Source organism: Streptomyces albiflavescens (assembly GCF_014645835.1).
Classification (GTDB): domain Bacteria; phylum Actinomycetota; class Actinomycetes; order Streptomycetales; family Streptomycetaceae; genus Streptomyces; species Streptomyces albiflavescens.
This window is the reverse complement of record NZ_BMMM01000005.1, coordinates 1-221,472: the sequence shown is the minus strand read 5'-3', so window position 1 is coordinate 221,472 and position 221,472 is coordinate 1. Positions and strand designations below refer to the sequence as shown.

Annotated in this window: 208 protein-coding genes, 8 pseudogenes and 1 riboswitch; of the genes and pseudogenes, 106 read left to right on the top strand and 110 right to left on the bottom strand. The window is 70.3% G+C overall.

What is annotated here, in order from left to right; translation table 11 throughout:
* From IEY95_RS16055 to IEY95_RS16040, 4 genes and pseudogenes are all read left to right on the top strand, one after another.
* A partial coding sequence (locus IEY95_RS16055) for a hypothetical protein (protein WP_189186708.1) occupies positions 1-198 on the top strand: 198 nt, incomplete at its 5' end.
* A 616-nt stretch (positions 199-814) separates the two neighbouring features.
* Positions 815-1,111, top strand: coding sequence for a hypothetical protein (locus IEY95_RS16050; RefSeq protein WP_189186707.1), 297 nt, complete (start codon positions 815-817; stop codon positions 1,109-1,111).
* A gap of 85 nt (positions 1,112-1,196) precedes the next feature.
* Positions 1,197-1,489 (top strand): annotated as a pseudogene (locus IEY95_RS51055) (helix-turn-helix domain-containing protein); the annotation flags it as partial.
* A gap of 341 nt (positions 1,490-1,830) precedes the next feature.
* On the top strand, positions 1,831-2,370 hold the full coding sequence (locus tag IEY95_RS16040; protein WP_189186706.1) for a manganese efflux pump MntP: 540 nt from the start codon (positions 1,831-1,833) through the stop codon (positions 2,368-2,370).
* On the opposite strand, the gene pqqE is transcribed toward IEY95_RS16040, so the two are convergent.
* The 8 genes from pqqE to IEY95_RS16000 all read right to left on the bottom strand — a co-directional run bounded on the left by pqqE (position 2,367) and on the right by IEY95_RS16000 (position 8,517).
* Entirely contained in the window at positions 2,367-3,482 is a 1,116-nt protein-coding gene (gene pqqE / locus IEY95_RS16035; protein ID WP_189186705.1) for a pyrroloquinoline quinone biosynthesis protein PqqE, read from the bottom strand. The genes IEY95_RS16040 and pqqE overlap by 4 nt on opposite strands.
* On the bottom strand, positions 3,475-3,804 hold the full coding sequence (gene pqqD, locus IEY95_RS16030) for a pyrroloquinoline quinone biosynthesis peptide chaperone PqqD (protein ID WP_189186704.1): 330 nt from the start codon (positions 3,802-3,804) through the stop codon (positions 3,475-3,477). The genes pqqE and pqqD overlap by 8 nt, the downstream gene beginning before the upstream one ends.
* A 5-nt stretch (positions 3,805-3,809) precedes the next feature.
* Complete coding sequence (pqqC, locus tag IEY95_RS16025) at positions 3,810-4,508, bottom strand: pyrroloquinoline-quinone synthase PqqC (protein WP_189186703.1); 699 nt, start codon at positions 4,506-4,508, stop codon at positions 3,810-3,812.
* 4 nt (positions 4,509-4,512) lie between these two features.
* A complete protein-coding gene (pqqB, locus tag IEY95_RS16020; protein WP_189186702.1) occupies positions 4,513-5,403 on the bottom strand; it encodes a pyrroloquinoline quinone biosynthesis protein PqqB in 891 nt (296 codons plus the stop codon).
* A gap of 108 nt (positions 5,404-5,511) precedes the next feature.
* Positions 5,512-5,607: a pyrroloquinoline quinone precursor peptide PqqA gene (pqqA, locus tag IEY95_RS16015; protein ID WP_189186701.1), complete on the bottom strand. Its 96-nt coding sequence runs from the start codon at positions 5,605-5,607 to the stop codon at positions 5,512-5,514.
* A 47-nt stretch (positions 5,608-5,654) separates the two neighbouring features.
* Positions 5,655-7,355 (bottom strand): PQQ-dependent dehydrogenase, methanol/ethanol family, encoded by a 1,701-nt coding sequence (locus IEY95_RS16010; protein ID WP_189186700.1) that lies wholly within the window; start codon positions 7,353-7,355, stop codon positions 5,655-5,657.
* 22 nt (positions 7,356-7,377) lie between these two features.
* A complete protein-coding gene (locus IEY95_RS16005; protein ID WP_189186699.1) occupies positions 7,378-7,839 on the bottom strand; it encodes an MSMEG_3727 family PQQ-associated protein in 462 nt (153 codons plus the stop codon).
* A 435-nt stretch (positions 7,840-8,274) separates the two neighbouring features.
* The gene (locus IEY95_RS16000) at positions 8,275-8,517 is read right to left on the bottom strand and encodes a hypothetical protein (RefSeq protein WP_229702998.1); all 243 of its coding nucleotides are present in this window, start codon (positions 8,515-8,517) and stop codon (positions 8,275-8,277) included.
* Positions 8,518-8,663: 146 nt separating this feature from the next.
* On the opposite strand from IEY95_RS16000, the gene IEY95_RS15995 reads away from it, so the two are divergent.
* The 4 genes and pseudogenes from IEY95_RS15995 to IEY95_RS15980 form a co-directional block, all read left to right on the top strand.
* Entirely contained in the window at positions 8,664-9,005 is a 342-nt protein-coding gene (locus IEY95_RS15995; protein WP_189186698.1) for an ArsR/SmtB family transcription factor, read from the top strand.
* A 3-nt stretch (positions 9,006-9,008) separates the two neighbouring features.
* On the top strand, positions 9,009-9,515 hold the full coding sequence (locus tag IEY95_RS15990; RefSeq protein WP_189186697.1) for an SRPBCC family protein: 507 nt from the start codon (positions 9,009-9,011) through the stop codon (positions 9,513-9,515).
* Complete coding sequence (locus IEY95_RS15985) at positions 9,515-10,180, top strand: dihydrofolate reductase family protein (protein WP_189186696.1); 666 nt, start codon at positions 9,515-9,517, stop codon at positions 10,178-10,180. The genes IEY95_RS15990 and IEY95_RS15985 overlap by 1 nt, the downstream gene beginning before the upstream one ends.
* Before the next feature lie 152 nt (positions 10,181-10,332).
* Positions 10,333-10,967 (top strand): annotated as a pseudogene (locus IEY95_RS15980) (transposase); the annotation flags it as partial.
* Between the two features lie 248 nt (positions 10,968-11,215).
* Here IEY95_RS15980 and katG read toward each other — a convergent pair.
* A complete protein-coding gene (gene katG / locus IEY95_RS15975; RefSeq protein ID WP_189186939.1) occupies positions 11,216-13,360 on the bottom strand; it encodes a catalase/peroxidase HPI in 2,145 nt (714 codons plus the stop codon).
* 138 nt (positions 13,361-13,498) lie between these two features.
* Positions 13,499-14,893: a DNA-binding protein gene (locus IEY95_RS15970; RefSeq protein ID WP_189186695.1), complete on the bottom strand. Its 1,395-nt coding sequence runs from the start codon at positions 14,891-14,893 to the stop codon at positions 13,499-13,501.
* A 562-nt stretch (positions 14,894-15,455) separates the two neighbouring features.
* Between IEY95_RS15970 and IEY95_RS50640 the strand changes: the two genes are divergently transcribed.
* Positions 15,456-15,863, top strand: a complete 408-nt coding sequence (locus IEY95_RS50640) for a transposase (RefSeq protein WP_373294474.1) — start codon at positions 15,456-15,458, stop codon at positions 15,861-15,863.
* Between the two features lie 271 nt (positions 15,864-16,134).
* On the opposite strand, the gene IEY95_RS15965 is transcribed toward IEY95_RS50640, so the two are convergent.
* Positions 16,135-18,567: a SpoIIE family protein phosphatase gene (locus IEY95_RS15965; protein ID WP_189186694.1), complete on the bottom strand. Its 2,433-nt coding sequence runs from the start codon at positions 18,565-18,567 to the stop codon at positions 16,135-16,137.
* A gap of 690 nt (positions 18,568-19,257) precedes the next feature.
* Between IEY95_RS15965 and IEY95_RS15960 the strand changes: the two genes are divergently transcribed.
* Positions 19,258-19,512, top strand: coding sequence for a response regulator transcription factor (locus IEY95_RS15960; RefSeq protein WP_229702996.1), 255 nt, complete (start codon positions 19,258-19,260; stop codon positions 19,510-19,512).
* A gap of 1,111 nt (positions 19,513-20,623) precedes the next feature.
* Here the strand turns inward: IEY95_RS15960 and IEY95_RS15955 are convergent.
* Positions 20,624-21,037 (bottom strand): cytidine deaminase family protein, encoded by a 414-nt coding sequence (locus IEY95_RS15955; RefSeq protein WP_189186693.1) that lies wholly within the window; start codon positions 21,035-21,037, stop codon positions 20,624-20,626.
* Between the two features lie 555 nt (positions 21,038-21,592).
* Positions 21,593-22,072 (bottom strand): hypothetical protein, encoded by a 480-nt coding sequence (locus IEY95_RS15950; protein ID WP_189186692.1) that lies wholly within the window; start codon positions 22,070-22,072, stop codon positions 21,593-21,595.
* A 583-nt stretch (positions 22,073-22,655) separates the two neighbouring features.
* On the opposite strand from IEY95_RS15950, the gene IEY95_RS15945 reads away from it, so the two are divergent.
* Positions 22,656-24,533: a glycoside hydrolase family 15 protein gene (locus tag IEY95_RS15945; RefSeq protein WP_229703068.1), complete on the top strand. Its 1,878-nt coding sequence runs from the start codon at positions 22,656-22,658 to the stop codon at positions 24,531-24,533.
* 485 nt (positions 24,534-25,018) lie between these two features.
* Here IEY95_RS15945 and sigJ (IEY95_RS15940) read toward each other — a convergent pair whose 3' ends face one another.
* Positions 25,019-25,948, bottom strand: a complete 930-nt coding sequence (gene sigJ, locus IEY95_RS15940) for an RNA polymerase sigma factor SigJ (protein WP_189186691.1) — start codon at positions 25,946-25,948, stop codon at positions 25,019-25,021.
* Between the two features lie 101 nt (positions 25,949-26,049).
* On the opposite strand from sigJ (IEY95_RS15940), the gene IEY95_RS15935 reads away from it, so the two are divergent.
* On the top strand, positions 26,050-26,430 hold the full coding sequence (locus IEY95_RS15935; RefSeq protein ID WP_189186690.1) for a hypothetical protein: 381 nt from the start codon (positions 26,050-26,052) through the stop codon (positions 26,428-26,430).
* 96 nt (positions 26,431-26,526) lie between these two features.
* Here IEY95_RS15935 and IEY95_RS15930 read toward each other — a convergent pair whose 3' ends face one another.
* Complete coding sequence (locus tag IEY95_RS15930; protein WP_189186689.1) at positions 26,527-27,135, bottom strand: hypothetical protein; 609 nt, start codon at positions 27,133-27,135, stop codon at positions 26,527-26,529.
* Positions 27,136-27,200: 65 nt separating this feature from the next.
* A complete protein-coding gene (locus IEY95_RS15925) occupies positions 27,201-28,013 on the bottom strand; it encodes a class I SAM-dependent methyltransferase (protein WP_189186688.1) in 813 nt (270 codons plus the stop codon).
* A 437-nt stretch (positions 28,014-28,450) separates the two neighbouring features.
* On the opposite strand from IEY95_RS15925, the gene IEY95_RS15920 reads away from it, so the two are divergent.
* Positions 28,451-29,092 carry a hypothetical protein gene (locus IEY95_RS15920; RefSeq protein ID WP_229702994.1) on the top strand — a complete coding sequence of 214 codons (642 nt, stop codon included), beginning with the start codon at positions 28,451-28,453 and terminating at the stop codon, positions 29,090-29,092.
* A 468-nt stretch (positions 29,093-29,560) separates the two neighbouring features.
* Here IEY95_RS15920 and IEY95_RS15915 read toward each other — a convergent pair whose 3' ends face one another.
* On the bottom strand, positions 29,561-30,118 hold the full coding sequence (locus tag IEY95_RS15915) for a dihydrofolate reductase family protein (protein ID WP_189186687.1): 558 nt from the start codon (positions 30,116-30,118) through the stop codon (positions 29,561-29,563).
* Between the two features lie 84 nt (positions 30,119-30,202).
* The gene (locus IEY95_RS15910) at positions 30,203-31,141 is read right to left on the bottom strand and encodes a sigma-70 family RNA polymerase sigma factor (RefSeq protein WP_189186686.1); all 939 of its coding nucleotides are present in this window, start codon (positions 31,139-31,141) and stop codon (positions 30,203-30,205) included.
* 359 nt (positions 31,142-31,500) lie between these two features.
* Between IEY95_RS15910 and IEY95_RS15905 the strand changes: the two genes are divergently transcribed.
* Positions 31,501-32,034 (top strand): hypothetical protein, encoded by a 534-nt coding sequence (locus tag IEY95_RS15905; RefSeq protein ID WP_189186685.1) that lies wholly within the window; start codon positions 31,501-31,503, stop codon positions 32,032-32,034.
* A gap of 196 nt (positions 32,035-32,230) precedes the next feature.
* Here IEY95_RS15905 and IEY95_RS15900 read toward each other — a convergent pair.
* Both IEY95_RS15900 and IEY95_RS15895 read right to left on the bottom strand, forming a co-directional pair.
* Positions 32,231-32,749 (bottom strand): annotated as a pseudogene (locus tag IEY95_RS15900) (DUF899 family protein); the annotation flags it as partial.
* Between the two features lie 81 nt (positions 32,750-32,830).
* Positions 32,831-32,983 (bottom strand): YlcI/YnfO family protein, encoded by a 153-nt coding sequence (locus IEY95_RS15895; protein ID WP_189186684.1) that lies wholly within the window; start codon positions 32,981-32,983, stop codon positions 32,831-32,833.
* A 43-nt stretch (positions 32,984-33,026) separates the two neighbouring features.
* On the opposite strand from IEY95_RS15895, the gene IEY95_RS15890 reads away from it, so the two are divergent.
* A complete protein-coding gene (locus IEY95_RS15890; protein WP_229702992.1) occupies positions 33,027-33,713 on the top strand; it encodes a helix-turn-helix domain-containing protein in 687 nt (228 codons plus the stop codon).
* A 244-nt stretch (positions 33,714-33,957) separates the two neighbouring features.
* On the opposite strand, the pseudogene IEY95_RS15885 reads toward IEY95_RS15890, so the two are convergent.
* From IEY95_RS15885 to IEY95_RS15870, 4 genes and pseudogenes are all read right to left on the bottom strand, one after another.
* Positions 33,958-34,221: pseudogene (locus IEY95_RS15885) on the bottom strand (DUF899 family protein); the annotation flags it as partial.
* 293 nt (positions 34,222-34,514) lie between these two features.
* Positions 34,515-34,925, bottom strand: coding sequence for a VOC family protein (locus IEY95_RS15880; RefSeq protein WP_189186683.1), 411 nt, complete (start codon positions 34,923-34,925; stop codon positions 34,515-34,517).
* A gap of 92 nt (positions 34,926-35,017) precedes the next feature.
* Entirely contained in the window at positions 35,018-35,419 is a 402-nt protein-coding gene (locus IEY95_RS15875; RefSeq protein WP_229702990.1) for a helix-turn-helix domain-containing protein, read from the bottom strand.
* A 155-nt stretch (positions 35,420-35,574) separates the two neighbouring features.
* Positions 35,575-36,408: a maleylpyruvate isomerase family mycothiol-dependent enzyme gene (locus IEY95_RS15870; RefSeq protein WP_189186682.1), complete on the bottom strand. Its 834-nt coding sequence runs from the start codon at positions 36,406-36,408 to the stop codon at positions 35,575-35,577.
* 319 nt (positions 36,409-36,727) lie between these two features.
* On the opposite strand from IEY95_RS15870, the gene phoU reads away from it, so the two are divergent.
* Entirely contained in the window at positions 36,728-37,396 is a 669-nt protein-coding gene (gene phoU, locus IEY95_RS15865; protein ID WP_189186681.1) for a phosphate signaling complex protein PhoU, read from the top strand.
* Between the two features lie 622 nt (positions 37,397-38,018).
* On the opposite strand, the gene IEY95_RS15860 is transcribed toward phoU, so the two are convergent.
* Positions 38,019-38,648 (bottom strand): hypothetical protein, encoded by a 630-nt coding sequence (locus tag IEY95_RS15860; protein ID WP_189186680.1) that lies wholly within the window; start codon positions 38,646-38,648, stop codon positions 38,019-38,021.
* A gap of 355 nt (positions 38,649-39,003) precedes the next feature.
* On the opposite strand from IEY95_RS15860, the pseudogene IEY95_RS15855 reads away from it, so the two are divergent.
* Positions 39,004-39,381: pseudogene (locus IEY95_RS15855) on the top strand (barstar family protein); the annotation flags it as partial.
* A gap of 268 nt (positions 39,382-39,649) precedes the next feature.
* Here the strand turns inward: IEY95_RS15855 and IEY95_RS48990 are convergent.
* Positions 39,650-39,820 (bottom strand): hypothetical protein, encoded by a 171-nt coding sequence (locus tag IEY95_RS48990; RefSeq protein ID WP_229702988.1) that lies wholly within the window; start codon positions 39,818-39,820, stop codon positions 39,650-39,652.
* Between the two features lie 435 nt (positions 39,821-40,255).
* Here IEY95_RS48990 and IEY95_RS15845 point away from each other — a divergent pair, with 435 nt between their 5' ends.
* The 4 genes and pseudogenes from IEY95_RS15845 to IEY95_RS15830 all read left to right on the top strand — a co-directional run.
* Entirely contained in the window at positions 40,256-40,699 is a 444-nt protein-coding gene (locus tag IEY95_RS15845) for a hypothetical protein (protein ID WP_189186679.1), read from the top strand.
* Between the two features lie 390 nt (positions 40,700-41,089).
* Entirely contained in the window at positions 41,090-42,088 is a 999-nt protein-coding gene (locus tag IEY95_RS15840; RefSeq protein WP_189186678.1) for a DUF1259 domain-containing protein, read from the top strand.
* Positions 42,085-43,314 (top strand): cytochrome P450, encoded by a 1,230-nt coding sequence (locus IEY95_RS15835; RefSeq protein ID WP_229702986.1) that lies wholly within the window; start codon positions 42,085-42,087, stop codon positions 43,312-43,314. Before IEY95_RS15840 ends, IEY95_RS15835 begins: the two co-directional genes overlap by 4 nt.
* Before the next feature lie 164 nt (positions 43,315-43,478).
* Positions 43,479-43,671: pseudogene (locus IEY95_RS15830) on the top strand (zinc ribbon domain-containing protein); the annotation flags it as partial.
* 181 nt (positions 43,672-43,852) lie between these two features.
* On the opposite strand, the gene IEY95_RS15825 reads toward IEY95_RS15830, so the two are convergent.
* Positions 43,853-44,518 (bottom strand): DUF4097 family beta strand repeat-containing protein, encoded by a 666-nt coding sequence (locus tag IEY95_RS15825; protein ID WP_189186677.1) that lies wholly within the window; start codon positions 44,516-44,518, stop codon positions 43,853-43,855.
* A gap of 235 nt (positions 44,519-44,753) precedes the next feature.
* On the opposite strand from IEY95_RS15825, the gene IEY95_RS50635 reads away from it, so the two are divergent.
* Positions 44,754-45,488, top strand: coding sequence for a GbsR/MarR family transcriptional regulator (locus IEY95_RS50635; protein WP_189186676.1), 735 nt, complete (start codon positions 44,754-44,756; stop codon positions 45,486-45,488).
* 151 nt (positions 45,489-45,639) lie between these two features.
* Here IEY95_RS50635 and IEY95_RS15815 read toward each other — a convergent pair whose 3' ends face one another.
* From IEY95_RS15815 to IEY95_RS15765, 11 genes are all read right to left on the bottom strand, one after another.
* The gene (locus IEY95_RS15815; protein ID WP_189186675.1) at positions 45,640-46,356 is read right to left on the bottom strand and encodes a LacI family DNA-binding transcriptional regulator; all 717 of its coding nucleotides are present in this window, start codon (positions 46,354-46,356) and stop codon (positions 45,640-45,642) included.
* Positions 46,357-46,547: 191 nt separating this feature from the next.
* On the bottom strand, positions 46,548-46,877 hold the full coding sequence (locus IEY95_RS15810; RefSeq protein WP_189186674.1) for an antibiotic biosynthesis monooxygenase family protein: 330 nt from the start codon (positions 46,875-46,877) through the stop codon (positions 46,548-46,550).
* 293 nt (positions 46,878-47,170) lie between these two features.
* A complete protein-coding gene (locus IEY95_RS15805; RefSeq protein ID WP_229702983.1) occupies positions 47,171-47,752 on the bottom strand; it encodes a lamin tail domain-containing protein in 582 nt (193 codons plus the stop codon).
* A gap of 434 nt (positions 47,753-48,186) precedes the next feature.
* Positions 48,187-48,762 carry a saccharopine dehydrogenase family protein gene (locus IEY95_RS15800; protein ID WP_189186672.1) on the bottom strand — a complete coding sequence of 192 codons (576 nt, stop codon included), beginning with the start codon at positions 48,760-48,762 and terminating at the stop codon, positions 48,187-48,189.
* A gap of 111 nt (positions 48,763-48,873) precedes the next feature.
* On the bottom strand, positions 48,874-50,097 hold the full coding sequence (locus IEY95_RS15795; RefSeq protein WP_189186933.1) for an RNA-guided endonuclease InsQ/TnpB family protein: 1,224 nt from the start codon (positions 50,095-50,097) through the stop codon (positions 48,874-48,876).
* Positions 50,098-50,427: 330 nt separating this feature from the next.
* Positions 50,428-51,234, bottom strand: a complete 807-nt coding sequence (locus IEY95_RS15790; RefSeq protein WP_189186671.1) for a pectate lyase — start codon at positions 51,232-51,234, stop codon at positions 50,428-50,430.
* 31 nt (positions 51,235-51,265) lie between these two features.
* Complete coding sequence (locus IEY95_RS15785) at positions 51,266-52,246, bottom strand: pectate lyase family protein (protein WP_189186670.1); 981 nt, start codon at positions 52,244-52,246, stop codon at positions 51,266-51,268.
* Positions 52,247-52,614: 368 nt separating this feature from the next.
* Positions 52,615-53,139 (bottom strand): hypothetical protein, encoded by a 525-nt coding sequence (locus IEY95_RS15780; protein WP_189186669.1) that lies wholly within the window; start codon positions 53,137-53,139, stop codon positions 52,615-52,617.
* Between the two features lie 247 nt (positions 53,140-53,386).
* Complete coding sequence (locus tag IEY95_RS15775) at positions 53,387-53,635, bottom strand: hypothetical protein (RefSeq protein ID WP_189186966.1); 249 nt, start codon at positions 53,633-53,635, stop codon at positions 53,387-53,389.
* A 329-nt stretch (positions 53,636-53,964) separates the two neighbouring features.
* Complete coding sequence (locus tag IEY95_RS15770) at positions 53,965-54,354, bottom strand: PPOX class F420-dependent oxidoreductase (protein WP_189186668.1); 390 nt, start codon at positions 54,352-54,354, stop codon at positions 53,965-53,967.
* Between the two features lie 53 nt (positions 54,355-54,407).
* Positions 54,408-55,043 (bottom strand): HAD family acid phosphatase, encoded by a 636-nt coding sequence (locus tag IEY95_RS15765; RefSeq protein ID WP_189186667.1) that lies wholly within the window; start codon positions 55,041-55,043, stop codon positions 54,408-54,410.
* Positions 55,044-55,275: 232 nt separating this feature from the next.
* Here IEY95_RS15765 and IEY95_RS15760 point away from each other — a divergent pair, with 232 nt between their 5' ends.
* On the top strand, positions 55,276-56,622 hold the full coding sequence (locus IEY95_RS15760) for an NAD(P)/FAD-dependent oxidoreductase (RefSeq protein WP_189186666.1): 1,347 nt from the start codon (positions 55,276-55,278) through the stop codon (positions 56,620-56,622).
* 29 nt (positions 56,623-56,651) lie between these two features.
* Here the strand turns inward: IEY95_RS15760 and IEY95_RS15755 are convergent, their stop codons facing one another.
* Positions 56,652-57,410: a type 1 glutamine amidotransferase domain-containing protein gene (locus IEY95_RS15755; protein WP_189186665.1), complete on the bottom strand. Its 759-nt coding sequence runs from the start codon at positions 57,408-57,410 to the stop codon at positions 56,652-56,654.
* 139 nt (positions 57,411-57,549) lie between these two features.
* Between IEY95_RS15755 and IEY95_RS15750 the strand changes: the two genes are divergently transcribed.
* On the top strand, positions 57,550-58,935 hold the full coding sequence (locus IEY95_RS15750) for a S1 family peptidase (RefSeq protein ID WP_189186664.1): 1,386 nt from the start codon (positions 57,550-57,552) through the stop codon (positions 58,933-58,935).
* Positions 58,936-58,978: 43 nt separating this feature from the next.
* Here IEY95_RS15750 and IEY95_RS15745 read toward each other — a convergent pair whose 3' ends face one another.
* Both IEY95_RS15745 and IEY95_RS15740 read right to left on the bottom strand, forming a co-directional pair.
* The gene (locus IEY95_RS15745; protein WP_189186663.1) at positions 58,979-59,167 is read right to left on the bottom strand and encodes a hypothetical protein; all 189 of its coding nucleotides are present in this window, start codon (positions 59,165-59,167) and stop codon (positions 58,979-58,981) included.
* Between the two features lie 71 nt (positions 59,168-59,238).
* The gene (locus IEY95_RS15740) at positions 59,239-60,399 is read right to left on the bottom strand and encodes an ROK family transcriptional regulator (protein ID WP_189186662.1); all 1,161 of its coding nucleotides are present in this window, start codon (positions 60,397-60,399) and stop codon (positions 59,239-59,241) included.
* A 165-nt stretch (positions 60,400-60,564) separates the two neighbouring features.
* Between IEY95_RS15740 and IEY95_RS15735 the strand changes: the two genes are divergently transcribed.
* From IEY95_RS15735 to IEY95_RS15720, 4 genes are read left to right on the top strand one after another with little or no spacing between them, the layout of a single operon-like run.
* Positions 60,565-61,527, top strand: a complete 963-nt coding sequence (locus tag IEY95_RS15735; protein ID WP_189186661.1) for a carbohydrate ABC transporter permease — start codon at positions 60,565-60,567, stop codon at positions 61,525-61,527.
* 14 nt (positions 61,528-61,541) lie between these two features.
* The gene (locus tag IEY95_RS15730; protein WP_189186660.1) at positions 61,542-62,459 is read left to right on the top strand and encodes a carbohydrate ABC transporter permease; all 918 of its coding nucleotides are present in this window, start codon (positions 61,542-61,544) and stop codon (positions 62,457-62,459) included.
* 10 nt (positions 62,460-62,469) lie between these two features.
* Positions 62,470-63,813, top strand: a complete 1,344-nt coding sequence (locus IEY95_RS15725; RefSeq protein WP_189186659.1) for an ABC transporter substrate-binding protein — start codon at positions 62,470-62,472, stop codon at positions 63,811-63,813.
* Positions 63,814-63,827: 14 nt separating this feature from the next.
* On the top strand, positions 63,828-65,030 hold the full coding sequence (locus tag IEY95_RS15720; RefSeq protein WP_189186658.1) for a Gfo/Idh/MocA family protein: 1,203 nt from the start codon (positions 63,828-63,830) through the stop codon (positions 65,028-65,030).
* 30 nt (positions 65,031-65,060) lie between these two features.
* On the opposite strand, the gene IEY95_RS15715 is transcribed toward IEY95_RS15720, so the two are convergent.
* The gene (locus tag IEY95_RS15715) at positions 65,061-65,756 is read right to left on the bottom strand and encodes a L,D-transpeptidase family protein (protein WP_189186657.1); all 696 of its coding nucleotides are present in this window, start codon (positions 65,754-65,756) and stop codon (positions 65,061-65,063) included.
* A gap of 391 nt (positions 65,757-66,147) precedes the next feature.
* Here IEY95_RS15715 and IEY95_RS15710 point away from each other — a divergent pair, with 391 nt between their 5' ends.
* Positions 66,148-67,341 carry a TIGR03118 family protein gene (locus IEY95_RS15710; protein WP_189186656.1) on the top strand — a complete coding sequence of 398 codons (1,194 nt, stop codon included), beginning with the start codon at positions 66,148-66,150 and terminating at the stop codon, positions 67,339-67,341.
* Between the two features lie 376 nt (positions 67,342-67,717).
* Here the strand turns inward: IEY95_RS15710 and IEY95_RS15705 are convergent, their stop codons facing one another.
* On the bottom strand, positions 67,718-69,094 hold the full coding sequence (locus IEY95_RS15705) for an aminotransferase-like domain-containing protein (RefSeq protein ID WP_189186655.1): 1,377 nt from the start codon (positions 69,092-69,094) through the stop codon (positions 67,718-67,720).
* 60 nt (positions 69,095-69,154) lie between these two features.
* Between IEY95_RS15705 and IEY95_RS15700 the strand changes: the two genes are divergently transcribed.
* Entirely contained in the window at positions 69,155-70,558 is a 1,404-nt protein-coding gene (locus IEY95_RS15700) for a pyridoxal phosphate-dependent decarboxylase family protein (protein WP_189186654.1), read from the top strand.
* A gap of 197 nt (positions 70,559-70,755) precedes the next feature.
* Here the strand turns inward: IEY95_RS15700 and IEY95_RS15695 are convergent, their stop codons facing one another.
* Positions 70,756-71,553: an SDR family NAD(P)-dependent oxidoreductase gene (locus IEY95_RS15695; protein WP_189186653.1), complete on the bottom strand. Its 798-nt coding sequence runs from the start codon at positions 71,551-71,553 to the stop codon at positions 70,756-70,758.
* Between the two features lie 50 nt (positions 71,554-71,603).
* On the opposite strand from IEY95_RS15695, the gene IEY95_RS15690 reads away from it, so the two are divergent.
* Positions 71,604-72,143, top strand: a complete 540-nt coding sequence (locus IEY95_RS15690) for a hypothetical protein (RefSeq protein ID WP_189186652.1) — start codon at positions 71,604-71,606, stop codon at positions 72,141-72,143.
* 16 nt (positions 72,144-72,159) lie between these two features.
* Here IEY95_RS15690 and IEY95_RS15685 read toward each other — a convergent pair whose 3' ends face one another.
* The 4 genes from IEY95_RS15685 to IEY95_RS48970 all read right to left on the bottom strand — a co-directional run bounded on the left by IEY95_RS15685 (position 72,160) and on the right by IEY95_RS48970 (position 75,291).
* Complete coding sequence (locus IEY95_RS15685; RefSeq protein ID WP_189186651.1) at positions 72,160-73,086, bottom strand: SDR family oxidoreductase; 927 nt, start codon at positions 73,084-73,086, stop codon at positions 72,160-72,162.
* A 128-nt stretch (positions 73,087-73,214) separates the two neighbouring features.
* Positions 73,215-73,844 (bottom strand): MBL fold metallo-hydrolase, encoded by a 630-nt coding sequence (locus IEY95_RS15680; protein ID WP_189186650.1) that lies wholly within the window; start codon positions 73,842-73,844, stop codon positions 73,215-73,217.
* Positions 73,844-74,929 carry an S-(hydroxymethyl)mycothiol dehydrogenase gene (locus IEY95_RS15675; RefSeq protein WP_189186649.1) on the bottom strand — a complete coding sequence of 362 codons (1,086 nt, stop codon included), beginning with the start codon at positions 74,927-74,929 and terminating at the stop codon, positions 73,844-73,846. Before IEY95_RS15675 ends, IEY95_RS15680 begins: the two co-directional genes overlap by 1 nt.
* 143 nt (positions 74,930-75,072) lie before the next feature.
* Complete coding sequence (locus tag IEY95_RS48970; RefSeq protein ID WP_229702981.1) at positions 75,073-75,291, bottom strand: glycosyltransferase; 219 nt, start codon at positions 75,289-75,291, stop codon at positions 75,073-75,075.
* 108 nt (positions 75,292-75,399) lie between these two features.
* Here IEY95_RS48970 and IEY95_RS15665 point away from each other — a divergent pair, with 108 nt between their 5' ends.
* Positions 75,400-77,154: an ABC transporter ATP-binding protein gene (locus IEY95_RS15665; RefSeq protein WP_189186648.1), complete on the top strand. Its 1,755-nt coding sequence runs from the start codon at positions 75,400-75,402 to the stop codon at positions 77,152-77,154.
* A 4-nt stretch (positions 77,155-77,158) separates the two neighbouring features.
* Here the strand turns inward: IEY95_RS15665 and IEY95_RS15660 are convergent, their stop codons facing one another.
* Complete coding sequence (locus IEY95_RS15660; RefSeq protein ID WP_189186647.1) at positions 77,159-78,028, bottom strand: prolyl oligopeptidase family serine peptidase; 870 nt, start codon at positions 78,026-78,028, stop codon at positions 77,159-77,161.
* Between the two features lie 117 nt (positions 78,029-78,145).
* Here IEY95_RS15660 and IEY95_RS15655 point away from each other — a divergent pair, with 117 nt between their 5' ends.
* The gene (locus IEY95_RS15655) at positions 78,146-79,060 is read left to right on the top strand and encodes a helix-turn-helix transcriptional regulator (protein ID WP_229702980.1); all 915 of its coding nucleotides are present in this window, start codon (positions 78,146-78,148) and stop codon (positions 79,058-79,060) included.
* Between the two features lie 244 nt (positions 79,061-79,304).
* Here the strand turns inward: IEY95_RS15655 and IEY95_RS15650 are convergent, their stop codons facing one another.
* Positions 79,305-79,598 carry a hypothetical protein gene (locus IEY95_RS15650; protein WP_189186646.1) on the bottom strand — a complete coding sequence of 98 codons (294 nt, stop codon included), beginning with the start codon at positions 79,596-79,598 and terminating at the stop codon, positions 79,305-79,307.
* A 171-nt stretch (positions 79,599-79,769) separates the two neighbouring features.
* On the opposite strand from IEY95_RS15650, the gene IEY95_RS15645 reads away from it, so the two are divergent.
* Positions 79,770-80,135, top strand: coding sequence for a nuclear transport factor 2 family protein (locus IEY95_RS15645; protein WP_189186645.1), 366 nt, complete (start codon positions 79,770-79,772; stop codon positions 80,133-80,135).
* Positions 80,136-80,159: 24 nt separating this feature from the next.
* On the opposite strand, the gene IEY95_RS15640 is transcribed toward IEY95_RS15645, so the two are convergent.
* The gene (locus IEY95_RS15640) at positions 80,160-80,780 is read right to left on the bottom strand and encodes a MarR family winged helix-turn-helix transcriptional regulator (RefSeq protein WP_189186644.1); all 621 of its coding nucleotides are present in this window, start codon (positions 80,778-80,780) and stop codon (positions 80,160-80,162) included.
* A 58-nt stretch (positions 80,781-80,838) separates the two neighbouring features.
* On the opposite strand from IEY95_RS15640, the gene IEY95_RS15635 reads away from it, so the two are divergent.
* Both IEY95_RS15635 and IEY95_RS15630 read left to right on the top strand, forming a co-directional pair.
* Positions 80,839-81,717: a hypothetical protein gene (locus IEY95_RS15635; RefSeq protein ID WP_189186643.1), complete on the top strand. Its 879-nt coding sequence runs from the start codon at positions 80,839-80,841 to the stop codon at positions 81,715-81,717.
* A gap of 18 nt (positions 81,718-81,735) precedes the next feature.
* Positions 81,736-81,822, top strand: a riboswitch (ZMP/ZTP riboswitch).
* 23 nt (positions 81,823-81,845) lie between these two features.
* Positions 81,846-82,694 carry a bifunctional 5,10-methylenetetrahydrofolate dehydrogenase/5,10-methenyltetrahydrofolate cyclohydrolase gene (locus IEY95_RS15630; RefSeq protein ID WP_189186642.1) on the top strand — a complete coding sequence of 283 codons (849 nt, stop codon included), beginning with the start codon at positions 81,846-81,848 and terminating at the stop codon, positions 82,692-82,694.
* A 28-nt stretch (positions 82,695-82,722) separates the two neighbouring features.
* On the opposite strand, the gene IEY95_RS15625 is transcribed toward IEY95_RS15630, so the two are convergent.
* Complete coding sequence (locus tag IEY95_RS15625) at positions 82,723-83,697, bottom strand: CU044_5270 family protein (protein WP_189186641.1); 975 nt, start codon at positions 83,695-83,697, stop codon at positions 82,723-82,725.
* On the bottom strand, positions 83,690-84,253 hold the full coding sequence (locus IEY95_RS15620) for an RNA polymerase sigma factor (protein WP_189186640.1): 564 nt from the start codon (positions 84,251-84,253) through the stop codon (positions 83,690-83,692). Before IEY95_RS15620 ends, IEY95_RS15625 begins: the two co-directional genes overlap by 8 nt.
* A gap of 105 nt (positions 84,254-84,358) precedes the next feature.
* Here IEY95_RS15620 and ctaD point away from each other — a divergent pair, with 105 nt between their 5' ends.
* From ctaD to IEY95_RS15600, 4 genes and pseudogenes are all read left to right on the top strand, one after another.
* The gene (ctaD, locus tag IEY95_RS15615) at positions 84,359-86,044 is read left to right on the top strand and encodes an aa3-type cytochrome oxidase subunit I (RefSeq protein WP_189186639.1); all 1,686 of its coding nucleotides are present in this window, start codon (positions 84,359-84,361) and stop codon (positions 86,042-86,044) included.
* On the top strand, positions 86,041-86,391 hold the full coding sequence (locus tag IEY95_RS15610) for a hypothetical protein (protein WP_189186638.1): 351 nt from the start codon (positions 86,041-86,043) through the stop codon (positions 86,389-86,391). Before ctaD ends, IEY95_RS15610 begins: the two co-directional genes overlap by 4 nt.
* Positions 86,331-86,798: pseudogene (locus IEY95_RS15605) on the top strand (IS701 family transposase); the annotation flags it as partial. The gene IEY95_RS15610 and the pseudogene IEY95_RS15605, both read left to right, overlap by 61 nt.
* A gap of 167 nt (positions 86,799-86,965) precedes the next feature.
* Positions 86,966-87,421 carry a nuclear transport factor 2 family protein gene (locus IEY95_RS15600; protein WP_373294473.1) on the top strand — a complete coding sequence of 152 codons (456 nt, stop codon included), beginning with the start codon at positions 86,966-86,968 and terminating at the stop codon, positions 87,419-87,421.
* Positions 87,422-87,586: 165 nt separating this feature from the next.
* Here the strand turns inward: IEY95_RS15600 and IEY95_RS15595 are convergent, their stop codons facing one another.
* Positions 87,587-88,612 (bottom strand): polyprenyl synthetase family protein, encoded by a 1,026-nt coding sequence (locus tag IEY95_RS15595; RefSeq protein ID WP_229703062.1) that lies wholly within the window; start codon positions 88,610-88,612, stop codon positions 87,587-87,589.
* Positions 88,613-89,008: 396 nt separating this feature from the next.
* On the opposite strand from IEY95_RS15595, the gene IEY95_RS15590 reads away from it, so the two are divergent.
* Complete coding sequence (locus tag IEY95_RS15590) at positions 89,009-90,241, top strand: glycosyltransferase (RefSeq protein WP_189186930.1); 1,233 nt, start codon at positions 89,009-89,011, stop codon at positions 90,239-90,241.
* A gap of 161 nt (positions 90,242-90,402) precedes the next feature.
* On the opposite strand, the gene IEY95_RS15585 is transcribed toward IEY95_RS15590, so the two are convergent.
* Positions 90,403-91,083: a TetR/AcrR family transcriptional regulator gene (locus tag IEY95_RS15585; RefSeq protein ID WP_189186636.1), complete on the bottom strand. Its 681-nt coding sequence runs from the start codon at positions 91,081-91,083 to the stop codon at positions 90,403-90,405.
* Positions 91,084-91,275: 192 nt separating this feature from the next.
* On the opposite strand from IEY95_RS15585, the gene IEY95_RS15580 reads away from it, so the two are divergent.
* A complete protein-coding gene (locus tag IEY95_RS15580) occupies positions 91,276-92,544 on the top strand; it encodes a YncE family protein (protein WP_189186635.1) in 1,269 nt (422 codons plus the stop codon).
* Here IEY95_RS15580 and IEY95_RS15575 read toward each other — a convergent pair.
* Together IEY95_RS15575 and IEY95_RS15570 are read right to left on the bottom strand one after the other, a co-directional pair.
* Entirely contained in the window at positions 92,537-94,405 is a 1,869-nt protein-coding gene (locus IEY95_RS15575; RefSeq protein WP_189186634.1) for a cellulase family glycosylhydrolase, read from the bottom strand. The genes IEY95_RS15580 and IEY95_RS15575 overlap by 8 nt on opposite strands.
* Before the next feature lie 105 nt (positions 94,406-94,510).
* Entirely contained in the window at positions 94,511-96,496 is a 1,986-nt protein-coding gene (locus IEY95_RS15570; RefSeq protein ID WP_189186633.1) for an elongation factor G, read from the bottom strand.
* A gap of 247 nt (positions 96,497-96,743) precedes the next feature.
* On the opposite strand from IEY95_RS15570, the gene IEY95_RS15565 reads away from it, so the two are divergent.
* The 7 genes from IEY95_RS15565 to IEY95_RS15535 all read left to right on the top strand — a co-directional run bounded on the left by IEY95_RS15565 (position 96,744) and on the right by IEY95_RS15535 (position 104,507).
* Positions 96,744-97,214 carry a (2Fe-2S)-binding protein gene (locus IEY95_RS15565; protein WP_189186632.1) on the top strand — a complete coding sequence of 157 codons (471 nt, stop codon included), beginning with the start codon at positions 96,744-96,746 and terminating at the stop codon, positions 97,212-97,214.
* Positions 97,211-99,592, top strand: a complete 2,382-nt coding sequence (locus IEY95_RS15560; RefSeq protein WP_189186631.1) for a xanthine dehydrogenase family protein molybdopterin-binding subunit — start codon at positions 97,211-97,213, stop codon at positions 99,590-99,592. Before IEY95_RS15565 ends, IEY95_RS15560 begins: the two co-directional genes overlap by 4 nt.
* On the top strand, positions 99,589-100,443 hold the full coding sequence (locus IEY95_RS15555) for an FAD binding domain-containing protein (RefSeq protein WP_189186630.1): 855 nt from the start codon (positions 99,589-99,591) through the stop codon (positions 100,441-100,443). The genes IEY95_RS15560 and IEY95_RS15555 overlap by 4 nt, the downstream gene beginning before the upstream one ends.
* 16 nt (positions 100,444-100,459) lie before the next feature.
* The gene (locus tag IEY95_RS15550; protein WP_189186629.1) at positions 100,460-101,350 is read left to right on the top strand and encodes an AAA family ATPase; all 891 of its coding nucleotides are present in this window, start codon (positions 100,460-100,462) and stop codon (positions 101,348-101,350) included.
* Between the two features lie 4 nt (positions 101,351-101,354).
* Positions 101,355-102,479 carry a vWA domain-containing protein gene (locus tag IEY95_RS15545; protein ID WP_189186628.1) on the top strand — a complete coding sequence of 375 codons (1,125 nt, stop codon included), beginning with the start codon at positions 101,355-101,357 and terminating at the stop codon, positions 102,477-102,479.
* A 141-nt stretch (positions 102,480-102,620) separates the two neighbouring features.
* Positions 102,621-103,742, top strand: a complete 1,122-nt coding sequence (locus tag IEY95_RS15540; RefSeq protein ID WP_189186627.1) for an XdhC family protein — start codon at positions 102,621-102,623, stop codon at positions 103,740-103,742.
* A gap of 78 nt (positions 103,743-103,820) precedes the next feature.
* A complete protein-coding gene (locus IEY95_RS15535) occupies positions 103,821-104,507 on the top strand; it encodes an SRPBCC family protein (RefSeq protein ID WP_189186929.1) in 687 nt (228 codons plus the stop codon).
* A gap of 5 nt (positions 104,508-104,512) precedes the next feature.
* Here the strand turns inward: IEY95_RS15535 and IEY95_RS15530 are convergent, their stop codons facing one another.
* The 3 genes from IEY95_RS15530 to IEY95_RS15520 form a co-directional block, all read right to left on the bottom strand.
* Positions 104,513-105,427: an aminoglycoside phosphotransferase family protein gene (locus tag IEY95_RS15530; protein ID WP_189186626.1), complete on the bottom strand. Its 915-nt coding sequence runs from the start codon at positions 105,425-105,427 to the stop codon at positions 104,513-104,515.
* A gap of 42 nt (positions 105,428-105,469) precedes the next feature.
* Positions 105,470-105,976: a metallophosphoesterase family protein gene (locus IEY95_RS15525; RefSeq protein WP_189186625.1), complete on the bottom strand. Its 507-nt coding sequence runs from the start codon at positions 105,974-105,976 to the stop codon at positions 105,470-105,472.
* A 64-nt stretch (positions 105,977-106,040) separates the two neighbouring features.
* Positions 106,041-108,473 carry a SpoIIE family protein phosphatase gene (locus IEY95_RS15520; protein WP_189186624.1) on the bottom strand — a complete coding sequence of 811 codons (2,433 nt, stop codon included), beginning with the start codon at positions 108,471-108,473 and terminating at the stop codon, positions 106,041-106,043.
* 218 nt (positions 108,474-108,691) lie between these two features.
* Between IEY95_RS15520 and IEY95_RS15515 the strand changes: the two genes are divergently transcribed.
* Positions 108,692-110,851 carry a SpoIIE family protein phosphatase gene (locus IEY95_RS15515; protein WP_189186928.1) on the top strand — a complete coding sequence of 720 codons (2,160 nt, stop codon included), beginning with the start codon at positions 108,692-108,694 and terminating at the stop codon, positions 110,849-110,851.
* A 187-nt stretch (positions 110,852-111,038) separates the two neighbouring features.
* On the opposite strand, the gene IEY95_RS15510 is transcribed toward IEY95_RS15515, so the two are convergent.
* Positions 111,039-112,400: a S1 family peptidase gene (locus IEY95_RS15510; protein WP_189186623.1), complete on the bottom strand. Its 1,362-nt coding sequence runs from the start codon at positions 112,398-112,400 to the stop codon at positions 111,039-111,041.
* A gap of 195 nt (positions 112,401-112,595) precedes the next feature.
* On the opposite strand from IEY95_RS15510, the gene IEY95_RS15505 reads away from it, so the two are divergent.
* The 5 genes from IEY95_RS15505 (at position 112,596) to IEY95_RS15485 (ending at position 119,655) form a co-directional block, all read left to right on the top strand.
* Complete coding sequence (locus IEY95_RS15505) at positions 112,596-113,009, top strand: PaaI family thioesterase (protein ID WP_189186622.1); 414 nt, start codon at positions 112,596-112,598, stop codon at positions 113,007-113,009.
* A 481-nt stretch (positions 113,010-113,490) separates the two neighbouring features.
* Positions 113,491-113,706 carry a type A2 lantipeptide gene (locus IEY95_RS15500; protein ID WP_189186621.1) on the top strand — a complete coding sequence of 72 codons (216 nt, stop codon included), beginning with the start codon at positions 113,491-113,493 and terminating at the stop codon, positions 113,704-113,706.
* 90 nt (positions 113,707-113,796) lie between these two features.
* Positions 113,797-114,606 carry an HlyD family efflux transporter periplasmic adaptor subunit gene (locus IEY95_RS15495; RefSeq protein ID WP_189186620.1) on the top strand — a complete coding sequence of 270 codons (810 nt, stop codon included), beginning with the start codon at positions 113,797-113,799 and terminating at the stop codon, positions 114,604-114,606.
* Positions 114,603-116,825 carry an NHLP family bacteriocin export ABC transporter peptidase/permease/ATPase subunit gene (locus tag IEY95_RS15490; RefSeq protein WP_189186619.1) on the top strand — a complete coding sequence of 741 codons (2,223 nt, stop codon included), beginning with the start codon at positions 114,603-114,605 and terminating at the stop codon, positions 116,823-116,825. Before IEY95_RS15495 ends, IEY95_RS15490 begins: the two co-directional genes overlap by 4 nt.
* Before the next feature lies 1 nt (position 116,826).
* A complete protein-coding gene (locus IEY95_RS15485; RefSeq protein WP_189186618.1) occupies positions 116,827-119,655 on the top strand; it encodes an NHLP bacteriocin export ABC transporter permease/ATPase subunit in 2,829 nt (942 codons plus the stop codon).
* A gap of 4 nt (positions 119,656-119,659) precedes the next feature.
* On the opposite strand, the gene IEY95_RS15480 is transcribed toward IEY95_RS15485, so the two are convergent.
* Together IEY95_RS15480 and IEY95_RS15475 are read right to left on the bottom strand one after the other, a co-directional pair.
* Entirely contained in the window at positions 119,660-120,196 is a 537-nt protein-coding gene (locus IEY95_RS15480) for an SRPBCC family protein (RefSeq protein WP_189186617.1), read from the bottom strand.
* A gap of 150 nt (positions 120,197-120,346) precedes the next feature.
* Positions 120,347-120,649: pseudogene (locus IEY95_RS15475) on the bottom strand (ArsR/SmtB family transcription factor); the annotation flags it as partial.
* A 171-nt stretch (positions 120,650-120,820) separates the two neighbouring features.
* On the opposite strand from IEY95_RS15475, the gene IEY95_RS15470 reads away from it, so the two are divergent.
* Positions 120,821-122,332: an MFS transporter gene (locus IEY95_RS15470; RefSeq protein WP_189186615.1), complete on the top strand. Its 1,512-nt coding sequence runs from the start codon at positions 120,821-120,823 to the stop codon at positions 122,330-122,332.
* Positions 122,333-122,396: 64 nt separating this feature from the next.
* On the opposite strand, the gene IEY95_RS15465 is transcribed toward IEY95_RS15470, so the two are convergent.
* The gene (locus tag IEY95_RS15465) at positions 122,397-124,085 is read right to left on the bottom strand and encodes a bifunctional phosphatase PAP2/diacylglycerol kinase family protein (RefSeq protein WP_189186614.1); all 1,689 of its coding nucleotides are present in this window, start codon (positions 124,083-124,085) and stop codon (positions 122,397-122,399) included.
* A 311-nt stretch (positions 124,086-124,396) separates the two neighbouring features.
* Here IEY95_RS15465 and IEY95_RS15460 point away from each other — a divergent pair, with 311 nt between their 5' ends.
* Both IEY95_RS15460 and IEY95_RS15455 read left to right on the top strand, forming a co-directional pair.
* Entirely contained in the window at positions 124,397-124,894 is a 498-nt protein-coding gene (locus IEY95_RS15460) for a methyltransferase family protein (protein ID WP_189186613.1), read from the top strand.
* 256 nt (positions 124,895-125,150) lie between these two features.
* A complete protein-coding gene (locus IEY95_RS15455) occupies positions 125,151-126,161 on the top strand; it encodes a Ppx/GppA family phosphatase (protein ID WP_189186612.1) in 1,011 nt (336 codons plus the stop codon).
* 259 nt (positions 126,162-126,420) lie between these two features.
* Here IEY95_RS15455 and IEY95_RS15450 read toward each other — a convergent pair whose 3' ends face one another.
* Positions 126,421-126,855 (bottom strand): protease inhibitor, encoded by a 435-nt coding sequence (locus tag IEY95_RS15450; RefSeq protein WP_189186611.1) that lies wholly within the window; start codon positions 126,853-126,855, stop codon positions 126,421-126,423.
* 308 nt (positions 126,856-127,163) lie between these two features.
* Here IEY95_RS15450 and abmR point away from each other — a divergent pair, with 308 nt between their 5' ends.
* The 6 genes from abmR (at position 127,164) to IEY95_RS15420 (ending at position 131,802) form a co-directional block, all read left to right on the top strand.
* Positions 127,164-127,715 (top strand): ATP-binding transcription factor AbmR, encoded by a 552-nt coding sequence (abmR, locus tag IEY95_RS15445; RefSeq protein ID WP_189186610.1) that lies wholly within the window; start codon positions 127,164-127,166, stop codon positions 127,713-127,715.
* Positions 127,716-127,766: 51 nt separating this feature from the next.
* Entirely contained in the window at positions 127,767-128,594 is an 828-nt protein-coding gene (locus IEY95_RS15440) for an LLM class F420-dependent oxidoreductase (protein ID WP_189186609.1), read from the top strand.
* A 34-nt stretch (positions 128,595-128,628) separates the two neighbouring features.
* On the top strand, positions 128,629-129,102 hold the full coding sequence (locus tag IEY95_RS15435; protein ID WP_229702979.1) for a TIGR03668 family PPOX class F420-dependent oxidoreductase: 474 nt from the start codon (positions 128,629-128,631) through the stop codon (positions 129,100-129,102).
* 224 nt (positions 129,103-129,326) lie between these two features.
* On the top strand, positions 129,327-130,910 hold the full coding sequence (locus IEY95_RS15430; protein WP_189186608.1) for a purine-cytosine permease family protein: 1,584 nt from the start codon (positions 129,327-129,329) through the stop codon (positions 130,908-130,910).
* Positions 130,911-130,927: 17 nt separating this feature from the next.
* Complete coding sequence (locus IEY95_RS15425; protein WP_189186607.1) at positions 130,928-131,617, top strand: cyclase family protein; 690 nt, start codon at positions 130,928-130,930, stop codon at positions 131,615-131,617.
* A gap of 17 nt (positions 131,618-131,634) precedes the next feature.
* A complete protein-coding gene (locus IEY95_RS15420) occupies positions 131,635-131,802 on the top strand; it encodes a hypothetical protein (RefSeq protein ID WP_189186606.1) in 168 nt (55 codons plus the stop codon).
* Positions 131,803-131,833: 31 nt separating this feature from the next.
* On the opposite strand, the gene IEY95_RS15415 is transcribed toward IEY95_RS15420, so the two are convergent.
* On the bottom strand, positions 131,834-133,015 hold the full coding sequence (locus IEY95_RS15415) for an aminotransferase class V-fold PLP-dependent enzyme (RefSeq protein WP_189186605.1): 1,182 nt from the start codon (positions 133,013-133,015) through the stop codon (positions 131,834-131,836).
* A gap of 206 nt (positions 133,016-133,221) precedes the next feature.
* On the opposite strand from IEY95_RS15415, the gene IEY95_RS15410 reads away from it, so the two are divergent.
* The 3 genes from IEY95_RS15410 to IEY95_RS15400 all read left to right on the top strand — a co-directional run bounded on the left by IEY95_RS15410 (position 133,222) and on the right by IEY95_RS15400 (position 134,865).
* A complete protein-coding gene (locus IEY95_RS15410; protein WP_189186604.1) occupies positions 133,222-133,728 on the top strand; it encodes a methylated-DNA--[protein]-cysteine S-methyltransferase in 507 nt (168 codons plus the stop codon).
* 73 nt (positions 133,729-133,801) lie between these two features.
* Entirely contained in the window at positions 133,802-134,533 is a 732-nt protein-coding gene (locus IEY95_RS15405) for a 2OG-Fe(II) oxygenase (protein WP_189186603.1), read from the top strand.
* Positions 134,530-134,865, top strand: coding sequence for an Ada metal-binding domain-containing protein (locus IEY95_RS15400; RefSeq protein ID WP_189186602.1), 336 nt, complete (start codon positions 134,530-134,532; stop codon positions 134,863-134,865). The genes IEY95_RS15405 and IEY95_RS15400 overlap by 4 nt, the downstream gene beginning before the upstream one ends.
* Positions 134,866-135,004: 139 nt before the next feature.
* Here IEY95_RS15400 and IEY95_RS15395 read toward each other — a convergent pair whose 3' ends face one another.
* Positions 135,005-136,195, bottom strand: coding sequence for a PucR family transcriptional regulator (locus IEY95_RS15395; RefSeq protein WP_189186601.1), 1,191 nt, complete (start codon positions 136,193-136,195; stop codon positions 135,005-135,007).
* Between the two features lie 113 nt (positions 136,196-136,308).
* Between IEY95_RS15395 and IEY95_RS15390 the strand changes: the two genes are divergently transcribed.
* Entirely contained in the window at positions 136,309-137,478 is a 1,170-nt protein-coding gene (locus IEY95_RS15390) for a lactate 2-monooxygenase (RefSeq protein WP_189186600.1), read from the top strand.
* Positions 137,475-138,452, top strand: a complete 978-nt coding sequence (locus IEY95_RS15385; protein WP_189186599.1) for a 2-hydroxyacid dehydrogenase — start codon at positions 137,475-137,477, stop codon at positions 138,450-138,452. The genes IEY95_RS15390 and IEY95_RS15385 overlap by 4 nt, the downstream gene beginning before the upstream one ends.
* 2 nt (positions 138,453-138,454) lie before the next feature.
* Here the strand turns inward: IEY95_RS15385 and IEY95_RS15380 are convergent, their stop codons facing one another.
* The 4 genes from IEY95_RS15380 to IEY95_RS15365 all read right to left on the bottom strand — a co-directional run bounded on the left by IEY95_RS15380 (position 138,455) and on the right by IEY95_RS15365 (position 142,930).
* Complete coding sequence (locus tag IEY95_RS15380) at positions 138,455-140,332, bottom strand: RICIN domain-containing protein (RefSeq protein WP_189186598.1); 1,878 nt, start codon at positions 140,330-140,332, stop codon at positions 138,455-138,457.
* 849 nt (positions 140,333-141,181) lie between these two features.
* Positions 141,182-141,559: a toxin Doc gene (locus IEY95_RS15375; protein WP_189186597.1), complete on the bottom strand. Its 378-nt coding sequence runs from the start codon at positions 141,557-141,559 to the stop codon at positions 141,182-141,184.
* Positions 141,560-141,562: 3 nt separating this feature from the next.
* Entirely contained in the window at positions 141,563-141,808 is a 246-nt protein-coding gene (locus IEY95_RS15370) for a hypothetical protein (protein ID WP_099501331.1), read from the bottom strand.
* A gap of 90 nt (positions 141,809-141,898) precedes the next feature.
* Complete coding sequence (locus tag IEY95_RS15365; RefSeq protein ID WP_189186596.1) at positions 141,899-142,930, bottom strand: zinc-binding dehydrogenase; 1,032 nt, start codon at positions 142,928-142,930, stop codon at positions 141,899-141,901.
* 137 nt (positions 142,931-143,067) lie between these two features.
* On the opposite strand from IEY95_RS15365, the gene IEY95_RS15360 reads away from it, so the two are divergent.
* Positions 143,068-143,547, top strand: coding sequence for a MarR family winged helix-turn-helix transcriptional regulator (locus IEY95_RS15360; RefSeq protein ID WP_189186595.1), 480 nt, complete (start codon positions 143,068-143,070; stop codon positions 143,545-143,547).
* Between the two features lie 210 nt (positions 143,548-143,757).
* On the opposite strand, the gene IEY95_RS15355 is transcribed toward IEY95_RS15360, so the two are convergent.
* The 3 genes from IEY95_RS15355 to IEY95_RS15345 all read right to left on the bottom strand — a co-directional run bounded on the left by IEY95_RS15355 (position 143,758) and on the right by IEY95_RS15345 (position 145,139).
* Positions 143,758-144,072, bottom strand: a complete 315-nt coding sequence (locus IEY95_RS15355; RefSeq protein ID WP_189186594.1) for a hypothetical protein — start codon at positions 144,070-144,072, stop codon at positions 143,758-143,760.
* Positions 144,072-144,644 carry a TIGR03086 family metal-binding protein gene (locus tag IEY95_RS15350; RefSeq protein ID WP_189186593.1) on the bottom strand — a complete coding sequence of 191 codons (573 nt, stop codon included), beginning with the start codon at positions 144,642-144,644 and terminating at the stop codon, positions 144,072-144,074. The genes IEY95_RS15355 and IEY95_RS15350 overlap by 1 nt, the downstream gene beginning before the upstream one ends.
* A gap of 78 nt (positions 144,645-144,722) precedes the next feature.
* Entirely contained in the window at positions 144,723-145,139 is a 417-nt protein-coding gene (locus tag IEY95_RS15345) for an SRPBCC family protein (protein WP_189186592.1), read from the bottom strand.
* Positions 145,140-145,266: 127 nt separating this feature from the next.
* Between IEY95_RS15345 and IEY95_RS15340 the strand changes: the two genes are divergently transcribed.
* Positions 145,267-145,578 carry an ArsR/SmtB family transcription factor gene (locus IEY95_RS15340; protein WP_229702978.1) on the top strand — a complete coding sequence of 104 codons (312 nt, stop codon included), beginning with the start codon at positions 145,267-145,269 and terminating at the stop codon, positions 145,576-145,578.
* Positions 145,575-146,033, top strand: a complete 459-nt coding sequence (locus tag IEY95_RS15335; protein ID WP_189186590.1) for an SRPBCC family protein — start codon at positions 145,575-145,577, stop codon at positions 146,031-146,033. The genes IEY95_RS15340 and IEY95_RS15335 overlap by 4 nt, the downstream gene beginning before the upstream one ends.
* 31 nt (positions 146,034-146,064) lie before the next feature.
* Here IEY95_RS15335 and IEY95_RS15330 read toward each other — a convergent pair whose 3' ends face one another.
* Positions 146,065-146,673 carry a hemerythrin domain-containing protein gene (locus IEY95_RS15330; RefSeq protein ID WP_189186589.1) on the bottom strand — a complete coding sequence of 203 codons (609 nt, stop codon included), beginning with the start codon at positions 146,671-146,673 and terminating at the stop codon, positions 146,065-146,067.
* A gap of 268 nt (positions 146,674-146,941) precedes the next feature.
* Here IEY95_RS15330 and sigJ (IEY95_RS15325) point away from each other — a divergent pair, with 268 nt between their 5' ends.
* Together sigJ (IEY95_RS15325) and qcrB are read left to right on the top strand one after the other, a co-directional pair.
* Positions 146,942-147,889 (top strand): RNA polymerase sigma factor SigJ, encoded by a 948-nt coding sequence (gene sigJ / locus IEY95_RS15325; protein ID WP_189186588.1) that lies wholly within the window; start codon positions 146,942-146,944, stop codon positions 147,887-147,889.
* Complete coding sequence (gene qcrB / locus IEY95_RS15320) at positions 147,886-149,436, top strand: cytochrome bc1 complex cytochrome b subunit (protein WP_189186587.1); 1,551 nt, start codon at positions 147,886-147,888, stop codon at positions 149,434-149,436. Before sigJ (IEY95_RS15325) ends, qcrB begins: the two co-directional genes overlap by 4 nt.
* Here qcrB and IEY95_RS15315 read toward each other — a convergent pair.
* Positions 149,347-152,442 carry a glycoside hydrolase family 2 TIM barrel-domain containing protein gene (locus tag IEY95_RS15315; protein ID WP_189186586.1) on the bottom strand — a complete coding sequence of 1,032 codons (3,096 nt, stop codon included), beginning with the start codon at positions 152,440-152,442 and terminating at the stop codon, positions 149,347-149,349. The genes qcrB and IEY95_RS15315 overlap by 90 nt on opposite strands.
* 255 nt (positions 152,443-152,697) lie before the next feature.
* Between IEY95_RS15315 and IEY95_RS15310 the strand changes: the two genes are divergently transcribed.
* The 3 genes from IEY95_RS15310 to IEY95_RS15300 are packed head-to-tail and all read left to right on the top strand — an operon-like array spanning position 152,698 to position 157,011.
* The gene (locus tag IEY95_RS15310) at positions 152,698-155,076 is read left to right on the top strand and encodes a SpoIIE family protein phosphatase (protein ID WP_189186585.1); all 2,379 of its coding nucleotides are present in this window, start codon (positions 152,698-152,700) and stop codon (positions 155,074-155,076) included.
* A 37-nt stretch (positions 155,077-155,113) separates the two neighbouring features.
* Complete coding sequence (locus IEY95_RS15305; protein WP_189186584.1) at positions 155,114-156,517, top strand: arsenic transporter; 1,404 nt, start codon at positions 155,114-155,116, stop codon at positions 156,515-156,517.
* Positions 156,518-156,522: 5 nt separating this feature from the next.
* Positions 156,523-157,011 carry a universal stress protein gene (locus tag IEY95_RS15300; protein WP_189186583.1) on the top strand — a complete coding sequence of 163 codons (489 nt, stop codon included), beginning with the start codon at positions 156,523-156,525 and terminating at the stop codon, positions 157,009-157,011.
* On the opposite strand, the gene IEY95_RS15295 is transcribed toward IEY95_RS15300, so the two are convergent.
* The gene (locus IEY95_RS15295; protein ID WP_189186582.1) at positions 156,977-157,918 is read right to left on the bottom strand and encodes a helix-turn-helix domain-containing protein; all 942 of its coding nucleotides are present in this window, start codon (positions 157,916-157,918) and stop codon (positions 156,977-156,979) included. The genes IEY95_RS15300 and IEY95_RS15295 overlap by 35 nt on opposite strands.
* A 58-nt stretch (positions 157,919-157,976) precedes the next feature.
* Here IEY95_RS15295 and IEY95_RS15290 point away from each other — a divergent pair, with 58 nt between their 5' ends.
* Positions 157,977-158,780 carry a phytanoyl-CoA dioxygenase family protein gene (locus IEY95_RS15290; RefSeq protein WP_189186581.1) on the top strand — a complete coding sequence of 268 codons (804 nt, stop codon included), beginning with the start codon at positions 157,977-157,979 and terminating at the stop codon, positions 158,778-158,780.
* Between the two features lie 322 nt (positions 158,781-159,102).
* On the opposite strand, the gene IEY95_RS15285 is transcribed toward IEY95_RS15290, so the two are convergent.
* Positions 159,103-160,011 carry an alpha/beta fold hydrolase gene (locus IEY95_RS15285; protein WP_189186580.1) on the bottom strand — a complete coding sequence of 303 codons (909 nt, stop codon included), beginning with the start codon at positions 160,009-160,011 and terminating at the stop codon, positions 159,103-159,105.
* A 594-nt stretch (positions 160,012-160,605) separates the two neighbouring features.
* Between IEY95_RS15285 and IEY95_RS15280 the strand changes: the two genes are divergently transcribed.
* The 6 genes from IEY95_RS15280 to IEY95_RS15255 are packed head-to-tail and all read left to right on the top strand — an operon-like array spanning position 160,606 to position 167,116.
* Complete coding sequence (locus tag IEY95_RS15280; RefSeq protein WP_229702976.1) at positions 160,606-161,556, top strand: endo alpha-1,4 polygalactosaminidase; 951 nt, start codon at positions 160,606-160,608, stop codon at positions 161,554-161,556.
* Between the two features lie 11 nt (positions 161,557-161,567).
* Positions 161,568-162,860: an ABC transporter substrate-binding protein gene (locus IEY95_RS15275; protein WP_189186579.1), complete on the top strand. Its 1,293-nt coding sequence runs from the start codon at positions 161,568-161,570 to the stop codon at positions 162,858-162,860.
* Between the two features lie 40 nt (positions 162,861-162,900).
* Positions 162,901-163,863 carry a carbohydrate ABC transporter permease gene (locus IEY95_RS15270; RefSeq protein ID WP_189186578.1) on the top strand — a complete coding sequence of 321 codons (963 nt, stop codon included), beginning with the start codon at positions 162,901-162,903 and terminating at the stop codon, positions 163,861-163,863.
* Entirely contained in the window at positions 163,860-164,708 is an 849-nt protein-coding gene (locus IEY95_RS15265; RefSeq protein ID WP_229702974.1) for a carbohydrate ABC transporter permease, read from the top strand. The genes IEY95_RS15270 and IEY95_RS15265 overlap by 4 nt, the downstream gene beginning before the upstream one ends.
* 6 nt (positions 164,709-164,714) lie before the next feature.
* The gene (locus tag IEY95_RS15260; protein WP_229702972.1) at positions 164,715-165,800 is read left to right on the top strand and encodes a carbohydrate kinase family protein; all 1,086 of its coding nucleotides are present in this window, start codon (positions 164,715-164,717) and stop codon (positions 165,798-165,800) included.
* The gene (locus tag IEY95_RS15255; RefSeq protein WP_189186577.1) at positions 165,797-167,116 is read left to right on the top strand and encodes an alpha-glucosidase/alpha-galactosidase; all 1,320 of its coding nucleotides are present in this window, start codon (positions 165,797-165,799) and stop codon (positions 167,114-167,116) included. Before IEY95_RS15260 ends, IEY95_RS15255 begins: the two co-directional genes overlap by 4 nt.
* A gap of 202 nt (positions 167,117-167,318) precedes the next feature.
* Here the strand turns inward: IEY95_RS15255 and IEY95_RS48960 are convergent, their stop codons facing one another.
* Positions 167,319-167,492: a hypothetical protein gene (locus tag IEY95_RS48960; RefSeq protein WP_229702970.1), complete on the bottom strand. Its 174-nt coding sequence runs from the start codon at positions 167,490-167,492 to the stop codon at positions 167,319-167,321.
* Between the two features lie 635 nt (positions 167,493-168,127).
* Here IEY95_RS48960 and IEY95_RS15245 point away from each other — a divergent pair.
* Together IEY95_RS15245 and IEY95_RS15240 are read left to right on the top strand one after the other, a co-directional pair.
* Positions 168,128-168,349: an 8-oxoguanine DNA glycosylase OGG fold protein gene (locus IEY95_RS15245; RefSeq protein WP_189186575.1), complete on the top strand. Its 222-nt coding sequence runs from the start codon at positions 168,128-168,130 to the stop codon at positions 168,347-168,349.
* Positions 168,350-168,442: 93 nt separating this feature from the next.
* Positions 168,443-168,763 (top strand): GYD domain-containing protein, encoded by a 321-nt coding sequence (locus IEY95_RS15240; RefSeq protein ID WP_189186574.1) that lies wholly within the window; start codon positions 168,443-168,445, stop codon positions 168,761-168,763.
* A 340-nt stretch (positions 168,764-169,103) separates the two neighbouring features.
* On the opposite strand, the gene IEY95_RS15235 is transcribed toward IEY95_RS15240, so the two are convergent.
* The 3 genes from IEY95_RS15235 to IEY95_RS15225 all read right to left on the bottom strand — a co-directional run bounded on the left by IEY95_RS15235 (position 169,104) and on the right by IEY95_RS15225 (position 171,097).
* Positions 169,104-169,541 (bottom strand): hypothetical protein, encoded by a 438-nt coding sequence (locus tag IEY95_RS15235; protein WP_189186573.1) that lies wholly within the window; start codon positions 169,539-169,541, stop codon positions 169,104-169,106.
* Between the two features lie 72 nt (positions 169,542-169,613).
* Positions 169,614-169,829 carry a hypothetical protein gene (locus IEY95_RS15230; protein WP_229702968.1) on the bottom strand — a complete coding sequence of 72 codons (216 nt, stop codon included), beginning with the start codon at positions 169,827-169,829 and terminating at the stop codon, positions 169,614-169,616.
* A 527-nt stretch (positions 169,830-170,356) separates the two neighbouring features.
* Positions 170,357-171,097 carry a hypothetical protein gene (locus tag IEY95_RS15225; protein ID WP_189186572.1) on the bottom strand — a complete coding sequence of 247 codons (741 nt, stop codon included), beginning with the start codon at positions 171,095-171,097 and terminating at the stop codon, positions 170,357-170,359.
* Positions 171,098-171,651: 554 nt separating this feature from the next.
* Between IEY95_RS15225 and IEY95_RS15220 the strand changes: the two genes are divergently transcribed.
* Positions 171,652-172,314: a hypothetical protein gene (locus tag IEY95_RS15220; RefSeq protein ID WP_189186571.1), complete on the top strand. Its 663-nt coding sequence runs from the start codon at positions 171,652-171,654 to the stop codon at positions 172,312-172,314.
* Here IEY95_RS15220 and IEY95_RS15215 read toward each other — a convergent pair.
* Complete coding sequence (locus IEY95_RS15215) at positions 172,311-173,513, bottom strand: erythromycin esterase family protein (protein WP_189186570.1); 1,203 nt, start codon at positions 173,511-173,513, stop codon at positions 172,311-172,313. The genes IEY95_RS15220 and IEY95_RS15215 overlap by 4 nt on opposite strands.
* Before the next feature lie 69 nt (positions 173,514-173,582).
* Here IEY95_RS15215 and IEY95_RS15210 point away from each other — a divergent pair, with 69 nt between their 5' ends.
* Positions 173,583-174,314 (top strand): TioE family transcriptional regulator, encoded by a 732-nt coding sequence (locus IEY95_RS15210; protein WP_189186569.1) that lies wholly within the window; start codon positions 173,583-173,585, stop codon positions 174,312-174,314.
* A 113-nt stretch (positions 174,315-174,427) separates the two neighbouring features.
* Here the strand turns inward: IEY95_RS15210 and IEY95_RS15205 are convergent, their stop codons facing one another.
* From IEY95_RS15205 to IEY95_RS15190, 4 genes are all read right to left on the bottom strand, one after another.
* Positions 174,428-175,144 (bottom strand): SecDF P1 head subdomain-containing protein, encoded by a 717-nt coding sequence (locus tag IEY95_RS15205; RefSeq protein WP_189186568.1) that lies wholly within the window; start codon positions 175,142-175,144, stop codon positions 174,428-174,430.
* Entirely contained in the window at positions 175,141-175,692 is a 552-nt protein-coding gene (locus tag IEY95_RS15200; protein ID WP_189186567.1) for a SigE family RNA polymerase sigma factor, read from the bottom strand. Before IEY95_RS15200 ends, IEY95_RS15205 begins: the two co-directional genes overlap by 4 nt.
* Before the next feature lie 221 nt (positions 175,693-175,913).
* On the bottom strand, positions 175,914-176,234 hold the full coding sequence (locus IEY95_RS15195) for a hypothetical protein (RefSeq protein WP_189186566.1): 321 nt from the start codon (positions 176,232-176,234) through the stop codon (positions 175,914-175,916).
* Positions 176,235-176,285: 51 nt separating this feature from the next.
* On the bottom strand, positions 176,286-176,669 hold the full coding sequence (locus IEY95_RS15190) for a hypothetical protein (RefSeq protein WP_189186565.1): 384 nt from the start codon (positions 176,667-176,669) through the stop codon (positions 176,286-176,288).
* 83 nt (positions 176,670-176,752) lie between these two features.
* On the opposite strand from IEY95_RS15190, the gene IEY95_RS15185 reads away from it, so the two are divergent.
* Positions 176,753-179,710, top strand: coding sequence for an AfsR/SARP family transcriptional regulator (locus IEY95_RS15185; RefSeq protein ID WP_229702967.1), 2,958 nt, complete (start codon positions 176,753-176,755; stop codon positions 179,708-179,710).
* Between the two features lie 245 nt (positions 179,711-179,955).
* The gene (locus IEY95_RS15180; protein WP_189186564.1) at positions 179,956-181,626 is read left to right on the top strand and encodes a phospholipid carrier-dependent glycosyltransferase; all 1,671 of its coding nucleotides are present in this window, start codon (positions 179,956-179,958) and stop codon (positions 181,624-181,626) included.
* Here IEY95_RS15180 and IEY95_RS15175 read toward each other — a convergent pair.
* Positions 181,604-182,143: a flavoprotein gene (locus tag IEY95_RS15175; protein ID WP_189186563.1), complete on the bottom strand. Its 540-nt coding sequence runs from the start codon at positions 182,141-182,143 to the stop codon at positions 181,604-181,606. The two genes, IEY95_RS15180 and IEY95_RS15175, sit on opposite strands and share 23 nt — an antisense overlap.
* A gap of 63 nt (positions 182,144-182,206) precedes the next feature.
* On the opposite strand from IEY95_RS15175, the gene IEY95_RS15170 reads away from it, so the two are divergent.
* Positions 182,207-182,344: a hypothetical protein gene (locus IEY95_RS15170; RefSeq protein WP_189186965.1), complete on the top strand. Its 138-nt coding sequence runs from the start codon at positions 182,207-182,209 to the stop codon at positions 182,342-182,344.
* Positions 182,345-182,463: 119 nt separating this feature from the next.
* On the opposite strand, the gene IEY95_RS15165 is transcribed toward IEY95_RS15170, so the two are convergent.
* A complete protein-coding gene (locus IEY95_RS15165; protein ID WP_189186921.1) occupies positions 182,464-182,658 on the bottom strand; it encodes a ferredoxin in 195 nt (64 codons plus the stop codon).
* A gap of 18 nt (positions 182,659-182,676) precedes the next feature.
* The gene (locus IEY95_RS15160; RefSeq protein WP_189186562.1) at positions 182,677-183,894 is read right to left on the bottom strand and encodes a cytochrome P450; all 1,218 of its coding nucleotides are present in this window, start codon (positions 183,892-183,894) and stop codon (positions 182,677-182,679) included.
* Between the two features lie 357 nt (positions 183,895-184,251).
* Here IEY95_RS15160 and IEY95_RS15155 point away from each other — a divergent pair, with 357 nt between their 5' ends.
* Both IEY95_RS15155 and IEY95_RS15150 read left to right on the top strand, forming a co-directional pair.
* Positions 184,252-184,884: a LysE family transporter gene (locus tag IEY95_RS15155; protein WP_189186561.1), complete on the top strand. Its 633-nt coding sequence runs from the start codon at positions 184,252-184,254 to the stop codon at positions 184,882-184,884.
* A gap of 163 nt (positions 184,885-185,047) precedes the next feature.
* On the top strand, positions 185,048-185,491 hold the full coding sequence (locus IEY95_RS15150; RefSeq protein WP_189186560.1) for a nitroreductase family deazaflavin-dependent oxidoreductase: 444 nt from the start codon (positions 185,048-185,050) through the stop codon (positions 185,489-185,491).
* 79 nt (positions 185,492-185,570) lie between these two features.
* Here IEY95_RS15150 and IEY95_RS15145 read toward each other — a convergent pair whose 3' ends face one another.
* Positions 185,571-186,260, bottom strand: a complete 690-nt coding sequence (locus IEY95_RS15145) for a DUF4386 family protein (RefSeq protein ID WP_189186559.1) — start codon at positions 186,258-186,260, stop codon at positions 185,571-185,573.
* Between the two features lie 142 nt (positions 186,261-186,402).
* Here IEY95_RS15145 and IEY95_RS15140 point away from each other — a divergent pair, with 142 nt between their 5' ends.
* Together IEY95_RS15140 and IEY95_RS15135 are read left to right on the top strand one after the other, a co-directional pair.
* Positions 186,403-188,400 carry a sensor histidine kinase gene (locus IEY95_RS15140; RefSeq protein ID WP_189186558.1) on the top strand — a complete coding sequence of 666 codons (1,998 nt, stop codon included), beginning with the start codon at positions 186,403-186,405 and terminating at the stop codon, positions 188,398-188,400.
* On the top strand, positions 188,388-189,020 hold the full coding sequence (locus IEY95_RS15135; protein WP_189186557.1) for a LuxR C-terminal-related transcriptional regulator: 633 nt from the start codon (positions 188,388-188,390) through the stop codon (positions 189,018-189,020). The genes IEY95_RS15140 and IEY95_RS15135 overlap by 13 nt, the downstream gene beginning before the upstream one ends.
* A 160-nt stretch (positions 189,021-189,180) precedes the next feature.
* On the opposite strand, the gene IEY95_RS15130 is transcribed toward IEY95_RS15135, so the two are convergent.
* Positions 189,181-190,176 (bottom strand): cation diffusion facilitator family transporter, encoded by a 996-nt coding sequence (locus IEY95_RS15130; RefSeq protein ID WP_229702965.1) that lies wholly within the window; start codon positions 190,174-190,176, stop codon positions 189,181-189,183.
* Between the two features lie 217 nt (positions 190,177-190,393).
* Between IEY95_RS15130 and IEY95_RS15125 the strand changes: the two genes are divergently transcribed.
* Complete coding sequence (locus tag IEY95_RS15125; RefSeq protein ID WP_189186555.1) at positions 190,394-190,699, top strand: DUF4235 domain-containing protein; 306 nt, start codon at positions 190,394-190,396, stop codon at positions 190,697-190,699.
* 64 nt (positions 190,700-190,763) lie between these two features.
* Here IEY95_RS15125 and IEY95_RS15120 read toward each other — a convergent pair whose 3' ends face one another.
* The 3 genes from IEY95_RS15120 to IEY95_RS15110 all read right to left on the bottom strand — a co-directional run bounded on the left by IEY95_RS15120 (position 190,764) and on the right by IEY95_RS15110 (position 192,638).
* Positions 190,764-191,159: a VOC family protein gene (locus IEY95_RS15120; protein ID WP_189186554.1), complete on the bottom strand. Its 396-nt coding sequence runs from the start codon at positions 191,157-191,159 to the stop codon at positions 190,764-190,766.
* Between the two features lie 83 nt (positions 191,160-191,242).
* A complete protein-coding gene (locus IEY95_RS15115; RefSeq protein WP_189186553.1) occupies positions 191,243-191,704 on the bottom strand; it encodes a pyridoxamine 5'-phosphate oxidase family protein in 462 nt (153 codons plus the stop codon).
* A gap of 169 nt (positions 191,705-191,873) precedes the next feature.
* Positions 191,874-192,638 carry a TetR/AcrR family transcriptional regulator gene (locus IEY95_RS15110; protein WP_189186552.1) on the bottom strand — a complete coding sequence of 255 codons (765 nt, stop codon included), beginning with the start codon at positions 192,636-192,638 and terminating at the stop codon, positions 191,874-191,876.
* A gap of 118 nt (positions 192,639-192,756) precedes the next feature.
* Between IEY95_RS15110 and IEY95_RS15105 the strand changes: the two genes are divergently transcribed.
* The 3 genes from IEY95_RS15105 (at position 192,757) to IEY95_RS15095 (ending at position 197,146) form a co-directional block, all read left to right on the top strand.
* Positions 192,757-194,250, top strand: a complete 1,494-nt coding sequence (locus IEY95_RS15105) for an APC family permease (protein WP_189186551.1) — start codon at positions 192,757-192,759, stop codon at positions 194,248-194,250.
* A 12-nt stretch (positions 194,251-194,262) separates the two neighbouring features.
* A complete protein-coding gene (locus tag IEY95_RS15100) occupies positions 194,263-195,894 on the top strand; it encodes an amidohydrolase (RefSeq protein WP_189186550.1) in 1,632 nt (543 codons plus the stop codon).
* 220 nt (positions 195,895-196,114) lie between these two features.
* Entirely contained in the window at positions 196,115-197,146 is a 1,032-nt protein-coding gene (locus tag IEY95_RS15095; RefSeq protein WP_189186549.1) for a 7-epi-alpha-eudesmol synthase, read from the top strand.
* 219 nt (positions 197,147-197,365) lie between these two features.
* Here IEY95_RS15095 and ykgO read toward each other — a convergent pair whose 3' ends face one another.
* Genes ykgO through rpmG form a run of 3 tightly spaced genes read right to left on the bottom strand, consistent with a single transcriptional unit; the run spans position 197,366 to position 197,896 of the window.
* Complete coding sequence (ykgO, locus tag IEY95_RS15090; protein WP_189186548.1) at positions 197,366-197,488, bottom strand: type B 50S ribosomal protein L36; 123 nt, start codon at positions 197,486-197,488, stop codon at positions 197,366-197,368.
* Positions 197,485-197,697: a 50S ribosomal protein L31 gene (locus IEY95_RS15085; protein WP_189186547.1), complete on the bottom strand. Its 213-nt coding sequence runs from the start codon at positions 197,695-197,697 to the stop codon at positions 197,485-197,487. The genes ykgO and IEY95_RS15085 overlap by 4 nt, the downstream gene beginning before the upstream one ends.
* A gap of 34 nt (positions 197,698-197,731) precedes the next feature.
* On the bottom strand, positions 197,732-197,896 hold the full coding sequence (gene rpmG, locus IEY95_RS15080; RefSeq protein ID WP_189186546.1) for a 50S ribosomal protein L33: 165 nt from the start codon (positions 197,894-197,896) through the stop codon (positions 197,732-197,734).
* A gap of 153 nt (positions 197,897-198,049) precedes the next feature.
* Between rpmG and IEY95_RS15075 the strand changes: the two genes are divergently transcribed.
* A complete protein-coding gene (locus IEY95_RS15075) occupies positions 198,050-198,409 on the top strand; it encodes a DUF6204 family protein (RefSeq protein ID WP_189186545.1) in 360 nt (119 codons plus the stop codon).
* A 220-nt stretch (positions 198,410-198,629) separates the two neighbouring features.
* On the opposite strand, the gene IEY95_RS15070 is transcribed toward IEY95_RS15075, so the two are convergent.
* Positions 198,630-199,523 (bottom strand): NAD(+)/NADH kinase, encoded by an 894-nt coding sequence (locus tag IEY95_RS15070; protein WP_189186544.1) that lies wholly within the window; start codon positions 199,521-199,523, stop codon positions 198,630-198,632.
* A gap of 289 nt (positions 199,524-199,812) precedes the next feature.
* Here IEY95_RS15070 and IEY95_RS15065 point away from each other — a divergent pair, with 289 nt between their 5' ends.
* Together IEY95_RS15065 and IEY95_RS15060 are read left to right on the top strand one after the other, a co-directional pair.
* Entirely contained in the window at positions 199,813-200,751 is a 939-nt protein-coding gene (locus IEY95_RS15065) for an NAD-dependent epimerase/dehydratase family protein (RefSeq protein WP_229703058.1), read from the top strand.
* Complete coding sequence (locus IEY95_RS15060; protein WP_189186542.1) at positions 200,748-201,683, top strand: RNA polymerase sigma-70 factor; 936 nt, start codon at positions 200,748-200,750, stop codon at positions 201,681-201,683. The genes IEY95_RS15065 and IEY95_RS15060 overlap by 4 nt, the downstream gene beginning before the upstream one ends.
* A gap of 270 nt (positions 201,684-201,953) precedes the next feature.
* Here the strand turns inward: IEY95_RS15060 and IEY95_RS15055 are convergent, their stop codons facing one another.
* From IEY95_RS15055 to IEY95_RS15015, 9 genes are all read right to left on the bottom strand, one after another.
* Positions 201,954-203,222: a cytochrome P450 gene (locus tag IEY95_RS15055; protein WP_189186541.1), complete on the bottom strand. Its 1,269-nt coding sequence runs from the start codon at positions 203,220-203,222 to the stop codon at positions 201,954-201,956.
* A complete protein-coding gene (locus IEY95_RS15050) occupies positions 203,219-203,824 on the bottom strand; it encodes a GTP-binding protein (protein ID WP_189186540.1) in 606 nt (201 codons plus the stop codon). Before IEY95_RS15050 ends, IEY95_RS15055 begins: the two co-directional genes overlap by 4 nt.
* Complete coding sequence (locus IEY95_RS15045; protein WP_189186539.1) at positions 203,805-204,176, bottom strand: DUF742 domain-containing protein; 372 nt, start codon at positions 204,174-204,176, stop codon at positions 203,805-203,807. The genes IEY95_RS15050 and IEY95_RS15045 overlap by 20 nt, the downstream gene beginning before the upstream one ends.
* Positions 204,173-204,583: a roadblock/LC7 domain-containing protein gene (locus tag IEY95_RS15040; protein WP_028798637.1), complete on the bottom strand. Its 411-nt coding sequence runs from the start codon at positions 204,581-204,583 to the stop codon at positions 204,173-204,175. The genes IEY95_RS15045 and IEY95_RS15040 overlap by 4 nt, the downstream gene beginning before the upstream one ends.
* Positions 204,580-206,304, bottom strand: coding sequence for a sensor histidine kinase (locus tag IEY95_RS15035; RefSeq protein WP_189186538.1), 1,725 nt, complete (start codon positions 206,302-206,304; stop codon positions 204,580-204,582). The genes IEY95_RS15040 and IEY95_RS15035 overlap by 4 nt, the downstream gene beginning before the upstream one ends.
* A gap of 371 nt (positions 206,305-206,675) precedes the next feature.
* Entirely contained in the window at positions 206,676-208,016 is a 1,341-nt protein-coding gene (gene ccrA / locus IEY95_RS15030; protein WP_189186537.1) for a crotonyl-CoA carboxylase/reductase, read from the bottom strand.
* A gap of 24 nt (positions 208,017-208,040) precedes the next feature.
* Positions 208,041-209,003, bottom strand: coding sequence for an alpha/beta hydrolase (locus tag IEY95_RS15025; RefSeq protein ID WP_189186536.1), 963 nt, complete (start codon positions 209,001-209,003; stop codon positions 208,041-208,043).
* A 29-nt stretch (positions 209,004-209,032) separates the two neighbouring features.
* Positions 209,033-213,031, bottom strand: coding sequence for a type I polyketide synthase (locus IEY95_RS15020; protein ID WP_189186535.1), 3,999 nt, complete (start codon positions 213,029-213,031; stop codon positions 209,033-209,035).
* Entirely contained in the window at positions 213,028-214,737 is a 1,710-nt protein-coding gene (locus tag IEY95_RS15015; RefSeq protein ID WP_189186534.1) for a fatty acyl-AMP ligase, read from the bottom strand. Before IEY95_RS15015 ends, IEY95_RS15020 begins: the two co-directional genes overlap by 4 nt.
* A gap of 258 nt (positions 214,738-214,995) precedes the next feature.
* Here IEY95_RS15015 and IEY95_RS15010 point away from each other — a divergent pair, with 258 nt between their 5' ends.
* Positions 214,996-216,468 carry an MFS transporter gene (locus IEY95_RS15010; RefSeq protein WP_229702963.1) on the top strand — a complete coding sequence of 491 codons (1,473 nt, stop codon included), beginning with the start codon at positions 214,996-214,998 and terminating at the stop codon, positions 216,466-216,468.
* Between the two features lie 104 nt (positions 216,469-216,572).
* Positions 216,573-217,784 (top strand): PucR family transcriptional regulator, encoded by a 1,212-nt coding sequence (locus tag IEY95_RS15005; protein ID WP_189186532.1) that lies wholly within the window; start codon positions 216,573-216,575, stop codon positions 217,782-217,784.
* A gap of 2 nt (positions 217,785-217,786) precedes the next feature.
* Here IEY95_RS15005 and IEY95_RS15000 read toward each other — a convergent pair whose 3' ends face one another.
* Entirely contained in the window at positions 217,787-219,379 is a 1,593-nt protein-coding gene (locus IEY95_RS15000) for a bactofilin family protein (RefSeq protein ID WP_189186531.1), read from the bottom strand.
* 164 nt (positions 219,380-219,543) lie between these two features.
* Between IEY95_RS15000 and IEY95_RS14995 the strand changes: the two genes are divergently transcribed.
* Together IEY95_RS14995 and IEY95_RS14990 are read left to right on the top strand one after the other, a co-directional pair.
* A complete protein-coding gene (locus IEY95_RS14995; RefSeq protein WP_189186530.1) occupies positions 219,544-219,906 on the top strand; it encodes a DUF1304 domain-containing protein in 363 nt (120 codons plus the stop codon).
* Complete coding sequence (locus tag IEY95_RS14990; protein ID WP_189186529.1) at positions 219,903-220,457, top strand: TetR/AcrR family transcriptional regulator; 555 nt, start codon at positions 219,903-219,905, stop codon at positions 220,455-220,457. Before IEY95_RS14995 ends, IEY95_RS14990 begins: the two co-directional genes overlap by 4 nt.
* A 4-nt stretch (positions 220,458-220,461) precedes the next feature.
* On the opposite strand, the gene IEY95_RS14985 is transcribed toward IEY95_RS14990, so the two are convergent.
* The gene (locus IEY95_RS14985) at positions 220,462-221,310 is read right to left on the bottom strand and encodes a hypothetical protein (protein WP_189186528.1); all 849 of its coding nucleotides are present in this window, start codon (positions 221,308-221,310) and stop codon (positions 220,462-220,464) included.
* Positions 221,311-221,472: the final 162 nt, after the last annotated feature.

Below are 221,472 nucleotides of genomic sequence, written 5' to 3'. Positions count from 1 at the left end.
AACGGGAACGGGAACGGCAACGGCAACGGGAACGGCAACGGGAACGGGAACGGGAACGGCAACGGCAACGGGAACGGCAACGGCAACGGGAACGGCAACGGGAACGGGAACGGCAACGGCAACGGGAACGGGAACGGCAACGGGAACGGGAACGGCAACGGGAACGGGAACGGCAACGGGAACGGCAACGGAAACTAAGGTCTGACAGGGAAAGAATGTTGCGGACCGCGTCTTTGGCCGGGTGGCATGTTCGTGCCGCCCGGCCATGGGCGCGTGTCTGCGGGCGGGTGGTACGGGCTGTTGTGCGCGGCCCGGCACGGTGAAGCGGTGTGTGGTGTGAGCCTTCGGTGCGGTGTTGCGTGCGCCGAATGGGGGCAGGGGTGGTGGGCCTGGGCGCTTCTCGTTGAGACTGGCAAGAGATGGTCATATGTGAAGCACCCCGAAGGGGTTGAGGCGGGGAGGTTCCGCGTCATCCTGGCTTGTGGCGAAGCACATTTCGAAGGTCTGAGGTTGACCTTCCGTCAACCCCTAGGCCCTTGAGGTGGGCGGATTGATTAGGGAGTGATGTGGACTGTCGAAGAGCGGTTCCGCTGGGTCTGACTGATCAAGTCGCCACAGGAAAGTTGAAGCCCAGCCAGCCGCTGGCGGGGTTTCAGCGTGGGGTGACGGCAATAGGTGACGGCAACGTCAGCGGACAGAGGTGTCCGAGGCGACGACTCGTCGCCGTCGGCCGCTACCGCTGGGCGTGCCCTCGGCTGTCTGTGAGTGCGGTGCCGAGGGTGTTGATGGCGTCTTGCTGGAGGTGGAGCCTCACATGCGCGTAGATGGTGGCGGTGACGCCGCGCCCCGTGCGGCTGCCGCCGAGTTCGCCGACCTCAGCGATAACGAGCTGCTGACACGGGAAGCCGAGCTGGAGCAGCGGCGGGTCACGGTCCGCGACGAGCGTCAGCGGCTCTTCAGCGAGCGCCGGAATTCAAAACGAGAGAAAAGCCGACGCGGCCTGTTCCTGCCGCCTCTCCATGACGACGACGCCGACTCGGACGCGTTGCCGCGCGAGAGGCCGGATGCCGCACTTGCCAAGTCGAAGAAGCGACGGCAGCAGCGCCCCTGACCGTGAGTCAGGCAGCTCGGTCAGCGGATTCCAAAACTGACGATCATCGTTGACACCTGGGTCTCTGATCACTACGGAGATCCTCATGTCGAAGTCCACTCCCACCACCCCGCCGCTTGACCGTGAGGCCAAGCGGCGCCTGGCGGTGATACGCCACGTCGAAGAGGACACGGAAACGTCGCCATGTCTTGCCGCTACTTCGGGATCAGCCGGCAGGCGTACTACAGCTGGTACTGCCGCTACCAGGCCGAGGGCGTCGAGGGCGTGCGCACCCGTTCCAAGGCGCCGAAGACGTCCCCGAACGCGACTCATGTCGAGGTGGTCGGGAAGACCATCTATCTCCGGCAGAACTACCACTTCGGCCCGGAGGAGATCGCGGCGGGCGGTCAGCGTGCTGGATCCAGGCAACTGGTATGGGGCCGCAGGAAGACGCGGCTCGTTCCTACTTGTCGTGCAGACGGTACTCCGAGGCCTCCTCACGGACACGTCCGGCCTCCAGCGTACGGTGTCCGGATGACGTCAGGCGAACCTCCCTGACCACAGGGAAGGTTGGAAAAGGCTCAGCGTCGAGAATTTTCCAGAAATCAGTTTACCGGGTCTATTTCGTGGACCATCTGCGATATAGCGACCTCTGAGATATAATGTTTGATTATGGCGAATGCTAGCCGATATGGAGTCGTTCCTGCCGACGTCGGTCCTCATCGGGCAGCGACGTCGTCATGATCTGGGAAATACTGGTCCTGGGCTTCGTACTCAGTCTCGACAATTTCCGGGTATCGATCGCGCTCGGCACCGTCCCATTTGGTCTGAAGCGTGCGGTGCAGGTCGCGCTGACGTTTGGGCTGTGGGACGCGATTATGCCCCTGGTCGGGCTGTTGATCGGTCGCCAGATCGGTGAGTCCGTCGGGGACGTCGCCGATTTGGTGGGCGCGGCCGCGCTCGGCGGGTACGGTCTTTACCTCGTCTTCTCGGCCCTGGGGAACCCCGAGCCGGACGAGTTGGACCACCCGTGGGCGCTGTTCGGCATCCCGTTGACGCTGAGCCTGGACAACCTGTTCGCTGGGGCGAGCCTGGGGATCGTTGGCCTCTCGCCGTGGTTCTCTGCCGCCGTCTTCGGCCTCATGACGGCGGCGTTGTCGCTGGTCGGGCTGCGGCTCGGGCGGGCTGCAGCGCGCCTCGTCCGGATCCGCTCGGACCTGCTGAGCGGGGTCACGTTGATCATCGCCGCTGCGGTGCTGCCGTTGTGGTCTGGCGGTTAGTCCGCTCCACCCGGGAGGTGGGTCGGCCGGCGAGCCCGGTGCGGGCGCGGTATCAGCGGAAGATCGTCGGGTCGCGAGTCGGCGTTGGCGGCCTCGACCGCCCGGGCGACCAGGTCGTGGTCGGGCGACAGGTGGCAGACCGGGTCGGTGCGGGCGGCGTCACCGGTGAGCAGGAACGCCTGGCAGCGGCACCCGCCGTAGTCCAACTCCCGCCGGGGGCAGCTCCGGCAGGGCTCCGGCATCCAGTCCGTCCCCCGGAACGCGGTCATCACCGGCGACTCCGCCCAGATCCGCTCTAGCGGGTCTTCCCGCACGCTGGCCCGCGGCAACGGCAGGGACTGGGCGGCCGGGCAGGGCAGGACGTCGCCGTTCGGCGTCACGGTCAGCTGCCGGGAGGCCCAGCCGCCCATGCAGGGCTTCGGGTAGCGGCTGTAGTAGTCGGGGATGACGTAGACGACGTCCATGCGTTCGCGCAACCGCTCGCGGGTGGCCCGCACGACGACCTCGGCCGCCTTGAGCTGGGCCCGGGTCGGCAGCAGCGCGTCACGGTTTCGCCAGGCCCAGCCGTAGTACTGGGTGTTGGCCAGCTCCACCCGGTCGGCGCCCACCTTTTCAGCCAGCTCGAGCACGTCGGCGACGCGGTCGATGTTGTGCCGGTGCAGCACCACGTTCATGGTGAGTGGCCAGCCCAGCTCCTTGACCAGGCCCATCGCCTCGATCTTGCGCTGGAAGGACGGGATCCCAGCGATCCGGTCGGACAGGGCCGCCTCGTGGGCCTGGATGCTGATCTGCACGTGGTCCAGGCCTGCTGCCCGCAGCCGCTCGGCCCTCGGACGCGAGAGCCCGAGGGCGCTGGTCACGAGGTTGGTGTAGAGGCCCAGGCCGTGGGCGCCAGCCACGATCTCCACCAGGTCGCGCCGCAGCAGCGGTTCCCCGCCCGACAGGTGGCACTGCAGAACCCCCAGGTCGCTTGCCTCGGCCAGCACCCGCAGCCACTCGTCGGTGGCCAACTCGTCCTGGTAGTCGCCCATGTTCAGCGGGTTGGAGCAGTATGAGCAGGCCAGCGGGCAGCGGTAGGTGAGCTCGGCGAGCAGCCCGAACGGGCTATCCATCGGTGAGCTCCACCCAGCGCCGGGCGACGAGCTGGGTGAGGAACTGCCGCACCTCGTCGTCGGGGACGGTCTGGTAGCGGCTGCCCAGCTCGGTCACGATCTCGGCCACGGTGCGCCGCCCGTCGCACAGTTCGAGGATGGCCGCGCTGCTGTCGTTCAGAACCACCACCGTCTCGGGGTGCAGCAGGATCGGACGCTGCCTGGTCCGGCAGAAGTCCAACCGGACATGGCGCGCCAACCGGGGCCGGTCCGAGCCGGACACCTCGACGCCGTGCCGGGTCCTAGTGCTGGTCTGGGTCGTTCCAGTACGGGTCGGGTCCATGATGGTCACTCCGGGTAGGCCTGGTCGATGGCGTCCAGCAGGCTCCACAGGACGTCGCACTTGAACGACAGCGCGTCGACGGCGCGCGCCTGGGACTCGGCGGAGCGGCAGTACGCGGTGACCACCTCGAGTGCGTGCTCGCAGTCGCGGGGAGCCTGCTCAAGGCGGGCGCGGAAGTAAGCGAGGCCCTCGGGGTCGATCCACGGGTACCACCGCTCGAACCCGGCCAGCCGCGCCGCCATCAGGTCGGGGGCGAACAGCTCGGTGAGCGAGGACGCGACCGCTTCCACCCACGGGCGGTTCCGGGCGAAGTTCACGTAGGCATCGACGGCGAACCGCACGCCGGGTACCAGGTGCCGGTGGTCCCGGACCTCCTCGCGGGTCAGCCCGACGGCCTCGCCGAGGCGCAGCCACGCCTCGATGCCGCCCTCGCCGGCGGCGGTGCCGTCATGGTCGACGATCCGTCGGATCCAACGGCGGCGGACCTCAAGGTCGGGGCAGTTGGCGAGGATCGCGGCGTCCTTGCGGGGGATGTTCTCCTGGTAGTAGAAGCGGTTGGCCACCCAGCCCCGTATCTGCTCGCGGCTCAGCTGGCCGGCGTTCATCCGGACGTGGAACGGGTGCTGGTCGTGGTACCGCCGCGAGTGGGCCCGCAACGCCTCGACGAAGCCGTCGGTGCCGGTTCTCGTGATGGTTGTCGTCATGGCCCTACACCTGGACCTCGAGGCCGTCCATGGCCACCTCCATGCCCTTCTCGTCCAAGATGCGCCGCTCAGGCGCGTCCTCCAGGAGGATGGGGTTGGTGTTGTTCATGTGCACGAAGATCGTCCGTCCCACGCGCAGCGACGGGAGCTGCGCCAGGCTGCCGTCCTGGCCCTCGATGGGCAGGTGGCCCATCTCCCGGGACGTTCTGCCGGCCAGGCCCAGCCGTACGAGTTCGTCGTCGCGCCAGCAGGTCCCGTCGATCAGCAGGCATTCGCTGTCCTCGATCTCCACGCGCAGCGCCGGCGTCAGCGATTGCACCCCTGGCAGGTACACCAGCGTGCCCCCGCTGCGCTCGTCGGTCAGCCGGTAGCCCACGACGCGGCCGTGTTCCAGCCCGGCTTCGAAGCGAGCGCGCTTGCTGCTGGGAACGTCGAACGCCCGGCAGGACAGCCCGTCGGCCAAGGCGAGTTCGTCGCCCGGGATCACTGCTCGCCACTCGACCGGACAGTAGCGCTCGAGCGTGCTCAGAATCCCCGAGCCGTCGGCACTCAGGGTCTTGCGCACCGCCGGCGTGGCGTACAGCCGCAGGGCGCGGGCCTCCCGCAACAGAAGCAGGCCCAGCGTGTGGTCCAGCTCGGCGTCGGTGAGCAGCACCGCCTCCAGCGGCGTCGTCCGGTCGTCGTGCGGGTGCAGGCCGGGGAAGGCCTCGATCTGTGTGCGGACGTCGGGCGAGGCGTTGATGAGGAACCACCGGCGGCGGTCAGCGCTGACCGCGACCGACGACTGGGTGCGCGCGAGGCCGGCCCGGGAGCGAACCGCGGCACACACCGGGCAGGTGCAGTTCCACTGCGGGGACCCGCCCCCCGCCGCCGAGCCCAGGACTCGCAGCAACACGTCGGCACTCCGTTCATCGACGATCCGGGCCGTCGCCAACCCGGCGGTCCGTGGCCGTCCCCAGGCGTCGGAGGGCGCCGGACCAGGTCCGGCGCCGCCCCACGTCCGCTAGTCCTCCCACCGACCGAGGTACATGGTCACCTCGGCCGCGACTGCGATCTCGACAAACTCGGGCGTCTCCCACACAGCCAGCTGATACTCCATGGGTTCACCTCCTCTCTGCCCGGGTCACGGCAGGCTCCGGTCACGCGCTACGACGATTCCGGGAGGGCGAAGACGATCAGAGCGCTACCGTGCCCCGCGCCGAGCATGCCGGGGAGGAATCCCTCAGCCCACGCGCCCCAACCGACCGGCACTGCGATGTACTGCCTGCCGTCGACCATGTAGGTCGTCGGGCTGCTGTGGTGGCCGCTTCCGCACTGGAACTGCCACAGCAGTTCCCCAGTGCGGGCGTCGAGCGCGTTGAACTCCCCAGAGGGTTCACCGGCGAACACCAGGTCACCGCCGGTGGCCAGCGTCGAGGCGCACATCGGGAGTTCGTTGCGCCAGCGCCACTTCTCCTCGCCGTTCGCGTCGAAGGCGCTGATGGACCCCGCCATGTCCTCGATGTCCACCTGAACGCCCGCGCCCCAGTACGGAATGCTCTCCTTGAACTCCCGGCGCCGCCGGGTGGCCGTCGCGCCGGTGTCCTGGACCGGGACGTAGAAGAGCCCGGTCTTCGGGCTGTAGGCCGCATGGGTCCATTCCTTGGCGCCGGCCGGACCCGGGTAGAAGTGGACCGGTTCTCCCTCCTTGTCCGGGTACACCTTGGCCGTCACCTGGCCGTCCCTCGTGATCGCCCCCCACGAGATGCGGTCCACGAAGGGGGTGATCCCGACCCTCGCGCCGTTCGTGCGGTCAAGGACGAAGAAGTAGCCGTTCTTGTCGAAGTGCCCGAGCAGTTTGCGCCCGTCCTGCTCGAACAGGATGCACTCGGCGATGCTGTCGTAGTCCCAAACGTCGTGCGGAGTGCACTGGTAGTGCCAGCGGATCTGACCGCTGTCCACGTCGACGGCGATGATGCTGTCGGTGAAGAGGTTGTCGCCCTCGCGGACGCCGCCGTCGAAGTCGGGTGCCGGGTTACCGGTCCCGACGTACAGCAGGTTCGTCTCCGGGTCAAAGGTGCCGGTGACCCAGCAGTTCGCCCCACCCCGTGCCCAGGCCTCGCTGTCGGCTGGCCAGGTCTCCGAGCCGGGCTCCCCGGGCTTTGGCACCGTGTAGCACCGCCACTGGTGCTCGCCGGTCTCGAGGTCGAATGCGTCGAGGTGACCGCGTACGCCGAACTCGCCGCCGGAGCTCCCGACGATGAGCTTGTTCTTCACGACCAGCGGTGCGAGCGTGGCGCTCTCCCCGGCCCGGACGTCTCCGTAGGTCTGGTCCCAGACCCGCTTGCCGGTGGTGGCGTCGAGCGCGAGCACACGAGCATTCGCCGTGACGAAGAAGACCTTCCCCTGAGCCACGGCGACCCCACGGTTCACGTTTCCGCAGCACAAGGACACGTCGAAGGGGACCGCATGCTTGTACCGCCAGATCTCCACGCCCGTCTTCGCGTCCAGGGCCCAGACCCAGCCGTCCCAGCCGGAGAGGAACATGACCCCGTCGACGACGATCGGGGCGGCCTCGAACGAGTAGGTCGACGCCCCCGCGATCAGGCCGGTCGTGCCGGCCTGGAAGACCCATGCGGGGCCGATGCGCTTGACGTTCTCCGTGTTGACCTGATCCAGCGGGCTGTACCGCTGCCCGTTGTAGGCGCCGTAGTAGGTGAGCCAGTTCTGGGGTTCCTCACGGGCATTGAGTATGCGCTCGTAGTCGACGCCGGCCACTACAGGCGGCGCGACGTCCCCGCCCGCTACCTTGCCGCTCAGGCGGCCCTGATCGACAGCCTCACCCGCGTCCACGTAGGCGACGGTCATTTTCTTTACCTCCTGCTTCTTCTTACGGCCGCGGCTGTTCGGGACGGTCGAGGCGAGCCTCCGGCGGAGCATCCCCCAGGACAACGATGGCCCCGGTCAGCCCCCGGCCCTCGTCATTGCCCGTAGGCGAGCCGAACCAGTAGTAGCCCGGACCGTCGAGGTTGAGGGTCGCCCGACCTCGCGAATGGTTTACCAACCAGATGAACTTGCGGTCGCCATTGCTCGGCAGGAGCGCGCAGTGCGTGTTCAGGTCGTCATTGACGAGCTCGAGGTCGATATCGCCTCCATGGGGCATGACCAGAATGTCGGGATCCCAGGTCAGCTCATCCGGGTGGATGCGAATGGTGGCCTGCATGCGGCCATCCGATTTCTCGGTGGCCTGCCCAATGCGTCCGGTGCCCAGCACTTGACCCAGCGTTGCCTTGTTCTGTGCGGCCAACCCGATCTGGTCCAGCAGGTCGGATCGCTCCTGAGCGGTCGTCATCGGGCTTCACTCTCCTCATCCCGAATTGCTGTCCACCTCGCATCGGCTGCGTTGACGGCGGCGCATAGCGGTCGCTTGCGCACCTCTGCTCGGCGAAAATGTTCTCCGAATTGACCTCGAAATTCTTTTGCGTTGCCCGCTGCCCCCTGCAACCGGTGGCCAAAGAGTGGCGACACGCCGGAATGAATCACACCGAAAAGGGGGGAAATTGGTGGTCAAAAAACACGCTACGCCCGACAAGGCTGAGCGCCACTTCGGGCCAGCTCATGCCGTTCGTCCGCGATCAGCCGCCGTTCGCACCCGATGTGCCACCGTTAGCCCGGGTCGTTCACGTCAGTCTGGGCTGATCGGCCTGTAGAAGCACGGAAGTGCCTGTCCTGCTTGGGATTCTTGGGCTGTTCGAACTTTGATCGGCACCTACAAGGGTGTGCCGACTCATGCGCCGGGGCGGGTGTTCACCGATCTCGCGGTGGCAGTAGAGCCCACCCCGAGTGCCCCCGCGGCGGCCGTCAGCCGGACCACCATGCTGGCCTTCTCGGCGTTGGGGAACACGGACGTGCTCGCGACGAGCCGCCGGATGTCACGGCCCGACATCGGGTTGGCGATGACGCCGACCGTGGCGTCGGCCACCAGCCGGTGGCGGCTCACCCGCCAGCCGTGGGCGTGCTGCTCACCCATCGCCCTCCCTGCCCGCCGCCGTCGCGCGTGCCGTCTCCGGGATACGCGTTTCCGCAGCCGCTGACAAGGGTCACCATCGTCATCTGACAAGACCCGCCTGATTCCTCCCGGCTTGACGTATGCCGATATAGGAATATGATCGCGCCATGGCACGAGCAGCGACGACGTCGGACGTCTTCAACGCGATCGCCGAGCCGCAGCGCCGGGAGCTCCTGGTGCTGCTGCGGGCGGGAGAGCGGCCGGTGACCGAGTTGGCCCAGGAGCTGGGGATGACCCAGCCGGGGGCGTCCAAACACCTGCGGGTGCTCCGGGAGGTCGGACTGGTGCGGGACCGCAAGGCAGGCAAGCAACGCCTGTACGGCCTTGACGCCCGCGGGCTGCGACCGGTTCACGAGTGGACCGGCGGGTTCGAGCGGTTCTGGAACGAGAGCTTCGACCGGCTGGACGCGTACGTGCAGGACCTCAAGCAGGCAAGGCAGGAGGAGTAGCTAATGAGCGCGACGGGACGAGGAGCGCCGGCGCAGTCCGGGACGGCCGACCGCGAGATCGTGATCTCCCGGGTCATCGACGCCCCACGGGAGCTGGTGTTCGAGGCGTTCACCGAGGTGCGGCACCTGTCGCGGTGGTGGGGACCGGAGGGGTTCACCACCACCACGCGGGCGTTCGAGTTCCGCGTCGGCGGGGAGTGGGACTTCGTGATGCACGGACCGGACGGGACGGACTACCAGGAGTGGATCTCCTGGACCGAGATCGCCCCGCCGGAGCGGATCGCGCTGCTCCACGGTGAGTCCCGCGGCGACCCGAACACCTTCGAGTCGGTCCTCACGTTCGCGCCCGACGGCGCGGAGACCCGGATCGAGATGCGCACGGTGTTCCCCACCAAGGAGCTGCGCGACGAGGCGGTCGAGAAGTACCACGCGATCGAGGGCGGCCAGCAGACCCTGAGCAACCTGGCTGCCTACGTCACCGAGATCGTTCGAAAGGGAGCGGAGGGCTGATGGCCGGGAAGGTGTTCTTCAGCGTGTCGATGTCGCTGGACGGGTTCATCGCGCCCGAGTCCGTGCCCGTTGAGGGCTTCTTCGCGCCCGAGAAGCAGGACGACCCGCAGGTCCAGCGCTGGATGGCGCAGTGGATGGAACTGCAGCAGTGGATCTTCCCGCAGCGGTTCTTCCGGGAGAACCTGAAGCTCGGCGAGGGCGGCGAGGAAGGGCGCGACAACGACATCGTGCGGGAGACGTTCGAGCGCACCGGCGCGAGCGTGATGGGCAAGCGCATGTTCGACCTCGGCCAGCAGGCGTGGCCGGAGGAGGCGCCGTTCCACACGCCGGTGTTCGTCGTGACGCACGAGAAGCGTGACCCCTGGGAGCGGCCGGGCGGGACCACCTTCCACTTCGTCAACGACGGCATCGAGCCCGCGCTCGACCAGGCCCGCGAGGCCGCCGGCGACCGGGACGTCCGCATCGCGGGCGGCGGCGCAACGATCCTGGAGTACGTGAACGCCGGCCTGATCGACGAGTTCTCGATCGCGCTCTCACCCGTGCTGTTCGGCTCCGGAATCCGCCTGTTCGAGGGCGTGGACGCGGGCCGCGTGGCCCTGGAGCAGGTCCGCGCGGAGCCGACGCAGCGGGTGACCCACCTGACCTACACCGTCCACGAGCGGTAGCCGCACGGCGTACACGAAGGAGCACCCACGCGGTTGGTGACGCGGATAGTTCCTGCTGGGATGGGGAGTCCGCCTGCTGGAATCGCCAGGAAGGGGCCGGGAGGATCCCGGGGCACCGGCCATTCGACACCCATGTGTGGTCGTTGCCCATGCTGGCGGCGTTGCCCGAACAGGCCCGGCCTCAGCCCGGAGACCCGGCGGGTCCGCGGCTGCTGGCCCGGTCGGACTCGACCGGCGCCACCCACGCGTTCGCTGTCGCGTGCGTGGAGCGTGGCGTGGAGTTTTCCTTCGGGTTCTCCGTGGACGCCCGGATCCAGGGCATCGTCGACGCCATCCCCGAGGACTGCTGGCACCCCGAACTGATGGCGAGTTCCGTGACGGGGCGTGGGTGGCCGAGGCCACCGGCATGATCGACCTCTCCTCGTGGCCGGACGGGTCGCGGCTGATCCTGTGCAAGGAACGCCCCCATCCCGGCGCGCAGCTCACCTTCACCGACATCGACGGCAAGAGGGTCACCGCCCTGCTCACCAACACCCCCGCCGGTGTCGTGCCGTTCCAAGCTGCCGGGCTGGAGTTGCGGCACCGCCAACACGCCCGGGTCGAGGACCGGATCCGCGAAGCCAAGGCCACCGGCCTGCGGAACCTGCCCTGCCGGGAGCTCAACGAGAACCAAGCCTGGCTCGAGTCCGTACTCACCGCGGTCGACCTGATCTGCTGGACCAAACAGATCTGCTTCGCCGACGTGGTCGAGCTCGCCCGCTGCGAAATCGCAGCGTTCCGGTACCGGGACCCGAGGAACCGGGAGACCCGCAGCCCGGCAGCGCCAGTCGGCCAGGCCGCCATGCCCACAACCGGTAACCCACTCTCCGCGGCACTCGACCCCCAGACCGCCGCCATCAGGCACTCACGTGAAAGCAGCGGGTTAGGAGGATCCGGGTTGCACCGCACCACGTCATGCTGGGGCCGGCAGCGGACCCGATCAATACGGCCTGGCCGTCAGGACGCCTCTCCCGGCATCCGGGCCCCGATGGGGGCTCAAGCGAGGTCGTACCGATCGAGGTTCATGACCTTGTCCCACGCGGCGACAAAGTCCTGCACGAACTTCTCCTCCGCGTCGTCGCTCGCGTACACCTCGGCGATGGCACGCAGCTCGGAGTTCGAGCCGAAGACGAGGTCGACGCGGCTGCCGGTCCATTTGACCTCGCCGGTGACGCGGTCGCGGCCCTCGAAGGTTTCCGCGGTCGCGGATGTCGACTTCCATACCGTGCCCGTGTCGAGCAGATTCACGAAGAAGTCGTTGGACAGCGACCCGGGCAACGAGGTGAAGACGCCCAGCGGTGACTGCCGGTAGTTGGCGCCCAGCACCCGCAGCCCACCCACGAGGACGGTCATCTCGGGCGCGCTGAGGTCCAGCAGGTTCGCGCGGTCGACCAGCAGGTGCTCCGACGGCAGCCGGTTGCCCTTGCCGCGGTAGTTGCGGAACCCGTCAGCGGTCGGCTCGAGCGGGGCGAAGGACTCCGCATCGGTCCACTCCTGCGTGGCGTCCGTGCGTCCCGGAATGAAGGGGACCTCGACATCGTGGCCGGCGGTCTTGGCGGCCTGCTCGACGGCGGCGGCTCCGCCGAGCACGATGAGGTCGGCCAGCGAGATCTTCTTGTCACCGGTCTGGGAGCTGTTGAAGGACTCCTGGATCCCCTCCAGGGTGCGCAGCACCTGGGCCAGCGTGTCGGGCTGGTTGACCTCCCATCCCTGCTGCGGCTCGAGGCGGATGCGCGCGCCGTTTGCCCCGCCACGCTTGTCACTGACGCGGAACGTCGAGGCCGACGCCCACGCAGTCGAGACGAGCTGGGAGACCGATAGCCCGGAGGCTAGGATCCGGTTCTTGAGTGCGGCGATGTCCGCCGCCCCGACGAGCGGGTGGTCCACAGCGGGGATCGGGTCCTGCCAGATCAGCTTCTCCCGAGGGACCAGCGGGCCGAGGTAGCGCTGGATCGGGCCCATGTCGAGGTGCGTCAGCTTGAACCACGCCCGGGCGAACGCGTCCGCGAACTGGTCCGGGTTCTCCAGGAAGCGCCGCGAGATCGGCTCGTAGACCGGGTCCAACCGCAGCGCGAGGTCCGTCGTCAGAATCGTCGGGGCGTGTGTCGTCGATGGGTCGTGGGCGTCCGGAACCGTGCCCGCTCCGCGGCCGTCTCTCGGGATCCACTGCCATAGACCGCCGGGGCTCAGCTCCAGGTCCCACTCGTAGCCGAACAGGGTCTCGAAGAAGCTGTTGTCCCATCGCGTCGGGGTGGGTGTCCACGTGCCCTCGAGCCCGCTGGAGATGGTGTCCCCGCCCTTTCCGGTGCCGTAGCTGCTCTTCCAGCCCAGGCCCTGCTCCTCGAGGGGAGCGCCCTCGGGTTCGGGGCCGAGGTGGGCGTCCGGGTCGGCCGCGCCGTGGGTCTTGCCGAACGAGTGGCCGCCCGCGATCAGAGCGACGGTTTCCTCATCGTTCATCCCCATGCGCCGGGACGTCTCGCGGATGTCCCGGGCCGCCGTGAGCGGGTCCGGGACGGTGTGCGGTCCCTCCGGGTTGACGTAGATGAGGCCCATCTGGACGGCGGCCAAAGGGTTCTCCAGTTCCCGGACGCCGCCGTGGCGTTCGTCGCCGAGCCAGGCCCGCTCGGGACCCCAGTAGACGTCCTCGTCGGGCTCCCAGCCGTCCGCCCGGCCGCCGGCGAAGCCGAAGGTCTTGAAGCCCATCGTCTCCAGGGCGCGGTTGCCGGCGAAGATCATCAGGTCGGCCCAGGAGACCTTGCGGCCGTACTTCTTCTTCACCGGCCACAGCAGCCGGCGCGCCTTGTCGAGGTTGCGATTGTCCGGCCAGCTGTTCAGCGGCGCGAACCGCTGCATGCCGGCGCCCGCGCCACCCCGGCCGTCGTCGATGCGGTACGTCCCGGCGCCATGCCACACCATCCGGATCACCAGCGGCCCGTAGTGGCCGAAGTCGGCCGGCCACCACTCCTGCGACGTCGTCAGCACCCCGTCGACGTCCCGCGCCAGGGCGTCGAGGTCGAGCGTCCGGAACTCCGCGGCATAGTCGAAGTCCTCGCCCATGGGGTCGGCCATGGAGGGGTGTTTCCGGAGGATCGTCAGGTTGAGCCGGTTCGGCCACCAGTCGCGATTGCTCGCGCCCCCCATCGGGTGACTGCGGTACCCGGCCGATACAGAGAGGCCGAGGCCGCCCGCGCTCCCGACGTTCGTCTCGCCGACAACGGCGTCCGGAATGTCAGACACGGGAATTGTTCCTTCCGAGAAACGGATGTTGTGCAAGGGAACTCAGATGTCCAGCGCGCGACGCACGGCTGGCGCGTTCCGCCGGGAAACCGGCACCATCTCCTTCGTCCGATCATCCATGACCAGAGACAGCTCGCCCCTGAGCCCGCGCTCGATCTCCCGGATGCGGCTGAGATTGACCACATACCTGCGGTGCACCCGCAGGAAGCCGGCATCCGCCAACTCACTGTCGAGCTTGTCCAGGCTCGGGGAGGCGGCTCGCAATCGCCCCTGATCGGTGGATAGCCACACGTCGTTTCCCTGCGATTCGGCGAAGGAGACTTCCGGCAGACGCAGCAGCACCATCCGGTTGCCGCGCGTCGCGACCAGGCGGCGCGGCGGAACCTGAGGGTGCGTGGAGCCTTCCGGCTCGGGCAACTGTGCCCCGTCCGAGGCACCGAACGAGATCAGGTTCCCGATCAGACGCCCGGACGAGAAGACGGGTCGGATGCTGATCGATGTCGGCTCGTCGGCGAGGTGGGCGAAGATCTGCGTCGAGCCGACCCATTCAGGGTTGTGGGCCGCCTGCCCCGTGGCATACCGGGCGGCTGTAATCAATTCCGGCAGCCCGGGGTTCCATCGCAGCGTGGGGTGGACCGCCGGGGTGTTTGCCGGGACGCCCAGGAGCACGCTTGCCATGTCGTCGGCGATCACCACCTTGCCTGCGGTGTCCACCGCCGCGAGCGCCGTACTGGAATGTGCTCTGGCCTGGGTGTAGGCCGCGACCAACTCGGCGCCGCAATCCCGGGCGCGCCTCTTCAGCGGGTACTGGGTCATGGTGGCCGTGTTCGCCAGCCAGCTTTCCGCGGACGCGGGGAGTTGGCTGCGCCAGCAGCCGATGTTCAGGACCGCGATCGGTTCCCTGGTCACCACGTCACGCACCGCGATGCCCGCGCAGACCCAGTCGTGAAACGCCTGGCACCAGTGCTCCGCGCCACTGATCGGTACCGGGCCGTGCGCCTCGAGCGCCGTCCCAATGCCGTTTGTGCCGGCCGCGCACTCGGACCAGCAGAACCAGGGCGCCAGATTGGAATCACTGGCTCTGGCGAGCGTAGCTTGATCACCCCACTCGGCCAGGACCCGGCCCGTGGCATCGGTGATGGTGACGACGCCACCAATGCTGCCGACTTCATGTGCCACGGAGGCCGCACGAAAACCCAGCTCGGCGAATACGGCATCCTGCTCGGGCGTATGGTTGAGCTCCGCGGCAGCTACCGGAGCCCTTGCAAGGTGGGGATCGACCCGGTATTGCTCTCGGCAGCGATGCCAGGAGATCGCCACCAGAGGCCGGATGCCCGGGACATGATCCTCGCCCTGCACGAACCGTTCCCACGCCGCGAGCACGGTGCCGCTGCCCAGGTTCGATGAGATGGGCTCGAGCCGATGTACATCTCTCATGGTTCAGAACCGCCCTTGGCCCATCCCCAACGCCCGACGGCGTGCGCGCGGTCCGCGCCGGTCGCCGCTCGTCGCGGCCTGGTCTACAGCGCACTGGGCACTGTCTCGCGCCTTCGTGCTGGGGCACTCGTCCCTGGCTGTGTCACTGACCTTCACTCCCCACCCTAAGTTGCGGGTGCCGATAATTCATCCGCCCAGGTGGAGCGTTTGATCCCCAGTCTCAAATACCCCGGTTCTGACCGTGGTCAGCGTGGAGGAGCTGGCCGAGCGACGACACCGACGGGTTACCCAGCCATGATGACTACCGGTATTCCGGATCTCTCGTTCCATCCTGGCCGAGCAGCGGCGGGTCGCCGCCAGGGAGGCTGGTACTCCAGCAGCGTTTCGCTGTCTGGCTTGGTCAGAGGCGTCGTCCGGAGTGTAGTTGGCTGATGGTGCGTCAGGGGCGGTCTTGCAGGACCGCCCCTCCAACGAGCGAGCTCGGCGGGGCCGCATCGCAGCGGTGCCAGGACGTCCTGGCGGGTGTGGTGGCGGAGCCGCCGTTCTGCACACCCCATATGTGATGGCACGGGAGAACGCGAGGCCATGCGCGTGCTACTGGCCATCCGCCAGGCAGCCAGCACGGCTGGTCGCGTGCTGTGGCAGTCTTTGTGGCTGCCCTGCACTGTCCGCCGAGCACTGCTTGGCCGTTCGTGCCGTGTGGTTCACGGCTCAGTGTGTCCGGCTCCTGTGGGTCGAGGCTTGCGAGCTGGAGGGCGGGCCCTTCCGGTTCGTGTGTGAACAGGTGCCAGAGCTGCTGCAGTTGTTCGGGGTCGGTCCGGTCACCGCGGTTCAGGTTCTGGTCGGCTGGTGGTATCGGGGTTGGTTGCGCTCCGGGGCTGCCTTCGCGTCGTTTGCTGGTGTCGTCCCGATCCGAGCCTCCTGCGGGCTGGCCGACATGCGCGGGCTCGGCCGGGGGGGCGTTGACTGAGCCGGGTGATGCGCATGATGGCCCTGTTCGGGATGCGGTGGGACGCCGTCACGAAGGCGTAAGTCTGGACGCGGTCACGTAGGCGTAGGTTGCCCGCGGTGTCGGTGAGGCATGTGTCCCTGCGGCGGGCGGTGGTGTTTCAGGCGCAGTTTCTGTCGTGGGTTTTTCGAGTTGCTCGGGCGGCGGAAAAGGGCGTGTTGGGTGTGGGGGGTCTTGTTTGGGGGGTTTGGTGGGTTGTGGTGGTTTTGGTGGGTGTTGTGTGGGGGTGTTTTTAGTGTGGGGTGAGGGTTTGTTCGGTCCAGACGGTTTTGCCGGTGGGGGAGGGGCGGGTGCCCCAGCGTTGGGTGAGTTGGCCGATGAGGAGGAGGCCGCGTCCTCCTTCGTCGTAGGTGCGGGCGCGGCGCATGTGGGGGGTGGTGTTGCTGGAGTCGTAGACCTCGGTGGTGAGGGTGTTGTTGTGGTGGATGAGGCGGAGTCGGATGGGGGGTCGGCCGTAGCGGATGGCGTTGGTGACGAGTTCGCTGACGACGAGTTCGGTGGTGAAGGTGGTGTCGGTGAGTCCCCAGGTGGTGAGTTGGGTGGTGGTGTGTTGGCGTGCTTGGGCGACGATGGCGGGGTCGGAGGGGAGGTCCCAGGCGGCGACGCGGTTGGTGTCGAGGGCGCGGGTGCGGGCGATGAGGAGGGCGATGTCGTCGTCGGGGCGGTGGGTGAGCATGGTGGTGAGGATGCGGTCGCAGATGGTGTCGAGGGTGTGGGCGGGGCGGGCGAGGGCGGCGAACATTTTGTCGAGGGCTTCGTCGATGTCGTGGTCGCGGGCTTCGAGGAGGCCGTCGGTGTAGAGGGCGAGGAGGCTGCCTTCGGGGAGCTGGGTTTCGGTTGTTTCGAAGGGGAGGCCGCCCAGGCCGAGTGGGGGGCCGGGGGGGACGTCGAGGAAGGTGACGGTGCCGTCGGGTGTCACGAGGGCGGGCGGGGGGTGGCCGGCTCTGGCGAGGGTGCAGTGGCGGTTGATGGGGTCGTAGACGGCGTAGAGGCAGGTGGTGCCGATGCCGCCGGCGGTTTCGGTGGCTTCGGTGGTGCCGGCTTCTTCGGCGGACAGGTGCAGGACGAGGTCGTCGAGGTGGGTGAGGAGTTCGTCGGGGGGCAGGTCGACGTCGGCCAGGGTGCGTACGGCGGTGCGTACGCGGCCCATGGTGGCGGAGGCGCGGATGCCGTGGCCGACGACGTCGCCCACGACCAGGGCGACGCGTGCGCCGGACAGGGGGATCACGTCGAACCAGTCGCCGCCGACGCCGGCTTGGGTGCTGGCGGGCAGGTAGCGGGTGGCGATGTCCAGGGCCTGCTGGTCGGGCAGCGTCTGGGGGAGCAGGCTGCGTTGCAGGGCCATGGTGGTGGTGTGCTGGCGGGGGGTGTGGCGGGTGTGGTGGATGCTGACGGCTGCTCGGGCGGTGAGTTCTTCGGCCAGCCACAGGTCGTCGGCTTCGAAGGGGTCGGGGCGTTGGTGGCGGGCGAACAGGGCGATGCCGAGGGTGGTGCCGGCGGCGCGCAGGGGTACCACCAGCAGGGAGTGGATGCCCATGTCGTGGATCCAGGCGGCTTGTGGGTCGGTGTGGGTCCACTGGGTCAGGGCGGGGTGGTGTGCCTCGTACAGGGCGCCGTGGCCCTGGGCCAGGCACTGGGCCACCGGTGATTGTTCCGGGTAGCGGGCGGGTTTTCCTGCGGGTGCGGAGGGCGGGTGGCCGGGGAGGGAGGCTGTGGCGGTGCGGCTGAGGGTGAGGGGGCCCGGTGTGGTGGGGGGCGGTGGGGTGGTGCGGGGGGTGTCCAGCAGGTCGACGGCGGCGAAGTCGGCGAGCTGGGGGACGGCGACGTCGGTCAGTTCCTGCGCGGTGCGGTGGATGTCGGGGGTGGTGCCGATGCGGGTCGAGGCGTCGTTCAGCAGGAGCATCCGCTGCCGGGCGAGCTGTTCGTGCAGTGTGTGGTGGGCTGCCAGGCACACCGTGCGGATGTGGCCGTCGGGGTCTTTGAGCGGGGCCAGTGAGGTCGACCAGCCGTGCTCGGCGCTGATGCCGGTGGGGCGGATGTAGGCCTCCATGTACTGCGCCTCGCCGCCCTGGAGCGCCCGGCGCATCTTCGCCTCGGCTTCCTGGCTGACCGCGTGCGGTGCGATGTCCGTCAGGCGCAGCCCGCGCATCTGCTCCTCGGTCAGCGACAGCGCGTGCTCCATGCCGGCATTGGCGCGCACCAGCCGCAGGTCCGCATCGAAGACCGCCAGGATGCAGGGGGACTGCCGAAACACCCGCTCGCTCAGCGCCTGGGCCGCGGTGGCGGGCGGGTGCGGTGTGCCCGCCACCGCGGACACCACCAGCCATTGGGTGACCGCACCGCCGGGGCCGCCGGCGCTTTGGCGGTGCGCGAGCACGCTCTGCCGCAGCAGGCGGCCGTCTTGGTGGCGCAGTGCCACGGTGCCGCTCCACCGCCGGCGTTCGGCCGCATCGCGCCACACCGCATCGCCTGTGTCACCGGCGAGCAGACGCTCGGCCGGCTGCCCCACGATCTGCGAGGACGTATAGCCCAGCAGCCGCCGCGCCCCCTCGCTCCACCCCGTCACGATGCCCTGCTCGTTGACGGTGGCACTGGCCGTCACGGCCGGCCCGGGCGCGGGGTCTGCCTGCGCCTGCTCACCAAAAGGGGTGGGAAGTCGCTCCATCGCCGCTCATCTCGCCCTTCGGGGTACCTGCACGGCCGGGGCCCTCCTGACAAGCATGATCCCGCCCGGCACCGAGCACCAACCCGGCGCCGTCACACCGGGTCCCCGCGCGGGGCTTTGGTGCAGGACGTCGGCCCCACCGAGCACCAACCCGGCGCTCCCGCGCCGGCCCCCGCGCCCGGGTCCCCGCGCCCGGGTCCCCGCGCCCGGGTCCCGGTGCAGGACATGCCCCAGGACGCGGCCCCGCCCCCCGGTCTCCCGGCCGGCGGGGGCGGGGGCAAACGGGCGGTCCGAACGCCCGCCGGCACTCCGCCGGCACTCCGCCGGCGGGCGTTCGGGCCGGTGGCAGCCCGCCCGGGCCGCGCGCCCGGCAGGGGAGGCGGTGCTGCCGCTCCTGTCAACTCTGCAGGCCGGTACGCCTGTTGCGGGGCTGCGGACAGGGCCGCGGGGGAGGGGGAGACCGTCTCGGTGGCCGGGCGGTGTCTGCCGGTGAGTGCATGCCCACCCGCGCCCGGCGCGGGCGCGGGTGTGGCCTGTGACACGTCTGTGACAGTCGGCGGACACCGTCATGACGTCGCCGGGCCAGGCTTTTCGTAAAGCGGACAAAAGCCTCTATTCACGGCATTTGTTCTTCTGCTTACGAGGGTGTGAGCAGTGACGACCGGGCCGACCTGCCGGAGGAAACCCCCCATGAGCCTCACCCTCACCCTCGCCGCGCCGCAGACCCCCGCCGCGCCGCAGACCGGGGTCCCCGAGCCTGCGCTGGCCCCGCGTGAGCGGGAGACCCTGCGTCATATCGCCGCCGGGCGCACGTACCTGCAGACGGCCCGCCAGATGGGGCTGTCCAAGCACACCGTCGACGCCTACCTGCGCCGTATCCGGGCCAAGCTCAACATCAACAGCACCGCCGAGCTCACCCGGCTGGCCATCTCCCTGGGCCTGTGACGACGGCATCCCCCCTCTTTCTGGGCCGGAGGAACCGGTTTTCTGGGCCGGAGGAGCTGGGCCGGAGGAGCTGGGCCGGAGGAACGGGGCCGGAGAACTGGGCCGGAGGGCGGTCCTGCGCCCGTGCACCTGCCCGCCCCGCCCCGCCCCGCGCGGCGCCGCCGCTGCTGACCGGACCGGGCCGAGTCCCCCTTCCTCGGCCCGGCCCGGCTGGCAGCGGCACGCTGTCACCGGTGGGGCCCGGACATGGCGGTCCTGCCGTCTGTGCAGGGCCGGGCGGCTGGCGGGGTCGGGCGGGCGGCTGGTGGTCAGGTGGTGGTGGTTGGGTCCTTGGCGGAGGTGATGACGGCTGCCAGGTCTGTGCCCGCTCGCAGGAGTGCCACGGTCCGTGCGGCGATCCGGTCAAGACGCTGTTGCAGGATGCCGGGCCGGTGTCCGTCCTTCGGGCACCCCTGCGCACGGTGTTCGTCCGCCTGCGACCGGCAGGCCGCGCAGAGCGGACAGCCCGGCCCGACGTGCCCGCTCTGCGGCCCGGCCGCCCTTCAGCACCACCGTTCCTGGGCAGTGAGCGGGGCGTGCCCGTGCACGGGTACGCCCCGAACGGTCTTGGGCGTGCTGGTCGTCCGCTTTCGCTTCCGGTGGGCGGCACGGATCCCCTCGCCCCTCCGGTCCCGCAAGGGGCAGAGTCCCTCACGACCTGGCCATAGGGATGCGGCCGGAGGCGACGGGGAGGCCTTGAACCGTCTTTGTGGTGGAGCAGGGGCCGGCCACGCCGGCACCGCGCCGGGCGTCCCCGATCGTTTGAGCGGCCCTGGCCCGGCCTGCCCAGGGCACCGCAAGTCCTGCGAGCCGGCCCTCGCACGATCGGGCTGAATCACCCTCATGCACACTCCACGGCGAGCAGTCGCCAACCCCGGGCTCCCGTTGCTGCGGTGCTCCCACGGCAAAGAGCACCGGGCGCGGCACCCGTCGTCCTGGCCCGCCGCAGCCCCCGCACAAGGGGATGCGGGGGCTGCGGCGGGCCCGAGAGCTTCTCGGCAGCCTTTGCCGCATCGGAGAGTGTTCGTCCTGTTGCCGGCCGGCGGTGGCAGCTCGTGCTGAGGGACGCGGTCTACTCGGCGTCGAGCTGGTGGTCGGCCCAGACGTAGCTGTCGGGCAGCAAGTCGGTGATGGGGACGGTCCGGACGCGGTCGTCCACGGCGACGATGACCTTGAGGGCGGGGAAGTAGTCGAGGAGGACCTGGCGGCACCGGCCGCATGGGGGAACAACTCCGCGGTCGCGGTCGCCCACGGCGACGATCGTGTCCAGCTCGTAGGCGCCCTGGGCGGCTGCCGCGCCGATGAGGACCAGCTCGGCGCAGGGGCCTCCGGTGAAGTGGGAGGCGTTCACCGCGGTGATGATCCGGCCGTCCTGGGCGCGGGCTGCGGCTGCCATGGTGTGGTTGTCGCCCCGGCAGCGAGTGCGGGCGATGTGGGATGCGGCCTGGATGAGTTCGTGGTCGACGGGGTGGGGCTGCACGGTCATCTTCTCTGCCTTCCTCAGGTGTCAGGCGACGTTGACCCGGGTGACGAGGGTGCGCAAGCCAGCGGTGTGCTTGTCCCGCCAGATGTGCAGCGGCCGATCGTGCCGCCCGGTTCCTTGTGGCCGGCGTGGCCGGTGCCGTCGAGGGCGAAGTGGCGCGGGGCGGTGAACTGGGCCCCGATGCGGTTCAGCCAGGAACTGCCGGCCGCGATGCAGGGCGAGTTCCCCATTGGCTCGCGGCGGCCCGCTCGCCGGCCTTGTCCGCGGCGGCCGGGCGCGGGTGTCCTTCTTCGTGGCCGGGTGCGGGGAGAAGCTGTCGGGCACGGTCGCGATGCGGGTCTTTGGCGGGTGGAGGCTGCGCAGGCAACGGCAGCACTCCGGGAACAGCGGCGGCACTCCGGGAACAGCGGCGGCACTCCGGGAACAGCGGCGGCACTCCGGGAACAGCGGCGGCACTCCGGGAACATCGTGCGGTTCTTCCTCGGCGTTGATGCGGCCGTAGAGCCAGTCCTTGGCCTTTCAGCCTTTCGGGCCGGTTTGGCTGCGTGCGGGCGGGGCTCATTCCAGGCCGGCCGGAGCGTGGTGGGCCCGGGCGTACCGCTGAGCCCTGCGGACTCGATACGGGCGGATGAGCGGGCGGATGAGCGGGGTGATGAGCGGGTGGATGAGGGGGCGGATGAGCGGGGTGATGAGGAAGGACGTCATCAGCGCCCCCGCGAAGGAGACGAGAGCCCAGCCCCATCGCCCGTCGTCCAGCAGCGTGAGCCCGGCCCATGCCACGGCGGCGCCCACGCTGAACGGATGCCGGCTCACCTCACCTTGGGGCCACGCGTAGTGCCGGCTCGCCGTCCAGGACCGTGCCAGGGTCCGTCGCTGGAGGCAGAACACGGCGAGTTCACAGCCCGCGGGGAGCGCCAGCGCGCGTGCCGATGGCGGCAGCGAGCCCTTGGAGACCGTCACGATCACCGTGAAGACCAGGACGAACAGGGCGAGGCGCAGCAGGGCTGCCCGGTAGAACGCGGACACTGATGCAGACATGGGATTTCCACTGATGTCGGGGGCCGGCGACGCACTGGAGAGGGCCGCCACAGAGTTGTTCGCACCGCGGGCCGGGTCACCGGCGCGGTGACCACCAGGGTGTCCGGCCCCGGCACGGGCGGGGGAGTCCCGGGCTTTCGGGGCTTGACGAAGCACCGCACGGCCGGCCGGCCGCTGCCGCGGGGCGGACACCCTGGTGGTCACCGCGCCGCCCCGGGCAGGTGCGGGCGGGCTCGCCGGCACCGCACATCCGCACGGCACCGGCCAGCCCCCCGGGGGATCGCCGGCCACAGCCCCGGCGGCCGCGGTGGCGTACCCGCGCACGGGCCCCGGCGGCCGCGGTGGCGCAACCCGCGCACGGGCCCCGGCGGCCGCGGTGGCGCACCCGCGCACGGGTCCGGGCCCGGGCCGGGTGCCGGGCCCGGCATACCCGCCCGGCCCAGCCGTTGCGCCCCGCACCGCCTCGTGGGGGCTCGTTCCCGCACGCCCCGCAACCCGTTGACTCGTTAGCCTTGAAAGAACCCCGCACAACTCGGGGCGGCTCGGGCACCAGCCCAGGGAGGCCGGCATGGCTGAAGCACCCATGGAGGCAGTCAGGGCGCAGGCGCAGGAAGCCGGCCGCGGCCATCTGGCGGGTCCGTGGGGCGCCGGCAGCCCCCGCTACCTGCCCATCTCCGAGCACGGCCTGATCGGTGATCTGCGCAGCGCGGCCCTGGTCGCCACCAACGGCACCATCGACTGGTACTGCTGCCCGCGTTTCGACGCCCCCAGCGTGTTCGCCTCGATCCTGGACGCGGACCGCGGCGGGTCCTTCGAGCTGGCCGCGGATGTCGCGGCGCGCACGAAGCAGTTCTACTTCCCCGACACCAATGTGCTCATCACCCGCTTCTTCGCGGACGACGGGGTCGGGGAGATCCAGGACTTCATGCCGGTCGTCGACGACTCACGCGAGGCCGACCGGCACCGCCTGATCCGCCGGGTGGTGTGTGTCCGCGGCACGCTGCCCTTCCGGGCCCGCATCGCCCCCCGCTTCGAATACGGCACCGTGCCGCACACCGTGCACACCCAGCCCGGCCAGGCGGTGTTCGCCACGCCCCGGCTCAAACTCGCGCTCACCTCCACGGTGCCCTTCGAGGTCACCGCAGGGGACGTGTGGTCGCTGTTCAAGCTGCACGAGGGCGAGTCCGCGGTGTTCACCATCGACCGGGTCGGCGGGGACGTGGCACCCCGCTTCTGCGCGGTGGCCGAGGCGGAAAGGGAATTCAACGCCACCGTGCGCTACTGGCGGCGCTGGCTGTCCCAGTCGCGCTACCGCGGCCGCTGGCGGGAGATGGTGCACCGCTCCGCGCTCACCCTCAAACTGCTCACCTACGCCCCGACCGGCGCGATCATCGCCGCGCCGACCACCAGCCTGCCCGAGCAGATCGGCGGCGAACGCAACTGGGACTACCGCTATGTGTGGATCCGCGACGCCGCGTTTTGCGTGTATGCGCTGCTCCGCCTCGGCTTCACCGACGAGGCCGAGGCCTTCATGGGCTTTCTGAGCGAGTACGTCCGCCTGGACGCGCCCCGGGCGCCCGGCACGATGGGCCCGCTGCAGATCATGTACGGCATCGACGGGCGCCGCGAGCTGCCCGAACACGAACTGGGCCACCTCGAGGGCTACCGGGGCTCGGCACCCGTCAGGGTCGGCAACGACGCCGTGGGCCAGCTCCAGCTGGACATCTACGGCGCGCTCGTCGACTCCCTCTACCTGTACGACAAGTGGGGCAAGCCGCTGTCCAGCGCGCACTGGGACTCCATCAGCGCACTCGTCGACTGGGTGTGCGAAAACTGGGACCAGCCCGACGAGGGCGTGTGGGAGACCCGCGGGGGACGCAAGTCCTTCCTGTACTCGCGGCTGATGTGCTGGGTGGCGATCGAACGCGCGATGCGGCTGGCCCGGCACCGCGGCCTGCCCGCCGACATGGTCCGCTGGGGCCGTGCCCGCGATGCCATCTACCGCCGCATCATGGCGCGCGGCTGGTCGGCCGAGCGCCGCGCGTTCGTGCAGTACGAGGACAGCGACATCCTGGATGCCTCGCTGCTGATGATGCCGCTGGCGAAGTTCATCTCCCCGACCGACCCGAAATGGCTGGCCACCCTGGACGCGCTGGGCCAGGACCTGGTGTCCGACTCGCTGGTCTACCGCTACGACCCGCAGGCCAGCCCCGACGGCCTGCAGGGCGAGGAAGGCACCTTCTCCATCTGCTCGTTCTGGTACGTCGAGGCCCTCACCCGCGCGGGCCGCCTGGACGAGGCCCGCCTGGCGTTCGAGAAAATGCTCACCTACGCCAACCATCTGGGCCTGTACGCGGAGGAGATCGGCCACACCGGCGAACAGCACGGCAACTTCCCCCAGGCCTTCACCCACCTCGCCCTGATCAGCGCGGCCTTCAACCTCGACCGCATGCTCGGCTAGTGCTGTGACCGCAGGGGTTCGCCATGTTCGTGGGCGACGTGACGGTGGGCCGCCTGGTACCACCCGCATGGCGCCCCGTCTCGCCGTCGGCTGAGCCTGCTGCCGGCGACGCCGTACCTGTTCTTCGTCCTGCGGCCGCAAGCGGCGCTGTCGGCCGTGGCCGCCTTCGTCGCCTCCGTCGGCTTCGGCGCGAGCCTGGTTCTGCAGGAGCTCATCTGCCGGCGGCGACTGCACGCTCTGCCGAGCGAGGGCCAGGGGGCTTCTGATGGATCTCCGCGGCGTCGCGACGCCCGGCACGCTCCCCCACTGCCTTAAGGGCGTGGGAGGTGCCCCCACTCGCCGCACCGGACAAAAGCCCTAGTAGCTCCTCCCCCACGCTCGGCTTCGCTCGCGCGGGGGGACCCCCAACGAGGACTTCCGCCCGGCACGCCGAGAGCACGCACCGAACGCCGCTCCTTCTTCCACGGAGATCCATCAGAAACCCCCTAGCCGGCCTCCCGCGCCCACGGCCGCAGCTTCTGCGGGTTGCGGACCGCCCAGATCCGGGTGACACGCCCGTCGCAGACGTCGAACGACGCTACGGTCATGACGACACCGGCACGCTGGGCCACCAGGCCCGGCACACCGTTGACCGACCGCTCCAGGAGTTCGAGCCCCGGAGCCTTGTCGGCAATGGCGACCATGTACTGGGCGATGCGCGCGCCGCCCTCGACCGGGCGCAGGACGGTGCCGACCATGCCGCCGCCGTCGGCGGTCATCACCGCGGCCGGGTTGAGGACAGCGACGAGGGCTGCGATGTCCTTGGTCTCCCACGCCTCTTTGACGTGCCTGACCACGTCGGCCTGGCCGGTCGCCGTCACCGCAGTGCGCGCGAGGCCCACCCGCCGCCGGGCGGAGGCCGCCAGCTGCTTGCAGGCCGCGGGGGTCCGGCCGAGAACGTCGGCGATCTCGGCGAACGGGTACCGGAAGACGTCGTGCAGGACGAACGCCACCCGCTCGGCGGGCGTCATCGACTCCAGGACGATGAGGAAGGCCATGGCCACCGACTCGTCCAGGACGATCTGGTCTGCGGGATCTGCAGGGTCTGCGGGGCCGGTGGGGCCGGCGCCGCCCGCGTGGTCCCACTCGGTGCGGTCGGGCAGCGGCTCGGGCAGCCACGCGCCGACATAGCGTTCACGGCGGGCCCGCGCCGAGCCGAGCAGATCCAGGCAGATGCGGCCGGTCACCGTCGTCAGCCAGGCGCCGGGGGACAGGATCTCCTCCCGCCGGCTTCGTGGCAGCGCGTACCAGCGTGCGTAGGCATCCTGTACGGCGTCCTCGGCCTCGGTCACCGAACCGAGCAACCGGTAGGCGACATTGATCAGTTGGCGTCGCTCGCCGGCTATCTCATCTGTGCCGGTCTTGGCAGTCCCCATGCCCCGGCCGCCCCCTCGCCTTACCTTTCGCAGGCCCGCGTCGTCGGGCTGGTGAGACCTTATCGATCTACTGCCCGAGGGCGGAAAAAGGGGACCGTGACATGGCCACTCAGACGACGGCGACGGCGACGGCGAACGCACAGCGCAGCTCCTCGTTCCTGCGGATCGCGATCGCCCTGCAGACGCTGACCATCTTCCTTCAGGCGGTTTCCGCCGGACTGCTGCTGACCTCGTCCTACGGTCAGACGCTGCACAGTGCAGGAGCCCGTGTGATGTACGGGGCGTCGATGCTGTACGTGCTCGCGGCGGTGCTGGCGTGGAAGCCGGGCGGCGGCTCGCCCCGGCCCCTGTGGCACGCGTCCGGTTTCCTCGTCCTCGCCTCGGTCCAGGTCGTGCTCGGCATTGCGCACGTCCCGTCGGTCCATCTCCCCCTGGGTGTCTTGATGTTCGGTCTGAGTGTGCTGGCGCTGGCCCGGCGCTGAGGTCCGATACCTGCCATGCGATACCCGTCAACTGCCTCGGGCTGAAGCCCGAGGCCTGCACATGATCCGCTGGCCGCAGCATGCACTGCGCAGTACTCACGGCTGCGGCTTCTTCCACTGCCCGACCCAGGTCTCAAAGCGTGCGGGATCGCGGATGCCGTCGTCGAGGACCGCGCGGTAGACGTCGAAGCTCCTGACGCTCGTGCCGTACTCGGGACGGTCGGCCCAGGCCCGCTTGATCTCGATGATGGCCGCGCGGCTCTCGTCCGTCAGACGCGGGCGCAGGGTGGTCAGGTGGGCGGTCGAGGGCCGGCGATCGGGCTTGTCGAGGAACCAGACGTCGAGGTTCCAGATGGCCCCGGACGAGGCGCGGCATTCCACGCCGAGGTACAGGCCGTCGGGGTAGGCGTCCGGCTCCCGGTTCCACGCTCCGCAGTCATTGCGGAAGGTCACGAGGCGGACACGTGGGTGGGTCGCGAGCCGGGCGCCGACCGCGGCGACGGCCGCCACAACAGCATCGTCCAGGCGCTCGCACGCCACGTCGATATCCAGGTCCCGACGGACCATCAGGCCCAGCGCCGCGCTCCCGACGATGGTCGGCGTGCCGACGTCGGCCAGCACCTCGTCCAGCTGGAGGTCCCGGTAGACGCCCTCCGCTTCGGCGCGCAACGCGTCCTGCTCCCCCAGCACCCTGGATACGTTCATACGATCACCCTGGGGTCCGGCGATGTCTGGCTGAGGCCCGGATGAGGGGGCGTCGCCCTTGGGGCTCAGGTCTTCGCGGCGCGGATCGAGTAGGTGAGGGGAATGCGCGGGGCGCCCTCGGGCTGCCGGTAGATGTCGCCCTCGTGGCGCACCAGCGACTGGCGCTGGCGGTAGAAGGTGTGGTCGTGCTCGTGGAGGAACTCGATCCGCAGTCCCGCCCGGGCGATCGCCGAGACGATCGTCGACAGCCGGTGATCCCATTCAACGGTCGCGTTGTGCTCGGTCGTTGCCGCTTCGTCGGCGTAGGTGCCGGGACCGCCCGAGGCGTGCGGTCCTTCGTCGAAGTAGTCGTGCGTGAGCGTCCGCCCGGTCTCGTCGTCGAGGACGAAGCAGAACGGATGGAACTCCGCGAGGTACAGGATCCCGCCGGGAGCGAGCAGTTCAGCCACCACCAACGCCCAGCGGCTGATGTCGGGAAGCCAGTTCAGTGCGCCGAAGCTGGTGTAGACGATGTCGAAGGTCTCCCTGGCGACCGCCGGCACCGCCTCGTAGACGTCCGCGACCAAAAACCGTGCATCGATGCCGAGTTCGGCCGCCAGCTGTGCAGCCGCTGCGATTGCGGGCGCAGAGAAGTCCAGCCCGGTGACCTGTGCTCCTCGCGCCGCCCACGACAGCGTGTCACGGCCGAAGTGGCACTGCAGATGGATCAGCCGCTTGCCCCGGACATCGCCCACTTCGGCCGTCTCGAAGTCCTTCAGCGAGTTGGGCCGGGCGCGGAAACCGGTCATGTCGTAGAAGGCGGCGTCCAGATGAAGGGGCACCCGCTCATCCCAGTACGCCTTGTTCAGTGCCTGCCAGCCCTGTGCCAGGTCATCCATGAATCCGGACGATACCGGGAGGATTGCCCGATGCACTACGCGGCGGGTGCACCGGGCCAGGGGCAGTGGTGCAGCGGGCCATGGCGGTGGTGCAGCCGCATGTCCGAATACCACCACACCGCGCCGTCCAGCCGCCCCGGGAGCCGTGCGAAGTCCGCACCGCCCGCGGTCCCAACCGGCATCCGCACCGGCCGGGCCACGGCGTCTGGACCAGGCGGCCGCTGGCGAGCGTCCGCCGTCCCCTGGCCCTTTCCGGCGAGGGGAGGCCGGCGGAGCCGGGCGCGGGACGCTCCGGAGCCGCGCGGCGCGGGTCCTTTGCGGCGGCGGCGGGCGGTTCCCCCATCCGGGCGCCAGGTTGCACCCGTCCGGCATGGCGCCGGGGCCCGCGGCGCCCGCGCGGCGGATGCTGATGCCTCTGTCCCTGAGGAGAGGCCCCCGTGAACGACCCCAGCCCTCACGGAATTCCAAGGCCGCCCTCCGCCGGCGCAGGCTCGGACACGGCCGGTCAGGCCGGGGTCATCGGCATCGGACTCGCCGCCGTGCTGACGTTCGCCCTCGCGCAGGGTTCCTGGCAGTGGTTCGCCACCTACATCGGCGCCACGCTCCTTGCGGTGATCTTCGCCTTTCAGCGGCAGCCGGCCTGGACACCCGGCGTCCGCTCCGCCTACCTGCGCGGCCTGGTCGCGTTCTCGATGGTCGTCGGCCTGTGCGTGGCGATCGCCCTGGCCCCCATGCTGCAACGCTGGCCCTGGCTGCTGCCGATGTCCGGCACGCGCAGCGGCTGCCGGGTGCTGGGCCGCTACGAGGCCATCCGGTCGACGGCCGCGCTGGCGGACCTGGCCGGCCGCGACAGCGCCGCTGTGGCGTACGCGCAACAGACGCAGAGCGGCAAGGCCGTTGCCGACTGCCTGGCCACCACGACGACCCTGTGGCTGCCCCTGTACGGAGCCGGCGCAGCCCTGCTGGTGGGTGCCATCGTGTGGTCCCGCGACCGGGCCCGGGCGGCGAAGGGGCCGTGGCCGCAGTCCACCGCGCCAGCACCGGCCGGCGCCACAACGCGCCCGGACGGCATGAAGTAGCCGCCGCTGCCCCGCCCTTGCCGGCCTTCCACGCCGCCGGCACGCGATGCCCGCCGGCCGGGGACCGGCCCGCCCCCTCGCCCGGCCGGCCCCGCCGGGCGGGGCCGCGCCCGGTTTGCCCCGCCGCCCGCACGCCGGGCGGACCGGGCGCCGCGCAGCATCCGGGCCGCCTAAAGCGCCACCGCCGCGCGCCGCGTCAACGGCGGTTTGTCCAGCGGCACTGCCCGAACCGGGTTCCCCACCTACGTACCGGCCCGGCCGCCTGTCCTTCCTCGTGCACGCCACCGCGAACAGCCAGGGCGTTCCACGTCGTCCAGACGGAGGCCGGCTCGGCCGGCTGCTGCTGATCTCGCATGTCCGGGCCGGGGCGCGCAGGCGCGGGCCGGGTCCCGTCACCGGGCCGGGGAGTTTGTGCACGATGTCGGCCGGTGCCCGGGCGGCATGCGGACCTCGCGGCGGTGTGAACCGTCATCGTGCGGTCCTCTCGTACCGTGCGAGGACGGCGGCGCCGGCCTGCTCGGCGGCAAGGCACCGCAGGTGGGCGGGCGGGGCGCCGGCGGGGAAGAGCCGCTCGCCGGTGCCAAGGACGGTGGGGAAGGTCAGCAGCCGGTACTCGTCGATCAGGTCCTTCGCCATCAGCGTGTGCACCACGCTCAGGCTGCCCGTGATGATCACATCGCGGTGCTCACTTTTGACCGCGTCGACGAGATCGCCGTCGATGACTCGCGAGTTCGCCCATGCCGAGGTGTCGGCCAGGGTGCGTGAGGCGACCAGTTTCGCTGCGGCGTTCATCCGCACAGAAAACGGGTCGTCACGCCCCGGCCACAGCCCGGAGAAGAGCTGCCAGGTCCTGCGCCCCAGCAGCAGGACCCCGGCGTCCAGCGCGCCGCCGAGCCGGAACTTGTCCCCGGCGACGGTCCCGGGGCCGTGCCGAAACGCCCAGCCGCCGGCCGGGGTGGCATCCGATCCGTCCGGATCGGACACGATGCCGTCCAGGGTGATGAACTCGATGACGATGACGCTCACGACGGGGATCCCTTCAGCCGATGCTCACCGGTACATACCGGCCCCGCCGGCCGGACTCATCGCACCGGACTCATCGCGCCGGATTCATCGCGGCGGATTCATCGCGCCGGCAGGGAACTGCTGGGGCAGGCCGAATGCCTCGAACACGCGGGGATCGGCGAACACGACGTTGTGCGCGATGCGGCCGCCGGTGACGGTGAGGACCTGCAGGGTGTGCAGCCGGTGCCCGCCGCCGGGCCGCGGCGCGTACGCGGCGAGCGCGCTCTGCCCGTTGGCGGTGAGGTGGCTGACCCGCCAGTTCGTCCCGCGCATGGCGAACACCCGGTCCATGAAGCGGCCGTAGGCGCGGCTGCCTTGGTACCAGAGCGGCACCGGCGGCATCTCCAGGACCGCGTCGTCGGTGAGCAGGCGCACCAGCGCGGGGACGTCGGCCGCCTCGAACGCCTGCGCGTAGCGGTGGACCGCCGCGCGGGTGCGGGGATCGTCCGGCTCGGTGACCTCGCACGCCGCCCCCACGTCGGTGAGGGCGGCGCGGGCCCGCTGCAGCGCGCTGTTGACGGCCGCCACCGTGGTGCCCAGCTGCGCGGCGACCTCGGCGGCACTGAACTCCAGCACCTCGCGGAGCACGAGCACCGCCCGCTGCCGCGCCGGCAGCACCTGCAGGGCCGCCACCAGCGCGAGCCGCACGTCCGCCCGCACCCCGGTATCCCAGCGCGCGTCGGGAAACGGCTGGAGCCAGGGGATGTCGGATGCGGGGGTGAGCGGCGCCGCCGGATCCTCGCTCGGCGCGCCCAGCCCGGACGGCAGCGGCCGCCGGGCGCGCCCCTCCAGGGCGGTCAGGCATACGTTGGTCGCGATCCGGTACAGCCAGGTCCGCAGCGACGCGCGGGTGCGGTCGTAGCGGTCGCGGGCCTTCCACGCCCGCAGCATCGTCTCCTGCACCAGATCCTCGGCCTCGTGGAAGGAGCCGAGCATCCGGTAGCAGTACGCCACCAGTTCGCCCCGGTACGGTTCGAAGTCCACCGGCCCATCATGACGGGCGCGGCACCTGCCACGGCCCGCGACGAGACGTTCCGGGCGGCCCCGCAACGCCCACCGGCACCTGGACTTACGGCACTTGGGCCCACGGGCGCCCGCCTTCGCGGCGCTCGGGCTCACGGCTGCGGGTGCACCCCCCCGGGGGTGCCCGGCCGCCTGCTTCAGCCTGGCGGCCCGGGGGAGTCCACCGTCGCGCGGCGGCGCGGGCCGGCTGTGACGTGGGTCCTGTCGCCGCGCGGGCGCCCACCCGTACCGTTGCCTGCCACACACGCCCGCCGGGGGTGTGAGTGCCCGCGGCCCGCTCACGCACCGGCCGGGCGGGCACCTGCACAGGACGGCCCGCCATGCCCAGTGAACTCTCGCCCGTCATCGCCGCGTCCACACGCTGGCTGCTGGCGGCCTTCCCGCCCGCCGCGGGCCCGCTCGACGATGCGCTGGCCGAGGCCCAGGCCCGGCACGCGGCCACCATCGCCGCCGCTTTGTGCTACCCGACCGCGCTGGACGCCGGGCTGCTCGTCCTGCTGGGCCCCGGCGGCTGCACCGGGCTGGATGCGGTCACCGGCGCCGGTACCCCGCTGCGGACGGGCCCGGCGCCCGCCTGGCACGCCCAGGTCGACGAAACCGTCGTCAGCTGGGCGGCCTGCCTGCTGGCCGATCCCGATCTCGCCGCCCTGGCGGCGGCCTGCCTGGGCGCGACCCATCACGGCAGCGACGGCGTGGGCGATGCGCGCCGGCTGACCGTTCCCAGCCCCCGCGACCACCGTGCGGCGCCGCTGCTGCGCCACCCGGACCTGCTGGGCCCGGTCGCGGACCTGCACCGCGAGACCCTGCTGGGCCTCCTGCACGCCGGCCGGGCCGGCTCGCCCGGCCGGACCTGACCCCTCAGTACCCCCGAACGTCCCTCCTGCCAGGGCCAGTTGGAGTCGCCTTGGTGGAGCCGATGCCGGACGCCCTGGCCAGTCCCGGCCCGATCGGCGGGTGTCGTGCCGGCACCGGACTCACGCTCACCCCTCGGCCGGCACCCATCCGAAGAGCTCAGCAACACCGTGTGCCGGCGCCGTCGGCGAAGGGGTGTCAGTGGTGGTGGCCGTGCCGGCCGAGGGTCGTAACGGGACTCGCGCCGGGGCGGGTCCACTGCGGCACGGGGCGGCTGGTCGGACCCCAGGTGGCGTTCCCGTCCGCGTCCGAGCGCCAGGACCAGCACGGGCTGCGCCCCTCGGGCCGGTTCTCGGGGTTGTCCTCCCACGCCTCGCCGCGGCCGTAGGGCGTCATGTCGAGCAGGCCGGGGGAGGCGTTGACCCGTTCGTTGCCACGGCCCGTCGTGGAGTAGGTGAGGAACACGCGGTCGCCGTCGCGCAGGAAGCAGGTGAGGTAGCCCATGTCGCCGCCGACCGGCGCGTCCACGCCGCGCACCGAGTACCAGGGCTGGGTGTAGCCCATGAACGCGACGTAGGAGGCCACCTCGTCCCAGCGGCCCGTGGTCACGATGGCGAACGAGACGCCGCGGGCGCTCAGGTAGACGGCGTCCTTCAGGTGCCAGGCCGTGGTGGTGCAGCCCTCGCACTGCCCCTGGTGCGGCGCGCCGTCGTACCACCGGGGTTCCGGGCAGGGCACCCCGGTCCTTCAGGGCCGGGGTGCCCTGCCCGCTCCCGCGTAGCGGGGCAGAGATAGCCGTTACGCCCCCTGGGCGGAGCGGCGTTCACCATCCGCGACAGCGCGGCGTACGAGCGATACAAGCCATGAGTTCAGGGAGCGGTCGTCAGCCTCGGCGGCAGCCTTGGCCTGCTCGTGCAGATCGTCGGGGAGTCTCAGGTTCACATGCTTCATGGGACCATTATCGAGCTAGAATGGTCCCACCTCCCGTTTCCGTATGTACCCGACGCCACAGCAGGAGCAGCAGATGCTCCTGCACTGCGCGCACGCCCGGTACGTGTGGAACCTCGCCGTCGAGCAGCACTCGCACTGGTACCAGGGACGCAAGGCCGCGCCGGGCTTCGCCGGGCAGTGCAGGCAACTCACCGAAGCCCGGCGCGACAACGAGTGGCTCGGCAGCGGGAACGCGGACGTTCAGCAGCAAGCGCTGAAGGACTTCGCCAAGGCCAAGAACGCCCGCTTCACCTCCGGATTCGGTGAACCGAGCTGGCGTAAGAAGTACCGGCACGAGGGATTCCGCGTCATCGGCACCGACCGGGTGCCGGAGTTGACCGATGACGGCAGCGCCAAGCTCAACGCGAAGACCGGCAAGCAGGTCATGGGCCGGTCCGTGGTGGTGCACAAGCTCAACCGACGGTGGGCTCAGGTCAAGGTGCCTGGCTGCGGCTGGGTCCGCTTCCGGCTCACCCGGCCCGAACTGCCCAAGGCGAAGACTTTCCGTGTCACCTTGCGAGGCGGCCAGTGGCACGTGGCGTTCGCGGTCATCCCCGTACCCCTCGAGGCGCCCGATACGGGCGAGGTCATCGGTATCGACCGGGGGCGTGAACATCACGGCCGCCCTGTCGGACGGGCGGAAGCTGAACTGCCCGCAGCTCACCGTGAAGGAACGCGCGCAGGTCCGTAAACCGGATGGATCGACAAGAACTCGCGCAAGAGCCAAGCCGAGTTCGTCTGCTCCTTCTGCGGCTTCACCTGCAACGCAGACACCAACGCAGCAACCAACGTCGCGGCAGGACAGGGCGGGATTCCCCGCCCCCGGCGATCAGCCGGTGCCGGAGGGATGACAGCGACCACCAGGCGTTCGAGTATCCGTGAACCTCAACCCACCTGGGTTGGAATCCCCCTCTTTTAAGAGGGCGAGGATGTCAAATGTGCTTGTAGACCACGAGCTCGTCGCGGCCCTGGAACAGGTCCAGGAACGGGAGGGGGCCGTCGGGTCCGACGACCTCGAGCGTCCCGTCGAACTCCACCATCGGCAGCCGGCGGCGGGCCGCGGCGAGGGCGTCGCCCTCGCGGGTGTGGGCCTTCTCGCGGACCAGCAGCTCCTCGCGGGCCTTCTGCCAGGTGGCCAGGTCGACCACGGCCGGCCGGCCGGGCAGCGCGGTGGTCGGGTCCTCCGGCGTGGTCGTCATGGTGTCCTCCGCGGTGTCTCGTGCCGGGCAGCGCCGTACGACGTTCTACGGCGCTCGCCAGAACAGACTCGCGACCCGGCCGGAACTCATCGCAGGGGCGCCCTCGGCCGAGCCTGCACGGACCACGCCGGGCACCGGCATCTGTACCCGCCCGAGCCCGGGCCCCGGGGCCGTGAGGCCCGGTTTCCAGCCTCACGGCCCCGGCCGTGAGGCTGAGCCGCACAGGATCGGAAACAGACAACCCGCTCCGGCTGCGGCCACTGGCCTGAGCAGTTGAAAACTCATTGGGCTCTTCAGGCCTTGGGCTGGGTGAAGCGGATGCTGTTGCCGAAGGGGTCGCGCAGCCCGCAGTCGGTTCCGTACGGGCGGTCGGTGGGCTCCTCGGTGAACTCCACGCCCCGGCCCCGCAGCGTCTCGTAGGTCTTGCGGCAGTCGTCCGTGCTGAAGATGAGCGAGCCGCCCGTCGCGCCCTTGGTCACCAGTTCGCGGACCTGCTGCGCGGTCTGTTCCGACATGGCCGGGGGGCCCGGCTTTTCCAGCAGGATCTGGCGCTCGGGGTGGCCGGGGATGCTGACGGTGAGCCAGCGCATGAAGCCCAGGTCGACGTCGGCACTGACCTCCAGGCCGAGCTTGCCGACGTAGAAGTCCAGGGCCTCGTCCTGGTCGAGGACATAGATCTGCGAGTGCGTGATGGCGTTGAACATGGGTCTCACGCTAGTGGCCGGGCGGGGCGGAAACTTATCCGAAACTGCTCGGCCCGCGCACGGGTCAGGGCGGTGCCGCGGGTCGGGTGCGGTCAGGCGCTGGGCCGTGTCCACGCCATCGTGAAGCAGGTGGGCACGTCGGCGGCCGCCGCGCGCCTGCGGTAGGTCCTGGGGGAGTGGCCGACGATGGCGCTGAAGGTGCGGCTGAAGGTTCCCGGGCTGGTGAAGCCGACCTGGAAGCAGATGTCCGTCACGCTGCGGTCGCTCTCGCGCAGCAGGAACATCGCCCGCTCGACCCGCCGGCGCTGCAGGTAGCGGTGCGGTGTCTCACCGAACGTGGCCCGGAAGGTGCGGGTGAAGTGTGCCGGTGACACATGGGCGATCCGGGCCAGGGCCGGCACGTCCAGCGGCTGCGCGTAGCCGCGGTCCATGGCATCGCGTGCCCGCAGCATGCGGCGGTTGGTTTCTTCGGCGGCGCGGCCCACGACCGCCATCACACCACGGGCCGGGCCCGGCCCGTGGTGTGATGGCAGATCCGTTGATGCCCGGCCCCGCCCGGCCCCGCCCTGCCCTGCCTTGCCCGGCGGTGCACGGTGCGCCCGGCCGGCCCGGCGGCAAGGGCCCGGCTGGTTGCCGTTGCCGGTGGTGTTCAGGGCGCGGTGAACAGGGCCGGGAAGCGGGGAGCGAGCCAGGGCTTGCGACCCCTGACGAGGATGCGGCCGCGGGCGAGGGCGCTCGCCTGGCCGCGGCGGCCGAGTGCCATCAGCAGGAAGGTGACCGGCTCGATGAGGATGGTGCAGTCCGGGCGGGCCGGCGGCTGCGGGCTGACGGTCACCGCGCCGCCGGCCACGGCCACGCCGAAGTGGCCGCCGCCCCACAGGCGGATCGCGTAGGAGGCGCTCAGAGGGGCGGTGCGGGCGGTGTCGGTCACCCGCGGCATGACGGTGCACATGAACGGCAGGGTCAGCCCCACCCGCGCGCGGTCGATCATGTGGGGGCGGCCCAGCGCGCGGGCGAGGTCGTAGCCGTGGCCGAGCATGTGGGTGAGCAGGTAGGACCCCAGCACGTCCAGGTCCATCGGGCCCAGCGGGGTGACGACGGGTTCTGGAGCGCGGCGCTCCTTGAGTGCCGTGAGGCAGGCGTCGGCCTGCGTCACGATCATCGCGGCCAGCGGTTCGGCCCGGCGCTCGCCGAACTTGGCGAGCGACTGTTCGTTGGCGGCGGCGAGGCTGTGCGGTGTGCCGTCCCCGTAGGGGCGGGCACCTCCCGCCGCGATGTCGGCCATCAGCTCGTTGGCCAGCGCCAGATGCGCCGCCGCCTGGCCGACGCTCCACTGCGAGCCGGGCACCGCACGCTCCATGTCGGCGTCCTGGCGCAGCAGCGCGGCGATCTCCCGGGCGGTATCACCTATAGCCGCGCCCAGCCCCTGGGGCCAAGCCCCCCGTACGTCCTGCCCGGCCACTGATTCCACGCCGCTCCTCATGGTCGCCGTCCTTGCCCGTACCGGATGCGTGCACCCACCGGCCCGGCGAACGCCTCACCGATCAACCGGCGTACAGAAGACCAGGTCAGCAAGGTCTGGACAAGACCTTGAACACACCCGCCCCGCCCCGGACGGCGGCGGGGCGGATGTGCGGGCCGACGGCACAGGGGGAGGGGAGCCGGGCAGAGCGGCGGGTTGAGGAAGGCCGGATGGTCGGTGACAGCCGGCCCGAAGCAGTGCAGCCGCCGCCCCCTGCACGATGTGTGCGAGCCTGGCAGCGGGCGGCGTCTGGCACACACGAGGGGATGGTGAGGACGCGATGCGGGAGACCTACCACGAAGAGCTGGAATCGATCGGCGATGGCCTGGTGGAGATGGCGAACCTGGTCGGCTCGGCCATCGGCCTGGCCACGACCGCTCTCCTGGATGCCGATCTGCAGCTCGCCGAGAGCGTGATCTCAGCCGACGCAAAGGTCGATGACCTGCAGCGCGACCTGGAGAACCGGGCGATCACGGTGCTGGCACGCCAGCAGCCCGTTGCCACGGACCTTCGGGTGGTGGTCACCTCGCTGCGCATGAGCGCGGACCTGGAGCGCTGTGGTGACCTGGCCCGGCATGTGGCCAAGCTGGCCCGGATGCGATATCCCGAGCGGGCGGTGCCGCGCGATCTGCGCCGCACGGTCTTGGAGATGGGCCAGCTCGCGCAGCGCCTGATGGCGCAGGCCGCCGAAGTGGTCATCACCCACGACGTCGATGCGGCACTGCAGCTGGAGAAGGACGACGACCGCATGGACGAGCTGCACCGCACGATCTTCCAGCACCTGTTGGACGAGAAGTGGCAGCACGGCGTGGAAACCGCCGTGGACGTCACGCTGGTCGGCCGCTACTACGAGCGGTTCGCCGACCATGCCGTGTCGGTGGCCCAGCGCGTGGTCTACCTGGTCACCGGCGAGCACGCGGACGAGCTGACCACGGACACGCCCGCATGAGCTCCATCAGGCCCGGCACGGGTGCCGCGTGCCGGGCCGCCCTCGGCCGCGCGACCGACAGCAGCGCGTAGCCGGCCAGGCTGCGGGTCAGCCATCCGGCGGGCGCGGGGTTGGCGGGCCGGGCCCCGGCGGCCGGCAGGGGCGCAGGGTGGAGCACACGACAGTCGTGCACGGCCTCACCCGGCACAGAGCACACCGGGGAGGATGGGGGCGAGCACGAGCCGACCGGGCGCGCAGTGGTGCAGTGCACCTGCGGTCTCGACAGCGGCATCATGGCGCAGACCCAGGCGGTGCAGATCTCGTGCTGCCCGGGTCTGCCGGCAGGCCCGTACTGCGGGCACACCTCACCTCAGCCCCGATCCGCGGCCAGGGTGCAGTCCGCTCGGCAACCGCCCCGCCCGTCTGCACCGCGCACCGGTGCTGCGCCGTGCCCGGCCACAGCTGCGCCGCCTCTTCCACCCGGGCCGTGGGGCTGGGACCCCGGCAGGATCTGCACGGGGTGCGCCGGCGCCGTCCCGCTCCTGTGCCGCTGCCCACCGGCTGGGCCCGGCGCGGACGTTGGGCCCAGCCGGTGGGCAGCGGCCCAAAGGCGGTGCGACGGCGCCGGCAGGGATGGGGATGGTCAGCCGGCCACTGTTTCCTGCTGCGGTTCGGCCGCAGCGTCCTTTGCCGCGGGCTGTGCCGCGGCCGTGGTGGTGTAGAAGACGGACGAGCCCTGCTTGGTGCGGTGTGCGCGGCTTTTGGCGACCAGGTTTTCCAGCGTGGTGCGCACGACGGTTGTCTTGATGCTGCGGTCGGGGTGGGCCTGGGTGAGCGCGGCGGCGACTTCGGCGGCGGAACGCGGCTCGCTCTGCTGCTCGAGGTGGCCGCGGATCAGGTCGACGAGGGTCGGCTTGGCGGCTGTCGTGGCTGCCACGGGTGAGGCCTTGGCGGCGGTCTTCTTCGGGGCGGTCTTCTTCGTGCCGGCGGCGGCCTTCTTCGGCTTGCGCTGCCGGGGCGTGGCGGAGGCCTGGTGAGGCACGGCCGGCACGGCCGGGGTGTCTGCCTCGGTGGCGGGGAGTGCGCCGCCCAGTGCCTGCTGCATGTTCACCAGCACGGTGTGGTCGTGCTGCAGGGCACGCAACTGCTCCTGCAGCGCCTCGACGTCCGCGGCGATGCGTTCCTGTTCCTTGGCATTGCTCTCGAGGTCGCCCGTCACCTGGGCGAGGTACTGCGCGGTCAACTCTGTGGCGTGGGTCTGGCTTTCAGACATGACATGGGCCTTTCTTCGGTCCGCGGGCACGGTGGTGAAAGAAGGGTTCATGTCCGCGAATCAATGGGAGAGCGGTGTCCTGTCGGTGAGGTCCGGCCCACCCAGGGGACACAACTGCCGCAGCCTTGCGGAAGTGTAGAGATAGTACGCACGAATGGAACCAGATGTTCCCGCCGAGTGATTACTCGTTCCGGGCGCTCACCGCCGCGCGAGGAGAACAACAGCGTTGCCATCGCCTCGAACGAGTCGCTGTCCCAAGCGCACATGTTCCGGCGGACCCGTATGAGGCGGCGCCTGAACAGCACGGGTTCGAAAGGCAGGGGCATGTCGCGAAGCCGCACATATCCTGCGGGCTGTGACCGCGATATACGTGCTGGACGGCGCCCGGATCAGGACGCTTGAAGACTTCTGGCGAGTCATCGGTGAGGCGGTTGGCGGTCCCGGTGGCTCCTTCGGCAGAAATCTGGGCGCTTTCGCCGACTGTCTCAGCGGTGGTTTGGGGGCGCCCGACGACGATGACTACATCGTTGAGTGGCGGGACCATCAGGTGTCTCGCGGCTGTCTGGGCTATCCGGAGACTGTCCGGCAGTTGGAGATCCGCCTGGCGCGCTGCCATCCCGTGAGTCGTCCTGTGGTCAGTGCCGATCTGGCCGCGGCGCGTGAAGAGCGCGCAGGGACGGTCTTCGACTGGTTGGTCGAGATCTTCGAAGAGCGCGCCCCAGGCGTCCTGCGCCCTTGGGTGAGGTGGACACCCCGCTTCTTATTGCCTGCCGTGCGTTTCTCGTCCGTGCGGTCGGCGAGGGGGATCAGGGTGGCTTGCGGATCCCTGCCGAAGGCGGCGGCGGGCTTGGGGTCCATGGTGTGCACCGGATTCCTGCGCAGCAGGGCAGGAACAGCCAAATCGCCGCCAGGGCAATTCGGCGTCCATCGCGTGCGGCGGGTGTGGGCCACTGGCTCCGCTCCTGCTCTCAGCCACCGCGGCGGATGCCCCGGTGGTTGGCTCAGTCGTCGGCCGCGACGACGAGGGTGATCTGCCCAGCCGAGCGGTCGATGAGCACGAACTCGTTGAAGTAGTGGAAGTAGTCGTGCATACGTCCCCAGTCATGAATCGCCTCATCACCGAGCTCGCTGAGGTAGTAGATGCCATCGGCTGCAGCCAGGCGGTCGAACACCTCCCGCTGCAGATCTGCCTCCAGCTCGGTGGGCGGGGTTCCAGAGCGGATCCACCCACTCCCGCAGGAGCTGCACGGCCTTGTCCTGACTGAGGGGCTCGTAGAGGCCGGGAGTGATCAACCGCAGCCCATACGGACCGTGCCGGGGCCCGTCCGGCGGTACTCCACCACCTGAGTGCGGCAAGCAGCCCTCTCTCGTCCAGGGACTCCGCAGAGAAGCGGAGCTGCTTGATATCGACCCACCCAAACCCGTGCTCCTTCGGATCCGGGACGTAGTGTCGGAAGTTGATGAAGGCGCTTCCCTCGTGAGCGAGCCCGTTGTCCATGACGCCGGCCCAGAAGGCCGGCAAGGGGACACCGCCGACCCACCGGACAGGCCCTCATGTTCTTGTGGCGCAGTACCGCGCCGGCAGCTGATGCGGAGGGGGTTACAGGATGGGTGCTTCGGCCTGGGACTACTACGTGCCGTACCAGGCGGATCTCGGCGCCGCGCTGGAGGAGTTGCGGCACCGGGTGTTCCTCGCTGGTGACTACTACTGGGTGCGCGGCGGCGACTGGCTTGCTGAGCAGGAGCGCCGCCCGCGGCCTGTGACCCTGGACGAACTGTGGGCCGATGAGTGGACGCAGCACTCGGGAACCCACTCGATTCTCGATGTCTTCCACGTTCAACGGGAAGATGAGGAGCCCGAGATCTGCGCAGTACAGCCGGTGACCGCCGAAGAGGCCCAAAGGGCCGCCGGCACCGGACGGCTGACCCGCGAACACGTTGAAGCGATCCAAGACCTCGCTCGCGAGCGATGGTACGGCCGTTGCGCAGTACTGCACGACGACCACGGGACGCCACAGGAGATCTACTTCTGGGGCTGGTCCGGAGACTGAGCCATCGACCTGTTCTCGGGCTGGAGCGAGGTGCTTCGCGTGGACATGTGTGAGCCCGGCGCCTCCAACTGCTGCTGGAACTCGCCGGCACACGCTGCTTGAAGTGAACGAAGCCGTTCATCCCGTCATCCCGGCCGCGCCATGACATCACCGCGAAGGGAACCTCACCAACGCCGCCCCCCTGTCGTTCGGGGACGGTGCCGGTGCAGCGGGGCGGCGTGGCCGGGGTTGTGCCGGAGCGCGCCGGACGCGCCGCCCTCTCGCGCGGCGGGCGGCCCTTTCGCCGCGGTCCGAAGGCGGCAGCCGGTTAGCCCACCTGGCGGGATGCGGGGTGCCGGTCACCGCTTTGCGTGCTGTGCCGTGCTTCCATCGCGCCAGGAGGCATAGGACATGGCCGACGAGGCACAGCAGGACACCCGTTTTCCACGCACCGCGTCCCGGCGCCGTGTGCTGACCGCAGCAGCCCTGGCGCCCGTACTCACCGGGGTGCCGGCCGGCGCCCGCGCCCTGTCTGCCGGGCCCAAGAAGCGCGCCCTTGTCGCGCCGGTGGCGACCAAGCTGGCGGACTGGGCGGAGGTGGGCCAGGCGCTGGGCCGGCCCGGTGACATGAGACGGTTCATGTACCACACGGCCTTGCCGCGCAATGACCTCAGGGTCATCTCCCGCGGCATCCGGATCAAGCCCGCGCTCGCCCTGGGCTCGCATGTGTCGTTCGTCCGCTACGCCGACCACAGCACGCTGTTGATGGGCGACGCGGTGGTCATCGAATGCGAACTGCAGCACTTCAGTGACGTCCTGTATGAGCACGGGATCATGCAGACGGCCATCCACAAGCACCTGCTGGCCCACGAGCCGGACGTCTGGTGGGTTCATGTGCACGCCCACGGCCACGATCCGGTCGCCGTCGCCCGTGGTCTGCGCGCCGCGTTCGACTGCACCGGCACCCCGCCCGCCCAACCCGCCGCCCCTGCGCCGCGCGTCGACCTGGACACCACCGCCATCGACGCCGTCATGGGCATCAAGGGCGTCGCCGACGGCGAGATCTACAAGTCCACCTTCGTCCGCCGCGAGAAGGTGGCCGACGGCCATCTGGCGCTGCCTGCGGGGCTGGGCTCCACGACCTCCGTCAACTTCCAGCCGCTGGGCGGCGGAAGGGCCGCTGTCAGCGGCGACCTGGTGCTGATCGCCGGCGAGGTCCAGCCCGCCCTGGTGGCGCTGCGGCGCGGCGGCGTCGAACTCGTCGAGCTGCACCATCACAACCTGACCGACGAACCACGCCTGTTCTTCGTCCACTACTGGGCTGTCGGCGATGCCGTCAGGCTCGCCCAGGCCATTCGCCGGGCGGTGGATGTCACCAACGTCGTACCCATGGTAGGAGTCGGCGGATGACCGCGGATCACGAGAGGGACCACGAGATGGACAACGAGGCGGTTGTCTGCCCGTTCGACTTCAGTGAAGCCCTGGAGTTCGATCCCGCGCTCGCGGAGCTGATGCGCCGCGAGCGTCCCGCACGCATCCGGCTCCGCTACGGTGATGCGGACGCCTGGCTGATCACCGGCTTCGACGCCGTCAAGCAGGTGACCACCGACCAGCGGCTGAGCCGGGCGGGCATCATCGGCCACGACTACCCCCGGATGACGCCGGAGCCCATCGTCTCGCCCGAGTCGGTCAACGTGATGGACCCGCCGCTGAGCAGCCGGGTCCGCCATCTGGCCTCGCAGGCCTTCACCCAGCAGCACGTCGACGGCTTGCGGCACCGGATCGTCCGGCTCACCGATGTCCTGCTGGACGACATGGAGAAACAGGGGCCGCCGGCCGATTTGGTCCAGCACCTGTCCGACACGCTTCCCCAGCACACCATCCTGGACCTCCTCGGCATCGAACAGGAGGAGTGGCCCCGCATGCAGGAGTCGGTACGCCAGCTCCTCGTCGTCGGCGCGGGCAACAAGGAGGCCGCCGCAGGCGCCAAGGCGGATCTGACGGCCTACTTCGCCAAACTCGTCGAACAGCGCCGAAACGTGCCCGGCCCGGACCTCATCAGCGCGATGGCCGCAGCCCGCGAGGGCGAGGAGCAGCTGGACGACAGGGAACTGGCGGTCATGGCGCTGATGCTGGCGCTCAGCGGCCAGGACACGGCGACCTGCGAGATCAGCAACATCGTCTACCTGCTCCTGACCCGTCCCGAGCTGATGGAGCACCTCAGGCGCCGGCCCGAGACCCTGACCGATGTGCTGCACGAGATGCTCCGCTGCATCCCGTTCCGCAAGGGGGTCGGAATCCCCCGGGTGGCACTGGAGGACGTGGAAGTGGACGGGGCACGCATCCGGGCGGGCGACTTCGTCCACGTGTCGTACCTGGCGGCCAACCGTGACCCCGAGCGCTACCCGCACCCGCACGACATCGACCTTCAGCGGCCCAGCGCTCCGCACATGACCTTCGGCTGGGGCGGGCACCGGTGCATCGCGATGCCCCTGGCCATGGCGGAGCTGGAGGTGGCCATCGGGCGGCTCGTGGAGAGATTCCCCGGTCTGCGGCTCGCCGTGCCGCCCGAGGAACTGCGGTGGGACACACAGACGATCAGGCGTTTCCCGCTTCAGCTGCCGGTGGCCTGGTAGGGACGCCTTGGCCGCGCCCGCTTTGGTGGGGCAGTGCACCGGTTCGCCCGGCCGGCGGGAGCCATGCGGCATGGATCGTGCGAGGGCCCCCGGGCGTTCACGCCCGGGGGCCCTCGCATCGGCAGAAGGCCCGGGTGAAGGCCGCCCGCGTGCATGCACAGGAGAAGATGCCGCTCAGCGTCCGCACCTGGACGTGTGACTGCGGCACGACCCACGATCGGGACGTGAACGCAGCGAAGAACTCCTCTGGCCGCCGGACGGGCGGTTGCAGCCTGCGGAGCCGGTGTAGGACCTCAACGGAGTTCTCCGGGCGGGCAGTCGGCGATGAAACAGGAAGTCTTACGGCGCAAGCCGTAAGAATCCCCTTTCTTCAGGGAGGGGAGCGTCAAGTGTTCCACCTGGTCGCGGCGTCTTGGACGGCTTCTGCAGGCCCTGCACGTGGAGCGCGGGTCCGGGGGGACGCACGGCCGGGCCGTCGGCGACGACCCGGCAGGATCGCGGTCGCGCGGGGCCCGGCCGGATGGTCCTGGGTCTGCTCCTAGAGGCTGCGGGCGGTGATGTCGCCGTGGGAGGTGGTGGCGCGGATGTCGAGTTCGGCGGTGCCGTCGTTCTTGAGGGCGTTGCTGATGCGGCCGTAGCCGGTGCCGGCGTCCAGGGCGGCCGAGACGCCCGCGGCGGCGGCGAGTGAAATGTCGCCGGACCGGGTGCGCAGGGTGACCGTGCCGCGCACGGCCTCGGTGATGCGGATGTCGCCCCGTGCGGTGCTGATGTCCGCGGGGCCGCCGAGCCGGCTGACCTCGACGTCGCCGTCGGCCGCGATGAGGCGGAGGCTCGCGGCCTCGTCGATCTTGATCTGGCGGTACGCGCCTTCGAAGGCGACGTCGCCGAGGCGGCCGACACCGCGGAGCTCGGAGCCGGCGGTCTTGGCCTCGATGCGGGAGCCGGCGGGCAGCTGGACGGTGACCTCAAGGGATCCGCAGGCGCCGAGGAGCTGGTTTTTGGGCTCGGGGGTGCGGATCCGCAGGACGCCGTCGGCGTAGGCGACGGTGGTCTGCCCGGCGGTCTTGACGTCGCGGCTCTTGGCGGGGTTGGCGGGCAGGACCTCGACGGTGGTGTCGGTGCGGTCGGCGGCGATGAACTGGATGCGTCCGGCGGGGATGTCCAGGACGGCGGAGATCGGGGCGGGGGTGTCGAACGTCTGCATCGTGCTCTCCCGTGCTCGCTCGTTGTTTCTGACTCAGGAAACGCTACGTTGCTTTCCAGAATCGAGCAACATGCTCATTGCATAGAATTGATATCTCCGCAGCTAGAACGCTGGAAACTGTTGCAACGGTCTCACAGATAACGCAACGACGATCGCTCCGATCATTGCAATGGGTGAGGGGTGAACGCTAGAGTGGGGGAGCAGACCACCACGAGGGATCACCGAGGAGACCGCGATGCCGGGAGGCAGGCTCACCCAGACCGAACGCCAGCAGATCGCGCTGGGGCTGGCCGACAGCCTCCCCTACGCCGAGATCGCCCGGCGCCTGGACCGTCCGACCTCGACGATCACGCGTGAGGTGATGCGCAACGGCGGCCCCGCCGGCTACCGCGCCGACCTGGCCCACCGCGCCACCGAACGCCGCGCCCACCGGCGCAGGGCCGCCTCCTCCCGCGGGCCGGAGTCGGTCCCCCAGCCCCACGGACGCGACGCCGAGGCCGTGGCCGAGTACGAGGAGACACTCACCACCGTCTTCATACAGTCGGGGACGCCCCAGATGATGGCCAGGGTGCTGGCCTGCCTCTGCCTCAGTGACACGGGCAGCCTCACCGCGTCCGAACTCGTCCAGCGCCTCCAGGTCAGCCCCGCGTCCGTCTCCAAGGCCGTCGCGTTCCTCGACAGCCAGGGCCTCGTCCGCCGGGAACGCGGCGAAGGCCGCCGCGAGCGCTACGTCGTGGACGACGACGTCTGGTACCGGTCCATGATGGCCAGCGCCCGCGGCACCGCCCAGGTCGCCGAGACCGCACGGCAGGGCGTCGGCGTCCTCGGTCCCGGCACCCCGGCCGCCGTCCGCCTCGAGAACATCGCCCGCTTCCTCGACTTCGTCTCCGAGAGCATCGCCCGCGCCGCGGACCAGGCCCGTGACGTCCTCCACACAAAACCCGAAACGACCTCGGACAGCACTGCCTGAGCCACGCCCGGACCGCGGATGGGCAGCCGTCTCGGTCGTCACCGCCATGAGACGGAGCCGGCCCGCTCATGCGATGTCCGACGAATTTCTGCTCTGCGCAGCGTCAGGGCTGCTGTCGGCAGTGTGTTCAGTTCCTGAGTACAGCCGGCGCTCAGGCCGAATTCCGCAGGACCAGACGCGTGGGGGTGACCACGGACGGCAGACAGCGGGGACCGACTCCCCGCAGGGGCTGGTGCGCCGACCGGCTGCACAGAAGCCGTGCCATCAGCCGTCCCCTCTCCTCGATGTCCTGGTGCACCGTCGTGAGCGGTGGTTCCGTGGTCTCGGCGAGGGGCGTGAGGTTGCCGAAGCCGACGACGGCCACATCCCCTGGCACGGTGCGCCCCCGCTCCCGCAGGGTCCGCAGTGCGCCAAAAGCCATCAGGTCCGAGGCGACGAACACCGCGTCCAGATCCGGCATCTGATCGAGCAGCAGGGCCATGGCATCAGCGCCGCCCTGCAGCGTGTAGTCACCTTCGGCGATCAGTGGGGGCGGGGCGTCCAGGAGGACGTCGCGGTAGCCGTCGAGGCGGTCAAGGCCTCCGCGATGCACATAGCCGAGTTCCGCCACCGCTTTTCGAATGCGTTCGGCCACTGCTGCCCGCACCTTCGGCTCGCCGTTGACCACCCGCGACACCGTGGACTTCGACACCCCTGCCCTGCGCGCCACGTCCTCAAGCGTGGGGCGTTGCCCGATCAGCTGTTCAGCCAACTCCCTCTCCGAGCAGTGCAGTTCACCGTTGCTGCCGCACACGTCAGCCGTCCGCCGGACCGTACTCGGCGGCAGGCCAGTGGAGGGCTTGACCAACTCACCGTGAAAAAAGGTCATCTGGGATGGCCGCCCCGAGCCGGGGAAAGGCGAAGGGGCCGGCCTGGGTCATGGTGGTGCCATGCGCGCTCATGTGCTGGTGGGAGCGTGGTGCCGCACCGGGCGCGCGTCACGCCCGGTGCGGCACCGGCGTACGTCACCCCGGTGCGGCACCGGCGTACGTCACACCGGTGCGGCACCGGGCACCCGCTCTACGGGCGGGCCGGCGCCGCCTGCTGCACGACCTCGAAGGACCACAGCGTGGACCCGCTCGCCGCCGGCCTGGAACGCTCGCCGCCCTGCGCGTCACCGCCCTGGTGGGCCGCCTTCATGGGGCCCTCCATCCAGGCCTGGAAGGAGTCCTCGTCACGCCAGCGCGTGTAGACGAGGTAGTTGTCGGTGCCTTCGAGGGGGCGCAGGAGTTCGAACCACTCGAACCCGTCGGAGCTCTCCACGGCATGGGCGCGGGAGGCGAAGCGCTTCTCCAGGGTCTCCCGCTGCTCGGCGGGCACGGCCAGTACGTTGATCTTGACTACGCTCATGGCCTCATCCTGCCGCACGGCGGCCCGCCGGATGAGGAGCGGCTCGTGCCGGACGGCGGCTGCGCGGGACGCCGCCGCGAACCCGGCCGGCATCGGGGCACATCAGGGCGCCCGCCACTCCCGCGGCTCCCGCGCCGTCCCGTCCGCGGTCCGGCCCGGGTCCGGCACGCCGTGTCCTCACGGCCCGGCGCAGAAAAGAAGGGGGCGTGCCCCGGGCGGTGGCCCGGGGCACGCCCCTCGCGGACGCGGGCAGTGGCTAGTTCACCGCCCCGGCCCGCCCGCGGCGGCCGCCCTCACGCCCCTTCGTGACGGTCCTGCCAGTCGCGACGGTCCTCGCGCCCCTCATGACGGTCCTGCCAGTCGCGGCCGTCCTCGCGCCAGTCGCCGCTGCGGCGCCCGTCGTGGTCGCGGCGCTCGTCGCCCCAGGAGGCGGTGTCGATGACGCGGCCGCGGTCGTTGCGGAGGGTGGCGGTGTCGGAGTAGTTGTCCCACACGTAGTCGTAGCGGTCCTGGTAGAGGTCGCGGTCGCTGTCGCGGCCGATGCCGGTGTGGATACGGACGGTTGCGCGGCCCTCCAGACGGTAGTGGTGGAAGGTGTAGGTGTGGCCGTCCTCGCCGGACAGCGTCCAGCCGTCGAGGTTCACGCTGCGGCGGGAGGTGTTGGTGACGTCGACCCACTCCCTGTTCAGGGAACGGATGCTGCGGTTGTCGTGGCCCGGGGAGTTGTACTGCACGCTGCTGATCTCCACGTACGGGCCGTACCGGTGCGCGCCGTTGTCGGCGGCGGCCGACGCGGCACCGGCGCCGACCAGGGCGCCGGCCGCCAGGGCGGCAGCGGCCGCGCGGCGGGCGGTGACAGACAGGGAAGCGGACAAGGTTGCCCCTCGTTTCGTTGCGGCAGACCCGTGTTCCGGCACGTGAATGCCGCGGGTCCGGTGGGTGCGGGTCCCGGCCCGGTGGCCGAGTGCCCGCAATCTGCCGCCCCCTCCTGTGAATGTGAGCGAGGCGTGAAGGGTGTTACGAATTGTCCACATTTCCGTCACTGTCGGTTGTAACGTCCATATATGTAGTGAACGCACCGCGCCGGCACACCGGCACCTCCCCCCGGCCGCTCCAGCACTGGCCACCCCCCACCCCTCGACGGCCCGCGCCGCCCCGCCATCTGCCTTCTGCACACCCGAAAGTGCGTAACACCGCCCGGGGGCGGCGCTTTGGCCGGAGGCGCGGGGCAGCGACGTTCTCTTTGGTTCGTGACGGCGTCGTGCGCTGTCGCATCACCCCAGGTGGGGTGCCGTGTACGGGCGCTGGATCAGACGGGTGTGAGTCCGATGCGGGCACAGCCCTGGCGCAGTGTGTCGAGGCCGAAGGCGTCGGCGGGGGAGACGACCCCGGGGGTGAAGCCGGCTCCGGTGGCGAGTTGGTCGGCGGCGAAGGCCATGAGTTCGCCGGTGAGGTTGTAGATGCTGGGGCCTTCGAGGCGGACTTCGGCGAGCGGAGAACCACCTGGGGCGCCAGAGGCCGCAGCGACGACGTAGGTGCGGGACCTTGCGCGTTCCGCGGTGTCCGGTCCGCCGGGTGGCCCGATGAAGGGACGGGTCAGGGTGTCGATCAGCCGGCGGCCGCCGGGATGGTGTGCCGCGGCGCCGGCGAGCGCGGACAGCACAGTGGCGGGGCGGCTGAGCGCCGGGAACCAGCCGTTGTAGACGGTGACGCCCTCGAGCCGGGGGAAGGCCTCGGGAAGGAAGAGGACCTCGGTGCCGGAGACGAGGAAAGCATTCTTTTGGCGGTCTTGGACGGTGAAGGGGCGGATGTGCGCCGCGGTGCGTTCTTCGACCAGTCGGTGCTGCTTCCACCGTGCGGAAGGCAGGGCCAGGCCGTCGCGCATGGTGGTGCGAGTGCCCTGACTCAGCCCGTGCCGGAGCGGTCCGGTGGCGAATTGACTTGCTCTCCCTCCTGAAGGAGGGAGATTCTGGCCTGCTCGCTCGGTGCTGTGCCGCTACGCGGCACGGGCATCGGGCGGGCTTCCGTGGCTTCCTGCTTCGTCGCGCTGTGCCAGAACGGGTTCTGGTCTTACCGGCGCTCCACAGGCTGCAACCGCCAGTCCGGCGGCCTGCTTCACATTCTTCGCGGCGTTGTGGTCGCGGTCGTGGACTGTGCCGCAGGCGGTGCAGGTCCATTCCCGCACGTCGAGGGGTTTGGGCCCGTCGTGGTGCCCGCAGGCGGAGCACACCTGGCTGGTGGGCTCGAATCGTCCGATCTTGATGAAGGTGCGGCCGTACCGGGTGGCCTTGTAGGCGAGCATGTTCACGAACTGGGACCAGCCCGCGTCATGGATCGACTTGGCCAGTTGGGTGCGCGCGAGCCCTTTCACTGCCAGGTCTTCCACGGCGACCGCTTGGTTCTCGCGGATCAGCTTCGTGGAGAGCTGGTGATGGAATTCGCGGCGCGCGTCGGCCACCTGCGCGTGCGCGCGGGCCACCTTCAGACGGGCCTTGTTGCGGTTGTTCGATCCGTTCTGTTTGCGGGACAGCTCCCGCTGAGCCTTCTTCAGCTTCTTCTCCGCCCGGCGCAGAAACCGGGGACTGTCGATCTTCGTGCCGTCGGACAGCACGGCGAAGTGGGCCAGCCCGAGGTCGATGCCGATGCTCTGGCCGGCGTGGGGCATCCGCTCCAGATCCACGGCCGGGTCGGTGTCGATGACGAAGGAGGCGAAGTACCGGCCCGCCGCGTCACGGATCACGGTGACGCTGGAGGGGACTGAGGGCAGGACACGCGACCATCGCACCCGCACCTCACCGATCTTCGGCAGCAGCAGTCGCCCGACCTCAGTGATCTTCCAGCGGGCGTTCGCGGTGAACCGGATCGACTGACGGGCATCCTTGCGCGACTTGAACCTCGGCGCACCCACCTTCGGCCCCGTGCGCTCCCCTTTGAGGGAGGCGAAGAAGTTGCGGTAGGCGGTCTCCACGTCCCGCAGCGACTGCTGCAGCACCACCGCCGACACCTCGCCCAGCCAGTGCCGCTCACGGGTCTTCTTCGCCTCGGTGACCAGCGTCTTCGACAGCACCGCCGAGGTGACAAACGCCTCCCCCGCCGCCCGCGCCCGCTCCCGTGCTGCGATCGCGTCGTTGTACACCACCCGCGCGCACCCGAACGCCCGGGCCAGCGCGAGGCGCTGACCCGATGTCGGGTCGAGGCGGAAGGCATACCGAAGCCACACGACCCGGACGCTAACACCAGCCACTGACAACCCGCCGCGCATCAGCTGAATCCAGCTCCGCCGCAACGATGCGGCGACGCTCCGCGTCGCCACATCCAGATTCGCTTCACCACCGGCGTGAACGCCGGCGCACTGCGAATGAATCCCGGTAGCCCTGCCCTCGCATCGGCAGGCCGATGACGGGTATCGGGGCTCCCTTGGCTTTCCCCTGGCCGACAGACCTGCCGTCGCGCGCGTCGCCACCTCACCGAGGTGCCCCGTCCGAAACCGGCATGCGGCTGAACGAACCGGCGTGGGGGGCCGGTCCGTTCAGCCGCTGGGGAAGAACCGTCAGCCGTAGGTGATGTCGGAGGTCGCGTACTTGCAGTACGTGCTGTCAGGGCCGGTGCCGTTCTTGGTCGGCTCCGCACCGGTGTTGTTGCCGATGTACTTCTGGCAGGGGATGATCTTCTTGCTGGTGTCTCCGACGATCTTGATGGCCTTCAGGGTCGCGCTGTCGCCGTAGTTGGTGTTGATGCCGACGATCCGGCTTCCCTTGTAGGTCGCCTCGATCGTGTTGAGGTTGATCGTCCGCTTGTACTGCGTCTTGCAGTTGCCGCATGAGCGGACGAAGGTGCCGAAGTTCTGCACCGCGAAGTTCGAGACGTTCAGCGTTCCGGCGCCGTTGAACTGGAACACTTTGTCGCCGGCTTCCTTCGCGCCACCGCCGGAGACGGTGTACACGTTGGACGACGAGGAGCCCAGGAACGTCGCCGCGTCCTCACCGACGTCCTCCCACCAGACGTTCTGCAGCGTGCAGCTGCCCAGACAGTGGATGCCGTCCGCGGCGGGAGAACCGATGATGACGTTCTTCAGAACGGTGCCCGCGGCCAGTTCCAGGATCGGCCCCTGGTCCTCGTCCTGGCTACCGCTGCCCAGGTCACCGGTTCCGTAGAGGCGCTTCATCCCGTAGTCCTTGGTGCCGGAGACCGAGATGGTGGAGGAGACCGCCTGGCTGCCGTTCGCCGTGGGCCAGGTGGCAGCATTCGCCGGAGACAGGGCGCCATCCGTCATGATCATGGCGGCCGAGAGGCCGAGTGCGGTCAATGTGCCGGTGAGCGCGCGCCGACGGGCGCGCGGACGTACCGGTGAAGTCATGTCCCGATGCCTTCTTCCAGGTGGGGGGTGGTCAGAGCTTCCCGGCGCCCGCGCCGGACGTCACCGAGGCGACGACAGTCGAGGCCGGCTCGGCGGTGTAGCTGTAGGGCGGGGTGGTGAAGCTGCCGACCTGCGAGATCTCGGTGGCGGCCCCGCCCAGATCGTTGCCGCGCAGGTTGGCGTAACCGTCCACGTCGCTGTCCCGGTTCGTGGTGACGGCGACCTTCGTGGAACGGAAGACGTTGTTCTCGACGAGCATCTGGGCACCCATGCGCGAGTGGACGGCCGTCTCTGCTCCGGCGACGTAGTTGTCGTAGAAGTGGCCGGTGCCGAAGCGCAGGCTGGGGATGCGCGAGTAGACGTTGCTGAAGTAGTTGTGGTGGTACGTCACTCGCAGATGCCCGGTGTCCTCACTCGCGTTGTTGTCGCTGTGCCCGACGAGTGAGCCCTTGTAGTGGTCCTTGAAGGTGTTCCAGGACACGGTGACGTAGTCGGAGCCGTGATTGATGTCGAGCAGACCGTCGTAGTAGTCCTTGTCGTGGTCGCGGTCCGCCGAGAACGCGTTGTGGTCGATCCACACCTTCGTCGACGCCTGGACGGTGATGCCGTCGGCCGGCGCGACCGGCTTGCTGATGTTCAGGTTGCGGACGACGACATTGGTCACCTTCTTCAGGCGCAGCCCGCCGCCGGTGAACCCGGACGACGAACCGACGCCCAGGACCGTGGTGTTGGAGCCGATGTCGACCTGACCGCTGAGCGAGATCAGGCCGTTGACCTTGACCACCTTGGCCGCGTTGCCGGTGACGGCCGTCTTGAAGGCGTCGAGGGTGCTGACGGTGACGGTGGTCGCGCTGCCGCCGCCGGTGGTCCCGGCGCCGAAACCGACCGGGGAGGACTCGGCGGCTCCCGCGGACTGCGGCAGGACGAGCACGGTGGTGAGGGCCAGGGCGGCTGTCGCCGCCGCCGTCAGGGCCAGGAGGCGGGTGTGCCTTTGTGGGGGGCGAGTACGCATGCGGGTGTGTCCCTTCGGGAGCGTCCGTGGGTCATGTACTCGAACTCTGGACTTCATGCTGAACAACATGCGGCGCGCGGCAGCAACTCGCATGTGGGATTCATGGCCCTGGTGCGACTGCTTGCCCAGGTGGTGCGGCTCGGAGTTCTGGTGTCTCGTATACGAGATGTCACACGCGAGTCACGCTGCTGAACGGGAAACGTAAGGGGCAAGCGCTTTCTAGTCAACGCTTCGCACAGACCACATCCAGCCAACTCCCTTACCGGGCACAGCCGATGACCACAAAAGAGCCGGACCCGACCCACGGAGTGGATCGGGTCCGGCTGGGCGCCCGGGGCAGTTGCCCACGTCGCGCTTCGTTCGGAACGTCAGCTGAGGCCGAGGCTGGAGAGAGCGGTCGTCCAGTCGGTGATGATCGCGTCCTGGGCGTCGTCGAGCGTGACGGTGCCGGCGCAGACGGCCTTCTTGAGCTTGTTCTCGACCGTGTCCTTGTTGGCCGCGGTCTTCGTGCCGTACTGGGGCTCGGGCCAGAGGTTGAGTTCGCTCTTGGGGGCGCCGCCGAGTTCGAGCGGAACGAAGTGGTCTTCCTCGTAGTCGGAGGTGGAGGTGTCGGCGTAGCCGTACTCGACGATCTGCTTCTTCTTCAGGGCCGTGGTGTACGAGCTGGAGGGTCGCACGGTCGCGGTCCAGCCGGAGACGCAGATCGTGGAGTCGATGGTGTCCTGGGTGACGTCCGGGTTGAGGTCACCGGGCTGGCAGCTGGGGTCGGGCAGGGGAAGGTAGTCCTGGCTGCAGGTGGCGGCATGCGCCGTACCCGCGGTGACGGTGAGCCCTGCGGCGGCGAGGGTCAGCGCGGACAGAGTGGTGACGAGGGGACGGGATATGCGGGACATCGTGGGGGTCTCCCGATGTGGTGCCCGGCAGAATTCCGAGCGGTCGTGCGCATGACAGCATCGAGGGCTTCTATGCGGGTAGACCCTTTGACTGGACCGGGAGACGCTTGATGGAACATTTGTCCATGCCCTGGCAGCCGCATGTGAACTCATGGCCTGGGCTTGGTTGTTGAGGAACCGATGACCTTCGCGGGAGCGCGACTGCTCAGCGGACGGGGAGCGTCATGTCGTCCTCAACTCCCGCCCCCTATATGGGAGAGCCGTCAGCGGACCGCCAGGAGGCGATCAAGCGCCGGCCACCCTGCGGCTGCCCGCTGACCGGGAGCCAACGGTGCTCCGTGCGCGAAAGAACCGGGGCGCGTGCCGTGCGCGGCAGGCGCACGGCCGACTCGCCCCCATCCATCACCGTTGCCTCGCTGGTGTCGATGCGCGTGATGCCGAGGTCCTCCGCGTCGCGCAGCAACGCCAGGACCTCGTCGCGATCCTTCGGGGGCACGCCGGGGTCCGGCCAGTCGCATGGCTCCGTAGCCCATGCGGCCGAGGGCGAGGTCGTCCGGGAGCCTGAGGGTGCCGCCGGGAGCCGTGGGGATCCGGTGACGGACGGCACCGCCCTGTACCCACCAGAGCGATGGATACGGGCATCGGACCGCCCAGGCCCGAGCGGAGGCCCGACGGGCGTGAGGAAACCCGCCCCCACCCGCCCGGACCCCACACCAGATGCGTGCCGCCCGGCAGTGGAGCGAAAGCGGGCGACCGACCGGCGTGTCCAACACCGTTCGGGGCACGCTGCTGATCAGCAGTCCTGGCACCAGGACTTACGCCCGCTCAGTCTCCAAGAACGGTGATACGGATCCCCACCGTGCCGCGCTCACCGCGTCGCAGGCGACTGCCGAAGAGGGTGAGGCGGCCGATGAGACCGTACTTGCGCGCGATGAGCTGCCGGTAGCGGGCGGTCGCGGCTGCGTCGACGATCTCGGCAGTGGCGGGGATCTGGTCACCGGTCGGCTTGCCCCGCATGTCGCAGGGGCCGACCAGGACGTCCGCCCGGTTGCGGATCCGCTTCACCTTCCAGGTGTCCGCGGCGGTCCAGGCGCCGAGCGCCGTGCCGTCGCGGATCACCCACACCGGAGTCGCGACTCCCGTGCCGTTCTTGCGGTAGCTGGTGATCAGCAGGTACTTGCCCGAACCGAGCGTGTCCAGCGAGGCCTCGTCCATGGCGGAAGTCTAAGTGGCCGGGTCCGGGAGCCCCAGGCACCCGGCCACCCGGCTCAGGACAACTGGCCGTCGTAGTCGGGCAGCTTGAAGGTCCGCTCGGCGTGGCCTCCGACGAGGTCGGTGGTGTTGTTGCCGACATTGGCGATGATCGTGTAGCCCAGGGATTCGATCTGCGCCCGCTTGCTGGTCTTGTAGGCGCTGACCTCGTCGAAGAGGTCCGGCAGATCACGCACGTACAGGCCCGAGACCGGGTAGCCGACGGTCTTCAGGTTCCACTTGGTCTCGCTGGCGATGATGCCCGGGCGTGCGGTGACGAAGAAGATGTCGACACCCCGGGAGTGCGCGTAGCGCGCGAGTTCCAGAGAGGCCTTGACCGCCGGGGTGGGGAGCTCGTACCAGGGGTGGAAGTCCGTCTCCAGCGTGGTGTTGTCGATGTCGAAGACGAGGGCGAGCTTCTGTCCGTCGGCGTGCGCGGTGCGCTGTTCGACGTAGGGCAGCGCCTGGTCGATGACAGCCCGGACGTCGCGCTGCCAGGTGGCGTAGTCGACGCCCTGCGCCGCCGTCGTGCTCGCCGCCGCCTGGACCGGGACCGCGGCGGCGGACCCGGCCGCGGTGACCGTCCCCCCGATGCCCAGCGCCACAACCGCCGAGACCGCGCCTATCCTGCGCCCCACACCGCGTCCTGTCATGCCCGTCCCCTTCTCACGTCGGAGCGGCGAGCGTGCCTCGACACTCGCCGCGCCAGACATGATCACGCCCAGTGATGTACGTATGGAGAAGGAGAAGTTACTACTCGGTAGAGAATCTGGCGGCGGCGATCCCCCGCCCCCTTTTGTGGGGTGGCAGGCGCGGGCGTCCCGTGTGAGCCTGGGCTCGCGGTCGGCGGGCCGCGGTGTCGGCTCAAGGAGAGAGGCTGCTCGGATGGACGTACCGAACATCGTCATCGTCGGCGGCGGTTTCGCCGGGGTCGAGGCCGCGCGGGGGCTGGAGCGGGCGCTGGCTCCCACCGACGCCCGGATCACTCTGGTCAGCCCGACCGACTATCAGCTCTATTTGCCACTGCTTCCGCAGGTCGCCGCCGGTGTGGTCACCCCGCAGTCCGTCGCGCCGTCGCTGCGCCGGATCCTGCGCCGCACCGAGCTGGTGCCCGGTGCGGTGATCGGCGTGGATCCGGGGGCCAAGGTCTGCGTGGTCCGCAAGATCACTGGGGAGGTCGTCGACCTGTCGTACGACTACTTGCTCCTCACCCCGGGCAGCGTGACCCGCACCTTCGACATCCCCGGTCTGCCGGACGAGGCACGCGGCATGAAGACGCTCGCCCAGGCCGTGTATCTGCGCGACCACGTGATCGCCCAACTCGACCTGGCAGCGGCCACGTCGGACGAGGACGAACGCGCGGCGCGGCTGCAGTTCGTGGTGGTCGGCGGCGGTTACGCGGGCACCGAGACCGCGGCCTGTCTGCAGCGGCTGACCACGGCGGCGGCGAAGCGCTACCACCCTCGGATCGATCCCGGCCTCATCAAGTGGCATCTGATCGACATCGCCACCAAGTTGCTGCCCGAGCTCGGCGACAAACTGGGGGCGAGCGCGCTGCGCATGCTGAGCGGGCGCGGGGTGCAGATCTCCCTCAAGACGACCGTCGCCTCCGTCACCGAGGACAAGGTCACCCTCACCGACGGCCGGGTGCTGCCCTCGCGGACGCTGGTGTGGACGGCCGGTGTCGCGGCGAGCCCGCTCGTCGACTCCCTGGGCGCGGAAACCGTACGTGGCCGGATCGTCGTCGAAGCCGACTTCAAGGTGCCCGGCCTGGACGGGGTGTTCGCTCTGGGCGACGCGGCGGCGGTGCCCGACCTGGCCAAGGGCGACGGCTCGTACTGTGTGCCGACCGCCCAGCACGCCGCCCGGCAGGGGCGGCACGCGGCGAAGAACCTGGCGGCGCTGCTGGGCGGGCAGCCCATGACGCCGTACAAGCACAAGGACCTCGGTCTCGTCGTCGACCTCGGCGGCCACGACGCGGTGTCCAAGCCCCTCGGCATCGGCCTCAAGGGCGTGTCCGCCCAGGTCGTGGCCCGCGGATACCACCTGTACGCGCTGCGCACCGGCGTGGCCCGGTTCCGTACCGGCGCCAACTGGTTCCTCAACGCGGTGGCGGGCGACGACTTCGTCCGCACCGGCTTCCTCGCGGGCCGGAAGGGCACCCTGCGGGACTTCGAACACACGGATGTCTATCTCACTCCGGAGGAGGTGGCCGCCCGCACGCGCGCCTGAGGCGCTCGCGCTCAGGATGCCACGCTCGCCTAGCGCTCGGCGGCGCTCCGCAGCAGGGTGAGGTAGCGGCGGCCGAAGAGGTAGGCGTCTCCCGGCCAGCGGGCCGAGAGGTAGTAGCCGTCCTGGACGACGAAGGCGTGCGTGTCGTCGGTGGCGGTGCCGCGCTGTGTGAGGGTGCGCGGGCCTCGTTCGAACTGCGTGTCCGGCTCGGCGAGGGCCGCCCTGACCTCGTCCTCCACGTAGGCGGGATAGGTGCGGTAGTAGCGGCCGAGGCGCCAGGCGGTGGTGAAGTAGGCCGTGCGTTCCATGTACTTGGGCAGGCAGGTGGTACGCCGGCCGGCCAGGACGCTGCGACCTGTCGTGGTGTCCCGGGCGCGGGCGAGGACGAGGACGCCGTGGCAGATCGCGCCGACGGGCCGCTCCAACGCCCAGAAGCGCGCGATGCGCTGCTGCAGCTCCGCTGAGCCGAGGTATTGCCGCATGCCGGGCGCGTGTCCGCCGGGCAGGAGCAGTCCGTCGAACTCCTCCACGTCCACGTCCGCCCAGGAGACGGTGGCGTGGAACTCGGGCGCCTCGGTGAGCTGGTGGTAGAACCGCCGGGCTTCCGCCTCGGCGCCGAGTTGCCCGAAGAGCACGCCCGTCAGCAGCCTCGGGTCCGCCTCCGGCCGCGTGCCGGCCCGCTCGGTCGCGAAGACGACCTCGTGCCCCGCCTCCGTCAAAATCCGCCAGGGCACGGCTACTTCGGTGACGTCGAAATCGCGGTCCGGGACCGGCATCAGCACGCGCATGCGCCCATCATGGCAGGGCGGCCGGTCAGGTTAGCCGTCGGTGAACGCGCGGGCGCGGGCGCACGTATGAGGGGAAGGGCTCTCGACGGGGGCCCTCGGCGGCGGTGACGCCGCGCCGTTCGGCTTCGGGAGCCCATGGATGAGGCACGCACGACGACGGATCGTCCGACGAGGGGCGCGACTCGCGGCCGTCGGCGGACTGCTCTGCGGAGGGCTGATGGTGACGCACGCGATGGCGAGCGAGCCGTCCGACACGTCGCGCGTCACGGGAAGTTCGGCACAGGCCGCCGCCGACACGGGCTCCGAACTGGTCTCACGCCTCGGCACCTCGCGCAGCGCCGGCAGCTGGATCGCCTCCGACGGGCGCCCGGTCGTCGCCGTGACCGACACGGCCGCGGCCGCCGAGGTGAAGGAGGCCGGTGCCCGCGCCAAGGTCGTACGGCACAGTATGAGCGACCTCAAGTCGGCGACGGAGAGTCTGAGTTCGGCATCCCGGGTGGCGGGCACCGCCTGGGCCGTGGACTACACGAGGAACGAGGTGGTGGTGCAGGCCGACAGTACGGTCTCCGGCTCCGACTGGTCGCGCATGACGAAGGTGGCCGACGGCATCGGCGACTTTGTGCGCATGCAGCGCACTCAGGGCACTTTCACCACCCGGCTGAACGGCGCGCAGCCGATCTTCTCGACGGGTGGGCGCTGTTCGGCCGGCTTCAATGTGACCAACGGCCAGAGCGAGTTCATCCTCACGGCCGGGCACTGCGGGCCTGCCGGGTCCGTCTGGTTCGCCGACAACCAGGGCTCGCAGCAGGTGGGCCGGACGATCACCACGGCATTCCCCGGCAGCGACTTCTCCCTGGTGCAGTACGACAAGGGTCGGCAGACCACGGCGGGGGCGAATGTCGTGGCCATCGGCGGCGGAAACGGCGTGCGGATCACGGGCGCCGCCGATCCGACCGTCGGTCAGCGGGTCTTCCGCAGCGGCAGCACCAGCGGGCTGCACGACGGGAAAGTGACCGCGCTCAACGCGACGGTCAACTACCCGGAGGGCACGGTCACCGGGCTCGTCGAGACCACGGTGTGCGCCGAACCCGGCGACAGCGGCGGCCCGTTGTTCTCCGAGGGCATCGCGCTCGGTGTGACCTCGGGAGGCAACGGGGACTGCACCACCGGCGGTACGACGTTCTTCCAGCCGGTCACCAAGGCGCTGACGGCACTGGGTGTGCAGCTCGCGGGACAGCCGCAGGCGTCCGCCGGATCCCCGGGTCAGGCCTCCCCGGCGCCGTCGGTGTCGGCCTCGCAGGGCGCCGCGGTCGCGCCGGGCTCCGCCGCGCCGGGCGCTGTCGAGCCGGTGGGGACGACCGGGGACGCCGAGACGCTCGTCTCCCGGCTCACGAACCCGAGGAACATCGGTCCGGGAATGCTCGTCATCGCGGGAAGTCTGATCGCACTGGTGGCGACGCGCTATATCCGTACGGAACAGGACCGCAAGGCCTATCGACGGCAGTATGCGCAGAGTTGGGGTTAGGAGAATGCGGTTCTCAGGGGAGTCGGGGCGGAGAGTCGGGCGGTCACGCCGCCTGCGTGGGCGACTGCGGAGAGGCTTCCGCCCACTCCAGGACGAGCCGCTGGTACTCCCGCCGCTCCTCCATGCTCAGCGTCCCGCCGGCCCGGAACCAGAGGGCCCGGATCTCCTCGTTGACCTCGGCCGCAGAGCGAGCAGAGTCGACTTCAGGAGTGGTGGACATGGCGTGAAGCATACGGGCCTTTGCGTGAAGACGATGTGAGTAAAGGTACGACGGACGACATTACGGACCGTGAAGCTCATCACTTACACGTCCGCGGCCCCCAGCACCAGTACCTGGATCGCCAACACCGCGGCCCCGCGCGCCCAGTCGTGGAAGTCCGACACCTTCGTCTCCAGGTTGACCGGATCCGCCAGGGGGTGACGGTTCGCACGGATGGTCTCCTCGACGAGCGGGGCCGCCACGTCGACGAGGCCGACACCCTCTCCGGCGAGCAGGATCTTCTGAGGCATGGCGAAATTGGCGATCTGTGCGACGAGGGTGCCGAGCGCCTGGGCCGCGTCGTCGACGACGCGGGAGGCCATCGGGTGGCCCTCGGCGGCGAGGGCGAGGATCTCCCCGTACGTCATGTCGTCGCCCGTGGCGGCACGGACCTGGTAGCGGATGCTGGGAATGGTGAGCAGGGAGACGGCGCTGCCGCGCTCGCCCTCGGGGGTGAGCGGGCCGTTGGGGTTCACCATCCACCGGCGGCCGACGCCCCGGCCGTCCTCGGTGGAGACGACCCGGCTGCCGCCGAGGACGAGGCCGTAGCCGAGTCCGGCACCGATGGTGAGGACCGCGAAGCGGTCGAGACCGCGACCGGCACCGAACCAGGTCTCCGCCTCGACCAGGGCGGCCACGTCGTTCTCGAGGACCGCGGGCAACCCGGTGCGTTGCTCGACGAGTTGGGCGAGCGGGACTTCATGCCAGTCGAGGAAGGCCGACTCGGCGACGACGGCCCGCTTCTCGACACGGCCGCCCACACCGATGCCGATTCCCGCCAGTGCGGGAAAGTCGCGCGTGAACTCGTCGGTCATCTGCCGTAGCAGGTCGGCCACTTGGTCCGGGTCGTGCGTGGTGAGCGGACGGTCGTGCCGCGCCACGATGTCGCTCCTGAGGGTCGTGACGACGCCATAGACCATGTCCTCGGTGATCTTGAAACCGGCGAAGGAACGGGACTCGGCGACGATGTCGAGGGGCTGCGAGGGCCGCCCCTGACGCACCTCGGGGTGCCCGGGGTCCTCGGCCGCCTCGACGAGCAGGCCCGACTCGATCAGCGGCTTGGTCAGCCGGGTGAGGCTGCCCGCCGAGAGGTTCAGCCGGCGCGCGATCTCGCTGCGCGACAGCGGACCGTGGACGAGCACCTCGATCGCCACCGCGCGTTCCCCCGGACTCAGCGGCAGCCAGCTGGCAGCAAGTGTGGTCATGAGCGTCAGACTCCCACAAGATTTTCTTTTGCATTGGAAGTAATGAAGTCATTCTATGCCGCGAACCGGCCATAGAGAAGACGCGCGCATGCCTCTTGACGCCAGGATTCTTTTGCATCAAAAGTAAGTGACCCGAGGATGAGCCGCAGCCGAGGGAGTCTCCCGATGACCGTCGCCTCCAGTCCTCCGTCGCGTCTGCCGCTGCGCAGCGCCGAGGGAGCACAGACCGAGCCGCAAACCCATAGGGCCCGAGCACGTGAGGGCCAGGGCGACGGGCCACTCGCGGCCCTGTTCATCGCCCCGGCCATGCTGGGCTTCCTGGTGTTCCTCCTCTGGCCGACGCTGCGGGGCATCTATCTGAGCTTCACCCGCTTCAATCTGCTCACTCCCCCGCAATGGGTGGGCCTCGACAACTACATACGCATGGTCAACGACCCCATCTTCTGGGACTCGTTGAAGGTCACCGTCGAGTACGTGTTCATCAATATCGGCGTGCAGACGATCTCGGCCCTGGCCATCGCCGTGCTGCTCCAGCGGCTCACCCAGTCGGCGGTGCTGCGCGGAATCGTCCTGACGCCGTATCTGATGTCGAACGTCGTCGCGGGCATCGTCTGGCTGTGGATGCTCGACACCCAGCTCGGCATCGGCAACGAGATCCTCCAGGGCTTCGGGTTGGACCGCATCCCGTTCCTGGCGGACGAGTCCTGGGCGATCCCGACGATCGCCCTGATCAATGTGTGGCGGCACGTCGGCTACACCGCGTTGCTGCTCTTCGCGGGTCTGCAAGCCATCCCGAACGACATGTACGAGGCGGCCAAGGTCGACGGAGCGAGCGAGTGGCGGATGTTCTGGCGGATCACCATGCCGCTGCTGCGGCCGGTGCTCGCGGTCGTCCTGATCATGACGGTGATCGGTTCCTTCCAGGTGTTCGACACCGTCGCGGTGACCACCGCGGGCGGTCCGGCGAACGCGACCAACGTGCTCCAGTACTACATCTACGGCTCGGCCTTCGGCCGCTTCCAGTTCGGCTACGCCTCGGCGATGTCCGTCGCCCTGCTGGTCGTGCTCAGCGCGATCACCTTCGTCCAGTACCGGCTCACCCGGGCCGGCCACACCGACCTCGGCTGAGCGGGAGGAGCCCCATGTCTGCCGTGACAACGACGACACATGTACGACCGATCCGGCGCAGGCCGTCGCTCGGGCGGGCCGCGGCCTGGACGATCATGGCCGCGATCGTGCTGATCACCCTGCTGCCCTTCTACTGGATCCTGCGCACCGCGTTCTCCTCCAACGCGGCACTCGCCGCCGACCCCGGCAATCCCCTGCCCGTGGACTTCACCGGCGGCGGCTTCGCACGGGCCCTGGGCCTGCAGTCCACCAAGGAGGCGATCGCGCAGGGCGGTTCGGGCGGGGGCCTTGCGTTCTGGCGCTATCTGCTCAACTCGGTGATCGTTTCGACGCTGATCACCGTCTGCCAAATCTTCTTCTCCTCGATGGCCGCGTACGCCTTCGCGCGACTGAGGTGGCGCGGCCGGGACAAGATGTTCGGGCTGTTCCTGGCCGGACTGATGGTGCCGGCGATCTTCACGCTGCTGCCGAACTTCGTGCTGATCAAGCAACTCGGCCTGGTGGACACCCTGTTGGGGATCGCCCTGCCGACGATGTTCATGACGCCCTTCGCGGTGTTCTTCCTGCGGCAGTTCTTCATGAACGTGCCCCGCGAGGTCGAGGAGGCGGCCCTGCTCGACGGCGCCGGGAAGGTCCGGATCTTCTTCCGGGTGCTGCTGCCGATGGCGTCCACGCCGGTTCTCACCCTGGCCGTCCTGACGTACATCACCTCCTGGAACGACTACTTCTGGCCGCTGATGGTGTCGTACAGCGACAGCTCGCGCGTACTCACCGTGGCGCTGGCCGTCTTCCGGGCGCAGACCCCCCAGACCGGCACCGACTGGTCGGGCCTGATGGCGGCGACGCTCATCGCGGCACTCCCGATGCTCGTCCTCTTCGGACTCTTCGCGCGGCGCATCGTCGGCTCCATCGGCTTCACCGGGATCAAGTGAGGAGACTGACATGCGATTTCGTACGGTCGTGGCGCTGACCGGAGCACTGGCGCTGTCCCTGGTGACCGGCTGCGCGAAGGGCGGCTCGGCGGGTTCGTCCGCGAACACGGTGACGTACTGGCTGTGGGACGCCAACCAACTGCCCGCCTACCAGGCATGCGCGAAGGGCTTCGAGAAGGAGAATCCGGGTCTGCACGTCAAGATCACCCAGCTGGGCTGGAACGACTACTGGACCAAGCTCACCGCGAGCTTCATCGCCGGCACCCAGCCGGACGTGTTCACCGACCACATCCAGAAGTTCGGCCAGTTCGCCGACCTCAAGGTGCTGGAGCCCCTGGACGGCCTGGGCATCCAGGACTCCGCCTACCAGTCGGGGCTCGCCGCCAACTGGACCGGCCAGGACGGCCACCGCTACGGCGCCCCGAAGGACTGGGACACCGTCGCCCTCTTCTACAACCAGAAGATGGCCAAGACCGCTGGGATCTCGGCCGAGAAACTCAACAGCCTCTCCTGGAACCCGAGGGACGGCGGCACCTTCGAGAAGGCCATCGCGCATCTCACCATCGACCAGAACGGCAAGCGCGGCGACGAACCCGGCTTCGACAAGCACCACGTCAAGGTGTACGGGCTGGCCACCGGCGGCGCGGGCGACGGTGACGGCCAGACCCAGTGGAGCCCCTTCACGGGGTCCGCCGGCTGGACCTACACCGACAAGAAGCGATGGGGGACCACTTACCACTACGACAGCAAGACCTACCAGTCCGTCGTCCAGTGGTACTTCGGCCTGGCGAAGAAGGGATATCTGGCGCCCTTCACGGACTACAGCGAGGGCGCCAACCCGGCCAACGCCCAGCTTGCCTCGGGCAAGGCGGCGGCAGCCTTCGACGGCGCCTGGATGATCTCCACGTACTACGGGGCCAAGGGCCTCGATGTCGGCACGGCCTTCACCCCCGTCGGCCCCACCGGCAAACGCGCGACCATGATGAACGGCCTCGCCGACTCGGTCACCAAGAACGCCCGCAACAAGAAGGGCGCGAAGAAGTGGGTGGCGTATCTGGCCTCGGACGCGTGCCAGAAGACGGTCGGCTCCTACGCGATCGTCTTCCCCGCGACACCCGACGGCACGAAGGCCGCCGTCGCCGCCTACAGGAAGAAGGGCATCGACGTCAGGGCCTTCACCCGGCCGGTCGCCGACAAGAAGGACTTCACCACCTTCTCCTACCCGATCACCAACTACGCAGCGGACGTATACGCGCTGATGCATCCCGCGATGCAGGACGTCTTCGCCAATGACGCGCCGGTCAGCGGGCTGAGCAGGACCAACAGCCAGATCAATCTCATTCTCGACCAGTGAAGGATGCTGTCTCCATGACGTTCTCTCTCGGCATCGTCGGCGCCGGGCAGTTTTCCGGCCAGTTCGCCAAGCTGTTCCTCGCCCATCCCGGCGTCGGTGATGTCTACGTCACCGATCTGCTCCCCGGGCGGGCCGACGAAATGGCGGCCGCCGAAGGGCTGTCGGGCACTTTCCCCTCGTACGAGGCGATGCTGGAGTCGCCGGCGGTGGATGCCGTCGCGATCTTCACCCAGCGCTGGACGCACGGGCCACTGGTTCTTCAGGGGCTCCGAGCCGGCAAGCACGTGTACTCGGCGGTGCCCATGGCCATCAGTACGGAGGAAATCGCCGCGATCATCGACGCCGTACGGGCGACCGGGCTGACGTACATGATGGGTGAGACCAGCCAGTACAACCCGGCGACGGTCCATGCCCGCAACCAGATCGCCGAGGGCGCCTTCGGACGGCTCTTCTACGCCGAGGGCGACTATGTGCACGACATGGACCTGGGGTTCTACGAGGCGTACCAGTACAGCGGCGGCGAGAACTGGAAGGCGACCGCCAGCTATCCCCCGCTCCTTTACCCGACGCACTCGGTGGGCGGGGTGCTCGGGGCGTGGCAGACGCACGCGGTGAGCGTGTCCGCGATCGGGGTGCGCGACGAGCGCGGGGACGGCGTGTTCGACAAGGAGATCAGCCAGTTCGGCAATGACTTCTCCAATGCCACCGCGCTGTTCGAGGTGGCGGGCGGCGGCTCGTTCCGTACCAACGAGTTCCGCCGCGTGGGCTATCCCTCGCACATCCGGGAGTCGCGATTCCGGTTCTTCGGTACGGACGCCAGCATGGAACAACTCGCGACGGTGAGTTTCTGGCAGGACAAGAAGGGGGTGCAGGACATCACCGAGCTCCTGGAGCCCAAGCCGACACTGGCGCCCGACGACCCGTCGCTCCAGCACATCGCACCCGCGCTGCGGGCCGCCTTCACGTCCGGATCGGCGCCCGTGCACGACCGGGCGCGTCTGCCGCGGGAGTTCGACCAGCTCCACAACGGGCACGAGGGCAGCCACCACTTCCTGGTGGACGACTTCGTGACCGCGGTCAACACCCGGACACTGCCGTCGGTGAACGCGTGGGTCGCGGCCCGCTACACCCTGCCGGGCATCGTCGCGCACGAGTCGGCGCGGCAGGGCGGCGTCAGGCTGGACATACCGGACTTCGGGAACGCTCCGGAGGCGTAACGTTTCGGCCCATCGGGGAGCCGGGCGCCGTCAGGTGCCCGGCTTGCGGCCGTACACGAACACGTCGTCGCCGGTCTTCAACAGCGACCAGTACTTCTTCGCGGTGGTCGTGGTCATGTTGACGCAGCCGTGCGAGCCGGGCGGGTTCCACATGCTGAGGCCGACCGAGTGGAAGGCCTGACCGCCGTCGAAGAACTGGCTGTAGGGCATCGGCACGTTGTAGATGGTCGAGACGTGGTCGATGTCCCGCCAGTAGATCTTCTTGAGGCCGGTGCGGGTCTCGTATCCGTCGCGTCCCGTGCGGACCGGCACCGGCCCGTAGACGAGGGTGCTGCCGTCCTGGATCCAGCTGAGCTGGAGCGTCAGGTTGACGCAGGCGATGCGGCCCTTGTTGACCGGGCACTTGCCGTCCTTGTTGGGGTTGTTGCCGACGGCCTTCTGCTTGTTCATGAGGTCCATCACGCCCCAGGTGACGGGTCCCGCGTACCCGATGTTCGGGGTGATGCCGTGCTTGGTCTGGAAGGCCTGGATCGCCGTGCAGTCGGCGGCGGACTGCCGCCCGTCGACCGGCCGGCCGAGGAACTTCTCCACCTGCTTCTGATACGGGCCGGTCTGGGTCGTGCAGCTCGCGGCCTGCGCGGGCGTCGTGCCCAGCGCGAGGGTCAGCGGTGCGACCAGTCCGGTGATCCCGAGCGCGACGGCTCCTCGTCTGCGTATGTCCCCCATGGCGGACCTTCCCTTCCGTGCGTCTCGCGTTGCCTGCCTGGTAGACCCACGTCGGGGGGCGTGCGTTGTAGGGGGAATCGGGCTGCGACCAAACGGTGACTTTTCTCGTAGCCTTGTGACACTTTTGGACGCCTCTGTCCTGGGGTCTTGAGGAATCGGTCCTGCCCGGCACGATCGAGGTACACGAGAACAACGTCAACCTCCAGCTGGATTGGTGTGACGAGGTCGGCGTCCGTCCAGCCGACCCGCGTGGCTCGGTGTGCGGCCAGTTGGGCGAGGCCCGATCGGCGGGGCGGTGCGTCGGACGTCGTACGTCGACTGGCGCATACGATTTACGTCGCATCTGATGAGCTCTACCGGTTTATCCCACACTGGTAGAGGAGTTACGTACATGGCACAGCAGGTATCGGTCCGTCGATCCCGCCCCTTCAGTAAACGGCTGCTGGCTGCCGCACTGACCCTGGGCACCGTCGGCACCCTCGCCGCCGCGGCGCCGCCCGGGCCGGGGGAGGCCGCCCCACGCACGACGGACCACGGCTTCCTGGAGAGGGACCTCGTCTCCGACCTCGCGGGCAGAGCGGAGGTGCAGGACACGAACCTGGTCAACCCCTGGGGCCTGGCGCTCACGAAGACCGGAGAGGTCCGGGTCTCGGACAACGGCTCCGACAAGTCCACGAGCTACACCGGAGCCGTGGACGGGCAGCCGGTCAGCATCGTGCCCCTGGTGGTGGACTTCCCGGAGGGGGGCGCCCCGACCGGGGTGGTACGCAACGACACCGACGACTTCCAGATCGGGCCCAAAGGCTCCACGGCCGCCGCCAAGTTCCTCTTCGCGGGGGAGCACGGCGACCTCTTCGCATGGAACCCGGACATCACCGGGACGGGCGTCGACACGGTCGCGCACGAGGACGCCATCTTCAAGGGCCTGGCGCTGGTACGCGGCAAGGACGACAAGGAGTACGGGGAGCACGGGAAAGACGGCGAGGACGAGAAGTGCGACGAGTCGCGAATCCTCGTCGCGAACTTCAGTGACGCGCGCATCGACGTCTTCGACAAGGACTTCAACCCCGTACCGCCGACCGACAGCCGGTTCGAGGACCCGAACCTCCCCGACGGCTACGCACCGTTCGATGTCAAGACGATCGGTTCCAAGGTCTTCGTGACCTACGCCCTCCAGGACGCAGACAAGGAAGACGACGTCCCGGGAGCCGGGCACGGCTTCATCGACGTGTACAGCACGGAAGGGAAACTGCTGCAGCGCTTCGCGAGCGGCACCGACCCGAAGAACGGGCATGTGCTCAACTCCCCCTGGGGCCTCGAAGTCGCCCCCAAGGGCTTCGGGAAGTTCGCCGGTGACCTGCTCGTCGGCAACTTCGGCGACGGCCGCATCAACGTCTTCGACAAGAAGACCGGCAAGCTCAAGGGAACCCTGAAGGACCGCAACGGCGACCCGATCGAGATCGAGGGCCTCTGGGGCCTGCAGAGCGGCACGAAGCAGTCCGGCGGCAAGGACTCCGTCTGGTTCGCCGCGGGCATCGAGGACGAGGCTCACGGCCTGCTCGGCACCCTGCGGGCCGAGGGCTGACCGCGCACTCTGCGCCGGCCCGGCGGGTGTCCGACCACACCAGCCGGGCCGGCACCTGCCCCGGCCACCGGTCGTCCCCGACCGTGTATGTCTCCCCCGCCGTGAACGCGCTGTTCTCGTAGTGCGCGACGAGCTTGTGGTCGCCGCGCCCGCAGCAGTCGACGCCGAGGAGCGAGACGAGCGGACGAACCACCCCGTCTCCCCCGCCGTCAACCAGAGTTCATGCCCACCCACCCCGAACCAAAGCATCACGTTCGGAAAGCGGCCCCTGAGGATCGTGATCTTCGCTCCCCACGCTCTCCACCGTCACCCGCCCGCCCGACAGACGTCCACGCCAACCCCCTGCAGCCAGGCCCGCCGAGACCACTCCGGGCGACTACCGCAGCAGCGCCACCGCCCGCGTGAGCACGTCCGGCGTGGCCGTGAACGGCAGACGCAGATGGTGGGCCAGGGTCGCGCGGTCGGCGGCGAACAGCGGACCGGGCGACACCGCGAGACCCCGAACCGCGGCGCGCGCCACCAGCTCTGTCGCCGTCGTGGCCGGGCCGAGGTGCAGCCAGATGGACAGCCCGCCGTTCGGCACCGTGAACCTCCATCCGGCCTGCGTCGCCTCGAGTAGTCCGGCCAGGTGGTCGCGCTGAGCACGCAGGCGGGTCCGGCGGTCGGCGAGAACCTCGTCCAGGCCGTCTCCGAACAGCTCGGCGGCGATCAGCTGCTCCAGCGGCGGCGGGGACAACTGCGCCTGCAGCGGATTGCGCACCAGCTCGCGTACGAGATCCGCGCCCGCCCGGATCCAGCCGACCCGGAGCCCACTCCACAGCACCTTGCTCGCCGAGCCGATCTGGATCACTCGTGCTCCACCGAGGTGGGGCTCCGGTCGCGGCGGCGTCCGCAGGTCCAGGTCGCGCATGGTCTCGTCGACGACGACGGTCAGCGCATGGCGTTCGGCGAGCGCGGCGACCGCGCCCCGGGTCGCGGCGGCCATATGCGCACCGGTGGGGTTGTGGAAGTCGGGGACGAGGTAGGCGAGGTGGGGCCCCTGTCCTCGGACGACCTGGGTGAGCCGCTCCATGTCCCAGCCGTCCGCGGCCGTCACCGGCACGGGCAGCAGACGGGCCCGGCGCCGTCGCAGGATGGCGAGAGCCCCCGGATAGGTCGGGCTCTCCACCACCACCGGCGCCCTGCGATCGGTGTGCAGATGGTCGAGGAGCAGCGTCAGCGCGGCCTGCGCGCCCGAGGTGACCAGGATCTGCTCGGGGCGGGTGGCCAGGCCCGAGCGCGTGTACCGCTCGGCGAGGAGCGCGCGCAGTCGGGGCAACCCCGGCGTCGCCACCCCCGAGTCGACCAGCAGGGCGGCGCTGCGCTCGACCGCCCGGCCCAGTGCGGCCAGATACGCCTCGTGGGGCGCTGCCGTGACCGCGAGGGTCAGGTCGAGGTCCGCGTCGCCCGTGCCGCCCCGGTCCAGTGACCACGGTGTGGTGCGCTCGGTGAGGCGCTCGGGAAGCCTTACGACACTGCCGCTGCCGTGCCGGGTGTGCAGCCAGCCTTCGTCCCGCAGCAAGGTGAGCGCGGTGACGACGGTGCCGCGGCTGAGGTCGAGGGTGCGGGCGAGTTCCCGCTCGGAGGGCAGCCGGGTGCCGGCGGGGAGACGGCCGTCGACCACCGCCTCGCGTACGGCGGCGGACAGCGACCGCGCGAGCGGGCCCTCTTGCGTGCGCCAGGTGCCGAGCGCCACGGCGAATCCCCTCTGCATTGGTCCAGTTTCCCTCAACTGGACCAGGATTTCGGTCCGCCGCCCGCCTACGCTGCCGCCATGCACCCCACCCTCGCCGACGACCTCCACCGGCTCCCCGAACTCCTGCAGTCCGCCCGCGATTTCGCCGCCCGGGAGATGAACGGTCTCGACGACCGTCCCGTCGCCCACCTCGACAAGGCGCCCGCCCCGGGGCACGTTCCCGCCGAGGGAGCGGGCGCCGAGGGTGCGCTGGCGCGGTTCGCCGAGCGCTGGGCGCCGGGTTTCTCCGGCTCCGCGGGTCCGCGCTACCTCGGCTTCGTCACCGGCGGTGCGACGCCCGCCTCGCTCACCGGAGACTGGCTGACCAGCGTGTACGACCAGAACGTGTCGGGCAGCGGCGGCTCGTCCGCGACCGCCCTGGAACGCGAGACGCTGGGCTGGCTGCGCGAGCTGTTCGGGCTGAGCGAGGCGCACAGTGGTGCGTTCGTGAGCGGGGCGACCGTCTCCAACACGGTGGGTCTGGCCATCGCGCGGGAGTGGCTCGGCGAGCGCCGGGGTGTGTCGGTTTCGCGGCAGGGGGCCGGCGCGCTCGGTCCGGTCGACGTGCTGTCCGGCAGCCCGCACTCCAGCGTCGCCAAGGCGCTGTCCGTGCTCGGCATCGGGCGGGACCGGCTGCGTCCGGTACCGGTGCTGTCCGGGAACCGGGAGGCCGTCGACGTCGAGCGGCTCGCCGCCGCCCTCGACGCGCTCGACGGGCATCCGGCCGTGGTCGTGGCGAACGCCGGGACCGTGAACACCGTCGACTTCGACGATCTGCGGGCCATCGCCGCACTCCGGGAACGGTACGACTTCTGGTTGCACGTGGACGCCGCGTTCGGCGGCTTCGCCGCGCTGTCACCGTCGTACGCGCATCTCGTCGAGGGCCTGGACGCGGCCGACTCCGTCTGTGTCGACCTGCACAAGTGGCTGAACGTCCCCTACGACGCGGCCGTCCAGTTCACCCGCCGCCAGGACCTCCAGGTCCAGGTCTTCCACAACGCGTCGCCGTATCTGGGACTGCCCGGCGGCGACCCCGACTTCCTGCACCTCACTCCGGAGAACTCCCGTCGGCTGCGCGCGCTCCCGGCCTGGTTCTCACTCACGGCGTACGGGCGCGAGGGGCATCGCGAGATCGTCGAGCGGAACGTGGCGCTCGCCCGGCGGCTGGGCGAGCGGATCGCGCAGGAGGTTCCCGGGCTGCGGCTCCTGGCGCCCGTCCGGCTCAACGTCGTCTGCTTCACCCTCGCCGACGAGCCGAGCGAGGAGCGGGTGCACGCGCTGGCCCACGCGGTCGCCGCCTCGGGCGAGGCCTTCGTGACGCCGACGTTCTACGCCGGGACGCACGCGCTGCGGGCGGCCTTCAGCAACTGGCGTACGTCCGAGGCCGACACGGACCGGGTGTTCGAGTCCCTCAGGCGCCACTGCGCGGATCTTCGCCGCTAGGGGGTTTCTGATGGATCTCCGTGGAAGAAGGAGCGGCGTTCGGTGCGTGCTCTCGGCGTGCCGGGCGGAAGTCCTCGATGGGGGTCCCCCCGCGCGAGCGAAGCCGAGCGTGGGGGAGGAGCTACTAGGGCTTTTGTCCGGTGCGGCGAGAGTGCGTGCCGGGCGTCGCGACGCCGCGGAGATCCATCAGAAACCCCCTAAGCACCTTCGTGTTGCTGGATCGCCTGCCGGAATCCCGTGTTGACCGCGAGCAGGCCCCCGTCCACGCACAACGTCGTGCCGGTGATCCAGGCCGCGTCCCGGGAGGCGAGGAAGGCGACAGCGGCCGCGATGTCCTCCGGTTCGCCGACCCGTCCCAGCGGATACACCTGCGACGCCCGGGCGAGATCGGCCTCTCGGCCTTCCCACCCCGTGGTGCGGACCGTGCCCGGTGCGACCAGGTTGACGCGCACGCCACGCGCCGCGGCGTGCTCGGCGAGGGTGCGGGTCAGCGACATGAGGCCTGCCTTGGCCGCGCTGTAGGCGTGGTTGCTGAAGCTCTGGATGCCGTTGACGGAGCCGATGTTGACGATGGCTCCGTGCGCCGAGGCCGCCAGGTGCGGGAGCGCCGCGCGCGAGCAGCGGTAGGCACCGGTCAGGGTGATGTCGAGGTCGCGGGCCCACACGTCGTCCGGCTCGTCCTCGAAGAGCGGGGCGTCGGGCGTGCACCGGTAGGCGTTGTTCACCAGGACGTCGAGCGAGCCGAAGGCGTCGACGGCGTACGCGACGGCCGCCTCGACCTGTGCCCGCTCCCCCACGTCGCACCCGAACGGCTCCGCCCGCGCGCCGAGTTCACGGATCGAAGCCGCTGTCTTCTCCGCCTCCACCAGGTCGACGTCGGTGACGAGGACTTGGGCACCCTCCTCGGCCACCCGACGGGCGGTGGCCGCCCCGATGCCGCGGGCCGCGCCCGTGATCAGAACTCCGTGGCCCTCGAAACGCCTCATCGCAGTCATGGCACGGAAGTTACTGCCCTGATCGTCCCGGGGACAGATACCGTGCGCCCATGTCCGCGTTCATGCAACAACTACCGGCGCTGATCGGCGTGGTCATCGGTGCCCTCGGTTCGTATCTGGCGATCGTGCGGGGCGACCGGGCCCGGTTCCGCCGGGAGCAGACGGCCCGTTGGGAGGAGCGCCGGCTCGCGGTGTACGCCGACTACGCTCGGGCCCTGAAGAAGTCCGTCACGCTGACCTACCGGGTCGCGTCGCACCTGGGCAACGACCCTCATCCGCACCCGTTGTCGCCCGAGGACGCGGCCCCCCTCATCGCCGAAGCCACCTTCGCCAGGGATCCTTCCGGCGAGGCGCTGGTGCTCCTGGGCAGCCCGCAGGTGGTGGAGAAGGCCCGCGCATGGGTCGTCCTGGTCATGGAGATGGAACAGTTCCTGAGAGAGGGAACGCACGATCCGCAAGCGTGGCAGGCCCTGCTCGAACGGCAGCGCGCCGGGCGTGAGGGGTACTACACGGCGGTCCGGGAGGACCTGGCGCTTCCGCCCGGCCATTCCGCGCGGTGGCCGCTGCCGTTGCCTCATGTGCACACGTGATCGGGCCCGGCGTCCCTCAGCGATACCCCGTCACGTCCGCCGGCTTGCCCGCGTCCTGGACCTCGACGAGGTAGCGCCAGGCGTCCGGGCGGCTGCCGTCACGGTCGGTGAAGCCGTACACCTGGGCGAGCTGCCCGCTGGAGAGCGACGCCCCGTTCCAGCGCGCGACGTCCGGGTCGGTGGCCAGGGCGGCGACGGCGCGGCCCACGTAGAACGGGGTCTCGGAGATACCGAAGTGCGGGTTGCGCTCCAGGGCGTCGTGCCAGTTCTCCTCGGTGACACCGTAGTTGTCGAGCATCATCTCCGAGCGCAGCCAGCCGGGTGTGAGCGCCACGGCGGTGGCTCCGCGCGGGCCGAGCTCCTGTCCCAGGGCGAACGCCATGCGAAGGACCGACGACTTGGCGAGGTCGTAGAAGAAGGAGACCCGGTAGGTTTCCCGGTTGTACTCGGCGGTGCCGTCGGTCATCTCGACGACCAGGCCTCCGGGCTTGCGCAACAGCAGGGGAAGCGCGTGGTGGTTGGTGATCGCGTGGGTCTCCACGGCGAGGCGCAGCAGCCGTAGGCCATTCTCGAGGTCGTGTTCCCAGACCGGGGTGTCCCACTCGAAGAGTCTTTCGCCGCCCCAGATGTCGTTGACCAGGACGTCGAGCCCGCCCTGTTCCTCCGCGATGCGCGCGACGAGGGCCTGGACCTCCGCCGCGACGAGGTGGTCGGTGGGGACCGCGATGCCCCGGCCGCCCGCCGCCGTGACGAGGTCCGCGGTGTCCTCGACAGTCTCCGGGCGGTCGTACTCCGAGCGCCGCTCGCGTGTGCTGCGCCCGGTCACATACACGGTGGCGCCGACCGCGCCGAGCTCCACGGCGATCCCCCGGCCCGCTCCGCGGGTCGCCCCCGCGACCAGCGCGACCTTGCCCCGCAGCGTGCCTTCCAGCGGCCCTGACATGTCCGACCTCCGTGCTCGTGGAACCGACGGTGCCTTCCCGTCGGTGGTGCTACGAGCGTCTCCCGGAAGCCGGACATCTCCTGTCAGGTTTCTTCAGTCCGTTCCATCGTGTCCCGGCGCGTCCGGCGTCAGTGGCCGCGCGCGATCCACTCCTCCAGGTGCGGCGCCTCGGCCCCGATCGTGGTCGACTCCCCATGTCCCGTACGGACGACCGTGTCGGCCGGAAGGCTCAGCAGGCGCTCGCGGATCGACTCGACGATCGTCGGGAAGTGGGAGAAGGAACGGCCGGTGGCTCCCGGTCCGCCCTTGAAGAGCGTGTCGCCCGTGAAGACGGTGCCCAGGCCGGGGTCGTACAGGCAGACCGCGCCAGGGGCGTGGCCCGGGGTGTGCAGCACGGTCAGGTCGGCGCCGGCCGCCTCGATCACCTGGCCGTCCTGCAACCAGGTGTCCGGGAGGCGGTTGGGGTGGGTCATCTTCCACAGCAGCAGGTCGTCGGGGTGCAGCCAGATCTTGGCACCGGTGCGCTCGGCGAGGGCCGGAGCGGCATCGATGTGATCGTTGTGAGCATGGGTGCACACGATCGCCAGCAGCCGCCGGTTGCCCACCACGGCGGCGATGGCGTCGGCATCGTGGGCGGCGTCGATGACGACGGCTTCGTGGTCGTCGCCGACGATCCAGACGTTGTTGTCGACCTCCCAGGTGCCGCCGTCGAGCGAGAACGTGCCCGAGGTGACGAGGTGTTCGATGCGCGCGGTCATCACAGCACCACCACCGAGCGCAGCACGTCGCCGTGGTGCATTCGCTCGAAGGCCGGCTCGATCTCGTCCAGGGCGATCGTCTCGCTCACGAACGCGCCCAGGTCCAGGCGTCCCTGGAGATGCAGGTCGATCAGCATGGGGAAGTCACGGGTGGGCAGGCAGTCGCCGTACCAGGACGACTTGAGGGCACCGCCCCGTCCGAAGACGTCGATCAGCGGCAGTTCGAGCTTCATGTCCGGGGTGGGTACGCCGACGAGCACGACCGTGCCCGCCAAGTCACGGGCGTAGAAAGCCTGCTTGTACGTCTCCGGACGCCCGACAGCCTCGATGACGACGTCCGCGCCGAAGCCGCCGGTCAGCTCGCGGATGGCCTCGACGGGGTCGGTCTCGCGCGAGTTGACGGTGTGCGTGGCGCCGATCTTCTCGGCGGTGGTGAGCTTCCGGTCGTCGATGTCCACGGCGATGATCTTCGCCGCGCCGGCGAGGCGGGACCCGGCGATCGCCGCGTCGCCGACGCCTCCGCAGCCGATGACGGCGACGGTGTCGCCCCGGCCGACGTTCCCGGTGTTGAGGGCGGCCCCGATCCCTGCCATCACTCCGCAGCCGAGCAGTCCGGCCACCGCCGGGGAGACGGCCGGGTCGACCTTGGTGCACTGTCCGGCGGCGACCAGTGTCTTCTCGGCGAAGGCGCCGATGCCGAGGGCCGGTGACAGCTCGGTGCCGTCCGTGAGGGTCATCTTCTGCCGCGCGTTGTGCGTGTTGAAGCAGTACCAGGGGCGCCCGCGCAGACAGGCCCGACACTGCCCGCACACCGCGCGCCAGTTGAGGATGACGAAGTCCCCGGGTGCGACGTCCGTGACACCGTCGCCGACCGACTCCACGATGCCGGCGGCCTCGTGGCCGAGCAGGAACGGGAAGTCGTCGTTGATGCCGCCCTGTTTGTAGTGCAGGTCGGTGTGGCAGACCCCGCACGCCTGGATCTTCACCACGGCCTCGCCCGGCCCCGGATCCGGCACGACGATGGTCTCGACACGCACCGGCTCGTTCTTGCCCGGTGCGATCACGCCCCGTACTTCCTGCGCCATGTGATGAGCCCTTCCCTAGGTCGACGTTCCGTCAACCGACCCTACGGTGTGACCGACCGGTAGAAGGCCAGGTGACGCTCGGCGGCCCGGCCCCGGGTGTGCCGGGCGGCTGGGCGCCGGCCGGCTCCCGCACGCACCGAGTCCTACGGGGTGAGGGCGCGATCAAGTGCGGCGGCGAGGGCCTGCGGAGTGTCCGCGAAACGGGCGGCCGGTCCGAACACCTCGCGCAGGACCGGCGGATCGCGCAGGACCGGCGGATCGCGTACGACCGGCGGGACGCCCGCGGCGAGCGCCTCCGACGCGGCGAGCCCGAAGCCCTCGTTGACGGAGGGGAACGCGAGGGCCTCTGCCCCGGCCCGCACCGTCGTTCCGGATCCGCCCCGGCGTTCCCGGTCCGCCCCGACGTTCCAAATCCGCCCCGGCGCCGACGTAGCCTGAATGCCCCGCACCGAACTCCCGCAAGGAGCGCCGTGAGCCTCACCGACGCCGAGTCCGACGTGCCCACGTGGCGCCTGCTGCTCGGGTACGTACGACCGCATCGATGGGCGCTCCTGGCGGGTGCGCTGCTGGCACTCGCGACCGGGGCCACGGGTCTGGTGCTGCCTCTGGTGGCGCGGGGGCTCATCGACGACCTGTCGCACGACCGGCCCATCGGGCGCGCGCTGCTCGGCATGGCGGCGCTGGTGGTCACCAACGCGGCGGTCGGGGCGCTGGGTTCCTATGTGCTGCGGCGCACCGCCGAGTCTGTGGTGCTCGGCGCGCGGCGCGCCCTGTCGTCGTATCTGCTGCGGCTGCGCATACCGGCCGTGGACCGCAGCGAGCCCGGCGACCTGATGGCCCGGATCACCTCCGACACGACGCTGCTGCGCGAGGTCACCACCGATTCCCTCGTCGGCCTCGGCACCGGCGGGCTCACTCTCGTCGCAACGATCGTGATGATGGGGCTGGTGGACTGGGTGCTGCTGGGCGTCACCCTGGGAGTGATTCTCTGCGCGGGCACCGTGCTCGGTGTGATCGTGCCGCGTATCAACCGGGCGAGCAAGCAGGCACAGGACGCCGTCGGCGTGATGGGCGCCTCTCTGGAACGGATCCTCGGCGCGCTGCGCACGGTCAAGGCATCCGGTGCCGAGCACCGCGAGGAGCAGACCATCCACGCGGCGGCCGAGGAGTCGTGGCGGCAGAGCGTGCGGGCCGCCAAATGGTCGGCGGCGGCGGGCAACACGGCCGGTCTGGCGATGCAGATCGCCTTCATCACGGTTCTCGCGGTGGGCGGCGCGCGGGTCGCGACCGGCGCGATAGACGTGGGGACGCTGGTCGCCTTCCTCCTCTACGTGTTCTATCTGATGTCACCGATCCAGCAGGTGGTCGGCGCGATCACGCAGTACCAGACCGGTGCCGCCGCGCTCGCCCGGATCCAGGAGGCGCTCCGGCTGCCCGCCGAAGCGGCGGCCCCGCCGGCACCGTTGCCGACTCCGGGCGCCGAGCCCGCCGCGCTCGCCTTCGACGAGGTCCGCTTCCGGTACGCCGACGATCTGCCGTACGTCCACCACGGTGTGACCTTCGCTGTCCCGGCCCGCGGCATGACCGCGTTCGTCGGTCCTTCGGGGGCGGGCAAGACCACCGTCTTCTCGCTCATCGAGCGGTTCTACGACCCCGAGGCGGGCGTCATCACGCTCGACGGCCGTGAGCTGGAGCGCTGGGATCTGCCTCAACTCCGTTCCGCCATCGGCTATGTGGAGCAGGATGCCCCGGTCCTGTCGGGGTCGCTGCGGGACAACCTGCTGCTCGGCAACCCGGACGCCGACGACACAGACCTCACGCGCGTACTGAAGACGACCCGGCTCGACGGCCTGGTCGCCCGTCTGCCGCGTGGCCTGGACACGCTCGTCGGCCACCGCGGCACCAAGCTGTCCGGCGGCGAGCGCCAGCGCGTCGCCATCGCCCGCGCCCTGCTGCGCCGCCCCCGGCTGCTGCTCCTCGACGAGGCCACCTCGCAGCTCGACGCCGTCAACGAAGCCGCGCTGCGCGACACCGTCGCCGATGTGGCCCGCACGACCACGGTCCTCGTCGTCGCGCACCGGCTGTCCACCGTCACGATGGCCGACCGCATCGTCGTCATGGACGCGGGCCGCGTCCGCGCCGTGGGCACCCACCGCGAACTCGTGGCCGCGGATCCGCTCTATGCCGAACTGGCCGCCACGCAGTTCCTCGCGACCGCCGGCTGAGCGCCTACAGGTGCCGGTGGAAGAAGTCGACGACGGTGTCCCAGGTCGGATCGCACGGCCGCGCCTCGGTCTCCTTGCCCTCGCGTGAGGAGACCGTGAACGCGTCCCGCTTCACGGCGGGGTCGGTCAGGAAGTCGTTCCACGGGCCGTGGTCGGCGTGGGGCAGCGTGATCAGTTCGACATCGGCGCCCGCCTTCGCGAGCGCCTCGTAGAAGAGTGCGCCCTGGCCGTACGGGACGATCCGGTCGGCCTTTCCGTGCAGGATCAGGAAGGGCGGGGCGTCCTGGCCGACGTACGTCGACGGGCTTGCCCTGCGGGCGAGTTCGGGCCGCTCCTGGAGAGGGCCGCCGAGCAGCCGGGACTCCGCGGACTCGGGGTCGTCATGGCCGTACGGGCTGCCGGGAAAGCGCGTGAACTCCTGGAGCGTGCCGGGGAGCATCTGCTCGTCCATGCTCAGCAGGTCGGTCGGCGGGTAGACGGGTACGGCGGCGCGGATGCCGTCGACGGTCAGCGCGGCCAGCGCCGCGGCCCAGCCGCCCGAGGACTCGCCGAACATCCCTGTGCGATCGGGGTCGAGGCCGTACGACGAGGCATGCGTGCGGAGCCGACGAACGGCTTCCTCGATGTCCCGCAGTTGCCCGGGGAAGCGGGTCTGCGCGCTGGAGCGGATCGCCAGCCCGGCCACGGCGAAGCCGTGCGGGTTCAGCCGCCGGGCCACCACCTCGGCGTCGTACCGCCCGGTGTCGGCCAACCAGCCCGAACCGCGGCTCCAGATCACCAGCGGCCAGGGACCTTCGCCGTCCGGGACGTACAGATCGATCAACTGGCCGTCGAGTCCGTCGCCGTACGCGATGTCCTTGAGTTCCTTGGCCATGGATCAGCTCTCCTTCTATCGTGATGCTCTCTTTCCGCCACGACAGGCGGTCGTCCGCTCGGCGACCACTCCAAATTAGGCGGGGAAACACGTCCCGCCCGGATGCACAGGCGACTGATGATGGTCATAAACCGACACTCGGCCGGGCAGGCCATCCCCGAGGTCGCCTTCGCGGCGCCGGTCGGCACTCCGGCGGGCCTGGAAGTGATCTCGCTGGCCGACCTGCGTTCCAGGGCCGACGGCCGCGGCGTGGATCTCGGAGCGCCGCAGCGCCCCGGCTTCCACCACGTGCTCACGCTCACCTCCGGCACACTGCGGCAGACCGTGGACTTCACGGGGTACGTCCTCGATCCGGACTCATGGCTGTGGGTGCGCCCCGGTCAGGTGCTCCAGTGGGGCGATCTCGACAAGGCCGAGGGCATCCTGATCGTCTTCGAGCGCGACTTCCCGGATCCGGCCACCGTCGGCGCGGCCCGGCTGGACGATCCGGAGGCGCCGGCGCTGCGCACCCCGGCGGCCGAGGACGCCGAGGCGCTCCGCCTCGCGGCCGCGCACCTGGAGCGAGAGTTCCGGGACCGGGGGCGGCTGCCGCTCGACGCCCATGTCGCCGTGCTGCGCCATCTCCTGGACGTCCTGATGCTGCGCGTGGCCCATCTGGAAGCCCCCGGCGGCCACGCCGCCGAGCCGAGCGAGACCTTCCTGCGCTTCCGCGCCGCAGTCGAGCGGGACTTCGCCCGGACGCGCCGCGTGGACGACTACGCCGCCGCGCTCGGGTACTCCACCCGCACGCTGTCCAGGGCCACCCTCGACGCGGCGGGAGTCGGTGCCAAGGAGTTCATCGACCGCCGGGTCGTCCTGGAGGCCAAGCGGCTGTTGGCGCACACCGACCTCGCCGCCGCCCGCATCGCCGCCCAGCTGGGTTTTTCCAGCGCCACGAACTTCGCCAAGTACTTCCATCAGCGTGCCGGACAGGCCCCCATCGCGTTCCGCGGTGCCGTACGCGGACGAGCAGGCCACGCACGGGATCGCTAGGACCGGACCATTGACACCCCGCGCCTCCCACCCCGGCACCAGGCCCCCACTTTGCGTGAACATAACTTCAGTATGCGAACGCCCCTGCCACGTCTCCCGTCGGGAGCGACGTACGCCGTGGTCAGGTCACGGGTGTGCGGCTCTTCAGCGCGCCGGGGGAAGGTGTACGCCCGTGAGAGACGAGGAGCCCCGGCAGAACGTCGATGTTCTGCCGGGGCTCGCCGTACCGAACCGCGTCTGCCGCCTACCCGATGCCCGAAAGCAGCCCGGTCACCGGCGCGACCAGGTCGGTCACCTGGTGCAATTCGTTCAGGTCGTTCAGCCGGTTGAGTCCGGCGAGCTGACTCGAGGGCCGCGGGACTTCGGCCTGCTGCTCCGCGGGAATGTCGCTCATCGCGAGCGAGTCGAGCTGAGCGATCGGGTTCAGCTTCCCCGCGTCGTGGGCCTCGGAGCCCGCCGCGTTCGCCATCGGCGCGGCGAGGCCCGTGACACCGACGGCGAGACCAACGGCGGCGACCATACGTCGTGTTGAGATCATGCTTTCAGCAACGGACCCGGGGTCCGGGCGGACACGGCCGGGTTCCGTCGCTCACCCGTCAGGCGCATCGGACGGCTGCGCTTGCCGTGGGCCGAGCAGCGGAGGAGTCTCGGAGGAGAGGCCTACGCGGCCCATTCCGCGCTGGGCCGCGGCCTTCCAAGGAGGTCGATCATGGGCACCGCGGCACCCCCTGCCTTCGACACCGAAGCGCTGCGCCGGGGCATAGAAGGACACAGTGCGGCAGCTCTGCTGGCGCTCTACGCCGACGACGCGGAACTGCGCGTCGTCGACCGCAACACGCAACCCAGCCACCCGATGATCAAACACGGCCGCGACGAGATTGCCGAAATGCTCAGCGACGTCTACAGCCGCGACATGACGCACAAGCTGGACCAGTGCGTCATCCAAGGGGACCATGTCGCCTACACCGAGTCCTGCGAGTATCCGGACGGCGTGCGGGTGCTGGCCACTTCGATGATCTCGCTGCGCGAGGGCAAGATCGTCGAACAGACCTTGGTCCAGGCATGGGACGAGTAGGAAGGAACTGGCCGAGGGTCCAGTTCAGATCCCGTCTGACCTGGACCTTTTCGGCGAGTACGTCGCTCGGCCGATCCCGCCCTCACCGGACTCGGCGGCCACGACCAGTTTCCGCAGCAGCTCTGCGAGCATCCGCCTCTCTGCTGGGCTCAGCACTGCGAGCAGCGCATTCTCACCCTCGTCCTCCGATACCGCGTGCTGCTCGAACGCATCGAATCCTGCGTCGGTGAGCCGTACCCGTACCCGGCGACGGTCGGCGCGCTCGTTCGTGCGGGTGATCAGCCCCGAGTCCTCCAGTGGGCCGAGCCGCGCCGACAGGGCGCCACGGGTCAGGCCGAGCATGTCGGCGAGCTGTGACGGGCTCGCCTCGTAGGGCGGGCCGAGCCGGCGCAGCATCAGAAGCACCTTGAACTGCCAGTGCTGGAGGCCGTCCGAGTCGAGGGTGTCCCGGCGGGCCTGCGCCGCATGCCGGGCCAGAATCGCGAGCCGGGCGAAGATCGCTTCCTTGACCGGGTCCATCCAGTCGAGCTCCTTCTTCCAGAGCGCGACATGCCGGTCGACCGAGTCCGCGGTCGCCGCGTCGGGCGGTTCTGTGGTGGCCGCGTCGGGCTGTTCCGTGGTGGCCGCGTCGGACGGGTCCGTCATTCAGTCCCCCAAAGTAGTTTTCTTGTGGATAGTTTTTCGGATTACTACCTTCCTCGCCATGACGAACACCGCAAGCACCATCCGTACGGTCGTATCGCTGGATCTGGACGAACTCCTCGACGCTGTCCGTGAGTTGAGGATCGGCGGCCGCTGGGAACGCGCGTCGCGGCTGCTGGAATCGGCCGTCGTGACCGAGGCACGGGCTCGTGCACGGACAGCCCTGGCCGCGGCCGAAGTCGCACTGGAGAGTGACTGGTTCGGCGGGACCGGCTTGGCGGGGGCTCGGCTCGATGCCGCGGAGAAGGTCTTCGACGAGTCCGGCCTCGACGGCCTCGACGGCCGTTGGGACCTGGACTTCCTCCGACTGCGCCACGACTACCTTGGTCTGCTCCGCGTCGACGGTACGTTCCGCGCCGGTCCCGAAGGCAAGGACCCGGAGGCCCTCGCCGCGCTCCGCCGCCGTGCAGCGAACCTGCGCGAGCGCGGTGCGGACGCCGTGCACCGAGGCTGGGCCGAGATGTATCTGGGCCTGATCGCCGACAATCTCTTCGCCGAGCGGGACGTCGCACCCGCCCACTACGAGGCCGCCCTGCGCATGGGCGAGTCGGGCGACGACCTCCTGTCGCGCGAGGCATTGCGGCACCTCGGCGATCACGACCACGACCGCGGCGACCACGCGCGGGCGCGGGAACGCTGGAGCCGGGCGACCGCGCTCGGCGCCCGGGCGGGCACCGTCCCCGGCACTCTCTCGCAGCAGATGCTCCTGGCGGTGCTGGCCCGCGACACGGGCGACGAGGCCGGAGCCGCCGCGCTGGCCCGGGAGATCGCTCGCTGGGCCGGAGCCATCGGAGCCACGACGACCGAGGCGCAGGCCAACGGGTTCCTGACCGGCGTCGATCCCACGGCTCCGCCTTCGGCCAGCGACGCCGGCCGGTAATCGCACAAGCTACCCTGGTCGGCGGGCCGTGACTGGCGCTGAGGTGGAGTACCACCGGGGAGCGGTCCGACGAACGGGTCTTTGCCGCGCGCCTGGGCGATTGTGTCGACAACGCTCAGGAGGAGCACATGTCCCAGGCCCAGCTCATGGACGGCGCCGGTCTCGCGCGTCGCATCGTCGAGGAGACCGCCAAGCGTGCGGCCGACCTCAAGGACCGTACGGGTGCGGCTCCGTGTCTGGCGACGGTGCTGGTCGGCGAGGATCCCGCCTCGGTCACCTACGTACGCATGAAGCAGAACCGCAGCCGCAAGGCAGGTATCGAGTCGCGGCACGTCGCCCTGCCCGCCCACACCACGACGGCCGAACTGGTCGCCGCGCTCGAGGCGCTGTCCGCCGACCCGACCGTGCACGGCATCCTGCTCCAGCACCCGGTCGGACCGCACATCGACGAGCGCGCGGCGTTCGAGGCCATCGCGCCCGAGAAGGACGTCGACGGTGTGACGCTGAGTTCCTATGCGGCGATGAGCTTCGGCCTGCCCGGCTTCGTGTCCTGCACGCCCGGCGGCATCATGCGGCTCCTCGACGAGTACGACGTGGACCCGGCCGGCAAGCGGGCCGTTGCCGTGGGCCGCAGCGCGATCCTCGGCAAGCCGGTCGGCATGCTGCTGCTCGGGCGCGACGCGACGGTGACGTACTGCCATTCGCGTACGGCGGATCTGTCCTCCGTGGTGCGGGAGGCGGACATCGTGGTGGCCGCCGTGGGGCGCCCCCGGCTGATCCGCGGCGAGGACATCAAGCCGGGAGCCGTCGTGATCGACGCGGGCTACAACCCCGGGAACGTCGGCGACGTCGACTTCGACACCGCCGTCACCCGCGCCGGTCTGATCACCCCCGTGCCCGGCGGCGTCGGCCCGATGACGATCGCGGTCCTGCTGGAGCAGACGGTGACCGGGGCCGAGCGCCAACTCGGCTTCTGAGCAGACACTTTGGTGACGTCGGGGTCGGTCAGCGCAGCCACGCGCGGTACGACATCACGTCGCCGGCCTTGACGCCGTACTCGGGATCGGCCTTGGTGACCGTGTCCTCAAGGCCGAGAACAGCGCCGGTCGCCGGGTCCAGGATCAGCATCCGGCGGCCGGAGTGAGCCTTGTCGTCGTACACGTACGCCTGTCCCTTGCGCCCCAGCCGGTCGGTGACCGCTCCAACCGGGCGCAGCCCCTTCGCCTCGGAAAGGACACGGGCCAGCGTGGCGGTCTCGCGGGCACCGAGCGTCCAGTTGTCCAGCAAGACGGCAACGGCGTCCAGGAGTTGCGTCGTGTCCATCGCCTCGATCGGGTCGATCTCCTCGAGGTAGGCGCGCAGCCGCTCGGCGTCGTGCGGCGGTCGCGCCTGGGGCGGCGCGTCGCTCCAACTCGGGGGGTACGTCCGCCTGCTGAGGACATGGCCGTCCTCGACCGTGCGCGGGACGGGGTCGGCGTCGGTGATGACCGGCTTGCCCGGACGACGCGGGTCGGTCGCCACGACGAGTTCGGTGTGACTGCCGTCGGCCTTCCAGCGGACGACGCGTTCCTCGGGGACCGTGATCGGAGGCCGGGCCTCGGGTCCTGAGGTCATGCTCAGGCTCCAGGTCTGGACGTGGGTGCCCTGGCGCAGCGGGAGAGAGCTGTCCGATGCCGCCGCGCGGTCGGCGAGCCGGTCCAGCGGGACGGGGGTGGAGCCCGCCTCGATGACCAGCGGGCGCGGGGCGGCCACGGCGGGGGCGGTGGTCGGCCCCGACAGCGTCAGGGCGAGGACGACCACGCCGACGGCCGCCGCGGTCCCGACACTCCAGAACCAGCGCCGCAGCGGGCGGGGGCGCCCGCTGTGCAGCAGGTGGTTGAGGCGCCGCTCGGCGTGCTGGTCCAGCGGGCGGTCGTGGAAGCGGGGGTCAGTGGACGGCACCGGATTGGCGCGACGCAGCAGTTCGAGTTCGTCAGCCATGGCCGTGCTCCTTCGGGGTGTCGCGGCGGGGCGCTTCGCTGCCGGCGGCCACGGTGATCTGCAGGCGGTCGATCTCGGTTCTGAGACGGCGACGGGCGCGGTGCAGTCGCATGGCCGCGGCGCGGTTGCCACAGCCGAGGGCGACGGCGACCTCGTCGATGCCGAGCTCCTCCCAAGCCGTCAGCCGCAGTACTTCCTGGTCGGCCGGGGAGAGCCGGGTCAGCGCCTCGTGCACCCAGTCGCCCGGTGACTCGGAGTCGGGGCCCGCCACCACCTGCTTGCCCTGGACGCTCTCGTCGTTGCCGAGCCGGTCGACGAGCCTGCGGCGGCGCCCATAGCCGCGTACGGCATTGGCCAGACAGTGGCGTGCCACCCCGTACAGCCAGGGAAGGGGGGACGGCGGGAGATCGGACCGGCGCCGCCAGGCGACGGTGAAGACCTCCGCCACCACCTCCTCGACATCACTGCTCCGGCCGTCCAGTCGCCGCGCAACGTAGCGGCTGACCGCCCAGTAGTGCTCGCGATAGGCAGCGGCGAAGGTCTCGTCGTTGCTCATAATCCGTAGGTGTCCGGCAGGTTCGCGATCGTCACACCCGTCGATGTGACGCTCGTCGCTCCGCTCCAGTGTGACGGTCGGCCGGGCGCCGGACACAGGCGGGGCATGGAGAGCAACACTGTTACGGCGCTGCCCGCACCCCCTCCCGTGCGTGCGCGGCGTCCTGGACTCGCCGCGGTGAAGTGGCTGACCACCACCGACCACAAGACGATCGGCACGCTGTATCTGGTCACGTCGTTCGGATTCTTCTGCATCGGCGGGGTGATGGCGCTGCTGATGCGCGCCGAACTCGCCCGCCCCGGTCTGCAGATCATGTCGAACGAGCAGTTCAATCAGGCGTTCACGATGCACGGCACCGTGATGCTCCTGATGTTCGCGACCCCGCTGTTCGCCGGTTTCGCGAACTGGATCATGCCGTTGCAGATCGGCGCGCCCGATGTGGCATTCCCCCGGCTCAACATGCTGGCCTACTGGCTCTACCTCTTCGGCTCCTTGATTGCCGTCGGCGGGTTTCTGACTCCTCAAGGCGCCGCCGATTTCGGATGGTTCGCCTATGCGCCCCTGTCCGACGCGGTGCATTCGCCGGGAGTCGGCGCCGATATGTGGATCATGGGTCTGGCCTTCTCCGGCTTCGGCACGATCCTCGGCTCGGTCAACTTCATCACCACCATCATCTGCATGCGCGCTCCGGGCATGACGATGTTCCGCATGCCGATCTTCGTGTGGAACGTGCTGCTGACCGGTGTGCTGGTCCTGCTGGCCTTCCCGGTCCTCGCGGCCGCGCTGTTCGCCCTGGAGGCGGACCGCAAGTTCGGTGCCCACGTCTTCGACGCGTCAAATGGCGGAGCCCTACTCTGGCAACACCTCTTCTGGTTCTTCGGCCATCCAGAGGTGTACATCATCGCTCTGCCGTTCTTCGGCATCATCAGTGAGGTCATCCCGGTGTTCTCCCGCAAGCCGATGTTCGGCTACATGGGGCTGATCGGTGCGACGATCGCGATCGCGGGGCTGTCGGTGACCGTGTGGGCCCACCACATGTACGTCACCGGTGGCGTACTGCTGCCGTTCTTCTCCTTCATGACGTTCCTGATCGCCGTGCCGACGGGTGTGAAGTTCTTCAACTGGATCGGGACGATGTGGCAGGGGTCCTTGTCCTTCGAGACACCGATGCTATGGGCGACCGGCTTCCTGGTCACCTTCGTCTTCGGCGGTCTCACGGGCGTGATGCTGGCCTCGCCGCCGATGGACTTCCCCATCTCGGACTCGTATTTCGTGGTGGCGCACTTCCACTACGTGATCTTCGGTACGGTCGTCTTCGCGATGTTCTCCGGCTTCCACTTCTGGTGGCCGAAGTTCACCGGCAGGATGCTCGACGAGCGCCTCGGAAAGATCACCTTCTGGACGCTTTTCTCGGGCTTCCACGGCACGTTCCTCGTGCAGCACTGGCTCGGCGCCAATGGAATGCAGCGCCGGATTCCCGACTACCTGGCGGTGGAAGGTCTCACGACCCTCAACACGGTCTCGACGATTTCCTCCTTCCTGCTCGGCCTCTCCTTCCTGCCGTTCTTCTACAACATCTGGAAGACCGCCAAGTACGGCGAGAAGATCGAGGTCGACGACCCATGGGGCTACGGTCGTTCCCTGGAATGGGCCACCTCTTGTCCGCCGCCACGGCACAACTTCCTCGCCCTCCCGCGCATCCGGTCCGAGTCACCGGCCTTCGATCTGCACCACCCCGAAATCAGCGCCACGGGCCGGCAGTTGGAGACCGCGGCGAGGGAACTGCGATGACCGCCATGGACGACCGCCCGCTGAATGCGGATGCGCTGATCAGCGAGCTCGAGGGCCATCTGCTCGTCGAGGCCGCCCGCGCCGAGGGACGCGCCGAAGCCGTCCGTTTCACGCGCTCGCTGGCCTGGCTGACGGACACCCAGCGGGAGGAGGTGGAGGCGGGCTATCAGGAGCACTACCTGGCCCTCACCCGGCGTTCCTGGGAGCGCACCGCGCAACGCGGCAGGGAATTGCGGGCCGAGTACGAAGAGAGGTACCGCTCACTGCGACGGCGGCTGTGCGCGGCATGCCTGTTCGGCGCCGCCCTCGTGCTGACGACGGTCGTGGTGACGAACCTGCCGACCTAGTACTCGCGGAACTGCCGCGCAAGAACTGCTGGTCGATCGCCGAGTGGGCCGGGGAGTCCAGCCTGGACGGCATGCAGCACCTGCACGGCCGGGCCAGGTGGGATGCCGACACGGTGCGCGATGACGTGCGCGGGTACGTGGTGGAGCATCTGCACGACGAGGATGCGGTGCTGGTGGTCGACGAGACCGGGGACGTCAAGAAGGGCACGCACAGCGTGCGTGCCCAGCGCCAGTACACCGGCACCGCCGACAGGATCGAAAACGCGCAGGTCGCCGTCTATCTGGTCTACGCCGACCGCCGTGGGCACGCGGCCGTGGACCGCGAGCCGTACATCCCCCGCTCGTGGACAAGCAAGCCGGACCGCTGCCGGGCCGCGGGCCTGGACGAGGACACAGTCTTCGCCACGGATGGGGTGATCTCGCTATGCACGTCGCGTGAGGCGCGCTGGATATCATCGACAAGGCAGGATGCTTGTCACAACCGGCGCGTTCGCGGCCTCGTTGCCATCATGGGCAGCACACGCCGTGGATCGCCTCTCGTACTTGGAGACAGTCAGTGTCCTCATCCTCCGCCATGCCCGCCGACCTGGTATCGAGCTACCGAGCTGTCGAGAACCTGCTCGCACGTTACGCAGAACTCGTGGACGACGGCGATTTCGCAGGGCTCGGTCTCCTGCTCGCGGACGCCACTTTCGTCGGCAGCGGCACGCCGGTGAGCGGCAGGGAAGCGATCGAGAAGATGTTCCAGGACACTCTGATCGTCTATGCCGACGGCACGCCGCGAACCCAGCACGTCACCTCCAATATCGCCATCGAGGTCGACGAACAGACCAGCACGGCGGTCGCACGTTCCTACGTCACCGTGCTGCAGGCGCTGCCCGACCTGCCGCTGCAGCCCGTCGCCGCCGGTCGGTACCGCGACCGCTTCGAGCGCCGCGGCGGGCAGTGGCGTTTCATCGAGCGACAGGTCGACATCCGCCTCGTCGGCGATGTGAGTCGCCACCTGCAGCAGGCTGCCGCACGGCGATAGGTCCTTTCCGAAGCGCGGTCTACTTTCGGTTCCGCGCTTCGTCCATGCGCCCGTCGAGGCCGCTTGTGACCATCGGCCTGCCTTGGTGACAACTAACGTGCTTCGGCACATCAGACATGAAGATCACGATCTACGGCTGGAGTACTGGCGCCACCCCGAAACCGCTCAGGCAGTGACAAGGCCGGCCTTGAGGAGCATCCGGGAGGACTGGTCCACGAGGTCCCGCAGCATGTCCACGTAAGCCTCGTCGCCCCCCAGTTCGCCCAGAATGCGGTGTGCTTGGTCGCGGAACTTGTTGATGTCCTCCTCGTACCCGCGAAGAACGGCAGGTGCGAGAAGGACTTCGATGAGTTCCGCAGGGGCGTGATGAGAATTCCTCGCGCCGGAATGAAGCCCCAGGACACGCTCCTTGGACTCGGGCTCCGCCTCCTCGACGGCACACGCGAGGAGGTACGTGACAGTGCCGTTCAGGACGTCTTCATTGCGGCCGGACAGGATGTCTTCCTGGTCGTTGAATATCTGCCACAGGACGCCGAAGACATTGCCGAACTCGCGCCAGAGCTCCACCCTCCCCTTCGCGGCACCCGCCAGTTCAGCGGCCATGGCCGTGACCATGCTGAAGGGGGCGCCGGATTTCCCCCGGTACGCCGTGATCACCGTGTCGCGCGTGGTGACACCCGCGTCTCCGCGGAGGTCACTGAGTTGACCTTCGGTCGCGACGATCCAGCACCTGACGATCTCGGCCGACAGAGCGCCGCGCACCGGCTCGGGAATGCGGGGCGACTGAACGACGAGAAGAGGCAGGGGAGTTCCGCTGATGACCGCCGCGAGCTGCGCCTCACTCCCGGTGAGGTCGCCGACGACGAACGCACCCTGTCCATCGGCAAGGTCGTCGAGGTAGCACGCCGAGGTCCACCACAGCTCATGAATGACAGCCAGCGGAAGGGCCGGTTCAAGAAGGCCGGTCTCGGCGGCGTGGACGATCATCGGCAGCACGGAGAGGGGGTACGTGAACGTGCGATGCTCCAGGAGTGTGGTGACCGCCGCTCGAACCGATGTCGCCGATGGGCCGAGTCGCGCGAGCGCGGCTTCCCTTTCCGCCTCTATCTCCGCGGACACCTGGCGATGCAGTTCGCCGTACGACATCGCCTTCACGCAGTCCCACCCCACCACCGAGAGCAATTCGAGCATCGATTCGATCATTCCGATGGGAGGGAAGCCAGAGCGATTTTCCGCCATGACCGGATCGCCGTCGGTCGGCGCGGCTCTCCGGAGGGCACCAGGCCGTGGTCGAAGGCGGCCGGCGATCTCCGCGTTGGTCAGGCCGCGGCCCAGCAGAAGCAGCACCTCGCGCTCGCGATCGGTCAGCCGGGACAACCTGCAGGTCACGTCACGGCGGGGGCGGAGCCGAAGGGGTCCGCTGCGCACCATCGCGGGCGCCGGTCACCTCATCGACGCCGAACAGCCCCGGCCGTACCGTCGGGCGGTCACCGCGTTCCTCCATGCCGATGGCCCCGAAACGGACCGCACGGCTGTGGGCCACCGTTCGTGAACCCCGGCATACTGACCGTCGTGCGAGTTGCGATCATGTCCGCGGGATCGCGGGGCGATGTGGCGCCGTACACCGGGCTCGGGCACGGCCTGGTGCGGGCCGGGCACCAGGTCACCCTGGTGACACACGGGTGTTTCGAGCCGCTGGTGGCCGGTTCGGGCGTGGGATTTCACGCGCTGCCCGTGGATCCCCGTGCGGAGCTGGAATCCGAGCGCGGGCGAGGCCTGCACCGCAGCACCACAGGAGCGGGCAAGCTCATCCGGGTCGTCGAGATGGCGCGGGCGCTGGTCGGGCGGATGACCGACGACCTGATCGAAGCCGCCCACTCCAGCGACGTGCTCCTGCTGTCCAGCTCCCTCGGGCCACTCGGGCACGCCGTCGCCGAAGGGCTGTCGCTGCCCAGCATAGGTGTCTATCTCCAACCGCTCGCTCCCACGAGGGAGTTCGCGCCTCCGGTGACCGGGATCCGCTCATGGGGGCCCGCGGTGAACCGGGCCGCCGGACACGGCGTGAACATGGCCGTCGAGCGGGTCTTCGCGGAGACCGTGCGCACCCTGCGGGCCCGGCTCGGCCTGCCGCGCATCGGCTCCGGCGCCGCGCGCCGCGCCCGCGAGCGGCAGGGCTGGCCCGTGCACCACGGATTCAGCCCCCTCGTGGTGCGCCGCCCCCGCGACTGGCGCACCGGCCTCGACGTGACCGGGTACTGGTGGCCCTACGACGGTACGGACGCCCAACTGCCTCCCGCACTGCGGGACTTCCTCGACGCCGGGCCTCCTCCGGTCTTCGTGGGCCTGGGCAGCGCCACCGTGCCCGATCCCGAGCGGCTGAGCGCCGAGGTCGTACGCGCCCTGCGGGCCGCTGGGCTGCGCGGGGTGATCCAGCGCGGCTGGGGCGGGCTGCGGGCCACCGGTGACGACATGTTCACGGTCGGGGAGGTGCCGCACTCCGTGCTCTTTCCCCGGATGGCCGCGGTCGTTCATCACGCGGGGGCAGGGACGACGGCGGCCGGATTGCGGGCGGGGGTGCCGGCCGTACCGGTGCCGATCCAGTTCGACGAGGGCTTCTGGGCCGCGCGGCTCGTCGCGCTCGGGGTGGCGCCCGGGGCCGTGCCCCTGCGCGGGCTCGGCTCCGCCCGGCTGGCATCGGCTCTTGTGAGAGTGACGAGGCAACCGATGTATCGGCGGCGCGCGCAGGTGCTGGCCGCTCGCATCCGTGCCGAGGACGGGGTGGGGCCGGTCCTCGACACGGTGCGCCGGCTGACTGGCTGAGGTTCGAGAGGCTTTCGCCCCCTCCGCCCCGTCCCCCTGTCGGCCTCGCCCGCAAACGGAAGTGTGCCTCGTGGCCGGGGAAGGTTCCTGTATCCAGCTGGTCGGGTCGGGCACCGCAGATGCAGGGACCGACAGTCGGCCGCTGCCCGGTCCTACCGCCGTCAGGCCGCCCCGCCCCGCCCCTGCGGAAACCACCCCGCCGGTCGCAGAATCCCCAACAGCTGCCGGACCAGTTCCTCCACCACCTCGTCGAGCGTCGCGTCCACCCATCCGGCGCGCCAGTCGTGGAGCAGACCGTTCACACTGCCGATGAACGCGGTCGCGGCGATCCGGTAGTCGCGGGGCGCCGCCTCGCCGAGTGCCGCCGCCGCTGCCGCCTCCGCGCAGATGAAGTCCACCCAGCGGGCCCGGCGAGCCAGCCGCTGCTCCTCCAACCGGGGGCTCACGCCGATGATTTCGACGAAGGTGATGCGGATCCGCCGCGGGTCGCTCGTCACGTTCGCGGCATAGGCGCGGAAGATCGCGGTCGCACGCTCGGCGAGCGGCAGGTCCCGCTCCCGCGCGTCGGCGAGCGCCGCGAGGGCGGCCTCCTCGGCCCAGTCGTTGACCTGGAGGTGCAGGGCGGCCAGCACGTCCTCAAGGGTGCGGAACTCCTCGTAGAACTGCCGCGTCGACAGCCCCGCCGCCTCGCTCAGCGCCGCGACGGTCGTGGACCGGAACCCGGGGCTGTCACCGAAGAGTTGGAGCGCGGCGTCCAGGAAGCGTGCGCGTCGCTCGGCCTGCCGCTCCTCGGCGGTCCTGCCCCCGTAACGGCCGGTCGGCTGTTTGAGCCTGCCCGCCACACGTTCCTCCCTTGCCGGTCCGACGAACTGTTCGACCCTCCGACGATTTTGTCGTGTACGGACCCTTGTGGAGAGGGGCGCCCCTTCCTTACTTTCCAGTAAGTCCACTCTGAACGCGGCCGTGTTCAGATTTCGCGTTGATCGCTTGTCATGCCTCGGCACTCGCACCCCCCGCCTACGACAAGGACCCCCATGTCTGTTCGACCCGACAGGTCCCCTCTCAGACCCAGACATCTCTGTTCCCTCGCCGCCGCCCTCGCCCTCACCCTCGGCGGCACGGCGACCGCCGCCTCCGCGCAGGCCTCCGCAGGCGATCTGCGCGAGGTGATGTTCGTGGGCAACAACTGGGACGGCACCGCGGACGTCATCAAGTCCACCGGTGACTTCACGAAGATCGGCCGGATCAATGTCATCCCGGACAAGGACGAACGGCTGGCCGCGATCAACGCCGATCCGATCAAGTGGGTCTACTTCATGGCCATTCGCAATGGCGTCGGCGAGGGCCACGACCAGTTCGTCGACGACATGTACTCCACCCCCGACGGCAGGTCCGTGGTCGTGTCCCGTCCAAGTTTCGCGGACGTCGTCTCGATCGACCTCGCCACCGGGCACATCAACTGGCGCTTCCCCGTGTCCGGTTATCGCTCCGACCACATGGCCGTGTCTCCCGACGGCACGCGTGTCGCGGTCTCGGCGTCGACCGCCAACACCGTGCACGTCCTGGACATCACCACCGGCAAGCAGCTCGGCTCCTTCGCCACCGGCGACAAGCCGCACGAGAACATCTTCACCCGCGACGGCAAGTACATCTGGAACATGGCGATCGGTGACGTCAACACCGCTCTCGACGACCCGTGGCTGGACTGGACGAAGGGCGACCGGCACATCACCGTCGTCGACGCGACCACCTTCAAGCAGGTCAAGGTGATCGACATGCGGCAGCGGCTCGACGCGATCGGTCTCACGGACTACTCCGACGCGGTCCGGCCCGCCGTGTTCAGCCCCGACGAGTCCAAGCTGTACTTCCAGGTGTCGTTCTTCAACGGCTTCCTCGAGTACGACGTCGCCTCCGACAAGATCACCCGGGTCAAGACCCTGCCGAAGAACCCCGCGACCAGCACCGACCGCACCACCTGGGTCAACGACTCGCGCCACCACGGCATGTCGATGAACCCGGCCGGAACGAAGCTGTGCGTCGCCGGGACCATGGACGACTACGCGACCGTCGTCGACCGGGCCACCCTCCAGGAAGGACCGCTCGTCACCGCCTCCAAGCCGTACTGGGCGACGGTCAGCGGCGACGGCAAGGACTGCATCGTCTCCGAGAGCGGCGCCGACCAGGTCACCGCCATCGACTTCGCCACCGGGCAGAAGACGGTGTCGGTTCCGGTCGGTGACCACCCCCAGCGGGTTCGCCTCGGCCATGTGGAGGCGAACTGGACCGGCCCCTCGGCTAGTTGACCACCGTAGCGGCCCACGACATCAGTTCGGTCCGGGCCGCGCCCAACAGATCGGCGGACGGCGCCGTCGCCCCGTTCGTGATCAGCGCGTAGTGCACAGTCCCCGAGCCCGGTGCGGTGAGCAGCAGTCGGCGGCTGCCGGTGCCGCCCGGCTCGGGGGCCACCCCGATCGGGGTGGTCGTGGTGTAGGCGGGCGGGGAGATCGTCGCCCCGAGGTCGGACACCACGGTCGTGGCCGACGTCGGGAAGGATGCCGGCAGGTGGAGTTCCGTGGGGGCCGCGCCGCCGTTGGAGCGCCACAGCAGCAGCCCGTACTGGCCCGATCCCACCAGCTGGGCGACATACGGCAGGGACGACGGAATCGGGTTCCAGGTCAGGGTGGTGGAGCCGTCGCGGGAGCGGTCCTCGTAGGTGAAGGCGACCGTGGTGCCCGCGGTGGCGCTCGGGTAGAGGCGGTCCAGGAGGCGTGCGTCCTGGCGCAGCACGGCGGTACCCGAGTCGTCCAGGCGTACGGCGGAGAGGTCCTCGTCGTTCCAGGCGTCGCCTGAGGTCAGGACCTTGTCGGGGTTGTCGTTCATCAGCTCGTGGTGGCGGCCGTTGTAGATGTCCCACTGCCACTGGGTGCCGGAGAGGACGGGTCCGGAGGATGCCGCCTTGGACCACCAACTGGAGCCCGGCAAACGGGAATCGAGGGCCTGGTACATCGCCTTGACGACCGTGGGTGCCTTGTCCGAGACGGATCCGGACAGCGGGTGGCCGAATTCGCTGACGATCGCGGTCGTCCCCGCCGTCGAGGCCCGGTCGCGTACCGTCCCGAAGTCGGTGGCGTACTGACCGTCCCCCGCCTTGCCCCACATGAGGATGCCCGAGATCGCCTTCTGGTCGTAGAAGTGGGTGTTGAAGACATAGCGGGCACCCAGCGTGCCCGCGTCCAGCAGGCCACCCTCCTGCTTCTGGGAGTCGATGTTGGCGTTCCAGAAGAGGTTCGGCTCGACGAAGGCGGGCTTGTCCTGCCAGCCGGCCGCGTCCATGCGGGCCCGGAACCTCACATAGAAGGGCCAGAGGACGTCTCGCTCCCACCTGCGGCTGGTCTGCCCGGAGTCGTATGTGCCCGCGTACGGCTCATTGAAGGGGTCGAAGCCGACGACGCCCGCGAATTCGGCGGTGGTGAGGTGCTGTCTGACGTAGGCCATGGTGGCCTGGGCCGTGTCGAGGAAAGCGCCCTGGACACCGTAGGCGTTGTGCCAGAAGTCGTACGACGCCTGCTTGACGGCCCCGTTCTGGGTGATGTTCTGCCCCCAGAAAAGACAGATCCCGCACGACTCCTGGGGGTAATTTCCCGCTTCCACGGCCCACTTGGGGGCGCCGTCGCCGCTGTACCAGCTGCCCGTGTTGAAGAGATGACGGGAGTAGAGGTCCTGGTGGAAATCGGGGAACACGCGGATTCCCGCGTCGAGGAAGGCGCGCAACTGGTCGGTGGCCGCGGCGAGATAGGTGGTGTCGACCTGTCCGCGCACGGGTTCGGCGTGCGCCCAGGAGAGCAGGAAACGTACGGAGTTGGCACCGCCGAGGGCGCGCAGCGCGGTGGCGGACTTCTTGGCGTCGGCGACCGACGCGAAGGGCAGTCCACTGTTCTCCTCCAGCTTCGTTTCGCCGGAGACGTTGTAGCCACGCAGTACGACCTCGCGGCCGAGTCCGTCGGTGAAGCGGCCGTTCGCGACGGTGAGGGTGGCCGACGCCTGGGTGTCGAACCACAGCGAGTCGGGGAGGGGGTCGGCGGCCGCGGGCTGTGCGCCCGTGGCCGTCAGCAGGCCGGTGATCAGCACGAGAACGCCGAGCAGACGCGCACGTAACGTCGACATGTCCACTACAGTCCCGTTCGCATCAGGACGCGTCAATGGTTCTGACTCATGAGTAAGTTTCTACTTCTCGCCTCCGTCTCACAGGCCTCGTACACCCCATGGGTCTCAGCTGCCGACCCGTCGTGTCACGTTCAGCAGATACTCCTTCCGGTCGAGCGGGTTGAGGTCGGTCCGCGGACGGTCCGGGATCTCGCCTCGCACGACCGGCGCGTAGTGGTCGAAGGCGCACTCCAGCTCGCCCTCGCCGCGCGTCAACCCCGGTAGCTGCCGCTCCAGTTCATGCACCTCGGCGACCGGGACCACGCCTTCCAGCACACACGACGCGCCGCGGATCTCCGTGGTCTGCGGCACGGCGCGCTGGTGCGCGAGCACGGGCAGCACCGCCGCGAGCGTGTCCGCCGGGGCCTCCAGGCGGAACCGGTGCATCGGCTCGTACACCTGGCTGCCCGCCTCCCGGAGCGCGCTCATCACCACCAGCGGTGTCAGGCCCCGGAAATCGGCGCCGGTGCTGGACATGCTCTTGTCGAAGCCCTGGTGAGCGTGGCTCTGCCGTGGCGAATAGCCCGAATGGGTCATGGTGACCGTGCAGTCGGTGACCTGCCACCCGTGGATTCCCTGCCCCAGCGTCTCCTTCACGGTGTCCTCGACCGCTTTGAAGAACGCGTACGGCATCGCGCCCAGTTCGACCTCGAGCCGGAATTCCACACCGGAATCGACGGGCGCCGGATCGATGCGCAGTCCGACGGTCGCGAGAAACGGATTGGGGTCCTTCTTGTTGAACTCGACCGCCGCACCGGTGCCCAGGGGCCGTTCGATGCACAGAGGTGTCGTCTCGCGGAACACGACGGCCACACCGAATTCGTCCGCAAGCGTCGCCTGGATGACCTCCTTCTGCACCTCGCCGTAGAGCGATACGGAGATCTCCTTGCGGACTTCGTCGTGCCGGAGATTGATCAACGGGTCCTGTTCGGCGAGTTGGGTCAGCGCGAGATGCAGGGCGCCCTTGTCGGCCGAACGGCGGGGGACGACGACGGTTTCGAGCGTCGGCGGGGAGAAATAGTGCTCGTCCGCCGTCGATTTCCGTGAGACGCCGAGGATGTCGCCGATACGGATGTCGTTCAGCCCCCAGAGCTTGCCGATCCGCCCTGCCACCACAGCCTCCTCCCGGGCGGCCGAGCCCTGGTCGAAGACGCTGATCGCGGTGACCTTTCCCTCCTCGCCGTCACGGAAGGTCAACCGGTCGCGTGTCCGCAGCGTCCCGGCGAACAGCCGCGCGTACGCGATCTTCTCCCCCGCGGGTCCGCGCTCGACCTTGAAGACGGTGCCCGAGACGGGGCCGTCGGCATCGCCCTCGGCCGAGGGCAGCAACTCCTCGACCCCACAGATCAGTTCCGCGATGCCCGCGCCCGTCATGGCCGAGCCGAAGAACACGGGGTGCACCAGGGCCTCCCGGGTCCCCCGCACCAGTGCGGCGCGGAGCCGGTCGTACGACACTCGGCCCTCGACATACGCGGCGAGCAGTTCGTCGTCGTGCTCGGCGAGCAGATCAAGGACAAGGGCCTGGAGCCCGGCGTCGTCGAACGGGGTGAAGCGAGCGTCGCGGGTGCCCGGGTCAGCCACCCCGCCCATCGGGACGATCGCCGGGGTGAGTCGCGTGGAGATTCCCTCCAGCACACGGTCGTACCGCGCTCCGCAGCGGTCGATCTTGTTCACGAAGACGAGCGTGGGAATCCGCAGCCGCTGGAGTGTCCGCATCAGCACGCGGGTCTGCGCCTGTACGCCCTCCACGGCCGAGACGACGAGTACGGCGCCGTCGAGCACGCTGAGCACCCGCTCCACCTCGGCGATGAAGTCGGGGTGGCCGGGGGTGTCGATCAGATTGACGGTGATGTCGTCGATCGCGAAGGAGACGACGGCGGATTTGATCGTGATGCCGCGCTGCCGTTCCAGCGCGAGTGAATCCGTCTGGGTGTTTCCGTCGTCGACGCTGCCGATCTCGTCGATGACCCCGACCGAGTGCAGCAGCCGCTCGGTCAGGCTTGTCTTACCGGCGTCTACGTGCGCCAGAATTCCCAGGTTGAGCATATGCACCGGGCGTCATGTCCTTTGAAGTGGGAGTGATTCCTTCCTGGGTGGACATGAGCGGTGTGCGCATTGCTGCTCCTCGATCTTGGCGGACGCGTCCCTCGTAGTGCAGCAGCCGACGACCCGCGACGGCAACGGATTAACGCTCAACAAATGCGTGCCGCAGCGCTCGCCCCCCTCGGCACTCGGCCTTAGAGTGACGCACGTCACGTAAATTGGCTGATACCCCTCACCTGGCTCTCTGGGAGGGCACATGACCCGCATATCGGTGAAGGTGGACGGCACCACGTACGAGGACGAGGTCGAACCCCGCCTCCTCTTGGTCCACTACCTGCGAGACCGCCTGGGCCTGACCGGCACACCCGTCGGCTGCGACACGTCGAACTGCGGGGCCTGCACGGTCGACCTCGACGGGGAGAGCGTCAAGAGCTGCTCGGTGCTAGCCGTCCAGGCCGACGGGAGCGAGGTGACGACGGTCCAGGGGCTCGCCCGGGACGGGGAGTGGCATCCGCTGCAGTCGGCGTTCCACGAGCGGCACGCCCTGCAGTGCGGCTACTGCACACCAGGAATGATCATGGCCGCCCGGGATCTGCTCCGCGAGAACCCCGACCCGACCGCGGACGACGTACGCCAGGCCCTGGAGGGCAACCTCTGCCGGTGCACCGGCTACCAGAACATCGTGCGCGCGGTCCTGGCCGCCTCCGGGCAGGAGGTCACGACATGACCGACCAGGTCACCGAGCGCGAGGTCGGCCGCTCACGGGCGCGCAAGGAGGACGCCCGTCTCGTCACCGGCCAGACCAACTGGACGGACAACATCAGCGTCAACGGACTGCTGCACCTGGCGATTCTGCGCAGCCCCATGGCGCACGCACGCATCGACCGGGTCGACGTGGCACCCGCGCGCGAACGCCCCGGCGTGGTCGCCGCGTTCAGCGGCCGCGACCTGGCCGAAGGCCTCGGCTCACTGCCCTGCGCCTGGCCCGTCACCGAGGACATCGTGCTCCCGGACCACCCGCCGATCGCTGTCGACGAAGTCCGCTACGCGGGCGACCCGGTGGCCGTCGTCGTGGCCCGCGACCGGTACGCCGCCGCCGACGCCCTGGAAGCCGTCGAGGTCGACTACACACCGCTGCCCCCGGTCCTCGACCTGGAGGCCGCCCTCGCCGAGGACGCACCGCTGGTCCACGCCGACAAGGGCACCAACCGCTGCTACGTCTGGCCACTGGCCACCGGTGAGGACTACGCCTCGGTCCGCCAGCGCGCGGACGTGGTCCTCAAGCGCCGCTACGTCCAGCAGAGGCTGATCCCCAACGCGATGGAGCCACGGGCGGTCGTCGTGACGCCGCTGGCGGCCTCGGGCGAGTACACCGTCTACTCCGCCACCCAGATCCCGCACATTCTGCGGATCATGCTGTCCATGGTCACCGGCGTCCCCGAGCACAAGCTGCGGGTGATCGCCCCCGATGTGGGCGGCGGCTTCGGTTCCAAACTCCAGGTCTACGGCGAGGAGGCCCTCGCACTCGCCGTGGCACAGCGGCTGGGCCGCCCGGTGAAGTGGACCGAGTCGCGGTCCGAGGGGTACCTCGCCACCCATCACGGACGCGGGATGATCCAGGACATCGAGATCGCCGCCACCGACGAGGGCAAGCTGCTCGGCCTCAAGGTCGATCTCCTCGCCGACATGGGGGCGTACCTCATGCTCGTGACGCCGGGCATCCCGATCCTGGGCGCGTTCATGTATCCGGCGATCTACAAGATGGACGCGTACGACTTCACCTGCACCGGCGTCTTCACGACCAGGACGCCCACGGACGCCTATCGCGGCGCCGGGCGCCCCGAGGCGACGTACGCCATCGAACGGATCATGGACGAGCTGGCCGTCGAACTCGGCCTGGATCCGATCGAGTTGAGGCGGCGCAACTGGATCCGCCACGAGGAGTTCCCGTACACGGCCGTCGCTGGGCTGACGTACGACAGCGGCAACTACGAGGCCGCCACCGACAAGGCGCTCGCACTCTTCGGGTACGACGCGCTGCGCTCGGAGCAGCAGAAGCGCAACGAGCACGGTGACGTGGTGCGGCTCGGTATCGGTGTCTCCACGTACACCGAGATGTGCGGGCTCGCGCCGAGCCGGGTGCTGCGGGATCTGCGGTACGGGGCCGGGGGCTGGGAGGCGGCGAGCATCCGCATGCTGCCGACCGGCAAGGTCGAGGTGGTCACCGGCACCAGTCCGCACGGGCAGGGGCATGTGACCTGCTGGAGCCAGATCGCCTCCGACGTGCTGGGAGTGCCCTTCGAGGACGTCGAGGTGCTGCACGGCGACACCAAGGCGGCACCGCAGGGCATGGACACCTACGGCTCGCGATCGCTCGTCGTCGGTGGGACGGCCGTGCATCACGCCGCCCAGAAGGTGGTGGAGAAGGCGCGGAAGGTGGCCGCGCACCTCCTCGAAGCGAGCGAGCACGACCTGGAGTTCACGCACGGTGTGTTCTCCGTGAAGGGCTCGCCGGAGGCGCGCAAGACCATCCAGGAGATCGCGTTCGAGACGTTCTCCTCGCACGACCTGCCCGACGGCATGGAACCCACCATCAACGCCGAGCACCTGGTCGACCCGGAGAACTTCTCCTACCCCCACGGCACCCACCTGTGCGCCGTCGAGGTCGACACGGAGACCGGACGGACCACCATTCGCTCGTACGTCTGTGTCGACGACGTCGGCCGGGTCATCAACCCGATGATCGTCGAGGGGCAGGTGCACGGCGGAGTCGCCCAGGGCATCGCGCAGGCCCTGTACGAGGAGGCGGTGTACGACGACGAGGGCAACCTGGTGTCGGGCACGATGGCCGACTATCTGGTGCCCTCGGCTGCCGATCTGCCCGAGTTCGTGACAGGCCGCACGGAGACGCCGGCCACCTCCAATCCACTCGGAGCCAAGGGAGTCGGTGAGGCGGGCACCATCGCCTCGACACCCGCGGTCGTCAACGCGATCGTGGACGCGCTGCGCCCGCTGGGCGTGACCGAGGTGGCGATGCCCTGTACGCCGCAGCGGGTCTGGGAGGCCATCGAACAGGCTCGTTCCGGAAAGGACGGCTCAGCATGATTCCCCCGGCATTCGAGTACGCCAGGCCCGCGAGCGTCGAGGAAGCCGTGCGCACCCTCGCGGACGCGGGCGAGGACGCGAAGGTGCTGGCCGGCGGCCAGAGCCTGCTGCCGCTGCTGCGGCTGCGGCTCGCCTTTCCCGAACTGGTCGTCGACATCGGCCGCATCCCGGAACTGCGCGGAATCCGCGAGGACGAGGGCACGCTGATCATCGGCGCGATGACCTCGCACCACGACGTCATCCGCGACCCACGGGTACGCCGGCACGCCGGGCTGCTCGCGGCGGCCACCGCCACGGTCGCCGATCCCGCCGTACGCCATCGCGGCACCCTCGGCGGGTCGCTCGCGCACGCCGATCCGGCCGGTGACCTGCCCGCCGTGATCCTCGCGCTCGACGCGACACTGATCGCGGAAGGGCCCGCGGGACGGCGCGCCATCCCGGCCCGCGAGTTCTTCGTGGACTATCTGCAGACCGCGCTGCACCCGGACGAACTGCTCGTGGAGGTGGAGATACCGACGGTCGACGGCTGGGGTTTCCACTACGAGAAGTTCCACCGGGTCGCACAGGCCTGGGCCGTGGTCGGTGTGGCGGCGCTGGTGCGGCGCGACAACGGGCACATCGCCGAGGCCCGGATCGGGCTGACGAACATGGGCTCGACGCCGCTGCGGGCCGCGGCCACCGAGGAGGCGCTGGTGGGCGCCGCGGCGCCGGGCGCGGTGCAACGGGCCGCCGAGGTGGCCGCGGACGGGACGCACCCGTCGTCCGATCCCTCGGCCTCGCCCGCGTATCGCGCACACCTCGCCCAGGTCCTGACCAAGCGGGCGGTGCTGACCGCCGGCGGGATGGGGTGAGGAGCCCATCACCGGCATGGTCGTGGACGGCTTGAGCAGTCCGGACGAGGTACGGGTCCGCCTGGAGAAGACGGGGTACCTCGTCGACGACGGGCTGGCCGTGGCCTGTTTCCTGGCGCTGCGGCTGCACCGGCCGATCTTCTGCGAGGGCGACGCGGGCGTGGGCAAGACCGCGCTCGCGTCCGCCCTCGCCGAGGCGACCGGCGCTCCGCTGATCCGGTTGCAGTGCTACGAGGGCATCGACGCGTCGCAGGCCCTCTACGACTGGGACTTCCCGCGCCAGCTCCTGCACCTGCGGGCCGCCGAGGCGGCGGGCATCACGGACGCCGACCGGCTCGAAGGCGAGCTGTACGACCGGCGGTTCCTCATCACCCGGCCCCTCCTGCAGGCTCTGGAGACCCATCCGTCCGTGCTCCTCGTCGACGAAGTGGACCGCGCGGACGACGAGTTCGAGGCGTTCCTGCTGGAGCTGCTGTCGGAGTACGCGGTCACCATCCCCGAACTGGGCACGCTGCGTGCCGAGTCGCCGCCGGTCGTGGTCCTCACCTCCAACCGCACCCGCGAGGTGCACGACGCACTGAAGCGACGCTGCCTCTACCACTGGTTCGACCACCCCGGGTTCGCCCGCGAACTCGCCATCGTGAGACGGAGGCTGCCGGAGGTGACCGAGCGGCTGGCCGAACAGGTCACCGCGCTCGTCCAGGCCCTGCGCGCCGAGGACCTGCTCAAACCGCCCGGGGTCGCGGAGACGATCGACTGGGCCGAGGCCCTGCACGCGCTGGGCGCGACCGAGGTGGACGCCGAGCTGGCGGTGGCCACGCTGGGGTCGGTGCTGAAGTACCGGGAGGACGCCGAGCGGGCCCGCGGTCTCGACCTGACGTCGATCCTGTCCGCCCGGGGAGCGTAGGAGCATGGAGCGCGAGGGCACCATCGACGCGTCCGCCGTCCTGGTCGGGTTCGCCCGAGCCCTGCGCACGGCCGGCGTCGACGCCGCGCCCGACCGCGTACAGGCCTTCCTCGGCGCGCTCGGTCTCCTCGATCCAGGCGTGCGATCCGATGTGTACTGGGCGGGACGGCTCACCCTGTGCGGGAACCAGGACGATCTCGAACGCTACGAACGGGTCTTCGCCGCCTACTTCGGCACGAAGGCGGAAGGCGCTCCGACGTGGTCCACTCCCGCGCCACGGCTGCGCATGGTCGTCCGTGACGCCGGTCCCGTTCCTCCCACGGCGACGCGGTCCCCGGAGGACGCCGCCGTACCGACGGCCACGCTCGCCAGCTCCACCGACGTGCTGCGCCATCGCGACTTCGCCGGGCTCACGGCGGCCGAGCGGGAGCAACTGCGGCGGCTGCTCGCCGCGTTCCGGCTGCGCGGCGAGGTGCGGCGCTCCGCGCGGCGGCACCCGGCGCGCCGTGGCAGCGTGGATCCGGGTCGTACCGTACGGGAGATGCTGCGGCGCGGCGGTGAGCCGGCCCGGCTGCGGCTGCACGCCCGGGCCGAGCGCCCGCGCCGGGTCGTGCTGCTCGTGGATGTGAGCGGCTCGATGGCTCCGTACGCGGACGCGCTGCTGCGGTTCGCGCACGCGGCCTCGCACGGCACCGGCACAGAGGTGTTCACGATCGGCACCCGGCTGACCCGGGTGACGCGTGAGCTCGCGCACCGCGACCCCGACACGGCCATGGCGGCACTCGCGGCGGCGGTTCCCGACTGGCGCGGCGGCACCCGGCTCGGCGAGATGCTGCGCGGCTTCCTGGACCGCTGGGGCCGGCGGGGCATGGCGCGCGGCGCGGTCGTGGTGCTGCTCTCGGACGGCTGGGAGCGTGGCGATCCGGCCCTGCTCGCGGCGCAGATGCGACGCTTGCACCGGCTCGCGCACCGGGTGATCTGGGCCAATCCGCGCAAGGCCCGTCCCGGCTACGCGCCCCTGGCCGGCGGGATGGCGGCGGCGCTGCCGAGCGTGGACGCCTTCGTCGAGGGGCACAGCCTGGCCGCGCTGGAGCAGCTGGCGGCGGTGGTGAGAGGAGCGGACCCTTGAGGAGAACGGGATCCCGCGGAAAGGGCGAGGTCGTGAGGAGAACGGGATCCCGCGGAAAGAGCGGCCCCCTGAGGAGCACCGGACCCTACGGAAGGGGCGGATCCTTGAGGCAGGCACACCCCGCGGTGAAGGGAGCGAGCGATGCGTGACATCCTCCCGGCGCTCAGCCAGTGGTATGCGGCGGGCTCGCCGTTCGGGCTCGCCACGGTGGTGGCGGTGAGCCGCAGCACGCCTCGCGACCCGGGCGCGGCCATGGCCGTGGGCCCGGCCGACGAGGTCGTGGGCAGTGTGTCCGGCGGCTGTGTGGAGGGCGCGGTCTTCGAGTTGGCCCAGGAGGTCGTGGAGTCCGGCGAGGCACGACTGGAGAGCTTCGGGTACAGCGACGAGGACGCGTTCGCCGTCGGGCTCACCTGCGGCGGCGAGATCACGCTGCTCGTCCGCCGGGTGTCCCCCGCCGACGACCCGTCCTTCGGCGCGGTGGCCGAGTCGGTGGCCGCGGGCCGCCCGGTGACGGTGGCGACGGTGATCGACGGACCGGCGCCGCTCGGGGCCACGCTCGCCGTATGGCCGGACGACGAGCCGGGGGCCCCTTCCGGTGGGGTGTCGGGCTCCCTCGGGTCGACGGGTCTGGACGTCGCCGTCGCCGCCGACGCGCGCGGCGAGCTGGCCCAGGGCGCCACGATCCGGCGGCACTACGGGCCGCACGGCGAGCGCCGCGAGGACGCGGTCACGGTCTTCCTCAATTCCTTCGCGCCACCGCCTCGCATGCTGGTCTTCGGCGCGATCGACTACGCGGCCGCGGTGGCCCGGATCGGCGCCTTCCTGGGCTACCGGGTCACGGTGTGCGACGCCCGGCCGGTCTTCGCCACGCCGAAACGGTTCCCGGAGGGCGTGGAGGTGGTCGTCGACTGGCCGCACCGCTATCTGAGCGGTACGACGACCGACGCGCGCACCGTGATCTGTGTCCTCACCCACGATCCGAAGTTCGACGTGCCCCTGCTGGAGGTGGCGCTGCGCCGCCCGGCCGCGTACATCGGGGCGATGGGCAGCCGTCGTACGCACGACGAGCGGATGAAACGGCTGACCGATGCCGGGCTCTCGGAAGGTGAACTGTCCCGACTGCGCTCGCCCGTCGGCCTCGACCTCGGGGCGCGTACGCCGGAGGAGGTCGCCGTGTCGGTCGCCGCGGAGATCGTCGCGCTGCGGTGGGGAGGCAGCGGGGCGCCCCTGACGGCGACGGGCGGGGCGATTCATCCGAGGTAGTTCGATCCAGGAGCAGCCGCGGGAGCCCGATCCTGAGGTGTCCCAGGTCGCTCGGTCCAGTCGGTCCAGGAGGAAATGATGGATCTGCACCACGAGTTCACGGTCCCCGTCCCGGTCGAGGACGCCTGGCGGGTGCTCCTCGATATCGAGCGGGTCGCCCCGTGCATGCCGGGCGCGACGGTCGAGGACTACGACGGCAAGACCGTGACCGGCTCGGTGAAGGTGAAGGTGGGCCCGATCACGCTGACGTACCGGGGCACCGCCGTCTTCGAGGAGCAGGACGAGGTGGCGCACCGGATGGTGCTGATCGCGAGCGGCAAGGAGTCACGCGGCCAGGGCACGGCGCGGGCCAGGGTCACGGGCACGCTCAGCGAACGCGACGGCGGCACGGCCGTGTCGGTGGAGACCGATCTGACGGTGACGGGGCGTCCGGCGCAGTTCGGGCGCGGGGTCATGGCGGAGGTGGGCGACAAGCTGGTCGGGCAGTTCGCGGACTGTCTCTCCGAGCGCCTCGAAGAATCATCCGCCCGGCCCGAAGCAGCGCCCGGCCGACCCTCGGAACCCGGCCGAGCCGAGGATTCACGCCGACTCGACGAATCCGAGCTGCTCGGCGAGCCGTCGGTTTCGGTGCGTTCCGAGGCGGAGCCGATCGATCTGCTCCGGACGGCGGGGATGCCGGTCGCCAAGCGGTTGGTCGTGGCAGTCGCCGCGGCCGTCGCCGCGGCGCTGGTGTTCCTGCGCCTACGACGCCGTCGGCACCCCTGAGCCGGTCAGCCGGCCGCGTCGCGGTGATCGGCGATCACCTGGTCCAGGTGGTGCAGCGCCGCGGTCACCCGAGACGGGTCCTTCTGGAAGAACGGGTCGTCCGGCACGGGCAGGGAGCCGGCGAGCGCCCAGCCACGCCCCCGCGCCCAGGTCGCGTCGTCCAGATCGAGCGCGGCGCGGAAGGCGCCGCGTGCGTGGGCGGGCAGGAACATCCACGCGGGAAGCAGATCGACGGCAGGGTCGCCCACGGCGAGCGTCCCGAAGTCGATGACCGCGCTCAACCGGCCGTCGACGGCGAGGAGGTTGCCGGTCGCCAGGTCGCCGTGGATCCACACCGGCGGCGCGTCCCAGGCGGGCGCCGCGAGTGCCGCTTCCCACACCTCCGTCACCGCGTCGGTGTCGACCATGCCCGCGCGCTTGAGCGCCTCGATCTTGGGGCGGACTCGCGCGTCGGCCGCCAGGGAGTCACGCTCGTCACCCATGGGCACACCGCGGAACGCGTTGCTCGACTCGGGGCCCGGGCCCCCGGTGGGGTCGAGCTTCTGCAGCGCGGTGATGAACTCGGCGAGCCGCACGGCCGCTTCGACCGGATCGACCAGGCCGTCCGTCGTGGCCGTCTCCCCCTCCAGCCATCGGTAGACGGACCAGGGGTAGGGGTAGCCCTCCCCCGGCTCCCCCTTGGCCAGCGGTTCGGAGACGGGCAGCGGCAGGTGCGGCGCGAGACGCGGCAGCCATGTGTGCTCGCGTTCCACCTGGCCGACCCAGTGGGAGTAGCGCGGCAGCCGTACGGACAGGTCGTCGCCCAGCCGGAAGGTGGCATTGTCCATGCCCGACAACGGGACGGGTGACAGGGGCAGTTCGGCCCACTGGGGGAACTGCGCCGCCAGCAGACGGCGTACGAGATCGGGGTCGATCACCATGCCGTCCATCTCACTGGGCGCGGCCGTCGGCCGTCCACTCAATTAGCCGGTGTGCGGCGGCAGTCGGTGCAGTGTCACGTCGGTGAGCCGGCCGTCCGCCGCTGTCGCGGTCATGTAGGTGCAGTAGGGCTGGCGGCGGCGGTCGGTCGGCGATCCGGGGTTGAGCAGGCGCAGGCCGGTCTCCGTTGTCGTGTCCCAGGGGATGTGGCTGTGCCCGAAGACCAGGACGTCGAGATCGGGGAAGCGCTCGGCGCAGCGGTGCTCACGGCCCTGGGCTGCGCCGGTCTCGTGGACGACTCCGAAGCGCAGGCCGCCCAGTTCGGCGCGGGCGACCTCGGGAAGGCGGGCGCGCAGGGCCGGGCCGTCGTTGTTGCCGTACACGCCGAGGACCGCGCGGGCGCGGTCCTCCAGCAGGTCGAGGGTGGCGGTGTCCACCCAGTCGCCCGCGTGGACGACCACGTCGGCGAGCGGGAGTTCGGCGAGGAGCCGGGCCGGCAGTTCCTTCGCACGCTTCGGGAGGTGGGTGTCGGACATCAGCAGCAGACGCACACCCTCAGAGTGTCACTCCCCCGTGATTCCGCAGCGTGCGCCCCACGGCCCACCGCGCACGCGGTCACTCCAACAGGACCTCGCTCCACACCTGCTTCCCGCCGCTCACCGGCACCGTCCCCCAGGCCGCAGACATCGCTTCGACCAGGAGGATGCCGCGGCCGCCGGTGGCCTCCCAACCGATGCTGGTGGGCTTGATGGGCGAACGCGGCGAGTTGTCGGCGACCGAGACCCGCAGGCGGTGGTTGATGAGGGTGAGGTCGAGCCGGACCTGACCGTCGGTGTGCACGAGGGCGTTGGTGACGAGTTCGGAGACGACGAGGAGTACGGCGTCCAGGTTTTCGCTCACGTCCCAGGTGCGCAGGGTGCGCCTGGTGAAGCGGCGGGCGTGCCGGACTGCCTCGGGGACGCGCCAGATGGTCCAGCTCTCACGGAGCGGACGCGTCGCCAGGCCGTCGTAGCGCATCAGGAGCAGGGCCACGTCGTCGCTGCGGTTGGCGCCCGCGAGCAGTGTGTCGGCCACGAGTCCGAGGTGGGCGGGGTCGGAGCGGGCCAGGTCCGCGGCGAGCCGATTCAGGCCGTCCTCGATGTCGACCTCGACGGACTCGACAAGACCGTCCGTGGTCAGGGCCACGATCGTGCCGGGCTGGAGCCGCAGCGGGCTCAGCGGGAAGTCTGCCTGGGTGACGACGCCGAGCGGCGGCCCACCGTCGGACTCGGGAACCTCCGTGCGGCCATCCGGGTGACGCAGCACCGGCGGCAGATGTCCGGCGCGGACGTACCAGGCGGAGCCTTCCTCCATGTCCACATCAACGTAACAGCAGGTGGCGAAGAGGTCCGTCTCGAGGTCCATGAGGAGACGATTGGCGTGCGAGACCACCACGTCCGGGGGATGCCCCTCGATGGCGTAGGCGCGCAGGGCCGTGCGCATCTGGCCCATGAGGGTCGCCGCCGAGGCATTGTGTCCCTGGACGTCACCGATGACGAGGGCGACGTGGTTTTCCGGCAGCGGGATCACGTCGTACCAGTCGCCGCCGACCTCCAGACCCGCCGTGGTCGGGAGGTAGCGGGCGACGGCGACCGCGCCGGGCAGCTGGGGCAGGCGGCGTGGGAGCAGCGTGCGCTGGAGCGTGCCGATGAGTTCGTGTTCGGCGTCGAAGGCGTGGGCCCGCATCAGCGCCTGGCCCGCGAGACCCGCGGCCGCGGTGAGCAGGGCGCGCTCGTCGGGACCGAAGTCGTGCGGGGTGTCCCAGCCGATCAGGCAGGCACCGGCCATGCGCCCGCCGGCGGGCAGCGGCAGGACGGCGAGGCCGCCGGGGCCGACCTCGGCGAGCGCCGGCTCCAGCGGCGCCCCGGCGGGCCAGATGGCGGGCCGCCCCTCGCTCAGCGCCGCGGCGAGCGTCGGCATGGCGCGGACGGGCGCGTCCGGCCACTCCGAGCGCCATTCGGTGCGCCACAGCTCGGGCCAGGACTCGGGCTCGGGCGGGTCGAGGACGGTGACGACGAGTCGGTCGCCCTCCAGTGCGGCGAGGGCGATGCGGTCGGCCCTGAGGGGCTTGCGCAGGGCGGCGACCACGGCCCGGCCGACGTCGCGTACGGTGCCCGCGGTGGCCAGGGCCGTGGCGAGCCGCTGGACGCGGGCCACGTCATTGACGCCGGAGCGCAGCTTCGAGGCGTCGGACACCGCGCCGACCAGTCGCGCCGGACGCCCTTCGCCGCCGGGCAGCAGGCGGGCGCGCAGCCGCAGCCAGCGCTGCCCGCCGGACGGCTGCAGAATCCGGAACTCCAGCTCGCGGTCGCCGATGGACATGTGGTCCGGCTCCACGGCGGACATCAGCGAGGGCAGGTCCTCCGGTACGGTCAGCGACAGCAGCGTCTCCACCTTGCCGTCGAATTCGTCCGGGTCCAGGCCGAACAGCTCCATCATCTCGTCGTCGACCTCGACGTGCCCGGTGTCCATGGCGAGGCTGAAGGAGCTGGCGGGCAGGTCCTCGATGTCCTCGGCCTCGGCGGGCGGCGGGCAGACGACGGCCTCGGCGAGCAGCTCCAGGTACTCCCGGTCCGCGGAGCCGAAGCCGCCCGGGTTCTCGGTGACGGCGACCAGGCAGCCGTCGTCCCGCAGCGGCAGCACGCCCAGCGAGAACTCCTGGGACGGCAGCCGCCGGGCGTCCGCGTAGCGGCTGAGCTCCTCCGGGACGAGCCACAGCGGCCGGCCCGAGCGGTGGGCGTCCACCGCGGGAAACCCGCTGGAGAGGGGATAGCTGTCGCGCAGCCCGTACAGCGTCCTCGGCAGCCCGGCGGACTCGGCCAGGTGCAGTTCGTCGCCGCTCTCGCTCGGTGAGTACACCGCAGCCAGAGTCGCAGTGGTGTAGACCAGCACCTGTTCGAGGACACGGCGCAGCCGCTCGCGCGGATCCAGGTCCGTGGTGAGCGTCTTGAGGGCAAGTTCGGCACGCAGCGTTCTCGTTCTGCGTTCCGCAGCGCCCTCACTGACCACGTCCGCAATTACAGCGCTTCCGGGACGCTCGCGCAGCCCCTGTGACCGTTCCGAACCCGTCGGGCCCGCGCCGTCGCGGTGGCAGCGGGACTTCCGTCCGCCGGGCGGGATCCCCGGGTGGGTTGTGCGCGGCGCGTCCGGCGGTCCGCTCGCCGTGCGGGAGGGGCCGCCAAGAGGGAGCCTTGACCCCTGGGACATGTGCGCGGCCCTGCGAGGAGGTGGTCGGCGTGTCCGACCGGCAGGGGTCCGGGCAGGCACCGGCGGGGGGTCGACCGGCGCCGGTCGGAAAGCCGCTGCTCTCGCTGACGCTGACCGCGATGATGGACGACGTCCACGCCCACGCCGGCGGGGTCTATCTACTGGCGCCCCACGAGCCGGTCCTGGAAATGGCGGCCATGGCGGGACTGCCCAGGGCCTTCGCCGCACCGTGGGAGCGGGTGGGACTGAGCGCGCCGATCCCGGTGGCCGAGGCGGTGCGGGAGCGGCGACTGATCTGGGTCAGCGGCGAGGAGCAGATGGCCAGCCGCTATCCACGGATCGCCTTGGTGCTCCCCTATCCATTCGCGTTGGCCGCGCTCCCCGTGGCGACCGGGAACAAGACGTACGGCGCCGTCTTCGTGACCTGGCCCGGCTCGCATCCGCCGGAACTGTCCGACCGGGAACGCGACCATCTCACCGCGGCCTGCGACCGACTCGCGCTCCGCCTCGAGCGGGCCGCCGAGGAGCAGCGTCCCGTGCACCCCGAGCCGGAGCTGCCGGCACCCGCCACTACGGCGACCGTGGCCGGCACACTCGGCACCGTGGAGGTCGCACGGATGGTGGCGCGGCTGCCGTACGGGCTGTGCGCGATGGATCTGCACGGGCGGATCAGCTACGCCAACGCGGCGACGGCGGAGCTGCTGGGCGTCCGGGTCAGCGACCTGCTGGGCACCCAGCTGTGGGCGTCCGTGCCCTGGCTCAACGACCCCGTCTACGAGGACCGGTATCGTGCCGCTCTGCTCAGCCAGCAGGTGACGTCGTTCGTGGCGCTGCGGCCACCCGGCGACTGGTTGTCGTTCCGCCTGTATCCCAGTACGAACGGGCTGAGCGTGCGCATCTCACGGGCCCGGGCGGTGACCGAGATGACCCGTACCGGGCCGCGGCGCGGCGACGACACGCCGCGCCTGGCCACCATCTCCCATGTGCTGAGTCTGGCGAGCGCACTCACGGAGGCGGCGGGCGTGCAGGACGTGGTGCAGTTGGTCGCGGACGAGGTCGCGCCCGCCGTCGGCAGCCAGGCCCTGGTCGTCCTCGGCTCGCGGGCCGGGCGCCTGCACGTGCTCGGGCATCGGGGCTATCCGGACGCGCACGTCGTGGAGTGCTTCGACGGGATGCCGCTCAGCGCACAGACCCCGGGTACCCACGCGCTGAACTCCGGGGTTCCCGCCTTCTTCGACTCGCGTCAGCAGCTGGAGCGCCTCTACCCGTCCCTGAACGCGACGCCGGACGGCATGGCCGCCTGGGCCTATCTGCCGCTCATCGCGTCCGGGCGGCCGGTGGGCATCTGCGTCCTGGCGTACGCCCAGCCGCACGCCTTCCCCGCCGATGAACGTGCTGTCCTGACGAGTCTGGGCGGGCTGGCCGCGCAGGCGCTGGAGCGTGCCCTCCTCTACGACGCCAAGCTCCAGCTGGCGCACGGTCTGCAGGCCGCTCTGCTGCCGCCCTCGCTGCCGTCGCTGCCCTCGATCGAGGCGGCCGCACGCTATCTCCCGGCCACTCAGGGCATGGACATCGGCGGGGACTTCTACGACCTGGTGCCCTCGCGCGACCGGGCCGCGGCGGTGATCGGCGATGTTCAGGGCCACAACGTGACGGCGGCGGGCCTGATGGGGCAGATCCGCACCGCCGTACGGGCGTACACGACCGTCGGTCAGCCGCCGGAGGAGGTGATGGGGAGCACCAACCGGCTGCTGTTCGACCTGGGCACCGACCTCTTCGCCAGCTGTCTGTATCTGCGTCTCGACCCCGCGCGCGAGGTGGCCGTCATGGCGCGTGCGGGCCATCCGCCGCCGTTGCTGCGGCGGCCGGACGGCAAGGTCCGGGTGCTCGACCTGGCCGGTGGCCCGCTGCTCGGGATCGACGCGTCGGCCACGTATCCCACGACCGAGGTGCCGCTCGCCCCCGGCTCCGTGCTCACTCTCTATACCGACGGTCTGATCGAGTCCCCCGGTGTCGACATCGAGGACGCCCTCGCCGACCTCGGCCGACGGCTCGCCGAGACCGGCGACCAGCCCCTGGACACGCTGGCCGACAGTCTCGTGCGGCACGGCGGGACGGCGACGCAGGAGCGGCCCGACGATGTCGCGCTGCTCCTGCTGCGGGCACGACCACTCGACTGAACGGGCGCCACAGGCGCAGTCGTCCGGTGGTGCGGTCGATACGCGGGGGGTCCGTACGCGGGGGGGGTCCGTACGCGGGCGGCCCGAACAGGGGCGGTCCGGCCCTCCCGCCGGAGGGCCGGACCCTTCCACTGCCGACCGGGACCGCTGTTCCGCGGCCGGCTCAGTGGTTCTTGGTGACCGGCCGTCAGGGGGTGCTGGTCACCAGGCCCGAGCCGTCGTCCATGCCGGTGCCGGACTGGTCTCCGGCGGCTCCGCTCGGGTCCGCGGCTCCGCTCGGGTCCGCGGCGCCACCGGCCTGATCGTCGGCGCCACCGGCCTGGTCGCCCGCGCCCGCCGGGTCACTGGCACTGGCGCTCGGGTCGGCCGCGCCGCCGTCACCGGCCCCGGCCCCGGCCCCGGCGTCTCCCGCGCCGAGCGTCGCACCGACCGCTGCCAGCGCGGTCGTGACGGGCTGGAAGAAGGTCTCGCCGCCGGTGGTGCAGTCGCCGCTGCCGCCCGAGGTGAGGCCGATCGCACTGCCGTCCTGGGTGAACAGGGAGCCGCCGCTGTCGCCCGCCTCGGCGCAGACATCGGTCTGGATGAGACCGGTGACGGTGTCGACACCGTTGGGGTCGGTTTCGCTCTGGAAGTTGACCGTGGCGTCCAGACCGGTGACCGAGCCGTCGTGCAGACCGGTGGTGCTGCCCATCCGGAGGACCTGCTGACCGACCGTGGCGTCCGCCGCCTGGTTGATCTGGACGGTCTGCCCGTTGCCGACGTTGACCTCGCTCGGCGCCTGGGTGTTGGGGTCGTCGTACTTCACGAGTGAGAAGTCGCCGGCACCGGGGAAGGTTGCCTGGTCGACGGTCGCGATCGGTTGGCCGTCCTGCGAGTCCGACCACTGCTTGGCCGCGACACCGCAGTGCCCGGCGGTCAGGAAGGCGGGGCTGCCGTCGCTCGCGGTGACGTTGAAGCCGAGGGAACAGCGGACACCGCCGCCGTTCGCCTGGGCGAAGATGGCGTCACCGCCCGACACGAACGTCTTGAACGTGCCGCCGGACTTCTTGACGTCGGCCACGCCGGAACCGAGCGAGTCGACGGTCGACGTCAGCTTGTTCCACTTGGCACCCGTGACCGTGCTGTCGGCGGTGACCTGGATCTTGTTGGTCTTCGGGTCGACGGCCCACGCCGTGCCCGGGATCGTCGCGTCCGTCTTCAGCGTCTTGGCGGCGGCCTGGAGTGCGGAGGTGCTGTTCTGCACCTGGTGGGCGACGGCGCCGGCCTTCTCGATCTGGTTGACGACATTGCTGTTGTCGCCGACGACATTGACGATGAGCTGCTGCTTCGAGGCGTCGTAGTACGACCCGGCGAAGGCGTCACCCAACTGGGAGGCGAGCTGCGAGGCGACGTCCGCGACACCGGCCGCCTTGAACGTCTTCGGGGTCGCGTCATCCGAGTTCGTCTGGGACGCGTTGGCATGGGGCAGCAGAAGTGCCGCCGCTCCGAGCGCCGCCACGCTTCCTGCCGCGAGGGCGGCCTTGCGCTTGGGTATCCGTTTGTGACTCAACTCTTGACCTCCTGGGGACGGGGTCGATGCCGCCGTCCGGCAGCTGACTGGGGGGCGCCTGGATGGTTGTTGATACGCGTGAGCCACGTGGGTTGTTCAACTGCCTTTAAGAAAGGCAGGAGTTACCTCGGCGAAAGGCATGGATTGCGAGGCAATCCCGCCTTTGGGCCGAGTGACTGGGGAACAATGCCTCGTATGACGCTGAACCTTGCCGAAGCCGACAAGATCCTCGCCGACCACTTCGCCCCCTGGGTGCTCGACCTCGGCCTGTCCGTGGCGGAGTTGGGCGACCAGCGCGCGATCCTGCGGCTGCCGTGGTCCGCGCGGCTCGCCCGGGAGGGCGGCTCGCTGTCCGGCCAGGCACTGATGGCCGCGGCCGACACGGCGACCGTGATCGCGGTGTCCGCGGCGCGCGGCGCCTTCGTCCCGATGACCACCGTCCAGCAGTCCACGAGCTTCCAGCGAGCGGTGACGGACGCGGACGTGCTGGTCGAGGCGGTCCTCACCAAGTTGGGCCGCCGGATGGCCTTCGCGGACATCACGATGACCGCCGAGGGGGCGGACGAGATCGCGGCGCGGGCGAGCACGGTGTACGCGCTCCTGGGCTGAGCGGACGTGCACCCGGCACGCACGACACATTCCGCCACTGATCGGTAACGGTCCGTTCGCGGCCAAGAACGGAATCCCGGCTTCGGCGAATCTGCACATCGAATGCGCAACGAAGTCACGGCGCGCGACAGATCTGCACAGTCGCGCGCCCCCCTCCGCGCCATTGCGACGGGACTGTCCCATTCGGTCCCGAGGCGGCAAGGGAGCGCACGAACCGATGCGGCGCAGCATGTGAAGAAGTCGCCGCAAAGACGTGTGCACGCCTGCACGGTTGGACGGCCAAAGTGCTCAAGTGCCCAGGTGAGAGCCCTGGTTGATTGGATACGTGCCACGCGGGCGTGCTTTGATCCGTTGCACCGCGGGGGTCGCACCGAGGCTCCCGGAAACGGGCGCCGCGCGCTCGCGGTGGCGGCCGTCATCTGTCCCCCAGAGGGGGCCGCTCTCCCCTTTTTTAAATATCCAGACGAAGGGAAGTTCCATCATGAACTCCACCCCCCGCGTTGAGACCGCCGAGATCTCGGACGCCGACCTCGACAACGTGTCCGGCGGCCTGTCGCTGAACGCCGTTGGCACCGTCACCGGCCTGGTCGACAGCGTTGCCCCGGTCTCCGGCCTCGTGGGCACGGGCGTCGGCACCGTCGAGGGTGTGACCGGCCTGAACACCGCCCCGGTCACCGGCCTGGTTGCCGGTCTCTGATCGCATTTCATGCCGTTGAGTCCCGGAACCGCTTCCCGGTTCCGGGACTCTCGGATGCCATAAATCTCTCGAACAGGTGAGGGAAGTCCCGTGCAGTTCCGCCAACAGGCCCTCGCCAAGCTGCAATCGCCCGAAGAGCTCGACCTTCCGGTGCGCTTCGCCCGCCCGCAGGGCTGGCTCGTACTGTCCGTGACGGTTGTCGTCATGGCGGCCGCGTCCGTGTGGGCCGTGACGGGCACCGTCGCCTCCACGGTCGGCGCACCCGCCATCCTCACGCACGGGGAGGGCAGTTATGTTCTGCAGAGCCCCGTCGCCGGGCAGGTCACCGCAGTCCTCGCCAAGGAGGGCGAACGGCTCGCCGCGAACGCCCCCGTGCTGAAGGTCCGTACGGCGCAAGGGGAAACGGCCGTCGTCCGGACGGTCGCAGCCGGCCGCATCACCGCGCTCGCCGCCACCATCGGCGCGATCATCTCGACCGGCGCGAACGTCGCCGCCGTGGAGAAGGTCGCCCACGCCGACGATCCGCTCTACGCGACCGTGTACGTCCCCGCGGAGAACGCCTCCACGATTCCCGCGAACGCCGCCGTCGACCTCACCGTCCAGTCGGTGCCCACCCAGCAGTACGGGGTGCTGCGCGGCCATGTGAAGGCGGTCGACCGGACCGTTCAGACCCAGCAACAGATCGCCTCCTTCCTCGGTGACAGCCAGCTGGGCGAGCAGTTCACCAAGAAGGGCAGGCCGGTGGCCGTCCTGGTCCGCCTCGACCGGTCCTCCGGCACGAAGAGCGGCCTCAAGTGGTCCTCGGCGGACGGACCGCCGTTCGCGCTCACTTCCATGACCCTGGCCACGGGTTCGATCCGCATGGCCGATCAGCGCCCCATCGATTGGCTCCTGCCGTGACCACCGCACAAGACACCCGGGGCAGACGCCGCGCCGCCCCACCGAAGCGCACGGTTCCCAAGAGCAGGCGCAAGACCGTCCGCACCCCCACCGTGCTCCAGATGGAGGCCGTCGAGTGCGGTGCGGCCTCCCTCGCCATGGTCCTCGGACACTACGGCCGGCACATCCCGCTCGAAGAGCTGCGCATCGCGTGCGGTGTCTCGCGGGACGGCTCGCGCGCCAGCAACCTGCTCAAGGCGGCACGTAGTTACGGCCTGACGGCCAAGGGCATGCAGATGGACACGGCCGCGCTCGCCGAGGTCCAGGCGCCCGCGATCCTGTTCTGGGAGTTCAACCACTATGTCGTGTACGACGGCATGGGTCGCCGCTTCGGACGGCGCGGCGTGCACATCAACGACCCCGGCAAGGGCCGCCGATTCGTGCCGATGGAGGACTTCGACACCAGCTTCACAGGTGTCGTCCTGGTCATGGAGCCGGGGCCCGACTTCCGCAAGGGCGGCCGCAGGCCGGGAGTCCTGGGCGCCATGCCGGCCCGGCTGCGCGGCACATCGGGCACCATGCCCGCGGCCGTGCTGGCGAGCCTGCTGCTGGTGGTGGTCGGCGCGGCGCTGCCCGCGCTCAGCCGGACGTACATCGACCAGTATCTGATCGGTGGCCAGAGCTCTCTGCTCGGCGTGCTGTTCGCGTCGATGGGCGCCTCCGTGCTGCTCACGGTGGTGTTGACCTGGTTGCAGCAGGCCAATCTGCTGCGCGGCCGCATCATCTCCTCGACGCTCTCCAGCGCCCGCTTCCTGCGCCATCTGCTGCGGCTGCCGGTCACCTTCTTCTCCCAGCGCAGCCCGGCCGACCTGGTGCAGCGGCTCCAGTCGAACGACGCGGTGGCCGAGACCCTGGCCCGCGATCTCGCGGCGGCCGGTGTGGACGCGATCGTGGTCGTGCTCTACGCCGTACTGCTCTACACCTACGACCCGCAGCTCACCGCCGTGGGCATCGGCGTGGCGCTGCTCAACGTGGTGGCCATGCGGGTGGTGATCCGGCTGCGCGCGACCCGCACCGCGAAGCTTCGCGCCGACACCGCGCGGCTCACCAACACGGCCTACACCGGGCTCCAGCTGATCGAGACCATGAAGGCCACCGGCGGCGAGGACGGCTACTTCCGCAAGTGGGCCGGACAGCACGCCACCACGCTGGAGGAGCAGCAGCGCCTCGGCGTGCCGAGCGCCTGGCTGGGCGTGGTCGCGCCGACGCTCGCGACGCTCAACTCCGCGCTGATCCTGTGGATCGGCGGTATGCGAGCGATCGAGGGACACATCTCGGTGGGTCTGCTGGTCGCCTTCCAGGCCCTCGTCACCCGCTTCACCGCGCCGATCACGCGGCTGAACGGCGTCGCGGGCCGCATCCAGGACTTCGCGGCCGACGTGGCCCGTCTCAAGGACGTCGAGAACTTCCAGGCGGACCCGCTCTACGCCCGCTCCGGTACCGGCGAGTCCACCCGCCGTCTGCACGGCCATGTCGAGCTGGAGAACATCACGTTCGGTTACAGCCCACTCGACAAGCCACTGCTCACCGGCTTCTCGCTGACGGTCGGCCCGGGCCAGCAGGTCGCACTGGTCGGCGGTTCGGGAAGCGGCAAGTCGACGGTGTCCAGGCTGATTTCGGGCTTGTACGCCCCCTGGGAGGGCACGATCCGCATGGACGGGCAGCGCCTGGAGGACATCCCGCGCGGCGCCCTCGCGGCCTCCGTGTCCTTCGTCGACCAGGACGTCTTCCTCTTCGAGGGAACGGTCCGCGACAACATCGCCCTGTGGGACCCGTCGATCCCGGAGGACGCCGTGGTGGCGGCGCTGGAGGACGCGGCGCTGTACGACGTGGTCATGCGCCGTCCCGGCGGCATCCACAGCCGGGTCGAGCAGGACGGGCGCAATTTCTCCGGCGGCCAGCGTCAACGCCTGGAGATCGCACGGGCGTTGGTCCGCAGGCCCAGCATCCTGGTGCTCGACGAGGTGACCAGCGCGCTGGACGCGGAGACCGAGCAGACCGTCATGGACAACCTGCGCAAGCGCGGCTGCGCCTGTGTCGTGATCGCCCACCGGCTCAGCACAGTGCGCGACAGCGACGAGATCGTCGTACTTCAGCACGGCACGATCGTGGAACGCGGGCGGCACGACGCCCTGGTGGCGGCCGGCGGCCCGTACGCCGAGCTGGTCAAGGAGCGATGAGATGACCACGGTTCACGAGGGCGTTCACGAGGGAGACCTCGTCCTCGGTGCGCTCGGCAGCATGGGCACGCCGATCGACTGCTCCGGCCTCAACCGCCTCGATCTGGAAGGCCCCCAAGTCCTCTGGCTCGTCGCGGCGGGCTCCATGGACCTGTTCGCGGTCGACGCCGCCCAGCAGGGCCATTGGCACCACCTCGGCCGCCTCGAAGCGGGCTCCCTTCTCCTCGGCCCGGTCGCGGGCCCCCAGCACACCCTCGTGGGACGCCCGCTGCGCGACTGCGTGGTGCACCGGATCGTGCTGCGCGAGCTGTACCAGCCGGTCAACACCGAGACCTGGTCGTACGACGAGTACGGCAACCCCCAGTACGTGCCGCCGACTTCGAGCCCGTTGGAGTACGCCCTCGCCCTCGGCGTCGGCCGCAGCCTCTCCATCCTCTTCCAGGCGCCGATGGCCACGGAGAACGCCGCCGCGCTCACGGACGACGACGTCTTCTGGATGCAGGTGCCGCCGGGCAGTGTGCAGTACGGCTCGCTGTACGGCGCCGAAGCGGCCGCCGACCTGCTGATGGACCCGGGTGTCTGGCAGAGCATGGTCGACCAGCAGTACCGCCTGCTGACCACGCTCGACCGCTGGATCGAGCAGTTGGAGGCCAGCCACGAGGACCGTACGGCGGCGGGCATCAAGGCGGGCGAGGCCGTCCGTGCCCAGGCCGACCGGACGCTGCTCGCGTCCATCGGCAAGTCGTCGGTGAAGCGGCCGACCGCGGCCGACGCCGATGCCACCTACGCGGCCTGCAAGCTGGTCGCCCGCGAGACCGGGATCTCGTTGGCGGAGTCCGCGCAGAGCGGAACGGAGAGCGACCGGCTCGACCCGGTCGAGCGGATCGCGCTCGCCTCACGCGTCCGCACCCGTGCCGTACGCCTCGACGGGCGCTGGTGGCGGGACAACATCGGTCCGCTGATAGGCCACCGGGCCGTGTCCGGTGCGCCGGTCGCGCTGCTGTGGCGGCGCGGCGGATATGTGGCCGTGCAGCCGTCGTCCGGGCGCGAGACGCCGGTCGAGAAGGCGAACGCGGCGGAGTTCGAGCCGCGGGCCGTGATGTTCTACCGCCCGCTGCCCGAACGGAAGTTGAGCCCGCTGCGGCTGCTTCGCTTCTGTCTTCAGGGCACGGGTGGCGATCTGCGCAACCTCGCCATCAGCGGTCTGGTGACCGTGGCGATCGGCGCGCTGGTGCCGATCGCCACCGGCAAGGTGCTCGGCGAGTACGTGCCGAAGGCCCAGCACGGTCTCATCGTGCAGGTCTGTCTGGCCATCATGATCACCAGCATCGTGTCGGCGGCGTTCATGCTGCTGCAGAACCTCACGATGCTGCGCATGGAGGGCCGGATCGAGGCCACGCTCCAACCGGCCGTGTGGGACCGGCTGCTCAGGCTGCCGACCAAGTTCTTCACCTCACGCTCGACCGGTGAACTCGCCAGTGCCGCCATGGGCATCAGCGCGATCCGTCGGCTCCTCGCGGGCGTCGGCCCGACGGTCGCGCAGGCAGGCACGCTCGGCGCGATGAACCTGGGGCTGCTGTTCTGGTACAGCGTGCCGATGGCTCTGGCCGCGATCGGCATGCTCGTCGTCATCGCGGCCGGGTTCCTGGGCCTGGGCCTGTGGCAGGTGCGCTGGCAGCGCCGCCTCGTCGTACTCAGCAACAAGCTGAACAACCAGGCGTTCCAGACCCTGCGAGGACTGCCCAAGCTGCGGGTCGCGGCGGCCGAGAACTACGCGTACGCCGCCTGGGCGAGCGAGTTCGCGCGCAGCCGTGAACTCCAGCAGAAGGTCGGCCGCATCAAGAACCTCACCACGGTGATGGGCGCGGTGTATCTGCCGTTCTGTTCCCTGCTGATGTTCATGCTGCTGGCGGGCCCGGCACACGGTTCGCTGTCGGCCGCGGACTTCCTCACCTTCAACACGTCGATGACGATGCTGCTCACCTCGGTCACCCAGATCACCGGCGCGTTCGTCTCGGCGGCGGCCGCGCTGCCGATGTTCGAAGAGATCAAGCCGGTGCTCGACGCGACGCCCGAGGTACGCGTGGCGAGCACCCGACCGGGCCTCCTGTCCGGCGGGATCGAGGCCCGAAGGCTCTCCTTCCGGTACGCCGACGACGGCCCGCTCGTCCTCGACGACGTGTCGTTCGACATCAGGCCGGGCGAGTTCGTGGCGATCGTCGGCCCCAGCGGCTGTGGCAAGTCCACGCTGCTGCGACTGCTCATCGGCTTCGACAAGCCGGTCTCGGGCAGCGTGCTCTACGACGGCCAGGATCTGGCGGCCCTCGACCAGTCCGCCGTGCGCCGTCAGTGCGGTGTGGTGCTCCAGCACGCGCAGCCCTTCACCGGCTCGATCCTGGACTGCATCTGCGGCACGGAGCCCTACACGCCCGAGGAGGCGATGGCGGCGGCCGAGATGGCGGGTCTGGCCGACGACATCAAGCGCATGCCGATGGGGCTGCACACCATCGTCTCCGGCAGCGGCGCCATCTCCGGCGGTCAGCGACAGCGTCTGATGATCGCCCAGGCGCTGATCCGACGCCCCCGCATCCTCTTCTTCGACGAGGCGACCAGCGCTCTGGACAACGAGACGCAGCGCACGGTCATCGAGAGCACCCGGGCGCTCAACGCCACCAGGGTCGTGATCGCGCACCGCCTATCCACGGTGATGGACGCGGACCGCGTCATCGTGATGGAGGAAGGCCGGGTCGCCCAGCAGGGCCCGCCCGCGCAGCTGCTGGCGGACACGGGCGGGCGGCTGCACGAGTTGGTGCGGCGGCAGATGCAGTGAGCGGTCAGTCGAGGCCGGGGACCGGGGCGCCCGAGGGGACTCCGGCCTCGATGTAGCCGCGGTAGATCTCCTTCCAGGGCGCACCGGCACCGGCGTGCGGGCCTTCGAACCGCTCGCCCCGTGCCTTGGCGTCGAGGGCGGCCAGACACACCTCCCAGCCGGCCCCGTTGCGCGCGGCGGTGTTCTCGGCCACCAGGACATTGGTGAGCGTGAAGTGCGTGCGCTTCTCGTCGAGGGCTTCGAGGTCGAAGTGCAGCTCGTCGCCGCCCCATTCGAAGGAGAGGTGGCGCGGAGCGTCGACCGCGAGGACCCTCCCGGTGGAGTTCTCCATGTTCGGGTCGCCGCTGAACGTGATGGTGCCGCCGGGCCGCAGCTCGATTTCGGCGCGGGACGGGAACCATTCGGCCAGCTCGTCCGGGTCGGTCACGAACTGCCAGACGCGGTCGACAGGGTGGTCGTAGGTCCGGCTGAAGCGGACGGCGGGGCGGCCGTCGTCGAGGGTGAGGTAGGTGCCGGTCAGGGCGGTGGGTTCGGCGGACATGGTGGCTCAGTCCTTCGGGAAGGGGGCTGCGTCGTTCGGGAAGGGCGCTTGCGGCAAGGGCGCTTGCGGCAAGGGCGCTTCGGTGTGCGGGAAGAGTTCTTCCGTCTTCGGGAAGAGTCCCTCGCGGTCGTCCGACGGCTCCCCCACCGCCTCGTCCAGGCGACGGCCGAGGGCGTCGAGGCTCTCGTTCCACAGCTTCCGGTACGGGGCCAGCCAGGCGTCCAGTGCGGCGATCGGCGCGAGGTCGAGCGCGTAGACACGGCGCTGCGCGTCCTGCCGTACCCGCACCAGTCCCGCGTCCCGCAGCACCCGCAGATGCTTCGAGGTGCTCGGCTGACTCAGACCGCACGCCTCGACGATCTCACCGACGGCGCGCGGCCGCTCCAGGAGCAGCGCGACGATGGCCCGCCGGTGAGGGTCGGCGAGTGCGGCCCAGAGGGCGTCGTCGAACATGAGCCCAATATGCCTCCGAAGTTATATGCCGGTCAAGGCATATATGGCCCCGAACACACCGGCCATCGAAACTTTGGCGTTTCGATAAAAGCGGGCTAGTCTCGACGTGTACGAAACAGTTTCGTTTACGTACTTGCCATCCCTGAGCGACTTCCCTGGAGTGGTTCTCCCATGTCTCAGACCCTGACCGACGGCACCCGAGCGGGTGCGGTCGAGACAACGCCCGCAGAGGCGTCCAAGCGGCGCTGGTTGATCCTCACGATCATCGGCATCGCCCAGCTGATGGTGGTCCTCGACGCCACCATCGTGAACATCGCTCTGCCGTCCGCTCAGGCGGACCTGGGCTTCTCCGACGGCAACCGGCAGTGGATCGTCACCGCGTACTCCCTGGCGTTCGCCTCGCTCCTGCTGCTCGGCGGGCGCATCGCGGACCTCTTCGGGCGCAAGCCCGCCTTCCTGATCGGTGTCGCCGGGTTCGCCGCGGCCTCCGTGCTCGGCGGGGCGTCCACCGGCTTCGGAATGCTGGTCACCGCCCGCGCCCTCCAGGGCGTCTTCGGCGCCCTCCTCGCGCCCGCCGCGCTCTCGCTGCTGAACACGACCTTCACCGACGCCAAGGAACGCGCCAAGGCTTTCAGCGTCTACGGCGCGATCGCCGGCGCCGGTGGCGCGGTGGGTCTGCTCCTCGGCGGGGTACTGACCGACGCGCTCGACTGGCGCTGGACGCTGTTCGTCAACATCGTCTTCGCGATCGTCGCCTTCGCCGGCGGCTGGATGCTGCTGACCAACCACCGTGACGCGGCGAACTCCAAGCTCGACCTGCCGGGCACACTGCTGGTCTCCTCCGGTCTCTTCTCCCTGGTCTACGGCTTCTCCAACGCCGAGACGCACGACTGGAGTTCGCCCGCCACCTGGGGCTTCCTGGCCGCGGGCGGGATCCTGCTGACCGCGTTCGCCTGGTGGCAGACCCGGGCCGAGCACCCGCTGCTGCCGATGCGCGTGCTGCTCGACCGCAACCGTGCCGCGTCGTTCATCACGGTTCTGATCACCGGCGCGGGCATGTTCGGCGTCTTCCTCTTCCTCACCTACTACCTGCAGCTGAACCTCGGCTTCAGCCCCACCAAGACGGGTGTGGCGTTCCTGCCGATGATGGCGGCCCTGATGGTCATGGCGCAGGTCTCCACCACGATCCTGGTGCCGCGGATCGGGCCCAAGGCCGTCATCCCCGCGGGCTTCGCGATCGCCGCGGTCGGCATGGCATGGCTGACCGGCATCGGTCTCGGCTCGTCCTTCTCGACCGCCGTGCTGCCGCAGCTGCTTCTGGTCGGCGCGGGCCTCGGCGTGGTGATGCCGCCGGCCATGTCGCTGGCCACCAGCGGGGTCGCCTCCGCCGACGCCGGTGTCGCCTCGGCGACCGTCAACACCATGCAGCAGGTGGGCGGTTCGATCGGAACGGCGCTGCTGAACACGCTCGCCGCGAGCGCCGCGACCAGCTATCTGTCCGGCAAGGACGCGACCGACAAGCTGGTCCGGGCCCAGTCGACGATCGAGAGCTACACCACCGCCTTCTGGTGGTCGTCCGGCTTCTTCGTCGCGGGCGCGCTGATCGCCTTCCTGCTCTACCGCCGCGGGAAGCTGGAGCGGGCCGAGGACGGTGCAGACGCCGCACCGGTCGTCCACATGTGATCGGTCACTGATCCGATCACCCGCCAGGCCGAGGGGCCGCCGTCTGCAGGGAGACGGCGGCCCCTCATCCGCGTCCCGCGTCTCCGGCGTCTCCGGCGTCTCCGGCGTCTCCGGCGTCCCCGGCGTCCCCGGCGTCCCCGGCGTCCCCGGCGTCCCCGGCGTCCCCGGCGTCCCCGGCGTCCCCGGCGTCCCCGGCGTCCCCGGTGGCGGACCGTCTCGTCCGTCTCCGGTAACGGGCCGTCTCGGCAGCCAGACGGGCCTGCTGAGCCAGTTCGTTCTGGGGCTGCGCGGGCCGGTACACGACGATGGCCCGGTGCGCCTTCTGCAGCCTCAACCCCGATGGACTGGGGGCGACTTCACCGTCGTACGCCAGACTGTCCGAGCCGGCGAGACCCTCCAACTGCACCCACGGGACGTGTTCGGCGCTGTACACCCGGGAGCGGCGGAGCCCCCCGACGAGCGCGGAGGCGACGACGCGGGTGCGCGCGAGCCGGCGATCGCCGTCGACCAGCCGCACGTCCAGCAGTCCGTCGTCCAGGCGCGGCCGGAACGCAGGGGCGAAGCCCTCGGGCACGTAGCGACCGTTGCCCGCGAAGAACAGCCACAGGCGGCGCGGGTGGCCATTGACGTTCAGCTCGATGGGCGTCGCGGTGCGCAGCACCCGGATGAGGGCGACGGCCGCGGCGGGCCACTTGCCCCACCGCTCCTCCAAGTGCTCACGGAGCCGGACGAGTTCGGGGTACAGGCCGATGCTGAAGGTGTTGAGGAACCGCACGTCCTGGCCGGCCCCCGACCTCGCCACGCCGAAGTCCACGGCCACCGCCTCGCCCCGGGCGACCGCGACCGCGGTGTCCTCGAAGTCGGGTACACCCACGTCCTGCGCGAAGTGATTGAGCGTGCCGCCGGGGAACACCGCGAGTGCGAGCCCCCGTTCGGCCGCCGCACGGGCCGCGGCGTTGACGCTGCCGTCGCCTCCGCACACGCCCAGCACGCCGGCCGCCCGCGAGGCCCGGTCGACGGCCTCGGCGAGCAGCGCGGCGAAGTCGTCTTCGGGACCGCGCTCGATCAGCTCGGCCCCGGGCAGCAGTGCGCGCAGCCGCTCGGCGGGCGGCAGCGGCGCGGCGGGCACGCCGGTGCCGGACCGGCTGTTGACGAAGACGATCAGTCCCTCGCCGCGGGGCAGCGCGGGCGCGTGGGCCGCGGGCCGCTCCCGTTCCGGGGCGGTCGCGCGCGGTGGCCACCAGCGGCAGGTGAGCGCGGCGGCTCCGACGCCGATCACCACCCCGGCCAGCACGTCTCCCGGGTAGTGCACGCCGACGTAGACGCGGGAGAAGGCGACGGCGGCGGCGAGCGGCGCGACCATGGCGCCGTAGCGGGTGGACTCCAGGGCCACCCCGGTCGCGAAGGCCGCGGCGGACGCGGAGTGCCCGGAGGGGAAGGACGTGGTCTGCGGCTGATGCCTGAGGTGCCGGATCTGCGGCACGTGCTCCAACAGCGGGCGGGGGCGCCGGGCGCTCCACTTCACGACCGTGTTGACGGTCAGCGAGGCCAGCGCGAGCGAGCCCGCACCGCGCAGGGCCGCCCGTCTGGCCCTGAGTCCGCCGATCGCCGCGAGCCCGGCCGCGGCTCCCAGCCACAGGCGCCCGTGGTCGGCGGAATGGCTGAGCCACCGCAGCGCCGGATCGGCTCCGGGCACCCGCGCCCCGGCCACCCGTGTGAACAGCCGCTGGTCCAGCTCGCCGAGTACGCGCATGCTCCATCGCTACGGTGCCGCTCCCTCGTCGGCATCCCGGGCGACTCGGACCGGTGACGCCTCTGCTCCGTGCGGCGCATGTCCCCGGCCTGTCCGCTCCGGCCGGCGAAGGCCGGCGAAGGCCGGCGAAGGCCGGCGAAGGCCGGCGAAGGCCGGCGAAGGCCGGCGAAGGCCGGCCGACCAACGGCACACGCGGGTCACGGGCAGCCCGCCGCCGGTGACCGGCTGCCCGTCGGCGGCACACGGAAGTGACCGGCCGGCCGCCGACGGCGCCCGTTTACACCGTGCCGCGCAGCCGCCATGGTGGCCGTATGCGCAGATCTGCGGCGGCGGCCGGCAGCTCTCTCTTCCTGGCACTGGCTCCCGGCACCGTGGCGGTCCTTCTCCCCTGGTGGCTGACGGGCTGGCGGTCCGGTGACTGGTGGCTGCCCGTGCGCGTGCTGGGCCTGGTTCCCCTGGTCGCGGGCGCGGTGGTCCTGTTGTTCGCCTTCGCCCGGTTCGTCGCCGAGGGCCTCGGCACTCCGGCGCCGGTCGCGCCCACGGAACACCTGGTCGTGGGCGGGCTCTACCGCCATGTCCGCAATCCGATGTACGTGGCCGTCGTCGCGCTGATCGCCGGGCAGGCCCTGCTGCTCGCCCGGCCGGTGCTCATGGTGTACGGCGCGATCGCCGGGCTGGTGATGGCGGCGTTCGCGCGGTGGTACGAGGAACCGGAACTGATCGGCAGATTCGGCGCGGAGTACGAGCGTTATCGACGAGCGGTACCCGGCTGGTGGCCCAGGCTCCGCCCCTGGCGCGACGCCGGTTGACTCGGCGGCAGCGCGAGGGACGGCACCGGGATCGCGGCCAGGACGATCCACGGCACGGCGGGGCAGTCCGGTGTCCGGCGGGGCGCCCGTCCCCGCGCCGACCCGCGCGTTCCATGCCGCACATGGGATCGTCCCCGATCCGGCCCGGACGACCTCGACGGCGCGCGAAGGTGCACACAGGGCGTGCCGACGGAGCACCGGGGTACGAAGGCGCACACAGGGCGTGCCGCCGGAGCACCTGGGTACATGCAGCGGCATGCGGATGAGTGTGGTGGATGTGGGGTCGAACACGGTGCGGCTGGTGGTGGCGGATGCCGAGGGCGGAGTGCCGCTGCCGGTGCACACCGCCAAGTGGCGGCTGCGGCTGTCCGAGCGGATGGCGCACGGCGGCCCGATCCCCGACGAGGCGGTGGGTCAACTGGTCGAGGCGGTGCGTGCGGCGGGGAGTATGGCCCAACGATGGGGCGCGGCGGGCCCGTTGGCCTTCGCGACGACCGTGGTGCGCAACGCCCCGAACCGTCAGGAGGTGCTGCGTGCCGTGTGCGCGCGGGCCGGAGTGCGGCTGTGCACCCTGCCGGGCGAGGTGGAGGCCGAGCTCACGTTCCTCGGGGCGCGCCGCTGGATGGGCTGGCGCTCCGGGCCGCTCGCGCTCCTCGACATCGGCGGCGGCTCACTGGAGGTGGCGTTCGGCCGAGGCAGGCTGCCGGACTTCGTGGCGTCGCTGCCGCTCGGCGCGGGGCGACTGACCCGCGAGTTCTTCGAAGGGCAGGACCCGCCGCCCGAGGAGAGCGTCAAGGCGCTGCGCCGTCACGTACGCCATCAACTGCGGGATGTGGCCGCTCGGATCCGCTGGGAGGGGCCGCGCACCGCCGTGGCGACGTCACGGACCTTCCAGCAGCTGGCCCGGCTGTGCGGTGCGCCGCCCGGGCGCCACGGCCCGTTCGTGGAAAGGGAGTTACACCGGGCGGACCTACGCGGCTCAGTCGATTGCCTCGCGCGGCTCACGGCCGCGGAGCGTGCGCTGCTGCCGGGCATCTCGGCACCGCGGGCCGCCCAGAGCCTGGCCGGTGCGGTGGTCGGGCACACGGCGATGAAACTGGCGGGCCTGAAGACGGTGTCCATCTGCCCCTGGGCCATCCGCGAGGGCATCCTGCTGCGACACATGGAGGAGGGCGGCTCATGGTGGGCGGACATCACCCGGCACAGTGACGAGGCCACGCCGCCGACCGGTGGGGCCCATCTGCGCATCGCGACCCCGGTGCGCTGAGCGGGCGCCTCCCCGGCACCCGCCCCCGGTCCGACCGCCTTCACCTCAACAACCGCTTGGACAGGGCTCGTTGAAGCAGTGGCGCAGGAGAAGGCGAATACGCCGCCGATCGTCCACACACGAATGCCGAGGGCCGGCCGACAGCCCCACTCTGTCCGGCCGACCCCCGGTGCGAAATCGCGTGGCCCCGCGGCGGGGCCCGCACTCCCCAGTTACGGACCTCGATCGACGTTCACGAGGACCGCGCGATCCCGGTCCCTCAGAACGTGAAGACGGTCATCCCGTAGGAGTTCTTCACGCACTCGTTGGCGAAGGTGCGCTCGTACGAGACGCGCTTGCCCTGCCAGACGCCGTCCACCGTGACGACCACAGGGTCGAACTGCTTCGTACAGACGGCCCCGTCTCTGACCGTCAGAGCGTCGAGGTCGCCGCCGGCTCCGCGGAGTTCGGCGCAGGCCTGGGTGGCGGCGGGGTGGGTGCCGGAGGCGGTCGGGGCGCAGTTCAGGGTGACTGCCCGTTCCGGAGTGACGGTGGCCGCGCTGTTGCCGTGGCCCATGGTGAGCACCAGGGCCGAGGGGGCGTAGAGCCCGGACGGGCCGAGGCTCGGGGCCGCGTGGGCGGAGCCGAGCAGGGGTCCGCAGACGGCGGTGGCCGTCAGGGTGAGAGTCGCTGCCCAGCGCGCGGTGGTCGGCATTGTGTGCATCCTTCCGCTCGATTGAAGGCCGTACCGGCTCGGTTGGTGCCGGTTCGGCGAGCGCGAGTCTGCCGAGTCCGCACCGGAAACACACATCGACCCCATGCGTTTCGGTAACTTTGAGTGTTGAAACAGTGGCGTGAAGTTACGGAATTCGAACGCACAGGCCCGGGAACGGCACGGTTGCTGATCACAGGAAGCGCCTTCCTGGCCGGATTCCCTTGGCTCGGCAATAGGCCTGAAACATTCCGCTTCAGCTCACGGCGGAGGCCCTTGCCTATGCCGAGCAACGGAGTAATGGTGATTACATGATTACAACAGAGCAGCGCGAGAAGCTGCGCGGCTGGTTCGCCGGCCGCTTGCCCGACGACCTCTTCGAGAGCCTCGCGGAGGTGACGGTCGACCGTGAGGAGATCACCGTCATCGGCCGCATCCCCGAGCCCCGGCTCACCGAAGACGCCTCGGACGCCGAGAAGGAGGCTGCCGCCCAGGCACGCATCCAGGAATTCCGGGAGCGCACCCGCGAGGACCGGGTCGCGGTGGCGCGCGAGGCCGAGCACCGGTTCCGCAAGAAGGTCTCCTGGGGTGTGGAGTGCGGCGGCGAGCGCGCGCTGTTCACGCACATCGCCGCGCCGGTCATGACCCGGTTGCGCCAGCCCGAACGCCAGGTCCTCGACACCCTCGTCGCCGCCGGTGCAGCCCGCAGCCGCAGCGACGCCCTCGCCTGGTGCGTACGCCTCGTGCAGCGGCACACCGACGACTGGCTCACCGAACTGCGCGACTCGCTGGAGCACGTGCAGCGGGTCAGGGCCCAGGGCCCGGACGCCGAACCGGAAGACGCCCCGTCCGACGAGGAGTGACGAACCGCGCCACACTGGCACCAAGGTGCCGACGAGACGAGGTGGTCGCGGATGAGGTTCGGGGTGTCGACGTTTCTCACCGATGAGGGCATCGGTCCGGCGGCGCTCGGACCGGCCCTGGAGGAGCGTGGGTTCGACGCGCTGCTGCTGGCCGAGCACACGCACATTCCGGTGAAGCGGGAGACGCCGTACCCGGCGGGTGGTGATCTGCCCCGCGTGTACTACCGCACGCTCGACCCGTTCGTGGCGCTCGCCGCGGTCGCCTCCGTGACCCGCAAGCTGCTGCTGGGCACCGGGATCGCGCTCGTGGTCGAGCGTGATCCGATCATCACGGCGAAGGAAATGGCCAGCCTCGATCTGGTCTCCGGCGGCCGTGCCGTGTTCGGTGTCGGCGCCGGCTGGAACCGGGAGGAGATGCGCAACCACGGGACGGATCCGGCCCAGCGCGGCCGGCTGATGGACGAACGTATCCGCGCGATCATCGAGCTGTGGACCAAGGACGAGGCCGAGTTCCACGGCGACTTCGTCGACTTCGACCCGGTCTACAGCTGGCCCAAGCCGGTCCAAGGGCCCTACCCGCCCCTCTGGGTCGGCGGCAACAGCGACCGCGCCTTCGCCCGAGTCGCCGAACACGGGACGGCGTGGATGCCCAGCGGCGTACCTCCCAAGGAACTCGGCGCGCGGATCGACCGCATGCGGCAGGTCGCCGGTGACGGGCCGACCGTGGTCGTGTACGCGGCCCGGCACGACCGTGAGTCCCTCGACATCTACGCGGAACTCGGCGTCGAACGCGTGCTGCTCTATCTGCCGACCCGGCCGGAGGACCAGACACTGCGTACGCTGGACGAGCTCGCTGAAGCCGCGTCCGCCTACCGCTGACCGCGCCCGGCCGCCGGGGGATACGGAGCTCACCGTGCCGGACATGGACGAGGACGAGGCGCGTCGCCGGTTTCTGACGGCACGGGTGGCGCGCCTGGCGACGGTGGACGCCGACGGGCGACCCCACCTGGTGCCGGTGGTGTTCGCACGGCACGGCGACATCGCGCTCCACGGCGACGAGATCGTCACCGCCGTCGACCGGAAGCCCAAGAGATCACCGCGGCTCAAGCGGCTGCGCAACATCGCCGCCCACCCGGCCGTGTGTCTGCTCGTGGACGCGTACGACGAGGACTGGGACCGGCTGTGGTGGGTGCGGGCGGACGGCGACGCCCGCATCCTGCCGCCCGACGCGCCGGAGTCCCGGGACGAGTACACCGCGGCGATCGCCCTGCTGCGGGAGAAGTACGCGCCGTACCGCTCGCAGCCGCCGGACGGCCCGGTGATCGCGATCACCGTCCACCGGTGGCACGGCTGGCGCGCCGCACGAGAGACCGACCCGCCCGGCTGAGCCGCCGACCGCCCCAGGCGGTGGACCAATAGTCCATCTCGGACATGAGGAATGGATGATTCGCCTCCTTTTCCGCGGCCGTCGCACCGCCTTAGCGTCGGCAGATCCCCCAAGGAGGCCGTCCACTCACGCCGCACACCCAGCGGCGACAACCGGCCACCCCGCCCCCAGCGCCACCACGCGCTCCGTCGCCCTTCCGGTACAGGCACTTCGCTGGAGCCCCTTTGTCCGAGAACTCCCCCGCCACGCCGCCGCCGTCCCTCACCGAGGTGGAGACCTACGGCGTCGAGCGCATCCCCGACGCGGACCGCACCGCATCGCCGCTCGACCTGTTCCGGGTCGCCTTCGGTGGTGCGAACACCTTCTCCACCTGCGTCCTCGGGGCCTTCCCCATCCTCTTCGGCCTCTCCTTCTGGCAGGGGCTCGCGGCAACACTCCTCGGAGTCGTCGTCGGCGCGCTGATCCTGTGCCCGATGGCGGTGTTCGGCCCGGTCAACGGCACGAACAACGCTGTCGCCTCCTCCGCGCACCTGGGTGTGCACGGCCGGGTCGTCGGCTCGTTCCTCTCGCTGCTCACGGCCATCGCGTTCTTCTCGATCTCGGTGTGGAGCTCCGGCGACGCCCTGGTCGGCGGCGCGCACCGGCTGTTCGGCCTGGAACGCAGCACGCTGTCGTACGTCGTCGCGTACGCGCTGTTCGGCGGTCTGGTGCTCGCGGTGTGCGTGTACGGGTTCCGGTTCATGCTGTTCGTCAACAAGATCGCCGTGGCCTCGGCGACCGTGCTGTTCCTGCTCGGCGCGATCGCCTTCGCCGGTGACTTCGACCCGTCGTACGCAGGTGTCTTCACCGCCTCCGCCGACTCGGCGACGCAGGCGCTGTTCTGGCCCTCCTTCATCGGCTCGGCACTGATCGTGCTCTCGAACCCGGTGTCCTTCGGAGCGTTCCTCGGCGACTGGTCCCGCTACATCCCGGCGAACACACCCCGCCGCAAGGTCGTCGGCGCCGCGTTCCTCTCCCAGATCGCGACCCTGCTGCCGTTCGTCTTCGGTCTCGCGACGGCGAGCATCATCGCGACCAAGGCCCCGAAGTACGTCGACCCGGCCGCTCCCGACTTCGTGGGCGGACTGCTGGCCATCTCGCCGAGCTGGTTCTTCCTGCCGGTGTGTCTGCTCGCGCTGATCGGCGGCATGTCGACCGGCACGACATCGTTGTACGGGACCGGGCTGGACTTCTCGTCGGTGTTCCCGCGTCTGTCGCGGGTCCAGGCGACGTTCCTGGTCGGCGCGTTGTCGATCGCGTTCATCTTCGTCGGGCGCTTCGGCTTCGACCTGGTGCAGTCCATCTCGACATTCGCCACGATGATCATCACCTGCACGACTCCGTGGATGGTCGTGATGATCCTCGGCTTCTACACCCGGCGCGGCTGGTACGACCCGGACGCGCTCCAGGTCTTCAACCGCCGCCAGCGCGGCGGCCGCTACTGGTTCACGCACGGCTGGAACTGGCGGGGCATGACCGCCTGGTGGGTGTCCGCGGTGATCGGTGTGCTGTTCACCAACATCCCCGGGCAGTTCGTCGGTCCGCTGGGCGACCTGGCGAACGGCATCGACATCAGCCTGCCGCTGTCGCTGGCCGTGGCCGCCGTCCTGTTCCTGGGGCTGCTGCGGCTCTTCCCCGAACCCCGGGCCGTCTACGGACCCGAGGGTGCGCGGCTGGCCCGTACGGTCGAGGTGCCGGTGCCGCCGATCACCGGCCCCGGCACGGAGACCGACGGCGCGCAGCCGGTGCTCGCCGTAGAGAGCAACTGAGGATGCTGGTGAGGGACATGCACGCGAGGGAGTCCTGGCTCGATCTCTCCGTCCCCGTGGTCACCGGGATGCCCGTCTATCCCGGTGACCCGCAGGTGGAGGTGGACCGCGCGCTGCGGGTCGCCGAGCACGGCGTCAACGTTCTGCGGCTGCATATGGGTTCGCAGTCCGGGACGCACGTCGACGCGCCGTACCACGTGGACGAGGCCTGGCCCAGGCTGGACGACCTGCCGCTGGAGCGGTTCGCGGGTCCCGCGGTCGTCGCCGACGTCCGCGGCCTCCCGGCGCGAGCCCCGATCACCCCCGACCTGCTCGGGCCCGCGCTGGCCCGCGTGCGCCTCGCGCCCGGCGCGATCCTCCTGCTGGCCACCGGCTGGTCGGCGTACTGGGGGACGGACCACTACCTGGCGCATCCCTGGCTCACACCCGAGGCGGCCCAGGCCGTCGTCAATGCGGGCGTCCGCACCGTCGGCGTCGACGCGCTGAGCGTGGACCCCACGGGCGGCGCCGACCTGCCGGCACACCGCATCCTGTGCGGCACGGAAGGCGTGATCGCCGAAAACCTGACGCGCCTCGACCAGGTCGCCGCCGCTCAGGCTTCGGGCAGCCCGGTGGAGGTGTTCCTCTTCCCGCTGCACCTGCCCGGGGCGGACGGGGCTCCGGTCCGGGCGACGGCCCGCATCGGGCACCGGGCGGACTTGGCGTAGGCGCTCCGGCACGGACGATGGGTCCTCGCGCCTTCGAGAGGTCGTCGAGGCGTTTCAAGGACCCCTCCCCCGGTGACACCACCTGGGTCTTCGACGCGTCGAGCCTCGCCTGCCTCGGAACGAAGAAGACCGCGCTCCTCGAGGTCGGACTGACCGACCGACTCGGCCGGCCCCCGGTCCGCTGATGCCGGCCTCGGTGCGGGGCATGACCGTCGGTCAGCCGGCCGTGCGCGCGACTTCGGCGATGACCTCGACGGCCTGGTCGAGTTCATCCTCGGTGTTGTAGTAGTGCGGGGAGAGCCGCACCAGGGGGTGGACGCCCCGGTTCTCGGTGTCGAACTGGGTGTGCTCGGGGGTGGTCGTGGAGACATTGATGCCTCGCTGTGCGAGCGCCGCCGCGACGTCGGCGGTGGGCAGGGCATCGACCTTCGCCGTCACGATGGCGCACCGGTCCCGGCCCAGGTCGTACGTGGTGACGCCGGGCAGGGCCTCGAGCCGGTCGCGCAGGTAGGCGCCGAGGGCTACGACTCGCTTGCCGATCTGGTCCAGGCCCAGGTCGAGGGCCTGGACCACGGCCGTGTGCAGCCCCAGGACGTTGGAGTAGCTCACCTCCCAGGTCTCGAAGCGCCGCGCGCCGTCGTGCCAGGTGAAGCCACGCTCGCCGTCCCAGGTGGCGGCCTCGATCTCGCAGACGAACGGGTCGAGGTACTCCAGAGCCTCCGGACGGACCCACAGGAAGCCGATTCCTCGCGGTCCGCGCAGGAACTTGCGGCCGGTGGCGGTGAGCATGTCGCAGCCGATCTCGGCGACGTCGACGGGAAATTGCCCCACGGACTGTGTGGCGTCCAGCAGGAAGGGCACGCCGGCCGCCCGCGTGATCCTGCCGATGTCGGCCGCCGGGTTGATCAGGCCGCCGCTGGTGGGGATGTGGCTGACTCCGACCAGTTTGGTCCGCTCGTCGATCAGGTTGGCCAGGGCCGCGGTGTCGAGCTGTCCGGACTCGTCGTCGGGGACCACCACGACCTCGGCGCCGGTACGCCGGGCGACCTGCAGATAGGCCAGCACATTGCTGCCGTACTCGGCCCGGCCGGTCAGGATGCGGTCGCCCGGCTCGAAGGCCATGGAGTAGAAGGCGGCGTTCCACGCGTGGGTGGAGTTGTCGAACAGCGCGATCTCGTCGGCCCGTCCGCCCACCAGCCGGGCGATGTGCGTGTAGGTTTCGTCGATTCTGTCCCGCTCCTGGAGTGCCGCCTCGTATCCGCCGATGGCCGCTTCGAGTTCCAGATGGGAGGTCATCGCCGCAAGGGTCTGCCGGGAGAGCAAACCGGCTCCGGCGTTGTTGAGGTGCACGCGGTTCGCCGTGCCCGGGGTGTCCTTGCGCAGCGCGTCGATGTCCATGCCGGTGCTTTCCCGTCTGCCCGAGATTCGCTTGTCTTCCGTACGTTCCCGAAGCGCCGCACCTGAAGCACCGGGGAGCCCTGGCCGCCGAGGTGCCCATGCTCGCCAAGCGCCCGCCCAGTGTGACGTCCGAATACCGCCAGACGCGCAGCCACGGGAGCGGCAGACTCGTACGCGAAGATGAATCGCCAGAAAAAGGAAGAACGATGACTATCTACGCGATGCTCGACAGCCCGCTGGGCGAACTTCTGCTGGTGGGTGAGGAGTCGGAGACCGCGACGGGCGGCACCGCGCTGAGTTCGCTCTCGGTGCCCGGCCAGAAGGGCGGCGTCACCGTCCAGGACGGCTGGCACGAGGACACCGACGCCTTCGCCGAGATCATCCGCCGGCTCGGCTCGTACTTCGACGGCGAGCTCACCCGCTTCGACATCGAGTACACCACCGGCGGCACACCCTTCCAGCAGCAGGTGTGGAGGGTTTTGGAAGGCATCGACTACGGCACCACCCTCACCTACGCGCAGGTCGCCGACCGCCTCGGCATCCCCCGCTCGGCCTCGCGCGCGGTGGGCGCCGCCATCGGCGCGAACCCGCTGCTCGTCGTACGTCCCTGTCACCGCGTGCTGGGCAGCAGCGGTGCGCTGACCGGATACGCCGGCGGCCTGGACCGCAAGCGGCAGCTGCTGGACCTCGAGAACGCCCGCCGGGCCGCATGACCGGCCTCCATCGGTCGCAGGGCCCGGAACATCACGAAGAGGCCCTGCGGCTTCCACCTCCCGGGAGGACACCATGATCGGCACCACCCGACTTCCGGGCACGCTCAGCGAGCGGGTCGACTCGGCGGACTGGGACGCGCTGACCGCGGAGATCAACGAGTACGGCCACGCCCTCACCGGTCGGCTGCTCACTCCCGCCGAGTGCGCGGCGATGACGGACCTCTACGACAATCCGGAGCACTTCCGCACCACGGTCGACATGGCCCGCCACCGGTTCGGCTCCGGACAGTACCGCTACTTCACCCATGAACTACCGGATGCTGTACGGGAGTTGAGGGAAGCACTCTACCCGCACCTGTTGCCCATCGCCCGCGACTGGGCCGCCAAACTGGCTCAGCCGTCCCCCTGGCCGGACGGCCTGCGGGAGTGGTTGGCGCTCTGCCATGGCGCCGGGCAGGCCAAGTCCGCTCAGATCCTTCTGCGTTACGGGGCCGGGGACTGGAACGCCCTGCACCGCGATGTGTTCGGCGACGCCGTCTTCCCGCTCCAGGTCGTCATCGGCCTCGACGTGCCCGGAGTCGACTACAGGGGCGGCGAGTTCATCATGACCGAGCAGCGCCCCCGCGCCCAGTCCCGCGGATCGTCCACCACCCTGCCGCAGGGGCACGGGCTGATCTTCACCACCCGCGACCGGCCTGTCGCCTCCCAGCGCGGCTGGTCCGTCGGCCCCATGCGGCACGGGGTGAGCACCGTCCGCTCCGGCAGGCGGCACACCCTCGGCCTCGTCTTCCACGACGCCACATGACCGACCCGACAAGCGGGCAGCGCACGTACACACTGCGCGGCCCGGACAACAAGCCGTACCGAAGCAGCACGCCGGGCACGCTCGGCGGACACCGGCGCGGAAAGGTGTACGGGCGCCTGGACTGCCCCTCGGCACTGCGCGCGATGGGCCGCGGCCCCTACGTGCAGTACCGGGTCTTCTTCGCCGACGAAGGCGACGCGATCGCCGCCGGATACCGGCCGTGCGCGGTGTGCCTGCCCGACGAGTACCAGCGATGGAAGGCCACCGAGCAGAATCGGAAGCGCACTTCTCCCCCTCCTGAGGGAGGCGGATTCTCACGGCTCGCGCTGTGAGGGTATCTACTTCACCCTCAGCCTGTTGCATATTACTTGCAATGACAACACCCCTTGCGATTACTTCGGCACCCGGCTTCGACCGGGACCCCGTCCGGTGACTGGGTCCTGACCGCGCGCCCCCGCCACCGGCGAGGACTCAGGACCTGACCGTGCGAGCGATGTCCAGCGTCAGCCGTTGCCACGGGTCGCGGGGGTCGCGGCCCGTGAGTTCGCGGATGCGGCGCAGGCGGTAGCGCAGGGACTGGGCGTGGAGATGCAGTTCGCGGGCGGCGGCGCTCGCCGAGCCCGTGTCGATGTATGCGGTGAGCGCCTCCAGGAGGTGCTGCCGGCCCGGGTCGGTGAGCGGGCCGAGGACGAGGCGGGCGATGTGGTCCGGCGCGGCGGCCGGGTGCCCGGCGAGCAGCGCGAGGACATGGGCGTCGGCGTCGGTGAGGAGGTGGCCCGGTCGGTGGGCGTGGGCGGGTGCCGTGTCGAGGGCGTCGGCGGCCAGGCGGTGGGCGACGGCGACCCGGTCCAGGCTCTCGCCGGTGATCGCGCAACCCCGCCAGGACCGCGCGCCCAGGATCGCTCCCGCCCCGGCGGCCGCCCCGGCCGGCAGCAGCAGAACGGCACGGGAGCCGCGCACCGTCGCCAAAGAGGTGGCCTCGTCGCCCGGAACGGCCAGCGTGTCGAGGAGCCCCGTCGCCTCCTCGTGCGCCAAGTCGGGACGGTCCGTGCCGACCGGTTCCGCCACCAACAGGCAGTACGTGTCCGGGATGTGGATGCCGAGCCGGGCCGACCGGTCCGTCAGCGCGCCCACCGAAGCGTGCCGCCCCGCTATCAGGTCGTCGAGCAGCAGTCGCAGTGCACGGTCGCGGTCCCCGGCGAGGTCTTCGCTGGTCGCGGCGTACGCCGTGGCCATCTCCTCGGAGAGTGTGTCGAGCGCGGTCAGCAGCATCCGGGCGAGCGCGAAGGCGTCCGCGGCGGTGAGTCGGGGCGCGCGGGCCGCGATCTCGTCCGTGAGGACGGTGCCGGCCACCCGGTAGGCACGCAGCACCGCCTGCACGGGGCGCCCGTCGGCCGCGCGGGCCGCGGCGATGCCCCGGAACCGCCTGAGGTCGGCGGGTTCCAGGGTGCCGTCGGTCGCCCAGAGGTGCAGCAGGCGTTCCAGTCCCCAGGCCGCGATGGCCCGTACCTCCGGCAGCCGACTGTCGTCGAGCGCCGCGTACACCGGGACCTGTTCGTGCACCGCGGCGACGATCGCCTCCACGACACGTGGATCGGCGACCATCTCCTGCCGGATGCGTTCCCTGGCTCCGGTGGGGACTTCTGCGGGCTTGCTTGTCACAGGGTGATAATCCCAGCCGCGCGATGTGCGCACCACAGTGGACGGACCTTGTCACAGTCGCCAGGATCGACGTCGTACAGCGCAGTCTCAGGGACGAGAGGCGGGACGTACGGATGGCGAAGCATTGGGCCGACTTCCAGTACGAGATCTATCTGAACGGAATGACGGGTGCCGTACCGCGGCTGCCCACCGATCTGACCCGGCTGGAGGAGCTCACCGAGCAGCGGCTCGGGCCCGGTCCGGTCGGCTATGTGGCGGGAAGCGCGGGCAGCGGCAGCACCGCCCGTGCCAACCGGGCCGCCCTCGACCGGCGCCGGATCGTACCCCGCATGCTGCGCGATGTGCACGAACGCGACCTGTCCGTCGAGGTGTTGGGGCGTCCGCTGCCCGCGCCGCTGGCGCTCGCGCCGGTGGGCGTGCTGTCGATCATGCACCCGGACGCGGAGTCCGCCGCCGCGCGGGCCGCCGCGGCGCAGGGCGTCCCGTACATCCTGTCCTCGGCCTCCAGCACCCCCATGGAGCAGGTCGCGGAGGCGATGGGTGACGCGGAGCGCTGGTTCCAGCTGTACTGGGCAAAGGACCGCGAGGTCACCCGGAGCTTCCTGAACCGGGCGAAGGCGGCCGGGTTCACCGCGCTGCTCGTCACCCTCGACACTCCCCTGCTGGCCTGGCGCCCGCGCGACCTCGACCAGGCCTATCTGCCGTTCCTGCACGGCGTCGGCACCGCCAACTACTTCTCCGACCCGGCGTTCCAGGCGGGCCTCGCCAAGCCGGTGCACGAGGACCCGAACGCGGCCGTGATGCACTTCGTCGGCATGTTCGCGGACCCCGGCAAGACCTGGCCGGACCTGGAGTTCCTGCGGGAGAACTGGGACGGCCCGATCGTCCTCAAGGGGATCCTGCACCCGGACGACGCCCGCCGTGCCGCGAGCGCCGGAATGGACGGCGTGGTCGTCTCCAACCACGGTGGCCGACAGGTGGCGGGCTCGGTCGCGGCCGCCGACGCGCTGCCCCGCGTGGTCGAGGCGGCAGGAGACCGGCTGAGCGTTCTCTTCGACAGCGGGGTCCGTACGGGCGACGACATCTTCAAGGCACTCGCCCTGGGCGCCGAGGCCGTCCTCGTCGGACGCCCGTACGCCTACGGGCTCGGCCTCGACGGGCAGGCGGGCGTCGAGCACGTCATCCGCTGCCTGCTCGCCGAGTTCGATCTCACGCTCGCTCTGTCGGGGCATGCCCGCCCCGCCACCCTCGGCCCCGACGACCTGATCGAGGAAAACGCATGACCGACACGAAGAACGTCCTGGCCGTCGTCTCGCCGCACGTCGGGGGCCGCACGGCGGGCGCCGCCCTCGCCACCATCTTCCCCGGAGAGGCCCACGTCACCGTCGTGGAGGCGACCGACGAGGACCCCGACGCGCTGCGCGCGGCACACGTCATCATCACCGGACTCGGCCCGGTGACCGCCGAACACATCTCCGCCGCACCGGACTTGGAACTCATCCAGTGCGCCAGCCACGGCTTCGACTACGTCGACCTGGACACGGCGCGCGCCAAGGGTGTGCCCGTCTGCAACATCGGCTCCAGTGGCGCCGAGAAGCAGAATGTCGCCGAGCAGACCTTCGCGCTCATGCTGGCCCTCGCCAAGCAGCTCGTTCCGGCGCACACCGCGCTCGTCGACGCCGACTGGGCGCTGCCTCGACTGCAGCAGTCCATCACCGAACTGTCCGGAAAGACCCTCGGCATCGTCGGACTCGGGCACATCGGCGAGGAAGTCGCCCGCCGCGCGCTCGCGTTCGACATGAGCATCGTGTACGCCGGTCCGCAGCCCGTCGACGCCGAGACGGAGGCCCGGCTCGGCGGTGCCCGCCATGTCGAGCTCGACGAACTGCTGCGCACGTCGGACTACATCACGCTGCACGCGCCGCTCACCGATGACACCCGGCATCTGCTCAACGCCGAGCGGCTCGCGCTTCTCAAGCCGACGGCGTTCGTGGTCAACACCGCGCGGGGCGCCCTGATCGACCAGGACGCCCTCGCGGACGCGCTGGAGGCGGGCGCCCTGGCCGGAGCGGGAATCGACGTCTTCGACCCCGAACCGCCCACCGAGGCCCTGCGGTTGCTCAAGGCCCCGAACGTGGTGCTCTCACCGCATGTCGCGGGCGTGACGCGCGAGACGCTCGTCCGGATCGCGCTGGCGGCCGTCCAGAACGCCGCCGACTTCGTGGCCGGCAAGCCGCCGCGCGATGTCGTCTCATAACGTCACAGCCCCACTCCTGTACTGATGTCGGGGAGTCGTACGGGCAGCGGCAACGCGGGTGCCGGGCTCGCGTCGCCGTCGTCGTCAGCGTCGTCGTCGCTGACGGCCACGGCGCGCGGTTCCTGGTAGGTCTCCGACGGGGTGGTCCCGGGGGCGGCCGGCTCGCCCGTCGGCTGCTCGCCGGGCGCTTCGGGCGTGCTGTCGGCCGACGGCGAGTGGCTGGCGGGCTGTGTCGTGGGGCTGGTCGTGCCCGCGATCGACAGCGACTCGGGATCGGCCGAGGCCGCGTCGGTCCGCCAGCGCTGCAGATCGGAGCCGTCGCGCACCTTCACGACAACGTCGGCGTCCGGGTCGGTGGACGCGGGCGCGACCGCGAGCCTGTCGTTCCATCGGGGCAGCAACTCGCCCCGCACGGTGAGGTCATAGCGCTCGTTGTCGCCGTGGGCCGCGCTCTTGGCGACACAGCGGTCCAGGAACACGACACCGTTGTCAGCGTGCGAGTCGAGGCACAGCTCGGGGTTGGCGATGCTGCGGAGCAGACCGTCTCCGTCGTACGACCACTGTTGGGTCCAGGCGGACGAGCACACCGCCAGCCGGGTCTCGGCGCCGGCCTTCGCCGTGCCGCCCCGGATGTCGAGGCACAGGTCGGCGGCGAGGTTGCGCAGCCGGGTCTGCTCGGTGGCCGTCGGGAGTCCGGCCGAGGTGGGGGGCGAGGACACGGCGGGCGGGTCCTGGGAACCCGGGGTGGGCGACAGGGTGCGGCTGCTGCTCGCGCCGGTGGACGCCGTGGGGTCGGCGCCCCGGTCGTCGTGCGACCACAGGCTGGTGGCGAGGACGGTCACGAGCAGGGCTGCCGACAGGCCCGCACCGGTGAGCAGGGCCTTCGGCGGCCGCTGCCCCGGCTGGGCCGCGCGGGGCGGAGCCGGGATCTGGGACAGCAGACGATGACGTCCACCGCTTCCCGGACGGCCGCCGCTGCCGGAACCTCCGCTACTTCCCTGCCGCCGGCCACCGAAAGGGGATCCCACCCGGGGGCGCACCGCTTGCCCCGCGCGCCCCGGGCGGGAGTCGAGATACCGCCGTGCGCCCCAGCCGAGTACCGCCTCGGCGAGCAGCACGCCCAACCCGCCCTCGAAATGGCTGAGTTGCTCGGCCGCGTATCGACAGTACGGGCACTCGATCAGATGCTCTTGCACATCGGGCAGCAAGGCGCCGCCCCGACGAATCGGTACGTCCAGCAACCGGTTGTGGAAGCCGCATTCCTTGCTCGGCGCGAGTTCCCGGTGGGCGCGTACACAGGCCTCCCGGAATTGCTCCCGGGCCTGCTCAAGAGCCGCCGACGCCATGTCGGTATCCATGCCCGACAGACCGGCTGGTACGGATATGGGCTCGGCCTCGACCTCCGTGTGCCACAGCAGGCACCGGGCCAGTGCGGGGAGAGCATGGAAAGCGCGCTCGGCGAGCTTCCGATTTTCGGCCGTCATGGACTTCGCCGCGCGCATACCGCGGCCCCCCGCGGGTTTCCTCAAGTCCGGCAGAACACCGGATATCCGATCGTCCGCGGACCACTCCTTGACGGTGTCCCTTACCGTCACGAGGAGTTGGGGCCGGAGCGCCAGACCGGATTCGCCCTGCACGAGACGGTCGAGTGTCCGGTGGTAGGAAGTCGCGGTCACCAGGGAGGCGACGTTCGCCGAAGAAGCGAGGCAGATGACCGCGTAGTCGTACGCCGACTGCCAGTGCCGGGCCATCAACAGCGCGACGGGATGAGCGGCATCGCTCTCCGGCCGCCCTCTCAGCAGGACGGCGAGACTCTCATCGGATTCACCGGGAACGCCACTGGGCGGATAAGGGGGACGAGGGGGGTGGGGGGTGTGCACAGAGCGGGTTCCTTCCAAGGTGCAAGGTGGCACACAGAAGTTCTTGTCCGCCGAAAAGGAGCCCTGATTGGTGCATACCTTTTTGACGGAGCGCCGGGAAAACCATCGGGAGCGAAGGCCGTACGGCGACCGCCGGTCAAGAGCCTTATGAGCTCGACGACAGCCCCGGAATAGTGAACGGCGATTCAGACCCGACCTTTGACCCCGCGCAGCACGTTAACCCTCGCACAACACGCTCATGACCAACAAGGCACTTGAGCAACATCCGCATCGTTGAAAGAAAGTCAGATCCCGAGGCAACTCGCGCCGCTCGCACCGGCTTTCGAAATTCCGTGCGCCCCGTGTGAACCGCGCGCACACGCCGGCGGCCCGCGCACGCTCCCGGCACACGGAGGCCCGTAGTCCACTGGAACCGGCCCTTCTCGGAGGCCCCGCGCAGGATGGCGGCTCTCCCGCGCGAAACCGGGCCGCCGACCCCGATCCTCCCGCCCTCGGTCGGCGGCCCCGAGGGCGGGGCCCGCTGCCGCACTCCCGGCCCGATGCCCCGAGACTGGACGGACTTACCGTAATGGGGCCCTTCAAGATGGTGTCGCCGGTGGTCACGTTCGTCGGCCTGCCCCGGGCGCAGCTCCCCACAACGCAGGACGCCGCTTCGGGTTCCACAAACAGCCGGCATGGGCCTGGGGTACGGCGGCTGCGGTAGAGCACGAAGGCTGCCAGCGCCAGGAATTCTCACGCCGCCCCGGGGCCCGTGAATTCAGGCCGATCGGGCTCTGCGGACGACGAGATCCGCCTCGGCCCTCCTCCTCGCCCCGTCAGCTACTCCCCCACGGGAGGCGGGACGCTCCGTCAGATCTGCCAGGACCGCAGTCGGTCGGCCGCGCCGTAGACGTCCGTCTTGCCGGAGATCAGATCGCGGGCGAGATCGACGAGTGCGCCGTACGGCGGGTCGACGCCGACGCCGCTGACGAACATGTACGCGACCGCCGCCGAACAGGCGAAGCGGGCGTTGGCGGCCGGTAACGGCTTGAGCAGGGCCAGGGTGTGCAGGAGCGCGGCTGCGCGCCAGGCGGGGTCGGAGTCGACGCCGAGCCGGGGCGGGTCGACGCGGTGGCGGGCCACGGCGGCGACGAGCGCCGAGAAGTCGTTGACCGTGGGCTGGTCGGGCAGCACCTCTTCATGGCGCTGGAGCAGCCACGGCACGTCGATATGGATGACGGGAGCCATCGGTCAGGCGACCCGCCCCTCGCCCTTGGCGGGTGGCTCGTCCTCGGGGAAGGCGGCGGCGAACTCGTCGGCATGCGCGGCGAAGAACCGGCGGAACACCTCCGCGCCTTCCTGCAGCGCCCGGTGCCGCACGATGTCGGCAGCCGCCGCCTCCCGCACCAGGGCCTTCATCGACGTACCGCGCTCCTTGGCTATCTGCCGCAGGTCCTCTAGTTCGCGGTCGCTGAACTCCACGTTGAGAGCTGGCATGCCCTCACGGTACCGCGCGGGTACTTAACCGTAAATACCACCAGGTCAAGGGTGATGCAGAGCGGTACCGGCCGGGCCGGGAACCGCCCGTCACACCTGGTCCGTCACCAGGACGGCCTTCCCGGTGATCTCCCGGCTTTCGAGCGCGGCATGCACGTCGGCGGCCTTCATCAGCGGGTGCACGGAGCCGATCCGTGGCGCGATCGCACCGCGCGCCGCCATCTCGAGCACGCGCTCCAGACCCGCCCGGTACCAGGCGTGATCGCCTTTGATCTCGAACGGCACCATGCTCAGCGCGGCGCGCCGGCCAGGCCGCAGATTCATCACCTTCACGCGTGCCGCGCCGCGCACGGTGTCACCGACCATGCGTCCTGGGCGGCCCGAGAACGCGTAGCTGACCAGTACTCCGCCGGGCGACAGAGCACGGTACGCCTTGCGCAGCCCGGCCCCGCCGATGTGGTCGAACACCGCCTGGACACCGCCCGGTTCGCGCTCGCGCAGCACGGTCTCGAAGTCCTGTCGGCGATAGTCGATGAACGTCACGCCGTGCCGTGCGAGCAGTTCTTCGGCACCGGGCGCCGAGGCGGTGCCGTACATCCGGAGTCCGCGCAGTGCACCGAGGCGGCTGAGCGCTTGCCCCACTCCCCCGCTCGCGCCCTGGATGAGCACCGTGTCCCCGGTCGCGACACGGCCGTGGGTCTCCAGGACGCTCAGGGCCGTCAGGTAGTCGAGCGGGATCGTGGCGGCCGCCAGCGGGTCGAGGCCGTCGGGCAGCGGGACGAGTTGCCACAGCGGCAGGGAGATGTACTCGGTGTAGGCGGCCATCTTCGTCAGGGAGACGGCGACGCGCACCCCCTCCTGGAGCCAGGCCGGCCGGGGGCCGTCGGGCGTGAAGTCCACGATCTCGCCGACGAGTTCGTAGCCGGGCGTGAAGGGCACCTTGCGCTGCAGCAGATAGTCGCCCGACCGCGCCATCAGGTCCGTGAAGCCCACTCCGCTGGCCAGCACCTTCACTCGGGCATACCCCGGCGGGGGCTCCGCCAGGGTGGCCTCGACGGGCCGCATCGTCTCGGTGCCGCCGAACCGCTCCACGACGATCTTTCGGTACGCGATCTTGCTCATGAACCTCACCACTTTCTGTGTCGTGTCATTAAGTTACACAACACATATCAGTCCGACCAGACCACGTGGCAGATGTGGAGCGGATGGGTGTCGTGTAACGTAGTTTTCTCGTCCATTGACCCCGGGAGTGCAGCACGATGGAGCCGGCCGAAGAAGTCCGCTTCCTCATCCTGGCCGCACAGCGCGAGGGAAATCGCCAACTCGCCCAAGGGCTGCGCCCGTTGGGAGTGACGCCCGCCCAGGCCGAGGTGTTGCGGCTGCTCGCCGAGCGGCAGCCGCTCAGCATGTCCGGACTCGGGGCCCTGCTGGTGTGCGAGAGCGGCGGCAATCCGAGCCGCCTGGTGGACCGCCTGGTCACCGCGGGACTCGTACGCCGCGAGGAAGGCAGCCACGACCGACGCCATGTGGAGCTGACGCTCACTCCCGCGGGCCATGAGACGGCCCGCGCGGTGGCCGCGGTCGAGGCGGAACTGCACGCAGGCATCGGGGACGCCACGGCCGGTCACGACGTCGACGCGGTGCTCGCGTTCCTGCGCGCCTTGGTGGCGGGCCAGAGCGCGGGCGAGGCCGTGGCCCTGCGCGCGGGGCGCGCCGGGGCGCCGACCGGAGCGCCCTAGGTCCTGTCGTCACATTCCCGTCGTCCGCCCGGAGGGCGGGCCCTGCGGCGTCAGGTGCGTGCTCTCGGCGTGCCGGGCACAGGCCCTCGTACTGGATGTACTTGGGTCTGTGCCCGGTGCGGCGAGAGTGCGTGCATGGCGTCGCGGGGCAGACGGGAATGTGACGACAGGGCCTAGCGGGCGCCGCGCCCGGCGGCGCCGCGCCCGCACTCAGCGTGGCTGGGCACGCGCCGCTTCCGTCAGGGGCAGCCAGTGCGCCGAAGCGGCGAGCGGCACGCAGACCCAGTCCTTCATCGGGCGACCGCCCATGGGGTCGAAGAGGTGCGCGCCGTCGAGGGCGAGAGCCTCGGCGTGTTCGGGGGTGTCGCGGTGCAGGCGGACGACCAGTTCACCCTCGTGGAGGCTGACGAAGGCCTTGCCGTTCGGGTCCTTGAGGCAGGGCATCCCGAACATCTTGGAGAGCTTCGCCCCGCGCGGTGCGAGGTCCTCGGCGAGACCCGCGAACAACTCGTCCGCGTCCGGCATCAGGCGACCTTCCGTCCGGTGAGGGCGAGCAGCCGCTCCAGCGGGGTGGCGTCGGCAACGGGTTCGACCTCCGGACCGAAGGCTCCGTCGGCGCGGGCGCCCTCGGCGATCTGTCCGGCGACGGCCGTCGCGGTGGCGACCACGTCGTCGTCGGCCCTGAACGACTGACCGGTGGCGGTGGCCAGGTCCCAGCCGTGCACGGTCAGCTCCATGATGGTGATCATCCCGGCGAAGGGCGCGGGGTAGGTGCTCGACGCGAAGGGCGTTTCGCCTTCCCAGGCGCCGGGCTCGGCCCACGCGGCACCGAGCCGGTCGACGAGCGGCGGGAAGGCCACCCAGGGCGCCTCGGTCAGCGTCGCCGGGGCATCGGCGGGCAGCGACTCCTTCGCGGCGGCGTATCCGCTCATGACGAGCACGCCGAGCAGGTGCTCGCTGAGCCGGTGGACATCGAAGTCGGCGCAGGGCGTGGGAAGTTCACGCTTGCCGGTGAGGGCGGACTGCTGGGCGTACGCCTGCAGGTTGCGGGCGGCGCGGGCCAGCTGGTCGGCGAGGTCGACGAGAGTGGCGTTCATCGGAGTTGCTCCTGTTCACAAGGGTTTGGACCGTCCGGGAGAGGACGGACGGGGACGGCTCACACAGACGGACCCGGCTCAGCCGAAAAAGGGATCGGCCTTGCCCGTCTCCGCGTACGACTTGAGCGCCGTGAACTTGGCGGCCCAGCCGTAGGTGAAGTTGCGATAGGCGTCGTCCTGCGCCGGGAATCCGGCGTGCGTGAAGCGCAGCAGGACCCCACCCTCGGGGACGTCGAGGATCTCGTACGTCTGTGTGGTGCCGGCCCACGGCCCGTTCTCCCCCGTCAGCACCAGACGCCGGTCGTCGGACTCGGTGATCCTCAGCCGCCAGGCCTCCGGCACACCGGGGAACATCAGCGCGTGCTCCGCCCCGACGCCCTCCCCTATCTCGGCGTCCGCCGTGAACCAGCCACGTACGCCGGTCTCGGTGGCGATGGCTTCGCGGACCGTGTCCGCCTCGGCCTCGATGGTCAGCTGCATCGCGATGTCGGGCATCGATTGTCCTCTCGGGATCGTCAGGTCTGTCGCGAGTGTCCGGTATTGCCCCGAAACTCGTTCTTTAGTCGACACTAAAATAAGAACCGGAGCGGCGCAAGTTCAAGCCGTGACTAAAATAAGCGGCGTGGATCAGGTGAAGGCGATCAGTGAGCCGCGACGGCGGGCGATTCTGCAGCTCGTGTGGCACGCGGAGCTGTCGGCCGGAGAGATCGCCGAGCGCTTCGACGTCACCTTCGGCGCGGTCTCCCAGCATCTGAAGGTGCTCCGCGAGGCGGGCCTGGTCGTCGTCCGAAAGGACGGCACCAAGCGGTACTACCGCGCGGACCGTGCTGGGATGGGACCGCTGGCCGCCTACCTGGAGTCCATGTGGGGCGACTCCCTGGACGCCCTGGCCGCGCTCGCCGAACAGGCCGAGCGGGAGGAGGAGCAGAAGTGACCATCACCCCCGACGGTTCCGTCGTCGTACAGCGGCACATCAAGGCCCGCCCGGAGACCGTGTTCTCCTTCTTCACCGACACCGAGCGGTGGCTGTCCTGGCAGGGCATCGAGGGCGTGTTCGACCCGACGCCCGGTGGCGCGTACCGGATGCGGGTCGTCGGTGACGCCACCGCTTCCGGACGCTTCGAGGAGGTCGAGCCGTACACCCGGATCGTCTTCACCTGGGGCTGGGAGAACGAGGGCGACCCGGTGCCGCCCGGCTCCAGCCGGGTCGAGGTCACCTTCGCCCCCGAGCCGGACGGCACCCTGCTCACGCTCACCCACTCCGGGCTGCCCGAGCCTGCCCGCGAGCCGCACCAGGAGGGCTGGATCCACTACCTCGACCGGCTCGCCGTACGGGCGTCCGGCGGCGACCCCGGCCCGGACAGCTGGATGGAGCCGAAGCCCGAGTGAGCACCCGCGGACCGGGCCACCGGCCGCCCGGTCAGGTCCCCCACAGCCCGCGCCTGCGGTAACCCGCCTGCCAGAACAGGCGGTTGAGGACGCGGACGGGCGGCGGCAGCGCGCCGAGGAACGCGGCGCGGTCGGCCGGCGGGATGCCGTCGACGATCCACGGTACGAAGACGGCGGCTCCGCGCATGCCCTGCCTCTCGCGGATGCGTCCGGTGAAGGCGCTCCAGTCCGCGGGCGTCAGCACCTCCTGGATGAGCGGCAGGGCGCTCGCCTCCTCGTGCGCGAGATGGTCGTCGAGGGTCGTGGCCAACGTGTGGACCAGTTCGGCGAGTTCGGCAGACCGGTTCCTGAGGGCCGCGTCGACGGCGGTGAGCTGCGGGTCGAGGCGGGCGTGCTCCGCCTCCATCTCCGCGAGCAGGGCGATTTCCTGGGGGCGGCCCTCGACCTTGCTCTGCACCCGCGGCCACAGGTCGCTGTCCTCGGCGGTGTGGTGGATGTGCAGCTGGTGCGTGAAGTTGTCCCAGCCGGCGCGGACTTGGGGGGTGAAGGCGGTGCCGTCCGCCGCGGCCTTGCCGAGGCGGTCCAGGTCGCGCCGGAACGCGTCGTGGGAGGCGTACATGACGGTGAGGTCGATGCTCATGAGATGGCTTCCTCCAGTTCGGGTTCGTATACGGGCAGTGCGTGGGGGTTGGCGCACGGACCGCGGTGACGGAGTACGGCGAGGCAGGCGAGCGCGCCGGTCGCATTCAAGAGGCGGGCGAGCGCCGGTCGCATTCAAGAGGCCGGCCGCGAAGGCCGGTGTGACACCGAGAAGGCCATCTGAGACCTACGTCACATTTCGCCGTCTGATGTCACATTCGGGCCCCCTTTTCCCCTCGCAGTAGTGAGCGCACCAAGGGAGGCCAGGCATGTCCGAAAGCCCCGTGTCGGGTGGCGACACGGCTACGCAGGTGTTCGTCGACCACCGCGAGCTGCTGTTCGCGATCGTCTACAACATCCTGGGGACCGTCGCAGACACCGAGGACGTCCTCCAGGAGACCTGGCTGTCGTGGACCGGCCGCGCCCACCGCACTCCGCTCGACGGAATCGACAACCCGCGCGCCTACCTCGTCCGCATCGCGGTGAACCACGCGCTCGCGCGGCGCGCCGCCATCACGCGCCGCCGCGAGACGTATGTGGGCCCCTGGCTGCCGGAGCCCCTGCTCGACGAGCCCGCCCCCGACGACTCCGCCGACCGCGTCCTGCGTTCCGAGTCCGTGTCGCTGGCGATGCTCGTGGTCCTGGAGTCGCTCACCCCACTGGAGCGGGCGGTGTTCGTCCTCAACGAGGTGTTCGGCTACGCCCACACCGAGATCGCGGAGGTTCTCGACCGCAGTCCCGCGGCGGTGCGCCAGCTCGCGCACCGTGCCCGGCAGCACGTCCACGCGCGCCGCCCGCTCTACCGCGCCCATCCACGTGTACGGCAGCAGGCCACCGAGCGGTTCGTGGAGGCCGCGCTCGGCGGCGACATCGCCGCGCTGATGGAGATCCTCGCGCCGGACGTCACGGTGTGGACGGACAGCGGCGGCATGGCGCGCGGGGCAGGGCTGCGCCCGGTGCACGGCCGGGACAAGGCTGCGCGCCTGCTCGCCGGGTACGCCACGCGCCGCACCTCGAACCTGGACGTCCGCTACCGCCGCGTCAACGGCGACGACTCCGCGGTGGTGTTCGAGGGCGAATCGCCGTACGCGGTCATGGTCATGGACCTCACCCCGGACGGCGACCAGGTGTCCGACGTCTACATCGTCACCAATCCCGAGAAGCTCGCGCACGTACGGCGCGAAAAGGAGACCGAGGCGAAGGAGGAACGTGCATGACGACCACCGAACGACGGGCCGAGAAGGCGTCCTCCGGCGAGCGGGTCGCCGACTGGTTCGACGGACGCCTGGGCGTCTACTCGCTCGGCAAGCGGTACCTGCGCAAGGTCTTCCCGGACCACTGGTCCTTCCTGCTGGGCGAGATCTGCCTCTACAGCTTCGTCGTTCTCGTCCTCACCGGCGTCTACCTCACGCTGTTCTTCCATCCGTCGATGAACGAGGTGGTCTACCACGGAAGTTATGTCCCGCTGAACGGCATCCGCATGTCGGAGGCGTACGCCTCGACCCTGGACATCAGCTTCGACGTGCGGGGCGGACTGCTGATCCGGCAGATCCACCACTGGGCCGCGCTGATCTTCCTCGCCGGGATGCTGACGCACATGATGCGGCACTTCTTCACCGGCTCGTTCCGCAGGCCCCGCGAGGTGAACTGGCTGTTCGGCTGGACGCTGCTGTTGCTCGGCATGTTCGAGGGCCTCTTCGGATACTCGCTGCCGGACGACCTGCTGTCGGGCACCGGGCTGCGGTTCGTGGACGGGGCCCTCCTGTCGATGCCGATCGTCGGCACCTATCTGTCGTTCTTCCTCTTCGGCGGGGAGTTCCCCGGTCATGACATCGTGGCCCGCTTCTACTCGCTGCACGTCCTGCTGATCCCGGGCATCATGGCGGCCCTCGTCGTCGCCCATCTGATCCTGGTCGTGTATCACAAGCACACGCAGTTCGGCGGGCCGGGAAAGACCGAACGCAACGTCGTGGGCACGCCGTTCATGCCGGTCTACATGGCGAAGGCGGGCGGCTTCTTCTTCCTGGTGTTCGGCGTCATCGCACTGATCTCGGCGGTCGCGACCATCAACCCGGTCTGGTCGTACGGCCCTTACCGTGCCGACCAGGTGTCGACGGGCGCCCAGCCGGACTGGTACCTGGGCTTCGCGGAGGGGCTGGTCCGGGTCATGCCGGGCTGGGAGATCACCATGGCGGGGCACACGCTCGTGCTCGGCGTGCTCATTCCCGTCGTCGTGTTCCCGCTGCTCCTGGTCCTCATCGGCGTCTATCCGTTCGTCGAGTCCTGGATCACGGGCGACCGGCGCGAGCACCATCTGCTGGACCGCCCGCGCAACCGGCCGATCCGTACGTCGCTGGGGACGGCCTGGATCAGCCTCTATCTGATCCTGCTCGCGGGTGGCGGCAACGACATCGTGGCGACACGCTTCCATCTGTCGATCAACGCGGTGACCTGGACGGTGCGGATCGCCCTGATCGTGGTACCGGTCGTCGTCTTCGTCGTGACCCGCCGGATCTGCCTGGGACTGCAACAGCGGGACCGTGAGCTGGTGGCGCACGGCCGTGCGACAGGCGTTGTCAAGCGCCTGCCGCACGGCGAGTACGTCGAGGTGCACCGCCCGCTCAGCCATGCCGAACTGCACACCCTGACCGAGCACACACGACGGCTGCTGCCGTCAGCCGACCGGGACCTCCAGCCGGCTGATCCGCAGCCCGCCGTCGGCGGCCCCCGGATGCCCGCTGGTCATGAGGAGACGGAGCCGTGAACCGCGTACCGCGTCGAAGGTGATCACCGTCGGTGTGTCGGACGCGGTGGCCCAGTCGACAACCCCGCCCTTCACCGACACGTACTTCTCGCCGTCCCAGACCGAGACCGCGACCGAGGCGGGCAGGGCGTGTGTCCCGTCGACGGTGAAGGAGACCTCGACACGGTCGACGGTGCGGGGGCGCGCCCAGGTGACCGAGACCCAGTCCTCGCGTCGGGCTCCGTTGAACGCGGGCAGCAGGGCCGTCGCCGACTTGTAGAAGGCGTTGGACCAGCCGGTGGCCGCGTCGCCGTCGAGCAGAGCGGCGGGGAGGGTGTCGGTCCGGCCGGAGTAACTGGCGTCCGCGTACGGGTAGTTCGGGGCCGGAGGATAGTCCGGCTGGAACGCCGTTGCCGGAGTGGTCGTCTTCGACCCGGCGGGGGTGGTGCGTACGGTCGTCGCGGCCGTACGCAGTCCTTCCGCGCGAGCGGTCACCTTCAGGGTGCCCGCCTTCGTCCCGGAGCGGACGATCGCGAGTGCCTTGCCATGGAAGGCGGTTCGGGTACTGGCCTGATAGCGCTCGGCGCTCTCCTCCCGGCCGTTGTCGAGACCGGCGAGCGAGCCGCCTGCCACGTCGAAAGTGAGAAGGTCCTCGGCATCGGGCACCACGACACCGTGGGCGTCGACCACCTCCGCGGTCACGAACACCAGTGAACGCCCGTCCGCCGCCAGCGTCTTGCGGTCCGGCGTGAGGCGTATCGCACGGGGCGTCCCGGCGGTGCGCAGGACGTCCGTCGCCACCGTCCTGCCGTCACGGCGGGCGACCGCCTTCAACTCGCCCGGTTCGTACGGCACTTTCCAGCCGAGGTGCAGCTTGCCCGCGCTGCCGTTCGGGCTGGTGTAACTCCCGGGATAGGGACCGTCGGTGAAGGTCTTGTCGTCGCCTGTCGCCTCCGTGGTCTCCAGGTAAGAGCGCCCGTCTGCGGTCTTCTTGGTGTCGAACTGCCTGGTGCCGAGGGACTTTCCGTTGAGGAACAGCTCGACGGTGTCGACGTTCGCGTAGACCCAGACCTCGACCGTGTCGCCCGCCTCGTGGTTCCAGCTCATGGGCAGCAGATGAACCATGGGCTCGCCCGTCCACTGACTCTTGAACAGGTGGTACATGTCCTTGGGGAAGCCGGCCGTGTCGACCGCGCCGAAGAAGGACGCCTTCACCGGGAAGACGTCGTACGGCGTGGGCTCCCCGATGTAGTCGATACCCGACCACAGGAACTGCCCGGCGAACCACTTCCGGTCCCGGTCCTTCTTGTGCCCGTACTCGCCGCTCATCGTCCAGGAGGCGAGGTTGTTGTCGTACGAGGAGGTCGCGCGCCTGCCGGGGGTGTGGTTCTCGCCGGTGTTGAGGTGCTCCGGTTCCTGGTACGCGCCGCGGGTCGAGGTCTCGGACGACGACTCCGACTCGAAGAGGAACAGGTGCGGATAGGCGGCGTGCAGGGCGTCCACCGACTTGGCGGTGTTGTAGTTGAGGCCGAGCCCGTCCAGTTTGGCGAGCATGAGGTCGGCCGCGGAGCCCTTCGTGGGGACACGGCGGTACTTGTCCGAGCCGATGACCAGCGGTCGGGTGTCGTCCGCGGCCTTGATGGCGCCGATGATCCGGTCGGCCATGGCGAGCCCGGCGGTCGACGTGGAGTCGGGGACCTCGTTGCCTATGGACCACAGGACCACGGCGGGCGAGTTGCGGGCCGCGAGGACCATCTCGGTGGTGTCCTTCTCGCACCACTCGTCGAAGAACCGGCCGTAGTCGTAGGTCGTCTTGCCCGTCCGCCAGCAGTCGAACGCCTCCACCATCATCACGATGCCCAGTTCCTCGCAGACCTGGATCATCTGCGGTGACGGCGGATTGTGCGAGGTCCGGAAGGCGTTGACGCCCATCGATTTCATGATGGTCATCTGGCGGCGTACGGCGTCGACGCTGATCGCCGCCCCGAGCGCGCCCTGGTCGTGGTGCAGGTCGACGCCCTTGATCTTGGCGTGGGTACCGTTGAGGTGGAAGCCCTCGTCCGGGTCGAAGCGGAACTGCCGGATACCGAAAGGCGTGCGGTAGGTGTCGATGAGCTCACCGCCGACACGCAGCTCCGTCTCCAGGGTGTAGCGGTGGTCCGGAGTCGCGAAATCCCACAGCTTCGGCTTTTCGACGGTGAGTTCGTGGGTTACGTCCGCCCGGTCGCCGACCGTGACCGTGCCGGCCGTTCGAGCGGCCGAACGGCCTTCGGAATCAACGATCCGCGAAAGCACCTGGACATCGACCGAGGCATCGCCTTCGTTGACGACGGTCGTCCGCGCCCGTACGAGCGCCCGCTCCCCCGTGATGTCCGGCGTCGTGACATACGTACCCCAGCGCTGGACGTGCACCGGCTCGGTGACGACCAGGCGGGCGTCGCGGTAGATGCCACTGCCCGAGTACCAGCGGCTGCTGGGGAGTTGGTTCCGGACCTTGACCGCGATGACGTTGTCGGTGGCGCCGTCCGTGTGCAGCAGGTCCGTGAGGTCGAAGGCGAACCCGGTGTATCCGTAGGGATGGCGGCCGACCTCCTTGCCGTTGCAGTACACGTACGCGTCCATGTAGACGCCGTCGAACTCCACGGAGATCCGCTTGCCGGCGAGGGCGGGCGGCAGCGTGAAGGCGGTGCGGTACCAGCCGAGGCCGCCGGGGAAGAAGCCGGTTCCGCTGGTGGTGCCGTGCTCCGTGGTGGGGGTCTGCTCGATGCTCCAGTCGTGGGGTACGGAGATCTGGCGCCACGCCGAGTCGTCGTAGCCGGGCTGGGCCGCGCCCTCGTACCCGCCCGTGGGGTCGGTGATTCCGCCCGGGTTGACCAGCGCGAAGCGCCAGCCGTCGCGCAACTCGACCGTGTGGCGCCCACGGGTCCGCTCGGAAGGCGCCGCCCAGGCATCGGCGGCGCCCGAGAGCGCACCGGCCGCGGGCACGGCCGTTCCTGCGATCAATACCGATCTTCGCGTGACTGTCACGGCGACTCTCCCTCATCAGGGCCCATAATTCATCACAACTGATCGTGAACAAACAGATTCTGACGGGGTGACACACGCGGCCGTCAAGGGTCCCGCACTCACTTCCGCCCCACGCATCGCTTCGGCCGAAAATCCACCTTGCGGATGTGCCGCGTCGACGGTCCTGGTTCCGGGGTGCGGAGGGCGCCCAGCCACTAGGCTGGGACCCGAGTGACGCGCTTGTTCACTGTGAGTGTGCGCAATGGAGTGGCGACGATGAGCCCGGTCCACCCCCTCGACGAGGCCGCCACGGCACGGGCAGTCATCGACGAGAACGGCACCCTGGTCCTCTGGAACGAGGGGGCCCGCCGACTGCTGGGGTACGCGCCGGAGGAGGTCGAGGGCCGCCCCGCGGCGGACCTGCTGGACCCCGGTTCGGGCGACGCGGAGCCGTCCCGGCCCACCGGCAGCCGCTGGAGCGGCACCCTCCCCCTGCGTCACCGCGACGGACACACCCTCCCCGTGTGGCTGCTCGCTCATCGCAGGGAAACGAAGGGTGAATGGCTCTTGGTCACCCCGCTGGAGGGCGCGGCCCTGCGCGCCTATGACGACCCGCTGATCAGGGCCGTACTCACGCAGTCGCCGTGCGCCATGGCGATCTACGACGAGCAGCTGCGCCTGTACGGGATCAACGACGCGATGGCCGAGGTGATCGGTCTCCCGGAGGCCCGCATCCGAGGCCTCAGGCTCTCCGAGGTAGGCGGAAAGCGAGAGAGCGAGCAACTCGAGGAGCAGCTGTACGGGGTGCTCATCTCGGGCGAGCGGCGCGACGTGGAGACGTACATGCACACGGGCGGCGAGGACCGCCCGCACGCCTGGCTGGCGCGGATCGCCCCGCTCACCGACGCCGACGGGCGCGTGCGCGGCGTGTGCCTGGCCGTGCACGACTTCACCGAGCAGTTCAAGGCCCGGGAGCGACTGCAGCTGGTCAACGAGGCCAGTGTGCGCATCGGCAGCACCCTCGACGTCACCCGAACGGCCCAGGAGCTCGCCGACGTCTGTGTGCCCGCGCTCGCCGACTTCGTCAGCGTCGACCTGCTCGATCCGCCGGAGCACGGGGGTGAGCACCACGCCGAGCCGCCGAGCACCCCGATCACGCTCCGGCGGGCCGCCCATCGATCGGTGAACCCGGGCTCCCCCGAGGCGGTCGTCACGCTCGGCGCGCTCGACGTCTACCCCGCCTCCTCACCACAGGCCGACTCCCTGGTCGCCGGCCGGACGATCGTGGCGCCGGACGCGACCACCACGCTGGAGGAATGGCTGGCCTGGGACGAACGCCGGGCCGAGCGCGTCGCGAAGCACGGCATCCACGCCACCATGTCGGTGCCCATCCGGGCCCGGGGCCAGACTCTGGGCGTCGCGGTGCTCACCCGGTTCCGGCAGCCCGGCTCCTTCACCTCCGACGACGTCCTGCTCGCCGAGGAGGTCACGGCCAGGGCCGCCGTCTGCATCGACAACGCCCGCCGTTTCTCCCGCGAGCGCGAGAACGCGCTGGCCCTGCAGCGCAGCCTGCTCCCGCAGTCACTGCCCCGGACGGCTGCGCTGGAGGCGGCCTCGCGCTACCTCCCGGCGGCGCGTGCCGGGGTGGGCGGCGACTGGTTCGACGTGATCCCGCTGTCGGGGATGCGGGTCGCGATGGTCGTCGGCGACGTCGTCGGCCACGGCATCCAGGCCTCGGCGACCATGGGACGCCTACGCACCGCCGTGCGCACGCTCGCCGACATCGACCTGGCCCCGGACGAGCTGCTCACGCACCTGGACGACCTCGTCGTGCGGCTGTCCGAGGATGCCGGGGTCGAACGCACCACGGGTGAGGTCGGCGCCACCTGCCTGTACGCGGTGTACGACCCGGTCTCCCGGCGCTGCACCTTCGCCCGGGCAGGGCATCCGGCGCCCTACATCGTCTCTCCGGACGGTGCGCCCCGGCAGATCGAGCTCCCGGCCGGACCGCCGCTCGGCCTGGGCGGACTTCCGTTCGAGTCCGTGGAAGTCGAGCTGCGCGAGAGCACGGTGCTGGCGCTGTACACCAACGGGCTGATCGAGAGCCGGGGGCGGGATGTCGACGTCGCCCACCAGCTGCTGTCTCGAGCCCTGGAGCAATCGTCCCAGTCCCTGGAATGGGCGTGTCATGCGGTCCTCCAGGCGCTGCTGCCGGTCGGCGGTGCGACGGACGACATTGCCCTGCTGCTGGCCCGCACGCACGGCCTGGCCCCGTCCCAGGTGGCGACCTGGGGCATTCCCGCCGACCCCGCACTCGTCGCGCCGATCCGCAAGCAGGTCGCCGATCAGCTGGACATCTGGGGACTGAGCGAGGTGACGTTCACGGCCGAACTCGTGGTGAGCGAACTGGTCACCAATGCCATCCGGTACGGCGAACCGCCCATACGGCTGCGCCTCATGCACGACGCCGCCACCCTGATCTGCGAGGTTTCCGACGGTAGCCACACCGCCCCGCATCTACGCCGGGCGAAGACCTACGACGAGGGCGGCCGCGGGCTGCTCCTCGTCGCCCAGCTCACCCAGCGCTGGGGCAGTCGGCACACCGGCGAGGGCAAGACCATCTGGGCCGAGATGTCACTGGTCGGCGAGGTCTGACGGCCTCATCGGCGTGGTCGGCGCGGCGTCTGATGTGATGGACGGGCGCCATGATCACCTCCCGGAGGGCCGAACCCTGAACACCCTGCTCGTCCAAGGCCTCTCCGGCGCTCGGAACACCCCGCTCGACGAAACCGTCTCCGCCCCCCTCGGCACCCCGCTCGCGGAAACCGTCTCCGCTTCCCTCAACACCCCGCTCGCCGAGGCCCTTTCCGTCGTTCTGCTCGTCGCGGTGCTCGCCTGCGCGGTGATCCGCCCCTTCAACTGGCCCGAGGCGGTCGTGGCGGTGCCGGCCGCGGGTCTGGTCGTCGTCACCGGCGCGATCTCCTGGGACCATGTGCGCGCGGAGGCCGGCCATCTGGGACCGGTGATCGGATTCCTGGCGGCGGTCCTCGTACTGGCCCGGTTCTGCGACGACGAGGGGCTCTTCCAGGCCTGTGGAGTGTGGATGGCCCGCTGGGCGGCGGGGCGGCCCGGCCGTCTGCTGACCGCCGTCTTCGCGCTCGCATCGGCGATCACGGCGGTGCTCAGCCTGGACGCGACCATCGTGCTGCTCACACCCGTCGTGTTCGCCACCGCGGCGCGGATGGGCGTCCGCCCCAAACCTCATGTGTACGCCTGCACCCACCTCTCCAACACGGCCTCGCTGCTCCTGCCGGTCTCCAACCTCACCAATCTGCTCGCGTTCACGGCCAGCGGTCTGAGCTTCACCCGATTCGCCGCGCTGATGGTCCTCCCGTGGCTGGCCGCCATCGGCGCCGAGTACGTGGTCTTCCGCCGCTTCTTCGCCCGCGATCTGGGCGTGGCCGCGCCGCCGCCGAGTGCCGACGAGTCGCCGGACGTACCGCTGTTCGCGCTGGTCACCGTGGGCTGCACCCTGGCGGGGTTCGTCGTCGCCTCGGCGCTCGGCATCGATCCGGCGTGGTCCGCTGCGGCGGGGGCGCTCGTGCTCGCCACCCGCGCTCTCGTCCGGCGCCGCGCCACTCCACTGACCGTCGTGCGGGCTGCCGCACCGTCGTTCCTCGCCTTTGTCCTCGCGCTCGGCATCGTCGTGCGGGCGGTCGTCGACAACGGACTCGCCGACGCCCTCGACGCCTGGCTCCCCAACGGCAGCGGTCTACTCGCGCTGCTCGGCATCGCGGCGCTCGCCGCCGTGCTGGCCAACCTGATCAACAATCTGCCCGCGGTCCTCGTCCTGCTGCCGCTGGCCGCCGTATCCGGCCCCGGCGCGGTGCTGGCCGTGCTGCTGGGCGTCAACATCGGGCCCAATCTGACCTACGCGGGTTCCCTGGCGACCCTGCTGTGGCGGCGTATCGTGCACCAACACGAACACGGCGTCGACCTCAAGGAGTTCACCCGGCTCGGTCTGATCGCCGTGCCTGCCGCACTGGTCCCTGCCGTACTGGCACTGTGGATCTCGCTCCACGTCATCGGAGGCTGATGGGCATGCGGGTGATCGTCTGGCTGGTCGAGGGAACGTGGCCCGCGTGCGTGGACGCCGTACGCGCGCACGCACCGCACGCCACGGACGTGGTCCTGCTGCACGTCACCGAACCCGACGTGCCCGGACTGGCACACGGGGCCTTCGCCGGTCTGCTCGGCCGCGGACACTCCGAGCCCGACCCCGGTGACCGGCTGGAAGCCCTCGGCACCACCTCTGCCGCGCAGCTCCTCGCCGCGGCGGCCGAGCGGCTGGGCCGCCCCGGCACACGCGTCGAACGGGCCGGACGTGTCGAGCGGGAGGTGGTCGCCGCCGCCGAGGGCGCCGACCTGCTCGTGCTGGCCCGCGACGGCGACCGCACCCGTCTGGGACCGCACAGCCTGGGACGGGCCGGACGGTTCGTCGTCGACCACGCGCCCTGCCCGGTGCTGCTGGTCTGGCCCGACGTGGCACCGGACGTCACGACCATCCCGCCGCCTCCCCCGCGCCACTAGCGATTCCGTTCCGGTAGGCGCCCGGCGGTGTGCCGTAGCGCTGCCGGAAGACCCGGTTGAAGTGGAAGGCGCTGGTGAAGCCGGAGGCCGCGGCCACCCGCTCCACCGAGAGCTCGGTGGCTTCCAGAAGCCGGGCCGCGTGCAACAGCCGGGCGTCGCGCAGGGCGCGCATCGGCGAGCGGCCGAGCTGCTCGGTGAAGAGGTGGGCGAAACGTGACGGTGACAGGGCGACGGCCTCGGCGAGCGACCGTACGGTGTGTGATGCGCTCGGGTCCGCCGCGATCAGCGACTCGGCCCGCCGGATGCGCGCGTCGATGTCCGGGCGCTGCCGTTCCGCCCGGGCGGTGGTGAGCAGGACGATTGCCTCCAGGGAACAGAGGGTCAGCTCACGGGCGGCGGTGCCGTGTGCGACGGCGACCTGGCCGTCGGCGGGCTCCGCGGGGCCCGGCGGCGGTCCGTCTCCCGTCCAGCGGGCGTCGGCGAGCATCCGGCGGAAGGTGGCCTCGATCCGGTCCTCACTGCGCCGGGTTCGTCCGTGGCTCGGGGCGGGGCCGACCGCGTACAGCCCGTCATCGAGGGCGTACGGCCGCAGCCACCCCGACCACGCAGCCCTGGCCTGGCAGTGCACCCACCAGAACGCCCAGTGCCCGGCGCCGGGTTCGACGGCGTACCGGTGTGCCACGCCGGGCCCCAGGACCACCAGATCACCGGCTCCGGCCACCACCTGCGACGCTCCCTGTGCGAGCCGCCCGCGTCCGCCCGTCGTCCAGGTGAACAGCCAGCTGTCCGCCCCGCGCGGCCGGTTGACGGAGTATCCCGGTTCCTGATCGAAGCACCCGATCGTGACCAGGCCGGGCGGCGGGGACGGAGCAGCAGCCGCGGACAACGTGTCAGCACACACAGGCATCCTCCCGACGGGCGTACCCACCTAGCGTGAGGCACCACCGATGAGAAGGGACGGTCGGATGACAGTCACGGACATGGGCGGACTTCGGCAGTTCGAGGAGAGCGGCTTCGCGGTGGTACGCGGACTGTTCGGCCGGGCCGAAATCGACGGATTGTGCGCGGAGTTCACCGCTCTGCAGGCCGCCGGACCGATCCCCGGACATTTCGAACCCCGCGCCACGGAGACCGAGGGCCTGGCCGATCCGCTGTACACCCATCCCCGCGTCATGCACCCGCACCGCATCAACGCCCTGTCCCTGCGCTGCCTCCTCGATCCGAGGCTGCGGAGCATCCTGGAGACCGTGCTGGGCGAGGAACCCCTCGCCGCGCAGAGCATGTTCTACTTCAAGCCACCCGGTGCCCGTGGCCAGGCGCTGCACCAGGACAACTTCTATCTGCGCGTCGAACCGGGTACCTGCGTGGCCGCCTGGATCGCCTGCGACGCGATCGACCGCGAGAACGGCGGTCTGGAGGTCGTGCCGGGCACGCACCGCATGGACCTGTTCTGCCCGGAGGAGGCGGACGCGGCCCTGTCCTTCGCGCGCGAGTACGTGCCGCCGCCGCCCGGCCTCACCGCCGTCCCCGTCGACATGGCACCGGGTGACGTCCTTTTCTTCAACGGCAGCCTGGTACACGGCTCCGGTCCCAACCGCAGCCCCGACCGCTTCCGCCGCTCCTTCATCGGCCACTACGTCGGCCGCTCCACCGAGCGCATCGGCGGCTTCTACCGGACGCTGACGATGAGTGGGGAGCCCGTCATCCTGCCCGAGAGCGAGGACGCGGGGCCGTGCGGCACGGAGTTCTCGGCGAATACCCCCCACTGACCGGACCGGACACTCCGGCAACTCGGGCAGCAGCGGGAAGCCTCGGCCGACGGCGTTGGACAGCAGGGTCAGGGCGCCGAGCCCGGTCAGCGGCGGGACGGACCCCGTCTTCGTACCGTCGAAGAGCCCGAACACCGCGCGTTGCGCGGCCCGTTGGTGTCGGGGTTCCGTCTCCCCCGCCGAGAGCTCGTCCATCAAGCGGGCCGGCAGGGCCAGACCATGGTGCCGGCCGACGAACCACCCGTCACCGGCCGCCGATCCGCCCCCACTTACCGACGATCCGCCCGTCATCGACCGATGATCCACCCGCCACGGATCGAAGTCATCCGGCGAACGCGGGAATCGCCGAGGTGAAGCCGAGGACCGCGTCGGCGACCGCCCTGGGATTCTCCAGGAGCATCGCGTGCGTGCCGTCGATCTCGGCGACCGTCACCTCGGGGCGCTCGTCGGCGAGTTGAGCCAGATCTCGGGCGAGCCCCTTGGCGTACGCCGCCATCAGTTCGTCGAGCCATTCCATGCCCGGGATCGACGGTACGGGCCGCAGCGCGCGCCCCAGCAGCAGCGGTACGGGCACCTGGTGGAAGAGCGCGAAGAGGTCGAGCGAGTCGATGGCGTCCAGCATCTCCAGCGCGTGCAGGCGATCCGGCCCCAACTCCAGCCGTCCGTCCGGTCTTTCCCGCATCGAACGCAGGACGCCGGCTTCCAACAGCTCATACGGGATACCCAGTTGCTCGGACATCGCGCGCTGCTGGGCGAGCACTGCCTTCAGCCCCTCGGCGGGAAGCGGCTCGCCCGACACCGTCGCCGCCAGCTGCCGCACCTCGGCGAGCCGCTCCTCGACGTACGCCGGCTGCAGGCCCACGTACTGGTCGAGGCGGCCCCATCCGTATCCGTCGAGGTTCACCGCTCCGGGTGTGACCTCCGGATGCTCCAGCGCGTGCAGCACCGCGATCATCCCGCCGAGGGAGTGTCCGACGAGCAGCGCTCCGGGGACTTTGTGCTCCTCCAGTACCGCCTCGATGTCCCCGAGCACGTGGGGGAAGTCCCAGGTGCCGGACGGCGAGAGACCGTGTCCGCGGAGGTCCACTGCGAGCACCCGGTGGTGGGGTACGAGGAGCGGGGCGACGGCCGCCCAGTCGGCGAGAGTACGTCCGGCGCCGTGGAGCAGCAGCAGCGGCCGGCCGTCGCCCCCGTGGTCCTCAACGGCCAGTGCGATACGGTCTCCGATCATGTCCTGACGATAGAGCTTGGATCAAGGTTTCCTGAGGAGCCCGAGCGTGGGCAGGGAGCCGCCGGGGAACTGCTGCGGCCGTCCGCCGGATGCCAGGGGGCCGAGGTCGACGGCCGCCCAGCCGCCCGCTCGGCCGGCCGTGCGACGCGCTCGTCGGCGCGTTGCCGGGGAGGAAGGTCGCCCGCCGTCCGGCCGGGATCCGGGGCATGTTCCGCGTAAGGCCCGCCGCCGTCGGCGAGGCGGCCGACGCCACGAGGCGCTCGGCGAGGGTCTGCCCGTTGGCTCCGGCATCGCTGATTCCGATGGGCACCGCGTGCCCGGTTTCCTCGATGTGCCCGTGTTCTGGACGTGCGTCTCGGCCTGCCTCGGAGCCCGGCCCGGAGTCGGGCATCTCCCGTGCGACCGGCCGCCGTTCCGAACGGAGGGCCCTTGACGGGGGCGTGCTCACACGCTTTGATCCTGGCGTGCCGTGGTGCGACCCGGCACGCAGAGGTGCGCCCAGCCGGTAGCGGACTCGGTTCAAGTCCGGCCAAAGTCGCCAGGATCGCGGGAAGCGTCCGAGGCGGGGTCGTACTCGCGATTGATGGAGCGGACATGCCCGTCAAGCGTGTTTCCCGCGTCGGAGGTCTGGGGACAGCCACTGTCCTGATGGCCCTTCTGACGCTGACCGGCTGCGGTTCGGACAAGGAGACCGGCGCCTCGCCGCCCAGCCCGTCCGGATCCTCCAGGGCGCCGGCCACCTCGTCGCCGCCTTCCGAGGACACGGCCACCTTGTCGGCGTCCTCAGCGGCCCCTGCCGCCTCGTCGAAGCCCGAGCCCGGCTCGCCCCCGAAGGGTGTCGAACTCCCGCCGCTGCACGTCGGCTTCGACTACCAGATCGGCGGCGCCTACCCCCCGCCCCCCGGTGTCCGGATCGTCAGCCGCGACCGTACGGCCTCCCCCGCGCCCGGCCTCTACAACATCTGCTACGTCAACGCCTTCCAGGCACAGCCCGACGAGCGGAAGCAGTGGCCCGCCGACCTGCTGCTGCGGGACACGCAGGGCAGGGTCGTGGTCGACCGCGACTGGGGTGAGGCACTGCTCGACATCGGTGCGCCGGCCAAGCGCAAGCGGGTGGCCGAGCAGGTCAACCGGTGGATCGACGGCTGCGCCGACAAGGGCTTCGACGCCGTCGAAGCGGACAACTACGACAGCTACACGCGCTCCCGGCATCTGCTGACCGCCGACGACGCCACCGCGTTCATCACCCTGCTCTCGTCGCACGCGCACGCACGGCATCTGGCCATCGGCCAGAAGAACACCGTGGAACTGGCGGGGCTCAGGGCCCGGACCGGGCTGGACTTCGCGGTGGCGGAGGAGTGCGGCGAGTACGACGAGTGCGGGACGTACGCGAAGGCGTTCCACGACCGGGTGGTCGTGGTCGAGTACACCGACAGCGGCCTGCGCAAGGCCCGTTCGGGCTTCGGCGGCCGACTGAGCATCGTGCGCCGGGATGTGACGGTGTCGACGCCCGGCAGCGCGGACTACGTCCGCAGGACCCGCTGACGGGAGGCGTGATGACTTCAGCGATCGCACGCCGCACGCTGCTCGCCGGCGCCGCCGTACCAGTCCTCGCCGCCTGTGGCGGTGGCGCCTCGGATGGCGTGGGCGCCGACGGCAAGGTGACCGTCGAGCTGTGGCACGGCCAGAACGACACGGCCAGGAAGGCCGTGGAGGCGCTGGTCGCCGAGTTCAACCGGACACATCCGCGTGTGCGCGTCGACAGTTCGGGCGGCGGGGTCGTGGCCGACGCGATGCTGCAGAAAGTGACGGCGGCGCTCGCCGCGGGCTCGTATCCCGATATCGCCTACGTGTTCGGCTCGGACCTGGCCGGCATCGCGCGCAGCCCTCGGGTCGTCGATCTCACGACGGCAGTACGTGAGGGTCCGACACCGTGGACATCCTTCTGGAGTCCGGTGCGGGACGCTGTCACCGTCAACGGCAAGGTCCGGGCCGCACCGGCGGTGCTCGACTCCCTGGCCGTCGTCTACAACAAGAAGCTGTTCCGGCAGGCCGGGGTCACCTTCCCGAAGGCGGGCTGGACCTGGGACGAATTCGTGGACACGGCAAGGAACTTGACCGACTCCGGCCGGGGCGTCTTCGGCACGGGCTGGCCCGGGACGGGCGACGAGGACACCGTCTGGCGGCTGTGGCCGATGATCTGGGACCTGGGCGGGGACGTCGTCGACGACGACGGCAAGCGCATCGGCTTCGCCGACCAGGGCGTACGGGCGCTGGAGACCCTCGCCCGGCTGACCCGCGACAAGAGTGTGTACGTCGACCCGAAACCCGGCGGCGAGCAGATGTACCAGGTCTTCCTGGGCGGCCGTATGGCCATGGTCGCGACCGGGCCCTGGCAGCTCCCTGACATCATCACCGCCGAGATCGACTACGACGTGGTGCCACTGCCGACCTACAGCGGCCGGCCGGTCACCATCTCGGGCCCCGACACCTGGACCGTCTTCGACAACGGCTCCGCCCGCTCGCGCGCCGCCGTGGAGTTCGTGCGCTGGATGATGCAGCCGGCCCAGGACGTGCGCTGGGGAATCTCGGCGGGCAGCCTCCCGCTCAGCTCGGCCACCGCACGTCGGCCGGAGTGGCGCCGGCACTCCGAACGGACCACGGGTCTCAAGGTGTTCACCGACGTCTTGGGCTCCGCCCGGGTGCGGCCCGTGCACGCGGCGTACCCGCAGATCTCGCAGGCGTTGGGGGAGGCGATCATCTCCGTGCTGCTGGGCAAGGCCTCGCCTTCCCGCGCCCTGCGCCGGTGCGCCGACACGGCGGACGCGGCCCTGCTCATTCCCCGGTGACCTCAGTTTCCCGTGCGACTTCCAGGTGAGGGAGGCCGACATGTCCACTCTGCCCCGCGCCATCACGCTCCCGCCGGGGGCCGCGGTGTCCCCGGCCGCCGCGCGGCGCGCCGCCCGCCGTCGTGCCCGGCGCGAGACGACCACCGCCTGGGGGTTCATCAGCCCGGCGGTCGTTGTCATCCTCGGTCTGAGCATCGTGCCGGTCGTCTGGTCGCTGCTGCTCTCCTTCCGGGCCGATGACCTGGTCACACCGGGCCGCTGGGTCGGCCTCGACAACTACCGGGCACTCGTCCAGGACCCCAACTTCCATACGGCCGTGGGCAATACGCTGCTGTACACGGCCCTGTACGTACCGCTCAGCCTGCTCGGCGGACTGGCGCTCGCTCTGGCACTCAACCGCCGTATCCGGGGCATCGGCCTCTACCGGACACTCATCTTCGTTCCTTTCGTGGTGTCGGCGACGGCCCAGGGCGTACTGTTCTCGTTCATCCTCGACCCGGAGTTCGGGGTGGCGAACTCGCTGCTGCACGAGCTGGGCGTCTCGCCGCAGGGATTTCTGACCGACCCGGACCAGGCGATCTACCTGCTGGTGCTCATCTCGCTGTGGAGCGGGGTCGGCTTCTGCGTCGTCGTCTATCTGGCCGCGCTCCAGGACGTGCCGCCCGAACTCGTCGAGTCCGCACGGATCGACGGCGCGGGCCGCTGGCGGGTCCTGCGCCACATCACCCTGCCGTCCCTCACGCCGGTGACGGTCTTCCTGCTTCTGTGGCAGCTGATCACGGCGCTCCAGGTGTTCGACCTGATCTATGTGACGACCAAGGGCGGGCCCCTCGGCTCGACCACCGTCGTCGTCTACTTCGTCTGGCAGCAGGCGTTCCAGACGTTCACGGCCGGCTACGGGGCCGCGGCGGCGTACGTCCTCACGGTGGCGCTGCTCGTGGCGGGCGGCGCGCTGCATGTCGTACGGCGTCGGCAGGAACGTACGGATGGAGCGGGCCGATGAGTACGCCGGTCACGTCGAGCAAGCCGGTCGCCTCGCGGCGGTTCAGCGGCTGGCATCTGCTGCTGGCGCCCCTGGCACTCTGCTTCGCGCTCCCTCTGGTGTGGCTGGTGCTGAGCTCGGTGATGAGCAACGCGGAGATCAACCGGTTTCCGCCGGCGCTGTGGCCCAAGGGCGTCGACCTGGGCGGTTACCGCTATGTGCTCGGGAACGCCATGTTCCCGCGCTGGTTCGCCAATTCGTTCGTCGTCGCGGCTGTCGCTGTGGTGTCGAACCTGCTGTTCGGGGCGCTGGGCGGCTACGCGTTCGCGCGGCTGCGGTTCGCCGGGTCTCGGATGCTGCTGGGGCTGATGCTGGCGACGATGGTGATCCCGTTCCAGCTGACGATGATTCCGACTTTCCTGGTGATGAAGGAACTGGGGTTGATCGACACGCTCGGCGCGCTGATCGTGCCGTCACTCGTCACTCCGTTCGCCGTCTTCCTGTTCCGGCAGTTCTTCCTCGCCCTGCCCAGGGAGATGGAGGAGGCCGCCTGGATCGACGGGTGTTCGCGGCTGCGGGTGCTCTTCTCGATCGTGCTGCCGCTGGCCCGGCCCGCGCTGGCCACGGTCGCGGTGCTGACGTTCCTGACCACCTGGAACGACCTGTCATGGCCGCTCATCGCGATCAACCATGACACGCAGTACACGCTGCAGCTGGGGCTGACGACGTTCCAGGGGCAGCACCACACGCGGTGGTCGGCGGTGATGGCGGGCAATGTGATCACCGTGCTGCCGGTACTGGTGGCGTTCCTGCTGGCGCAGAAGACCTTTGTCCAGTCGCTCACGTCGAGCGGGTTGAAGGGATAGGCCGCCGTGACCGCCACGACCTTGTGCGAGGACTCCTTCGATCTTCTGGTGATCGGCGACGCCAATCCGGACGTCGTGGTCGGCCCTGTGCCGTCCGTGCTCGCCTTCGGGCAGCGTGAACAGCTCGTCGAGCACGCCGGGTTGGTGCTCGGTGGATCTGCGGCGATCATGGCGTGCGGCGCCGCGCGGCTCGGGCTGCGAGTCGCGTTCGCGGGCCGGGTCGGCGCCGATCCCGCCGGTGCCTTCGTACGGGACGCGCTGGCCGCACGTGGGGTGAACGTCGATTTCCTGGTCACGGATCCCCACCTCCCCACACCCCTCACCACCGTTCTCACGACCGAGGACGGAGACCGGGCCGTCCTCACCGCACCCGGTTGTCTGGCGGCGACCGGCGCCGACGACGTGCCGAGGGACCTGCTGGCCGCCACCCGTCATGTGCACGCGGCGTCGTTCTTCCTGATGCCCCGTCTGGCACGCTCCCTGAGCGGGGTGTTCGCGCTGGCGCAGGAGCTCGGCGCGACCACGTCACTGGACACCAACGACGATCCCGCCGGCCGTTGGGAGCGTGACCTCCTCGACCCTGTCCTGAAGGTCACCGACATCCTGCTGCCGAACGCCGCCGAAGCCCTCGCGCTCGCCGGAGAACCTCAACTCGCCTTCGCGGCCGCTTCATTGGCCCGCCGAGGTCCCCTGGTCGTGGTCAAGGACGGCGAGAACGGCGCCCTCGCCGACGACGGAGTACGCACACTGACCACCGGCGCCGTACCGGTCGAGCCCGTCGACACCGTCGGCGCGGGCGACAGTTTCGACGCGGGATTCGTCGCCGCGACCCTGCGGGGCCTCGACCTTCGGTCCTCGGTCGCGGTCGGCGTGGCCTGCGGTTCGCTGTCGACGCGGCGTCACGGCGGTACGGCGGCGCAGCCCACCTGGGACGAAGCCCGCGCCGCGGCCGCGCACACCTCTGACACGTCGGGCGCTTCAGCCATCTCTGACACGTCGGGCGCTTCAACCACCTCTGACACCACCAACACGTCAGGCGCTTCAGCCACCTCTGAGACCACCGACACCACTGGCATGGGGAGCCGCTCATGAACGACACCACGACCGCGAAGATCGCCTTCATCGGAGCCGGGAGTGTGGTGTTCACGCGGGGACTGCTCGCCGACCTGTTCACGTCTCCCGAACTCGCCCACGCGCGGATCGCCCTGCACGACATCGATCCGGAGCGGCTCGCGACGGCGGAGGGCGCCGCCCGCCACATCGCCACCGCACGCGGGGCCAAACCCACAATCACCGCCGATCTCGACCGGCGTGCGGCCCTGGAGGGCGCTGACTTCGTCATCAACATCATCCAGGTCGGCATGAACGAGGCCACCCGCACCGACTTCGACATCCCGGCCCGCTACGGCCTGCGCCAGACCATCGGCGACACGCTCGGCATCGGCGGCATCTTCCGCGCGCTGCGCACCTTCCCCGTGCTGCGCGCGCTTGCCGCGGACATGGCCGAACTCTGCCCGGACGCCCTGCTGTTGAACTACACCAACCCGATGGCGATGAACGTCCTCTATCTCAGCCGCATCGCCCCCGACCTGCGCGTGGCGGGCCTGTGCCACTCGGTGTACTGGACCATGCACGACCTGGCCCACCTCGTCGGCGTCCCGTTCGAAGAGGTGAACTACCTGGCCGCCGGGGTCAACCACCAGGCCTGGGTCCTGCGCTTCGAGCGTGCGGGACAGGACCTCTATCCGCTGCTGGACGAGGCGATCGCCAAGGACCCCGGGCTGTCGCGCCGGGTCCGCGTGGACATGTACCGCCGCCTCGGCCACTACCCGACCGAGACCAGCGAGCACTCCTCCGAGTACGTCCCCTGGTACCTCCACCACGACAGCGAGATCGAACGCCTCCGGCTCCCGGTGGGCGCGTACTTGGAGATCACCGAGGAGAACACGGCGAGCTACGAGCGCACCCGCGAGGCCCTGGCCACGGGCGCGCCCCTCCCCGTCGAGGGCACCCTGGAGTACGCCCCCCAGATCATCCACAGCATCCTCACCGGCACGCCGCGCACGATCTACGGCAATGTCCCCAACCGCGGTCTCATCGACAACCTCCCCACGGACGCGGTCGTCGAAGTCCCCTGCCTGACCGACGCGCTCGGCGTCCAGCCGACCCGCGTCGGGGCGCTTCCACCGCAATGCGCGGCCCTCAACAGCGCGTACATCGCCGTCAACGACCTCGTGGTCCGCGCCGCCACCGACCACGAACCACGCCACATCCGCCACGCCGCGATGGCCGACCCCGCGACGGCTGCCGCCCTTCCGGTCGAACGCATCTGGGACCTGTGCGACGACCTCGTACGCGCCCACGGGCAACTCCTCCAGCCGGAGCTGCGGGCGGAGCTGGGCCACTGACAGCGGAGCGCCCCGGGCGGCGCTCGGCTTGGCAACCCATCCATCCGCCGATCCGGGCAGCGCCCGCCACCGAGGCGGCGACGATCGCGCCTCCTCACAAGAGGGCCCATCCGCGCAGCGCGCGCGGCGGGCGAGGCGCGGCGCAACGGCGGGCCGGGGCGCGGAGCGGCAGTCGGCCCGACGCTGACCAAGGGGTGAGCGGCTAGAGAATGATGATCACGACGCTGCTGTTGAAGCGGTGATCGAAGCGGTGATCGAAGCGGTGGTCGAAGCGGTGGTCGAAGCGGTGGTCGAAGCGGTCGAAGCGGTGGTCGAAGCGGAACCCACCGTGGTCGCAGCGCCAGTCGTTGCGGTCGAAGCACCCGTTGGTGGTCACTTGAGCGTGGACGGCAGGGGCTGCTGCCGCGGCCGTGCCTGCTGCACCGATCGCAGCGCCGCCGGCCATCAGAATGCTGACTGCGGACGCAGCGACGAAACGCCTCGCGGAGTGTGCTCGCATGACGGATACACCTTCCTTCCCTCGTCTCGCGCGACTCTCGGCGGCACGAGATGGATGGCCGCAGCCCCGAGGGGGGCGGCACGGTCGTAGGCGTCGTCGGCCCGTGCATTCGAGGAGCACGTCTCGCATCCAGGATCCCCGCCACACGGGAACCAGCCGACGACAGGCTTACGCCCAGGTTGCGCACCTACTTTCAGTACGTCGGCGGAACCCTTTTGGATTGGCGCTTGGGCGGGAAAACCAGGCATCGTCGCTGCCTGTGGGCGGACCTCAGCCGATCCGTGCCACGCTGTCACCGTCGCCTGCCACGCTGTCACCGCCACATGCCACCATGACGCGCCGCAAAGGGAGGCAGGGGCGACGTCGCCCGTGAGACACCACCCGAGCCGGGCGGACCAGCTCGACGCGACGATGCCGATCGGCGGCGCGTTCGGCCTTGGCGGGCCGGGACGAGGTCGTGGCCGCGGTCCGCGGGCCGCCGAGCAGTCCGAAAGCTGGGCAGAGGCCCGTTCGTGGCCACCCAGGTGTGGGGCTACGGCGGTACGGGCTACGGCCAGTACCGCACGCGGCGGGTACTCTCACAGCCGGGCGCCGAAGCCGTCCTCACTGAGGCGGTGTCCCTGCTCCTGGATGAGGGCGCGATCGCGGTCTACGCATCGCTGAACGCGCTGGGTGGTCTCGGGCCGGCATTCCTCCGCAGCCCCGGTGATCAGCGGAAGAGGTTCAGCTTCTAACGAGTGAATCCAGCCGTTCGGTGAGTGGCGTCCGATGCGACAGCGGGAAGCCCATTGTGCATACCGGACAAGCGATGGGCAGGGAGCGTCCCGATGCCGAAATTCCTCATCCAGGCCACGTACACGCCCGAGGGCACCAAGGGGCTGCTCAAGGAAGGCGCGAGTGGCCGCCGCAGCGCCGTCGACCAAGTCGTCACCGGCCTCGGCGGCAAGGTCGAAGCCATGTACTTCGCCTTCGGAGCGGACGACATCATCCTCATCGTCGACTTTCCCGACCCGGTCTCCATGGCCGCCGTGAGCCTCACCGTCAAGGCCAGCGGCGCCCTCCACACCCGGGCCACCCCTCTTCTCACCCTCGACGAGATCGACGAGGCCGCCCGCCGGCAGGTCGCCTTCCGCGCCCCCGGCATGTAAACACGCACGTTGTGCGCGAGACGTAGCGCGATTGTCGAGGTCCGGATCGGATTACTTTCCTCGGTGATCAGCTGCCGCTTGCCAGTCCAGCTAGAGGCCCGTCAGCGCCTCACCGGAGCGAGGCGCGCGGCGCTGGTCGAGCCAGAAGACGTAGCCGCGTAGATACTGCTCCGGTCCGTCGTCGATGTAGGGCACGAAATCCAGATGGCCCTGGGCAGCGTCGTGATAGTGACCCTGAAACTGGGTGGATCCGCTGCTTCCCCATGCGGGGTGCGTGTCGGCGCCCCAGTCTGCCGCGATGGCCAGGCCCCACTCCCGGCCGAGCCCTCGGTTGGCAACGTCAATTCGGCCTGGCGTCATGCGGTACAGCGCGGGAGTACAGCAACCCCAGCAACTCCGGTCGGTTCAGGAGCTCCACACCCTCGCCCTCGCACAAGGGGCATCGAATCGCGTGCGAGCCACTCTCACCGACGACTTTCCCGACAGCCGGCAGCGTGTAGCGAACCTGAGGGTAGGGCTGCGCATCGTCATCGTCATCGCCGTCCGTCGTTTCCCAGATGCCGACCACGAGACCTGCCGTTCGTATGCCAGGTAGGCGGATGCCCTGCACGCGCCGGGCTTCGCGCGGCAAGCCCACACTCAGCGCCGCGAACAGGACGCCGAGCAACATCCCCACCACGAACTCCCCCACGCGAGAACCTTGGAACTCGGAGTGCTTCGCCGCCTGATGCTGCGCGTCATCGGGCCGCGCCGTGGCCTTGGGGTCGGCAACAACCATGCGTTGCCCAGCCTGGGGCAGAGGCTGCGGACCACTTGGCGCCGGGCCTCGTCGCTGGACCAAGACCGCACCTCAGCGAGTCACGGTCGCGAGACCCACCACAGCAATCACGACGCCCGCGATCCCGAACGCGATCCTCATGCGCTCAGGGGTCTTCCACCGGAACTTCCCGGGATCACTGACCACGTCCCACCAGCCCCACACCCACGAGGCGAGGTTGCGGTAGTTGCAGGCCACCACGATCAAGACACTCCCCGCGAGCAGTTCGAGCACTCCACGAAGAACCACGCCGTTTCCTTCACCCGCCCCGCGACCAGCGTCGCCATCGCGGCATTCTCGCAGAGGGCGCCGAACGGTGCCCGCACCTGATTCGCTCCATAGACCGCTCTGTACAGTGCGTGGCAGGGGGGCGACGTGGTTGATCAGGACTGGGACGAAGACACCCAGTATCAGCGGGCCGTGGGGCGAGCGCGGCTCATGGTGGCGGTCGCCTTGTGTTGTTCGTTGGTGGTAGCAGGGTTCGTTGTCGTCGCCGTCTTCGGCGTGGGCGTCTTCGTGGCTCTTGTGAATATCCTCAGCAAATAGCTCACGGTCGTTCACCGAGGTCAACACCCTGACAGGCCGCGAATGATCGCAGCTGCCCAAGTTGAGGACTCTGGACCAACTCAGCTCTTCGACGAAGTCTGGCAGGGACGCACCAGCAGAAGGTCCGTGGCATCCATGACTGACCTCAACGACACCGGATGAGGGTGTACCCGTGCACCCTCATCCGGTTGTCGGGGCGGCAGGCAGCCACGCATCGCGGCCCCCGGTAATCAGTAGTGACAGAGCAGGTCGACGACGACGGCTTCGGCAGGCAGGCCGTCGAGATAGTCGTTGGCCTGCGCCCAGTAGCCGTCGCTGTCCGCGTCCGTCCACACGCCGTCGAGGGTGACCAGGGCAAAGCCGGGCACGGCGCACTGGACCGACGACCGTCGAGCCTCCTCGTGCTCCTGCGCGAAGTACGCGACCGGGTCATTGAGCAGGAACGACATGTCGAAGTGCGGTTCGCCCGAGACGGCCCGCTGCGCCACGTCCTGCACCAGCGGCTGGGCCAGATGCTCTCTCTTGGCGTCTGCCAGGGAGTAGCCACCGGGATCGGACTCGTGGCGGGCGACGAAGTCGGACAGCGGGCGGGCCGGCGGATGCAGCGCGGTCAGTTCCTCCCAGGCGGCGAGCCTGGCGTCATGCTGTGTCGCCGCTCGCCGCCGCATAGCGTCGAAATCGAGCAGGCTCCGAGGTCCGCCATAGCATTCCAGCGGCCCGAGGGCATCGAGCTCGGCCTTCCTGCGGGGGACGGTGGAGGCCGTGACGAGCCTGCGGTCGCCGTCGTGCGCGGGCAGAGCGAGGTAGGGGCTCTCCGCAGCGGAGTGGATGACCCACCAGTCCCACTGGCCGACCGGGTTCCAGTCGTCGGTGAGGTTGGCGTCGTACGGCGCCATGACGGCCGCTATCGCTTCCGGAAGCTTCCGTGGCTTGGTCGACGGCAGGCACACCGTGACGAAGAACTTGCTCATACGCGGAATCGTAGAGCCGGGGTTTCGTCCGAGACCCGGCGCCCGCCAACTCGCCTCGGGATCCGATTGCCGGGGCGCACCTGGCGTCGTGTCGAATCCCTGCTGAACTCAGCACGTTTTCCAGCCGATGCGCTGGACTGGTCACGGGCCTGCGCGAATAGACGTCACGCAGACTCTGGCCCTGATCGACGGCAAACCACCCATGGCCGGTAAGCCCGGGAGGCCCCGCCGTCGGCTCATCGGCAGGATGCGGCGCCTGCGCGGTTCGCGGCGGTTGGGGTTGCCGTCGTATCCCTTGTCGCCCGGTATGTCATCCGCTGAGTAGGGCACTTCGACCTGTACGAGGTCCTCGACTCCGTCGCCTGCGGCCTCATCTGCCGGAGACCCTTCACAAGGGTCCGATCCTTATCACTCACGAGCTGCCAGGAAAGAAGGGCCTCCGTCTGCTCCGGCCCAGAGAAGTCTCCAGTGCGGTGACCGCACACTGTCCCCAGGGCGCGAGGCCGTGATCAAAAGGTGGGCGTGACTCCTGTCGGCCGCGATACGGTCCTGCCATGTCCCGATCAGCCGAGATTGGCTTCTCCCGGTCCCCCGTCACCGCGGACGACCTCGACCTTGCCGTGCAACTCGCCGTGGCAACCCTTCGCGAGGCGCCCCCGGTCGCGTGGGACGGCAAGGCCGGTTCGCTGGAATGGGACTGCTGGGAGACCGTCGAGCACCTCAGCGACGACCTCTTCGCGTACGCCGCGCAACTGGGTCCCAAAACACCGCCCTTGGACAGCGAGGTGCCGTTCGTCTGGGAGAGCCGACGCCCCGGCGGCCCGGCGAACGCCATTCACGCGAACCGTGAGGCGGGGCCCGCCGGCCTGTTGCAGGTGCTGGAGGCCAGCGGCGCACTGCTGGTCGCCATGGTGCGCACGACGCCCCCGCAGACCCGCGCCCACCACGCCTTCGGCATATCCGATCCCGAGGGCTTCGCCGCGATGGGAATCGTGGAGACCCTGGTACACACGCACGACCTGGCGCAAGGGCTGGGGCTCGCCTGGAGCCCACCCGCCGATCTGTGCGCGCGCGTGCTCGCCCGGCTGTTTCCGGACGCACCGGAATCCACGGATTCCTGGCCCACCCTGCTGTGGACCACCGGTCGAACCGAACTGCCCGGACGCCCTCGTCTCACCACATGGCGCTGGCACGGAACACCCCGAACCCAGCACTAGATCTGCGGGACGTCCTTGACGAACACGATCCCGTCGTTTCCGGCCAGGTGTGCCGGGTCGAGCGGGGAGTAGCCGAAATACGGGGACACGCGGGGCGCGGGCCGCGTTTCGCCAAGGGCGGTGGCCAGCCGCGGGGCGTCGATGACGCAGCGGTCCTCCGGGAGCGCGTACAGGAGCCCTTCGACGGTGTCCGGGGGCGGGATGTCCACTCCCTGGTGCCGGATCGTGCCGAGGGCCGTGGCCACGAAGGCGTACTCTTCGCCGAGCTGGGCGCTCACCAGCGCACCGGCGCTCCACCACTCCACCGGCCCCTCCCACATCTGCATCGTGCTCTTCTCCCGCTGGAGATGGGAGTTGTGGGCGTGGATGAGTGCCGGGCCCCGAGCCGCGACGGCAAGGAGGTTGTGAGCCATCATCACATCCCGCAGCGCGCACAGCCGCGTCATGCGGGCCGGTGAGGTGTCGGCCATCCAGTAGTGGTAGCGCAGCAGGCCGGTCGCGGTGCGCCCGTACAGGCGCACCCGGTCCCAGTCGTCCCGCGGGGTCTCCGCGAGCAGGTGCGGCGTCTGTGCGTCGAGCAGCGCCACCAGATCGTCGGCGAGCAGCCGCAACTCCCCGGCCTCGGCCGACTGCCCCACGGACTGGGCCGGGTCCATCATTGCGGCGGGATTGGTCCACCGGTCGTCGGTGCCAAGCAGGCGGTCGAGCGATTCCCCGGTGCAGGGGAGCAGGTCCGTGTCCACCTGGGCCGCGAGGTAGCTGTGGAGTGCGGTGAGGGCCTGCCGGGGGCTCGCGGCGCCGGTGATCTCCAGCGGGCCGTCGAAACCGGCGAAGCGGAGCCGCTCGGACGCGGGCCGGCCTTCGTTGTAGGCCCGCATCCAGCGCACGAGCTCGCGGTTGGCCGCGGAGGTGCCCCAGCCGTGGCTGAACCCTTGCTGCATGACCTCGTCGAGGGTGCCCACGCCCGAGGTGACGTGGTCGTCCACGACGAGGCCCATCATGCAGTCGCTCTCGATCGCGATCGTCCGGTAGCCCTCCTGCTCGACGAGCTGCCGGAAGAGCTCGTTGCGCAGGTCGAGCAGAGTGTCCTCGCCGTGGGTGGGTTCGCCCAGGGCCAGCAGCCGGGGCCGGGCCCGGAGCAGCCTCATGACGGCGGCAGCCTCGACTGCATGGGCGGTGTCCGTGATGTCAGTAGCCATACATTCAACGGTATCGTTGAACCTACGGTTGAAACTTTTCCGCGATATCGCCGCGATATCGTCAGTTCCATGCGGCGAAACCTTCAAAACGGCGAGCGACTCAGGCCGATTGATCTGGCGCGCGGGCACGGTCTGTCCACGCAGGCGATCAGGAACTACGAGGAGGCCGGCATCCTTCCGGCCGCCGGTCGCACACCCCACGGCTACCGCACCTATACCTCGCTGCACGAGGGGGCCCTGCGCGCGTTTCTTGCCCTGGTCCCCGGCCACGGCCACCAGACGGCGACGTCGATCATGCGGGCCGTGAACCAGGGCGCGGTCGATGAGGTGTTCCGCCTCATCGACGAGAGCCACGCCCAGCTCCTCGAGGACCGGCGGACCCTCCAGGCCGTGGAGAGCGCACTCCGCGACCTGGACCCCACCACGGCGCCCGAGCCAGCCGCGGTGTCCGGTCCCGGCGGCACGTTCATCGGGCCGCTGGCAGGGAAGCTCGGCATCCGGCCCGCGACGCTGCGCAAATGGGAGCGCGCCGGGCTGGTGAGCCCGCGCCGCGACCCGCAGACCGGGTACCGCGTCTACGACGAGGCCGACGTACGGGACGCCCGGCTGGCCCACCAGCTCAGGCGGGGCGGCTACCTGCTGGAGCAGATCGCCCCGCTGATCGCCCAGGTGCGGGCGGCCGGCGGGCTGGAGCCGCTGGAGGCCGCACTGTTCGACTGGCACGGTCGGCTGTCCGCCCGCGGGCGGGCGATGCTGACCGGGGCCGCAGAGCTGGAGGCGTACCTCCGCGAGCGCGGATGAGATTTCGGCCGTCAGCCGAAGAGAGACTCTCATGACAGACACACCTGGGCGCGCGATGGGCACCAGATGTGTGACGCGCACCGGCTATCAGTGCAGGTCACAGCGTATGCGGGTCACCTGCCGGGATCCAGCCGGAGGGCGAGGTCGTGGGCGCTGGCGCTGGTGAGGTCCCCGACGAAGGCCCCGACGATTTCGAGACGGCCGCCGGTGATCGAGGAGGTCACGAAGGGGTTGCCCCAGAGCTTGCCGTCGATGACGATGGCGAACCCGTTGCGCGGGGACGGGGCCGCGGCGATGGAGCCGGTGAGGGTGGCGAAACGGGTCCGGTCGGCGGGGCTGAGGGTCACCTCGACCTGCCAGGTACCGTCGATGGTGCTCTTCTCAGCCTTCGCGGAGGTGACACGGACGTCGGTCATGCCCCTGGCCCGGTCGGCGTGGACGCAGAACGCCGGGTGGGTCGCGCTCGCGTGCACGGTGTAGCCGCCGCCACCACGGGTGCAGGCGTGCTCCGTGGACGAGGTGACCGGCAGGATGGAGATCAGGGCCGCCTTCTCGGTGTTCCCAGCTCCCCCCGCGGCGGGCTGAACTACGTGCGCGTGCTGGGTCGCGCCGTCCGCGATGGCCACCCAGGCGGTGGCGACCACCGCGGCGGCGGCGATGCCGACCCCGGCGCGGGCCAGCCGCTGCCGCCGCCGGGCGACCTGCAACGCGCCGTCGGCCAGTCCGACCAGATAGGGAGCGGCGGCATGACCGCCGTTCTCCCGGACATGGGCGTGCAAGGCATCGTGCAGCAACGTTTCGTGCAGCGGGTGTTCGGTCGAGTCGTTCATGCGATGACGCCCCTTCCGGAGGCAGTGGAGGAGGAGGCGGCCGACGGCCCTGGCTCGGCCAAGGAGTTGCGGAGGGAGGCGAGGGCCTTGTGGGTCTGGCTGCGGACCGTCCCCTGGGCGACACCCAGAATCGCGGCGATCTCGGTGTCCGGCCGGTCCTCGAAGTAGCGCAGCACGATCACCGCGCGCTGGCGCTTGGGCAGCCGTCGCAGCGCGGCCATGATGTCCTGCCGCTGGACCACGGTGTCGGCCCAGTCGGCGCCCTGCGCGGACGGCTGGTCCGGCAGGGTGTCGGTGACCATCTCCCGTCCCCAGCTGAGCAGTCGGAAACGGTCCACCTGGGCGTGGTAGATCGCCCGGCGCACATAGATCTCCGGCTGCTGCCGGTCGCGCAGCTGCGACCAACGCCGAGCGGTGGAGGCAAGCGCGGTCTGGAGCAGGTCGCGACCCTGCTCCCAGTCCCCGGTCAGCAGGTAGGCCGTGTGCAGCAGCGATCTCGACCGCGCCGCCACGAACTCGCGGAACTCGCGTTCCTCGTCGGCATTCAATGTGCCCTCCCTCGTTCCCCCGTAAAGACGGGTACGGAAGAGGGTTCGACTGCCCTGCCGGTCAGACTTTCTCGATCACGACGCTGCCAGGCTCCTCGCGCGGAGCCTCGTGGCGGTTCATGCGGTCTGGTCCTGTCGCTCGACCGGGAGGGCCGACCGCCCGACCTCCCCGCTCCGCCCCTGCCACACCTCGCCGGCCGACAGGCCACCCGCCAGCCGGGTCAACGATGCCGGCCACCACGCTTGGAGGGCAGGGGGCGGTCACCACCGTTCGTTCGGGGCGCAGGGCGGTCGCCACCGCTCATTCGGGGCCGGCGGCGCTGCCAGAGGCGGATCACGAGGTGGGTGCCGACAGCAGCCGGGACGAGGACACCGGCGATCCATGTCGTGCGCAGCCGGATGTCGGTCCAGGAGAGTGCTGTTTCCCACCCGTGAGGCAGGCCCATGAGAACCATCGAGGTCAGGAGCGAGAGGGCAGCCGACCACACCACGGCGGCAGCCAGGTAGGCGATCCATCCGGGGACGCGGCCCTCACGTCTCATCAGCAACCGGAAGGCGAGAGCGAACGCTGGTCTCACGGAACACGCGGCGGACTACGACGCGTTGTGCTGTGTGTTGCTGTCCCCGACCGGCATCCCCTGGGCGCCGCGGGCGTCCATGATGATGTGCCCCGTGCGGCGCTCCGCGCGGAGCACGGAGCGGGCCGCCGCGAGGATCTCCTCGTCCGTCTCCACCCCGGAACCGGTCAGCACCTGGAGCAGCCGAGTCCGCCACACGTCGGGGTCCGTCTCGTACGCGTCCAGCACCCGTACGCCGTAACCGCCGCCCCCACTGTTGCCGCCACCCCCGGCCAGCCTCCGGCGGACCGCCTCTCTCAGCCCGGCGTAGAGGTCGTGGACGGTTCCGCGCGCGGAGTCCGTGAGTCCGGCCGCCGCCCCTGAGGCAAACGCGGTGGCCACCAACTCCACTTCGGTCACTGGGACTCCCTTCAGTTGTGCGGGTTGTGCAATCTCGTGTCCGTCACCATGGCCGGAGGTGCTGCAATGCTGATGAAATTCCGATGATGTACGGGAACGGAGGCTTCGCGGTGGACGGGGGAACTCCTCAGGGGCTTCGGATCGAGTTACTCGGACCGCTCCGGGCCTGGCGTGGCGGAACGCCGCTGGACCTGGGGCCGGTTCGGCGACAGGCCGTATTCGCCGCGCTGGTGCTGCGCGCGGACACTCAGGTGAGCCATGAGCAGTTGCTCGACGACCTGTGGGACGGACAGCTGCCGGCATCGGGTCACAAGGTCCTGCCGAGCCACATTCATCCCCTGCGCAAGGCACTTGACGTGGCGAGTGCCGGGCCGACGGAGTCGGTGATCCGCAGCGGCAAGGGCTGGTACCGCTTCGTCGGCCACAGGGTCCGGCTCGATGCGACCGAACTGGACGAACGGGCCGCCGAGGCACGGCACGCGAAGGTGTCCGGCGACGTGACCACCGCGATGGACCGGTTCTCCGAGGCGCTCGCCCTGTTTCGTGGCGAGCCCCTGGCCGGCCTGCCGGGACGCCGCGCACAGGCGGAGCGGCAGCGGCTGCTGGAGCGCAGGCTCTCGCTGCGGTTGGAAAGGCTCGAGTGTCTGGTTCTGCTCGGCCGGTCGGCCGACACGCTGGACGAGCTCGCCGAGCTGTCCGCGTCCGATCCCCTCAACGAGTCGGTGCTGGCACTGCGTATGCGCGCCCTGTACGCCGGCGGACGCCAGGCAGAAGCCCTGAACTCCTATCAGGACATGCGGGAGCGCCTGTGTGACGAACTCGGCGTCGATCCCGGTGAAGAACTCCGCCAGACGTACGACGCGGTGTTGCACCAGGACGACGAACGCCTCCTTGGTCCGGCCTGGGCCACGGCTCGCTCCGCCGCGTCTCCCGCCCAGCCCCCTCCCCGTCGCGCGGTCAATGACCTGCCGGGAGACGCCGGCCACCTGATCGGTCGGGGGGCCGAGCTGGCGCAGCTGATCGCGCCTTCCGCACCCGGATCCGTGTCGATCGTGACAGTGGACGGCACGGCCGGAGTCGGCAAGACCGCGCTGGTCGTGCGCGCGGCCCGTGAGCTCAGCGCGCAGTACCCGGACGGCTGCCTGTTCGTGGACCTGCGCGCGCACAGCACGCAGCGGCGGCAATCGCCGGAGCAGGCGCTGCAGCGCCTGCTCCGGTCACTCGGCGCGGCCACAGGTGAATTGCCGAGCGACCTCGATGAACTCACCGCCGCCTGGCGCGCGGCAACCAGCCCGCTACGGCTGCTCCTCGTGCTGGACGACGCCCTGGACGCCGACCAGATACGACCGTTGCTGCCCGCGGGAGCGGGAAGCAGGGTGCTCGTGGCCGGCCGACGACGACTGGCCGAACTGGACGCCGACCGACGGATCACCCTGGAACCCCTGGCGAGCGACGATGCGGTGTCCCTGCTCAGGCACATCATCGGAGAGGACCGCGCGGGCAAGGAGCCGGAGGCTACGCATCAGCTGGCCGGGCTGTGCGACGGGCTGCCGCTGGCACTGCGCATCGCCGGGTCGCGGCTGCAGAACCGAAGTACCTGGACGGTGGAGTACCTGGTGGACCGCATGGCGGGCGATGAGCACCGGCTCGGCGAACTGAGCGTCGGTGATCGCAGCGTGGAGGCGGCCTTCCGCCTGTCGTACGACCAGCTCGCTCCCGAACAGCAGCGCGGTTTCCGCGCCCTGGGCCTGGCACCGACTGTCGAGTTCGACGTGCTGACGCCGGCGACCATGCTCGGCCGGCCGCCGTACGACACCGAGCAGATACTGGAGAGCCTGGTCGACACGAGTCTGGTGCAAGAGCCGCGTCCGGGCCGTTTCCGGTTGCACGACCTGGTCCGCGTGCACGCACGACGCATCGCGGAAGCCGCGACCGCCGAAGCCGTCGCCGCACGCACGGCCGCGCTCCGTCTCTACCTGGACGCGGCGCGGATCACCAGTGACTGGGGCCCCGTCGGGTTCCCCACCGGACCCCAACCCGCCGAAGCGCCCTTCGAGGACTGGCAGGACGCGGAGAGCTGGCTGGACGCGGCGGGAAACGAGCTCGTCGACGTCGTCGGGTACGCCGCGGCCATCGGCGAAGCCGACTACGCCTGCTGGATTGCCGAGGCACTGTGTGACTACTTCGTACGGCAGGGCCGCTACCACGAGTCCCAGATGGCCCTGGAAATCGCACTCGCGCATGTGGACGAGGCCACCGACCGGCGGATGGCCGCCGCATTGCGGAACTGCCTGGGCTACACCGGCATACTCCAACGCCGGTACAGGCAGGCCCGCAGCTTCCTCACCGAGGCACTGGACCTCAATCGGAGCCGCCGCGACCCGGGCGAAGAGGCCCGGGCTCTGACCGGGCTGGGGGCCCTCGCCCTGAGTGTGGGCGAGGGCGACCGGGCCATTTCCCATCTCACCGCGGCGGTGGACCTGTCCCGGCGGCTGCATGACGACTGGCTCGCCTGGACGGGCTGCGTCACCCTCGGCCTCGCTCACTATTACGGGGGGCGGAACGAGGAGGCGCTGGCCTGCTTCGCCGACGCCCGTACCCACGCCGAGACGCGCGGCAGACCCCGCATGCTCGGCAGGGTCCTGAGCTGCGCCGCCGACGTCCACCTCCGCCTCGGCGCCCACGGTGAGGCCGAGAGTCTGCTGCGCCAAGCGGTCCAACTCGCCCAACAGGTCGGGGACATCTTCCTGTGCGCGCGCAGCCTGACCCGGCTCGGCACGGCAGAACAAGGCGAGGGAAATGCGACCGCGGCCCTAGCCCTCCATCACCAGGCCCTTCTTCAGCACCAGTTGCTGAACCCGCTCACCGACCCCAGCTACGACTGGCTGGAAATGGACATCCGTAGCCGCCTGGGCCGCGCCTACTTGGCGGCAGGCCGCCTCCGCGATGCGAGCGAGCAGTTCCAGGCCGTGCTCGACGTGCACAGCGCCCGTGCGCACCGCGCTGACCGTGCTCTTGGCGACTGGGGCTTTCACCCGTGATCGGGGCCTTCACCCGTGATCGAGGACAGGCTCTCGCACGCCGCGTCGGCCGCGCCGCCGCCGACCGCGCCCCTGTGACAGTGCGTACTCTTGGCTTCTCCCCCTGGTCGACGAGGTGGATTCTCACGGCTCGCGGTGCCGCAGGCGGAACACCGACCCGGCGGATGAACGCGCACCCGAAACCGGGTGCCACCGGATGAGCAGGCTCGTACGGAGTGGACGTAACAAAGGGCATGCCGACATTCATGGCCAGCAGGCACGGGGACCGCGTGCCGGTGAGCAGCGGGGAGCCGTCGAGGCGATTCGAGTGGCTTCGGCGGCACCGGCGGTGGGTGTTCGTGGTGGCCGTGGTCGCGCTGCTGGCCGCGATGGCGGTCGCGATGGTCACGACGGCCGTCGAGCAGACGCCGACGATCGACGAACCCGTGTACGTGGGCACGGCGGTGGTGTACGTGCAGGAGCACAGTCTGCGCTACAACCCCGAGCATCCACCGCTGGGCAAGCTGATCATCGGGAGCGGGCTGGTGTTCGCCCACCCGCATCTGGACGCCGGCTTCACGGGTGATCAGACGGCGCTCGGGCGGCGGCTGCTGTACGAGTCGGGCAACGATCCGGGGCGGGTGATGCTGTGGGCGCGGCTGCCGGTGATCGTGCTGACGCTGCTGTTCGGCCTGGTCGTGCTCGCCTTCGCGCGTGAACTCGTGGGCTCCGCGGGTGGGGTGGTGGCGCTCGCCCTGTACGCGTTCTCGCCCGACGTCATCGCGCACGGCTCGCTGGCCACACTCGATGTACCGGCGTCCGGCTTCCTCTTGACGTCGGTGTGGTTGCTGTGGCGGGCGCGGCGGCGTCCGCTCCTGCATCTGCCGCTGGCCGGCGCGGCGCTGGGCGGGGCGGTGGCCACGAAGATGAGCACGCTGCCGGCCGTTCCGGTGCTGCTGCTCCTGGCGGTGGTGTCCGTGTGGCACGGGCGCGACCTCAGCCTGGTCAGGAAGATTCGGCTCGGCGCGGCGGCCGCTGCCGGTGTGGCGTTGGTGGCCGTCGCCGTCGTGTGGGCGACGTACCTTGCCGTCGACCCGCGGCTGCGCTGGACGGCGCCCGCGCATCTCCCGGCCGTCCACGGGCTGCGCGGGCTGCTCATCGACTGGCTGCCCTTCCCGCAGCCGTACCGGGACGGGATGCGCGTCCAGTTCGGCTTCGAGAACGCGACGTGGGAAGGCTTTCTCTTCGGTCGGCTCTACCGCGGTTCGCTCTGGTACTACCTGCCGGCCGCACTGGTGGTGAAGACGCCGCTGGGCATGCTGGCGTTGTGGCTCGCCGGTGCCGTCGCGATGGTGGCCGTCCCTCGGTTGCGGGCGGCGGCCCCGTACGTTCTGATCCCCCCTGCCGTGCTGTTGGCCGCGGCGATGCACGGCTCCCGTGACCTCGGCGTGCGCTACGCCCTGTTCGTACCGGTGTTCCTCGCGGTCGCGGCGGCCGGTGTCATCGCCTTCCGACGGCGGTGGGCGCACGTCGTCATGGCGGCCCTGGTCCTGTTCGTCGCCGTGAGTTCGCTGCTCACCTACCCGTTCTACCTGCCGTACTCCAACGAGGCGTTCGGCGGCCCTGCGCGGACCCATCTGCGTCTGCACGACTCGAACGTCGACTGGGGACAGGACCTGGGCCGCCTCGCCGACCGGCTCGACCGGCGGTACCCGCACGAGAAGGTCTGGCTCGTCTACAAGGGCGCCGGTGTTCCGTCGTACTACGGCGTCGACGCGGCCGATCCGCGCAAGGAGCCGGCGAGCGAGGTGCACGGGTTGCTCGTCGTGTCCGACACCTCGGTCGCCAAGGCCGACGACCGGTTGGCGGCGCTGCTCGCCACCAGCACGCCCATCGACGAGGTCGGCCACTCGATCACGATCTACCGTCGGCCTTGAGCAGGTCCAGCACCCGCTCCCAGTGGAACGCCGAGCGGCCGCCGTCCTGTTGCGGCTCCCCGGAGTACGGATCACCGAACCGGACGCCCATCCCGCGCAGCCGCTCGACACTCGCGCGATAGGCGGGGTGGGCCGCCAATGCCTCGTTCACGCACGGCAGTACGGCGATCGGGACGCCCAGCCCGTGGGCCTCGCACAGGGTTCCCAGGGCCAGGGTGTCGGATATGCCGGCCGCCCACTTGTTGACGGTGTTGAAGGTGGCCGGTGCGACGGCCACCGCGTCCGGGGCCGGGAAGGGGCGCGGGTCGCCGGGGGACCGCCAGGCGGACCGGATCGGGTGGCCGGTCTGCGCCTCGACGGCCGTCGCGTCGATGAAGCCGAGGCCCTGGGGGGTGGCGATGACGCCGACCTCCCAGTCCCGCTCCTGGGCCGCGGTGATCAGTTTGCTGATGTCCTCGGCGATGCCCGCCGCGCAGACGACGACGTAGAGGAAGGGCTTTTCGGCGTGTTCACTCACCCGGGAACCCTAATGAACACACGGGACTTGTGCTGAGTGCGGGGCTTCTACCGCACCGGGAACGTGTCTCCGCACTCCGACTCCGGGCGCGGGCCGAGGATCCGGCGCTCCACGGTCGGGGGCGAGCGGATCACGGCGTACGAAGTGATCGCCGACCCCGTGCGCCTGCGCCGGCTCGACCTCGCTGTCCTGGACAAGTGACCTTGAGGCCTCGCGGGACCTTCAGGCCGCCCGGCCCCACACGGTTTTCAGACCCCGCTGGGCTGTCAGGCCCCGCACCGTTGTCAGGCCCCGCTCGGCCTTCAGGCCCCGCTCGACCTTCAGGCCTCGGAAACGGTGATGGCGCCGACCGGGCAGGCCCGGGCCGCCTCCCGCACCATCGGGTCGCCGCCGCCGTCCTCGCGGCCCGGCAGCAGCTCGCTGAATCCGTCGTCGTCCTGGGTGAAGACGCCCGGAGCGGTAAGGGCGCACTGGCCCGCGCCGATGCAGACGTCCTTGTCGATGGAGATGTGGATGCTCATGTCAGCAGCCTCTTACCAGGTCACAGGAAGTTCCAGCATTCCCTGGATCGTGTCTCCGGGTTTGAAGGGGATGTCGTCGACCGGTGCGGCGAGACGCAGCCCGGGGAACCGGTCGAAGAGCGACAGCAGCGCGATCTCCATCTCGGCCCGGGCGAGGTTCTGCCCGAGGCACTGGTGGATGCCGAAGCCGAACGCGATGTGCTGGCGGGCCGAGCGGTGCCAGTCCAGGGCGTCCGGTTCGGGGAAGGTGTGCCCGTCGCGGTTGATGACGGAGGTCGAGAAGATCACTCCCTCGTCGGCGTGGATCGTCTTCCCGGCCACCTCGATGTCCTCGGTGGCGACCCGCAGCAGCCCGTCCGCGATGGAGAGGAAGCGCAGCAGCTCCTCGACGGCGGCGGGCATCAGCGTCGGCTCGGCACGTAGCTCGGCCAGCTGTTCCGGGTGCCTCAGCAGGGTGAACGTGCCGAGCGAGATCATGTTCGCCGTCGTCTCGTGCCCGGCGACGAGCAGGATCGTGGCCAGCGAGATCAGTTCCTCCCGATCCACCGTGCCCTCGCGCAGCTGATCGTGGATGAGCTCGTCGAGGAGCCCGTTGCCCGGCTCGCGCTGCCTGCGTTCGATCAACGCGTCGAAGTACGCGTCCAGCTCGTCGCGCGCGTTCTCGATGTCGGCCGCTGTGGGGCCGCGCAGCAGTTTGCGGGACTTCTCCTCGAAGAAGTCGTGGTCGGCGTACGGGACACCGAGCAGGGCGCAGATCACCATGGAGGGCACGGGCAGCGCGAAGGCGTCCACCAGGTCTGCCGGCGGGCCGTGCTCCGCCATCCGGTCGAGGAGCCGGTCGACGGTCTCCTGGATGCGCGGGCGCAGGGTGGCGACTCGCTTGACGGTGAAGCTCGGGACCAGCATCCGGCGTTGGGTGTGGTGCTCGGGGTCGTCGAGTCCCAGCAGCGCAACGCGGCGGTTGCGGACCGCCGCGAACCGCTCCGTGGGCGCCGGGAAGGCGGGCAGGGTGCGGTCCGACGAGAGTCGCGGGTCGGCGAGGAGTTCGCGGGCGGTGGCGTGACCGGTGACCACCCACACGGCGCGCCCGTCGAACAGGGAGATCCGCGAGAGCGGGCGCGCCTCGCGCAGGGGGTCATACGCGGTGGGCGGGTGGTAGGGACACGTACGGTCCTGGGGGAAGGCAATCGGTTCCGTGGTGGGGGGTTCAGTCGTGAGGGGCTCTGTCATGGTGACCTCGCAAGCGCTGGTTCCCTCTTGCCGATCTTCATTAGATGCCCCAGGCACCTACGCGGCCACATAAATGTCGGCCAGATGCGCCGGACGCGCGATCTGGCCGAAGCGTGGGGGGACCGCCGCCGAGTTCCTCGGGTTTCCCATGCGTGTCGTCGCCCTGGTGGCGCACGCATGGCTTGATTTCCTCAAGGGTAACTCCCCGGTAATTCGCTTGCGTGGGCAAATCCCGTGGCACCAGGATCTGACCATGTCCACGATCGATGCCTTCCTGCCGCTGACTTCCGCCGCCGCTCGTCCGGTGCGGGTCCAGCAGCAGCCCGGCCGACCGCGGAGGCCTACGCTTCCCCGGTCGTGACCGCCGCGCTCGTCGCGGGGCTTCTCGCGGGCTTTGGCATCGCCATGCCCGTCGGAGCGGTCGCGACCTACCTCGTCTCCCTCACCGCTCGTACATCCCTGCGGATCGGCGTGTCCGCCGCGCTGGGCGTCGCGACCGCCGACGGGCTGTACGCCCTGGTCGCCACACTGGGCGGTGCCGCGCTCGCGGCCGCTCTGCAGCCAGTCCTGCTCCCGCTGCGCTGGGCCTCGGGGCTGGTGCTGGCCGCGCTGGCGACACGGGGCGCGGTCTCCGCGTTCCGCCAGTACCGCGAGCGGCGTCTCTCCGCCCGCTCCGGACCGGATCCGTTGCGCCCGTCGCGCGCGTATCTGACCCTGCTGGGGATCACCCTGCTCAACCCCACCACGGTGATCTACTTCGCCGCGCTGGTGCTCGGCAGCCGTACCGCCGAGGCGGTGCGCCCCTTGGAGCAGGGGGTGTTCGTCCTGGCCGCGTTCGTCGCGTCCGCGAGCTGGCAAACCCTGCTCGCCGGGGGCGGCGCCCTGCTCGGTCGTGCCCTGACGGGGCGCCGGGGACAGCTGGTGACGGCGCTCGTGTCGAGCGTCGTGATCACGGTGCTGGCCGTACGGATGCTGGTCGGCCCGCAATGACGGAGCATCTGTCGGTGGCGCCTGTGTCGACGCCGGTGGGCGTGCCGCACGCGCCCTCCGGACGCGAGCACACGAGAGGCGGTGGTGCGGATGATTCGGGTCCGCACTGGTGTTGAATCGTGCCGAGACACGGCCATTACGACGCGACGATGGGACGGAAGTCATGCCTCTTGAGGGCGAGTACGAACCCAGCCCGACGCAGTGGGTGCGGGAACAGGTGGAGCTGTACGAGAGCTCCGGCGGCACCAAGGGGACGACCCTGATGGACACGGGCCTGCCCGTCATCATTCTCACGACCCGCGGTGCCAGGAGCGGCAAGATCCGCAAGACCCCGCTGATGCGCGTCGAGCACGAGGGCCAGTACGCGGTGGTCGCCTCCCTGGGCGGAGCCCCCAAGCACCCGGTCTGGTACTTCAACGTCAAGTCCGACCCGCGCGTGGAGCTCCAGGACGGCCCCACGCACCATGAGCTGACGGCTCGTGAGATCACCGGCGAGGAGAAGGCCCTGTGGTGGGAGCGCGCGGTCGCCGCGTATCCCCCGTACGCCGATTACCAGAAGAAGACCGACCGGGAGATCCCCGTCTTCGTACTGGAGTCGACCGGCTGACACCGGCCGACTGACGGGCACGCACGCACGGCGGTGACCCGCACCGGCCCCCCGAGCCGGTGCGGGCCCCTCCCCCTGGTCAGGCGGCAGTGCGCCGCCACGCGTGTGCGGCGATCAGGATCGCCGACACCGCGCCCGGCAGCGCCGCCACCGCTCCCGACGTCCCCGACGAGAAGACGAAGCCCAGCGGACCGCCGACGAGGAACAGCACCGAGATCCACCACGGGAGCACGCGCGAACGCAGCAGGGCCACGGTGATGAGCAGCGTCGCCACAAGGGTGGCCAGTGCGCCAGGGGCCACCAGGGCCATGACTTGGCCGTCGTGGGCATTGACGTACCGCACGAAGGCGCGTCCGGCCGACTCGTTCAGGGCGGCGGTGTCGGTCGCGTACGAGTAGACGGCGGCGATCGAGGCGAGCCCCGCGGCCAGGAACACCCCCGAGAGCACCGCGACCACGGAGCCGATCCGGGCGAGTAGGACACCGCGTTCGCGCACCAGGATGCAGACGGCGACCGCGAGGCCGACGGTGAACACGGCGATGCCCACACCTCCATAGGCGTAGAGCGTCCAGAAGGCTCCCCGGTTGTCGGCGACCTTGTCGTACGAGTTGCCGTCACTGGGGTCGCCGCCCGGCGCCAGCCAGGTGAGCAGGAAGTTCATCACCTGTCCGACGACGACCGCGACCAGGGCGAGCGTGGCGAAGGGCCGCAGTCGGGGCGAGGGCAGGATGTACGCGGGGCGTTCTGCGGTGGTCGTGTGGGCGGTCATGGCGCTCTCCCGATGTCGGACGTGATGGCGCGTCACCGCACTGTCGCGTGACGGGGGTCGGCGCCGCATCGGAGCTGCCACGGGCAGATCCTGCGTGTCAGTACGGATACCGACGCCCGCCCTCCGGTCCTACCGTGAGCGCATGCCCTGGCCCCGCCGACTCTCCCTGGTCACCGCGTCGTCGACGGCGCTCGTGGCCGCAGGGGGCTGCGCGCTGCTGTTCCTGGCTCCGGCCCCCGCCGCCGGGGACGTGCTCACCGTCGTCGGAGCAGCTCTGGTGGGGGCCTTCTCCACCGGCCTCGGCCTGTTCGTCTCCGGCCGCCGCCCCGCCAACCCGGTCGGCTTCCTGCTCACGCTCATCGGCCTCGTACCCCCGCTGATCATGCTCAGCGACACCTACGACCAGGTGAGCGCAGACCGCTCGCGACTCCTGCCCGGCGCCGAGGTGGTCCATCAACTCGGCGCCGGGCTCTGGACGTTGTGGTACGTGCCGGTCATGCTCCTCGTGCTGGTCTTCCCGGACGGACATCTGCCGGCCGGCCGCTTCCCGCGCCTGGTGCTGTACGGAGTCCTGATCGACCCGCTCGTCTTCGACGTGCTCGCCGCGCTCGACCCCACCCCGTACGACCCGCCCTTCGAGGACTTCGGGCACCCGCTGCCGACGATGCCCCCATCGCTGATGTGGGTGGCGTACGCCTCGCTCGGGCTGCTCATGCTGCTGCTCGTCGCCTCGATGCTGGTGATGCGACGCCGCTACCGCACGGCCGAACCGGTGCAGCGGTCCCAGGTGAAGTGGTTCGCCCTCGGCGCTGTCGCACTGCCGGGCACGCTGTTGTCCTGCTGGACGGACTACCTGCTGTTCGGCGAGGTCGGGGTCTTCATCTGGCTGGGGCTCGTCGCCCTCTATCTCGGCGTGCCGTCGCTGACCGCGCTGGCGATCCTGCGGCACGACCTGTACGACGTCGACCGCGCCACCAGCGCGGTGGTCACCTGGGCCGTGGTCACGGCGGGGCTGCTCGCCGTGTACAGTGCGGCCGCCGCCTCCGGGGGTCTGGCGTTGGGCCGGGGCAGCGCGGTCCTGGCGTCCGCCGTGACCGCGCTGGTCGCCGCGGTGCTGGTCCCGGTCAAGAACCGGGTACGGCGTCGGGTGGACCGGCGCTTCTATCCCGTACGTCAGGCCGCACTGGCCGCCGTACGAGCGCTGGAGCGTTCGGTGCACGAAGGTCGGTCGCGCCCCGAGGAGTTGGAGGAGGTCCTGCGGGACGCGCTGCGCGCCCCCGGGCTGCGGGTGGGCTATCTGCTGCCGGGCGGAACCGAGTTCAGGGATTCCGACGGCGTGCGGGTCACGGCGGGCCTCGAAGTCCGCGCCGCCGAGCACGGCGAGACGGGAGTCGCCCCGGCCGGAGGCTGGGGAAGGGTCATCGGCGTGATCGACGGGCCGTGTCCGCGCGAGGTCGCCACCGCCTGTGCCTCGCTCGTCGAGACGGTACGACTGCGGGCCGAACTCGCGGGCGCGCTCGGCGAGGTGGAGGCCAGCCGGAGCCGACTGCTGCGCGCCGGGTACCGCGAACGGCGGCGCCTGGAACGGGACTTGCACGACGGGGCCCAGTCACGGCTCGTCACGCTCGGCATGGCGCTTCGGCTCGCACAGCGTCACCTCGACGACGGCACGGTCGACGTGGACGGCCTGCTCGACCAGGCTGTGGCCGAACTCGGTACCGCTGTGGCGGAGTTGCGCGAGCTGGCGCACGGCCTGCGGCCCAGCTCGCTGGACGACGGACTGGGCCCCGCGCTGGAGGCGCTCGCTGCGCGGGCGCCGGTGCGGCTGGACTGGCGGCTCGCAGGACAGGCGCTGCCCGACGAGGTCGCGACGACCGCGTACTTCGTGGCGAGCGAGGCCGTGACCAACGCGGTGAAGCACGCCGAGGCCGAGAGCATCGGAGTCGTCGTACGCGAGGACGGGGACGGCGCGTTGCGGGTGACCGTGCGTGACGACGGGCGTGGCGGTGCCAACCCCCGTGCGGGCTCCGGGCTTTCGGGCCTGACCGACCGGGTGGCCGCGCTGGGCGGGCGGCTGCACATCACCAGTGGGGTCGGTGCCGGGACGACCGTGGAGGCGGTGCTGCCATGCGTATCGTGATCGGCGAGGACTCGGCGCTCTTCCGGGAAGGGCTCGCGCGGTTGCTCGCGGACGCGGGGCACGAGATCGTCGGGCGGGCGGGGGACGCTCCCTCGCTGGTGGCCGCCGTGGCCGGGGCGCGGCCCGATCTGGCCGTCATCGACATCCGGATGCCGCCGGACCTGACGGACGACGGGGCGCGGGCCGCGCGGCATGTGCGGGACGACTTTCCCGAGCTGGGCATCGTGCTCCTCTCGCAGCACATCGAGACCCGCAACGCGGTGGAGTTGGTCGCGCAGGGACGGTTCGGCTATCTCCTGAAGGACCGTGTCTTCGACGTCGAGGACTTCCTGGACGCACTGCGGCGCGTCGCGGCCGGCGGCTCCGCCCTCGACCCCGAGGTGGTCTCCCGGATGCTCGGCGCGCACCGGGATCCCCTCGCCTCCCTCACCGCCCGTGAGTCGGAGGTGCTCGGGCTGATGGCCGAGGGACGCACCAACCTGGGCATCGCACGGCGGCTGTGGCTCACCGAGCGGACCGTGGAGACGCATGTCGGCTCGATCATGGCGAAACTCGGGCTCGCGACGGGCGAGGAGCACAATCGGCGGGTGCTGGCGGTGCTGGCGTATCTCACGGGGTGAGGGCCGAGCTGCCACAGGCGCACGCACGGCGTGCGGGTTCCCAACCGCCGTCGTTTCCCACCACGCGGGGTTCCCGAGCCGCCGGTCATGCGGATTCCAGGCCGCCGAAATTTCCTCGGACTCGATGCGCATGATCTGTCGCCCCCCGGGCACACGAGCGTCAGGCCCCGCCGCGCTCCCCCGTCGCGGCGGGGCTGCCCCCTGCCGGGTCGCCCGCCGCGGCAGCTCGCGCCGTTCGTGCGTCGGTGACGTCGAGGAAGATCTGGTCGGCCTCCTGGACGCTGTGGGCGACGGAGCGCTTGATGCGGACGGCGACGTCTTCGACCTCCTCGCTGTCCAGCCCCGGGACAAGGTCGATGCGGGCGGCCACCAGGGTCGAATCGAGTCCCAGCTGCATCGTCAGCAGCGCCTCCACGCTGTCGATCTCGGGCTGCGCCTCCAGCAGGGCGCGGATCCTGCGGCTCTGCTCCTCGTCGGCGGCCTGCCCGATCAGCTGATCGCGGGCGCCACGGCCCAGCCGGTAGGCGACGTACACGAGCAGCACCCCGATGGCGAGGGAGGCGGAGGCCTCCCAGACAACCTGGCCCGTGACCATGTGCAGCACCATGCCGATGCCCGCGAGAGTCACGCCGAGCACCGCCGTGCCGTCCTCGGCGACGACCGTACGCAGCGCGGGATCCCGCATGCCGCTCGTCCCGCCCTGCTGGTGCACCTGGTGGAGCGCGCGCACCAGCGAGGCGCCTTCGGCGAGGAAGGCCACCGCGAGGACGACGAGCCCCGCCACGTAGCCGTGGAACGACTCCTCGGCGCCGTTCCTGAGGGCCTCGAAGCCCTGGAAGAAGGAGAAGCATCCGCCCATCACGAAGATGCCGACGGCCGCGAGCAGCGACCAGAAGAACCGTTCCTTGCCGTAACCGAACGGATGCCGTCGGTCGGCGGGGCGGCGGCTACGCCGCAGAGCGGCCAGCAGGAACACCTCGTTCATGCTGTCGGCCACGGAGTGCGCCGCCTCCGAGAGCAGCGCGGGCGAGCCCGCGACCAGGCCGCCGACCGCCTTGGCCACGGCGATCAGCAGGTTGGCGCCCAGGGCCACCAGCACGGTGACGCGGGTCTTGCGGTCCGAACGGTTCGGCCGGTCCGTCGAGTCGTTGCCCACACCGGCCGGTTTCCCGGGCCCGACCCCCTCACACCGGGGACACGGCGGGAATCGGGGCACGCCCACCCGGGCACCCGGTGCTGTGGGGCGTACGCCCTCGACCTCTACCGGACGACCGGATTCGGTGACACCGTCGACGCGACCGCGTGCGGACGGTGCCGGGGGTGCGGAGGTTCCGGCGCGGGGCATCCTCGACCGGAGAGGCAAAGGAGACCAGGTGTCCCAGAAGCGGAAGAAGCTCAAGCTCCCCCTCGCCTACAAGCCTCTGGGCTTCGTGCTGAGCTGGGCGGGCGGCGCCCTCGCGGGGCTCGCCTTCCAGCAGACCTGGAAGGCGATACGTCACGAGGAGGACGCACCGGACGCGCTGGACCAGGACCGCGGCTGGGGCGAGGTGCTGCTCGCCGCCGCCCTCCAGGGAGCGATCTTCGCGGTCGTCCGCAGCGCGGTGGACCGCACGGGTGCGAAGGCCGTCGAGCGCTCCACGGGCGTGTGGCCGTCCTCGGACAAGGACGGCCGGAACTGAGGGCCCCCAGGGACGGGCGGGACTGAGGCCTCATCCGTGGCCAAGAGTGAGGCCCCGCGGGAAGTCAGCCCTGCTTGGGCGCTGTCGGGCGCACCGCCCGGCGCAGCGTGAAGGAGTGCCCGGCCGGATCGGCATAGCCCCGTTCCTCGTACGGGCCGGCCGCGTCCTTGGTGTCGAGCGGGCGCCCGCCGAGACCGACGACCCGGCGCTCCGCCTCGTCCAGGTCCGCCACATGGAAGTCCAGGTGGACCTGGAAGGCGTTCTCGGGGCGAGGCCAGCTCGGCGGCGTCGCCGTCACATCGCGGCGGAACGCCATCCGTATGCCGTCGGCGCCCTTGATCTCCACGCGGTTGGCGGTCGCGTCCGTCTCCTCGGCTTCGAGCAGTTCTTTGTAGAAGGTGGCGAGCTTCTCGGGCTCGGTACAGTCCAGCACCACGACGCCTGCCGTGACCGATGGCATGTGGTCCTCCGTAGGGGTTCCCGGGCGCGGGCGGCCTCCTGCCGCCGACTGACCCGTGCTCCCGGGTACCCCGTCCGGCGAATTCAGTCGGCCACCACCCACGCGCCGTCGCGCATGAGGTCGCGTCCGGAGAGCTCGTTGGCCTCACGCCAGGCCTGTACGCGCCGCGGGGTGATGCGGAAGTAGAGGTATTCGGTGGTGAGTTGGCGCGGGTCGAAGCCGGTCTTCTCGGCGAAGGCGTCGCCGACTCCCTCCAGCAGCTCGGCCGGTTCCAGCGTCTCTGCGGTGCCCTCGACGATGACCACGTCGCGGGTCGGGCCGATGCCGAGGCGCGCCTTGCCGGTCGTCCGCAGGTTCCGGCCGGTCGGACTGGCGGCCGGGGTGGCCAGCAGCAGCGTCACGCCGTCCCAGAGGAACGACAGCGGAATCAGATACGGAGGTCCTCCGTCGCCGTCGGCCGTGGACACCCACGCGTCCTCGTCGTTCTCCAGCCGGTTGAGCGTGTCCAGCTTGCGCTGCTTCGGGGTGCGGGCGGGCGGGTTCATCGTCGGGCAGCCTCCTGATGGCCGTCGTACGGACAGGTCCGCGGGGTTGACGGTGGCCGTCGTACGGACAGGTCCACGCGGATGACGGTGGATGTCGTACGGACAGGTCCACGGGGATGACGGTGGATGTCGTACGGACAGTTCCATGGGGATGACGTCTGAGCGCTCCTCAGTGTGACGTGCCGGATGTTCTCCCCGGGAGCGTCTCCGCGTTCCCGTGTTGCGTGATCTCCTCCAGCCGCGCCGCCGCCGCGGTCAGCAGCATGTCCAGCGCCGCCGGATACGCGCTGCGTCGCATGTCCGCCATCAGATGGCGGGCCGTCGCCGCGATGTGCGGGTGTGTGTCGGCGGGCAGCCGGGCGTACGTCGCCCGCCACACGCCCGCCTCCGCCTCGCGCGCGGCCCGGGGCAGGGCGATGCTCGCCGCGTCGAGCGCCGCGAAGGCCAGCGCCTGGTCGACGAACGCGTGGTAGATCCGTACGGCCTCGGGGTCGGGGAAGCCCGCGCCGCGCAGGACGCCGAGGATCGTCTCGACGGCCCCGATCTCGTGGACCCGGCCCGTCACGCGGTAGGAGCTGAGCACCGCGGCCTGCGGATGCGCGAGGGACCCGGAGTGCATCCGCAGGCCGAGGTCCCGCAGGTCGGCGCGCCAGTCCCCGGTGGGGTGCCAGGTGCGCAGCGTGCGGCCGATGAGTTCGTCGGCGATGGCGAGCAGCAGGTCGTCGGTGTCGCGGAAGTACCTGTACAGGGCGCTGGGGTCGGCGCCGAGGGCGAGGCCCAGGCGGCGGACGGTGAGGGCGTCGGCGCCGTGCTCCTTGAGCAGCCGCAGCGCCGTCTCGACGATCAGTTCCGCGGAGAGTACGACGCCCTTCTTGGTGGGGCGCCTGCGCCGACGTGCGGCGGGCGGGACGACTCGGTCGTTCGTGGACGTCATGGGCTCTCCCTCCGGTGCGGGCACCTTATGTCAACAGCGTTGACCTGTTAAGGCCCCGGGCAGTTTCATTTCCGGTCATCGGGCCGGAATCAGGCCCCGGGTGCGATCGGAGCAGGCCATGACGCAGAAGCCGTACGGTGTGGATCCCCCGTCCCTGCGCAAGTCCCTCGGCGTGGTCGACGGCGTCGCCATCGCCGCCTCGAGTACGGCGGCGACCACGAGTATCGGGATCGGGCTCGGCGTGACGGCCGGGGTGGTCGGGCTGCATCTGCCCGCCATCATGCTGCTGGCGTTCTTGCCGATCCTGGGGATCGCGGGCGCCTACTCGCGGCTGAACCGGGTCGAGCCGAACGCGGGCAACGGCTATGTGTGGGTGGGTCGTTCGCTCACCCCCTGGCTCGGTTTCCTGGTCGGCTGGGTGAACATCGTGGCCACCGTGGCCTTCCTCGCGTACACCACGGCCGTGACCGGTTCGGCGATGCTCCAGCTCGCCGGTGAGGCGGGGCTGCACAAGGTCGCGGGCCTCGCGCTCGACCCGGGCTCCACCGCGCAGACGACCGCGGTCGGCATCGTGGTCCTCGTCGGCGTCACGCTCACCGCGATCACCGGCGTCAAGACGGCCGCGCGGCTGCAGAGCTGGCTGCTGGTCTTCGAGTACGTCGTCCTGCTGGGCTTCTGCGGCTACGGCATCGTGACGGGGCCGCACGCCTTCAGCCTGAGCTGGTTCGACCCGTTCGCGATCCCCTCGGCGTCGGCGCTGGCGCAGGGGCTGCTGCTGTCGGTGTTCTGTTACTGGGGCTTCGAGGCGGCGTTCACCGTGAACGAGGAGGTGCGCGATCCGCGGGACGCCTCGCGGGCCGGGCTGATCACGCTGGTGACGATGCTCGGACTGTTCCTGCTCGGTTCCATCGCCTTCCAACGTGTGCTGTCCGAGGAGGAGTTGGCCGGCCACGGCGCCCAGGGGCTGGCGTTCTTCGGCGACCGGCTCGCCTCGCAACCGCTGGCCGCGCTACCGCTGGTGGCCCTGATGTTCTCGGCCGTCGCCTCGCTCCAGGCCGGGGTGATCCCGACGGCTCGCGGAATGTTCGCGATGAGCCGGGACCGTACGCTCGGACCGGTGTGGTCCAAGGTCAGTGCCCGGTACGGGACTCCGGCCGCCGGAACGCTGCTGATCGGCGCGCTGGCGACGGCCGTGGCCGCGCTCGCCCTGGTGATCCCCCGACTGGCCGACATGATCATGGCGACGGTCAACGCGGTCGGAATCGTCGTCGCCCTCTCCTACGCGCTCACCGCGCTCGCGGCCGCCGTCCGCTTCCGTGGGCTGCTGCGCGAGGACTGGCGGCAGGGGATACGGGCAGTGGTGCTGCCCTCCTTGAGCGCCGCGGCACTGCTCGGGCTCGGCGGCTACCTCGGCTGGTCCTTCTACACCTCCACCGATCATCTCGAAGTCAGCGCGGACAACGGGTGGTTCCTGCTGCTCACGCCCGCTGTGATGATCGTCTCCGGTTTCGTGGCCGCCGCGTGGGCGAAATGGGTCCGCAAGTCCCCGTACTTCCGGACCGGACACGGAACCGACGCCGACGCGCCCCAACTGCTGGCCGCACCCAACTAAGGAAACGGAAACATGCACGCTGATCTCCTCTTCACCGGTGGTCCGGTCCTCACTCCCGAGGGCCGCACCGCGACGGCCGTCGCCGTCACCGGCGACCGGATCACCGCCGTCGGGAACGCCGAGGTGCACGACCTGATCGGCCCCGGAACCGAAGTGGTCGACCTGGCCGGACGGCTGCTTCTGCCCGGCTTCCAGGACGCGCACGTGCACCCGCTCCCGGCGGGCCTGGAACTCAGCCAGTGCGACCTGACCGGGGCGAAGACCGCCGAGGACACTCTCGCCGCCGTCCGTGCCTACGCCGAGGCGCACCCCGACCGGGAGTGGATCACGGGCGGCGGCTGGTCCATGGAAGCCTTCGAGGGCGGCACGCCGACCAAGGAGCTGCTGGACGCCGTCGTACCCGACCGGCCGGTGTACCTGCCCAATCGGGACCACCACGGGGCCTGGGTGAACAGCCGCGCCCTGGAACTCGCGGGCGTCACCCGCGACACTCCCGATCCGGCCGACGGACGCTTCGAGCGGGACGCCTCGGGCGAGCCCACCGGCATGCTGCAGGAAGGTGCCATGCAGTACGTCGGCCGGATCACCCCTCCAGCCACCCCTGCCGACCGGCTGGCGGCGTTGCTGCACGCGCAACGCCATCTGCACGCGCTCGGCATCACCGCCTGGCAGGACGCGCTCGTCGGTGCGTTCGCGGGCATGGAGGATCCGTCCGAGGCCTATCTGACGGCCGCCCGCGACGGTTCGCTGACCGCCCGCGTCGTCGCCGCCCTGTGGTGGGACCGCGCACGTGGAGCGGAACAGATCCCCGAACTCGTCGAGCGGCGGGCCGCGTTGAGCCACGGACGGTTCCGCGCCACCAGCGTCAAGCTCATGCTGGACGGGGTCGCCGAGAACGGCACCGCCTCGTTGCTCGACCCCTACCTCGACACATGCGGATGCGCGACCGCCAACCGGGGCACCAGCTTCATCGACCCGACCCAACTTCCGGCATACGTCACCGAATTGGACTCGCTCGGGTTCCAGTGCCATTTCCACGCGCTGGGCGACCGTGCCGTACGCGACGCCCTGGACGCCGTCGAGGCGGCGCGGAAGGCGAACGGGCCGAGCGATACACGCCCGCACCTGGCGCACCTCCAGGTCGTGCACCCCGACGACGTACCCCGTTTCGCGCGCCTCGGCGCGACGGCCAACATCCAGCCGCTGTGGGCCGCGCACGAGCCGCAGATGGACGAACTGACCATCCCGTTCCTCGGGGCCGAACGCGCCACCTGGCAGTACCCGTTCGGGGCACTGCTGCGCTCCGGGGCACAGCTCGCGGCGGGCAGCGACTGGCCCGTCAGCAGCCCCGACCCGCTGCAGGGCATCCATGTCGCGGTCAACCGCGTGATCCCCGAGGAGGCGGGCCCGGTGTTCCTGCCGGCCGAGCGCATCGGCCTCACGGCCGCGCTGACGGCGTACACAGCGGGATCGGCGTACGCGAACCACCTCGACGACACCGGGAGCGTACGGGAGGGGGCCCTGGCGGATCTGGTCATTCTGGACCGCGACCCGTTTGACGGGCCACCGGAGGCGATCGCCGAGACGAAGGTGGCGCTGACCTATGTGGGAGGCGAGCGCGTCCACGCGGCGCCGGACGCCTGACACCCGACTTCACCTGCGGTGAACCGAGTTGAGACGCATCACACCCGCATCATGCGTTACAGACCTCACACCATAGATCGTTTAGGCTCTGGGCAGTCTCGAAGCGCACTTGAGTCATCAACCACCGACTCAGATAGAGCAGTTCGAGTCAGCGGGCGACAATAACGATCGCCTGTTCGCAGGGGCGGGGGCCTGTGATTCGTCTCAAGAGAGGACGCGAATGCCGCAGGACGTCAGGTTCGACCTCCCCTTCAAGACCCCCGTCAGCGAGCACCTGGAGTACGCCCGAGAGCGCCATCTGCGCTGGGTGTGGGACATGGGACTGGTGCGCAGCCAGGCCGGGTTCGAGGAGTACCGGTCCTGGGACCTCCCCCAGGCGGCGGCACGAACCTATCCCCACGCCTCGGCCGACGACATGGTCGTCCTGATGAACTGGTTCTCGCTGGCCTTCCTGTTCGACGACCAGTTCGACACCGGAAGGCCCGACCGCGCGGACCGCATAGCGGAGGTGGCACGGGAACTGATAGCCACACCGCTGCGCCCCGCCGGAACCAGTCCCCGTGTGGTGTGCCCGATCACCGTCGCCTGGGCGGAGGTCTGGGCCCACCTCTCTGATGGCATGTCCCTGACCTGGCGGACCCGCTTCGCCGCCTCATGGGGACGCTTCCTTGTCGCGCACACCGAGGAGGTCGACCTGGCCGCGCGGGGTCTCGCGGGCACGCTCGGCCTCGACGCGTACGCGGAGTTCCGGCGCCGCACGGTGGGCATCCACCACAGCATCGACGCCGGTGAGCGCAGCCGCGACTTCGAGGTACCGCCGCAGGTGCAGGCCCATCCGCTGATGGTCCGGATGCGCGATCTCGCCGCGGACACCATCGGGTTCATGAACGACATCCACTCCTTCGAACGCGAGAAGCGCCGAGGGGACGGCCACAACCTGATAGCCGTGCTGCACCGCGAGCGCGGCTGCGGCTGGGAGGAGGCCGCCGCCCAGGCGTACCGGATGACCACGGAGTGCCTCGACGAGTACCTCGAACTCGAGGCCCGCGTCCCCGAGATGTGCGAGGAGCTGGCCCTGAGCGCCGAACAGCGCGTCCAGGTCCGGATGGGCGTGGAGGCCATCCAGCACTGGATCAACGGCAACTACGAGTGGGCCCTGACCTCGGGCCGCTACGCCGCGTCGAAGGAAGGCCCGGCCGCCACCGCGGAGTTGGCGGGCAAGGGTTCGCTGGACGATCTGCTCGCCGTGTGACGCACCGACTCACCGCTTCTGCCCGGCCGGATCCGCCTACCGCGCGGAAACGTCGGCCCGGTCACGACCAGCGACCCGGTCACGGCCTGGCCCCCGCTGCTGCAGACGAGCGACCACCTCGACTCCACGTATGCGGGGAAGTGGTACACGGTGCAGTGCGGACGGCCGGCCCGGTTCTCGCGCGTGCGAGAGCCGGGCCGGCCGTCGTCCCCCCGGGTGTCAGCCCTGGCGGGCCTTGAACCGCGGGTTCTTCTTGTTGACGACGAAGACCACGCCCCGCCGACGGACCACCTGAGCGCCGGGCTTGGACTTCAACGAAGCCAAGGACTTGCGCACCTTCATAGCTCTGCTCTCTTTCTGCCGGATACAGCCCGCTTCTGCCGGACACAGCCCGCGCTCAGCGTCGGGCCGCGGTCGTAGCGACCCTCGAAGCGCTCCACACGGTCGGCGCTGTCCACGACCCGCCGGGCCCTGGCGCGGAACGCGTGGCTCGCCGCCGCGATCTCGACATCGATCAGTGGGTGGCCGTTGGCCTCATGCGGATTGCTCACCTGCGGCTGTCCGCCCCGCGACGCCGGGCTCGGTTCAGCGTTCCTCCCGGAACGCGACGTGCTCGCCGGCCACCGGGTCGTACTTGCGCAGCACGAGCCGGTCGGGGTCGTTCAGACGGTTCTTGCGCGTCACATAGGTGACGCCTGTCCCGGCCGTCGACCTCAGCGTGACGACGGGACGCGCACTGCTGCGTGCCATGAGGTCCTCCTTCCGCCCACACAACGCGATAGTGACTCGCGCATGTCAGGTACGTGAGCTGTAACAGCGACCCCGGTCACCGCATTCCCGCCCGGCGGAGCGACCGGCGAAACTCGATGGAGCCGCACCGGCCCCACTGCCCAGGGTCGGGCCATGAGCACCCGCACATTCCGCATCACCGTCCGTGGCGTCTTCGACGCGCTCAGCTCCGACCAACGCGCCGAACTCCTGGCCCGTGCGCCGGAGCACGACGTACTGCGTGCCGCCTTCACCCCCGAGGGACACCTCAGCTACGACCTGGCCGCCCGAGCCGCCTTCACCTTCCGGTTCCTGGACTCGGGAGAGAGCGAGGAGGACATCCTGGAGGCGGCCGAACGCGCCGAGGGCGCCGCGGAAGCGTGGCTGACCGAGCGGGGCTACGGCTACAAGAACCTCAGGTCCCAGGCCGAGGACCTCTCCCAGGCGCCCCTCGGGAAACGGCAGCGCCGCGCCGCGGCCCGCATGAACGGCTGAGCCCGGAGCTCCAGCCGCCATCCGGCCCTGAGGTGACGTCGGCGGAGCGCCATCGGCCGTCTGCCATCGGCCATCGGCCATCCGGACCTTCCGTCACTTCGCCGAGGACTGCTCCGAGGTGCTCACCAGCGGGATCCCGCGCCCGGAAAGCAGTGAGCGGCACGTCGGACAGGTCGACTTCGGTCGCCGCCCACGGCGTTGACTGCGCAGGCGTGCCTCGTCACGGCGCAGGCGCGCCATCCGGTGCCTGGCGGCCCGCTTCCACGCTGCCCTTGATACCGAGTTTTCTGCGCGCCCGCTGGTAGAACGTCGTGCCGCCGAGGCGTACAACCTGAGCCGCCGCGGGAGCAGCCGTCACCGTGATCCGGTCGTCCGCGTCCAGGTAACCGACCACTTCACCGTCGACCTCGACGGCAAGGCGCCCCGTCGTAGGCAGCAGCACGAGTGTGACGTCCTCGTCCGCCGGCAGGACGAGCGCCCTGTCGAACGACGAGTGGGCGCTGGCGGGGACGACGAGGATGGCCTCGACTCTGGGCGACATGATCGGGCCGCCCGCGGCGAAGCTGTACGCCGTTGATCCGGTCGACGTGGAGACGACGACCGCGTCGGCCGCGTACCGGATGAACTCGTGGCCCTGGAGGCAGATCGCGATGGCGGCAAGTCCGCTACCGGGTACCCGTACGAGGGCGATGTCGTTGAACGCACGGAACTCGCGCCCGTCCGGGAGGCAGGTCCGCACGGCCATGCGCGGCTCGGTGGTGAAGTGGCCCTGGTCGACTCTGTCCAGCGCCATGGGCAGGTCGTCGACGTCGATCTCGGCGAGGAAGCCCAGCCGGCCCAGATTGACCCCGAGCACGGGGGTGGCGGTGCCGAAGAGAAGTCGCATGGCGCGGAGCATGGTTCCGTCACCGCCGAGGCTGACGACCAGTCCGGCCCGGGCGACGAGGGCGTCCGCCGGCACGGACACCGCGCTGCAGTCGATCCGGCCCACCTCGTCCGGCAGCCCCAATACCGCGGTCTGGCTCTTACGGGCCCATTGAACGACCGATTCGATGACCGGTCCCGGGTTGCGTCTGGGATGCAGGATCAGGCCGATCGATCCGATCAGGCCCATGAGGAATCCCCTTCCGTTGATACGCACGCCAGAACCGAACCTAACCCGCCGCCTCTGCCCGGTACGGCAATCAGGACGGACCCGTGTGCTTACTGCCCGATTGCCGCAGCGAGGGTGACGCAGGTCAGCCCCTTTCCCGGCCGTTCGCCACGGTGACGCCGCCGTCCGCGGCCGGCAGCCATACGCGCACGCGTCGTCGGACACCTGCGCTCCCCCTTCTTCCGTATGTCACAGACACACGGGCTGTCTCGTCTCAACGCTGAGAGCCAATTCTGGAATCAGGAAGGTGATGGTCATGCGGGTGTTCGTGGCAGGCGGGACCGGGGTGCTGGGTCGGCGGCTGGTCCCACAGCTGGTGGCCCGTGGCCACCAGGTGACGGCGACCACGACGAGCGCGGCCAAGCTGGAGTTGGCGGAGCGACTGGGCGCGCATGGTGTCGTGATGGACGGGCTGGACGCGGTGTCTGTCGGTGAGGCGGTGGCCGCGGCCCGGCCGGAGGTGATCGTTCACCAGATGACCGCGATTTCCATGGCGCACGCCGGCAAGCCCGATCTGAAGCACCCGGACCGCTGGTTCGCCACCACGAACCGATTGCGCACCGAGGGGACGGACCACCTGCTGGCCGCCGCCGAGGCGACCGGTGTCTCCCACCTCGTCGCGCAGGGCTACGCCTCTTGGAACGGCATCCGCGAGGGCGGCTGGGTGAAGACCGAGGAGGACCCGCTGGACCTGATGACGGGGACGGCGGCGCAGGCGGGCATGGAGGCGATGCGCCACGTCGAGGACGTGGTCCTCAAGGCCGGTGGCGCGGTGCTGCGCTACGGCGCGTTCTACGGGCCGGACGCCATCGACGACCAGGTCGAGCTGGTGCGCAAACGGCAGTTCCCGCTGGTGGGGCGCGCCACCGGCTACAGCTCGTGGGTGCATCTGGACGACGCGGCGAGCGCTACCGTCCTGGCCGTGGAACAGAAGGCGACGGGCGTCTTCAACATCGTCGACGACGAACCGGCCCCGGCGAGTGAGTGGCTGCCCTATCTGGCCACGTGCGCGGGCGCGAAGCCACCGATGCGGGTGCCCAGGTGGCTGGCGCGACTGCTGGCCGGGGAACAGGCGGTGGTGATGATGACCGAGGGGCGCGGCTTCTCCAACGCCAAGGCCAAGCGGGAACTCGGCTGGGAGCCGCGCTATCCCTCGTGGCGGCAGGGCTTCAAGGAGGAGCTCGCGTGACCCGCGCCGAGGAGTTCGAACAGCTGCGGCCACTGCTGTTCTCGATCGCCTACCGGATCCTCGGCAGCGTGAGCGAGGCCGAGGACGCGGTCCAGGAGACCTGGCTGCGCTTGGAGGCGGCCCCGGCACCGCCCAGGTCGACCAGGGCCTATCTGTCGGCCGTGGTCACCCGGGTCTCGATCGACGTGCTGCGCTCGGCCCGCGTCCGGCGGGAGGAGTACGTCGGGCCGTGGTTTCCCGAGCCGCTGCTGACCGACCCCTACCAGGACCCGGAGCGCTCGGCGGAGCTGGCCGACTCGTTGTCGATGGCGGCCCTGTTGCTGCTCGAGCGGCTCAGCCCGCTGGAGCGGGCGGTCTTCGTACTGCGCGAGGTGTTCGGTTTCGGCTTCCCGGAGATCGCGTCGGCCGTGGGGCGCTCGGAGGCGGCGTGCCGCCAGCTCGCCGTCCGGGCGCGCCGCCACATGGACGCGGGCCGGCCCCGGTTCGAGGCCGACCGGAAGGAACGCGAGGAACTCGCAGAGCGATTCTTCGACGCCTTCAGGGAAGGAGACGTCGACGGGCTGCGTGAGCTCCTGGCCGGCGACGTGCGCATGGTCGGCGACGGCGGCGGCAAGGCCCCGCAATGGGCCAAGGACATCGTCGGTGCCGAGAACGTGGCCCGGTTGCTCGCCGCGATCGTCTCCCCGCTGGTCAAGATCGGCATCGCGGTGGAGCCCCAGCAGGTGAACGGCCAGCCGGGCGCGATCATCCGCGACCGGGACGGCAAGGTCGTCAACACCTTGGCGCTCGACATCCTCGACGGACGGATCCAGACGATCCGCTCGGTGATCAACCCGGACAAGCTCCGGCACGTGGGTCCGGTGGCGGACGCCTGGGCGGTCATGCGCGAGGCGAACCAGTCTCGTCGGCCGCAGATCGACCGGACGCGCTGACCGCGCTCCGGACTGCTGCAAACAGCTCGACGGCAAGCGACGGGGACGGGAGGAGAGCCGGGGCCGGATGCCGTGCACCTTCTAGTCGAGCGCGCGGGGCAGGCCGAAGTGCGGGGCGAGCGTCGTCTCGAAATGCGTGAGCTCGCAGATCCGCTCGCCGGCGAAGCCAGCCACGAGAACCCCGTGGCGCTGCCCGCGTCGAGCAACGCAGCGTCGGCTGACGCCCGGCGCGCTCTTGAGGGAGCCACGCATGCGTGGCTCCCTCCACGCTCACACCCCGGCGGTCTGCGCCGCGAACTCCACCGGCAGGGCGTCCAGTCGCGCCTCCCAGGTGGAGGCCGTCGAGGTGAGCTCGTCGGCCGGTACGGCGAGGCGCAGGCCCGGCAGCCGATGCAGCAGGACGTCGACGGCCGTCTCGATGATGGCCTGGCCGATGTTCTGGCCGGGGCACTCGTGGCCACCGCCGCTGAACGCCAGGTGCGACTGATTGCCCTGGACGGAGACACCGGTGTCGGGCCGGATCTCGGGGTCGAGGTTGCCCGCGGTGAGACCGAGCACCAGGAGGTCGCCCTCCTTGATGTGGTGCCCACCGAGTTCGAGATCCGCGGTAGCGAAGCGTCCCGGTAGGACAGCCAGCGGTGGGGTGTTCCACAGGACCTCCTCGACGACCGCGGAGACGATCAGCTGTCCGCTGACGAGCCCCGCGAGGCGGGAGGTATCGGTGAGGATCAGTTGGAGCACCCGGGCCAGCAGATTGCTGGTGGTGGTGTGCGCGGTAATCAGAACCAGCCGCAGGTGGCTGAGGATCTCGCCCTCGTCCAGGTCAGCGCGGTGCCCGAGCAGACCGGTGGTGAAGTCCGGTCCGGGTTCGGCGCGCTTACGCTCGGCGAGTTCCCCGAGGATCTGCATAATGCGGTTGTTGTGGGCCAGGGCCTCCTCGCCGCCCTTGATCACCTGCGCGCAGGAAGCGGCAAGACTCCGCCCTTCGCCCGCCGGCAGCCCGAACAACCTGGTCAGTACCAGCATCGGCAGATACTCGGCGAAGTCGCCCACCAGGTCGGCTCTGCCCGCGTCGGCGAACGCGTCGATCTGCTTGTTCGCAAAATGCGTGACATGACGCCGGATGCCACGCCCGGCGATCGTCTGCAGATTGTCGGTGACCGCGCCGCGCAGCCTGCGGTGCGGCTCACCGTCCTGCGACACACAGTCGGGGCGCCAGCCCAACATCTGGATCAGCGGCGAGGCCTGGCCGACGCGCCCCTGGTTCAGATCCCGCCAGTTGTGTGAATCCCGGCTGAACTGGCGGGGATTGTCGAGCACCCGCCGGTTCTCCCGGTAGCCCAGGACCAGCCAGGCGGGCACGTCGCCCTCCAGCAGTATCGGCGCCACGGCCCCGTACTCCTTGCGCAGCCGCGCGTAGATGCCGAGCGGGTCGAGCGCCGCCTCCGGCCCGTACAGCCGGGTGAGGTCGCCGTCGCCGCCGTGTGCGACGGGGCATCCGCGAGGGGCGTCGGGACCGTTTAAGGGCTGGTCGTTCATCGGGGCTCCAGAGCGACTGCCGAGCGTTCCTTGAGATGCCGTATCAGCGCGATCAGCACGTCACGGCTGGATGCCCGGTCGCGGGCGTCGCAGGCCACGACCGGGATGTGCGGGGGGATGTCCAGGGCGTCGCGGATCTCGTCGATCGGGTGCTCCTTGGAGTCGGGGAACACGTTCAGGGCGATGACGAACGGGACGTCCTGCCGCTCCATCTCCTCGATGGCCCGGAAGCTGGAGGCCAGCCGCCGGGTGTCCACCAGGACCACCGCCCCGAGGGCGCCCTTGAACAGACCGTTCCACAGGAACCAGAACCGCTCCTGGCCCGGCGTCCCGAACAGATACAGGACGAGTTCGTCGTTGATGCCGATCTTGCCGAAGTCCAGGCTGACGGTGGTCTCCGTCTTGTCCGCCACGCCGATCAGGTTGTCGACGTCGGCACTGGCCTGAGTCAGCGTCTCCTCGGTGGTCAGCGGCTTGATGTCGCTGACCGAGCGCACCATGGTGGTCTTGCCGGTGCCGAAGCCGCCGGCGATCATCACCTTCACCGAGCGGGTGCCCCCGGCCGTCTGCCGGTCGGGGTGGTCAAAGCCTTTGAAGTCCACTGAGTACCTCCTCAAGGAGCGCGAGGTCGGGCCCGCTGCCGGCGCCTGACGCCGGGATGGGATTACGGGCTTCGACGCGGCCTGCGTCCAGCAGATCGGCCAGGAGCACCGCGAGAATGTTGAAGGGCAATCCGAGGTGGGCGCCCAGTTCGGCCACCGACAGCGGATCGCGGCAGCGCCGGATGATCTCCTCGTGCTCGTGCTGCATGCCGGCTACGGCCGCGGCGCGGGAGACGATCAGGGTCGCCACATCAAGGCTCGACGCCGAACCGCCCGGTCCGCTGCGGCCACCGGTGAGGACGTAGTAGCGCTCGAGACCGGACGGGTCCGTGGGCGGGCGAGGAGCACTCATCCAGAGTGCTCCTCCAGGCGCGGAGTGGTGCCGAGGAGCTCACCCATCCTGCGGGCCAGGTCCCTCATCTGGTGACCGAGAAGACCCTGGTCGAGGCCTTCCTTGGCAAGCACTCCGAGGTACGTCTCCACGCCGGCCCGCACCACGAACAGGTGGCCGCCGTCGACCTCGATCATCGCGAGCCGCAACTGCCCGGCGTACTGGGGGAACTGCTCGGCCACCGGCTGGGCGAGTGCCTGCAGGCCCGCGACGACGGCGGCGAAACGGTCCACGTCGTCGGGGTCGTCGGCGCCGTAGGAGGTGATGGCCTTGCCGTCGCTCGATGCCACGAGGGCGAAGCGGATCTCCTGGATGCTCTCCGTCAGGTCGCGGAGCGCCCAGCTCACGTCGGTTCCCTGTTGCGTCATGTGGACTTGTCGCTCTCTTCAGTGCGGTGCTCGTTGAACTCGCGTCCGGCGGCCGTCTCGCCGCTGCCTGCCGGGTCGCGGTCCGCGGTCGTCTCGCGCGGCGATTCGCTCTCGCGTCCCGCCGTGGCGAAGGCGGCGAGGCCGGCGAAGGACGCGTCCGGCGGTACGGCGACCACGGTCTCCTCCGTCCGCTCGGCGGGCCTGGGCCGCGCCGACGGCGTCGACGGATCACTCCGCCGGCTCCTGCGGCGGGGCAGGCCGCCGGGCGTGGTGTCCACGGCTTCGGCGGTCTCCGCCGAAGCGACCGGGGCGGGCTCGGCGCTGGTCGGTGCCGCGGCTGCCGGGGCTGCCGGAGCGAGGGTCTCGGTGACGGCGGCGGGCAGCGGGCTGAAGTACTTGTGGGGGACCACGACGACCACCGAGGTGCCCAGCCAGGGAGAGTCCGCGAAGGTGACCCGGATGCCGTAGCGGCGCGCGAGGGCGCCCACCACGCGCAGGCCCAGGTTCGCGTCCTCCGAGATGCCGCCGAGGCCGGGGCCCTCCGTGGTGCCCGCGAGGGACTGCTCCGCCTCGCGCTTCTTCTCCTCGCTCAGGCCCTTGCCCGCGTCCTGGATCTCGATGCCGACACCGTTGGGCACCTCCTTGCCGGAGACGACCACGGGCTCGGTGGGCGGCGAGTAACGCGCCGCGTTGTCGAGGAGGTGGGCGAAGATCAGCGTGAGGTGGTCCACCAGGCCGCCGTCGACGCCGAGTTCGGGCAGGTGGCGGACCTGCACGCGGTCGAAGTCCTTGATGCGGCCGATGCCGCCGCGGACCACGCTGAGCAGCCGCTGCGGTTCCTGCCACTGGCGGCCGGGCCGGTCCGAGCCGCCGAGCACGCCGATGCTGGCGGCGAGACAGTCGGCGGGGCCGATCTCCTGGTCCAGTTCCATCAGGCCCTGGGCGACCGCGGGCAGTCGCCCGTGTTCGCCCTGCATCTCGTGCAGGCGCCCGCGCAGCTTGCTGGTCAGGACGTGGATGCGGTTGCCGATGCTGATCACGGCCTGCTCGGCCGAGGTCGAGCGGTCGAACTCCTCCTCCACGCCGATCAGCGCGGTCCTGAGGACCTTGCGCAGCTCGGCCCTCAGCTCGGGGCTCGCGTCCGGCTCCTCGGCGATCTCCGGCAGGATGTCGTCGATGGCGTCACCGGCCCGCAGCCGCTTGAGCGCCTCGGGCAGATACGCGTCACCGAGTCGCGCCACGACAGCCTGCTGCCGGGCGAGTTGCTCCTGCCAGACCTCGGCTTCACCGGTGAGCCGCGCCTCATAGCCCTGCGCTTCACCGACCAGCCGAGCCTCATACGCCTTGGTGTCTTCGGTGAGCCGGGCCTCGAAGACCTGGGCCTGCTCGGCCAATTGGGTCTCCAGGCCGCTGCGCTCGGCCGCGAACTTCCGTTCCAGGCCCGCCACATGCTGTTGCCACTGCTGCGAGTGCTCGGCCTGCGAGGCGCGGAAGTCGCCGGTGGTGCGGCGCAGTTGGGACTGGGTGCGGACCAGGAGCCGTACGCAGACGGCGCTGGCCGCGGTGGCCGCGGCACCGGCGAACGTCGCGGGTATCTGGACCTGATCGGGTCCCGCGACGGCGGTGGCAACGGTTCCAGCACCTAAGGCCAGCGGCATGAGCCACCAGCTGTACCAGGCGACGGGTGCCCGCGCCGCCGGGGGCGGAGTGGCAAGTTCCATCTGCATCCTTCGAAAGCAACACGATCGAACGGGGGGGTGTGCAGGCGCCGTACGCGTCGGGGAACGCCGGACGGGACGACCGAGTGTGTTCGCGTCAACTCGCAGCGCCGCAGGGAGCTTATCGGGTTTGAGATCGAAAGGATCAACTTCCCTCCTGGCACCTGTGAATGTTCGGTCACGCTCCGACAGGAGTGCTCACGTTGACAAATCCCTTCACCGACAACGCAATTGCGAAGGTCGCCCAGCGGCCGAACAGTCGGAGATGATCAAGCCGTCGGGGTACGCGGCGATCACCAGAGGCATGCATGTCATGCTCGGTCCCACTCGGAATGATCTTGAGGAGAGGTACGGATGAGCGGCCATCGTGACGGTCAAGCCGGACAAGCTGTCGATGACGCCACACCCGCGCGCGGCCTAGCGGCCAGAAGCCTCCCCCGGCGCTCGGAGTCCCTGACGCCGAGCCCGGGGCCGGGCGCCAGTGACAGCACCCCCACCTTCCCCATGTGGGCGTTGTTCTGCACGAGCCGCGCGGCCTCCGCCGTGTCGGCGAGTGGATAGGTGGCGGTGAGGGCGGGAGCGAGGTGGCCGAGGTCGAGCAGGCGGTGCATGGCCGACTGTTCCTGGAGGTTGGCGCCGTGGCTGCCGATGACGCGTTTGAGACGCATCCAGAGGTAGCGGTTGTCGAACTCGTGCAGATAGCCCGTGCTGGAGCCACAGGTGACGACGGCTCCGCCGCGGCGCACGACGAAGACCGAGACACCGAAGGTGGCGCGGCCGACATGCTCGAAGACGATGTGCGGGTCCTCGCCGGTCGCGGCCCGGATGCGTCGGCCGAGCCGTTTGCCGACGGTGACGGGGTCGGCTGGTTCGTCGCCCGTGAGGCCGATCTCCGCACGGTTGATCACCGTGTGACAGCCGAGCCCGCGCGCGTACTCCGCCTTCGCCTCGCTGCCGACGACACCCACGGCGATCCCCCCGCCGCTCCGCACGAGCTGCACCGCGTACGCGCCGAGGCCGCCCGCCGCACCCCAGATCAGCACGACGTCGCCCTGGGTCATACGGGCACCGCGCTCGCCGACGAGCATGCGGTACGCCGTTCCCGCGCACAGCGGGTTCGCGGCTGCCTCCTCCCAGCTCAAGTGGCCGGGTTTCGGCAGAAGTTGGCTGGCGCGTACGACGCAGTAGTGGGCCAGGCCGCCGTAGTTCGTCTCGAAGCCCCAGGCCAGCTGGCCGTTGCCCGACATGCCGTCGGCGTGCGTGGCCGGTTCTTCCTCGTCGACGTACGCGGGGCTGACGACGACATGGTCACCGGTCCGCCACCGGCGCACCCCGGCACCGGTTCGTACGACGACGCCCGCCGCGTCGGAGCCGATGACGTGGAACGGCTGGTCGTGCCGGCCCGACCAGCGGTCCTGGCGGCCGAAATGCCGCAGGAAGGTGAAGGTCGGGATGGGTACGAACATCGCCGACCACACGGTGTTGTAGTTGATGCCGCTCGCCATGACGGCCACCAGCACTTCGTCCGGGGCCAGTTCGGGCATCGGCACGGAACCGATGTGGATGGTCTTGCGGACGTCCTTGTCGGCGACGCCGGTGAATCCCCCGACGTCGTCGGACCTCAGATGGGCGGCCGTGAACCGGTCGGGTAAGGGGAGGTGCTCCAATTCGGCTGCCGTGGCTCCCGCCACGACCGCCTCGGCCAGGGCATCCATGTCGTGTGTCCCTCCGTCGTGAAGTCAGGTCGGCCCGAGGCCCGCGGCGAGCGTCGGCCACGAGGCCTTGAACTCCTGCTGCCAGTAGGGCCAGGCGTGCGAGCCGCCGTTGTAGAAGTGCACCTGGGCCGGGATGCCCAGCGCGTCGAGCCGCCGCGTGAACCGATGGGCCTGGCTCCACAGGGTTCCTTCCAGGACGGCTCCTTCGAGGTTGCCGAAGTCACTGCTGGGCAGGCCGCTGCCCTGCGCGATGTACAGTCCGGTGCCCGCGAGAGCGCCCGCCAGGGCGTAGGGGTTGTGCTGGTTCCAGTTGTCCCTGTTGAACAGCGCGCTACCCCACAGAGCCAGTGGCGCAAGCGACTCCCGCGCCACGATGGCGCCGGCCACGGTGGGCATGCCCGGCGCGGTCGTGTCCAGGATTCCGCTGTACGAGGCCGCCGCACCGAACACGCCGGGTCGCCGTGCGGCGAACGCCAGCGCCCCGTACCCGCCGGTGGACACCCCGGCCACGGCACGTCGGCCGTTCGCCCGGAAGTGCTGCCGCAGCAGCGCCATGACCTCGTCCACCTGGAACTTTTCGTAGTCCGGGGCACCGGACATCCCGTAGTTCCACCAGTCGGTCGGAATGCCGGTGGGCCCCGAGGACGGCATCACGACGAGGACGCCCCGACCGGCGAGGAAGTCGCTGACATCCGTCTCCCGGGTCCAGGATGTGTAGTCGTCGTGCGCGCCCTGCAGCAGGTACAGAACGGGCCAGGTGCGGTCGGGGTGGGTGGCGTAGCCGGTCGGCGTGACGACGCGAACGGGCAGCGACGCGCCCACCGCGGGCGAGGCCACTGTGAGGTCGACGGTGCGGGGGTCGAGCCACTTCGCGGCGGTGATGCGAGCACTGTCGCCCGCCGCCGGGGTGACGCCGACCGCTGTGGAGGCCAGGGCGGTCGTGGCCGTGAGGAGGACGTTTCTGCGGGTGGGGCGGCGTAAGGGCACGGGTTTGCTCCTCGTCTGAGTCCTGCGGGTCAGGAGCCGCTCAGGTCGCGGGTGAGCAGTCGAGCGAGCGTGTCGACGACCGGTGGGTCGAGCAGGGACAGGTGGTGACCCGGCAGCGGCGCGACGGTGAGGTCGGTGCAGTACGCGTCCCAGCCGAGCGCCGCGTCGGCGCGCTCGTAACGGGGGTCGCGGACCGTGTGCGGGGCGGTCTCACTCGCCCGGTACAGCAGCGTTCGCCCCTCGTACCGCCCGGGCCGGTGGCGTTCGCCGCTGCGCAGATCGAGGTACGAGGTCCGCTGGTGCTCCAGTGCGGAGGGCGGCAGCGTCACGGACTCTCCGAGCATCTTCATCACGAGGGCGATCTGCGCGGTGTCGTCCAGGGCGGCGAGTTCGTCGTACGGCAGGTCGAGTGGGGCGCCGTAGGTGCGTTCCACATACGCGGCGAAGTCCGCGAACCGGCGCCGAGCGGTGTCCGCCGGGGTGCTGCCGGGCGGTGCGGGCAGCGGCAGTACCGCGTCGAGCAGAACGAGCGCGGAGACGGTGCCGTGCGCGGTCAGCAACCGAGCGGTCTCCTGCGCGAGAACACCTCCGTACGACCAACCTCCCACGATCCACGGACCGTTGGGCTGTACCTCGCGGATGCGGCGCGCGAACTCGACCGCGCGTCCGGGCACGTCGTCGGGGTCGTCCTGCCGGTCGAGTCCGTACAACGGCCGCTCTCCGCCGAGCCGTTCGGCCAGCCGGGCGTAAACACCGGAGGAGCCTCCCGCGGCGTGGGCGAGGAAGAGAGGGATGCCGGGGCCGGTGGAGGGGAAGACACGCAGGCGCGTCCCACCGGGCTTCTCGCCGTCCGGGGCAGCGGTACCGCGCAGCTCCTCGGGATCCGGAGGGGTCGAGGGTCCCACGGAGTCGCCCAACAGCTCGGCCACCGCTCGCAGGGTTCCCCGTCCGAGCAGCGTCCCCGGCGCGACGGTGACCCCGAACTCGCGCTCCACCGCGCCCCGCATCCGCACAGCCGTCAGCGAGTCGAGGCCGAGGTCGGTCAGAGGCACATCGGGGTCGATCCGGTCGGGGGCGTATCCCATGACCCCCGCCACGCACCCGCGGAGCCGCTCGACGAGACCCGCGTCGCGCGCCGCGGGGGCGATCGTGGCCGGCCCGGTCTCCTCCCCGAACCAGAAGCGGCGGTGGCGCCAGCGCGGCGAGGGCACGTCCACGATGCGGCCGCCGAGCCGCTCACGGAGCCCGGTGACCCGTACGCCGTTCACGAGCAGCGTGGCGAGTGAGGTGCGGAAGGTCAGTGCGTCGTCGGTGTTCTTGCGCAGGGTGGGGACGACGAGCGAGCCCTCCGGCAAGGTGTCGGTCAGGGGGTGCAACTGGGTGGCGTGCGGCGCGACTTCGACGAAGATGCGGTGACCGTCCTCGGCTGCCGCCCGCACGGCCTGGGCGAACCGGACGGGCCGTCGCAGGTTCGCCACCCAATACGCGGCGTCGTGCGGGGCGGTGCCCCGGGGGTCGTCGAGCACGGTCGAGTAGCGTCGACACTGGGGGTCGCTCGACGGCACCTCACCCAGCTCGCGCGCGAACTCACCCAGCAGTGGCTCCACTTCGGGCGAGTGCCCGGCCCCCGACACCCCCAGCGACTGCGCGAACCCGCCCTCCGCCGTCACCCTGGCCACCAGGCTCGCCACATCGTCGGCGGACCCCGTCACCACGCTCTGCGCCGGCGAGGCGTGGACGGCGACCTGGAGGGTGGGCAGGTCCCTGGCCAGCACGTGGATGTCGCGCTCGGAGCGGTCGACCACGGCCATGGCGCCGCCGGTGAGTCCCGCAAGGAGCCGGGAGCGTACGGCGACGATCCGCGCGCCGGTCACCGGATCGAGGGCCCCGGAGACGACAGAGGCGGCGATCTCGCCCAGCGAGTGGCCGATCACTGCGGCGGGTTCGAAGCCGTAGGACCGCCACAGCTCGGCGAGGGCGAGCTGGATGCCGTACAGGACGGGCATGACGACGGCGGGTGAGGTCGGATCGGCGTCCGTTCGCAGGCTCGTGGTGAGGGAGACGCCCGCATGCCAGCGCAGCAGGGGCTCCAGCCGCTCGACGGCGGCGGCGAACGCCGGTTCCGCGGCAAGGAGCCGCCGTCCCATGCCAGGCCATTGGGAGCCGTACCCGGAGAACACCCATACAGGTCCGGGGCCGCCCGGTGACCCCTCGCCCGTGACCAGGTGCGGCGACGGTTCGCCCGCGGCCAGGCACCGCAGAGCCTTGGCCGTCTCGGCTCTGTCACGGGTCACGACGGCCGCGCGACAGGGTCCCCGGCCCGTGCGGCCCGCGAGGGTGCGGGCCACGTCGGTGTCGGGTACGCGTGGGGCGCCGGGGAGCCAGTCGGCGAGCTCACCTGCGTACGACCGAACCCGGTCCTGGGTCGGGCCGTCGATGAGCAGCAGGGCGGGCTGTCCGCTCGGCCCGAAGGGGCGGGCGCTCGTTCGGTGTTCGGCGAGGACGACATGGGCGTTCGTGCCGCCGAATCCGAAGGCTGAGACGCCCGCGGTGGCCGTTCCCGAATAGCGCGGCCACGGCTCGGCCGAGGTCACGACGCGCAGGCCGAGTCCGTCGAGGTCGGCGTGCCGGCCGGGGCGGGTGAAGTGCAGCTGGGGCGGGATCTCGCCGTGCTGGAGGGCCAGTACGGTCTTGATGAGCCCGGCGATTCCGGCGGCGGCCTCCAGGTGTCCGAGGTTGGTCTTGGCCGATCCGATCAGCAGGGGCTGGTCCAGATCGCGCCCGGCGCCGAGCACCGCGCCGAGGGCGCCCGCCTCGATGGGGTCCCCGAGGGGTGTGCCGGTGCCGTGGGCTTCGACGTAGTCGACGGTCCTGGGGTCGCTGTGCGCCTCGGTGAGCAGGGCGCGCTGGGCCTCGCCATTGGGGGCCGTCAGGCCGTTGGACCGTCCGTCGGAGTTGACGGCCGTCGAGCGGACGACCGCAAGGACGCGGTCGCCGTCGCGTTCGGCGTCCGCGAGCGGCTTGAGTACGAGGACACCGCATCCCTCACCGCGGACGATCCCGTCGGCCGTCGCGTCGAAGGCCTTGCAGCGGCCGACCGGCGACAGCGCACCCGCCCGCTGCAAGCCGAGCGTGACGGCGGACGTGAGCAGCACGTTCACCCCGGCGGCGAGCGCGGTGTCGCACTCTCCCGTCAGGAGGGCGCGTACGGCGTGATGGACCGCGACCAGGGAGGACGAGCACGCCGTGTCGACGGCCAGGCTCGGGCCGCGCAGGTCGAGGGCGTAGGAAAGACGGCCCGCCGCGATGCTCAGCGCGGCGCCCGTGGCCGTCCAGGCGTCGGGCGCGGCCGCCGTGAGATGCGCGTACTCGTTGCCGCTGATGCCGACGAAGACGCCGGTCCGGCTGCCCGCGAGCTCCGTGACGGGCAGCGCGGCATGATCGAGTGCCTCGCGGGTGACTTCGAGGAGCATGCGGTGCTGGGGGTCCATGGTCGCGGCCTCGTGCGCGCCGATGCCGAAGAACTCGGCGTCGAAGCCCGCGATGTCGTCGAGATAGGCGCCGTGCCGGATGACGTCTGACTGCAGGGAGGGCTCTCCTCGGACGCCGCCGTATGCGGTCGGTTCCCATCGGCCGGCGGGGACGGTGCCGATCGCGTCCCGGGCCTCGGTGAGCAGGCGCCAGTACGCGTCGGGCGTATCGGCGCCGCCGGGGAAGCGGCAGCCGAGGCCGATGACCGCGATCGCTGTCGCGGGTCCCTGGGGAGTCTTCGGCGCCGCCGTCCGGGGAGGCTTCTGCGTGAGCCGCGCCACCAGAGCGTCGATCGTGCCCGTGTCCCACAACAGCGTGTCCGGCAGTCGCCGCCCCACCAGGTCGCCGAGCAGCGCGGTCAGGGCCACCGCGTCGCGCGAGGTGAGCCCCAGTTCCGCCAGTGGCCGGTCGTCGGTGATGTCGGCGGGGTCCAGGGCGTACCAGGCGCGCAGCCGGCCGATGATCACACCGCGAATCTCCGTGCGCGAGGGGCTCATCGGGGATCGAACCCCCCGTCGAGATAACGCGCCCGAGCGGCCGTCCGGGCCACCTTTCCGCTGCTCGTGCGGGGCACGGAGCCCGGTGGGACGATCAGCAGCCCGCCGAGTCGCAGCCCGTGGCGTGCCGAAACGGCAGCCCGTACGGTGCGTTCCGCTTGGCGGGCCGCGTCCGCCGTGGGCTCGGCGCCGCGGCGGTGCTCGGCCACCACGACGAGTTGTTCGCCGGTGCTGTCCGCGCGGGGTACGCCGAACGCGGCAAGCCGGCCTTGGCGGACGACGTCCACGGAGATCTCCACGGTCCGCTCGATGTCCTGGGGATAGTGGTTCCGCCCGTCGACGATGATCACGTCCTTCAGGCGCCCGGTGACCAGTAGCCGCCCGTCGTGCACGGCACCCAGGTCACCGGTGCGAAGTCGGCCCTGCGGATCGCAGAAGGCCCGGTCGGCCCGTTTCCAGTAGCCGCGCCCGATGTTCGGACCGCGCAGCCGGATCTCGCCGACGCAATCCTCCGGCAGCCGTTCGCCGTCCGCGTCGACGATCTCCACTTCCTGTCCGGCGGGCACCCCGCACGAGACGAGTACGGCCGCGTCCTCCGCATCCGGCAGGACTTCGACGCGCCCCTCCGCCAGCGCGCCCGCGTCGCACACCACGGTCGTGGGAGGCGTCGCGCCCGCGTCCGCCGTCACGAACACCGTGGCCTCCGCTAGTCCGTACGCGGGTGCGTGGGTCGCCGGATTCAGGCCCGCGGGCGCGAACGTGGCGTGGAAGCGGTCGATCGTGCCCTGCCGCACCGGCTCACTGCCGTTGATGAGCACCCGTACGCGGTCCAGGCGCAGTTCGTCGAGCACGGCCGGGTCGGTGCGGGCCACGCAGTAGTCGTACGCGAAGTTCGGGGCGGCGCCGATCGTCCCGTCGTACGCGCTCAGCAGGCGCAGCCAGCGCGCGGGTTCCTCGAGGAAGGCCACCGGGTCCATCAGGACGGACGGGAAGCCGCCCACGACGGGCGCGGCGATGCTCAGGACCAGGCCCATGTCGTGGAAGAGCGGCAGCCAGCCGACCGTGGTGGTGGCCCCGGGGTCCACGCCGAAGGCGTCGATGGCCTGGCGGGCGTTGGCGACGACGTTGGCGTGGCTGATCATCACGCCGGCCGGTTCGCTCGTGGAGCCCGACGTGTACTGGAGGTACGCGATGTCGTCGGGGGCCGGCACGTCTTCGACCTCGTCGAACGCGAAGCGCTGGAGGGCGAGTTGGTCGACGGGGACGACCGGCACCACGGGCAGGTCGTGATCCAGGACAAAGGCCTCCACGGCGATCGCAGTGGTCGAGTCGGAGAGCAGACAGGCGGGTTCGCAGTCGGCCAGGACGGCCGCCAACCTGCTCTCATGGCCCGGGAGTTGGGGGCCGAAGAGGGGCACGGCAATCACCCGGGCGTAGAGGCAGCCGAGGAAGGCAGCCGCGTAGTCGAGCCCCTGCGGCATGACCAGGGCGGCCCTGTCTCCGGGAGCGACGAGGGCGACCAGCCGGTCTGCGACGGCGCGGGCGCGGGCGTCCAGGGCCCGCCAGCCCAGGGTGCGGTGCAGTCCTTCGGAGGCCGCGTTGGGGAAGTGGACGTGGCTGAAGGCGCGTTGCTGCGGCCGGCGGAGGGCCCAGTACCGCAGATGGTCCGGCAGTGGAGCGTCGGCATCTGGCCGGGCGGAGGTCATGGCGGCTCCAACTCGTGGGGAAGGTGGTGCTGTTGCCCTGGGGGCGGGCGAACGGTGGGGTGATGCACCAGCGTCCGACGCGGGATGCCGGTCGGGTTAGACGACCTGTTGACAGTTCGTCCTCCCTCTTCTGTCAGCTCGCTGACAAAGCCGTGGTCCCGATTCGGCCCCCGGGGACAGAGCCACGGCGACGGCGCGCCCCGGACAATCCATGTCACCCGAAATCGGGTGGCGAGGCGCATGGAGGGAGCGACGACGGTGGGACGTGGACGGCTGTTCGCGCTGCTGGCACTGCTCGCGCTGACCGGTTTCCTCACGACACTCGACAACACGGTGGTCAATGTCGCCCTGCCCACCGTGCAGCGCGAACTCGGCCTGACCGTGACCGACTTGGAGTGGGTGGCCGCCAGTTATGTACTCAGTTTCGGCGCGCTGCTGCTGCCCGGCGGGCGGCTGACCGACCTCTTCGGACGCCGGGCCGTGCTGGCCACCGGAATCGCAGTCTTCACGGCAGCCTCGGGCGCGGCGGCCCTGGCGGACAGCGGGGGCACCCTCGTCGCGGCCCGCACGGTGCAGGGGGTCGGAGCGGCCCTGGTCATCCCGGCCTCGCTGGCCGTCGTGGCCGCCGATCTGCCCGCGCGGCGGCGTTCGACCGCCGTCGGGCTGTGGACCGCGGCCCTTGCCCTGGCGCTGGCGCTGGGGCCCGTGGTGGGTGGCTTCATCACCCAACAGTGGTCCTGGAGCTGGGTGTTCGCACTGAACGTTCCCCTCGGGCTGCTCGCCCTCCCGCTGGTGTCAGCCGTCCCCGCCGGATCCGGCGAGCCCGTGCGCGGCGCCCTCGACCTGCCCGGCGTGCTCCTCTCGGTCGTCTCGCTCTACCTCCTCACGTACGGGCTCGTGCGCGGCGGCGAGCACGGCTTCGACAGCGGTCCCGTGCCGCTGTGTTTCGGCGTGTCGGCGCTCGCCGCCTGCGTGTTCGTCGTGGTACAGGCACGCACCCCGCGCCCGCTCGTCGAACTGCGGCTGTTGCGCGACCGGTTCCTGACCGGCGGGGTGCTGGCGCAGGTGCTGTGGGGCATCGGCGTCAACGGCGTCTTCTTCTCCACGGCCCTCTACCTCCAGCGGATTCTGGGGTTCTCACCGACCCGGGCAGGCCTGGCCTTCCTCCCGCTGGCCGGAGTCCTGTTGCTGTGCACACCGCTGGCCGAGCCGACGGCACGGCGCCTCGGCGCCCATGTCTCGATCGCCGTGGGGCTCGGGCTGGTGGCGCTCGGCCTGCTCCATGTATCGGGCACCGGGGCGCACGCGGGGTACTGGGATCTGCAGCCCGGGCTGCTGCTGATCGGCGCGGGTTCCGCGCTGACCACTCCGCTGACCGTGCGCTGCCTCGCCGGGGTTCCGGACCGGAGCACGGGGATGGCCGGCGGACTGGTCAGCGCGGCCCGCGAGGTCTCCGGCGTGTTCGGGGTGGTGCTGGTCGGTGTGGTCCTCACCCGCCGCGAGCGCTCCGAACTGCGGTCCGGATCGGATCCGCGCAATGCGTTCCTGGCCGGGTACGACCTTGGGCTGCGTCTCGCGGCCTGCTGCGTCCTGGCGGGTGCGCTCGTCACCCTGGTCGCACTGCGCCGCCGTGGCCGGCATCGGCGGGTGGTTGCGCGAAGCCGGGGCAGAGAGGTCAAGCGGCGGAACGGCACGGGGCCCGGCGCACCCGGCCGGGTCGTCACCAAGTGACAATCCTCACCCCGATGTCTGTCCGCCTTTGATGAGCCCCGGCCGGTTACTGGCGGGTATTGTCTCCGAGCCGCTGACCCGGCGCACAGGAGGGAGCCCGAGCGATGGACGATGAGCCCAACGGCCCGTTCAAGGCGTTCCCTTCGGACCTGCACGACCACCTCAGACCGTTCTTCGACGACATCAGGGAAGAGGTCGTCCGAGCGATCAAGACCGAGATCCCCGAGTACGCGCGCCCTACGGACGACACGTACATGCAGGTCGTGCACCGCGGTGTGGAGCACGCGTTGCAGGGGTTCCTGGAGCGGATGGCGAAGCCGGACACGGACTGGGAGCCGGTGACGGCGACCTACCAGCGCATCGGGCGGGGTGAGGCGGACGAGGGGCGCAGTCTCGACTCGTTCCAGTCCGCTCTGCGTCTCGGCGCCCGGGTGACCTGGCGCCGGGTCAACGCGCTGGTCGACGCCGAGTTGCTGCCCCGCAAGGTGCTGGCCGCCTTCGGCGAGGCGCTGTTCCTGCATCTGGACGAGATGGCGGCCGCGACGACCGCGGGCTACACGGAGGCGCGACTGCACGCGGCGGGCGAGTTGCAGCAACGGCGCACGCGGCTGATCGACCTGCTCACCGCCGATCCGCCCGCGTCGGCCGAGGCGATCAGCGATCTCGCGCACACGGCGCGCTGGCCGGTCCCGCGGGCCGTGGCAGTGGTCGCGATCGACTTCGGGCCGCGGCCCGCCCCGGCGGCGCGACCGATCGTGCCGCCGGAGTTCCTGGCGCGGTTCGATGTGCAGCCGTCCGTTCTGGTCGTGCCCGACCCCGACGGGCCGGGGCGCAGGCGGGCGGTCGCCGGGGCGCTGCACGGATTGCGTGCGGCGATGGGGCCGACCGTCACGCTCCAGGAAGGCGCCCGCTCGTTGCGCTGGGCGGCCGAGGCACTCGATCTGGTACGGCGGGGCATCCTGCCCGACACGGAACTGGTGTGCTGCCAGGAGCATTTGGCCACCCTGCTGCTCTTCCGCGACGAGGCCCTGGTGGATGCGATGGCCGAGCGTCGGCTGAGTCCGCTGAACGCGGTGCGCTCACCGCAGCGGGAGCGGCTGGCGGAGACGCTGCTGAGCTGGTTGCAGTCCGGGCACAACGCCAGCGAGGTGGCGGCGCGGCTCGCCGTGCATCCGCAGACGGTGCGCTATCGGATGCGGCAGCTGGACGAGCTGTTCGGGGACCAACTGCACGATCCTACGGTCCAGTTCGAGATGCAGCTGGCGTTACGGGCGCTGGCCCTACGGCTGACGGCCGTGTCCCGGCGGGGTCAGTGAGGTCACGCTCTACGCAACATGCGGTTGGCACCCGCGGCGGCCGTCGTCGCGAGCAGCCAGCCCAGGCACACGAGGACCACGGCCGCCCACTGCAGTCCGCCGCGGGGGCTGAACGCCTGCTCCTGCCCGAAGTCGACGAGCGGCAGCACCAGGTCGAAGGTGTAGATCGCCGCCTGGAAGTGAGGCGGCTTGCCCGGGTCGATGGCCTGCGGGGGCCACCGCGTGAACAGCAGGATCCCGCTGAGCATGATCGCGCACAGCCACCACACGGCGCGCATCGGCCGATAGCCGTAACCCACGGTGATGTTCTGGAGACCGCTCCACACCCGCCCCGGCCACGGCAGCGTGGCGCGCAGGCGCCGCTGTTTGGCGAGCAGGACCGTGCGCGCGTCTCCGTCGTGACCGTGCTGGCGATACGCGGCTGCCAGCTGTTCGTACGGCTGGGGGGTGAAGCCCTCGGGATCGCCGGCGAGCAGAGGAAGCCGCTGTACGGCGGGGAGTTGGGGCAGCAGGCTCTCGTAGACGACCCCTTCCAGGCGCACCGCGGTCGGCCAGCTGTCCGGTGTGCCGCGCAGGATCGTCAGGCGGGTGTGGCTGAGGTCGACGGTTCCGCGCATGGGCTCGCGAGGGCGCAGATGGAGTTCGGACGCGGTGGAGCGGCGACAGGTGAGGGCGGGAGTCCCGGACGGCACGTCGATCACGGCGTCCTGGAAGCAGACCCGGCTGCGCACAGTGATGCTGCTGAGCGTGACTCTGCCGCGCGCCGTGAACCCGTCGCAGCAGTTGAACACGGCACCCACGTCTATGCCGTGGGCGCGCAGCGCGGGCCCTTGTTCAGCGGTGAGCGAGGCGCCTTCGAAGAGGGCGCCGCCACCCACCCGGGCGTCGCACAGATCGACGGTGCCCTGCGCGACGAGCCCGCCGCGGCAGTTCAAGTCACCTCCTATGTGCAGTCTGTTGGCCTTGAGCGCGAGCCCCGACGGATTGAGCAGCTCGGCCCGCTTGAGCACGACACTGCCGCGTACGGAGGTGTCCCGCAGGTCGGTGCAGCCGTCGACGCGCAGCCCCGTACCGGCCTGGATGTCCCCGCCGATGGTGGCGCACAGCAACTGCAGCGCCCGCTCACCGCGCCGCTCACCATGCCCGGTCAGGCGGCTGTTCTCCAGGTGCAGCGAGCCGCCGATCGAGGCGCCGTAGAGATCTATGGGCCCCTCCACCCGGCACCCGGAGATCTCGCACTTCCAGCCGGTCGTGACGCCCACGGCCGACAGGCCCGGCAGCACGCAGTCGCGCATCTCCAGCGCCCCCAGGTGCGCGCCGTCGAGACAGGGGGCTTGCTCGAAGTGGCAGTTGCGCAACCGTAAGGTCCCCGCGACAACGGCCTCGGCCAGGTCCAGCCGCCCGGTGATCCGCACGTCCCTGAGCCTCAGCCGCGGCAGATGCCCCGCCTCGGCCGGAGGCGGCGCCAGCAACAGCCTCCGCACGACGGACGCCCGTACCTCGCCTCCGTCCGCGAACCACTCCCCTCTGCGGAAAGCGGCCCACATCCCCCGTTCACTCCCGCTCCAACCACCCGGCGCGAGGCTGCCCGACACGTCAACTCCCCCTCCAGCCACGGAAATCCCGTGCATCGCTACCCCCGGGAGTGCGCAGGGCAACCCGAGGCACCCCGTGACTTCCTGGACAGATGTCCAGCTAGAGTGGACACCTGTCCATGAAACAACCGCTCGACACCGACTTACGAGGGAGCTTGCCGACGATGGATACGGTCGCGAATGTGCTGGTGGGTCTTGTGGCCGCGCTGCACGCCTACATCCTGGTGCTGGAGATGTTCCTGTGGGAGAAGAAGCCGGGGCGGGGGCTGCACGGGTTCGACCCGGAGATGGCCCGGGCGACCGCGCCGCTGGCCGCCAACCAGGGGCTCTACAACGGGTTTCTGGCGGCGGGCCTGGTGTGGGGTCTGATCGCCGCGGATCCCACCGGGTTCCGCGTGCAGGTCTTCTTCCTGGTGTGCGTCGTGATCGCGGGTGTGTACGGATCGGTCACCGCGAACCGCCGCATCCTCTTCGCGCAGGCCCTGCCCGGCGCGGTCGCCCTGGCCGCCGTCCTCGTCGCGCGGTGACGCCCGAGGACCCGCGGGCAGCCCGGACCCGGGCGAAGCTGCGGCAGGCACTGCTGGAGGAGTGCGCCGAGCGGCCGCTGGAGGAGGTCGGCGTCGCCGCGCTGGTGCGGCGGGCGGGGGTCGGCCGGGCCACGTTCTACGTGCACTACACCGACCTGGAGGCGCTGGCCGTCGACGCCTGCGCCGATGTCGTGGGCGACGCCGTGGAGGCACTGCACGCGTGGCGCGGGCGACCCGACCCGGTGTCCGCGCCACCCGCCCTCCGCACGTTCTTCGCCGAACTGGCCCCCCATGCCCCCCTCTATCGCGCACTCCTCGGCCCGGGCGGCGGTGGCCCCCTCGGTCTCGTGCTGCACCGGGATCTGCGCGCCCGCAGCCTGGCCGAGCGCACCCTCGTGGGCGCCCCGGACGCCCCGCTCGTGGCCTCCGCTGTCGCCGCCACCTTCGCGGGGGTCCTCGCCGACTGGCTGCACGGCCTGCTGGAGGGCAGCCCGGAGGAAGTCGCCGATCAGGTCTGGCAGTTGCTCGTCGCCCTGCACCGCAGCCGCTGACGGATCACTTGCAGCCCACCTGCTGCTTGGTCGCGGGCCACGCCTCCACGCCGTCGGGTGTCCGGATGTACGCCGTCGACTTGCCCGCCGTCAGCCAGAGTTCCCAGTCGTGGAAGCGGTAGCCGGTGTCCCGCGCGCCGACCGGCATACGGGCGTCCTGGTCGTACGCGGCGGTGAGCACCTCGCTTCCGAGCACCCTGTGTGGATCGCGCGCGTACTGCCTGAGCTCCTTGCCCTGGCCCAGCCACAGGAAGTGCGCGCTTTCCCAGTCGCAATGTTCCGCGCCGGCCGAGCTGCTCACCTCGGTGGTGGGCACGCGGCGGCCGTCCCGATCCGTCCAGATCTCGTACCGCGAGTCGGTGAAGCTCGCCGGGAGTTCGGAGGGGTCGCAGGAGGCGTTGGTCTCCGGGCCCCAGCCGGGACGGTGCGGCTGGTCCTTGGCGACCACGACGGCCACTTTGGTCCTGCCCCGGACGTCGTAGGAGAACAGGACGCGGTCCTTTTCCCTGCGCTCCACCCGGTAGCCGTGGTCCGGCAGCTCTGGCTGGTCCATGTCGAAGTAGGCGTTCAGGCCCTCCTCCGGCGTCGAGCCGCCGTCCTCCCTGCTCCACCTGTCGCCCCCGCCGCCCAGGTAGATCTCGCCGTCGCACTCCAGCGCCCGGCCCGCCGCGCCCGAACTCTCCATGGCCGCGCGCACGCCATCGTCGCCGGTCTCCTTGACCGGCACGTCCAGCGCTCCGGAGTACGGGGTGGCCGGGGGCGTTCCCTCGACCACGAGGTCGTCGCGTGTCCCGTCGTCGCACCCCACCACCGTCAGGCCGACGAGAGCCGCCGCCGCGATCCACTTGCGCATGCCCACCCCTGTTCCCCGAACCGCCATCTCGCTCCTGTGACGCACGAGGGACGCGGATCGTTCGGCGGCCGGCGCGTGGCCGGGCACGTGCGGCCCCTAGTAGGACTCCGTTAGGTCTTCCTCTCGGCCCTGTTTGGGAGCATGTTGGAGGTGTGGACGCAC

Excerpts from the sequence above, each read along its gene's own strand:
- IEY95_RS16050 (WP_189186707.1), top strand. The coding sequence starts at position 815 with ATGCGCGTAGATGGTGGCGGTGACGCCGCGCCCCGTGCGGCTGCCGCC.
- IEY95_RS16040 (WP_189186706.1), top strand. The coding sequence starts at position 1,831 with ATGATCTGGGAAATACTGGTCCTGGGCTTCGTACTCAGTCTCGACAAT.
- pqqE (WP_189186705.1), bottom strand. The coding sequence starts at position 3,482 with ATGGATAGCCCGTTCGGGCTGCTCGCCGAGCTCACCTACCGCTGCCCG.
- pqqD (WP_189186704.1), bottom strand. The coding sequence starts at position 3,804 with ATGGACCCGACCCGTACTGGAACGACCCAGACCAGCACTAGGACCCGG.
- pqqC (WP_189186703.1), bottom strand. The coding sequence starts at position 4,508 with ATGACGACAACCATCACGAGAACCGGCACCGACGGCTTCGTCGAGGCG.
- pqqA (WP_189186701.1), bottom strand. The coding sequence starts at position 5,607 with ATGGAGTATCAGCTGGCTGTGTGGGAGACGCCCGAGTTTGTCGAGATC.
- IEY95_RS16010 (WP_189186700.1), bottom strand. The coding sequence starts at position 7,355 with ATGACCGTCGCCTACGTGGACGCGGGTGAGGCTGTCGATCAGGGCCGC.
- IEY95_RS16005 (WP_189186699.1), bottom strand. The coding sequence starts at position 7,839 with ATGACGACCGCTCAGGAGCGATCCGACCTGCTGGACCAGATCGGGTTG.
- IEY95_RS16000 (WP_229702998.1), bottom strand. The coding sequence starts at position 8,517 with ATGGGTGAGCAGCACGCCCACGGCTGGCGGGTGAGCCGCCACCGGCTG.
- IEY95_RS15995 (WP_189186698.1), top strand. The coding sequence starts at position 8,664 with ATGGCACGAGCAGCGACGACGTCGGACGTCTTCAACGCGATCGCCGAG.
- IEY95_RS15990 (WP_189186697.1), top strand. The coding sequence starts at position 9,009 with ATGAGCGCGACGGGACGAGGAGCGCCGGCGCAGTCCGGGACGGCCGAC.
- IEY95_RS15985 (WP_189186696.1), top strand. The coding sequence starts at position 9,515 with ATGGCCGGGAAGGTGTTCTTCAGCGTGTCGATGTCGCTGGACGGGTTC.
- katG (WP_189186939.1), bottom strand. The coding sequence starts at position 13,360 with ATGGGGGGCGCGAGCAATCGCGACTGGTGGCCGAACCGGCTCAACCTG.
- IEY95_RS15970 (WP_189186695.1), bottom strand. The coding sequence starts at position 14,893 with ATGAGAGATGTACATCGGCTCGAGCCCATCTCATCGAACCTGGGCAGC.
- IEY95_RS50640 (WP_373294474.1), top strand. The coding sequence starts at position 15,456 with ATGGCACGGGAGAACGCGAGGCCATGCGCGTGCTACTGGCCATCCGCC.
- IEY95_RS15965 (WP_189186694.1), bottom strand. The coding sequence starts at position 18,567 with ATGGAGCGACTTCCCACCCCTTTTGGTGAGCAGGCGCAGGCAGACCCC.
- IEY95_RS15960 (WP_229702996.1), top strand. The coding sequence starts at position 19,258 with ATGAGCCTCACCCTCACCCTCGCCGCGCCGCAGACCCCCGCCGCGCCG.
- IEY95_RS15955 (WP_189186693.1), bottom strand. The coding sequence starts at position 21,037 with ATGACCGTGCAGCCCCACCCCGTCGACCACGAACTCATCCAGGCCGCA.
- IEY95_RS15950 (WP_189186692.1), bottom strand. The coding sequence starts at position 22,072 with ATGTCTGCATCAGTGTCCGCGTTCTACCGGGCAGCCCTGCTGCGCCTC.
- IEY95_RS15945 (WP_229703068.1), top strand. The coding sequence starts at position 22,656 with ATGGAGGCAGTCAGGGCGCAGGCGCAGGAAGCCGGCCGCGGCCATCTG.
- sigJ (WP_189186691.1), bottom strand. The coding sequence starts at position 25,948 with ATGGGGACTGCCAAGACCGGCACAGATGAGATAGCCGGCGAGCGACGC.
- IEY95_RS15935 (WP_189186690.1), top strand. The coding sequence starts at position 26,050 with ATGGCCACTCAGACGACGGCGACGGCGACGGCGAACGCACAGCGCAGC.
- IEY95_RS15930 (WP_189186689.1), bottom strand. The coding sequence starts at position 27,135 with ATGAACGTATCCAGGGTGCTGGGGGAGCAGGACGCGTTGCGCGCCGAA.
- IEY95_RS15925 (WP_189186688.1), bottom strand. The coding sequence starts at position 28,013 with ATGGATGACCTGGCACAGGGCTGGCAGGCACTGAACAAGGCGTACTGG.
- IEY95_RS15905 (WP_189186685.1), top strand. The coding sequence starts at position 31,501 with ATGCCCAGTGAACTCTCGCCCGTCATCGCCGCGTCCACACGCTGGCTG.
- IEY95_RS15895 (WP_189186684.1), bottom strand. The coding sequence starts at position 32,983 with ATGAAGCATGTGAACCTGAGACTCCCCGACGATCTGCACGAGCAGGCC.
- IEY95_RS15890 (WP_229702992.1), top strand. The coding sequence starts at position 33,027 with ATGTACCCGACGCCACAGCAGGAGCAGCAGATGCTCCTGCACTGCGCG.
- IEY95_RS15880 (WP_189186683.1), bottom strand. The coding sequence starts at position 34,925 with ATGTTCAACGCCATCACGCACTCGCAGATCTATGTCCTCGACCAGGAC.
- IEY95_RS15875 (WP_229702990.1), bottom strand. The coding sequence starts at position 35,419 with ATGGCGGTCGTGGGCCGCGCCGCCGAAGAAACCAACCGCCGCATGCTG.
- IEY95_RS15870 (WP_189186682.1), bottom strand. The coding sequence starts at position 36,408 with ATGAGGAGCGGCGTGGAATCAGTGGCCGGGCAGGACGTACGGGGGGCT.
- phoU (WP_189186681.1), top strand. The coding sequence starts at position 36,728 with ATGCGGGAGACCTACCACGAAGAGCTGGAATCGATCGGCGATGGCCTG.
- IEY95_RS15860 (WP_189186680.1), bottom strand. The coding sequence starts at position 38,648 with ATGTCTGAAAGCCAGACCCACGCCACAGAGTTGACCGCGCAGTACCTC.
- IEY95_RS15845 (WP_189186679.1), top strand. The coding sequence starts at position 40,256 with ATGGGTGCTTCGGCCTGGGACTACTACGTGCCGTACCAGGCGGATCTC.
- IEY95_RS15840 (WP_189186678.1), top strand. The coding sequence starts at position 41,090 with ATGGCCGACGAGGCACAGCAGGACACCCGTTTTCCACGCACCGCGTCC.
- IEY95_RS15835 (WP_229702986.1), top strand. The coding sequence starts at position 42,085 with ATGACCGCGGATCACGAGAGGGACCACGAGATGGACAACGAGGCGGTT.
- IEY95_RS15825 (WP_189186677.1), bottom strand. The coding sequence starts at position 44,518 with ATGCAGACGTTCGACACCCCCGCCCCGATCTCCGCCGTCCTGGACATC.
- IEY95_RS50635 (WP_189186676.1), top strand. The coding sequence starts at position 44,754 with ATGCCGGGAGGCAGGCTCACCCAGACCGAACGCCAGCAGATCGCGCTG.
- IEY95_RS15815 (WP_189186675.1), bottom strand. The coding sequence starts at position 46,356 with ATGACCTTTTTTCACGGTGAGTTGGTCAAGCCCTCCACTGGCCTGCCG.
- IEY95_RS15810 (WP_189186674.1), bottom strand. The coding sequence starts at position 46,877 with ATGAGCGTAGTCAAGATCAACGTACTGGCCGTGCCCGCCGAGCAGCGG.
- IEY95_RS15800 (WP_189186672.1), bottom strand. The coding sequence starts at position 48,762 with ATGCGCGACGGCCTGGCCCTGCCTTCCGCACGGTGGAAGCAGCACCGA.
- IEY95_RS15790 (WP_189186671.1), bottom strand. The coding sequence starts at position 51,234 with ATGACTTCACCGGTACGTCCGCGCGCCCGTCGGCGCGCGCTCACCGGC.
- IEY95_RS15785 (WP_189186670.1), bottom strand. The coding sequence starts at position 52,246 with ATGCGTACTCGCCCCCCACAAAGGCACACCCGCCTCCTGGCCCTGACG.
- IEY95_RS15780 (WP_189186669.1), bottom strand. The coding sequence starts at position 53,139 with ATGTCCCGCATATCCCGTCCCCTCGTCACCACTCTGTCCGCGCTGACC.
- IEY95_RS15770 (WP_189186668.1), bottom strand. The coding sequence starts at position 54,354 with ATGGACGAGGCCTCGCTGGACACGCTCGGTTCGGGCAAGTACCTGCTG.
- IEY95_RS15765 (WP_189186667.1), bottom strand. The coding sequence starts at position 55,043 with ATGACAGGACGCGGTGTGGGGCGCAGGATAGGCGCGGTCTCGGCGGTT.
- IEY95_RS15760 (WP_189186666.1), top strand. The coding sequence starts at position 55,276 with ATGGACGTACCGAACATCGTCATCGTCGGCGGCGGTTTCGCCGGGGTC.
- IEY95_RS15755 (WP_189186665.1), bottom strand. The coding sequence starts at position 57,410 with ATGCGCGTGCTGATGCCGGTCCCGGACCGCGATTTCGACGTCACCGAA.
- IEY95_RS15750 (WP_189186664.1), top strand. The coding sequence starts at position 57,550 with ATGAGGCACGCACGACGACGGATCGTCCGACGAGGGGCGCGACTCGCG.
- IEY95_RS15745 (WP_189186663.1), bottom strand. The coding sequence starts at position 59,167 with ATGCTTCACGCCATGTCCACCACTCCTGAAGTCGACTCTGCTCGCTCT.
- IEY95_RS15740 (WP_189186662.1), bottom strand. The coding sequence starts at position 60,399 with ATGACCACACTTGCTGCCAGCTGGCTGCCGCTGAGTCCGGGGGAACGC.
- IEY95_RS15735 (WP_189186661.1), top strand. The coding sequence starts at position 60,565 with ATGACCGTCGCCTCCAGTCCTCCGTCGCGTCTGCCGCTGCGCAGCGCC.
- IEY95_RS15730 (WP_189186660.1), top strand. The coding sequence starts at position 61,542 with ATGTCTGCCGTGACAACGACGACACATGTACGACCGATCCGGCGCAGG.
- IEY95_RS15725 (WP_189186659.1), top strand. The coding sequence starts at position 62,470 with ATGCGATTTCGTACGGTCGTGGCGCTGACCGGAGCACTGGCGCTGTCC.
- IEY95_RS15720 (WP_189186658.1), top strand. The coding sequence starts at position 63,828 with ATGACGTTCTCTCTCGGCATCGTCGGCGCCGGGCAGTTTTCCGGCCAG.
- IEY95_RS15715 (WP_189186657.1), bottom strand. The coding sequence starts at position 65,756 with ATGGGGGACATACGCAGACGAGGAGCCGTCGCGCTCGGGATCACCGGA.
- IEY95_RS15710 (WP_189186656.1), top strand. The coding sequence starts at position 66,148 with ATGGCACAGCAGGTATCGGTCCGTCGATCCCGCCCCTTCAGTAAACGG.
- IEY95_RS15705 (WP_189186655.1), bottom strand. The coding sequence starts at position 69,094 with ATGCAGAGGGGATTCGCCGTGGCGCTCGGCACCTGGCGCACGCAAGAG.
- IEY95_RS15700 (WP_189186654.1), top strand. The coding sequence starts at position 69,155 with ATGCACCCCACCCTCGCCGACGACCTCCACCGGCTCCCCGAACTCCTG.
- IEY95_RS15695 (WP_189186653.1), bottom strand. The coding sequence starts at position 71,553 with ATGACTGCGATGAGGCGTTTCGAGGGCCACGGAGTTCTGATCACGGGC.
- IEY95_RS15690 (WP_189186652.1), top strand. The coding sequence starts at position 71,604 with ATGTCCGCGTTCATGCAACAACTACCGGCGCTGATCGGCGTGGTCATC.
- IEY95_RS15685 (WP_189186651.1), bottom strand. The coding sequence starts at position 73,086 with ATGTCAGGGCCGCTGGAAGGCACGCTGCGGGGCAAGGTCGCGCTGGTC.
- IEY95_RS15680 (WP_189186650.1), bottom strand. The coding sequence starts at position 73,844 with ATGACCGCGCGCATCGAACACCTCGTCACCTCGGGCACGTTCTCGCTC.
- IEY95_RS15675 (WP_189186649.1), bottom strand. The coding sequence starts at position 74,929 with ATGGCGCAGGAAGTACGGGGCGTGATCGCACCGGGCAAGAACGAGCCG.
- IEY95_RS15660 (WP_189186647.1), bottom strand. The coding sequence starts at position 78,028 with ATGGCCAAGGAACTCAAGGACATCGCGTACGGCGACGGACTCGACGGC.
- IEY95_RS15655 (WP_229702980.1), top strand. The coding sequence starts at position 78,146 with ATGATGGTCATAAACCGACACTCGGCCGGGCAGGCCATCCCCGAGGTC.
- IEY95_RS15650 (WP_189186646.1), bottom strand. The coding sequence starts at position 79,598 with ATGATCTCAACACGACGTATGGTCGCCGCCGTTGGTCTCGCCGTCGGT.
- IEY95_RS15645 (WP_189186645.1), top strand. The coding sequence starts at position 79,770 with ATGGGCACCGCGGCACCCCCTGCCTTCGACACCGAAGCGCTGCGCCGG.
- IEY95_RS15640 (WP_189186644.1), bottom strand. The coding sequence starts at position 80,780 with ATGACGGACCCGTCCGACGCGGCCACCACGGAACAGCCCGACGCGGCC.
- IEY95_RS15635 (WP_189186643.1), top strand. The coding sequence starts at position 80,839 with ATGACGAACACCGCAAGCACCATCCGTACGGTCGTATCGCTGGATCTG.
- IEY95_RS15630 (WP_189186642.1), top strand. The coding sequence starts at position 81,846 with ATGTCCCAGGCCCAGCTCATGGACGGCGCCGGTCTCGCGCGTCGCATC.
- IEY95_RS15625 (WP_189186641.1), bottom strand. The coding sequence starts at position 83,697 with ATGGCTGACGAACTCGAACTGCTGCGTCGCGCCAATCCGGTGCCGTCC.
- IEY95_RS15620 (WP_189186640.1), bottom strand. The coding sequence starts at position 84,253 with ATGAGCAACGACGAGACCTTCGCCGCTGCCTATCGCGAGCACTACTGG.
- ctaD (WP_189186639.1), top strand. The coding sequence starts at position 84,359 with ATGGAGAGCAACACTGTTACGGCGCTGCCCGCACCCCCTCCCGTGCGT.
- IEY95_RS15610 (WP_189186638.1), top strand. The coding sequence starts at position 86,041 with ATGACCGCCATGGACGACCGCCCGCTGAATGCGGATGCGCTGATCAGC.
- IEY95_RS15600 (WP_373294473.1), top strand. The coding sequence starts at position 86,966 with ATGCCCGCCGACCTGGTATCGAGCTACCGAGCTGTCGAGAACCTGCTC.
- IEY95_RS15595 (WP_229703062.1), bottom strand. The coding sequence starts at position 88,612 with ATGCTCGAATTGCTCTCGGTGGTGGGGTGGGACTGCGTGAAGGCGATG.
- IEY95_RS15590 (WP_189186930.1), top strand. The coding sequence starts at position 89,009 with ATGTCCGCGGGATCGCGGGGCGATGTGGCGCCGTACACCGGGCTCGGG.
- IEY95_RS15580 (WP_189186635.1), top strand. The coding sequence starts at position 91,276 with ATGTCTGTTCGACCCGACAGGTCCCCTCTCAGACCCAGACATCTCTGT.
- IEY95_RS15575 (WP_189186634.1), bottom strand. The coding sequence starts at position 94,405 with ATGTCGACGTTACGTGCGCGTCTGCTCGGCGTTCTCGTGCTGATCACC.
- IEY95_RS15565 (WP_189186632.1), top strand. The coding sequence starts at position 96,744 with ATGACCCGCATATCGGTGAAGGTGGACGGCACCACGTACGAGGACGAG.
- IEY95_RS15560 (WP_189186631.1), top strand. The coding sequence starts at position 97,211 with ATGACCGACCAGGTCACCGAGCGCGAGGTCGGCCGCTCACGGGCGCGC.
- IEY95_RS15555 (WP_189186630.1), top strand. The coding sequence starts at position 99,589 with ATGATTCCCCCGGCATTCGAGTACGCCAGGCCCGCGAGCGTCGAGGAA.
- IEY95_RS15550 (WP_189186629.1), top strand. The coding sequence starts at position 100,460 with ATGGTCGTGGACGGCTTGAGCAGTCCGGACGAGGTACGGGTCCGCCTG.
- IEY95_RS15545 (WP_189186628.1), top strand. The coding sequence starts at position 101,355 with ATGGAGCGCGAGGGCACCATCGACGCGTCCGCCGTCCTGGTCGGGTTC.
- IEY95_RS15540 (WP_189186627.1), top strand. The coding sequence starts at position 102,621 with ATGCGTGACATCCTCCCGGCGCTCAGCCAGTGGTATGCGGCGGGCTCG.
- IEY95_RS15535 (WP_189186929.1), top strand. The coding sequence starts at position 103,821 with ATGGATCTGCACCACGAGTTCACGGTCCCCGTCCCGGTCGAGGACGCC.
- IEY95_RS15530 (WP_189186626.1), bottom strand. The coding sequence starts at position 105,427 with ATGGTGATCGACCCCGATCTCGTACGCCGTCTGCTGGCGGCGCAGTTC.
- IEY95_RS15505 (WP_189186622.1), top strand. The coding sequence starts at position 112,596 with ATGACGCTGAACCTTGCCGAAGCCGACAAGATCCTCGCCGACCACTTC.
- IEY95_RS15500 (WP_189186621.1), top strand. The coding sequence starts at position 113,491 with ATGAACTCCACCCCCCGCGTTGAGACCGCCGAGATCTCGGACGCCGAC.
- IEY95_RS15485 (WP_189186618.1), top strand. The coding sequence starts at position 116,827 with ATGACCACGGTTCACGAGGGCGTTCACGAGGGAGACCTCGTCCTCGGT.
- IEY95_RS15480 (WP_189186617.1), bottom strand. The coding sequence starts at position 120,196 with ATGTCCGCCGAACCCACCGCCCTGACCGGCACCTACCTCACCCTCGAC.
- IEY95_RS15470 (WP_189186615.1), top strand. The coding sequence starts at position 120,821 with ATGTCTCAGACCCTGACCGACGGCACCCGAGCGGGTGCGGTCGAGACA.
- IEY95_RS15465 (WP_189186614.1), bottom strand. The coding sequence starts at position 124,085 with ATGCGCGTACTCGGCGAGCTGGACCAGCGGCTGTTCACACGGGTGGCC.
- IEY95_RS15460 (WP_189186613.1), top strand. The coding sequence starts at position 124,397 with ATGCGCAGATCTGCGGCGGCGGCCGGCAGCTCTCTCTTCCTGGCACTG.
- IEY95_RS15455 (WP_189186612.1), top strand. The coding sequence starts at position 125,151 with ATGCGGATGAGTGTGGTGGATGTGGGGTCGAACACGGTGCGGCTGGTG.
- IEY95_RS15450 (WP_189186611.1), bottom strand. The coding sequence starts at position 126,855 with ATGCCGACCACCGCGCGCTGGGCAGCGACTCTCACCCTGACGGCCACC.
- abmR (WP_189186610.1), top strand. The coding sequence starts at position 127,164 with ATGATTACAACAGAGCAGCGCGAGAAGCTGCGCGGCTGGTTCGCCGGC.
- IEY95_RS15440 (WP_189186609.1), top strand. The coding sequence starts at position 127,767 with ATGAGGTTCGGGGTGTCGACGTTTCTCACCGATGAGGGCATCGGTCCG.
- IEY95_RS15425 (WP_189186607.1), top strand. The coding sequence starts at position 130,928 with ATGCACGCGAGGGAGTCCTGGCTCGATCTCTCCGTCCCCGTGGTCACC.
- IEY95_RS15420 (WP_189186606.1), top strand. The coding sequence starts at position 131,635 with ATGGGTCCTCGCGCCTTCGAGAGGTCGTCGAGGCGTTTCAAGGACCCC.
- IEY95_RS15415 (WP_189186605.1), bottom strand. The coding sequence starts at position 133,015 with ATGGACATCGACGCGCTGCGCAAGGACACCCCGGGCACGGCGAACCGC.
- IEY95_RS15410 (WP_189186604.1), top strand. The coding sequence starts at position 133,222 with ATGACTATCTACGCGATGCTCGACAGCCCGCTGGGCGAACTTCTGCTG.
- IEY95_RS15405 (WP_189186603.1), top strand. The coding sequence starts at position 133,802 with ATGATCGGCACCACCCGACTTCCGGGCACGCTCAGCGAGCGGGTCGAC.
- IEY95_RS15400 (WP_189186602.1), top strand. The coding sequence starts at position 134,530 with ATGACCGACCCGACAAGCGGGCAGCGCACGTACACACTGCGCGGCCCG.
- IEY95_RS15390 (WP_189186600.1), top strand. The coding sequence starts at position 136,309 with ATGGCGAAGCATTGGGCCGACTTCCAGTACGAGATCTATCTGAACGGA.
- IEY95_RS15385 (WP_189186599.1), top strand. The coding sequence starts at position 137,475 with ATGACCGACACGAAGAACGTCCTGGCCGTCGTCTCGCCGCACGTCGGG.
- IEY95_RS15375 (WP_189186597.1), bottom strand. The coding sequence starts at position 141,559 with ATGGCTCCCGTCATCCATATCGACGTGCCGTGGCTGCTCCAGCGCCAT.
- IEY95_RS15370 (WP_099501331.1), bottom strand. The coding sequence starts at position 141,808 with ATGCCAGCTCTCAACGTGGAGTTCAGCGACCGCGAACTAGAGGACCTG.
- IEY95_RS15365 (WP_189186596.1), bottom strand. The coding sequence starts at position 142,930 with ATGAGCAAGATCGCGTACCGAAAGATCGTCGTGGAGCGGTTCGGCGGC.
- IEY95_RS15360 (WP_189186595.1), top strand. The coding sequence starts at position 143,068 with ATGGAGCCGGCCGAAGAAGTCCGCTTCCTCATCCTGGCCGCACAGCGC.
- IEY95_RS15355 (WP_189186594.1), bottom strand. The coding sequence starts at position 144,072 with ATGCCGGACGCGGACGAGTTGTTCGCGGGTCTCGCCGAGGACCTCGCA.
- IEY95_RS15350 (WP_189186593.1), bottom strand. The coding sequence starts at position 144,644 with ATGAACGCCACTCTCGTCGACCTCGCCGACCAGCTGGCCCGCGCCGCC.
- IEY95_RS15345 (WP_189186592.1), bottom strand. The coding sequence starts at position 145,139 with ATGCCCGACATCGCGATGCAGCTGACCATCGAGGCCGAGGCGGACACG.
- IEY95_RS15330 (WP_189186589.1), bottom strand. The coding sequence starts at position 146,673 with ATGAGCATCGACCTCACCGTCATGTACGCCTCCCACGACGCGTTCCGG.
- sigJ (WP_189186588.1), top strand. The coding sequence starts at position 146,942 with ATGTCCGAAAGCCCCGTGTCGGGTGGCGACACGGCTACGCAGGTGTTC.
- qcrB (WP_189186587.1), top strand. The coding sequence starts at position 147,886 with ATGACGACCACCGAACGACGGGCCGAGAAGGCGTCCTCCGGCGAGCGG.
- IEY95_RS15310 (WP_189186585.1), top strand. The coding sequence starts at position 152,698 with ATGAGCCCGGTCCACCCCCTCGACGAGGCCGCCACGGCACGGGCAGTC.
- IEY95_RS15305 (WP_189186584.1), top strand. The coding sequence starts at position 155,114 with ATGGACGGGCGCCATGATCACCTCCCGGAGGGCCGAACCCTGAACACC.
- IEY95_RS15300 (WP_189186583.1), top strand. The coding sequence starts at position 156,523 with ATGCGGGTGATCGTCTGGCTGGTCGAGGGAACGTGGCCCGCGTGCGTG.
- IEY95_RS15295 (WP_189186582.1), bottom strand. The coding sequence starts at position 157,918 with ATGCCTGTGTGTGCTGACACGTTGTCCGCGGCTGCTGCTCCGTCCCCG.
- IEY95_RS15290 (WP_189186581.1), top strand. The coding sequence starts at position 157,977 with ATGACAGTCACGGACATGGGCGGACTTCGGCAGTTCGAGGAGAGCGGC.
- IEY95_RS15285 (WP_189186580.1), bottom strand. The coding sequence starts at position 160,011 with ATGATCGGAGACCGTATCGCACTGGCCGTTGAGGACCACGGGGGCGAC.
- IEY95_RS15280 (WP_229702976.1), top strand. The coding sequence starts at position 160,606 with ATGCCCGTCAAGCGTGTTTCCCGCGTCGGAGGTCTGGGGACAGCCACT.
- IEY95_RS15275 (WP_189186579.1), top strand. The coding sequence starts at position 161,568 with ATGACTTCAGCGATCGCACGCCGCACGCTGCTCGCCGGCGCCGCCGTA.
- IEY95_RS15270 (WP_189186578.1), top strand. The coding sequence starts at position 162,901 with ATGTCCACTCTGCCCCGCGCCATCACGCTCCCGCCGGGGGCCGCGGTG.
- IEY95_RS15265 (WP_229702974.1), top strand. The coding sequence starts at position 163,860 with ATGAGTACGCCGGTCACGTCGAGCAAGCCGGTCGCCTCGCGGCGGTTC.
- IEY95_RS15255 (WP_189186577.1), top strand. The coding sequence starts at position 165,797 with ATGAACGACACCACGACCGCGAAGATCGCCTTCATCGGAGCCGGGAGT.
- IEY95_RS15240 (WP_189186574.1), top strand. The coding sequence starts at position 168,443 with ATGCCGAAATTCCTCATCCAGGCCACGTACACGCCCGAGGGCACCAAG.
- IEY95_RS15235 (WP_189186573.1), bottom strand. The coding sequence starts at position 169,541 with ATGGTTGTTGCCGACCCCAAGGCCACGGCGCGGCCCGATGACGCGCAG.
- IEY95_RS15225 (WP_189186572.1), bottom strand. The coding sequence starts at position 171,097 with ATGAGCAAGTTCTTCGTCACGGTGTGCCTGCCGTCGACCAAGCCACGG.
- IEY95_RS15220 (WP_189186571.1), top strand. The coding sequence starts at position 171,652 with ATGTCCCGATCAGCCGAGATTGGCTTCTCCCGGTCCCCCGTCACCGCG.
- IEY95_RS15215 (WP_189186570.1), bottom strand. The coding sequence starts at position 173,513 with ATGGCTACTGACATCACGGACACCGCCCATGCAGTCGAGGCTGCCGCC.
- IEY95_RS15210 (WP_189186569.1), top strand. The coding sequence starts at position 173,583 with ATGCGGCGAAACCTTCAAAACGGCGAGCGACTCAGGCCGATTGATCTG.
- IEY95_RS15205 (WP_189186568.1), bottom strand. The coding sequence starts at position 175,144 with ATGAACGACTCGACCGAACACCCGCTGCACGAAACGTTGCTGCACGAT.
- IEY95_RS15195 (WP_189186566.1), bottom strand. The coding sequence starts at position 176,234 with ATGAGACGTGAGGGCCGCGTCCCCGGATGGATCGCCTACCTGGCTGCC.
- IEY95_RS15185 (WP_229702967.1), top strand. The coding sequence starts at position 176,753 with ATGATGTACGGGAACGGAGGCTTCGCGGTGGACGGGGGAACTCCTCAG.
- IEY95_RS15180 (WP_189186564.1), top strand. The coding sequence starts at position 179,956 with ATGGCCAGCAGGCACGGGGACCGCGTGCCGGTGAGCAGCGGGGAGCCG.
- IEY95_RS15160 (WP_189186562.1), bottom strand. The coding sequence starts at position 183,894 with ATGACAGAGCCCCTCACGACTGAACCCCCCACCACGGAACCGATTGCC.
- IEY95_RS15150 (WP_189186560.1), top strand. The coding sequence starts at position 185,048 with ATGCCTCTTGAGGGCGAGTACGAACCCAGCCCGACGCAGTGGGTGCGG.
- IEY95_RS15145 (WP_189186559.1), bottom strand. The coding sequence starts at position 186,260 with ATGACCGCCCACACGACCACCGCAGAACGCCCCGCGTACATCCTGCCC.
- IEY95_RS15140 (WP_189186558.1), top strand. The coding sequence starts at position 186,403 with ATGCCCTGGCCCCGCCGACTCTCCCTGGTCACCGCGTCGTCGACGGCG.
- IEY95_RS15135 (WP_189186557.1), top strand. The coding sequence starts at position 188,388 with ATGCGTATCGTGATCGGCGAGGACTCGGCGCTCTTCCGGGAAGGGCTC.
- IEY95_RS15120 (WP_189186554.1), bottom strand. The coding sequence starts at position 191,159 with ATGCCATCGGTCACGGCAGGCGTCGTGGTGCTGGACTGTACCGAGCCC.
- IEY95_RS15115 (WP_189186553.1), bottom strand. The coding sequence starts at position 191,704 with ATGAACCCGCCCGCCCGCACCCCGAAGCAGCGCAAGCTGGACACGCTC.
- IEY95_RS15110 (WP_189186552.1), bottom strand. The coding sequence starts at position 192,638 with ATGACGTCCACGAACGACCGAGTCGTCCCGCCCGCCGCACGTCGGCGC.
- IEY95_RS15105 (WP_189186551.1), top strand. The coding sequence starts at position 192,757 with ATGACGCAGAAGCCGTACGGTGTGGATCCCCCGTCCCTGCGCAAGTCC.
- IEY95_RS15100 (WP_189186550.1), top strand. The coding sequence starts at position 194,263 with ATGCACGCTGATCTCCTCTTCACCGGTGGTCCGGTCCTCACTCCCGAG.
- IEY95_RS15095 (WP_189186549.1), top strand. The coding sequence starts at position 196,115 with ATGCCGCAGGACGTCAGGTTCGACCTCCCCTTCAAGACCCCCGTCAGC.
- ykgO (WP_189186548.1), bottom strand. The coding sequence starts at position 197,488 with ATGAAGGTGCGCAAGTCCTTGGCTTCGTTGAAGTCCAAGCCCGGCGCT.
- rpmG (WP_189186546.1), bottom strand. The coding sequence starts at position 197,896 with ATGGCACGCAGCAGTGCGCGTCCCGTCGTCACGCTGAGGTCGACGGCC.
- IEY95_RS15075 (WP_189186545.1), top strand. The coding sequence starts at position 198,050 with ATGAGCACCCGCACATTCCGCATCACCGTCCGTGGCGTCTTCGACGCG.
- IEY95_RS15070 (WP_189186544.1), bottom strand. The coding sequence starts at position 199,523 with ATGGGCCTGATCGGATCGATCGGCCTGATCCTGCATCCCAGACGCAAC.
- IEY95_RS15065 (WP_229703058.1), top strand. The coding sequence starts at position 199,813 with ATGGTCATGCGGGTGTTCGTGGCAGGCGGGACCGGGGTGCTGGGTCGG.
- IEY95_RS15055 (WP_189186541.1), bottom strand. The coding sequence starts at position 203,222 with ATGAACGACCAGCCCTTAAACGGTCCCGACGCCCCTCGCGGATGCCCC.
- IEY95_RS15045 (WP_189186539.1), bottom strand. The coding sequence starts at position 204,176 with ATGAGTGCTCCTCGCCCGCCCACGGACCCGTCCGGTCTCGAGCGCTAC.
- IEY95_RS15040 (WP_028798637.1), bottom strand. The coding sequence starts at position 204,583 with ATGACGCAACAGGGAACCGACGTGAGCTGGGCGCTCCGCGACCTGACG.
- IEY95_RS15035 (WP_189186538.1), bottom strand. The coding sequence starts at position 206,304 with ATGGAACTTGCCACTCCGCCCCCGGCGGCGCGGGCACCCGTCGCCTGG.
- ccrA (WP_189186537.1), bottom strand. The coding sequence starts at position 208,016 with ATGGATGCCCTGGCCGAGGCGGTCGTGGCGGGAGCCACGGCAGCCGAA.
- IEY95_RS15020 (WP_189186535.1), bottom strand. The coding sequence starts at position 213,031 with ATGAGCCCCTCGCGCACGGAGATTCGCGGTGTGATCATCGGCCGGCTG.
- IEY95_RS15015 (WP_189186534.1), bottom strand. The coding sequence starts at position 214,737 with ATGACCTCCGCCCGGCCAGATGCCGACGCTCCACTGCCGGACCATCTG.
- IEY95_RS15005 (WP_189186532.1), top strand. The coding sequence starts at position 216,573 with ATGGACGATGAGCCCAACGGCCCGTTCAAGGCGTTCCCTTCGGACCTG.
- IEY95_RS14995 (WP_189186530.1), top strand. The coding sequence starts at position 219,544 with ATGGATACGGTCGCGAATGTGCTGGTGGGTCTTGTGGCCGCGCTGCAC.
- IEY95_RS14985 (WP_189186528.1), bottom strand. The coding sequence starts at position 221,310 with ATGCGCAAGTGGATCGCGGCGGCGGCTCTCGTCGGCCTGACGGTGGTG.